At 72.1% G+C, this 229,009-nt stretch carries 201 protein-coding genes, 4 pseudogenes and 2 riboswitches (2 of these 207 only partly in view); of the genes and pseudogenes, 115 read left to right on the top strand and 90 right to left on the bottom strand.

Features of this window, described 5'->3' with window-relative positions; genetic code table 11:
- Window positions 1–170 (top strand): annotated as a pseudogene (locus M6G08_RS02305) (class I SAM-dependent DNA methyltransferase); it begins 503 nt to the left of the window's first position.
- A gap of 134 nt (window positions 171–304) precedes the next feature.
- On the opposite strand, the gene M6G08_RS02300 reads toward M6G08_RS02305, so the two are convergent.
- A complete protein-coding gene (locus M6G08_RS02300) occupies window positions 305–1,651 on the bottom strand; it encodes an alpha/beta hydrolase (protein ID WP_272585506.1) in 1,347 nt (448 codons plus the stop codon).
- Window positions 1,652–2,337: 686 nt separating this feature from the next.
- Window positions 2,338–3,699 (bottom strand): gamma-glutamylpolyamine synthetase GlnA2, encoded by a 1,362-nt coding sequence (glnA2, locus tag M6G08_RS02295; RefSeq protein WP_217252562.1) that lies wholly within the window; start codon window positions 3,697–3,699, stop codon window positions 2,338–2,340.
- Window positions 3,700–3,986: 287 nt separating this feature from the next.
- On the opposite strand from glnA2, the gene M6G08_RS02290 reads away from it, so the two are divergent.
- The 3 genes from M6G08_RS02290 (at window position 3,987) to M6G08_RS02280 (ending at window position 7,122) form a co-directional block, all read left to right on the top strand.
- Entirely contained in the window at window positions 3,987–4,661 is a 675-nt protein-coding gene (locus tag M6G08_RS02290; RefSeq protein ID WP_272585505.1) for a thioredoxin-like domain-containing protein, read from the top strand.
- Window positions 4,658–5,284, top strand: coding sequence for a DUF305 domain-containing protein (locus M6G08_RS02285; RefSeq protein WP_272585504.1), 627 nt, complete (start codon window positions 4,658–4,660; stop codon window positions 5,282–5,284). Before M6G08_RS02290 ends, M6G08_RS02285 begins: the two co-directional genes overlap by 4 nt.
- Window positions 5,285–5,367: 83 nt before the next feature.
- Window positions 5,368–7,122: an NAD+ synthase gene (locus tag M6G08_RS02280; RefSeq protein WP_272585503.1), complete on the top strand. Its 1,755-nt coding sequence runs from the start codon at window positions 5,368–5,370 to the stop codon at window positions 7,120–7,122.
- A 4-nt stretch (window positions 7,123–7,126) separates the two neighbouring features.
- Here M6G08_RS02280 and M6G08_RS02275 read toward each other — a convergent pair whose 3' ends face one another.
- Genes M6G08_RS02275 through M6G08_RS02265 form a run of 3 tightly spaced genes read right to left on the bottom strand, consistent with a single transcriptional unit; the run spans window position 7,127 to window position 8,141 of the window.
- Complete coding sequence (locus M6G08_RS02275) at window positions 7,127–7,573, bottom strand: VOC family protein (protein ID WP_073722362.1); 447 nt, start codon at window positions 7,571–7,573, stop codon at window positions 7,127–7,129.
- Window positions 7,574–7,626: 53 nt separating this feature from the next.
- Window positions 7,627–7,881 (bottom strand): Txe/YoeB family addiction module toxin, encoded by a 255-nt coding sequence (locus M6G08_RS02270; protein ID WP_073722360.1) that lies wholly within the window; start codon window positions 7,879–7,881, stop codon window positions 7,627–7,629.
- On the bottom strand, window positions 7,878–8,141 hold the full coding sequence (locus tag M6G08_RS02265) for a type II toxin-antitoxin system Phd/YefM family antitoxin (protein ID WP_043373664.1): 264 nt from the start codon (window positions 8,139–8,141) through the stop codon (window positions 7,878–7,880). The genes M6G08_RS02270 and M6G08_RS02265 overlap by 4 nt, the downstream gene beginning before the upstream one ends.
- 149 nt (window positions 8,142–8,290) lie before the next feature.
- On the opposite strand from M6G08_RS02265, the gene M6G08_RS02260 reads away from it, so the two are divergent.
- Window positions 8,291–11,293: a bifunctional [glutamine synthetase] adenylyltransferase/[glutamine synthetase]-adenylyl-L-tyrosine phosphorylase gene (locus M6G08_RS02260; RefSeq protein WP_272585501.1), complete on the top strand. Its 3,003-nt coding sequence runs from the start codon at window positions 8,291–8,293 to the stop codon at window positions 11,291–11,293.
- 9 nt (window positions 11,294–11,302) lie between these two features.
- On the opposite strand, the gene M6G08_RS02255 is transcribed toward M6G08_RS02260, so the two are convergent.
- Both M6G08_RS02255 and M6G08_RS02250 read right to left on the bottom strand, forming a co-directional pair.
- The gene (locus M6G08_RS02255; protein WP_272585500.1) at window positions 11,303–12,166 is read right to left on the bottom strand and encodes a phosphatase PAP2 family protein; all 864 of its coding nucleotides are present in this window, start codon (window positions 12,164–12,166) and stop codon (window positions 11,303–11,305) included.
- 95 nt (window positions 12,167–12,261) lie between these two features.
- Entirely contained in the window at window positions 12,262–13,296 is a 1,035-nt protein-coding gene (locus M6G08_RS02250; protein ID WP_272585499.1) for a LacI family DNA-binding transcriptional regulator, read from the bottom strand.
- Window positions 13,297–13,708: 412 nt separating this feature from the next.
- On the opposite strand from M6G08_RS02250, the gene M6G08_RS02245 reads away from it, so the two are divergent.
- The 4 genes from M6G08_RS02245 to M6G08_RS02230 all read left to right on the top strand — a co-directional run bounded on the left by M6G08_RS02245 (window position 13,709) and on the right by M6G08_RS02230 (window position 18,890).
- Window positions 13,709–14,980 (top strand): extracellular solute-binding protein, encoded by a 1,272-nt coding sequence (locus M6G08_RS02245; protein ID WP_073722352.1) that lies wholly within the window; start codon window positions 13,709–13,711, stop codon window positions 14,978–14,980.
- Window positions 14,981–15,098: 118 nt separating this feature from the next.
- The gene (locus M6G08_RS02240) at window positions 15,099–16,103 is read left to right on the top strand and encodes a carbohydrate ABC transporter permease (protein ID WP_272585498.1); all 1,005 of its coding nucleotides are present in this window, start codon (window positions 15,099–15,101) and stop codon (window positions 16,101–16,103) included.
- A gap of 13 nt (window positions 16,104–16,116) precedes the next feature.
- Window positions 16,117–17,031, top strand: coding sequence for a sugar ABC transporter permease (locus tag M6G08_RS02235; protein ID WP_272585497.1), 915 nt, complete (start codon window positions 16,117–16,119; stop codon window positions 17,029–17,031).
- A 113-nt stretch (window positions 17,032–17,144) separates the two neighbouring features.
- On the top strand, window positions 17,145–18,890 hold the full coding sequence (locus M6G08_RS02230; protein WP_272585496.1) for a glycoside hydrolase family 13 protein: 1,746 nt from the start codon (window positions 17,145–17,147) through the stop codon (window positions 18,888–18,890).
- Between the two features lie 44 nt (window positions 18,891–18,934).
- On the opposite strand, the gene M6G08_RS02225 is transcribed toward M6G08_RS02230, so the two are convergent.
- Window positions 18,935–19,951 carry a hypothetical protein gene (locus M6G08_RS02225; protein ID WP_272585495.1) on the bottom strand — a complete coding sequence of 339 codons (1,017 nt, stop codon included), beginning with the start codon at window positions 19,949–19,951 and terminating at the stop codon, window positions 18,935–18,937.
- Window positions 19,952–20,166: 215 nt separating this feature from the next.
- On the opposite strand from M6G08_RS02225, the gene M6G08_RS02220 reads away from it, so the two are divergent.
- From M6G08_RS02220 to M6G08_RS02210, 3 genes are all read left to right on the top strand, one after another.
- Window positions 20,167–21,540 (top strand): alpha-amylase, encoded by a 1,374-nt coding sequence (locus M6G08_RS02220; protein ID WP_272585494.1) that lies wholly within the window; start codon window positions 20,167–20,169, stop codon window positions 21,538–21,540.
- A 142-nt stretch (window positions 21,541–21,682) separates the two neighbouring features.
- The gene (gene pulA / locus M6G08_RS02215) at window positions 21,683–27,100 is read left to right on the top strand and encodes a pullulanase-type alpha-1,6-glucosidase (protein WP_272585493.1); all 5,418 of its coding nucleotides are present in this window, start codon (window positions 21,683–21,685) and stop codon (window positions 27,098–27,100) included.
- 55 nt (window positions 27,101–27,155) lie between these two features.
- Window positions 27,156–27,512 (top strand): 5-carboxymethyl-2-hydroxymuconate Delta-isomerase, encoded by a 357-nt coding sequence (locus M6G08_RS02210; protein ID WP_272585492.1) that lies wholly within the window; start codon window positions 27,156–27,158, stop codon window positions 27,510–27,512.
- Here M6G08_RS02210 and M6G08_RS02205 read toward each other — a convergent pair.
- The 3 genes from M6G08_RS02205 to M6G08_RS02195 all read right to left on the bottom strand — a co-directional run bounded on the left by M6G08_RS02205 (window position 27,509) and on the right by M6G08_RS02195 (window position 30,795).
- Window positions 27,509–28,198, bottom strand: coding sequence for a TetR/AcrR family transcriptional regulator (locus M6G08_RS02205; RefSeq protein ID WP_272585491.1), 690 nt, complete (start codon window positions 28,196–28,198; stop codon window positions 27,509–27,511). The two genes, M6G08_RS02210 and M6G08_RS02205, sit on opposite strands and share 4 nt — an antisense overlap.
- Window positions 28,199–28,280: 82 nt before the next feature.
- Complete coding sequence (locus M6G08_RS02200) at window positions 28,281–30,212, bottom strand: hypothetical protein (RefSeq protein WP_272585490.1); 1,932 nt, start codon at window positions 30,210–30,212, stop codon at window positions 28,281–28,283.
- 73 nt (window positions 30,213–30,285) lie between these two features.
- Entirely contained in the window at window positions 30,286–30,795 is a 510-nt protein-coding gene (locus M6G08_RS02195) for a tetratricopeptide repeat protein (protein ID WP_272585489.1), read from the bottom strand.
- A 137-nt stretch (window positions 30,796–30,932) separates the two neighbouring features.
- On the opposite strand from M6G08_RS02195, the gene M6G08_RS02190 reads away from it, so the two are divergent.
- The gene (locus tag M6G08_RS02190; RefSeq protein ID WP_272585488.1) at window positions 30,933–31,373 is read left to right on the top strand and encodes a hypothetical protein; all 441 of its coding nucleotides are present in this window, start codon (window positions 30,933–30,935) and stop codon (window positions 31,371–31,373) included.
- A gap of 81 nt (window positions 31,374–31,454) precedes the next feature.
- On the opposite strand, the gene M6G08_RS02185 is transcribed toward M6G08_RS02190, so the two are convergent.
- From M6G08_RS02185 to M6G08_RS02150, 8 genes are all read right to left on the bottom strand, one after another.
- Window positions 31,455–32,945: a DUF1996 domain-containing protein gene (locus tag M6G08_RS02185; RefSeq protein ID WP_272585487.1), complete on the bottom strand. Its 1,491-nt coding sequence runs from the start codon at window positions 32,943–32,945 to the stop codon at window positions 31,455–31,457.
- 134 nt (window positions 32,946–33,079) lie between these two features.
- A complete protein-coding gene (locus tag M6G08_RS02180; protein ID WP_272585486.1) occupies window positions 33,080–33,733 on the bottom strand; it encodes a response regulator in 654 nt (217 codons plus the stop codon).
- On the bottom strand, window positions 33,718–34,992 hold the full coding sequence (locus tag M6G08_RS02175; protein ID WP_272585485.1) for a sensor histidine kinase: 1,275 nt from the start codon (window positions 34,990–34,992) through the stop codon (window positions 33,718–33,720). The genes M6G08_RS02180 and M6G08_RS02175 overlap by 16 nt, the downstream gene beginning before the upstream one ends.
- A 125-nt stretch (window positions 34,993–35,117) precedes the next feature.
- Window positions 35,118–36,122: an SDR family oxidoreductase gene (locus M6G08_RS02170; protein ID WP_272585484.1), complete on the bottom strand. Its 1,005-nt coding sequence runs from the start codon at window positions 36,120–36,122 to the stop codon at window positions 35,118–35,120.
- A gap of 363 nt (window positions 36,123–36,485) precedes the next feature.
- Entirely contained in the window at window positions 36,486–37,415 is a 930-nt protein-coding gene (locus M6G08_RS02165; RefSeq protein ID WP_272585483.1) for a DUF6891 domain-containing protein, read from the bottom strand.
- Between the two features lie 112 nt (window positions 37,416–37,527).
- Entirely contained in the window at window positions 37,528–38,559 is a 1,032-nt protein-coding gene (glnII, locus tag M6G08_RS02160; protein WP_272585482.1) for a glutamine synthetase, read from the bottom strand.
- A gap of 223 nt (window positions 38,560–38,782) precedes the next feature.
- Window positions 38,783–39,448 (bottom strand): SCO2207 family protein, encoded by a 666-nt coding sequence (locus M6G08_RS02155; protein ID WP_272585481.1) that lies wholly within the window; start codon window positions 39,446–39,448, stop codon window positions 38,783–38,785.
- 102 nt (window positions 39,449–39,550) lie between these two features.
- Window positions 39,551–39,910 carry an arsenate reductase family protein gene (locus tag M6G08_RS02150; RefSeq protein ID WP_272585479.1) on the bottom strand — a complete coding sequence of 120 codons (360 nt, stop codon included), beginning with the start codon at window positions 39,908–39,910 and terminating at the stop codon, window positions 39,551–39,553.
- Window positions 39,911–40,085: 175 nt separating this feature from the next.
- Between M6G08_RS02150 and M6G08_RS02145 the strand changes: the two genes are divergently transcribed.
- The gene (locus M6G08_RS02145) at window positions 40,086–40,400 is read left to right on the top strand and encodes a hypothetical protein (protein ID WP_073723868.1); all 315 of its coding nucleotides are present in this window, start codon (window positions 40,086–40,088) and stop codon (window positions 40,398–40,400) included.
- 125 nt (window positions 40,401–40,525) lie between these two features.
- Here M6G08_RS02145 and M6G08_RS02140 read toward each other — a convergent pair.
- Both M6G08_RS02140 and M6G08_RS02135 read right to left on the bottom strand, forming a co-directional pair.
- Window positions 40,526–41,266 (bottom strand): annotated as a pseudogene (locus M6G08_RS02140) (DNA glycosylase AlkZ-like family protein); the annotation flags it as partial.
- A gap of 80 nt (window positions 41,267–41,346) precedes the next feature.
- Window positions 41,347–41,718 carry a winged helix-turn-helix transcriptional regulator gene (locus M6G08_RS02135; protein ID WP_272585478.1) on the bottom strand — a complete coding sequence of 124 codons (372 nt, stop codon included), beginning with the start codon at window positions 41,716–41,718 and terminating at the stop codon, window positions 41,347–41,349.
- Window positions 41,719–41,826: 108 nt separating this feature from the next.
- On the opposite strand from M6G08_RS02135, the gene M6G08_RS02130 reads away from it, so the two are divergent.
- Window positions 41,827–42,666 carry an SDR family oxidoreductase gene (locus M6G08_RS02130; protein WP_272585477.1) on the top strand — a complete coding sequence of 280 codons (840 nt, stop codon included), beginning with the start codon at window positions 41,827–41,829 and terminating at the stop codon, window positions 42,664–42,666.
- A gap of 34 nt (window positions 42,667–42,700) precedes the next feature.
- Here M6G08_RS02130 and M6G08_RS02125 read toward each other — a convergent pair whose 3' ends face one another.
- The gene (locus M6G08_RS02125) at window positions 42,701–42,961 is read right to left on the bottom strand and encodes an SCO2583/SCO2584 N-terminal domain-containing protein (protein WP_272585476.1); all 261 of its coding nucleotides are present in this window, start codon (window positions 42,959–42,961) and stop codon (window positions 42,701–42,703) included.
- A 174-nt stretch (window positions 42,962–43,135) separates the two neighbouring features.
- On the bottom strand, window positions 43,136–44,545 hold the full coding sequence (glnA, locus tag M6G08_RS02120) for a type I glutamate--ammonia ligase (protein ID WP_272585475.1): 1,410 nt from the start codon (window positions 44,543–44,545) through the stop codon (window positions 43,136–43,138).
- A gap of 253 nt (window positions 44,546–44,798) precedes the next feature.
- Between glnA and M6G08_RS02115 the strand changes: the two genes are divergently transcribed.
- Window positions 44,799–45,266 (top strand): RDD family protein, encoded by a 468-nt coding sequence (locus M6G08_RS02115; protein WP_073722275.1) that lies wholly within the window; start codon window positions 44,799–44,801, stop codon window positions 45,264–45,266.
- Window positions 45,267–45,356: 90 nt separating this feature from the next.
- Here the strand turns inward: M6G08_RS02115 and M6G08_RS02110 are convergent, their stop codons facing one another.
- The 4 genes from M6G08_RS02110 to lipB all read right to left on the bottom strand — a co-directional run bounded on the left by M6G08_RS02110 (window position 45,357) and on the right by lipB (window position 48,599).
- Window positions 45,357–46,061: a DUF4191 domain-containing protein gene (locus M6G08_RS02110; protein WP_073722273.1), complete on the bottom strand. Its 705-nt coding sequence runs from the start codon at window positions 46,059–46,061 to the stop codon at window positions 45,357–45,359.
- An 81-nt stretch (window positions 46,062–46,142) separates the two neighbouring features.
- The gene (locus M6G08_RS02105) at window positions 46,143–46,358 is read right to left on the bottom strand and encodes an SCO2195 family GlnR-regulated protein (protein WP_073722271.1); all 216 of its coding nucleotides are present in this window, start codon (window positions 46,356–46,358) and stop codon (window positions 46,143–46,145) included.
- A gap of 267 nt (window positions 46,359–46,625) precedes the next feature.
- Window positions 46,626–47,579, bottom strand: coding sequence for a lipoyl synthase (lipA, locus tag M6G08_RS02100; RefSeq protein ID WP_272585474.1), 954 nt, complete (start codon window positions 47,577–47,579; stop codon window positions 46,626–46,628).
- 168 nt (window positions 47,580–47,747) lie between these two features.
- The gene (gene lipB, locus M6G08_RS02095; protein WP_272585473.1) at window positions 47,748–48,599 is read right to left on the bottom strand and encodes a lipoyl(octanoyl) transferase LipB; all 852 of its coding nucleotides are present in this window, start codon (window positions 48,597–48,599) and stop codon (window positions 47,748–47,750) included.
- 234 nt (window positions 48,600–48,833) lie between these two features.
- Between lipB and M6G08_RS02090 the strand changes: the two genes are divergently transcribed.
- A complete protein-coding gene (locus M6G08_RS02090) occupies window positions 48,834–50,300 on the top strand; it encodes an NsdA family TPR-like regulatory protein (RefSeq protein WP_272585472.1) in 1,467 nt (488 codons plus the stop codon).
- Between the two features lie 93 nt (window positions 50,301–50,393).
- Here M6G08_RS02090 and M6G08_RS02085 read toward each other — a convergent pair whose 3' ends face one another.
- The 4 genes from M6G08_RS02085 to M6G08_RS02070 all read right to left on the bottom strand — a co-directional run bounded on the left by M6G08_RS02085 (window position 50,394) and on the right by M6G08_RS02070 (window position 56,058).
- Entirely contained in the window at window positions 50,394–52,466 is a 2,073-nt protein-coding gene (locus tag M6G08_RS02085) for an FG-GAP-like repeat-containing protein (RefSeq protein ID WP_443049000.1), read from the bottom strand.
- Between the two features lie 92 nt (window positions 52,467–52,558).
- On the bottom strand, window positions 52,559–53,068 hold the full coding sequence (locus M6G08_RS02080; RefSeq protein ID WP_272585470.1) for a hypothetical protein: 510 nt from the start codon (window positions 53,066–53,068) through the stop codon (window positions 52,559–52,561).
- Between the two features lie 445 nt (window positions 53,069–53,513).
- A complete protein-coding gene (locus tag M6G08_RS02075; protein ID WP_272585469.1) occupies window positions 53,514–54,917 on the bottom strand; it encodes an NAD(P)/FAD-dependent oxidoreductase in 1,404 nt (467 codons plus the stop codon).
- Window positions 54,918–55,140: 223 nt separating this feature from the next.
- A complete protein-coding gene (locus M6G08_RS02070; RefSeq protein ID WP_272585468.1) occupies window positions 55,141–56,058 on the bottom strand; it encodes a TIGR01777 family oxidoreductase in 918 nt (305 codons plus the stop codon).
- Between the two features lie 71 nt (window positions 56,059–56,129).
- Here M6G08_RS02070 and M6G08_RS02065 point away from each other — a divergent pair, with 71 nt between their 5' ends.
- A complete protein-coding gene (locus M6G08_RS02065) occupies window positions 56,130–56,624 on the top strand; it encodes a GNAT family N-acetyltransferase (protein WP_272585467.1) in 495 nt (164 codons plus the stop codon).
- A gap of 20 nt (window positions 56,625–56,644) precedes the next feature.
- Here M6G08_RS02065 and M6G08_RS02060 read toward each other — a convergent pair whose 3' ends face one another.
- The gene (locus M6G08_RS02060; protein ID WP_272585466.1) at window positions 56,645–57,829 is read right to left on the bottom strand and encodes a MarP family serine protease; all 1,185 of its coding nucleotides are present in this window, start codon (window positions 57,827–57,829) and stop codon (window positions 56,645–56,647) included.
- Between the two features lie 309 nt (window positions 57,830–58,138).
- Between M6G08_RS02060 and M6G08_RS02055 the strand changes: the two genes are divergently transcribed.
- On the top strand, window positions 58,139–58,876 hold the full coding sequence (locus tag M6G08_RS02055) for a peptidoglycan recognition protein family protein (protein WP_272591234.1): 738 nt from the start codon (window positions 58,139–58,141) through the stop codon (window positions 58,874–58,876).
- Here M6G08_RS02055 and M6G08_RS02050 read toward each other — a convergent pair.
- The 7 genes and pseudogenes from M6G08_RS02050 to M6G08_RS02020 form a co-directional block, all read right to left on the bottom strand.
- Window positions 58,867–59,388, bottom strand: coding sequence for a DUF4240 domain-containing protein (locus M6G08_RS02050; protein WP_272591233.1), 522 nt, complete (start codon window positions 59,386–59,388; stop codon window positions 58,867–58,869). The genes M6G08_RS02055 and M6G08_RS02050 overlap by 10 nt on opposite strands.
- 461 nt (window positions 59,389–59,849) lie before the next feature.
- Window positions 59,850–60,842: a helix-turn-helix transcriptional regulator gene (locus M6G08_RS02045; protein ID WP_272585465.1), complete on the bottom strand. Its 993-nt coding sequence runs from the start codon at window positions 60,840–60,842 to the stop codon at window positions 59,850–59,852.
- 73 nt (window positions 60,843–60,915) lie between these two features.
- On the bottom strand, window positions 60,916–63,618 hold the full coding sequence (aceE, locus tag M6G08_RS02040) for a pyruvate dehydrogenase (acetyl-transferring), homodimeric type (protein ID WP_272585464.1): 2,703 nt from the start codon (window positions 63,616–63,618) through the stop codon (window positions 60,916–60,918).
- A gap of 405 nt (window positions 63,619–64,023) precedes the next feature.
- On the bottom strand, window positions 64,024–64,647 hold the full coding sequence (locus M6G08_RS02035) for a GntR family transcriptional regulator (protein WP_272585463.1): 624 nt from the start codon (window positions 64,645–64,647) through the stop codon (window positions 64,024–64,026).
- Window positions 64,648–64,854: 207 nt separating this feature from the next.
- A pseudogene (gene sucB / locus M6G08_RS02030) lies at window positions 64,855–66,672 on the bottom strand (2-oxoglutarate dehydrogenase, E2 component, dihydrolipoamide succinyltransferase).
- Window positions 66,673–66,736: 64 nt separating this feature from the next.
- On the bottom strand, window positions 66,737–68,125 hold the full coding sequence (lpdA, locus tag M6G08_RS02025; protein WP_272585462.1) for a dihydrolipoyl dehydrogenase: 1,389 nt from the start codon (window positions 68,123–68,125) through the stop codon (window positions 66,737–66,739).
- Window positions 68,126–68,502: 377 nt separating this feature from the next.
- A complete protein-coding gene (locus tag M6G08_RS02020; RefSeq protein WP_272585461.1) occupies window positions 68,503–70,029 on the bottom strand; it encodes a leucyl aminopeptidase in 1,527 nt (508 codons plus the stop codon).
- A 240-nt stretch (window positions 70,030–70,269) separates the two neighbouring features.
- Between M6G08_RS02020 and M6G08_RS02015 the strand changes: the two genes are divergently transcribed.
- Window positions 70,270–71,055: an endo alpha-1,4 polygalactosaminidase gene (locus M6G08_RS02015; protein WP_272585460.1), complete on the top strand. Its 786-nt coding sequence runs from the start codon at window positions 70,270–70,272 to the stop codon at window positions 71,053–71,055.
- A 12-nt stretch (window positions 71,056–71,067) separates the two neighbouring features.
- Here the strand turns inward: M6G08_RS02015 and M6G08_RS02010 are convergent, their stop codons facing one another.
- Window positions 71,068–71,850 carry an adenosylcobinamide-GDP ribazoletransferase gene (locus tag M6G08_RS02010; protein ID WP_272585459.1) on the bottom strand — a complete coding sequence of 261 codons (783 nt, stop codon included), beginning with the start codon at window positions 71,848–71,850 and terminating at the stop codon, window positions 71,068–71,070.
- A gap of 60 nt (window positions 71,851–71,910) precedes the next feature.
- Here M6G08_RS02010 and M6G08_RS02005 point away from each other — a divergent pair, with 60 nt between their 5' ends.
- Complete coding sequence (locus tag M6G08_RS02005; RefSeq protein WP_272585458.1) at window positions 71,911–72,648, top strand: hypothetical protein; 738 nt, start codon at window positions 71,911–71,913, stop codon at window positions 72,646–72,648.
- Between the two features lie 120 nt (window positions 72,649–72,768).
- Here the strand turns inward: M6G08_RS02005 and cobT are convergent, their stop codons facing one another.
- On the bottom strand, window positions 72,769–73,827 hold the full coding sequence (cobT, locus tag M6G08_RS02000; protein WP_272585457.1) for a nicotinate-nucleotide--dimethylbenzimidazole phosphoribosyltransferase: 1,059 nt from the start codon (window positions 73,825–73,827) through the stop codon (window positions 72,769–72,771).
- Window positions 73,828–74,140: 313 nt separating this feature from the next.
- On the opposite strand from cobT, the gene M6G08_RS01995 reads away from it, so the two are divergent.
- Entirely contained in the window at window positions 74,141–74,719 is a 579-nt protein-coding gene (locus M6G08_RS01995) for a class I SAM-dependent methyltransferase (RefSeq protein ID WP_272585456.1), read from the top strand.
- On the opposite strand, the gene M6G08_RS01990 is transcribed toward M6G08_RS01995, so the two are convergent.
- Window positions 74,708–75,907 (bottom strand): bifunctional adenosylcobinamide kinase/adenosylcobinamide-phosphate guanylyltransferase, encoded by a 1,200-nt coding sequence (locus M6G08_RS01990; RefSeq protein ID WP_272585455.1) that lies wholly within the window; start codon window positions 75,905–75,907, stop codon window positions 74,708–74,710. The two genes, M6G08_RS01995 and M6G08_RS01990, sit on opposite strands and share 12 nt — an antisense overlap.
- A 172-nt stretch (window positions 75,908–76,079) precedes the next feature.
- On the opposite strand from M6G08_RS01990, the gene M6G08_RS01985 reads away from it, so the two are divergent.
- On the top strand, window positions 76,080–76,328 hold the full coding sequence (locus tag M6G08_RS01985) for a hypothetical protein (RefSeq protein ID WP_272585454.1): 249 nt from the start codon (window positions 76,080–76,082) through the stop codon (window positions 76,326–76,328).
- Between the two features lie 36 nt (window positions 76,329–76,364).
- Here M6G08_RS01985 and M6G08_RS01980 read toward each other — a convergent pair whose 3' ends face one another.
- The 3 genes from M6G08_RS01980 to M6G08_RS01970 form a co-directional block, all read right to left on the bottom strand.
- Window positions 76,365–77,441: a S1C family serine protease gene (locus M6G08_RS01980; RefSeq protein ID WP_272585453.1), complete on the bottom strand. Its 1,077-nt coding sequence runs from the start codon at window positions 77,439–77,441 to the stop codon at window positions 76,365–76,367.
- Window positions 77,442–77,718: 277 nt separating this feature from the next.
- Window positions 77,719–78,420 (bottom strand): class I SAM-dependent methyltransferase, encoded by a 702-nt coding sequence (locus M6G08_RS01975; protein ID WP_272585452.1) that lies wholly within the window; start codon window positions 78,418–78,420, stop codon window positions 77,719–77,721.
- A gap of 83 nt (window positions 78,421–78,503) precedes the next feature.
- Window positions 78,504–79,142, bottom strand: a complete 639-nt coding sequence (locus tag M6G08_RS01970) for a DUF3043 domain-containing protein (RefSeq protein ID WP_272591232.1) — start codon at window positions 79,140–79,142, stop codon at window positions 78,504–78,506.
- 270 nt (window positions 79,143–79,412) lie between these two features.
- Between M6G08_RS01970 and M6G08_RS01965 the strand changes: the two genes are divergently transcribed.
- The 6 genes from M6G08_RS01965 to M6G08_RS01940 all read left to right on the top strand — a co-directional run bounded on the left by M6G08_RS01965 (window position 79,413) and on the right by M6G08_RS01940 (window position 86,758).
- Window positions 79,413–80,204, top strand: a complete 792-nt coding sequence (locus M6G08_RS01965) for a PspA/IM30 family protein (protein ID WP_272585451.1) — start codon at window positions 79,413–79,415, stop codon at window positions 80,202–80,204.
- A 20-nt stretch (window positions 80,205–80,224) separates the two neighbouring features.
- Window positions 80,225–80,509 (top strand): PspA-associated protein PspAA, encoded by a 285-nt coding sequence (gene pspAA, locus M6G08_RS01960; RefSeq protein WP_272585450.1) that lies wholly within the window; start codon window positions 80,225–80,227, stop codon window positions 80,507–80,509.
- Between the two features lie 170 nt (window positions 80,510–80,679).
- Window positions 80,680–81,921: a sensor histidine kinase gene (locus M6G08_RS01955; RefSeq protein WP_272585449.1), complete on the top strand. Its 1,242-nt coding sequence runs from the start codon at window positions 80,680–80,682 to the stop codon at window positions 81,919–81,921.
- Window positions 81,918–82,604 carry a response regulator gene (locus M6G08_RS01950; protein ID WP_272585448.1) on the top strand — a complete coding sequence of 229 codons (687 nt, stop codon included), beginning with the start codon at window positions 81,918–81,920 and terminating at the stop codon, window positions 82,602–82,604. The genes M6G08_RS01955 and M6G08_RS01950 overlap by 4 nt, the downstream gene beginning before the upstream one ends.
- 156 nt (window positions 82,605–82,760) lie before the next feature.
- Window positions 82,761–85,874 carry an efflux RND transporter permease subunit gene (locus M6G08_RS01945; protein WP_272585447.1) on the top strand — a complete coding sequence of 1,038 codons (3,114 nt, stop codon included), beginning with the start codon at window positions 82,761–82,763 and terminating at the stop codon, window positions 85,872–85,874.
- 86 nt (window positions 85,875–85,960) lie between these two features.
- Complete coding sequence (locus M6G08_RS01940; protein WP_272585446.1) at window positions 85,961–86,758, top strand: SMI1/KNR4 family protein; 798 nt, start codon at window positions 85,961–85,963, stop codon at window positions 86,756–86,758.
- Window positions 86,759–86,779: 21 nt separating this feature from the next.
- Here the strand turns inward: M6G08_RS01940 and M6G08_RS01935 are convergent, their stop codons facing one another.
- Entirely contained in the window at window positions 86,780–88,294 is a 1,515-nt protein-coding gene (locus tag M6G08_RS01935) for a DUF4246 domain-containing protein (RefSeq protein WP_272585445.1), read from the bottom strand.
- Window positions 88,295–88,400: 106 nt separating this feature from the next.
- Window positions 88,401–89,585 carry a quinolinate synthase NadA gene (gene nadA / locus M6G08_RS01930; protein WP_272585444.1) on the bottom strand — a complete coding sequence of 395 codons (1,185 nt, stop codon included), beginning with the start codon at window positions 89,583–89,585 and terminating at the stop codon, window positions 88,401–88,403.
- Window positions 89,586–89,837: 252 nt separating this feature from the next.
- Between nadA and M6G08_RS01925 the strand changes: the two genes are divergently transcribed.
- Complete coding sequence (locus tag M6G08_RS01925; protein ID WP_043373791.1) at window positions 89,838–90,194, top strand: iron-sulfur cluster assembly accessory protein; 357 nt, start codon at window positions 89,838–89,840, stop codon at window positions 90,192–90,194.
- 88 nt (window positions 90,195–90,282) lie between these two features.
- Here M6G08_RS01925 and M6G08_RS01920 read toward each other — a convergent pair whose 3' ends face one another.
- Both M6G08_RS01920 and M6G08_RS01915 read right to left on the bottom strand, forming a co-directional pair.
- Window positions 90,283–91,809, bottom strand: a complete 1,527-nt coding sequence (locus M6G08_RS01920) for a hypothetical protein (protein ID WP_272585443.1) — start codon at window positions 91,807–91,809, stop codon at window positions 90,283–90,285.
- Window positions 91,810–91,881: 72 nt separating this feature from the next.
- Window positions 91,882–92,094: a hypothetical protein gene (locus tag M6G08_RS01915; protein WP_272585442.1), complete on the bottom strand. Its 213-nt coding sequence runs from the start codon at window positions 92,092–92,094 to the stop codon at window positions 91,882–91,884.
- A gap of 132 nt (window positions 92,095–92,226) precedes the next feature.
- Here M6G08_RS01915 and M6G08_RS01910 point away from each other — a divergent pair, with 132 nt between their 5' ends.
- Window positions 92,227–93,201, top strand: coding sequence for a carbohydrate kinase family protein (locus tag M6G08_RS01910; protein WP_272585441.1), 975 nt, complete (start codon window positions 92,227–92,229; stop codon window positions 93,199–93,201).
- Window positions 93,202–93,286: 85 nt separating this feature from the next.
- On the opposite strand, the gene M6G08_RS01905 is transcribed toward M6G08_RS01910, so the two are convergent.
- On the bottom strand, window positions 93,287–94,669 hold the full coding sequence (locus M6G08_RS01905; protein ID WP_272585440.1) for a cysteine desulfurase/sulfurtransferase TusA family protein: 1,383 nt from the start codon (window positions 94,667–94,669) through the stop codon (window positions 93,287–93,289).
- A 330-nt stretch (window positions 94,670–94,999) separates the two neighbouring features.
- Between M6G08_RS01905 and ctaC the strand changes: the two genes are divergently transcribed.
- From ctaC to M6G08_RS01885, 4 genes are all read left to right on the top strand, one after another.
- Window positions 95,000–95,959, top strand: coding sequence for an aa3-type cytochrome oxidase subunit II (gene ctaC, locus M6G08_RS01900; protein ID WP_272585439.1), 960 nt, complete (start codon window positions 95,000–95,002; stop codon window positions 95,957–95,959).
- Entirely contained in the window at window positions 95,956–97,689 is a 1,734-nt protein-coding gene (gene ctaD / locus M6G08_RS01895) for an aa3-type cytochrome oxidase subunit I (RefSeq protein WP_272585438.1), read from the top strand. The genes ctaC and ctaD overlap by 4 nt, the downstream gene beginning before the upstream one ends.
- Entirely contained in the window at window positions 97,686–98,084 is a 399-nt protein-coding gene (gene ctaF, locus M6G08_RS01890) for a cytochrome c oxidase subunit 4 (protein WP_073722160.1), read from the top strand. Before ctaD ends, ctaF begins: the two co-directional genes overlap by 4 nt.
- Before the next feature lie 130 nt (window positions 98,085–98,214).
- Window positions 98,215–99,492 (top strand): L,D-transpeptidase, encoded by a 1,278-nt coding sequence (locus M6G08_RS01885; protein ID WP_272585437.1) that lies wholly within the window; start codon window positions 98,215–98,217, stop codon window positions 99,490–99,492.
- Between the two features lie 105 nt (window positions 99,493–99,597).
- Here the strand turns inward: M6G08_RS01885 and M6G08_RS01880 are convergent, their stop codons facing one another.
- On the bottom strand, window positions 99,598–99,999 hold the full coding sequence (locus M6G08_RS01880; RefSeq protein WP_272585436.1) for a response regulator: 402 nt from the start codon (window positions 99,997–99,999) through the stop codon (window positions 99,598–99,600).
- A 188-nt stretch (window positions 100,000–100,187) separates the two neighbouring features.
- Between M6G08_RS01880 and ctaE the strand changes: the two genes are divergently transcribed.
- From ctaE to M6G08_RS01850, 6 genes are all read left to right on the top strand, one after another.
- Window positions 100,188–100,808 (top strand): aa3-type cytochrome oxidase subunit III, encoded by a 621-nt coding sequence (gene ctaE / locus M6G08_RS01875; RefSeq protein WP_272585435.1) that lies wholly within the window; start codon window positions 100,188–100,190, stop codon window positions 100,806–100,808.
- A gap of 65 nt (window positions 100,809–100,873) precedes the next feature.
- Window positions 100,874–101,683: a cytochrome bc1 complex diheme cytochrome c subunit gene (qcrC, locus tag M6G08_RS01870; RefSeq protein WP_073722154.1), complete on the top strand. Its 810-nt coding sequence runs from the start codon at window positions 100,874–100,876 to the stop codon at window positions 101,681–101,683.
- The gene (gene qcrA, locus M6G08_RS01865; RefSeq protein WP_272585434.1) at window positions 101,680–102,735 is read left to right on the top strand and encodes a cytochrome bc1 complex Rieske iron-sulfur subunit; all 1,056 of its coding nucleotides are present in this window, start codon (window positions 101,680–101,682) and stop codon (window positions 102,733–102,735) included. Before qcrC ends, qcrA begins: the two co-directional genes overlap by 4 nt.
- Window positions 102,732–104,369: a cytochrome bc1 complex cytochrome b subunit gene (gene qcrB, locus M6G08_RS01860; RefSeq protein WP_272585433.1), complete on the top strand. Its 1,638-nt coding sequence runs from the start codon at window positions 102,732–102,734 to the stop codon at window positions 104,367–104,369. Before qcrA ends, qcrB begins: the two co-directional genes overlap by 4 nt.
- A 131-nt stretch (window positions 104,370–104,500) precedes the next feature.
- Complete coding sequence (gene trpD / locus M6G08_RS01855; protein ID WP_272585432.1) at window positions 104,501–105,565, top strand: anthranilate phosphoribosyltransferase; 1,065 nt, start codon at window positions 104,501–104,503, stop codon at window positions 105,563–105,565.
- 84 nt (window positions 105,566–105,649) lie between these two features.
- A riboswitch (SAM riboswitch) is annotated at window positions 105,650–105,766 on the top strand.
- A gap of 147 nt (window positions 105,767–105,913) precedes the next feature.
- Window positions 105,914–107,296 carry an aminotransferase class V-fold PLP-dependent enzyme gene (locus tag M6G08_RS01850; protein WP_272585431.1) on the top strand — a complete coding sequence of 461 codons (1,383 nt, stop codon included), beginning with the start codon at window positions 105,914–105,916 and terminating at the stop codon, window positions 107,294–107,296.
- Here M6G08_RS01850 and M6G08_RS01845 read toward each other — a convergent pair.
- From M6G08_RS01845 to M6G08_RS01815, 7 genes are all read right to left on the bottom strand, one after another.
- Window positions 107,221–108,453, bottom strand: coding sequence for a glycerate kinase (locus M6G08_RS01845; RefSeq protein WP_272591231.1), 1,233 nt, complete (start codon window positions 108,451–108,453; stop codon window positions 107,221–107,223). The two genes, M6G08_RS01850 and M6G08_RS01845, sit on opposite strands and share 76 nt — an antisense overlap.
- Window positions 108,454–108,481: 28 nt before the next feature.
- Window positions 108,482–109,897, bottom strand: a complete 1,416-nt coding sequence (locus M6G08_RS01840) for an SLC13 family permease (protein ID WP_272585430.1) — start codon at window positions 109,895–109,897, stop codon at window positions 108,482–108,484.
- A gap of 57 nt (window positions 109,898–109,954) precedes the next feature.
- The gene (locus tag M6G08_RS01835; RefSeq protein ID WP_272585429.1) at window positions 109,955–110,620 is read right to left on the bottom strand and encodes a response regulator transcription factor; all 666 of its coding nucleotides are present in this window, start codon (window positions 110,618–110,620) and stop codon (window positions 109,955–109,957) included.
- Between the two features lie 19 nt (window positions 110,621–110,639).
- Window positions 110,640–112,133 (bottom strand): sensor histidine kinase, encoded by a 1,494-nt coding sequence (locus M6G08_RS01830; protein ID WP_272585428.1) that lies wholly within the window; start codon window positions 112,131–112,133, stop codon window positions 110,640–110,642.
- Entirely contained in the window at window positions 112,051–112,368 is a 318-nt protein-coding gene (locus M6G08_RS01825; RefSeq protein WP_272585427.1) for a small secreted hydrophilic protein, read from the bottom strand. The genes M6G08_RS01830 and M6G08_RS01825 overlap by 83 nt, the downstream gene beginning before the upstream one ends.
- Window positions 112,369–112,445: 77 nt before the next feature.
- A complete protein-coding gene (locus tag M6G08_RS01820; protein ID WP_272585426.1) occupies window positions 112,446–112,727 on the bottom strand; it encodes an Lrp/AsnC family transcriptional regulator in 282 nt (93 codons plus the stop codon).
- The gene (locus tag M6G08_RS01815; RefSeq protein WP_272585425.1) at window positions 112,724–113,494 is read right to left on the bottom strand and encodes a rhomboid family intramembrane serine protease; all 771 of its coding nucleotides are present in this window, start codon (window positions 113,492–113,494) and stop codon (window positions 112,724–112,726) included. Before M6G08_RS01815 ends, M6G08_RS01820 begins: the two co-directional genes overlap by 4 nt.
- 159 nt (window positions 113,495–113,653) lie before the next feature.
- Between M6G08_RS01815 and M6G08_RS01810 the strand changes: the two genes are divergently transcribed.
- The 5 genes from M6G08_RS01810 (at window position 113,654) to M6G08_RS01790 (ending at window position 119,556) form a co-directional block, all read left to right on the top strand.
- Window positions 113,654–113,893: a hypothetical protein gene (locus M6G08_RS01810; protein ID WP_019327945.1), complete on the top strand. Its 240-nt coding sequence runs from the start codon at window positions 113,654–113,656 to the stop codon at window positions 113,891–113,893.
- 65 nt (window positions 113,894–113,958) lie between these two features.
- The gene (locus tag M6G08_RS01805) at window positions 113,959–115,302 is read left to right on the top strand and encodes an NYN domain-containing protein (protein WP_272585424.1); all 1,344 of its coding nucleotides are present in this window, start codon (window positions 113,959–113,961) and stop codon (window positions 115,300–115,302) included.
- Between the two features lie 231 nt (window positions 115,303–115,533).
- Window positions 115,534–116,574 carry a C40 family peptidase gene (locus M6G08_RS01800; protein WP_272591230.1) on the top strand — a complete coding sequence of 347 codons (1,041 nt, stop codon included), beginning with the start codon at window positions 115,534–115,536 and terminating at the stop codon, window positions 116,572–116,574.
- Between the two features lie 211 nt (window positions 116,575–116,785).
- On the top strand, window positions 116,786–117,799 hold the full coding sequence (locus M6G08_RS01795; protein WP_272585423.1) for a C40 family peptidase: 1,014 nt from the start codon (window positions 116,786–116,788) through the stop codon (window positions 117,797–117,799).
- 563 nt (window positions 117,800–118,362) lie between these two features.
- Entirely contained in the window at window positions 118,363–119,556 is a 1,194-nt protein-coding gene (locus tag M6G08_RS01790) for a hypothetical protein (RefSeq protein WP_272585422.1), read from the top strand.
- On the opposite strand, the gene M6G08_RS01785 is transcribed toward M6G08_RS01790, so the two are convergent.
- Window positions 119,513–120,754, bottom strand: coding sequence for a glycosyltransferase 87 family protein (locus tag M6G08_RS01785; protein WP_272585421.1), 1,242 nt, complete (start codon window positions 120,752–120,754; stop codon window positions 119,513–119,515). The genes M6G08_RS01790 and M6G08_RS01785 overlap by 44 nt on opposite strands.
- Before the next feature lie 129 nt (window positions 120,755–120,883).
- Between M6G08_RS01785 and M6G08_RS01780 the strand changes: the two genes are divergently transcribed.
- Complete coding sequence (locus M6G08_RS01780; RefSeq protein ID WP_272585420.1) at window positions 120,884–122,026, top strand: glycosyltransferase family 4 protein; 1,143 nt, start codon at window positions 120,884–120,886, stop codon at window positions 122,024–122,026.
- A gap of 119 nt (window positions 122,027–122,145) precedes the next feature.
- Here the strand turns inward: M6G08_RS01780 and M6G08_RS01775 are convergent, their stop codons facing one another.
- Complete coding sequence (locus M6G08_RS01775; RefSeq protein WP_272585419.1) at window positions 122,146–123,981, bottom strand: AMP-dependent synthetase/ligase; 1,836 nt, start codon at window positions 123,979–123,981, stop codon at window positions 122,146–122,148.
- A gap of 364 nt (window positions 123,982–124,345) precedes the next feature.
- On the opposite strand from M6G08_RS01775, the gene M6G08_RS01770 reads away from it, so the two are divergent.
- The 6 genes from M6G08_RS01770 (at window position 124,346) to M6G08_RS01745 (ending at window position 129,491) form a co-directional block, all read left to right on the top strand.
- On the top strand, window positions 124,346–125,101 hold the full coding sequence (locus M6G08_RS01770) for a metallophosphoesterase family protein (RefSeq protein WP_272585418.1): 756 nt from the start codon (window positions 124,346–124,348) through the stop codon (window positions 125,099–125,101).
- A 139-nt stretch (window positions 125,102–125,240) separates the two neighbouring features.
- Entirely contained in the window at window positions 125,241–125,675 is a 435-nt protein-coding gene (locus M6G08_RS01765; protein ID WP_272585417.1) for an SRPBCC family protein, read from the top strand.
- A 135-nt stretch (window positions 125,676–125,810) separates the two neighbouring features.
- Window positions 125,811–126,986 (top strand): ArsA family ATPase, encoded by a 1,176-nt coding sequence (locus tag M6G08_RS01760; RefSeq protein ID WP_272585416.1) that lies wholly within the window; start codon window positions 125,811–125,813, stop codon window positions 126,984–126,986.
- 56 nt (window positions 126,987–127,042) lie between these two features.
- Window positions 127,043–127,579: a DUF5304 domain-containing protein gene (locus M6G08_RS01755; RefSeq protein WP_272585415.1), complete on the top strand. Its 537-nt coding sequence runs from the start codon at window positions 127,043–127,045 to the stop codon at window positions 127,577–127,579.
- A 54-nt stretch (window positions 127,580–127,633) separates the two neighbouring features.
- Window positions 127,634–128,587: an ROK family glucokinase gene (locus M6G08_RS01750; protein WP_007448618.1), complete on the top strand. Its 954-nt coding sequence runs from the start codon at window positions 127,634–127,636 to the stop codon at window positions 128,585–128,587.
- 151 nt (window positions 128,588–128,738) lie between these two features.
- A complete protein-coding gene (locus M6G08_RS01745; RefSeq protein WP_272585414.1) occupies window positions 128,739–129,491 on the top strand; it encodes an endonuclease/exonuclease/phosphatase family protein in 753 nt (250 codons plus the stop codon).
- Window positions 129,492–129,505: 14 nt separating this feature from the next.
- On the opposite strand, the gene M6G08_RS01740 is transcribed toward M6G08_RS01745, so the two are convergent.
- Window positions 129,506–130,165, bottom strand: coding sequence for a hypothetical protein (locus tag M6G08_RS01740; protein WP_272585413.1), 660 nt, complete (start codon window positions 130,163–130,165; stop codon window positions 129,506–129,508).
- Entirely contained in the window at window positions 130,158–130,961 is an 804-nt protein-coding gene (locus tag M6G08_RS01735) for an alpha/beta hydrolase (RefSeq protein ID WP_272585412.1), read from the bottom strand. The genes M6G08_RS01740 and M6G08_RS01735 overlap by 8 nt, the downstream gene beginning before the upstream one ends.
- Before the next feature lie 193 nt (window positions 130,962–131,154).
- Here M6G08_RS01735 and M6G08_RS01730 point away from each other — a divergent pair, with 193 nt between their 5' ends.
- The 5 genes and pseudogenes from M6G08_RS01730 to M6G08_RS01710 all read left to right on the top strand — a co-directional run bounded on the left by M6G08_RS01730 (window position 131,155) and on the right by M6G08_RS01710 (window position 136,124).
- Window positions 131,155–131,940, top strand: a complete 786-nt coding sequence (locus tag M6G08_RS01730) for a lysophospholipid acyltransferase family protein (RefSeq protein ID WP_272591229.1) — start codon at window positions 131,155–131,157, stop codon at window positions 131,938–131,940.
- Window positions 131,941–132,003: 63 nt separating this feature from the next.
- On the top strand, window positions 132,004–133,245 hold the full coding sequence (gene macS / locus M6G08_RS01725) for a MacS family sensor histidine kinase (RefSeq protein ID WP_272585411.1): 1,242 nt from the start codon (window positions 132,004–132,006) through the stop codon (window positions 133,243–133,245).
- 22 nt (window positions 133,246–133,267) lie between these two features.
- Window positions 133,268–133,915: a response regulator gene (locus M6G08_RS01720; RefSeq protein WP_272591228.1), complete on the top strand. Its 648-nt coding sequence runs from the start codon at window positions 133,268–133,270 to the stop codon at window positions 133,913–133,915.
- A gap of 57 nt (window positions 133,916–133,972) precedes the next feature.
- Window positions 133,973–135,029: pseudogene (locus M6G08_RS01715) on the top strand (6-phosphofructokinase); the annotation flags it as partial.
- Between the two features lie 99 nt (window positions 135,030–135,128).
- Entirely contained in the window at window positions 135,129–136,124 is a 996-nt protein-coding gene (locus M6G08_RS01710) for a 2-hydroxyacid dehydrogenase (RefSeq protein WP_272591227.1), read from the top strand.
- Here M6G08_RS01710 and M6G08_RS01705 read toward each other — a convergent pair.
- Window positions 136,076–137,959: an anthranilate synthase family protein gene (locus M6G08_RS01705; protein ID WP_272585410.1), complete on the bottom strand. Its 1,884-nt coding sequence runs from the start codon at window positions 137,957–137,959 to the stop codon at window positions 136,076–136,078. The two genes, M6G08_RS01710 and M6G08_RS01705, sit on opposite strands and share 49 nt — an antisense overlap.
- 102 nt (window positions 137,960–138,061) lie before the next feature.
- Window positions 138,062–138,118, bottom strand: a complete 57-nt coding sequence (locus tag M6G08_RS35950) for a trp operon leader peptide (RefSeq protein ID WP_073723848.1) — start codon at window positions 138,116–138,118, stop codon at window positions 138,062–138,064.
- Window positions 138,119–138,223: 105 nt separating this feature from the next.
- On the opposite strand from M6G08_RS35950, the gene M6G08_RS01700 reads away from it, so the two are divergent.
- Window positions 138,224–139,576, top strand: coding sequence for a class II 3-deoxy-7-phosphoheptulonate synthase (locus M6G08_RS01700; RefSeq protein ID WP_272585409.1), 1,353 nt, complete (start codon window positions 138,224–138,226; stop codon window positions 139,574–139,576).
- A gap of 167 nt (window positions 139,577–139,743) precedes the next feature.
- A complete protein-coding gene (locus M6G08_RS01695; RefSeq protein ID WP_272591226.1) occupies window positions 139,744–139,977 on the top strand; it encodes a (2Fe-2S)-binding protein in 234 nt (77 codons plus the stop codon).
- On the opposite strand, the gene bfr is transcribed toward M6G08_RS01695, so the two are convergent.
- Window positions 139,978–140,481, bottom strand: coding sequence for a bacterioferritin (gene bfr, locus M6G08_RS01690; protein WP_019327969.1), 504 nt, complete (start codon window positions 140,479–140,481; stop codon window positions 139,978–139,980). It lies immediately after the preceding gene.
- 182 nt (window positions 140,482–140,663) lie between these two features.
- On the opposite strand from bfr, the gene M6G08_RS01685 reads away from it, so the two are divergent.
- Window positions 140,664–141,311, top strand: a complete 648-nt coding sequence (locus M6G08_RS01685; protein ID WP_272585408.1) for a sulfite oxidase-like oxidoreductase — start codon at window positions 140,664–140,666, stop codon at window positions 141,309–141,311.
- Window positions 141,312–141,330: 19 nt separating this feature from the next.
- Here the strand turns inward: M6G08_RS01685 and M6G08_RS01680 are convergent, their stop codons facing one another.
- The 5 genes from M6G08_RS01680 to thiO form a co-directional block, all read right to left on the bottom strand.
- Window positions 141,331–142,233 carry a deoxyribonuclease IV gene (locus M6G08_RS01680; RefSeq protein WP_272585407.1) on the bottom strand — a complete coding sequence of 301 codons (903 nt, stop codon included), beginning with the start codon at window positions 142,231–142,233 and terminating at the stop codon, window positions 141,331–141,333.
- 60 nt (window positions 142,234–142,293) lie between these two features.
- Window positions 142,294–144,264 carry a Stk1 family PASTA domain-containing Ser/Thr kinase gene (gene pknB / locus M6G08_RS01675; protein ID WP_272585406.1) on the bottom strand — a complete coding sequence of 657 codons (1,971 nt, stop codon included), beginning with the start codon at window positions 144,262–144,264 and terminating at the stop codon, window positions 142,294–142,296.
- Between the two features lie 227 nt (window positions 144,265–144,491).
- Window positions 144,492–145,289 carry a thiazole synthase gene (locus M6G08_RS01670; RefSeq protein WP_272585405.1) on the bottom strand — a complete coding sequence of 266 codons (798 nt, stop codon included), beginning with the start codon at window positions 145,287–145,289 and terminating at the stop codon, window positions 144,492–144,494.
- Window positions 145,290–145,291: 2 nt separating this feature from the next.
- Window positions 145,292–145,492 carry a sulfur carrier protein ThiS gene (gene thiS, locus M6G08_RS01665; protein WP_272585404.1) on the bottom strand — a complete coding sequence of 67 codons (201 nt, stop codon included), beginning with the start codon at window positions 145,490–145,492 and terminating at the stop codon, window positions 145,292–145,294.
- On the bottom strand, window positions 145,489–146,697 hold the full coding sequence (gene thiO, locus M6G08_RS01660) for a glycine oxidase ThiO (RefSeq protein WP_272585403.1): 1,209 nt from the start codon (window positions 146,695–146,697) through the stop codon (window positions 145,489–145,491). Before thiO ends, thiS begins: the two co-directional genes overlap by 4 nt.
- Window positions 146,695–146,806, bottom strand: a riboswitch (TPP riboswitch). It overlaps the preceding gene by 3 nt.
- A gap of 52 nt (window positions 146,807–146,858) precedes the next feature.
- Here thiO and M6G08_RS01655 point away from each other — a divergent pair.
- The 6 genes from M6G08_RS01655 (at window position 146,859) to M6G08_RS01630 (ending at window position 151,895) form a co-directional block, all read left to right on the top strand.
- On the top strand, window positions 146,859–147,209 hold the full coding sequence (locus M6G08_RS01655; protein WP_272585402.1) for an avidin-fold protein: 351 nt from the start codon (window positions 146,859–146,861) through the stop codon (window positions 147,207–147,209).
- Window positions 147,210–147,241: 32 nt separating this feature from the next.
- Window positions 147,242–148,498: an NAD(P)/FAD-dependent oxidoreductase gene (locus M6G08_RS01650; RefSeq protein ID WP_272585401.1), complete on the top strand. Its 1,257-nt coding sequence runs from the start codon at window positions 147,242–147,244 to the stop codon at window positions 148,496–148,498.
- 41 nt (window positions 148,499–148,539) lie between these two features.
- A complete protein-coding gene (locus tag M6G08_RS01645) occupies window positions 148,540–148,905 on the top strand; it encodes an Rv2175c family DNA-binding protein (protein WP_272585400.1) in 366 nt (121 codons plus the stop codon).
- Between the two features lie 176 nt (window positions 148,906–149,081).
- Window positions 149,082–149,738, top strand: a complete 657-nt coding sequence (gene thiE, locus M6G08_RS01640; protein WP_272585399.1) for a thiamine phosphate synthase — start codon at window positions 149,082–149,084, stop codon at window positions 149,736–149,738.
- Window positions 149,739–149,886: 148 nt separating this feature from the next.
- Window positions 149,887–150,810 (top strand): methylenetetrahydrofolate reductase [NAD(P)H], encoded by a 924-nt coding sequence (metF, locus tag M6G08_RS01635; RefSeq protein ID WP_272585398.1) that lies wholly within the window; start codon window positions 149,887–149,889, stop codon window positions 150,808–150,810.
- Between the two features lie 56 nt (window positions 150,811–150,866).
- Window positions 150,867–151,895 carry an SCO2102 family sporulation regulator gene (locus tag M6G08_RS01630; protein ID WP_272585397.1) on the top strand — a complete coding sequence of 343 codons (1,029 nt, stop codon included), beginning with the start codon at window positions 150,867–150,869 and terminating at the stop codon, window positions 151,893–151,895.
- Between the two features lie 37 nt (window positions 151,896–151,932).
- On the opposite strand, the gene M6G08_RS01625 is transcribed toward M6G08_RS01630, so the two are convergent.
- From M6G08_RS01625 to M6G08_RS01610, 4 genes are all read right to left on the bottom strand, one after another.
- The gene (locus tag M6G08_RS01625; RefSeq protein WP_272585396.1) at window positions 151,933–153,441 is read right to left on the bottom strand and encodes a phytoene desaturase family protein; all 1,509 of its coding nucleotides are present in this window, start codon (window positions 153,439–153,441) and stop codon (window positions 151,933–151,935) included.
- Window positions 153,442–153,904: 463 nt separating this feature from the next.
- Window positions 153,905–154,534, bottom strand: a complete 630-nt coding sequence (locus M6G08_RS01620) for a TetR/AcrR family transcriptional regulator (protein WP_073722010.1) — start codon at window positions 154,532–154,534, stop codon at window positions 153,905–153,907.
- A gap of 55 nt (window positions 154,535–154,589) precedes the next feature.
- Complete coding sequence (locus M6G08_RS01615; protein ID WP_272585395.1) at window positions 154,590–156,674, bottom strand: YhgE/Pip family protein; 2,085 nt, start codon at window positions 156,672–156,674, stop codon at window positions 154,590–154,592.
- The gene (locus tag M6G08_RS01610) at window positions 156,646–157,470 is read right to left on the bottom strand and encodes an ATP-binding cassette domain-containing protein (protein WP_272585394.1); all 825 of its coding nucleotides are present in this window, start codon (window positions 157,468–157,470) and stop codon (window positions 156,646–156,648) included. The genes M6G08_RS01615 and M6G08_RS01610 overlap by 29 nt, the downstream gene beginning before the upstream one ends.
- A 175-nt stretch (window positions 157,471–157,645) precedes the next feature.
- Here M6G08_RS01610 and M6G08_RS01605 point away from each other — a divergent pair, with 175 nt between their 5' ends.
- The 3 genes from M6G08_RS01605 to M6G08_RS01595 all read left to right on the top strand — a co-directional run bounded on the left by M6G08_RS01605 (window position 157,646) and on the right by M6G08_RS01595 (window position 160,282).
- Window positions 157,646–158,278: an SAV_6107 family HEPN domain-containing protein gene (locus M6G08_RS01605; protein ID WP_272585393.1), complete on the top strand. Its 633-nt coding sequence runs from the start codon at window positions 157,646–157,648 to the stop codon at window positions 158,276–158,278.
- Window positions 158,279–158,773: 495 nt separating this feature from the next.
- Window positions 158,774–159,601 (top strand): class I SAM-dependent methyltransferase, encoded by an 828-nt coding sequence (locus M6G08_RS01600; protein ID WP_272585392.1) that lies wholly within the window; start codon window positions 158,774–158,776, stop codon window positions 159,599–159,601.
- A gap of 279 nt (window positions 159,602–159,880) precedes the next feature.
- Window positions 159,881–160,282 carry a spore wall synthesis complex protein gene (locus M6G08_RS01595; RefSeq protein ID WP_272585391.1) on the top strand — a complete coding sequence of 134 codons (402 nt, stop codon included), beginning with the start codon at window positions 159,881–159,883 and terminating at the stop codon, window positions 160,280–160,282.
- A gap of 181 nt (window positions 160,283–160,463) precedes the next feature.
- Here M6G08_RS01595 and M6G08_RS01590 read toward each other — a convergent pair whose 3' ends face one another.
- The 4 genes from M6G08_RS01590 to M6G08_RS01575 all read right to left on the bottom strand — a co-directional run bounded on the left by M6G08_RS01590 (window position 160,464) and on the right by M6G08_RS01575 (window position 166,568).
- Complete coding sequence (locus M6G08_RS01590; protein WP_272585390.1) at window positions 160,464–162,857, bottom strand: transglutaminase TgpA family protein; 2,394 nt, start codon at window positions 162,855–162,857, stop codon at window positions 160,464–160,466.
- A gap of 505 nt (window positions 162,858–163,362) precedes the next feature.
- Window positions 163,363–164,730, bottom strand: coding sequence for a DUF58 domain-containing protein (locus M6G08_RS01585; protein WP_272585389.1), 1,368 nt, complete (start codon window positions 164,728–164,730; stop codon window positions 163,363–163,365).
- Entirely contained in the window at window positions 164,730–165,770 is a 1,041-nt protein-coding gene (locus M6G08_RS01580) for an AAA family ATPase (RefSeq protein WP_272585388.1), read from the bottom strand. Before M6G08_RS01580 ends, M6G08_RS01585 begins: the two co-directional genes overlap by 1 nt.
- Window positions 165,771–166,019: 249 nt before the next feature.
- Complete coding sequence (locus M6G08_RS01575; RefSeq protein ID WP_272585387.1) at window positions 166,020–166,568, bottom strand: beta-class carbonic anhydrase; 549 nt, start codon at window positions 166,566–166,568, stop codon at window positions 166,020–166,022.
- A 428-nt stretch (window positions 166,569–166,996) separates the two neighbouring features.
- On the opposite strand from M6G08_RS01575, the gene rsmH reads away from it, so the two are divergent.
- The 16 genes from rsmH (at window position 166,997) to divIVA (ending at window position 184,866) form a co-directional block, all read left to right on the top strand.
- A complete protein-coding gene (gene rsmH, locus M6G08_RS01570; RefSeq protein WP_272585386.1) occupies window positions 166,997–167,953 on the top strand; it encodes a 16S rRNA (cytosine(1402)-N(4))-methyltransferase RsmH in 957 nt (318 codons plus the stop codon).
- Between the two features lie 26 nt (window positions 167,954–167,979).
- Window positions 167,980–168,522, top strand: coding sequence for a cell division protein FtsL (ftsL, locus tag M6G08_RS01565; protein WP_272585385.1), 543 nt, complete (start codon window positions 167,980–167,982; stop codon window positions 168,520–168,522).
- Window positions 168,519–170,486 carry a peptidoglycan D,D-transpeptidase FtsI family protein gene (locus M6G08_RS01560; RefSeq protein WP_272585384.1) on the top strand — a complete coding sequence of 656 codons (1,968 nt, stop codon included), beginning with the start codon at window positions 168,519–168,521 and terminating at the stop codon, window positions 170,484–170,486. Before ftsL ends, M6G08_RS01560 begins: the two co-directional genes overlap by 4 nt.
- A gap of 194 nt (window positions 170,487–170,680) precedes the next feature.
- Window positions 170,681–172,201, top strand: coding sequence for a UDP-N-acetylmuramoyl-L-alanyl-D-glutamate--2,6-diaminopimelate ligase (locus M6G08_RS01555; RefSeq protein ID WP_272591225.1), 1,521 nt, complete (start codon window positions 170,681–170,683; stop codon window positions 172,199–172,201).
- 49 nt (window positions 172,202–172,250) lie between these two features.
- Complete coding sequence (locus tag M6G08_RS01550) at window positions 172,251–173,666, top strand: UDP-N-acetylmuramoyl-tripeptide--D-alanyl-D-alanine ligase (RefSeq protein ID WP_272585383.1); 1,416 nt, start codon at window positions 172,251–172,253, stop codon at window positions 173,664–173,666.
- A complete protein-coding gene (gene mraY, locus M6G08_RS01545) occupies window positions 173,666–174,757 on the top strand; it encodes a phospho-N-acetylmuramoyl-pentapeptide-transferase (RefSeq protein WP_019327998.1) in 1,092 nt (363 codons plus the stop codon). The genes M6G08_RS01550 and mraY overlap by 1 nt, the downstream gene beginning before the upstream one ends.
- A gap of 11 nt (window positions 174,758–174,768) precedes the next feature.
- On the top strand, window positions 174,769–176,175 hold the full coding sequence (gene murD / locus M6G08_RS01540; protein WP_272591224.1) for a UDP-N-acetylmuramoyl-L-alanine--D-glutamate ligase: 1,407 nt from the start codon (window positions 174,769–174,771) through the stop codon (window positions 176,173–176,175).
- Between the two features lie 76 nt (window positions 176,176–176,251).
- Complete coding sequence (gene ftsW, locus M6G08_RS01535; RefSeq protein ID WP_272585382.1) at window positions 176,252–177,622, top strand: putative lipid II flippase FtsW; 1,371 nt, start codon at window positions 176,252–176,254, stop codon at window positions 177,620–177,622.
- A gap of 6 nt (window positions 177,623–177,628) precedes the next feature.
- Window positions 177,629–178,723, top strand: coding sequence for an undecaprenyldiphospho-muramoylpentapeptide beta-N-acetylglucosaminyltransferase (murG, locus tag M6G08_RS01530; RefSeq protein WP_272585381.1), 1,095 nt, complete (start codon window positions 177,629–177,631; stop codon window positions 178,721–178,723).
- Window positions 178,724–178,748: 25 nt separating this feature from the next.
- The gene (ftsQ, locus tag M6G08_RS01525; protein ID WP_272585380.1) at window positions 178,749–179,543 is read left to right on the top strand and encodes a cell division protein FtsQ; all 795 of its coding nucleotides are present in this window, start codon (window positions 178,749–178,751) and stop codon (window positions 179,541–179,543) included.
- A 287-nt stretch (window positions 179,544–179,830) separates the two neighbouring features.
- Entirely contained in the window at window positions 179,831–181,039 is a 1,209-nt protein-coding gene (gene ftsZ, locus M6G08_RS01520; protein WP_100044151.1) for a cell division protein FtsZ, read from the top strand.
- Window positions 181,036–181,764: a peptidoglycan editing factor PgeF gene (gene pgeF / locus M6G08_RS01515; RefSeq protein ID WP_272585379.1), complete on the top strand. Its 729-nt coding sequence runs from the start codon at window positions 181,036–181,038 to the stop codon at window positions 181,762–181,764. The genes ftsZ and pgeF overlap by 4 nt, the downstream gene beginning before the upstream one ends.
- Before the next feature lie 6 nt (window positions 181,765–181,770).
- Entirely contained in the window at window positions 181,771–182,490 is a 720-nt protein-coding gene (locus M6G08_RS01510; protein ID WP_272585378.1) for a YggS family pyridoxal phosphate-dependent enzyme, read from the top strand.
- A gap of 129 nt (window positions 182,491–182,619) precedes the next feature.
- On the top strand, window positions 182,620–183,261 hold the full coding sequence (locus M6G08_RS01505) for a cell division protein SepF (protein WP_272585377.1): 642 nt from the start codon (window positions 182,620–182,622) through the stop codon (window positions 183,259–183,261).
- A gap of 80 nt (window positions 183,262–183,341) precedes the next feature.
- On the top strand, window positions 183,342–183,626 hold the full coding sequence (locus tag M6G08_RS01500) for a YggT family protein (RefSeq protein ID WP_019328007.1): 285 nt from the start codon (window positions 183,342–183,344) through the stop codon (window positions 183,624–183,626).
- A 55-nt stretch (window positions 183,627–183,681) separates the two neighbouring features.
- Window positions 183,682–184,866 (top strand): apical growth/hyphal branching protein DivIVA, encoded by a 1,185-nt coding sequence (gene divIVA, locus M6G08_RS01495; protein WP_272585375.1) that lies wholly within the window; start codon window positions 183,682–183,684, stop codon window positions 184,864–184,866.
- A 370-nt stretch (window positions 184,867–185,236) separates the two neighbouring features.
- On the opposite strand, the gene ileS is transcribed toward divIVA, so the two are convergent.
- A complete protein-coding gene (gene ileS, locus M6G08_RS01490; RefSeq protein WP_272585374.1) occupies window positions 185,237–188,392 on the bottom strand; it encodes an isoleucine--tRNA ligase in 3,156 nt (1,051 codons plus the stop codon).
- 560 nt (window positions 188,393–188,952) lie between these two features.
- On the opposite strand from ileS, the gene M6G08_RS01485 reads away from it, so the two are divergent.
- From M6G08_RS01485 to M6G08_RS01465, 5 genes are all read left to right on the top strand, one after another.
- The gene (locus M6G08_RS01485) at window positions 188,953–189,696 is read left to right on the top strand and encodes a TraR/DksA family transcriptional regulator (protein ID WP_272585373.1); all 744 of its coding nucleotides are present in this window, start codon (window positions 188,953–188,955) and stop codon (window positions 189,694–189,696) included.
- Window positions 189,697–189,796: 100 nt separating this feature from the next.
- The gene (lspA, locus tag M6G08_RS01480; protein WP_073721930.1) at window positions 189,797–190,393 is read left to right on the top strand and encodes a signal peptidase II; all 597 of its coding nucleotides are present in this window, start codon (window positions 189,797–189,799) and stop codon (window positions 190,391–190,393) included.
- A gap of 44 nt (window positions 190,394–190,437) precedes the next feature.
- The gene (locus M6G08_RS01475) at window positions 190,438–191,382 is read left to right on the top strand and encodes an RluA family pseudouridine synthase (protein WP_272585372.1); all 945 of its coding nucleotides are present in this window, start codon (window positions 190,438–190,440) and stop codon (window positions 191,380–191,382) included.
- Window positions 191,379–191,861 (top strand): GNAT family N-acetyltransferase, encoded by a 483-nt coding sequence (locus M6G08_RS01470; RefSeq protein WP_272585371.1) that lies wholly within the window; start codon window positions 191,379–191,381, stop codon window positions 191,859–191,861. Before M6G08_RS01475 ends, M6G08_RS01470 begins: the two co-directional genes overlap by 4 nt.
- A gap of 87 nt (window positions 191,862–191,948) precedes the next feature.
- On the top strand, window positions 191,949–193,535 hold the full coding sequence (locus M6G08_RS01465; RefSeq protein ID WP_272585370.1) for a Na+/H+ antiporter: 1,587 nt from the start codon (window positions 191,949–191,951) through the stop codon (window positions 193,533–193,535).
- Window positions 193,536–193,910: 375 nt separating this feature from the next.
- Here M6G08_RS01465 and M6G08_RS01460 read toward each other — a convergent pair whose 3' ends face one another.
- On the bottom strand, window positions 193,911–195,035 hold the full coding sequence (locus M6G08_RS01460; protein WP_272585369.1) for a mechanosensitive ion channel family protein: 1,125 nt from the start codon (window positions 195,033–195,035) through the stop codon (window positions 193,911–193,913).
- Window positions 195,036–195,095: 60 nt separating this feature from the next.
- Between M6G08_RS01460 and M6G08_RS01455 the strand changes: the two genes are divergently transcribed.
- The gene (locus tag M6G08_RS01455) at window positions 195,096–195,749 is read left to right on the top strand and encodes a dienelactone hydrolase family protein (protein WP_272591223.1); all 654 of its coding nucleotides are present in this window, start codon (window positions 195,096–195,098) and stop codon (window positions 195,747–195,749) included.
- On the opposite strand, the gene M6G08_RS01450 is transcribed toward M6G08_RS01455, so the two are convergent.
- From M6G08_RS01450 to M6G08_RS01435, 4 genes are all read right to left on the bottom strand, one after another.
- Window positions 195,734–197,419 (bottom strand): alkaline phosphatase D family protein, encoded by a 1,686-nt coding sequence (locus M6G08_RS01450; protein ID WP_272585368.1) that lies wholly within the window; start codon window positions 197,417–197,419, stop codon window positions 195,734–195,736. The two genes, M6G08_RS01455 and M6G08_RS01450, sit on opposite strands and share 16 nt — an antisense overlap.
- Before the next feature lie 103 nt (window positions 197,420–197,522).
- On the bottom strand, window positions 197,523–198,323 hold the full coding sequence (locus M6G08_RS01445) for a DsbA family protein (protein WP_272585367.1): 801 nt from the start codon (window positions 198,321–198,323) through the stop codon (window positions 197,523–197,525).
- Between the two features lie 96 nt (window positions 198,324–198,419).
- Window positions 198,420–199,127 (bottom strand): hypothetical protein, encoded by a 708-nt coding sequence (locus M6G08_RS01440; RefSeq protein WP_272585366.1) that lies wholly within the window; start codon window positions 199,125–199,127, stop codon window positions 198,420–198,422.
- Between the two features lie 86 nt (window positions 199,128–199,213).
- The gene (locus M6G08_RS01435) at window positions 199,214–200,554 is read right to left on the bottom strand and encodes a DUF2252 domain-containing protein (RefSeq protein WP_272585365.1); all 1,341 of its coding nucleotides are present in this window, start codon (window positions 200,552–200,554) and stop codon (window positions 199,214–199,216) included.
- A 234-nt stretch (window positions 200,555–200,788) separates the two neighbouring features.
- On the opposite strand from M6G08_RS01435, the gene dnaE reads away from it, so the two are divergent.
- Window positions 200,789–204,328: a DNA polymerase III subunit alpha gene (gene dnaE, locus M6G08_RS01430; protein WP_272585364.1), complete on the top strand. Its 3,540-nt coding sequence runs from the start codon at window positions 200,789–200,791 to the stop codon at window positions 204,326–204,328.
- Window positions 204,329–204,419: 91 nt separating this feature from the next.
- Here the strand turns inward: dnaE and M6G08_RS01425 are convergent, their stop codons facing one another.
- Complete coding sequence (locus M6G08_RS01425) at window positions 204,420–204,587, bottom strand: hypothetical protein (protein WP_272585363.1); 168 nt, start codon at window positions 204,585–204,587, stop codon at window positions 204,420–204,422.
- A gap of 236 nt (window positions 204,588–204,823) precedes the next feature.
- Here M6G08_RS01425 and M6G08_RS01420 point away from each other — a divergent pair, with 236 nt between their 5' ends.
- The 4 genes from M6G08_RS01420 to M6G08_RS01405 all read left to right on the top strand — a co-directional run bounded on the left by M6G08_RS01420 (window position 204,824) and on the right by M6G08_RS01405 (window position 208,870).
- Window positions 204,824–206,041, top strand: a complete 1,218-nt coding sequence (locus tag M6G08_RS01420) for an NYN domain-containing protein (protein WP_272585362.1) — start codon at window positions 204,824–204,826, stop codon at window positions 206,039–206,041.
- Window positions 206,042–206,207: 166 nt separating this feature from the next.
- Window positions 206,208–207,182: an ABC transporter ATP-binding protein gene (locus M6G08_RS01415; protein ID WP_272585361.1), complete on the top strand. Its 975-nt coding sequence runs from the start codon at window positions 206,208–206,210 to the stop codon at window positions 207,180–207,182.
- 133 nt (window positions 207,183–207,315) lie between these two features.
- A complete protein-coding gene (locus M6G08_RS01410; RefSeq protein ID WP_272585360.1) occupies window positions 207,316–208,140 on the top strand; it encodes an ABC transporter permease in 825 nt (274 codons plus the stop codon).
- A 34-nt stretch (window positions 208,141–208,174) separates the two neighbouring features.
- On the top strand, window positions 208,175–208,870 hold the full coding sequence (locus tag M6G08_RS01405) for an AAA family ATPase (protein WP_272585359.1): 696 nt from the start codon (window positions 208,175–208,177) through the stop codon (window positions 208,868–208,870).
- A gap of 534 nt (window positions 208,871–209,404) precedes the next feature.
- On the opposite strand, the gene ybaK is transcribed toward M6G08_RS01405, so the two are convergent.
- From ybaK to M6G08_RS01385, 4 genes are all read right to left on the bottom strand, one after another.
- Window positions 209,405–209,908 carry a Cys-tRNA(Pro) deacylase gene (gene ybaK, locus M6G08_RS01400; RefSeq protein ID WP_272585358.1) on the bottom strand — a complete coding sequence of 168 codons (504 nt, stop codon included), beginning with the start codon at window positions 209,906–209,908 and terminating at the stop codon, window positions 209,405–209,407.
- A gap of 22 nt (window positions 209,909–209,930) precedes the next feature.
- Window positions 209,931–210,671, bottom strand: a complete 741-nt coding sequence (locus M6G08_RS01395) for an LON peptidase substrate-binding domain-containing protein (RefSeq protein ID WP_272585357.1) — start codon at window positions 210,669–210,671, stop codon at window positions 209,931–209,933.
- Between the two features lie 11 nt (window positions 210,672–210,682).
- The gene (locus M6G08_RS01390) at window positions 210,683–211,708 is read right to left on the bottom strand and encodes a hypothetical protein (RefSeq protein ID WP_272585356.1); all 1,026 of its coding nucleotides are present in this window, start codon (window positions 211,706–211,708) and stop codon (window positions 210,683–210,685) included.
- A 498-nt stretch (window positions 211,709–212,206) separates the two neighbouring features.
- Complete coding sequence (locus tag M6G08_RS01385; RefSeq protein WP_272585355.1) at window positions 212,207–213,784, bottom strand: oxidoreductase; 1,578 nt, start codon at window positions 213,782–213,784, stop codon at window positions 212,207–212,209.
- Window positions 213,785–213,984: 200 nt separating this feature from the next.
- On the opposite strand from M6G08_RS01385, the gene hisD reads away from it, so the two are divergent.
- From hisD to M6G08_RS01340, 9 genes are read left to right on the top strand one after another with little or no spacing between them, the layout of a single operon-like run.
- Entirely contained in the window at window positions 213,985–215,310 is a 1,326-nt protein-coding gene (hisD, locus tag M6G08_RS01380; protein ID WP_272585354.1) for a histidinol dehydrogenase, read from the top strand.
- Window positions 215,307–216,416, top strand: a complete 1,110-nt coding sequence (locus tag M6G08_RS01375) for a histidinol-phosphate transaminase (RefSeq protein WP_272585353.1) — start codon at window positions 215,307–215,309, stop codon at window positions 216,414–216,416. Before hisD ends, M6G08_RS01375 begins: the two co-directional genes overlap by 4 nt.
- Window positions 216,413–217,006, top strand: a complete 594-nt coding sequence (hisB, locus tag M6G08_RS01370) for an imidazoleglycerol-phosphate dehydratase HisB (RefSeq protein ID WP_007448566.1) — start codon at window positions 216,413–216,415, stop codon at window positions 217,004–217,006. Before M6G08_RS01375 ends, hisB begins: the two co-directional genes overlap by 4 nt.
- Window positions 217,007–217,009: 3 nt before the next feature.
- A complete protein-coding gene (locus M6G08_RS01365) occupies window positions 217,010–217,174 on the top strand; it encodes a CG2302 family histidine operon protein (RefSeq protein WP_272585352.1) in 165 nt (54 codons plus the stop codon).
- Window positions 217,165–217,818 (top strand): imidazole glycerol phosphate synthase subunit HisH, encoded by a 654-nt coding sequence (gene hisH, locus M6G08_RS01360; RefSeq protein ID WP_272585351.1) that lies wholly within the window; start codon window positions 217,165–217,167, stop codon window positions 217,816–217,818. The genes M6G08_RS01365 and hisH overlap by 10 nt, the downstream gene beginning before the upstream one ends.
- Window positions 217,819–217,853: 35 nt before the next feature.
- Window positions 217,854–218,579: a bifunctional 1-(5-phosphoribosyl)-5-((5-phosphoribosylamino)methylideneamino)imidazole-4-carboxamide isomerase/phosphoribosylanthranilate isomerase PriA gene (gene priA, locus M6G08_RS01355; protein WP_272591222.1), complete on the top strand. Its 726-nt coding sequence runs from the start codon at window positions 217,854–217,856 to the stop codon at window positions 218,577–218,579.
- A complete protein-coding gene (locus tag M6G08_RS01350) occupies window positions 218,576–218,980 on the top strand; it encodes a RidA family protein (protein ID WP_272585350.1) in 405 nt (134 codons plus the stop codon). The genes priA and M6G08_RS01350 overlap by 4 nt, the downstream gene beginning before the upstream one ends.
- Window positions 218,977–219,732 (top strand): imidazole glycerol phosphate synthase subunit HisF, encoded by a 756-nt coding sequence (gene hisF, locus M6G08_RS01345; RefSeq protein ID WP_272585349.1) that lies wholly within the window; start codon window positions 218,977–218,979, stop codon window positions 219,730–219,732. The genes M6G08_RS01350 and hisF overlap by 4 nt, the downstream gene beginning before the upstream one ends.
- A gap of 41 nt (window positions 219,733–219,773) precedes the next feature.
- Window positions 219,774–221,048 (top strand): MFS transporter, encoded by a 1,275-nt coding sequence (locus tag M6G08_RS01340; protein WP_272585348.1) that lies wholly within the window; start codon window positions 219,774–219,776, stop codon window positions 221,046–221,048.
- A gap of 732 nt (window positions 221,049–221,780) precedes the next feature.
- On the opposite strand, the gene M6G08_RS01335 is transcribed toward M6G08_RS01340, so the two are convergent.
- Window positions 221,781–222,416 (bottom strand): TIGR03085 family metal-binding protein, encoded by a 636-nt coding sequence (locus M6G08_RS01335; protein WP_272585347.1) that lies wholly within the window; start codon window positions 222,414–222,416, stop codon window positions 221,781–221,783.
- An 82-nt stretch (window positions 222,417–222,498) separates the two neighbouring features.
- On the opposite strand from M6G08_RS01335, the gene hisI reads away from it, so the two are divergent.
- The 9 genes from hisI to trpA all read left to right on the top strand — a co-directional run.
- Complete coding sequence (hisI, locus tag M6G08_RS01330) at window positions 222,499–222,897, top strand: phosphoribosyl-AMP cyclohydrolase (RefSeq protein WP_272585346.1); 399 nt, start codon at window positions 222,499–222,501, stop codon at window positions 222,895–222,897.
- Window positions 222,898–222,944: 47 nt separating this feature from the next.
- Window positions 222,945–224,444 (top strand): anthranilate synthase component I, encoded by a 1,500-nt coding sequence (locus tag M6G08_RS01325; RefSeq protein WP_272591221.1) that lies wholly within the window; start codon window positions 222,945–222,947, stop codon window positions 224,442–224,444.
- A 62-nt stretch (window positions 224,445–224,506) separates the two neighbouring features.
- Window positions 224,507–225,148, top strand: coding sequence for a TIGR02234 family membrane protein (locus M6G08_RS01320; protein ID WP_272585345.1), 642 nt, complete (start codon window positions 224,507–224,509; stop codon window positions 225,146–225,148).
- Window positions 225,149–225,302: 154 nt separating this feature from the next.
- Window positions 225,303–225,554: an HGxxPAAW family protein gene (locus M6G08_RS01315; RefSeq protein WP_272585344.1), complete on the top strand. Its 252-nt coding sequence runs from the start codon at window positions 225,303–225,305 to the stop codon at window positions 225,552–225,554.
- 86 nt (window positions 225,555–225,640) lie between these two features.
- Window positions 225,641–226,147: a DUF2752 domain-containing protein gene (locus M6G08_RS01310; RefSeq protein ID WP_272585343.1), complete on the top strand. Its 507-nt coding sequence runs from the start codon at window positions 225,641–225,643 to the stop codon at window positions 226,145–226,147.
- Window positions 226,148–226,274: 127 nt separating this feature from the next.
- Entirely contained in the window at window positions 226,275–227,084 is an 810-nt protein-coding gene (gene trpC / locus M6G08_RS01305) for an indole-3-glycerol phosphate synthase TrpC (protein WP_073721889.1), read from the top strand.
- Between the two features lie 21 nt (window positions 227,085–227,105).
- Window positions 227,106–227,300 (top strand): tryptophan biosynthesis modulator TrpM, encoded by a 195-nt coding sequence (gene trpM, locus M6G08_RS35945; RefSeq protein WP_383140585.1) that lies wholly within the window; start codon window positions 227,106–227,108, stop codon window positions 227,298–227,300.
- A 113-nt stretch (window positions 227,301–227,413) separates the two neighbouring features.
- A complete protein-coding gene (gene trpB / locus M6G08_RS01300) occupies window positions 227,414–228,697 on the top strand; it encodes a tryptophan synthase subunit beta (RefSeq protein ID WP_272585342.1) in 1,284 nt (427 codons plus the stop codon).
- A protein-coding gene (gene trpA / locus M6G08_RS01295) for a tryptophan synthase subunit alpha (RefSeq protein WP_272585341.1) crosses the window boundary here: on the top strand, window positions 228,694–229,009 show its 5' end (the start). 500 nt of this gene lie beyond the right edge of the window; the window shows 316 of its 816 coding nt (coding positions 1–316); the start codon lies at window positions 228,694–228,696; the stop codon falls past the right edge of the window. Before trpB ends, trpA begins: the two co-directional genes overlap by 4 nt.

The following is a 229,009-nucleotide window of genomic DNA, read 5'->3' as shown; positions in this document are numbered from 1 at the left end:
ACCCGATGAAGGTCCAGGTCCATCGTCGCCGGCCCAGCCAGATCGCCGACTGGCTCGACGAGGCCGGCTTCACCGTCGACGAACACAGGACGCTCACCTCGGCCGAGAGCACCCTCGGCGGCATCCTCCTCGCGCGCCGGCGGCCGGACAGGCAGTGGGCCCTCATCTGACGAGCCGCCGGTGACCCGGCCGGTCGAGACGGTCCCTCACAGCACCGGCAACGACTTCCGCAGTTGCGCAGGAAGTGACGCACGGTGGGCGTGACGTCGAGCGTGGCACGAGGACCAATCGCTCTGTGCCGTTCTCATTCGGTTGCCCCGGCGATCCAGGCCGAAATTTCCTCGTCGAGTTCCTCGGGAGCCTTTACGTGGCCCGAGTATTCATACTCCAAGAGATCAGCGTCAGGATACTTGTCGCCCCACGATTCGGCTGCACGAGGAGGGGTGATCGGATCCATGGAGTTCGAGATCAGAAGTAGTCTCGGTGATTCTCCCGCATCAGGCGTCGCCCATCTGGAATCCTTGCTTCCAGGCATTACCGCGCACGGATAGTGTATACGCGAAAGCGCTGCTCCCAGAGGATTCCTCTCCTGCGATCCAGCTCCTGCTCCCCATCCTTCGTACGCTGTGCAGACATTGGCAAGATAGCCTACGAACTCCGGTAGAACCTGACCGTCGCCGTAACGGCGGGTGTAGCTGTAGCTTGCCTTGCCTATGATCTCCTGGTCGGCCTCGGTGAGCTTCGGCCAGTTGGTCAGGATTTCGCGAAGCGGCTCGGCGTTGCTTTCAAGGTCATGAGAAAGAGAGAAAAGAGCGGTCATCCTCTCGTACTCTTCGGTACCGCCGGCGAGGCCGACCGGGGTGTCGCCGTCCCCCATGTCCCGAAGCGTCTGATGGAGCTCTTTCTCGCAGTCGGGGAGCGCATCACTCTTGTGGCACCCCATGATGCGTTGCAGGCCCTCTTCCACGGCGGTGCTTCGCTCGACCATGAGGGTGGTCGCGGGCGTTCCCGGCGGAGGAGCGGGAGCGTCCATCACCATCCAGCCGCCGGTGCGCTCCAATTCGGACATCACGGATGTACCTCGGACCGCACCGAAAGACTGCGCGTAGACTCCTGAGATCTCCCCCTCCTTATCACCGAGCTCCCTGAACGACTCTTCGTATTCCGCACGGTCAAGGCGATACAGGTCGACATCGCAAGAGCTGCTGAATTCGTCGGGCCAGCTCTTCGTCTGTGATTCCGAGAGTTCGCCGCCCGCCGATACGTTTTCAACGGATTTGAGGCACTCAGGGCCGACCTTGTGGACGACCCAGGGCTCGACGAACGTGGCCACTGTTCGACCGCGCAGCCAGGACGGAAGAATCGCCCGAACCGTCCCGGCGTCGAGTGGACGCAGTCCAGGCCCTCCCGGGTCCCAGAGAACCAATCCGTCTCGTTCCTCGGGTGTGGGGGCAAGGGTCGCGTTCGACGCATCCCTCTCGGGGGATGTGTAGACCACTGCCCACACCCCTGTGGACAGCAGGTGGCAGCGAACGGTCCTGTCGGCACACGGCTGAGGTGTGCTGGGCTCGGGAGTCGCCGACCGCGCGGCTTCGGGCCCGCGCTCGTCGGACCGGTCCAGGTGCAGGCCGGCGAGGACGACCGCGGCCAAGGCCGCTACGCCGGCGAACCAGCGTGCGACCTTGGCACGGCCGAGGGCACGTACCTCTAGCATGTGGTGCTTGCGTCGTACTGTTCGCAGGAGCTGGTGGCGTCCGTGGAGCCGTCCTCGATCCACCGGCTTCCTGGGTTCGCGGAGTTGTACCAGACGCTGTCAGTGCCGTTGAGGAGAGCCTCGACGGCCTCGTTTCGAGGAACTGTATGCGACCCCTCCGCGGCCTGAGCAGGAACGGAGAAACCTCCCACCAGCAGGCCGGATATTATTGTCGCTGTAGCGATTCGACGCATGACGTTTCTTTCTGGGGCTGCCAATGGCATGTAACTGGCAGGCGAACCGAATTGTCGAAGACCATCTGAGTGGCAGCCAGGAAGCCATCCCGCGCGCCGGCAAAGAGAGATGGTCGGAGTGTGAGGGAGATGAATCAGGGCACGAGTCCGAATCGCTACGCCGGATGCATGCGGTATCCGGATGGGGGCAGAGCGACGACGGGTGCTTGGGAGAGGCGAGAGCGGCAACAGCTCCAGCCCTTGAGCGACTCCTCGGTGGGAGCGTGTGAGCGTGAGATCCGCTCAGACGGCCCAGAGGCGACCCAGAGCCAGTCGGAGGCCATGAGGCCGACGGTGCGCGACCGTCGGCCCCAACCGTTGAATCAGCGAGAAACTGTCTCTGACCTGCCCTTACAGCACCGGCAGCGACTTCCGCAGCTCGAACGCCGTCACCTGCGACCGGTACTCCTCCCACTCCTGCCGCTTGTTCCGGAGGAAGAAGTCGAAGACGTGCTCGCCCAGGGTCTCGGCGACGAGGTCGCTGCGTTCCATCAGGGCGAGGGCCTCGCCCAGGTTCTGGGGGAGGGGTTCGATGCCCAGGGCGCGGCGTTCCGAGTCGGAGAGGGCCCAGACGTCGTCCTCGGCGCCCGGCGGGAGTTCGTAGCCCTCCTCGATGCCCTTGAGGCCGGCGGCGAGGAGGACGGCGTAGGTGAGGTACGGGTTGGCGCCGGAGTCGATGGAGCGGACCTCGACGCGGGCCGAGCCGGTCTTGCCGGGCTTGTACATGGGGACGCGGACCAGGGCCGAGCGGTTGTTGTGGCCCCAGCAGATGTAGGAGGGGGCCTCGCCGCCCGCGCCCGCCGTGCGCTCGGTGCCGCCCCAGATGCGCTTGTAGGAGTTCACCCACTGGTTGGTGACCGCCGAGATCTCCGCCGCGTGCCGCAGCAGGCCCGCGATGAAGGAGCGGCCGACCTTGGAGAGCTGGTACTCGGCGCCCGACTCGTAGAACGCGTTGCGGTCGCCCTCGAAGAGGGACAGGTGGGAGTGCATGCCCGAGCCGGGGAACTCCGAGAACGGCTTCGGCATGAAGGTGGCCTGGAGGCCCTGTTCGAGAGCAACCTGCTTCATGACCAGGCGGAACGTCATGATGTTGTCGGCCGTGGAGAGCGCGTCGGCGTATCGGAGGTCGATCTCCTGCTGGCCCGGCGCGCCCTCGTGGTGGGAGAACTCCACCGAGATGCCCATCGACTCCAGCATGGTGATCGCCTGGCGGCGGAAGTCCATGCCGATGTTCTGCGGGGTGTGGTCGAAGTAGCCGGAGTTGTCGGCGGGGGTGGGGACCGTGCCGTCGACCGGCTTGTTCTTCAGCAGGAAGAACTCGATCTCCGGGTGGGTGTAGAAGGTGAAGCCCAGGTCGGAGGTGCGGGCCAGGGCGCGCTTGAGGACGTAGCGCGGGTCCGCGAAGGACGGGGAGCCGTCCGGCATCAGGATGTCGCAGAACATGCGGGCCGTGCCGGGGGCCTCCGCGCGCCAGGGGAGGACCTGGAAGGTGGAGGGGTCCGGCTTGGCGATCATGTCGGACTCGTAGACCCGGGCGAAGCCCTCGATCGCCGAGCCGTCGAAGCCGATGCCCTCGTCGAAGGCCTGCTCCAGCTCGGCCGGGGCCACGGCCACGGACTTCAGGAAGCCCAGCACGTCCGTGAACCACAGGCGTACGAACCGGATGTCGCGCTCCTCCAGCGTCCGGATCACGAACTCCTGCTGCTTGTCCATCTTCCGCTTCCCCATCCTCGCTGGTCAGGCCGCCTGTCTCCGGTACGGCGGGAGGCGGTCGGGCACGTGAGCATCACACCACAGCACGGTTTCGTACGCGTTGCGGACCTCGATCGGCTCACCTGTCCTCCCCGCAGAGTAGAGGCCACCTGTTCGATCGGGCCATTCCGGGGATCCGGCCGGGACAGATCCTGTGATCTCCCTTCGAACGACGGGCACGCCGGCACTACGATCAGCGAACCTCACAGCTCCCTTTCCGATGACGTTTCCCCAGAAGGGCACACCTCATGGGTTCCGCCAAGAAGAGCAGCAACCAGGCGCGACAGGCCCGCATAGCCGAGATGCGACGCGCCGAGGAGGCCCGCGAGCGCCGGAACCGGATCCTGACCATCGGGGTCAGCACCGTGGTCGTCGCCGGTCTCGTGGTCGGCGGCGTCTTCCTCATCCGGTCGCAGTCCGACGACTCGGACAGCATGGCCTCGAACGGCGACGGGTCGAAGACCTCCGGCAAGTTCGTCACCGGCGAGGACGGAGTGCGGACCTGGGAGGGGAACCTCGGGCGCAACCACGTCACCAAGAAGGTGTCCTACCCCGCCGAGCCCCCCGTCGGCGGCGACCACAACCAGGTCTGGATGAACTGCGACGGCGACGTCTACACCGAGCCGCTGAACAACGAGAACGCCGTGCACTCGCTGGAGCACGGCGCCGTGTGGGTGACGTACACCGACAAGGCCCCGAAGGCCGAGGTCGAGAAGCTGGCGGAGAAGGTGAAGAAGACGCCGTACTCGCTGATGAGCCCCAACGACAAGCAGAAGGACCCGATCATGCTGACCGCCTGGGGCCACCAGCGCACCGTGACGGGCGCCGACGACCCGAACGTCGACAAGTTCTTCGAGAAGTTCGTCCAGGGCGAGCAGACCCCCGAGCCGGGGGCCGCGTGCACCAACGGGCTGCCGCAGTGACCCCGAGGCGGGCCGGCTGGATCACGGGGGCCGCCGCCGCGGCCCTCGTCGCGGCCGGCGGCATCACCTACGCGGTCGCCGGGGACGACGGCGCGGGCCGCGTCCCGACGGCCGACTCCGCCGACGCCGGTTTCGCGCGCGACATGGCCGTGCACCACCAGCAGGCCGTGGAGATGTCGTACATCGTGCGCGACCGCACCGACGACGAGGAGGTGCGGCGGCTCGCGTACGACATCGCGCAGACCCAGGCCAACCAGCGCGGCATGATGATCGGCTGGCTGGACCTGTGGGGGCTGCCGAAGGTGTCGTCCGATCCGCCGATGACCTGGATGGGGATGGGGGACATGCCGTCGGCGGGCGAGGGCTCGCTGATGCCGGGCATGGCCACCGACGCCGAGATGGAGAAGCTCGGCACCCTCAGCGGCAGGCAGGCCGAGGTCTACTACCTCCAGCTCATGACCGAGCATCACAAGGGCGGCGTCCACATGGCCGAGGGGTGTGCCGAGAAGTGCACGGTGGGGGTGGAGAAGCGGCTGGCCCAGGGGATGGTGGAGTCGCAGGAGTCGGAGATGCGGCTGATGGCGGACCTGCTCGCCGAGCGGGGTGCGAAGCCACCCGCGTGACGAGGGGCGCGTGAGGCTTCGGACATGAGGCGGAAACCGGTACGTCACCCCATTGTGTCGTTCTGACGATTACACTGGCCGCCGTGCCCCGCCTACGACTCGCCCTGAACCAGATCGACTCCACCGTCGGTGATATCGACGGCAACGCCGAGTCGGTCGTCCGCTGGACCCGGCACTCGGCCGGGCAGGGAGCGCACCTGGTGGCGTTCCCGGAGATGGTGCTGACCGGGTACCCGGTCGAGGACCTGGCCCTCAGGCCGTCCTTCGTCGAGGCGTCCCGCGCCGCCCTGCGCTCCCTCGCCGCGCGCCTCGCCGACGAGGGCCTCGGCGGGCTGCCGGTGGTCGTCGGGTACCTCGACCGCTCGGCGACGGCGCAGCCGAGGTACGGCCAGCCGGCCGGCGCCCCGCAGAACGCGGCGGCCGTGCTGTACGGCGGCGAGGTGGCCCTGAGCCTCGCCAAGCACCACCTGCCGAACTACGGCGTCTTCGACGAGTTCCGCCACTTCGTGCCCGGCGACACCCTGCCGGTGGTGCGGGTGCGCGGCGTGGACGTGGCGCTGGCCGTCTGCGAGGACCTGTGGCAGGACGGCGGCCGGGTGCCGGCGGCGCGTTCGGCGCGGGCCGGGCTGCTGCTGTCCGTCAACGCCTCGCCGTACGAGCGGGACAAGGACGACACCCGGCTGGAGCTGGTGCGCAAGCGTGCCCAGGAGGCCGGTTGCACGACCGCGTACCTCGCCATGACCGGCGGGCAGGACGAGCTGGTCTTCGACGGCGACTCGCTCGTGGTCGACCGGGACGGGGCGGTGCTGGCGCGGGCGCCGCAGTTCACCGAGGGGTGCGTGGTGCTGGACCTCGACCTGCCCGCCGCCGGCGCGGACGCCCCCACGGGCGTGGTGGACGACGGGCTGCGGATCGACCGGGTCGTGCTGTCCGAGGAGCCGGTGCCCGCCGTGGGTGGGTGGCTGTCCGGCGGGGTCGCCGAGCGGCTGGACGACGACGAGGAGGTCTACTCGGCCCTCGTCGTCGGGCTGCGCGCGTACGTCGCCAAGAACGGCTTCCGGTCGGTGCTCGTCGGCCTGTCCGGCGGCATCGACTCCGCCCTCGTCGCGGCCATCGCCTGCGACGCGGTCGGCGCGGAGAACGTCCACGGCGTCTCCATGCCCTCCAAGTACTCCTCCGAGCACTCCAGGGACGACGCGGCGGAGCTGGCCCGGCGCACCGGGCTCCACTTCCGCACCGTGCCGATCGAGCCGATGTTCGACGCGTACACGGGGGCGCTGGAGCTGACCGGTCTGGCCGAGGAGAACCTCCAGTCGCGGCTGCGCGGCACACTGCTGATGGCGATCTCCAACCAGGAGGGCCACCTGGTCCTGGCCCCCGGGAACAAGTCGGAGCTGGCGGTCGGGTACTCGACGCTGTACGGCGACTCGGTGGGCGCGTACGGGCCCATCAAGGACGTGTACAAGACGTCCGTCTTCCGTCTCGCCGAGTGGCGCAACCGCGCGGCGAAGGACCGTGGGCAGACCCCGCCGATCCCCGGGAACTCGATCACCAAGCCGCCCAGCGCCGAACTGCGCCCGGGCCAGGTCGACACGGACTCCCTGCCTGACTACCCGGTCCTGGACGCGATCCTCGAGCTGTACGTCGACCGGGACCGGGGCGCGGACGAGATCGTGGCCGCCGGGTACGACCGGGAGCTGGTGACGAAGACGCTGCGCATGGTCGACACCGCCGAGTACAAGCGGCGCCAGTACCCGCCGGGCACCAAGATCTCCCCGAAGGGCTTCGGCAAGGACCGCCGGCTCCCGGTCACCAACCGGTGGCGGGAGCGGGGCTGACCGGCTAGCCCTGCCGCTTCAGGTCCGACAGCACCTTGTGCAGCGGCTCCGCCTCCCGGCGGCGGTACTCCTGGATGGCCCAGCCGTTGCCGTCGGGGTCCTTGAAGTACATGAAGGTGGCGCCGTCGTCCGGGGCGTACTGGACGGGCTCGGAGACGTCCAGGCCGCGCCCCACCAGCTCCGCGTGGGCCGCCTTGATGTCGGCGACGCAGAGCTGGAGGCCCTGGTAGGAGCCGGGTTCCGGCTTGGTCTGGCCCTGCGCCATGTCCCAGATCGCCTCGCCGAGGGCGATCGAGCAGCCCGAGCCCGGGGGCGTGAGCTGGACGATGCGCATCCCCGGCATGACCTCCTGGTCGATGTCGACGTGGAAGCCGACCTTGTCCCGGTAGAAGTCCCGGGAACGGTCGATGTCGGTGACGGGCAGCGGGATCACTTCGAGGGTGAAGTCCATGACGTGACTCCTTCGACGTCCATCGACGTCCTTGTCGAGCACGAGGTCGATCATCAGTAGTGGTACCGCGCCTGGACGACGATCAGTTCGTCGTCGCCCGGCTTGTACACCAGACGGTGCGTGTCGTCGATGCGCCGTGACCAGTAGCCGGACAGGTCGCCCTTCAGCGGCTCCGGCTTGCCGATGCCCTTGAACGGGTCGCGGGCGGTGTCGGCGAGCAGTCTGTTGATCCGTCTGGTCATCTTCCGGTCGCTCTCGGCCCAGTGGACGTAGTCCTCCCAGCCGTGCGACGTGAAAGCGATCCTCACGCCCGCTCCGCGTCCGGGTCGATCAGCTCGCGGTGCCGCGCCTCGCCGGCCTCGGCCTCCGCGATCGAGTCGAGCAGACGGCGGGCGTTCCTCGGCGACCGCAGCAGGTGCACGGTCTCCGTCCACGCCGTGAAGTCCTCCTCGGACATCAGCACGGCGTTCCCCTTGCGGGAGGTGATGTGCACCGGGGCATGGTCCTCGTTGACCTGCTCTATCAGCGGGAACAGGTTCTGACGGGCTTCGCTGGCGGTGATGGACATACCGGTGCCTCCCTTCGCGGCTTGTACAAGATATCGTACGAGTCCGGAGCGGGCCACCGGAAGCCCGGATACGCTCAGCTCTGTACCACCCCCTCACCACCACCCCTTATCACCCACCTTGAACCCACAGGTCCGACAAGGAGGCCGAGATGACGGCGCCGGGGCGCAGGAGCAGTACCTTCACGCGGCTGCTGCGGCACGGCTTCACCGATCCCTCGGCCGCCGAGCGGCTCCTGGACGGCGCGGAACTGGCGCCGGTCCGCAACGACCCCGTGCTGCTGGAGGCCCTCGGCGCCACCGCCGACCCCGACCTCGCCCTGCACGGCCTGGTCCGGCTCCTGGAGGCGCAGCCCGACCCCACCGCCCGCCGGGAACTGCTGGACACCCTGATAGCGGCCAAGCCGCTGCGGGACCGTCTCCTCGGTGTGCTCGGCGCCTCCGAGGCGCTCGCCGACCACCTCGCCCGGCACGCCGCCGACTGGCAGGCCCTGGTCACCTACGAACCCCGTGACCTGCACCGCGGCGTGGACGACTTCGAGCGGGGCCTCGCCGAGGCCGACGACCCCGTCTCGCTGCGCGTCGCCTACCGGCGCTGCCTGCTGTCCATCGCCGCCCGCGACGTGTGCGGCACCATCGACGTCGCCGAGACCGCCGCCGAACTGGCCGACCTCGCCACCGCCACCCTGCGCGCCGCCCTCGCCCTCGCCGAGGCCGCCGCGCCCGAGGACGCCGCGCGGTGCCGGCTGGCGGTGATCGCGATGGGCAAGTGCGGCGGACACGAGCTGAACTACGTCTCCGACGTGGATGTCATCTTCGTCGGAGAGGCGGCGGACGGCGGCCCCGACGCCGACGAGGCCAAGGCGCTGCGGGCCGCGACCTCGCTCGCCTCGCACATGATGCGGATCTGCTCCGAGACCACCGTCGAGGGCTCCATCTGGCCCGTCGACGCCAACCTCCGCCCCGAGGGCCGCAACGGCCCGCTGGTGCGCACCCTCAGCAGCCACGTCGCCTACTACCAGCGCTGGGCCAAGACCTGGGAGTTCCAGGCGCTGCTCAAGGCCCGCCCGGTGGCCGGCGACCCCGGCCTCGGCGCCGAGTACGTCGCCGCCCTCCAGCCCCTGGTGTGGCAGGCCGCCGACCGCGAGAACTTCGTGCCGGACGTGCAGAAGATGCGCCGCCGGGTGGTGGAGAACATCCCGGCCGCCGAGGTCGACCGCCAGCTCAAGCTCGGCCCGGGCGGCCTCAGGGACGTCGAGTTCGCCGTGCAGCTGCTCCAGCTGGTGCACGGCCGCGCCGACACGTCCCTGCACAGCGGTACGACGCTGGACGCGCTGGAGGCCCTGGCCGCGGGCGGGTACGTGGGCCGGGCGGACGCCGCCCAGCTGGACGAGGCGTACCGCTTCCTGCGCTCCATGGAGCACCGCATCCAGCTGCACCGGCTGCGGCGCACCCACCTCGTGCCCGAGGACGAGGCCGACCTGCGCCGCCTCGGCCGCTCCCTCGGCCTGCGCACCGACCCGGTGCCCGGCCTGCTGCGCGCCTGGAAGCGGCACGCCTCCGTCGTACGGCGGCTGCACGAGAAGCTGTTCTACCGGCCGCTGCTCGACGCGGTGGCCCAGCTCGCGCCGGGGGAGGTCCGGCTCAGCGCGGAGGCGGCCCGCGAACGCATGGTCGCCCTCGGCTACGCCGACCCGGCCGCCGCGCTCAGGCACCTGGAGGCGCTGGCGTCGGGCGTCACCCGCAAGGCGGCCATCCAGCGGACCCTGCTGCCGGTGCTGCTGGGCTGGTTCGCGGACTCCGCCGACCCGGACACCGGTCTGCTCAACTTCCGCAAGGTCTCCGACGCGCTCGGCAACACGCCCTGGTATCTGCGGCTGCTGCGGGACGAGGGCGCCGCCGCCGAGAACCTCGCCCGCGTGCTCTCCGCCGGGCGGCTCGCCCCCGACCTGCTGATGCGGGCACCGGAGGCGGTCGCGCTGCTCGGCGACGGCAACTCCGGGGGGCTGGCGCCGCGCGGCCGGGCCCAGCTGGAGCAGGAGACGCTCGCCGCGGTCCGCCGCGCCGACGGGGCCGTCCAGGCCGTCACCGCGGTGCGCGGGGTGCGCCGCCGGGAGCTGTTCCGCACGGCCGCCGCGGACATCGTCGGCTCCTACGGCACCGAGGCGCAGCCCGTCGAGGCCGACCAGGGAGCCCTGGTGGACCGGGTCGGCGCCGCCGTGTCCGACCTGACGGCGGCGACGCTGGCGGGCACGCTCCGGGCGGTCGTGCGCGAGGGCTGGGGCGACACCCTGCCGACCCGGTTCGCGATCATCGGCATGGGCCGCTTCGGCGGGCACGAGCTGGGCTACGGCTCGGACGCGGACGTGCTCTTCGTCCACGAACCGCGCGACGGGGTCGACGAACGGGAGGCGGCGGACGCGGCCAACAAGGTCGTCGCCGAGATGCGGCGCCTGCTCCAGGTGCCCAGCGCCGACCCGCCGCTGCTGATCGACGCCGACCTGCGGCCCGAGGGCAAGTCCGGGCCGCTGGTGCGCACACTCAAGTCGTACGAGGCGTACTACCGGCGCTGGTCGCTGGTGTGGGAGCGGCACGCGCTGCTGCGGGCCGAGTTCGTGGCCGGGGACGAGGACCTGGGACGCCGGTTCACCGAGCTGGTCGACCCGCTGCGGTACCCGGCGGACGGGCTCGGCGAGGACGCGGTGCGGGAGATCCGGCGGCTCAAGGCCCGGATGGAGTCCGAGCGGCTGCCGCGCGGGGCGGACCCCAAGCTGCACGCGAAACTCGGGCCGGGCGGGCTCTCCGACGTCGAGTGGACGGTGCAGCTGATGCAGCTGCGGCACGGGCACGCGCAGGCCGGGCTGCGGACCACCCGGACACGGGCGGCGCTGGCGGCGGCGTGCGAGGCCGGCCTCGTCTCCGAGGAGCACGCCGCGACGCTCGACGAGGCGTGGGTGCTGGCGACGCGGGTGCGCAACGCGGTGATGCTGGTGCGTGGGAGAGCGGGGGACACGTTCCCGACCGATCCGCGCGAGCTGGCGGCGGTGGGTCGGTACCTGGGACACGGCTCCGGGCACGCGGGCGACATGCTCGACGAGTACCGGCGTACGGCGCGCAGGGCGCGGGTGGTGGTGGAGGAGCTGTTCTACGAGTAGGCCCGCGCGCTACGCGCGGACGGGCGACCACGCCCTGCGCCGCTCACCCACCCGGGCCACGTCCCTCGGCAACGCGTGCGGCAACGCCCGGTACCAGGCGAAGGCCACCGCGTACCCGAACCCCAGACACAGCACGCCCCCCACCGCGTCCAGCCAGAAGTGGTTGGCGGTCGCCACGATCACCACCAGCGTCAGCGCCGGGTACACCAGACCCAGCACCCGCACCCACGGCACCGAGGCCAGCGCGAAGATCGTCAGCCCGCTCCACACCGACCACCCGATGTGCATCGACGGCATCGCCGCGTACTGGTTGGACATGTTCTTCAGGTCGCCGGACGCCATCGAGCCCCACGTGTCGTGGACCAGCACGGTGTCGATGAAGTTCCCGCCGTTCATCAGCCGGGGCGGGGCGAGCGGATACAGGTAGTAACCGACCAGGGCGACGCCCGTCGTCGCGAAGAGGACCAGCCGGGTCGCCGCGTAGCGCCCGGGATGGCTGCGGTAGAGCCACACCAGGACACCCAGCGTCACCACGAAGTGCAGTGTCGCGTAGTAGTAGTTCATGCCGACGACCAGCCAGGTCACCGAGTTCACGGCGTGGTTGACCGACTGCTCGACGGCGATGCCCAGTTGCTGCTCGACGCGCCAGATCCAGTCGGCGTTGCGCAGGGCCTGACCCCGCTGCTCGGGCACCGCGTTGCGGACGAGCGAGTACGTCCAGTAACTGATCGCGATCAGCAGGATCTCGAACCACAGGCGGGGCCGGCGCGGTGCGCGGAGACGGCGCAGCAGGCCCTGCCCCGTCTCGTCCGTGACGGGGTGCGGAACGCCTTGTTCCCGGCGTTCCGGAGTCCTCACGGTCACGTCACCCATAGGCATGAAGTCTGCCAGAAAAGCCCTGTCCCACCGATCATCCCCCGGGAGGATCCGGACCGCATCCGGCCACTACGGGACGGACGCGACGGACGTCAGGACCGGCCGCGCTCGCCCGGTGCCGAGGCCGTCGAACCGCGCACCACCAGCTCCGGCATGAACACGAACTCGCTGTGCGGCGCGGGCGTCCCGCCGATCTCCTCCAGCAGCGTGCGCACCGCCGCCTGTCCCATCGCGGGCACCGGCTTGCGGACGGTCGTCAGCGGCGGGTCGGTGAAGGCGATCAGCGGCGAGTCGTCGAAGCCGACGACCGAGATGTCCTTGGGCACGTCCAGCCCGCGCTGCCGGGCCGCCCGTATCGCGCCCAGCGCCATCATGTCGCTGGCGCAGACCACGGCCGTGCAGTCGCGGTCGATGAGGGCGGTGGCCGCCGCCTGGCCGCCCTCCAGGGTGTAGAGGGAGTGCTGGACGAGTTCCTTGCGCACCGTCTCGGCGTTCAGGTCCAGCTGTTCCTGGACCGTGCGGACGAATCCCTCGATCTTGCGCTGCACCGGCACGAACCGCTGCGGTCCGAGCGCCAGCCCGATCCGGGTGTGGCCGAGCGAGACCAGGTGCGTGACCGCCAGGCTCATCGCGGCGCGGTCGTCGGGGGAGATGAACGGCGCCTGCACCTTCGACGAGAAGCCGTCGACGAGGACGAAGGGCACGCCCTGCGCGCGCAGCCGCTCGTAGCGCTGCATGTCGGCGGTGGTGTCGGCGTGCAGACCGGAGACGTAGATGATGCCGGCCACGCCCCGGTCGACGAGCATCTCGGTCAGCTCGTCCTCGGTGGAGCCGCCCGGGGTCTGGGTGGCGAGCACCGGCGTGTATCCCTGGCGGGTCAGCGCCTGCCCGATGACCTGGGCGAGCGCCGGGAATATGGGGTTCTCCAGCTCCGGGGTGATCAGACCGACCAGGCCCTCGCTGCGTTGCCGCAGCCTGACGGGCCGCTCGTAGCCGAGCACGTCGAGGGCGGCCAGTACGGACTGGCGGGTGGTGGCGGCGACGCCCGGCTTCCCGTTGAGGACCCGGCTGACCGTCGCTTCGCTCACCCCCGCCTGGGCGGCGATGTCGGCAAGCCGTGTGGTCACAGGGGTGGACTGTACCTGTCGGCCGCCCCCTTGCACACCGATCGGGCGCCGTGGGCGGCCTGTTGGACGGCCCGTCGGACGGCCCGGCGCGGGCTGCTGCGTCATCGCGCTCCCTCGAGAAAGTGATGGCAAGAGCTTGCAGAGTCTTGCACAACCGGCCCGGACGCCGCTCGACCCCCTTAATGAACCGCTCGTCACCTGTAAGGAAGCGTCTCACGACGGTCGCCGGGAGGTCACGCCCGAATAACTTCGGAGATCTCTTGCACTTTTTTGCTGCAAGACCTTTCGCGCCGCTTTCAACGCTGTTACGTTCACGTCGCCCGACGGCGGCAAGGACGCGGTCGGTGTCGGCAGGAGCGGCGGACGGGCCCGCACCCTGCACCACACGGGCTTTCACCCTCAAGGAGAACTCATGCGGCGTGGCATAGCGGCCACCGCTCTGGTGGCGTCCCTCGCCCTCGCGGCGACGGCGTGCGGCGGGGACGGCGACAGCGACAGCGAGTCCGGCGGACCGGTCACCATCACCTACTGGGACACCTCCAACGCGACCAACGAGGCGCCGACCTACAAGGCCCTGGTCAAGGAGTTCGAGGCCGCCAACAAGGGCATCAAGGTCAACTTCGTCAACGTGCCGTTCGACCAGGCGCAGAACAAGTTCGACACCGCCGCCGGTGCCTCGGGCGCCCCGGACGTGCTGCGCACGGACGTCGGCTGGACCGCCGCCTTCGCCAAGAAGGGCTTCTTCCTGCCGCTGGACGGCACCGAGGCCCTCGCCGAGCAGGACAAGTTCCAGCCCAAGCTGATCGAGCAGGCCAAGTACGAGGGCAAGACCTACGGTGTCCCGCTGGTCACCGACACCCTCGCCTTCGTCTACAACAAGGCACTGTTCGAGAAGGCCGGCGTCGAGGTCCCCAAGAACTGGGACGAGCTGAAGAAGGCCGCCGCCACCATCAAGGACAAGACCGGCGTCGACGGCTACTGGGCCTCCACCGCCGGCTACTACGCGCAGCCGTTCCTCTACGGCGAGGGCACCGACACGGTCGACGTCGAGGCCAAGAAGATCACCGTCAACTCGCCCGAGGCGAAGAAGGCGTACGGCACCTGGCTGAGCCTCTTCGACGGCAAGGGTCTGCACAAGGCCGACACCACCGCCGACGCCTACGCCCACATCCAGGAGGCGTTCGTCAGCGGCAAGGTCGCCTCGATCATCCAAGGCCCGTGGGAGATCACCAACTTCTACAAGGGCTCGGCGTTCAAGGACAAGAACAACCTCGGCATCGCCACCGTCCCGGCCGGCTCCACCGGCAAGGCGGGCGCCCCGACCGGCGGCCACAACCTCTCGGTCTACGCCGGCTCGGACAAGGCCCACCAGGAGGCGGCGCTGAAGTTCGTGAAGTTCATGACCTCGGCGAAGTCCCAGGAGACCGTCGCCCTGAAGAACTCCACGCTGCCCACCCGCGACGACGCCTACACCGCCGAGGTCAAGGCCGACCCGGGCATCGCCGGCTTCCAGACGGTCCTGCCCGCCGCCCAGCCGCGCCCGTCGCTGCCGGAGTACAGCTCCCTGCTGACCCCGCTGGACGACGAGCTGCCGCAGATCGCCGGCGGCAAGAAGTCCCTGGACGAGGGTCTGGGCGACGCCGAGACCGCGATCGCCAAGCTGGTGCCGGACTTCAGCAAGTGAGTCCGCGTGGCCGCCGGGTCCCCGCCGGAGGGGAGGGACCCGGCGGCCACCGGCCGTGCGCCGCACTCCCGGCCTTCTGCCCTTCTGACCTTCCCGATGCTCCCGAAGGTGTCGAACCATGACAGTCGCCATCGACCGCGCGACCGGCAAGCGCCGCGGTGACCGCACCCCGCGGCCCGGCCTCGGCCGGCGTCTGAAAGACGGCTACCAGAGGCACTGGTACGCCTACGCCATGATCGCGCCGGTGGCCGTCGTGATCGGCGTCCTCGTGCTGTACCCGCTGGGCTACGGCCTCTACCTCACCCTCACCGACGCCAACAGCCTCAACACCGCGCGCACCATCGGCGTCAACGAGATCGAGGCCACCTACCAGTTCGTCGGCCTGGACAACTACGCCGACATCCTGTGGGGCCCGACGGCGTACGACCGGTTCTGGTCCCACTTCATCTGGACCATCGTGTGGACGGCGGTCTGCGTCGGCCTGCACTTCTTCATCGGTCTCGGCCTCGCCCTGCTGCTCAACCAGAAGCTGCGCGGCCGCACCTTCTACCGGCTGATGCTGGTCCTGCCGTGGGCCGTGCCCACCTTCGTCACCGTCTTCGGCTGGCGCTTCATGCTCGCCGACCAGGGCATCATCAACTCCGCCCTGGACTGGCTGCACCTGCCCACGCCCGCGTGGCTGGAGGACACCTTCTGGCAGCGGTTCTCCGCGATCATGGTGAACACCTGGTGCGGCGTGCCCTTCATGATGGTCTCGCTCCTCGGCGGCCTGCAGTCCATCGACAACAGCCTCTACGAGGCCGCCGAGATGGACGGCGCGAACGCCTGGCAGCGGTTCCGCTACGTCACCCTTCCCGGCCTCAGGTCGGTCAGCTCCACGGTCGTCCTGCTCGGTGTCATCTGGACCTTCAACCAGTTCGCCGTGATCTTCCTGCTGTTCGGCAACACCGCCCCCGAGGCGCAGATCCTCGTCACCTGGGCGTACCAGCTCGGCTTCGGACAGCAGCCGCGCGACTTCGCGCAGTCCGCGGCCTACGGCATCCTGCTGCTGGCCATCCTGATCGTCTTCACCTCCTTCTACCGCCGCTGGCTGAACCGCAATGAGCAGCAGCTCGCGATCTGAGGCAGGAGCCACCATGAGCACTACGACCGTTCCGGCGTCCGCTCCGGCCGAGCAGGCCGGCACCGCGCCCGCCGATCCGCCGCGCAAGGTGCGCTCCCGCGGCGAGCGCAGCCGCGTCGCCTCCGTGGCCTCGCACGGCATCCTGACCGTGGCGAGCCTCGTCGCCCTCTTCCCGGTCGCCTGGCTGGTCTACCTGTCCCTCGGCCCGGACAAGAACGACTACCTGCACCCCGAGCGCATCTGGTCGAAGATGACCTTCGACAACTACGTGTTCGTGCTCCAGGAGACCAACTTCTTCGAGTGGCTGAAGAGCTCGCTGATCGTCTCGCTGGGCACCACGGTCATCGGCGTCATGGTCGCCGCCACCACCGGTTACGCGGTCTCGCGGATGCGCTTCCCGGGCTACCGCAAGCTCATGTGGGTCCTCCTGGTCACCCAGATGTTCCCCATCGCCGTGCTGATCGTGCCGATGTACCAGATCCTGTCCGAGCTCCGGCTCGTCGACAGCTACTTCGGCCTGATCCTCGTCTACTGCTCGACCGCGGTGCCGTACTGCGCGTGGCTGCTCAAGGGCTACTTCGACACCATCCCGTTCGAGATCGACGAGGCCGGACGCGTCGACGGACTGACCCCCTTCGGCACCTTCTTCCGACTGATCCTGCCGCTGGCCCGGCCGGGCCTGGCGGTGGCCGGCTTCTACAGCTTCATCACGGCCTTCGGCGAGGTCGCCTTCGCCTCGACGTTCATGCTGAGCGACACGAAGTACACCTTCGCGGTCGGACTGCAGAGCTTCATCAGCGAGCACGACGCGCAGCGTCACCTGATGGCGGCCACCGCCGTGCTCGTGGCGATACCCGTCTCCGCGTTCTTCTACCTCGTGCAGAAGAACCTGGTGACCGGCCTCACCGCCGGCGGCACCAAGGGCTGACGCCCGGCCGGGAAAACGTCCGGCCGCGGTGCCATCCGACCCCGCTGCACCGCGGCCGGCCGCCCCCCACCCACGACTCGATGACCAGAACTCCGTCTCATCCCAAGGACGACATGAGCCAGCAGCCTTCCGCCGCACCGGCCTCCACCCCCACCTCCGCTTCCGCCACCGCGACCGTCGCGCGGCGCCGCGACTGGTGGCGGGACGCGGTGATCTACCAGGTGTACCCGCGCAGTTTCGCCGACAGCAACGGCGACGGCATGGGCGACCTGGAGGGTGTCCGCACCCGCCTGCCGTACCTGCGCGACCTGGGCGTGGACGCCGTGTGGCTCAGCCCCTTCTACGCCTCCCCGCAGGCCGACGCCGGCTACGACGTCGCCGACTACCGGGCCGTCGACCCCATGTTCGGCAACCTGCTGGACGCCGACGCGCTGATCCGCGACGCGCACGCGCTGGGCCTGCGCATCATCGTCGACCTGGTCCCCAACCACTCCTCCGACCAGTACGAGTGGTTCAAGCGGGCCCTCGCCGAGGGCCCCGGCTCCCCGGCCCGCGACCGCTACCACTTCCGTCCCGGCAAGGGCGAGAACGGCGAGCTGCCGCCCAACGACTGGGAGTCCATCTTCGGCGGCCCCGCCTGGACCCGGGTCACCGAGCCGGACGGGACGCCGGGGGAGTGGTACCTGCACCTCTTCGCCCCCGAGCAGCCCGACTTCAACTGGGAGCACCCGGCCGTCGGCGACGAGTTCCGCTCCATCCTGCGTTTCTGGCTGGACATGGGCGTGGACGGCTTCCGCATCGACGTCGCGCACGGCATGGTGAAGGCGGAGGGACTGCCCGACCTGGGGGACCACGAACAGCTGAAGCTGCTGGGCAACGATGTCATGCCGTTCTTCGACCAGGACGGCGTCCACGACATCTACCGCCAGTGGCGGCGCATCCTCGACGAGTACAGCGATGCACTGGGGCCCGAAGGGCCTTCCGCGGAAGGGCGGGGGCGGGAGACGGGCGGGCGGATCTTCGTCGCCGAGGCCTGGACCCCGACCGTCGAGCGCACCGCCAACTACGTCCGCCCCGACGAGCTGCACCAGGCCTTCAACTTCCAGTACCTGGGCACCCACTGGGACGCCGAGGAGCTGCGCACGGTCATCGACCGCACCCTGGACGCCATGCGCCCGGTCGGCGCCCCGGCGACCTGGGTCCTGTCCAACCACGACGTCACCCGGCACGCCACCCGCTTCGCCAACCCGGCCGGACTCGGCACCCAGATCCGGCTGGCCGGCGACCGCGAGCTGGGCCTGCGCAGGGCACGGGCGGCCACCCTCCTCATGCTGGCGCTGCCCGGCTCGGCCTACGTCTACCAGGGCGAGGAGCTGGGCCTGCCGGACGTCGTCGACCTCCCCGACGAGGTGCGCCAGGACCCGGCGTACTTCCGGGGCGCCGGCCAGGACGGCTTCCGTGACGGCTGCCGGGTGCCGATCCCCTGGACCCGCGAGGGCTCCTCGTACGGCTTCGGCGACGGCGGCAGCTGGCTGCCGCAGCCCGCGACCTGGGGCGAGCTGAGCGTCGAGGCACAGACCGGCGTCCCCGGCTCGACCCTGGAGCTGTACCGCGCCGCGCTGGCGGTCCGCCGTGAACAGGCCGACCTGGGCGCGGGCGATGCCGTGGAGTGGCTGCGCGCACCCGAGGGCGTCCTCGCCTTCCGGCGCGGGGAGTTCGTGTGCGTCGCCAACACCACGGGCGAGTCGGTGGCGCTGCCCGCGTACGGGCGCCTGCTGCTGGCCAGCGGTGAGGTGACCGAGGTCGACGGCGAGGCGAAGGTGCCGGGCGACACGACGGTGTGGTGGTCGCGGGCCTGACCGCCCGCCCGGGGGGGGTCCGCAACCGCGGGCCCCTCACCGCGTCATCCGTCGCGCCGGGCCCACCGGGCGGCCCGGACCGTCCCCTCCGCGATCTCCTTGCGGGGCAGGCCCAGACCCAGCGAGGTCTCCAGGGCGTGGAAGTACAGGGCGAACTCGTCGGTCAGCTCGGGGTGGTCCAGTTCGGCGCGACGCAGGGCCCGGTTGAGGAAGTCGAGTTGCCCGCCCCGGACGTACGGGGTGCGGCCCCGGTCGTAGTAGATCAGCTCGATGATGCCGTCGTCGTCGAGGCGGCGGCCGTCGCGCATGTAGTCGAACGTGTAGATGGCCTTGCCGAGGCAGGCGCTCAGCTCCACGGTCTCCGTCACACCCAGCTCGGCGAACGCGGCCGCGTCGGCCCGGGTGCCGGGCGCCGTCTCGTGGTACAGCAGGAACGTCCAGTCGCCGCTCTGTCCGAAGCAGCAGCTGTCCCAGTCCGTGAGCCAGTTGCCGTAGGAGCCGCCGTTCCCCTCGCTCAGGTCCGACAGGCGGGTCCCCGCGGCGACGTGTTCCGGGTCGGCTCCGTACAGCAGGGCGATCCGCTCGGCGCTGACGTTCTCGCCGCGGAAGAACTCCAGGGTCGTGTAGGGGGCCTGCTCGCGCCACGAGCCCGCGATCCAGGCGAACCCCTCCAGGGGGTCGCGTCCGCAGGGTGGCGCCGGTTCCGTACCGTCCGGGCCGCCGCCGCGGAAGCTGCGGCCCCAGGCGGGGTCTATCCGGTCCATCAGCCCGGCCTGCCCGGCGATGGTCGCGTCGAGCCGGCGGACGGCCTCCTCGGCGAGGAAGTACAGCGTCTCGTCGAGGTCCCGGGCGATGAAGGCGTTGTCGTGAGGGCCGTGGTAGCCGCACACCGAGCCGTCCTCCTCCAGGACTAGGTACAGGCCTGCGTACCCGTCCTCCGCGTGGTCCTCGTACTGCTCGTACGACGTGCCGGTGGGCGGGAACACGGCGTCGTCGAGCAGGTCGGAGCCTGCGGTCAGCCGGTGCCAGGCCTGCTTGAGTGCGTCCTCGGTGATCTGCATGGGAGCAGTATGCGACCGGGCACTGACAGCCCCCGGCGCCGGTTTCCCGGTGAACTCCCCGCCCCGACTTCGCACCGACCACTGCCCTTTCGGTCGATGAACCCTTAACATCTCCGTCACCGCAAGGTTTCTGAAGGTTTCAGCAAGAGTCTTCAAGCGGCCTTCAGGCGCCTTCGGCTCCCCGCAACGCCTTCGACGATGAAGGAAAACCCCACATGGCACGCAGAGCCCTCACGGCGGCCGTCGCGCTCGCGGCAGCTTCCGTTGTCATGACCCCGACTAATGTGCAGGCCTCCCCGCCCGGCGCCAAGGACGTCACCGCCGTCCTCTTCGAGTGGAACTTCGCCTCCGTGGCCAGGGAGTGCACGAACACCCTCGGTCCCGCGGGCTACGGGTACGTCCAGGTCTCCCCGCCCGCCGAGCACATACAGGGCGGGCAGTGGTGGACCTCGTACCAGCCGGTCAGCTACAAGATCGCCGGGCGGCTCGGTGACCGCACCGCGTTCAAGAACATGGTGGACGCCTGCCACGCGGCCGGGGTGAAGGTCGTCGCCGACGCCGTGGTCAACCACATGTCGGCGGGCGGCGGCACGGGTACCGGCGGCTCCTCGTACGGCAAGTACGACTACCCCGGCATCTACTCCTCGTACGACTTCGACGACTGCCGCTCCGAGATCAGCGACTACCGGGACCGGTACAACGTCCAGCACTGCGAACTGGTCGGCCTCGCCGACCTCGACACCGGCGAGGAGTACGTCCGCGGCAGGATCGCCGGGTACCTGAACGACCTGCTCTCCCTCGGCGTCGACGGCTTCCGCATCGACGCGGCCAAGCACATCCCGGCCGCCGACCTCGCGAACATCAAGTCCCGGCTGAGCGACCCGGGCGTGTACTGGAAGCACGAGGTCATCTACGGCGCGGGCGAGGCCGTCCAGCCGACCGAGTACACCGGCAGCGGCGACGTGCAGGAGTTCCGGTACGCGTACGACCTCAAGCGCGTCTTCAACGGCGAGAACCTCGCCTACCTGAAGAACTACGGCGAGGGCTGGGGCTACCTGAGCAGCGGTGCGGCCGGTGTCTTCGTCGACAACCACGACACCGAGCGCAACGGCTCCACGCTCAACTACAAGGACAACGCCAACTACACCCTGGCCAACGTCTTCATGCTGGCCTGGCCCTACGGCGCCCCCGACATCAACTCCGGCTACGAGTGGTCCAACCACGACGCCGGACCGCCGAACGGCGGCCAGGTGAACGCCTGCTGGCAGGACGGCTGGAAGTGCCAGCACGCCTGGCCGGAGATCAGGTCGATGGTCGCCTTCCGCAACGCCACCCGCGGACAGGCCGTCACGAACTGGTGGGACAACGGCAACGACGCCATCGCCTTCGGGCGCGGGAACAAGGGCTACGTCGCCATCAACCACGAGTCGGGCGCCATGACCCGCATCTACCAGACCTCGCTGCCGGCGGGGACTTACTGCGACGTCCAGAGCGGCAAGCCGGTGACCGTGAACGGCTCCGGGCAGTTCACCGCGACGCTCGGCGCCAACACGGCGCTCGCGCTGTACGCCGGGAAGTCCTCCTGCTGAACGGGCCGGTCGGGCAGGGGTCGTGAGAGTACGTGAAAGTTCTTTCCGTTGCTTTCACGACCCTTGCCGCAAGTCTTGCGTCGGCGCTACCGTCTCGCCGGGGTCGGACCCGAACGAGCCGTCATCGCAAGGAGCTCACGCCGTGATACCGAGAAGGCCGGTGCCTGTCGCGCGCCGCACCGCACGAGCGAGACGGGTCGCGGCCGTCACCGTGGCCGCGCTCGCCGCAGCCCTCCTCCCACCCCTCGCCGCGCGGGCCGACGCCCCGCCGAGGCCACCGTCCGACGCGAAACTCGCCAAGGCCGACGCCCGGCACGACCTCACCCGCGAGCAGTTCTACTTCGTCCTGCCGGACCGCTTCGCCAACGGCGACACCCGCAACGACAGGGGCGGACTGACCGGAAGCCGCCTCACCACCGGCTACGACCCCACCGACAAGGGTTTCTACCAGGGCGGCGACCTCAAGGGCATCACCCAGAAGCTCGACTACATCAAGGGCCTGGGCACCACCGCCATCTGGATGGCGCCCATCTTCAAGAACCAGCCCGTGCAGGGCACCGGGGACAACGCCTCCGCCGGCTACCACGGCTACTGGATCACCGACTTCACCCAGGTCGACCCGCACTTCGGCACCAACCAGGACCTGAAGAACCTCATCTCCAAGGCCCATTCCAAGGGCATGAAGGTCTTCTTCGACGTCATCACCAACCACACCGCCGACGTCGTCGACTACGAGGAGAAGTCCTACGACTACCTCTCCAAGGGCGCCTTCCCCTATCTGACCAAGGACGGCGAGCCCTTCGACGACGCCGACTACGCGGACGGCGAGCGCCGCTTCCCCCGTACGGACTCCGGCTCCTTCCCGCGCACGCCGACGGTCCCGGCCGACAAGCGCAGGCTCAAGGTCCCGTCCTGGCTCAACGACCCCGCGATGTACCACAACCGCGGCGACTCCACCTGGGCCGGCGAGTCCACCACGTACGGCGACTTCTCCGGCCTCGACGACCTGTGGACCGAACGTCCCGAGGTCGTCAGCGGCATGGAGAAGATCTACCAGCGGTGGGTCAAGGACTTCGACATCGACGGCTTCCGGATCGACACCGTGAAGCACGTCAACATGGAGTTCTGGACCCAGTGGGCCACCGCCCTCGACGCCTACGCGGCGAAGAAGGGCCGGGACGACTTCTTCATGTTCGGCGAGGTCTACTCCGCCGACACCGCCGTCACCTCCCCGTACGTCACCCAGGGCCGCCTGGACTCCACGCTGGACTTCCCCTTCCAGGACGCGGCCCGCGCGTACGCCTCCCAGGGCGGCAGCGCCCAGAAGCTCGCCGCCGTCTACGGCGACGACTGGAAGTACACGACCGACAAGGCCAACGCCTATGAACAGGTCACCTTCCTCGGCAACCACGACATGGGCCGCATCGGCACCTTCCTCAAGCAGGACGATCCCGGGGCCACCGACGCCGAACTGCTGAAGAAGGCCAGGCTCGCCAACGAGCTGATGTTCCTCGGCCGCGGCAACCCGGTGATCTACTACGGCGACGAGCAGGGCTTCACCGGCGCGGGCGGCGACAAGGACGCCCGCCAGACCATGTTCGCCTCCCGTACCGCCGACTACCTCGACGACGACCAGCTCGGCACCGACCGCACCCACGCCGAGGACGCCTACGACACGCGTGCGCCCCTGTATCGGCAGATCAGCGCCCTCGCGAAGCTGCGCAAGGCCCACCCGGCCCTCGCCGACGGCGTCCAGACCGAGCGCTACGCGGCCGACGGCGCCGGCGTCTACGCCTTCTCCCGCACCGACGCCGCACGCGGCACCGAATACGTCGTCGCCTTCAACAACGCCGACGAGGCGAGGACGGCGACCTTCGCGACCGGCTCCGCGCACATGGCCTTCCAGGGCGTCTACGGCACCGACGAGGACGTGAGGTCCGGCGCCGACAAGAAGGTCACGGTCACCGTCCCGGCCGGATCGGCCGTCGTCCTGAAGGCCGCGGGCCGCCTCGCCGAGCCCGCCACCGAGCCCGACGTCACCCTGAAGGCCCCTGAGCCCGGCGCCACCGGCACCGTCGAGCTGACGGCCGACGTCACCGGCGGACAGCTCAACCGCGTCGTCTTCGCCGCCCAGACCGGCGACGGCGAGTGGCGCACCCTCGGCTCCGCCGACCACGCCCCCTACAAGGTCACGGACACCATCCCCGAGGACACCCCGGCCGGCACCGCCCTGCGCTACAAGGCCGTCGTGATCGACTCGGCGGGCCGTACGGCGAGTGCCACGGCCGCCTCGACGACCGGCACCCCGCTCGTCGAAACGCCGCCCACCGCCGCCTCCCGCGACTACGCGATCGTCCACTACAAGCGCGAGGACGGGAACTACGACGACTGGGGCCTGTACGCCTGGGGCGACCTCGCCGAGGGCGAGGCCACCGAGTGGCCGAAGAGCCACCCCTTCACCGGCCGCGACGCCTACGGCGCCTTCGCCTACGTCAAGCTCAAGCCCGGCGCCTCGAACGTCGCCTTCCTCGTCATCGACAAGGACGGCAACAAGGACGTCGCCGCCGACCGCACCATCGACGTCACGCGGACCGGCGAGGTGTGGATCGAGCAGGGCACGGAGCAGGTCGTCACCGAGCGGCCCGACTACCCGGCCCAGGACACCGGCAAGGCCGTCCTGCACTACCACCGCGCCGACGGCGACTACGACGGCTGGGGCCTGCACGTCTGGGGCGGCGCCGCGAACCCCACCGACTGGTCGAAGCCGCTGACGCCGGTCGAGACTGACTCCTATGGCGCGGTCTTCGAGGTGCCCCTCACCGAGGGTGCCACCAGCATCGGCTACATCGTCCACAAGGGCGACGAGAAGGACCTGCCCACCGACCAGGCCCTGGACCTCAGGGCCAAGGGGCACGAGGTGTGGCTGGTGAGCGGCGAGGAGGAGTACCTGCTGCCGCAGCCGGCCGGCTCCGCGGCGGCCGTCGACCTCAGCACCGCCAAGGCGGTCTGGATCGACCGGAACACCGTCGCCTGGAACGGCTCCGCCGGCGCCGCCTCCACGCAGCTGCTCGCCTCCCGCACCGGCGGCATCAAGGCCGAGGACGGCACCCTCACCGCCGACGACGGGACGAGCTGGCTCCGCCTCACGAAGACGGCCCTCACGGACGCCCAGAAGGCCGAGTTCCCGCACCTGAAGGAGTACACCGCCTGGTCCATCGACCCCCGTGACCGCGACCGGGTCCGCGCGGCCCTGCGCGGCCAGGTCGTCGCCACCCAGCGCGCCGCCACCGGCGCCGTCCTCGCGGCGACGGGCGTGCAGATCGCCGGCGTCCTGGACGACCTCTACGCGGCCGAGGCGACCAAGGCCGACCTCGGTCCCGTCTTCCGCCACGGCCGCCCCACCCTCTCCGTGTGGGCACCGACCGCACAGGACGTGCGGCTGGAGATCGGTGACCGCACGGTCCGCATGCGGCGCGACGACGACACCGGTGTCTGGTCCGTGCGCGGCCCGCGCTCCTGGAAGGGCCAGTCCTACCGTTACGCCGTGAAGGTGTGGGCGCCCGAGGCCGGGAAGGTCGTCACCAACAAGGTCACCGACCCGTACTCCCTCGCCCTGACCACCGACTCCGAGCGCAGCCTCGTCGTCGACCTGGACGACCGCTCGCTCGCCCCGCGCGGCTGGGACAGCTACCGCAAGCCCGAGGCCGTGCCGCTCCGGGACGCCCAGATCCAGGAGCTGCACATCCGCGACTTCTCCGTCGCGGACCGCACGGCGGACCCGGACCACCGGGGCACCTACCTCGCCTTCACCGACGACGAGAGCGACGGCTCGAAGCACCTGCGCGAGCTGGCGGAGGCCGGCACGTCGTACGTACACCTGCTGCCCGCCTTCGACATCGCCACCATCCCCGAGAAGAAGTCCGACCAGGCCACCGTCGACTGCGACCTCGCCGCGCTCCCCGCCGACTCCGACAAGCAGCAGGAGTGCGTGGCCAAGGCGGCCGCCAAGGACGCCTACAACTGGGGCTACGACCCGTACCACTACACGGTCCCCGAGGGCTCCTACGCCACCGACCCGGACGGCACCGCCCGCACGGTCGAGTTCCGCGAGATGGTCAAGGCGCTCAACGAGGACGGCCTGCGGGTCGTCATGGACGTCGTCTACAACCACACCGCCGCCAGCGGCCAGGCGAGGACCAGCGTCCTCGACCGGATCGTCCCCGGCTACTACCAGCGCCTCCTCGCCGACGGCTCCGTGGCCGACAGCACCTGCTGCGCCAACACCGCCACCGAGAACGCCATGATGGGCAAGCTGGTCGTGGACTCCGTCGTCACCTGGGCCAAGGAGTACAAGGTCGACGGCTTCCGCTTCGACCTCATGGGCCACCACCCGAAGGAGAACATCCTCGCCGTCCGCGAGGCGCTGGACGCGCTGACCCTCAAGAAGGACGGCGTCGACGGCAAGAAGATCATCCTGTACGGCGAGGGCTGGAACTTCGGCGAGGTCGCCGACGACGCCCGCTTCACGCAGGCCACGCAGAAGAACATGGCCGGCACCGGCATCGCGACCTTCTCCGACCGAGCCCGCGACGCCGTGCGCGGCGGCGGCCCCTTCGACGAGGACCCCGGCGTGCAGGGCTTCGCCTCCGGCCTCTACACCGAGCCCAACGGCTCGGAGGCCAATGGCACCGAGGCCGAGCAGCGGGCCCGGCTCCTGCACTACCAGGACCTGATCAAGGTCGGCCTGACCGGCAACCTCGCCGACTACACCTTCACGGACACCGACGGCAAGGAGGTCAAGGGCTCCGAGGTCGACTACAACGGCGCCCCCGCCGGATACGCCGAGGCCCCGGGCGACGCCCTCGCCTACGCCGACGCGCACGACAACGAGTCCCTGTTCGACGCGCTCGCCTTCAAGCTGCCGAAGGACACGTCCGCCGACGACCGGGCCCGCATGCAGGTCCTCGCCATGGCCACCGCCGCTCTCTCCCAGGGACCGGCGCTCTCCCAGGCCGGCACCGACCTGCTGCGCTCCAAGTCGCTGGACCGCAACTCCTACGACAGCGGCGACTGGTTCAACGCCATCCACTGGAACTGCGCCGACGGCAACGGCTTCGGCCGCGGCCTGCCCCCGGCCGCCGACAACCAGGACAAGTGGCCGTACGCCAAGCCCCTGCTGGGAGCCGTGCAGGTCGGCTGCCCGCAGATCACGGGCGCCTCGGCGGCGTACCGGGACCTCTTGAAGATCCGCACGAGCGAGCGGGACTTCTCCCTCGCCACGGCCCAGCAGGTGCGGTCCCGGCTCTCCTTCCCGCTCTCCGGGAGGGACGAGACGCCCGGCGTGATCACCATGCGCCTCGGTGACCTGGTGGTCGTCTTCAATGCCACCCCCGAGGCGCAGGAGCAGCGGATCGATGCGGCGGCCGGGACCGGCTACCGGCTGCACCGGGTGCAGGCGCAGGGCGCGGACCCGGTGGTGAAGCAGTCGGCGTACGCGTCCGAGACCGGCACGTTCACCGTGCCGGGCCGCACGGTCGCCGTATTCGAGCGCACCGGCTGACGGTCGCGGTACTGCGGTTAGGGTGAGCCCTGCTGTTCACGCAACGGGAGGGCTCATGCCGCAGATCACCGTCGACTACTCCGCCTCGCTCGCGGACGACTTCGACCGGCCCGCGTTCGCGCGGGCCCTGCACGGCGCCGTCGTGGAGATCGCGGCCGCCAGGCCGCCGGCGTGCAAGACGCAGTTCCGCCGCGCCGAGGACACCACGGTCGGCCCCGACACCGACGGGCACGCCGTCGTGCACGTCACCCTGGGGCTGCTCGCGGGGCGCACGGACGAGACCAAGGCGCGTCTGACCGAGACCGTGCTGGAGCTGCTGCGTCAGCACGTGAAGCCGGGCGACGGCCTCGCCCTGCACGCCTCGGCGGAGGTCCGCGACCTGGACCCGTCGTACCGGAAGTTCGAGAGTTAGCTCACGAGCGAGGTGAGCCGGTCGGCCACGTCCCCGAAGGGGCCGTCGGCCGGCTCGTCCGCGACGAGGCGGCGCAGCAGGGCGCCCATCTCCTCGTCGTGGGCGGCGCTCACCGCCGTCAGCGCGGCGAAGTCGTGCACGAGCTGGACCTCCAGCTCGGCGCGCGGGATGCGGCGCCCGTCCAGCCAGATCAGGGCCGTCGACTCGGCCAGCGAGATCCAGGAGCGCACGACCAGTTCCAGTCGGGCGGGCGGGTCGGTGACACCCAGATGCGAAAGGATCTGGTCGTAGGCGGCCTGCCGTACGGAGTCCACGAGCGCGTTCGTCCGCGAGGAGCCGACCGCCGGACCACCGCGCATCAGCGCCGAGAAACCGGGGCCGTGCTCGTCCACGAAGTCGAAGTAGCGGCCCATGACGCGCAGCAGCCGCGCGCCCAGCGGGCCCTCGGCCGGCTCCACGAACCGGGCCGCCAGATCGTCCGCGGCCCGCTGCAACGCGGCCTCGTACAAGCTGAGTTTGCCGGGGAAGTAGTGGTAGACCAGCGGGCGGGAGATGCCCGCGGCCGACGCTATCTCGTCGATGGAGACCTCTTCGGGCGAGCGGCGGCTGAACAGATCGAGGGCGACGCCGATCAGCTGCTGCCGCCGTTCCTCGACACCCATTCTGCGGCGCACCCCGGTAGTCATACGAACACCTTACCGATCGAATTCAGCCTTCGAACGGCCCGGATCGGGCACAGGTGTTCCGTAGTGGCCCGTACCGGCGGGGTTACCGCAGTCCGCTGATCGTCCGGCCGCTGTCCAGGGTGCCCTTCAGCTCGGCCCGCGCGCCCTGTTCGCCCTTCGCCGTCAGCAGGTTGCCGTCGGCGGAGTCGCTGATGCCGCCCGTCGCCTCGACCGACCGAGTCTCGCGGTCACCGGCGGCGAGCAGGTACCAGTGCCCGCCCTCCGACTTCCACAGCACCCCGGCCAGCACGTGCGGGTCGCGCTCACCGCACGCCGGCACGTCCTGCGCCTTCGACGCCACCGCACCCCGGGCACCGCCCGGGGTGCGGAACTGCGCCAGCACCCGTGCCCCCTCGCCCCGCCAGGTCTCGGCCCGGGTGCACACCCAGTCGCCCGAGCCGCTGGCGTCGGGCAGCGGCTGCGCGGCGAACTGCCAGGCGTTCACCGACCGCACGCCCTGTCCGCGCACCGCGCCGAGCGAGCACGCGTACGGCGCCCAGTCGGCCCGGGCCCCGGCCCCGGAGACGTCCTTCGCCGCACCGGGGCGGCCGGTGGTGAGGCGGGCCGGGACCAGCTCGCCGAGGTCGGTCGCCAGCCGGGTGTCCGAGCCGTCGGTCAGCTCCAGCACGTGCCAGGACGTACACGCCCCGGACTGCTGCTGCACCGGGCTGGCCAGCGGCGAGGTCACCCCGTCGGTCAGCGTCAGGGCACGGGCGTCGGCGTCCGGGTCGGCGAGATCGCGCACGGCGGCCTTCGACACCCACGGCGCCGTCAGATAGCGGACGTTGCCGTCGGCCCGGCCCAGGACCACCGCGGTGGCCTCGGCCCGGTCGGCGCCGTCGGTGCGCGCGAAGTCCAGGGCGGCGCCCGCCGTGCCGTCCTTCGGCTCGGCGTACCGGGCGAGGCGCAGACCGTCGTGCAGGATCACCACGCGCGCGTTGTCGACGGTCCCGGCGTACAGCAGCCGGGGCGGGCCGGAGGGGCCGCCGGTCGGGGTGCCGGGCGTCGCCGAGACGCCCACGCTCTCGCCGGGCCGCGCCCACACGGCGAGGGCCCGGCGCAGCAGTTCCTCGTCGCCGGTGAGGTCGCCGCGGGCCGGCCACACCGAGAAGTCGGTGCGCGCGGAGGTCTCCCAGGCGGCCGGGGCGGCCTTCGTCAGCTCGGCGGGGTCCAGGGCCGCCTCGGCCGCCGGGTTCTGCGCGTACGACGGGGCGGCGGCGCCGTCCGGCCCCCAGCCGTCGCCGGGCATGCCCAGCAGCGTCCCGCACACCACCAGGGCCGCCCCGGCGACCAGCGCCGCCCGCGTGTGCTGGCGGCGGCGCATCAGGTCGGTCGGCCGGGCCTGCAGCGAGCAGGGGTCGTACTCGGAGGAGGTGAGCAGCGTGTACTGCGCGGGCACCTCGTCGGCCTCTCGCAGCGCGGCGTCCGCGTCGGCGACCCCGGCGGCTTCGAGCAGCTGCCGCACGTCCGGGTCGGGGAGCTGCTCCAGGCCCCGCAGGACGTAGGCCGCGCGGCCGGGCGCGGAGAGGGCGGACAGCCGCTGGTCCAGGGCGAGTTCGTCGGCCCCGCCGGAGCGCGGGAAGAGCTTGAGGCCCCGCACCTGGGGCAGCAGGGGCGGCAGCTGGGACCGGTTGGGCCACGCGCGCCGCTTGAGCGGGCGGGCGGCCTCCAGCGCCGCACGGACCACGCGGAGGCGGACCAGCGCGTACCCGAGGTCCACCTCGCGGCCGGTCGACTGGGCCGGGATCACGGGAGCCGTCGTCCGGTTCCGGGGCAGGGCTCGCTGGACGATGGAGTGCGCGGACAGGACGCGGCGGCCCCGGCCCAGGCCCGGCGGCAGCACCAGGTAGGCGAGCCGGGCCAGGCGCGGGTAGTGCTCGACGAGCGCGGCCTCGGCCTGTTCGACGTCGACGACCGGGTCGGCAGGGGAGGCGGAGGACGGTGCGGGGCGCGGGGCGACATCCTGTGACTGCACGTTCAGCAGAACGAGCGAATGGGTGGATGGTCACCATGCCCAGGTCAGTCCTGGCCGGGTCAGCCCTGACCGGTCAGTCCTCGGGTTCCACCAGCGCTCGCGCGTAGGCGGCCATCGACCGCTGGTAGCGCGGCAGATGGGGCGCGAGCGCGCCCAGCACCAGCGACAGCCCCTCCCGGTCGCGGCCCATGCTCGACAGGCACAGGGCGAGCGTGGCGCGCACGGCGTCGTCCAACTCGTCCGACGGCGCGAGCAGTTCCGGCGACAGCAGCTTGACGCCCTCCTCCGGCTCGCCGATGTTCCGCAGCGAGCTGGAGAGCTGGATCTTCGCCCGGCGGCCCTTGTAGCGGCTGACCTCGCCCAGCCCGCGCTCCAGCGCCTCGCGGTACAGCGGCACAGCCCGCTCGGAGTGGCCGGTGGAGTCCCAGGCGCAGGCCCGCTCGAACAGGCCGAGCGGGCTGTCCGCCGGCAACTCGTCGGCGAGGGCGTCGATCACCGCGCGGAAGTCGGCGGCACCGTCCTCGGCGTAGTCGTCGGCCGTCGCCCACGCGGCGGTCACACGGTCTTCCCAGTCCTGGTCCACAGCGCCACTCTCGCACGGGTGCCCTCGGAACGACACCGGGGTTTCTGAATGGTTCGCGCCCCGCGGCCGTATCGATGGCGAGAGCCCCTCGCAGAGGGCTCCGCACGGCATGTCGCCGGAACGGACCGGAGGAACAGATGAGGCTGACCCGACCGATGCTCGCGCCGGCCGCAGCGGCGGCGGTACTGGCGCTGACCGGCTGCGGCTCCGACGGGGACGGCGAGGCGGCCGTGCCCGGGACCGCGACCGGCAGCCTGGAGCACCTGGCCGCCGAGGTGAAGTGCGAGCCCGACATGCAGACGGACGCCGACACCATCCGCCAGGCCCTCTGCGGGAGGGGCGACGAGAAGTACGTCCTCGCCACCTTCGCCACCGACCGCGGGCAGCGCGAGTGGATCAACACGGCCAAGGACTACGGCGGCTACTACCTCGTCGGCCGCAAGTGGGTCGCCGTCGGCCACGAGGACGTCGTGGCGGACCTGCGCGGCCGGCTCGGCGGCACCCTGGAGCAGGGGACCCAGCACGGCGGCGGCAGCCATCCGGAGGGGCACGGCGGGCACGGTGGGCACGGCGGCTGACCTCGGACCGGGACGCGCGAGGGGCCGGTGACGTTCTCACGTCACCGGCCCCATGCGCGCTATGGCGGGGAACCAGGGGAACTACTGGCAGTCCTCGCCGCTGTTGATGCAGTCGACCACCTCGTTCATCAGGTCCTCGTCCATGACGTTGATGAAGTCGTTGTGATCGGTGATCGGCTTGTGCAGCTGCTCGGGGAAGCCGTCCACGGCGTACGGGTCCTGGACCCGGCCGTTCTCGACGGTCGGGGTGGGCACGTCGTACACGAGGCGCACCTGCAACTGGGGGATGGCCCGGAAGCCGTCCGGGCAGCTGCCGTCGTCCCGGACGAAGGCCACGTGGTCGCGGTGGTTGGCGCTGTCGATGTTCTGACCGTCCCAGCAGCTCTGGAAGTTGGACGTGCGCACGACCCGACTGCCCTCGGGGCAGAGCACGTACTTGTCGGTGACCTGCCGGTCCTCGAAGCCCGTGCAGCTGAACGAGCTGTTGGCGTTGGCCACGCCGTTCGTGAAGGCCTTGGCGTCGCCGGTGATGATGCGCAGGAACCTGGGCATGGCGACGACGTCGCTCTGCTTGTTGCCCACGAACCTGATCTCCGCCTCGTCGGCCTTCAGGATCCTGCCGACATTGCCCTCAGCCCCGCCCCCCAGGTCACCGGCGTCGAACTCCTGGGTGCCGTCCTGGAGTCGCAGCACCGGCCAGTAGTAGGTGGACTTGTCGCCCTGGTTCTGGCACGAGGTGCCGGCGTTCGCCAGGTCCTCGTCGCTGGAGAAGGCGTCGTTGTCCTGATTGCCGACGTAGTCGTGCGTGTGGTGGGCGCCGTTGTCGACGCCCGGGGCGACGATCAGATTGTCACTGTTGAACAGGTTGTTCTCGTTGACGCCGCACTTCGCGGTGAAGGAGCCCGTCGACCCGCCGTCGCCGTCGGCGGCCAGCCCGTTCTCCAGGTCCCGTGAGTTCGGCCGGACGTCCTTGATGTCGACGAAGTCCTCGGCGAAGGGGCCGGCCGCCCCGTTGCCGTTGTCGGCCCGGCCCTGGCCGTCGCCGTTCTGACCGTCGCCGTCCTGGCCGCCGTCGTTCTGGCCGTCGCCGTTCTGCGGCTGTTCCGCGGGCTGTCCCTGGCAGCCGGCCAGGCGGTCCAGGTCGTCGTCGGCCCGGCCGCCGGCCCGGTTGATCTCCAGCTGGATCCGGTCGATGATCGCCTTCCGCCGGTCCTTGAGCGGTCCGAGGATGGTGTTCTCGACGAACCGCGGGTCACCCGCCTGCGCGCGCCGCGTGGTGGCGAGGCGCTTGTAGGCCTCGGTGATCTGGCTGTCCATCGTGGCCAGCTCGCCGTCGACCTCCCCCCGCGCGCGGTCCGGCACGTCGGACAGCTCCTGGCCGACGTCGGGACAGTCGATCGTCGCGACCTGCGCCGCGGCCGACCTCGTCCGGTTGTGGGCCGGATTCTCCTCGTGCGCCGAGGCGTGGAAGTTGGCCCAGACCAGCCCGCCCCCGCCGACCGCCAGGGCCGCCGCCCCGGCTACGACCTTGGCGGCCAGCGGCGTACGGCGTTTTCTCGTGTTGCGTCCCATGGAACTCCTCTTTGACTTCCTTGCGGGGCATCGAGGGCGCCCGGCAGGAGTGAAGCGGCTCCTTTCCATACGGAGGCCGTCCCAGGGGTGTTCAGTCGTCTGCGGAATCGGTGGGTCCTGTGCGGCGGACGAGGTCAGTGGCCGCGGTCCAGATAGGCCAGAACCGCCAGTACACGCCGGTTGTCGTCGTCGGAGACCTCGAGGCTCAGTTTGGCGAAGATGTTCGCCGTGTGCTTGGCGATCGCCCGCTCCGTGACGACCAGTTTCCCGGCGATCGCCGCGTTGGTCCGGCCCTGCGCCATCAGCTCCAGCACCTCCAGCTCCCGGGGCGTGAGCCGCTCCAGCGGCCGGTCCGCCGCCGCCCGCCGGCTGAGCAGCTGCTGGATGACCTGCGGGTCCATCGCGGTACCGCCGGCCGCCACCCGCCGTATGGCGTCCACGAACTGCTCCGCGTCGAACACCCGGTCCTTGAGCAGGTACCCGACCCCGCCGCTGCCGTCGGCGAGCAGTTCGCGCGCGTACAGCTGCTCCACGTGCTGGGACAGGACCAGCACCGGCAGCCCCGGCCGCCGGCGCCGGGCCTCGAGGGCGCACTGCAACCCCTCGTCGGTGAGCGTGGGCGGCAGGCGCACGTCGACGACGGCGACGTCCGGCTCCAGCTCGGCCAGCGCGCGGGACAGCTCGGGGCCGGTCTCGACGGCCGCGGCGATCTCGAAACCGTGGGCCTCCAGGAGCCGGACCAGTCCGTCGCGCAGCAGGAACAGGTCTTCGGCTAGGACAACGCGCAAGGGATCTCCACGGTGACCATGGTGGGGCCGCCCGCGGGGGAGCTGACGGCCAGGACGCCGTCGAATGTACCGAGTCGCCGCTCGACGCCGGCCAGCCCCGTCCCCGCGCCGATCACCGCGCCGCCCTTGCCGTTGTCGGTGACGCTGACGCGCAGCCGGCCCTCGGCGTGGTGCATGTCGATCCAGATCCGGTCGGCGCCGGAGTGCTTGACGGCGTTGGTGAGGATCTCGCTGACGGCGAAGTACGCGGCGGACTCCACGGGCGCCTCCGCGCGGCCGGGCAGCTCCACGTCGGTCTCCACGGTGACGGGCAGCCGCAGTGCCAGCGCCCGTACGGCGTCGCCCAGACCGCGTTCGGCGAGGACCGGGGGGTGGATGCCGCGCACGAGTTCGCGCAGCTCGGTCAGGGCGTCGGCGGAGGACTGCCGGGCCTGGGCGAGCAGTTCCCGGGCCTTCGCCGGGTCCTTCTCCAGCAGTGCCTCGATGGTGCCGAGGTCCATGCCCATGGCGACCAGCCTGGCCTGCGCCCCGTCGTGCAGGTCGCGTTCGATGCGGCGCAGTTCGGCGGCGGAGGTGTCGACGGCGTCCCGCCGGGTCTCGGTCAGCACGCGCACCCGCTCGGCGAGCTCGGCCTGGCCCGAGCCGAGGACCGCGCCGGTCAGCCGGAAGTGGGCCTTCAGCAGGAGCGGGGTGAGCCAGGCGGCGGCGACGAGGAGGACGGCGCCCAGGGCGGCGGCGTAGAGCGCGGTGGTCTGGTCGGTGACGGGCACGAAGCCGTACCAGTAGGTGTCGTCCCAGAGCCGCCACAGCCCGGCCGCGATCGCGAACCCCTCCAGCGGGTAGAGCGGCAGCGCGAAGGCCAGCAGCGCGGTGACGAAGCCCGCCGTCATGTCGACCGGGAGCCAGACGAGGTCCCGCCAGGTCGCCGGGTCGGCGAGCATCCCGAAGGTGCGCGCCCACGGGTTGGCGTCCTCGGGCAGCGGCCGGTACGCCCGCTGGATGCGGACCCCGCCCCACTCGGCGGCGAGCACCCGCCGCCAGTCCGCGAACATCCGCACGCCGGTCAGCACCCATGGCGTGGTGACGATGCCGATCCCGATCGGGATCAGCGCGATGGACACCAGGGTCAGGCAGAAGCAGAGCACCGCGCCGGGCAGGGTGATGAACGCCAGCGCCAGCCCCCGCACGGCCGACAGTGCCACGGTCCGCGTCCGGTTCGGCCGGGTCCCGCGGCCGTCGTTCCTCGTCTCGATGTCCATGCCGTCAGTCTCGCCGAGCCGACGGAGCCGGTCACGGGGCCGAGCCCCCTGGTCCGGGGTGTTGCCAGGTACACCTCGGTGCGGGACGGGCCTGCCGGTGCCGGGGTCGCCCGAGACGTGCGGTCTCAGTCCCCGTCCGCCGCGAGCAGCTTCGCCTCCGTCTCCGGGTCCAGGCCGACCGGCGGCCGGTCCGGGCGCCGCGGTGCCGTACCGCCGATGCTCCGCAGCCAGGTCCAGGTGTCGGTGACCGTGTCGTCGGCCGGGCGGCAGCCCAGTCCCGTGGCCAGGGCCCGGGAGACGTCGGCCGTGTGCAGCGCCTCGTGCAGGTCGCTGCCTGGCGGTGTCCACACGGGCAGCTGCGTCCACGGTGCGATCCCGGCGGCCAGGACGGCGTCCGGGGCGGTCCAGCGCAGCTCGGCCGCGCCGCCCGTGGCCCTTACGCAGGCTTCGAGCAGGGCGCCCATGGTGGTGTGCCCCGGCGGAGAGATCAGGTTGTACGGCCCGCTCAGCTCCCGCTCCACCGCCCCGAGGACCCAGTCGGCGAGGTCGCGTGCGTCGATGTACTGGAGGGGCAGGTCGCGCGGGCCCGGCGCGAGCACCGGGCCGCCGCGCGCGACGCGGTTCAGCCACCACGGCAGCCGCCCGATGTTCTCGTACGGTCCGAGGATCAGCCCGGACCGGGCGAGCACCGAACGGTCCGCGCCGAAGGCGTCCAGGACGGCCAGCTCGGCGCCCCGCTTGTCCCGCGCGTAGTCGCTCTGCCCGGCGTCCGCCGAGGCGCCCTCGACCAGTGGGGCGTCCTCGGTGTACCCGGCGGGCGGCGCCCAGGCGTACACCGAGCAGCTCGACACGTACACGTACCGCCCGACGCGGTCCCGCAGCAGCCGCGCCGAGTCCCGCACCGCGCGGGGCGCCGCCGACCAGGTGTCGACGACGGCGTCCCAGGTGCCGTCGCCCGCCAGGGCGGCGAGCCCGTCCGGTGCGGTGCGGTCGCCGTGCAGTGCGCGCACCCCGGGGGGCGGGGCGTGCCGTCCGCGGTGCAGGACGGTCACCTCCCAGCCGCGCCCGAGTGCGCCCTCCACCACGGCCCGCCCCACGAACTCCGTACCGCCCAGCACCAGTAGCCTCATGCCGGCCACTGTGCCCGCCGGAGGCCGTCCGGGGAACGCCTTTCTGCCGACGGCAGAGCTCAGCCTCCGGTGGGCGGCGCGTGTAGCCGACGCGCCGCACGGTCTGGATCGTCCGCCGGTGCTCGGCACCGAGCTTGCGGCGCAGCCGGGCCACGTGCACGTCGGGCTGGGCGTACGGGGGAGCGGGCAGCCAGGTGGCGCCCGGCGGCAGGAGGCCGGCGATGTCCACCGGCTCGGGGGAGTCGAGGGTGACGGTGGTCAGGGAACGGGGGGCGCCATGAGACGTCAGCTCTTCGCGCGAGAGGTTCGTCGGGAGGGGGGCCACGGGACACGGACCGTGGCGCGAAGCCGACGCCGTACCGGTCACCCCACCAATCGTTTGCGCCAGTCCAGCGGCGTGACGGTGATGGCTCTGCCCGGATCGCCTGTCCACTCCGTGGACAGCCCGGCCGCCGTGAAGGCCGCCACGACCTCGTGCCCGACCGCGGTGGTGGTCTCCTCGGAGCCGTCGAAACCGCCGTAGTGGAGGGTCACTCCGTGCCCCTCGGCCGCGGCCTCCGTGCTCTGCCGGTGGAAGAACACGAAGCCGCGCGCCCCCTCGCGCTCCGCGCCTATCTCGGACATGCCGCAGTTGCGGCAGCAGGTGAAGTTCTCCCGGGCGGTGACGCCGGCCGCGTCCAGCGTCCCGAAGACGCGGGTGAGCCGGTCGGGGTCGGTGGTCTCGTCGCCCCACTCCTCCTGCTGCGCCAGCCGCTCCAGCCACAGCCGGTCCACCAGCTGCCAGGCCTGGGCCCTGGACACCGGCCGCTTGTCCTCGGCGTCCGCGGCCCGGTACTCCTCAGCGATCTCGACCAGGGCCTTCCGGCTGTCGTACCCGCAGCGCAGCCGCTCCCGCAGCAGCCGCTCGACGTCCTCGCGCACCTCGTCCGGCAGTTCGGGAACCTCCTCCTCCGGCCCCAGGTCGATCGGTGCCCAGTCGACGCCGGTGTCCCAGCCGGGCTCCTGTCGCGCCCAGCCGGTCATGAGGTCCGCCACCCGGTCGGGGTCGTCGAGGTCCGTTCCGAAGAACTGGTGCCCGGCGGCCCGGTGCTCCAGCCGGTAGTTCCCGCCCTCCTCGTGCCACACCTGCACGAACACGTCCGGGATGTCCGGTATCCGCTGGACGACCAGGAACCGGTCGCCGGTGCCCCCGATCCGCGCCACCAGCTCACGCAGCCAGGACTCCGGAATCCGGGTGTGCGTCTGCCAGTTCTCCGTCTCGGCCCTGATGGCGAGGTCCCCGTCGATCTCCATGCCCCCACAGTGCCACGCACCACTGACAACGTGGTCGCCGAACGGTCGCGGGCAGCGCGAAGGGGCGCCCACCGTCGCGGTGGACGCCCCCGTCAGGCGGTCGGCGGCCGGATCAGACCTGGCCGGCCTTCTCCAGCGCCGCGCAGCAGGTGTCCACGAGCAGGCGGGTCACCACGTACGGGTCGACGTTGGCGTTGGGACGGCGGTCCTCGATGTAGCCCTTGCCGTCCTTCTCGACCTGCCACGGGATGCGGACCGAGGCGCCGCGGTCCGAGACGCCGTAGGAGTACTCGTTCCACGGGGCGGTCTCGTGCAGGCCGGTGAGACGGTCGTCGATGCCGGCGCCGTAGTTCTTGACGTGGTCCATCGGCTTGGAGCCCTCACCGAGTGACTCGCAGGCGGTGATGATCGCCTCGTAGCCTTCGCGCATCGCCTTGGTGGAGAAGTTGGTGTGCGCGCCCGCGCCGTTCCAGTCGCCCTTGACCGGCTTGGGGTCCAGGGTCGCGGAGACCTCGAAGTCCTCGGCGGTGCGGTAGAGCAGCCAGCGGGCCACCCACAGCTGGTCGGAGACCTCCAGCGGGGACAGCGGGCCGACCTGGAACTCCCACTGGCCCGGCATGACCTCGGCGTTGATGCCGGAGATGCCGAGACCGGCCTTCAGGCAGTTCTCCAGGTGCGCCTCGACGACGTCGCGGCCGAAGATCTCGTCCGAGCCGACACCGCAGTAGTAGCCGCCCTGCGCGGCCGGGAAGCCGCCCTCGGGGAAGCCGAGCGGGCGGGCGCCCTTGAAGAAGGTGTACTCCTGCTCGATGCCGAAGACCGGCTCCTGCGCGGCGAACCGCCCGGCGACCTCGGCCAGCGCGGCGCGGGTGTTGCTCGGGTGCGGTGTCATGTCCGTGTCGAGGACCTCGCAGAGCACCAGGATGTCGTCGCCGCCGCGGATCGGGTCGGGGCAGGAGAAGACCGGCTTGAGCACGCAGTCCGAGGAGCTGCCCTCGGCCTGGTTGGTGGAGGAGCCGTCGAAACCCCAGATCGGCAGCGCGTCCAGGCCCGCGGGGGCGTCCGTGATGATCTTCGTCTTGGAACGGAGCTTGGCCGTCGGCTCGGTGCCGTCGATCCAGATGTACTCGGCCTTGAAGGTCACGGGGACACATCCTTCGGGGTGGGTCTGGGCGCACTGCGGGTGCTGCGGCGCTGCGGCACCGGTGCGCCGCTCCTACTGCCGTGCAGCGTGCCAACCGGCGATTTCCCGTCCGTTGCCCGCTTGTGAACCCCGTGTTACCCGGGTGCGGTGTGGCGCGTTTCTCACCGCCCCCGGCCGGCGACCGCCACCCCCGCACGGTCGCCGGCCTGTCCGTGACCGGGTCTCACCCGACCTTCTCGATCAGCGCCCGCCGGATCAGGAACTTGCCCTCCTCCCGGACCTGCTCGAACGCGGCGTTGTTGAGCAGCACGCAACTGCCCGAAACCGAGGAGACCTCCACCGTCGTGGACTTGGCGTTGTCGAGGTTGGTCACCTTGAGCCTGGTGCCCACGGGGAACTGGTCGCTGGACGCGGCGGGCGCGCCGCCCTCGCCGGAGAGGGTGACGGTGGAGCCGTCGCACACCTGCTCACCGGCGGCCTGACCCGCTTCCTGTCCGGTGTCCTGGCCCGCCTCCTCTCCGGCGCCCCGGCCGTCCTGCGGCGGCTGTGCGGACTGGGAGCCCTGAGCCGACTCCCCGACCGTGCACCCGGACGCCTCCTGCTTGCGCTCGATCTCCGCGATGACGGCCTCGCGGTTGGCGATCCTGGCCTCCGACTGCGCGTCGGGATCGGCCCGCTGGCCCTCGATGAAACGCCGGTTGTTGCCCAGCGCGGTGGCCAGACCCTGGCAGACGGAGGAGTCCTGGGCCGCCCTGGTCCGCGCGTTCTGGTCGGTCTGCGCGGCATTCGAGGCGTTCGCCGTCACGAAGGCCCCACCGCCCGCCACCGCCGCGGCACTGACCAGGAGTGCGATCTTCTTCTTCGTACCGAGAGTTCTCCTGCGCGACATGCGCGCCTCCTGAAGAGGTAGGGGAGCGTACGCCGCTATGTACGGAATACCGAACGGAGTTGCTCAACGGCGACGGCCCTGCGCCCGAGTGACCCGGGCGCCCTACCGGGACAGGGCGTCCCGGACCGCCTCGTCCGTGCGGCCCACGACGGCCGTGCCGTCGTCCGCCGTGATGATCGGACGCTGGATCAGCTTCGGGTGCTCGGCGAGTGCCGTGACCCACCGGTCGCGTGACGCCTCGTCACGGGGCCAGTCCTTCAGGCCCAGGTCCTTCGCGGCGGCCTCCTGGGTGCGGGTGATGTCCCAGGGTTCGAGGCCGAGCCGGGTGAGCACCTCCCGGATCTCGTCCTCGCTCGGGACGTCCTCCAGGTAGCGGCGGACGGTGTAGTCGGCGCCCTCCGCGTCGAGCAGGCTGATCGCGCTGCGGCACTTCGAACAGGCCGGGTTGATCCAGATCTCCATGCCGCACACGGTAGCCCGAGGGGTGCGGAAACTCGTTCACCCCGTGCGTCACAGCACCCCCGAAAGCCCTTGTGGCCAGGGGCTTTTGTCAGTGGTGGGCGGTAAAATAGAAGCAGTGTTCGAGGGTGTCGCCGGGCGGTCCGGACGGCGCCCTGACCGCGACAGGAGGATGCTCGTGCCCGCTGCCGCACTGAAGCCGAAGCCGTTGCCCACCCAGTCCACCGCCAAGCGGCCCGTCCTGCTCGACCTGCCCTACGAGCCCGTGGAGAAGCGTCCGCTGCCGGCGGGCCGTCCCCGCGAGTGGTACATCACGCACAACCGCCGGCTCAAGGCGATGCGGCTCGCCATCGCCCTGCTCGACTCCGGCGTCTACCTGGCCGACCAGGCGCGCAACGAGAGGATACGGAGCGCCGCGCTGACCATCGGCGTCCACCCGCCGTCGGACACCACGTGCCACATGGTGCGGGCGTTGATGCGGTACTCGCGGTGAAGCGGTGAAGCGGTGGCGCCGGGTGCCGTTCGTCTCGCGGGGTGCCCGGCGCCGCTGACCGGCTGTTCACGCTGACAGCTCCCGCTCCAAGGGCGTCCGGAACCGCGGAGTCACCCGCGTCGTTCCCACCCCCACCACTTCAGGTCGTCCTCGGTGGCCGGCCCGCACGCGGTCAGCCACCTCCGCAGCAGCTCCGCCTGCGCCTCGCCCGCGTCCAGCTCAGGATGGTCGGGCGCCGGCGCCCAGCGGAACTGGCTGGACGTCCACGAGCCCAGGGGCCGGCCCCGTACGACCCTGCCCTCCACGCCCAGCACCTTCAGCAGCCGGGTCGAGACGGTGTGCACGCCCTCGTAGCTCTTCCCGGCGGCGTAGACGAACTGCTCCTTCAGGCGCGGCTCGTCCCGGGCAAGCTCGGCGGCCGTCGCCTGGCCGCGCCGGGCCAGCGCGGCCAGCGCCGACTCCTCGACCTCCGCGAGCCAGGCCGCGTCCGGGGCTCCGGCGTCCGCCATGCTCTTGATCAGCGCGGCCCGCTCCCGCGCGGCGACCGTGAGGCCGGTCGAGGCGTGCACCACCGCGGTCAGTTCCCTCGGGAACACGAAGACGGTGTGCCGCATGCCGTGCATCCGGACCAGGGAGCCGTCCTCGTACAGCGCCCGCTCGGTCGCGCCCACGGTCTTCGCCGCGTCCGCCAGCCGCGCGCCCACGGCCAGGTACACCGTCGCCGGGTCGGTGCCGTGCAGCGCGACCAGTGAGCCGGTGACCTCCTCCGGTCCTGCCGCCCGCGCGGCCCCGGCCAGCCGCTGTCGCAGGGCCAGCCGCTCCCGCCGCTCGGCCGCCCCGATGTGCCGTCGCCCGCCGTCACCCATACAGGCCCTCCGCCCGTTCGCAACGTCCTCGGTGCGTGTCTCGGTAGGGACATGGTGCCCGGCACCACTGACAGCGGACGCTAGGGGCTGTCGGGCGCCGACAGCCGCCGGGTGATCCGGTCGAACAGCTCCGTCAGCGGCTCGCCGACGTCCCGGCCGAACTCGGTCAGCCCGTACGTGACCTGCGGCGGCGTCGTCGGTTCGACCTTCCGCCAGACCAGGCCGTCCCCGACCAGTGCGCGCAGGGTCTGGGCCAGCATCTTCTCGCTGATGCCCTGGATGCTCTCGCGCAGCTCGAAGAACCGGAGGTCGGTGTGGCGCAGGGAGATCAGAACCCAGACGCCCCACCGGCTGGTCACGTGGTCGACCATGTCCCGCGCCAGGCAGTCGGTGTGAAACACGTCATACCGTGCCCCGGTCTCGGCCCGCCTGTGCTGCACGCCTTCAGTCATGTCATGAGCTTACCTTCAGGTATGCCCTTACCAGGAGTTAGCTCTCGCTCCTAGCGTGAACGCCCTCGGAGCACATCCGACCCAGAGCACATCGACAAGGAGCTGATCATGATCGTGGTGACCGGGGCGACCGGGAACATCGGCCGGCCGCTGACGCGGGCGCTGGCGGAGGCGGGCGAGCAGGTGACGGCGGTGTCCCGGCACCCGGCGGCGGTGCCGGACGGCGTCCGCCACCAGGTGGCCGACCTCGCCGAGCCGGCCGGCCTGCGGCCCGCGCTGGCCGGGGCGAAGTCGCTGTTCCTGCTGCTCTCCGGCGATCTGCACGCCGTCGGTGCCCACCCCGCCGACATCGTCGCCGAAGCCGCGGGCAGCGGGGTCCGCCGCATCGTCCTGCTCTCCACGCTCGGCGTGGTGACCAGGCCCTTCGGGGCGACGCGGATCGCGATGCGCGAGCTGGAGGACACGGTGCGGGAGTCCGGCCTGGAGTGGGCCGTGCTGCGACCGGGCGGTTTCGCCTCCAACGCCCTGTGGTGGGCCGAGTCCGTCCGCGCGCGGCGGGTCGTCGCGGCGCCCTTCGGCGACACCGGGGTGCCGGTGATCGACCCGGCCGACATCGCGGCGGTGGCGGCGGCCTGCCTGCTGGAGGACCGGTACACCGGCGGCGAATACGAGCTGACCGGCCCGGAGGTGATCACTCCGCGCGGGCAGACGGAGGCCCTCGCGGCAGCGCTGGGCGAACCCGTGGCGTTCCACGAGCTGACCCGCGACGAGGCCAGGACCGCCATGGCCCGGAGCATGCCGGCGGAACTCGCCGACGACACCCTGGACATCGTCGGGAACCCGAGCCCGGCCGAACTGCGCGTCAGCCCGGACGTCGAGCGCGTCCTCGGCCGCGCCCCGCGCCCCTTCGCCGACTGGGCCGCCCGCAACGTCGCCGCGTTCCGCTGAGACCGGCGGCAGCGGACGGACGGTACTGGCGGTCCTAGTAGGGCGCCCGGAAGTTGATGTAGCCGAGCAGCACGATCACCGCGGCGACGCAGCCGAGGACCAGGGCGGTGGACACCCACGACGACCGGCGTCCGGATCCCACGTGATCGGGGTCGGCGCGGAAGGGGACCGGGCCGGGAGGGTTCTCCTTCCAGCGCGCGGCGAGCATCCGGGCACGCGCGGAGGGCTCCTTGTGCTCGGCGCCGTCCGCCCACTTGATGTCGAACTCGCGTTCCTCGTCGTCCCGCTCGGACATGTCCGGTCCTTCTCCCCGTCCCCTGACTCGAACAACAGTCTCGGTATCTATGATCCCGGGCCGGGTTTCCCCTGTGAAGCTTTTCGGCCAACGACCCGGTCCGACGACGGCGCCCCCCGCCCCCGGGAACGGGGACGAGGGGCGCCGGGCGGACCGCGGGGCGATCGAGGACGATCACACGTCGAAGTACATCTCGAACTCGTGCGGGTGCGGGCGCAGCTGCAGCGGGGCGATCTCGTTCGCGCGCTTGAAGTCGATCCACGTCTCGATCAGGTCCGGCGTGAACACGTCGCCCTGGAGGAGGAACTCGTGGTCGCTCTCCAGGCGGTCGAGGACGGCGCCGAGGGAGGTCGGGACCTGGGCCACGCCCGCGTGCTCCTCGGGAGCGAGCTCGTAGAGGTCCTTGTCGATCGGCTCGGCCGGCTCGATCTTGTTCTTGATGCCGTCCAGGCCCGCCAGGAGCAGGGCCGAGAAGGCCAGGTACGGGTTGCCGGAGGCGTCCGGCGCGCGGAACTCGACTCGCTTGGCCTTCGGGTTCGACCCCGTGATCGGGATGCGCATCGCGGCGGAACGGTTGCGCTGCGAGTACACCAGGTTGATCGGCGCCTCGAAGCCCGGGACCAGGCGGTGGTAGGAGTTCACCGTCGGGTTGGTGAAGGCCAGCAGCGACGGGGCGTGCTTGAGGATGCCGCCGATGTAGTAGCGCGCGGTGTCGGACAGGCCGGCGTAGCCCTGCTCGTCGTAGAAGAGCGGCTCGCCGTTCGACCACAGCGACTGGTGGACGTGCATGCCCGAGCCGTTGTCGCCGAAGATCGGCTTCGGCATGAAGGTCGCGGTCTTGCCGTTCTTCCAGGCCACGTTCTTCACGATGTACTTGAAGAGCTGGAGGTCGTCGGCCGCGGCGAGCAGCGTGTTGAACTTGTAGTTGATCTCGGCCTGGCCGGCGGTGCCCACCTCGTGGTGCTGGCGCTCGACCTGCAGGCCGGACCGCTCCAGCTCCAGGGAGATCTCGGCACGCAGGTCGGCGAAGTGGTCGACCGGCGGGACCGGGAAGTAGCCGCCCTTGTAGCGGACCTTGTAGCCGCGGTTGTCCTCCAGCGCACCGGTGTTCCAGGCGCCGGCCTCGGAGTCGATGTGGTAGAAGGACTCGTTCGCGCTGGTGGAGAAGCGGACGGAGTCGAAGACGTAGAACTCCGCCTCCGGGCCGAAGAACGCCGTGTCGGCGATGCCGGTGGAGGCGAGGTAGGCCTCGGCCTTCTTCGCCACGTTCCGCGGGTCGCGGGAGTACTGCTCGCCCGTGATCGGGTCGTGGATGAAGAAGTTGATGTTGAGGGTCTTGTCCCGGCGGAACGGGTCGATGCGCGCGGTCGACAGGTCGGGGCGCAGGGACATGTCCGACTCGTGGATGGCCTGGAAGCCGCGGATCGAGGAGCCGTCGAAGGCCTGCTCGTCGTCGGGGTCGAACGCCGCGGCGGGCAACGTGAAGTGCTGCATGACGCCCGGCAGGTCGCAGAACCGGACGTCGACGAACTTGACGTCCTCGTCCGCGATGTACTTCTTGGCGTCGTCGGCGTTCTGGAACATCCAGCTCCTCCTACTCCCGACCGTCCCGCCGGGGTGGTAGATCGTTCGTGCGGCCAGTGCGGGTGGCACACGCTTCCTCGACCCTAGGGACGGGTGATTTCTCGGGCGTGACCCATTTGTTTCGCAGAAGTTAACCGGCTCCGTTCCAGCGTAGGCCTCACGCGGGCCCGTCACACCCCGCCCGCGCCCCTCCCGGGCGCCCTTCGCGCACCCTCCGTCCGTAGGGCGTCCAGGGGCGCAGTACCGTGGACGGGTGGACAACAGGCAAGCAATCGGATCGTGGCTTTCCGGGCCGCGTGCCGCCATCGAGGAGTCCGGCGCGGACCTCGGGTACCGGGGCGAACAGCTCGGTCTGCCCGAGGAGGGGCCGGGCTCGATCGCCCGCCCCGGTCGGCGGATCGGCGCCCTGGCCGTCGACTGGGCCCTGTGCCTCCTGATCGCATACGGCCTGATCACGGACGGCTACGGCCAGGCGACCAGCAACTGGGCCCTGCTGATCTTCTTCGTGCTGAGCGTGCTGACCGTCGGCACGATCGGCTTCACCCCGGGCAAGCGCCTGTTCGGCCTGCGCGTGGTCGAGCTGAGCACGGGCCGCCCGAGCCCGCTGCGCGCCCTGCTGCGCTCGGTCCTGCTGTGCGTCGCCGTTCCGGCCCTGATCTGGGACCGCGACGGCCGCGGTCTGCACGACCGGGTGGCGCGCACCGTGGAAGTACGAGTCTGAGGCACGACGACGCCGGTACGGCGATGGGGGCACCCGGATCCAGTCCGGGTGCCCCCATCGCCGTACCGGCGCGTTGCCGTGGGTGCGAGGTCAGCGCTGTCTGGGGTTGCCGCCCTTGGGCATGCGCATGCCCTTCGGCATCGGGCCCTTGGGGAGCGGCATGTTGCTCATGAGGTCGCCCAGGGCGCGCAGCCGGTCGTTGGTCACCGTGACCTGCGGGCCGGACAGCACGCGGGGGAGCTTGAGCATGGTGGTGCGCAGCTTCTTCAGCTCGACCTGGCCCTCGCCGGTGCCCACGATCAGGTCGTGCACGGGCACGTCGGAGACGATGCGGTTCATCTTCTTCTTCTCGGCGGCGAGCAGGGACTTCACCCGGTTCGGGTTGCCCTCCGCGACCAGCACGATGCCGGCCTTGCCGACCGCGCGGTGCACCACGTCCTGGTTGCGGTTCATCGCCACCGCGGGCGTCGTCGTCCAGCCCCGGCCGACGTTGTCCAGTACGGCCGCGGCCGCGCCGGGCTGGCCCTCCATCTGGCCGAAGGCCGCCCGCTCGGCCCGGCGCCCGAAGACGATCGCCGTCGCGAGGAAGGCGAGCAGCACGCCCAGGATGCCGAGATAGATGGGGTGACCGACCAGGAAACCGATCGCGAGGAGGACACCGAAGACGACGATGCCGACACCCGCGAGTACAAGACCGATCTTCTTGTCGGCCTTGCGGGTCATCTTGTAGGTCAGAGCGATCTGCTTCAGTCGCCCGGGGTTCGCAGCGTCCGCTGCAGGTTCCTTCCTCGCCATGGCACGAAGTCTACGTGCCCCGCCGAGCGCCGACGACGGCAGTGCCCGGCGTGCGGGGAGGCGGGACGGCCGGGGCCGTGATCAGGGGCGGCCGGCGACGGACTGCCGCAGCACGCGCTCCGTCTCGATCCGGTCCTTGGCGCGGCGGCGGTCCTCCAGCACGGAGGTCCACGCGTTGCGCCGGGCGGTGCGCTGACCGCCGCTCATCAACAGCGACTCGACGGCCCGCAGGGCGGTGGTGAACGACGGGATGGCGGTGGCGCGGACGACGGTGGCGCGAACGGGCGCGGCCTGCATCGTGGAGGTCCCCCCTCGGTACGGCTCCGGGTACGGAGACGGGTGTACGTGGCGTGATGCCAGGGTCACTGATTGGTGTTACCAGGGCGTGACCCGCCGGTCAAACGGACATGAAGCCGCGACGCCGGGAGTCTCGACGACGCCGCGGCCCCGACCGGTGCCCTCATCTGCGAGGACGGTCGGGGCCGCGGAGTATCGGCCATTACTGGCCGGTAGCAGCTTGTGCGTGAATTCACACGGTCGCCGGACGGTGGTCCGGCGGGCGGATCAGACAGCGGCGGTCCGGCGCTGCTCCATGGCCATCTGGTAGAGCCGCCCGGCGCGGTACGAGGACCGCACCAGCGGGCCCGACATCACGCCGGAGAAGCCGATCTGCTCGGCCTCCTCCTTCAGCTCCACGAACTCCTGCGGCTTGACCCAGCGCTCCACGGGGTGGTGGCGCACCGACGGGCGCAGGTACTGCGTGATGGTGATCAGCTCGCAGCCGGCCTCGTGCAGTTCCTTCAGCGCCTCGCTGATCTCCTCGCGGGTCTCGCCCATGCCGAGGATCAGGTTGGACTTGGTGACCAGGCCGTAGTCGCGGGCGTCCGTGATGACCTTCAGTGAGCGCTCGTAGCGGAAGCCGGGGCGGATGCGCTTGAAGATGCGCGGGACCGTCTCGACGTTGTGCGCGAAGACCTCGGGGCGGGAGTCGAAGACCTCCCGCAGCAGCTCCGGCACCGCGTTGAAGTCGGGGGCGAGCAGCTCCACCTTGGTCCGGCCGGCCTCGCGGTCCGCCGTCTGCTGGTGGATCTGGCGCACCGTCTCCGCGTACAGCCAGGCGCCGCCGTCCGGGAGGTCGTCGCGGGCGACGCCGGTGATGGTGGCGTAGTTCAGGTCCATGGTGACCACGGACTCGCCGACGCGGCGGGGCTCGTCGCGGTCGAGCGCCTCGGGCTTGCCGGTGTCGATCTGGCAGAAGTCACAGCGCCGGGTGCACTGGTCGCCGCCGATGAGGAAGGTCGCCTCGCGGTCCTCCCAGCACTCGTAGATGTTGGGACAGCCCGCTTCCTGGCAGACCGTGTGCAGGCCCTCGCTCTTCACGAGGTTCTGCATCTTGGTGTACTCGGGGCCCATTTTCGCCCGGGTCTTGATCCACTCGGGCTTGCGCTCGATGGGGGTCTGGCTGTTGCGGACCTCCAGGCGCAGCATCTTGCGTCCGTCGGGTGCGACTGCGGACACGACCGGCTCCCTAGCGATTGATTCTTCGGCGTGCCCCAGGGTACGCCCGTTGATTTGTTGGTCGGCGTTGGTGCTGGCCCTGCTGGGGGCTGCCGCCCCCAGGCCCCCGCTTCCGGCCTGGACGGCCTCGTCCTCAAACGCCGGACGGGCTTGTTCTATGCCCTGAGGTCAGGCTGCAGGGGCCTTCTCGATCACCCTCGGCTTCAGATCCGCGTTCTCCAGTACGTCCCGCAGGTGGCGCTCCGCGACCGGCAGGACCTCCTCGATGGTCACGTCCCGGCCCAGCTCGTTCGCCAGCGAGGCGACGCCCGCGTCGCGGATGCCGCACGGGATGATCTTGTCGAACCACTTGTTGTCCGGGTTCACGTTCAGGGCGAAGCCGTGCATGGTGACGCCCTTCGCCACCCGGATGCCGATCGCGGCGATCTTGCGGTCCTCGCGCCGCTGGCCGGCGTTGGAGGGGGCGTAGTCGGGGCCGTTCAGACGGGGGTCGAACTCCTCGTCCGTCAGGCGCGGGTCGAAGTCCAGGGAGAGTCCCGCCCGTCGCCCGCCATCACCCTCGGCCGAAGCGCTGCGCGCTGCCCCTCCAGATCGCGCGGGGCGCCGCTCGACCGGGTCGCCGAGGACCCACACCCCGCTGCGGCCCTCCACTCGGCTGGTCTCCACGCCGAACTCCGCGCAGGTGCGGATCAGGGCATCCTCCAGCCGCCGCACGTGCGCCACCACGTCCACCGGGCGCGGGAGCTTCTGGATCGGGTAGCCCACCAGCTGGCCCGGCCCGTGCCAGGTGATCTTGCCGCCGCGGTCCACGTCGATCACCGGCGTGCCGTCCAGCGGACGCTCGCTGTCCTCGGTGCGCCGGCCGGCGGTGTAGACCGGCGGGTGTTCGAGGAGCAGCACGGTGTCGGGGACCTCGTCGGCGAATCGCGCGGCGTGCACCCGGCGCTGCTCGTCCCACGCCTCCTGGTACTCGACGCGATCGGCACCGAACCCCATTCGGACGAACCGCAGCTCACTCACGGCAATGCCTCCCCGGAAGGTCGTAAGGCACGAAGCGTGCCCACGCCACTGTACGACCGCCCACGCGTCGTCAGCCGGGCGGGCAATCCTCACACGATCGGATGAATGCCGGTGAAAGTGTGCGATCGGGCGCTTACTCTCCGCTACATTCGCGCCGTTCACGAGGCCATAAGGGCTGCTCACAGGCGCTCCGGGCACATCGAACGCCCGGAAGGCAGGAGACCGCACCGCACCATGACGGAACGACCCGCGCAGCGCACCCCCAACCGCCAGCTCGCCGCGCTCATCGCCGAAGCGGGGTTCTCGAACGCGGGTCTCGCGCGTCGCGTCGACCAGCTCGGACTCGAACACGGTCTGGACCTGAGATACGACAAGACGTCCGTCACCCGGTGGCTGCGCGGCCAGCAGCCCCGCGGCACCACCCCGGCGCTGATCGCCGAGGTCTTCACCCGGCGCCTCGGCCGCCGCCTCAGCGCGCAGGACCTCGGCCTCGACGCCTGCGCGCCCGTCTACGCGGGCCTGGAGTTCGCCGCCACCCCGGAGGAGGCCGTCGACATCGTCGGCGGGCTGTGGCGCAAGGACTCCGGCAGCCAGGCCGAGCTGCGCAAGATCGCCTTCACGCCGGCCGGACTGGTCGTGCCCAGCCGGGACTGGCTGATCGGGCGGGCCGACGAGAAGGTGGCCCGCGCCGAGGTGCCCGTCCGCATCCCCGCGCAGGGCCGCCCCGCGATGCCCAGGGGGCCCGTGCCGGTCGACCCGGCCCGCCGGCGCGCGCCGTCCGCCGACCGCGGCCCCGGCCAGAAGGTCACCGGCGGCGACCTCGCCGCGCTGCGCTCGGTCGGCGAGCTGTTCCGCAGCCTGGACGACCGGTACGGCGGCGGGCACGCCCGCCAGGCCCTCGTGCGCTACCTGGAGCACGAGCTGGAGCCGATGCTGCGCGGCACCTACGGCGAGCAGACCGGCCGCCGGCTGTTCGCCGCCGCCGCCGACCTCACCCGGCTCGCGGGCTGGACGTCGTACGACATCGCCGCGCACGGCCTCGCCCAGCGCTACTTCGTGCAGGCGCTGCGGCTCGCGCAGGCGGCCGGGGACCGGGCGTACGGCTCGTACGTGCTGGTCACCATGAGCCGGCAGGCCGTCTACCTGGGGCACGGGCGCGAGGCCGTGCAGCTCGCGCGGGTGGCGCAGCAGGGGGTCGGGACCTCAGCGCCGCCGGTCGTGCAGACGCTGCTGCACGCGGCCGAGGCGCGGGCGCACGGCGTCCTCGGCGAGGTGCGGGCCTGCACCGCCTCGCTGGTCCGCGCCGAGCGCGCCCTGGAGGCCGCCCGGCCCGGCGACGAGGTGCCGCACTGGGCCCGCTTCTTCGACGAGGCGCAGCTCGCCGACGAGTTCGGGCACTGCCACCGCGACCTCCAGCAGTTCCGGGCCGCCGCCCAGTACGCCGAACGCTCGCTGCTGCTGCGCGCCCCCGTGTACGCGCGCAGCAGGCTCTTCTGCCGGATCGTCCTCGCCACCGCCCGCCTGGGCCTCGGCGAACTCGACCAGGCCTGCCAGCTGGCCGCCGAGGCGGCCGGACAGGCGGCCGAGATGAGGTCGGCCCGGGCGGCGGAGTACGTCCGCGACTTCGAACGGCGGCTGGAGCCGTACAGGGACGCGGCGCCGGTGCGTGGGTACCGCGACAAGGTCGCGGCGCTCGGGTGACCCGCGCGGCCGCACACCGGCCGCATACGGCCGCGGGCCCGCTGCTCCGCCGGGGACGGCGGGGCAGCGGGCCCACGGGCCGCTCCAACGGGTTCAGGCGGGGTTGTGGTAGCGCTCGATCGCGTGCAGGCGGTCGAAGGTCCAGCCGCTCCTGGCCTCCCAGCTGTGCAGCGGGGAGTTGAGAGTGCCGTCGGCCTTGGCGGTCCAGGTGATGGTCTTCACCCCGCCGTCCGAGTAGCCGTAGAAGGTGGCGAGGTCGTCGCGGCCGTCACCGTCGTAGTCACCGGTGACGATCTTCATCTGGTCGCGTGTGTAGTTCCCGGCCGCGGTGTTCCACAGCTCGGTGCGGTTGCCGAACTTGCCGGCGGCGTCGGCGGTGAAGCCGATCACGGCGTCGTGGCCGTCGCCGTAGTCGTACCAGGCGGCCAGGTCGTCGCGGCCGTCGCCGTCGAAGTCGCCGGAGTGGACACTGGCGGCGTCGAAGTTCCAGCCGGTGCTGCTCCAGCCGTGGACGGCCGTGTTGTCGAAGCCGCCGTCGGGCGTGGTCGGGAAGGTGATGATCTTGACCTCGCCGGTGGAGTAGCCGTAGAGCGCGGCGAGGTCGTCGCGGCCGTCGCCGTTGTAGTCGCCGGTGGCGAACTTCATGCTGGAGGCCGTCCAGCCCTCGGTCCGGGTGAAGGACGAGAAGGGGCTGTCGAAGCCGCCGTCGGCCTTGGCGAGGAAGGTGTGGAGCTTGTCGCTGCCGTCGGCGTAGTCGTACCAGACGGCGACGTCGTCGCGGCCGTCGCCGTCGAAGTCACCGGAGTTGACGGTCATGCGGTCGAAGTTCCAGCCGTCGGTGTCCTTCCACGAGTGCAGCGGCCCGTCGAAGTGGCCGCCGCCCCGGCCGAGCCAGGTGATCAGGCCGACGTCGCCGTTGCCGTAGCCGTAGAAGGCGGCGACGTCGCCGAGGCCGTCGCCGTCGAAGTCGCCGGTGAAGCGCTTCATGTTCTCGGCCCAGTAGTTGCCGGCCGCGGTCTCCCAGCCGTGCACGGGGCTCTCGAAGCCGCCGTCCGCCTTGGCGGGGAAGGCGTGGATCTCGTCGTGGCCGTCGCCGTAGTCGTACCAGTCGGCGAGGTCGCTGCGGCCGTCGCCGTCGTAGTCGTGGCGGACGACGGTGCCGGCGGCCCACTGGGAGGCGCCCTGGGCGTCGTGGACGACGAAGTTGCCGCGGTCCTGGAGAACGGCCTTGCCGCCGGCGGCGGTGGTCTTCGACTCCCACAGCACGGTGCTGCCGTCGGCGTCGACGACGGTGAGGTTTCCGGTGCCGGTGAAGCGGGCGGTGGCGCCGGGGTGGCCCGCGGTGCCGGTCGACCACAGCGTCTTGCCCGCGCCCGAGACGACGACGAGGTCGCCGTCGGCCCGCAGGGTCAGACGGGCGGCGTTGGAGACGAGGCTGTCACCGGCCCGCATCACGGAGCCGGGGATGAGGGTGTTGCCGCCGTTGATGTTGTCCAGGCGCGGGGAGACGGCCTCGTTGCGGGTCTCGGCCGGGTCGGAGCCGAAGCAGCCGCCCTGCCAGGACTGGCTGGCGAGCGCGACCAGTTCGAACTTGCCGTCCTTCTGCCGCACCAGGGGGCCGCCGGCGTCGCCGGCGCAGATGGCGTCGTCGTCGGTCTTGCCGTCGAGCGCGAGGGTGGTGCCGGAGACCGACTGGACCGTGAAGGCGGCCGTGTGCCGAGCGAGCGGCGCCCATTCGTCCCTGGTCCGGCCGAACCCGACGACCGTCAGCTCCTCGCCCGCGACGGGCGCGGTGGTGGCGAGGGGGGCGGGAGCGATGCCGGTGGCGGGTGTGGCGAGCCGGGCCAGCACCATGTCCCGGTCGGTACGCGGCACGAGTTCGACGACGTCGACGGGCTTGTTGGTGCCCGGGGCGGGGCCGAGGACGGCCGTGGTCTTCCACTTCGGCGCGCCCGCCGCGACCGGGCCGGCGCCGAGGTCGTCGGCGAAGCAGCTCGCGGCGGTGGCGAGCCACTGCGGGGCTATCAGCACCGCGGAGCAGCCTCGCTGGTCGTCGCCTATCTGCAGGCGCGCGGTGAAGTTGTAGGCGTTGGACGAGCTGGCCGGCCCGGTGGCGGCCTGGGCGGTGCCGGCGGTGAGACACCCGGCGGTCAGGCCGGTGGCCATCAGGCCCGTGGCCAACGCGGCGTGGAAGCGCGGTGAGAACCCGATGCGGGCTCTGTTCCCATCTGTTGTGCCGGACACGGCGGTGATCGACATCAGCCCGTGACCCGGATCTCGACGAGGACCGAGTGAGCACCGCCGACGGTTCCTTCACCCACACTCTTGTACGTGTCCTCGGCCATGTCGACGGTTTGAGTCCGACCCTCCGCCGTCAGGTCCGCACTTATGGGTTGCGTACTGGTCTCGAGGCCGAAGACGCGAGGCAGCTCCAGGGTGAGGTAGCCAGAATTCGCCGTGGCTCGGAAACAGTAGGTTCCCTTACGGCCGACGGCCTGGTCCGCGACGGTGTAAATTCTGATCTGGTCGGAGGTCTGGCCGCACTCGGCCAGCACAATACGGCCGTCCCCGCGCTTCAGCTCGATGCCCTCCTCGGCCAGGATCCTGTCCGCGCCGGGATAATTGAAGTATTCCACCGCAGACGGCATTTCCTCAGCGGCTGCGCGTGGCACGGTTCCGCTGTCTGCCGAAGCCATGGTCGCAAAACCAGCGACCGCTACAGTCGCTGCGAAGGCAGACGCGGCAATTTTTCGGGTACGGGAGAGCATCGCACTTCCTCCGGTGATTACATGTGAATGGCTTCTGTCGTCTGCGATGTCCGACAGCGGAAGCACAGGTCAATTCAAGCTGGGAAGGCATCCGGAGGGTGCAGAGGTATTGGGGATGGCCGAGCGCATGAGAGTGAATTCATGGCGGCGACTGCCCCTCCAGCGCGTCAGTAGTCATGCACTGTCTTTGATGCCCCCCTGGCAATCGGAGGAAAGAGTATCAAACAACCATTCGAGGTGCACTCGTTGCCAGCTTCGGTGGCCGACTCCGTCGATGGTGATGTGAGGGTGACGTGCTATTCACAGTGAAATAACACGGAATAGCTCTTGCGTGCTGGATGTCACGCTTCGTCAGCGGGCTGCACCTGGGTGGGTGCTGACGGGCGCTCTTCCCACCGGTCCGCGGAGGGTGTCGTCCGATCGGGACGGCACCCTCCACTTCGCGTCACGCTGCCCGCACGGTCCCCGCCGCCTCCGCCGAGTGCATCGGCCGCCCCGCCCCCAAGTCCGTCAGGATCGCCGCCGAGGCCCGGTGGCCCGAGTGCAGGGCGCCCTGGACGCCACTGGTGTCGCGGTGGTCGCCGCACACGTACAGGCCGGCCAGCAGCCGTACCGGCCTGCGCGGGTCGTGCGGCGGGCGCATCGCGGGCACCGCGTCGGGCGTGTGGTGCACGGCGAGGGTCTCCCAGCGGGTGGTCGGGGTGCCGTAGAGGCGGGACAGGTGGATGCGTACGGCGGTGTCGACGTCGGGCGGGCGGGGGCCGAGGACCGTCGATGAGACCAGGGTCCGTCCGGCCGGTGCGCGGGACGGGTCCACATGGCTGACCACCGCCGTGTGGGCGACCGGACCACCGCGGTCCGCGTCGAGCAGCAGGGCGGTGCCGGTCGCCGGCGGCTCGTCGGTGGTGTGGTGCACCACTGTCACCGGGTGGAAGTCCGGCACCCTCAGGCCCGGCAGCAGCTCGGCCGCCGCCCGGGCGTCGGTCGCCACCAGGACGGCCCGGCAGCGGATGACACCGTGCTCGGCGGTGGCGACGGCGTTGGTGGCCACCGAGGTGACCCGGACCCCGGTGCGCACGGTGCCCGGCGGCAGCCGCCGCGCCAGCAGCTCCGGGAGCGCCTCCGAGCCGCCCTCGGGCAGCCCCAGGCGCCCGCCCGCGAACTGCCGCAGCACGAGGTCGGCGCACCGGCTGGAGGTGGTCAGGTCCGGGTCGGACAGCAGGGCGGCGAGCAGCGGGCGCAGGAAACCGTCGATCGTGCGGGGCGGCAGTCCGCGGACCGCCAGGGCCTGGGCCGCGGACAGCTCGGGACGGGCCAGCAGCCGTTCGAGGGGGGTGGCGGCCAGGCGGGTCAGCGCCGCACCGAGGCGGGCCTGGTCGACGGCCGTGCCGAGCGGGGCGCCCGCGCGGGCGCGGGAAACGGGGGCGGGCCTCCCCGGAGTGCGGACCGCGGATACCGGGCGCCGGGGCGCGGGAACCGAGCGGGGGGCGCTTGCCAGGGCGCGCACGGCGTGGAGTGCGCCCCTTGCGCCCCGGGCCCCCGCCGGGACGCCCGCCCGGTGGTGGCGGCCCTCGCTGTGCAGCAGCACCCCGGGGGCGAAGGGCAGCAGCGCGAGGCCGTCCAGCCCGGGGGTGAGCCGCAGTTCGGGGCACGCCGTCGGCAGCAACTGCCCGATTCTGTCGAGCCGGAAGCCGTCGACCTTCTCCGTGGCCATCCTGCCGCCCACCGCATGGGCGGCCTCCAGGACCGTGGTCGTCACTCCTGCGCTGGTCAGCCGATGCGCCGCGGCGAGTCCGGCGATCCCGGCCCCCACGACGACGACGTCCGCCTGGTACGCGGGCTCAAGCACGTGCCCCTCCTCGAGGTTGCGCGGCCGCTGGAGACGTCATGCCCCCAACCGGCTTGAGGGATACCCGAGTTCGACACGAGGTTAGAACCGGAAACGGACAACGGGAATCGCACGCGGGCAGGGCACGGTCGCACGCTGGTCGCATGTGGCGGCCATGTGATGCTCGAACGGGCTCACACGGTCATGAGTGGTCTCTCGCGGTCTCGTGCGCGGCAGACGGCGCTCACACCGCCGCCCGGATCGCCCCGTCGATCTCCGGGAACGCGAAGCGGAAGCCCGACTCCAGCAGACGGTTCGGCAGGACCCGCGCGCTGCCCAGGACGTCGCCCGCCAGCTCGCCCAGCACCGCGCGCAGCACCGGCGCCGGCACTGCGAACGGCGTCGGGCGGTGCAGCACCCGCCCCATCGCCACGGTGACCTCACGGTTCGTCACCGGACGCGGAGCCGTCAGATTGAAGGGGCCGGACAGGTCGTCCCGGTCCAGCAGGTGCCGCAGCGCGGCCACCTCGTCGTGCAGGGACACGAAGGACCAGTACTGGGAGCCGTCGCCCAGCCGCCCGCCGAGCCCCGCCCGGAAGAGCGGGAAGAGCCGGCCCCACGCCCCGCCCCGGCGGGAGACGACCAGACCGGTCCGGGCGAACACCGTCCGCACCCCCGCGTGCCGGGCGGGCGCCGCGGCGCCCTCCCACTCCACGCACAGGGACGGCAGGAAACCCTCTCCCGCGGGTGCGCCCTCGTCCACCGGCCGATCACCGGTCTCCCCGTAGAAGCCGATCCCGCTGCCGTTCAGGAAGACCCGCGGCGGCTGCTCCATCGAGGCGACGGCCTCGGCCAGCGCCGTCGTGCCGTGCACCCGGCTGCTGCGGATACGCGTCTTGTACGCGTCGGTCCAGCGGCGGTCTCCCACCCCGGCCCCGGCCAGGTTGACCACGGCGTCGCAGCCGGCCAGCCCGGCCGTGTCCACGCGTCCGCCCTCCGGGTCCCAGCGCACCTCGTCCGCGCCTCGGGGCGGGCGCCGTACCAGGCGCACCACCTCGTGGCCGTCCGCGGTCAGGGACCGCGCCAGCGCGCCGCCGATCAGACCCGACGCGCCGGCCACCGCGACCCGGGAACGCCCCGCGTCCTTGCGTCCATCGTCCATGCGCCCATCCTGCCGGGCCGCCCCGGAAAACGCTGGACGGGGCCGCGCGCCCGCGTCGTACAGTGACCGTCATGCCAGCCCCGCACATACGCCGCGCCAGGCCCGAGGACGAGCAGCCGCTGCGCCGGATCGACCTCGAGACGTGGTCCCACCTGCACGCCGTCTCGCCCCCGCCGGGACCGGACGACCCCTTCTTCCGCGACGCCTGCGGGCCCGAGGCCCACCTGGTCGCCGAACTCGACGGTGCCGTGGTCGGCTACGTCCGCCTCGGCCTCCCCACGGAGCTGGCCTCCAACACCCACGTCCGGCAGATCCGCGGTCTCGCCGTCGCCGGCCGGGCCCGCGGTCACGGCGTGGGGCGGGCCCTGGTCCGGGCCGCCGTCGAGGAGGCCCGTGAGAAGGGCTTCCGCCGCATCACCCTGCGGGTCCTCGGCCACAACACGGCCGCCCGGGGGCTCTACGAGTCGGAGGGCTTCGTCGTCGAAGGCGTGCAGCCCGAGGAGTTCCACCTCGACGGCCAGTACGTCGACGACGTGCTGATGGGGCAGATGCTCACCGGGGCCTGAGCGTCCGCCCCCGCGGCGGGTCAGGACGCGACCGGCTCGCCCGTGTCCACCGCCTCCGTCGCCTCGGCCGCGCGCCGGGCCTCGTCGGCCACCTCGTCCGCCGTCAGCACGTACCCGGTCCGGGCGTCGGAGGTGGAGCGGGCGAAGACCACGCCGTACACCCGGCCGTCGGTGGTGAGCAGCGGGCCGCCCGAGTTGCCGGGGCGGACCGTGGAGCGGATCGAGTAGATCTCGCGGGTGACGTTCGCGTCGCTGTAGATGTTCTGGCCCGTCGCCCGGATCCGGTTCGCCACCGTCGCCGCGCGCAGGTCCAGGTCGCCGTCCTGCGGATACCCGGCGACCACCGCCGGGTCGCCGCGCTCCGCGTCGTCGTCGAACCGCAGCGCGGGCGCGGACAGGTCCGGCACATACAGCACGGCCACGTCCTCGGCCGGGTCGAAGAGCACCACCCGCGCCTCGTACGCCGGTCCGACCCCGCCGACGCGGACGGTCGGGTCGTCGATGCCGGCCACCACGTGGGCGTTGGTCATCACGTGCCGGGGCGCGTAGACGAAGCCGCTGCCCTCCCGGCCCTGGCTGCCGGCGACGCCCTCCACCTTCACCGTGCTGAGCTTGGCCGCGTTGGTGGCCGCGGCGGTGACACTGTCGCCGGAGGGCTCGGCGACCTGGGCGGTCGACTCGTTCTCGAAGGGGTTGAAGACCTGCGGGAACCCCGCCTCCGTCAGCGCGGACGTCGCCCTGGAGAACCATGCCGGAGTGGTGTCCGGCATCGCCCGCTGCACCGCGCCCAGCAGCGTCGAGTCACGGATCGCCGAGGTCAGCAGCGGCGACGAGGACGCCGCCAGGACGCTCGCCGCCACCCACGCCACGATCAGCGCGGCCGCCGCGTTGGCCACCGCGCCGCCGGCCCCGTCGGCCACCCGGAGCGGACCGGCGTCCAGCTCCCGGCGCAGCCGCAGCGCCGGCCGTCCCGCCAGCTCGTGGCCCACCACCGCCGGCAGCAGCACCGTGACCACGGCCGTCACCGTCGCCGCCGTCGAGCCCGGCGACACCAGGTCCATCACCCACGGCAGGATCCACACGCCGACCACCGCGCCGCCCACGAAACCGGCCAGCGAGACACAGCCGGCCACCAGTCCGCGCCGGTAGCCGGAGGCCGCGTAGGCCAGCACCACCAGCACCAGCACGATGTCGAGCAGGTCCACGCGAGCCGCCTTTCTGCCGGACCCTCGGCCGGGTCCGTCCCGGAACCCTGAGTACGTGCCGGACGGGTCCCGTGATCAGCTGGGGTCAACCGGAAAACGTCGGGGACCGGGAGGATGGTTCCACCAGGTGGCACAGCACACGTCGCGGGCGGACCCGATGCGCCGGACAGTGGGACCATGCGGGTCTTCCGAGGACGGCGCCGGTCCCGGTGGCGGAGTGCGGCTTCCCTCCCCGGCGCATCCGGCGCGGCTCGCGCACGTGAGTGGGCGAAGCGCGTGCGCGTGCCCGGTGGACCGGGCGTGGCGCCGGTGGTGCTCGGCTGCCTCCCCGGCCTCGCCGCCGTCGTCGCGCTGGCGCTGTGCGCGAACGGGGTGGAGAGGGCCGCCGCCACGGACCCCCGGGCGGCCGCCGCCGACCCGTACACCGCGCCCCGGCCGCCCGTCGTGCCCCGGTCGGTCTGGCTGGGCGAAGCCGCCCGCGCACAGCCGCCGCCGCGCTACGACGACAAGGTCCTCGCCGTCTTCGTCCACCACACGGACACGCCGAACGGCTACGACTGCGCCGACGTGCCGGCCATCCTCCGCGGCGTGTACTCCGGCCAGACGGGCGGGCGGGACTGGGACGACATCGGCTACAACTTCGTCGTCGACCGCTGCGGCACCATCTACGAGGGCCGCGCCGGGGGCATCGACCGCGCCGTCACCGGCGCCCACACCCAGGGCTTCAACCACCGCACCACCGGCATCGCCGCCCTCGGCACCTTCACCGCCGGCGTGCCCGTGCCCGACGCGCTGACCGACGCGATCGCCGCGCTGGCCGCCTGGAAACTCGGCGGGACCGGCAGCGACCCCCGCGGCAAGGTCCGCCTGGTCTCCAGCAACGGCCTCAGCCGGTACGCCGCCGGCGCCACGGCCACGCTGCCCGCCGTCGCCGGCCACGACGAGGGCTACCAGACCAGTTGCCCGGGCGCGGCGCTGACGGCGCGCCTCCCGGACATCAGGGAGGCCGCGGCCCGGCTCCAGGGCCGGCCGGCTGGTCAGTCCTGACCGAACCGCTCCCACAGGCGTGGGAAGCGGGCGGCCACGGCCCGGTCGTCCTCCAGGTCGACCGGGGTGCCCAGCGGTTCCGCCGGGGCGGGCGCGATGCCCAAGTCGGGGGCGACGGTGCCGGTGAGCTGCTCGTACGCCTCGTCGGCCGCGTAGCCCAGCTCCTCGCCGTCGCCGTCCAGCTCCTCGTCGAAGTCGTCCAGCAGCTCGGCGAGCGAGTCGGGCTCGTGCACCGCACCCTCGTACACCTCGCGGCCCTGGCCGATCAGCCAGCAGCGGAAGTAGTCGAAGGCGTCGTCGCTCGCGCCGCCGAGCAGCACCCACGCGGCGCCCCACACGTCCCAGGTGCAGGCGCGGTTGTAGCGGGCCTCGAAATGGCGGGCGAAGTCCAGCACCAGGTCCGGGTCCAGCCCGAGGAGCCGCTCCACGAGGAGGTCGGCCTGGTCCTCGGGATCGCCGTCGGCACCCTGCCGGGTGGCGTCGATCAGCTCCCAGAACTCCGTCTCGTCCATCACGGGTCCAGCATCGGCCCTGGGCGGGGGTGGCGCACGTGGAGTGCGGCGGATCGTTATGTGCGGTTGCCTCCGGCGGTTGAGCGGGGCGCCTGCGGCGATCTGTGCGGGTTCGGTGGGGTGTGGATGCCTGCGGCTGCCTGTGTGGGTTCGGTCGTTGAGCGGGATGCCTGCGGCGGCCTGTGGCTGTTCGGTGGGGGTGCGGGTGCTTCCGGCGGTGGGGCGGGTGGGGTGGCTGCGGCTGCCTGTGTGGGTTCGGTGGGGGTGTGGATGCCTGCGGCGCCGCTGCGGGTTCGGTGGGGGTGCGGGTAGCGCGGTGTGTCGTGTGTTGGGTCGGGGCCGCGCCGGGGGGCCGTCCTCGGAACGGCGCGGAATCGGTCGGCTACGGGGGTGGGCGGCGCTGACGCGCCAACCGCTGCGGGCGGACCCCTCCCGACACGTCCCCTTCCCGCCGTACGCGGCTAGCCGTCCGTGCGGTCGTACAGGCTCGCCAGCCGTCGTGCGTCCTGGGCGAACCGTTCCCGCAGCGCACTCGGCGCCAGTACTTCCGCCTCCGGGCCCAGCCCCCTGAGCTGCGCATGCGCGATCTCCTCCGACTCCACCGGCAGCGTCACCGTCACCCACCCGTCCGCGTCGGGTGCCCCCGCGGTCTCCAGCGCCTCCCGGGCGGACAGCGCGTCGACGGCGTGGTGCAGGGCCCGTACACCCCGGGGCGACAGCCGCACCACGGCCTCGGACCGCAGGATCGACCGCGCGAACTGCTCGGCCCGCTCCGTCCAGAACGCGGGCAGGTCGAAGCCCTCGTCCCGTTCGAAGCGCTCCTCGCTCGTCTCCGCGGCCGTGAAGCGGTCGATGCGGTAGACGCGGAACGGCCCGTCGCCCGTCGACCGCGTGATCCGCGCGCACAGGTACCAGGCCCCGGCCTTCAGCACGAGACCGTAGGGCTCCAGCTCGCGGACGACCTCGTCCTCGCCGCGCCGGTAGCGCGCGGTGATCCGCCGGTCGTCCCAGACCGCGTCCGCGACCGCCGGCAGCAGCTCGGGCGTCTCGGGCTCCCGGAACCAGTTCGGCGCGTCCAGGTGGAACCGCTGGGCCGCCGTACGGGAGGCGTCCCTCAGGGAGGGGAGCAGGGCCGCCGACACCTTCAGGCGGGCCGCCGACGCGGCGTCCTCCAGGCCCATCTCGCGCAGGGCCCCCGGCACTCCGGACAGGAAGAGGGCTTCCGCCTCGCCCCGGGCGAGGCCGGTCAGCCGGGTGCGGTAGCCGCCGATCAGCCGGTAACCGCCGGCCCGGCCCCGCTCGGCGTAGACCGGCACGCCCGCCTCCGACAGCGCCTGCGCGTCCCGGGTGACGGTGCGTTCCGACACCTCCAGTTCGCGGGCCAGTTCGGCCGCGGTCATGGTGGGGCGGGACTGGAGGAGCAGCACCATCTTGATGAGGCGGGCAGCGCGCATCCCCACATGATGCAGGAGAACGAGGAAGACCCCCGCCGTGCGTGGCGGGGGCCTTCCGATCACTGCCCGGGGCTCACAGGCCGTAGCGCTCGCGCGCCTCCTTCACGGCCGTCGCCTTGACCTCGCCGCGCCCCGCGAGCTGGGCCAGGGCCGCGACCACGATGGACTCGGCGTCGACGCCGAAGTGGCGGCGGGCGGCCTCACGGGTGTCCGACAGACCGAAGCCGTCGGCGCCGAGCGACGAGTAGTCCTGCTCGACCCACTGCGCGATCTGGTCCGGGACCTGGCGCATGTAGTCGGAGACCGCGAGGACCGGGCCCTCGGCGCCCTGGAGCGCCTGGCGGACGTACGGCACCCGCTCCTCGCCGCGCAGCAGTGCCGCGTCGGCGTCCATGGCGTCCCGGCGCAGCTCCGTCCAGGAGGTCGCGGACCACACGTCGGCGGCCACGCCCCACTCCTCGGTGAGCAGCTGCTGAGCCTTCAGCGCCCAGTGGATCGCCGTGCCGGAGCCCAGCAGCTGGATGCGCGGGGCGTTGGCGGCCGGGGTCAGACCCGCGGACTCCGCCGTGTTGAACCGGTACAGACCCTTGACGATGCCCTCGTCGATGCCGGGGCCGGACGGCTTGGCCGGCTGCGGCATCGGCTCGTTGTAGACCGTCAGGTAGTAGAAGACGTTCGGGTCCTCGCCCGGGGCGGCCTCGCCGTACATCCGGCGCAGACCGTCCTTGACGATCGCCGCGACCTCGTAGGCGAAGGCCGGGTCGTACGTCAGGGCGGCCGGGTTGGTCGCCGCGATGGCGGGGGAGTGGCCGTCCGCGTGCTGGAGGCCCTCACCGGTCAGCGTGGTGCGGCCCGCGGTGGCGCCGACCAGGAAGCCGCGGCCGAGCTGGTCGCCGAGCTGCCACATCTGGTCTGCCGTGCGCTGCCAGCCGAACATCGAGTAGAAGATGTAGAACGGGATCATCGCCTCGCCGTGCGTCGCGTACGACGTCGAAGCGGCGATGAAGTCGGCCATCGACCCGGCCTCGGTGATGCCCTCGTTGAGGATCTGACCGTTCTTGGCTTCCTTGTAGTACATCAGCTGGTCGCGGTCGACCGGCTCGTACGTCTGGCCCTTGGGCGAGTAGATGCCCAGGGACGGGAAGAGGCTCTCCATGCCGAAGGTGCGCGCCTCGTCGGGGACGATCGGCACCCAGCGCTTGCCGGTCTCCTTGTCGCGGACCAGGTCCTTGACCAGGCGGACGAAGGCCATGGTGGTGGCCACGCTCTGCGAGCCGGAGCCCTTGTCGAAGGAGGCGAACGCCTTCTCGGCGGGCGCGGGCAGCGGCGCGAGGGGGTGGACGCGGCGGGCCGGGGCGGGACCGCCGAGGGCGGCGCGGCGCTCCTGGAGGTAGCGGACCTCGGGGGAGTCGGCGCCCGGGTGGCCGTAGGGGACCACGCCGTCGGTGAAGTCGCTGTCCTTGATCGGCAGGCCGAGCAGGTCGCGCATGTCCTTGAACTCGTCCACCGAGAGCTTCTTCATCTGGTGGTTGGCGTTCTTGGAGGCGAAGCCGGTGCCGAGGGTGTGGCCCTTGACCGTCTGGGCCAGGATCACGGTCGGCGCGCCCTTGTGGGCGAGCGCGGCCTTGTACGCGGCGTAGACCTTGCGGGACTCGTGACCGCCGCGCGAGTAGTGGAAGCACTCGAGGATCTTGTCGTCGGACAGCAGCTTCGCCATCTCGGCGAGCTGCGGGTCCTTGTTGAAGAAGTCCTCGCGGATGTAGGCGGCGTCGCGGGTCTGGTACGTCTGCACCTGCGCGTCGGGTACCTCGCGCAGGCGGCGTACGAGGGCGCCGGTGGTGTCGAGCTGGAACAGCTCGTCCCAGGCGGTGCCCCACAGCGACTTCACGACGTTCCAGCCGGCGCCGCGGAACTGGGCCTCCAGCTCCTGCACGATCTTGAAGTTGGCGCGGACCGGACCGTCGAGGCGCTGCAGGTTGCAGTTGATGACGAAGGTCAGGTTGTCCAGGCCCTCACGGGAGGCGAGGGTGAGCGCGGTGGTGGACTCCGGCTCGTCCATCTCGCCGTCGCCGAGGAACGCCCACACGTGGGAGTTGCTCAGGTCCTTGATGCCGCGGCTGGTCAGGTAGCGGTTGAAGCGCGCCTGGTAGATCGCGGAGATCGGGCCGAGGCCCATGGAGACGGTGGGGAACTCCCACAGCCAGGGCAGACGGCGCGGGTGCGGGTAGGAGGGCAGGCCGTTGCCGCCGGACTCGCGGCGGAAGTTGTCGAGCTGCTCCTCGTTCAGGCGGCCGTCGAGGAAGGCGCGGGCGTAGATGCCGGGGGAGGCGTGGCCCTGGACGTAGAGCTGGTCGCCGGAGCCGTCACCCTCCTTGCCCTTGAAGAAGTGGTTGAAGCCGGTCTCGTACAGCCAGGCCGCGGACGCGAAGGTGGCGATGTGGCCGCCGACGCCGTACTTGCTGCCGCGGGTGACCATCGCCGCCGCGTTCCAGCGGTTCCAGGCGGTGATCCGCTGCTCCATCGCCTCGTCGCCGTCAACGGCGGGCTCGGCGGAGGTGGGGATGGTGTTGACGTAGTCCGTCTCGAGGAGCTTCGGCAGGGCGAGGCCGGCGCCCTCGGCGCGCTCCAGCGTGCGGCGCATCAGGTACGCGGCACGGTGCGGCCCGGCCGCCTTGGTGACGGCGTCCAGGGAGGCCTGCCATTCGGCGGTCTCCTCGGGGTCGCGGTCCGGGAGCTGGTCGAGCTCGCTCGGCTGGATGGCTTTGGGGTCGGTCATGTCGCCGCCTTCCTCAGTCGAAGGGGGTTCCCTCATCGGTAAGGGGATCGGGGGTGCCCTTGGTCTTTGGCAGGACAGGGCTGGGCTTGGGTGCAAGCCCGTCCGTGACTGTAACTCCCTGATCGATGATCGATCAAAGGGTTGAGGGGCAAAACCTCTTGATTACGAGAAAGTCGGCACGGGGTGCCTTCGGCGATGGCACGGAGTGACCTGTGCTGGTGAGTGTTTGTGCAGGTGAGCGCCGTAGAGCTCGGGTGGTTCGGGGGTGTGGCGGGTACCGGTGCGCCGTGGTTGTTCGCGCAGTTCCCCGCGCCCCTGAAAGGGGCGCGGGGAACTGCGCGAACGGGGGTCTGGGGGCGGAGCCCCCAGGGACGGGACGGGAAGGGGCGGCGGGGGCGAAGAAAATCAGGCGCGCGGGGCGCAGCCCAGGACGTGGGCCTTGACCAGGTCCGCGATACGAGGGTCCCGGCGGCGGAACGCCGCGACCAGTTCCTCGTGCTCCTCCGCGTACGACTGCTGCACCGTCCCCAGCCACCGTATCGACAGCGCCGTGAACACCTCGATGCCCAGCCCCTCCCAGGTGTGCAGCAGCACCGAGTTGCCCGCCGCCCGCACCAGCTCCCGGTGGAAGCCCACCGTGTGCCGGACCTGCGCCGTCCCGTCGGCGGCCCGGTCGGCCTCGTACAGCGCGGCGACGTGCGGTTCGAGGGCCGAGCAGTCCACCGCCAGCCGCTCCGCCGCCAGCTCGGCCGCGATCGCCTCCAGGCCGGCCCGGACGGGGTAGCTCTCCTCCAGGTCGGCCGCGGTCAGGTTGCGCACCCGCACGCCCTTGTTCGGCGCCGACTCGATCAGCCGCAGGGACTCCAGCTCGCGCAACGCCTCGCGCACCGGCGTCTGGCTGACCTCCAGCTCGGTGGCGATCCGCCGCTCCACGATCCGCTCGCCCGGCTGCCAGCGTCCGCTGATGATCCCTTCCAGGATGTGCTCGCGGATCTGTTCGCGCAGCGAGTGGACGACGGGCGCGGTCATGAGAGCTCCTTCGGGAGGGTCCCCTTCGGACCCTTGGGGCGTTTGACGGTTAGACAATACGGCCGTCGCGGCGGGCGGGAAGGGCGCACGGGGGCGCTTTTACGCAGGTGAGACGAGACTTACACAGCGTGCCGACGCCGGAACGCGACGGTGCCCCCGTCCGGAGAGCTCCGGGCGGGGGCACCGTACAGGCCCACTGGCAGGGAATTACAGGCCGAGCTCGACCTCGAACTCGCCCGCCTCCAGGATCGCCTTGACCGCCGTCAGGTAGCGGGCGGCGTCGGCGCCGTCCACCAGGCGGTGGTCGTAGGACAGGGTCAGGTACGTCATGTCGCGGACGCCGATGACCGGGCCGTCCTCCGTCTCGATGACGGCCGGACGCTTGACCGTGGCACCGATGCCGAGGATGGCGACCTGGCCCGGCGGCACGATGATCGTGTCGAACAGCGCGCCGCGCGAACCGGTGTTGGAGATGGTGAAGGTCGCGCCGGCCAGCTCGTCCGGGCTGATCTTGCTGGCCCGGACCTTGCCCGCCAGGTCGGCGGTCGCCTTGGCGATGCCGGCCAGGTTGAGGTCACCGGCGTTCTTGATGACCGGGGTCATCAGGCCCTTCTCGGAGTCCACCGCGATACCGATGTTCTCGGTGTCGAAGTAGGTGATGGTCCCCTCGGCCTCGTTGATCTTGGCGTTGATCGGCGCGTGCGCCTTCAGCGCCTGGGCCGCGGCCTTGACGAAGAACGGCATCGGCGAGAGCTTGACGCCCTCACGCGCCGCGAACGCGTCCTTGGCACGGGCGCGCAGCTTCATCAGGCGGGTGACGTCGACCTCGACGACCGACGACAGCTGGGCCTGCTCGTGCAGGGCCTTGACCATGTTGTCGCCGATGACCTTGCGGATGCGCGGCATCTTCACGGTCTGGCCGCGCAGCGGGGAGGCCTCCAGGGTGGGGGCCTTCTTCGCGGCGGCGGCCGGGGCGGCAGCGGCGGCCGCGGCGGCGGCCGCGGCGCGGCGGCCTTCGCGGCCTCGGCGGCGGCGACGACGTCCTGCTTGCGGATGCGGCCGCCGACGCCGGTGCCCTTGACGGTGGACAGGTCGACGCCGTTCTCGGCGGCGAGCTTGCGCACCAGCGGGGTGACGTAGGCGCCGTCGTCCACCGGCTGGGCGGCGGCCGGGGCGGCCGGAGCGGCAGCCGGGGCCGGCGCGGGCGCCGGGGCGGACGGACGGAACCGGGTCGGGCGCCGGGGTGGTCTGCTGCTGCGGAGCCGGGGCCGTGGGGGCCTGCGGCGCCGGGGCGGCGGGGGCCTGCTGGGCCGGAGCGGCCTGCTGCGGAGCCGGGGCCTGGGCGGGCTCGGGCTGCGCGGGGGCGGCCGGGGCCTCCTGCGCGGGAGCGGCGGCGGGAGCGGCACCCGCCTCGCCGATGACGGCCAGCTTGGCGCCGACCTCGGCGGTCTCGTCCTCGCCGACCACGATCTCCAACAGGGTGCCGGAGGCCGGGGCGGGGATCTCGGTGTCGACCTTGTCGGTGGACACCTCGAGCAGCGGCTCGTCGGCCTCGACGCTGTCGCCGACCGACTTCAGCCAGCGGGTGACGGTGCCCTCGGTGACGGACTCGCCGAGTGCGGGCAGGACCACGTCCGTGCCCTCGGCGGAGCCGCCGGCAGCGGCCTCGGCGGTGGGAGCGGGCGCCGGGGCGGCCTGCTCGGTGGACGGGGCGGCCGGAGCGGGCTCGGGTGCCGGCTCGGCGACCTGCTCGGCCTGCGGGGCCTGCTCGGCGGCCGGGGCGCCGGTGCCGTCGTCGATCAGCGCCAGCTCGGCACCGACCTCGACGGTCTCGTCCTCGGCGACCTTGATGGAGGACAGCACGCCGGAGGCGGGCGCCGGGATCTCGGTGTCGACCTTGTCGGTCGAGACCTCGAGCAGCGGCTCGTCGGCCTCGACACGCTCACCCTCGGCCTTCAGCCAACGGGTGACGGTGCCCTCGGTGACGCTCTCGCCGAGCGCCGGAAGGGTTACGGAAACCGCCATGGTTTCGGTTGCTCCTTACGAAATTGCGGAAGTCTGTGTCGTCGCGCCCAGTGACCGAGGGAGGTCAGTCGTGGGAGTGCAGCGGCTTGCCGGCCAGCGCCAGGTGCGCCTCGCCCATCGCCTCGTTCTGCGTCGGGTGGGCGTGCACCAGCTGGGCCACCTCGGCCGGCAGCGCCTCCCAGTTGTAGATCAGCTGGGCCTCGCCGACCTGCTCGCCCATGCGGTCGCCGACCATGTGGACGCCGACCACGGCACCGTCCTTGACCTGGACGAGCTTGATCTCGCCCGTGGTCTTCAGGATCTTGCTCTTGCCGTTGCCCGCCAGGTTGTACTTCAGGGCGACGACCTTGTCCGCACCGTAGATCTCCTTGGCCTTGGCCTCGGTGATGCCCACGGAGGCGACCTCGGGGTGGCAGTACGTCACCCGCGGCACGCCGTCGTAGTCGACCGGGACGGTCTTCAGACCGGCCAGCCGCTCCGCCACCAGCATGCCCTCGGCGAAGCCGACGTGCGCGAGCTGGAGGGTCGGGACGAGGTCACCGACGGCGGAGATCGTCGGGACGTTGGTCCGCATGTACTCGTCGACCAGGACGAAGCCGCGGTCCATGGCGACCCCGGCCTCCTCGTAGCCCAGGCCCTGCGAGACCGGGCCGCGGCCGATGGCGACGAGCAGGACCTCGGCCTCGAACTCCTTGCCGTCGGCGAGGGTGACCTTGACGCCGTCCTGGGTGTACTCCGCCTTCTCGAAGAAGGTGCCCAGGTTGAACTTGATGCCCCGCTTGCGGAAGGCGCGCTCCAGCAGCTTGGAGCTGTTCTCGTCCTCGACCGGCACGAGGTGCTTGAGGCCCTCGACGATCGTGACGTCGGTGCCGAAGGACTTCCACGCGGAGGCGAACTCGACGCCGATGACGCCGCCGCCCAGGACGATCGCGGACTTCGGCACGCGGTCGAGCTTGAGGGCGTGGTCGGAGGAGATGATCCGGTCGCCGTCGATCTCCAGGCCCGGCAGCGACTTCGGCACGGAGCCGGTCGCCAGCAGGATGTGGCGGCCCTGGATCCGCTGGCCGTTCACATCCACGGAGGTCGGGGAGGACAGGCGGCCCTCACCCTCGATGTAGGTCACCTTGCGCGAGGCGATCAGACCCTGCAGGCCCTTGTACAGGCCCGAGATCACGTCGTCCTTGTACTTGTGCACGGCCGCCACGTCGATGCCCTCGAACGTGGCCTTCACGCCGAACTGCTCGCTCTCGCGGGCCTGGTCGGCGATCTCGCCCGCGTGCAGCAGGGCCTTGGTGGGGATGCACCCCTTGTGCAGGCAGGTACCGCCGACCTTGTCCTTCTCGATCAGGGCGACGTCCAGGCCCAGCTGCGCCCCGCGCAGGGCCGCGGCGTAACCACCGCTGCCACCGCCGAGGATCACTAGGTCGAAAACGGTGCTGGCGTCGTTCGCCACGTCACGTCCTCCATGCATGTGCGCCACGCCGGTCTCCAGTGACCGGTCGGCGGCTGGTGTCCGGCCGCTCTTTGTTCTCGGCCCTTAGGTGGGGGCCCTGTCCTGCCGAGCCCCATCTTCGCACTTGTAGGGGACCGACGAGACGTGGGGCCGGTGTGTGAGACGCCCCACGTTCGCTCGTAGCGGAGGAAGCGGAGACGTCCGTAGGGGCGCGGGGCTGTGTTCGATCTGCGACTCCGCCGCGTGGGCGCGACCGGCCGGGTCAGTCGGGCACCCACGGAGGGACGACGCCGCCAGGGGCGCGGGGAACTGCGCGACCAGCCACAACGGACCCGCAGCCGCCAGAATCACCCGCACCCCCGAGCTCTCAGGCGCCCTTAGCCCAGGTCCCCCGCAGCCGCCAGCTCGGCAACCCGCACCAGCGTCCGCACCGCCGTCCCCGTACCGCCCTTCGGCGTGTACCCGAACGGACCGCCCTCGTTGTACGCCGGACCCGCGACGTCCAGGTGCGCCCACGCGATGCCCTCGCCCACGAACTCGCGCAGGAACAGGCCGGCCACCAGACCGCCGCCCATCCGCTCGCCCATGTTGGCGATGTCGGCGGTCGGCGAGTCCATGCCCTTGCGCAGGTGCTCCGGCAGCGGCATCGGCCACGCCGGCTCGCCGACCTCCTCCGACGCCTCGTGCACCGCGGTGCGGAACGCGTCGTCGTTCGCCATGATCCCGTACGTCCGGTTGCCCAGCGCCAGCATCATCGCGCCGGTCAGCGTCGCCACGTCGATGATCGCGTCCGGCTTCTCCTGCGAGGCCGCCCACAGCGCGTCGGCGAGCACCAGCCGGCCCTCGGCGTCGGTGTTCAGCACCTCCACCGTCTTGCCGCTGTACATGCGCAGCACGTCACCCGGGCGGGTGGCGGAGCCGGACGGCATGTTCTCGGCCAGCGCCAGCCAGCCGGTCACGTTGACCTCCAGGCCCAGGCGCGCGGCGGCGACGACCGCGGCGAACACGGCGGCGGCGCCGGCCATGTCGCACTTCATCGTCTCGTTGTGACCGGCCGGCTTCAGCGAGATGCCGCCCGAGTCGTAGGTGATGCCCTTGCCGACGAAGGCGAGCGACTTCGTCGCCTTGGCCGAGGTGTACGACAGCTTCACCAGCCGGGGGCCGGCCGCCGAACCGGCGCCGACGCCCAGGATGCCGCCGTAGCCGCCCTTGGTGAGCGCCTTCTCGTCGAGCACCTGCACCTTGATGCCGTGCTCCTTCGCGGCGGCCTGCGCCACCGCGGCGAACGCCTCGGGGTTGAGGTCGTTCGGCGGGGTGTTGATCAGGTCGCGGGCGCGGTTCAGCTCCTCGGAGACGGCCGCGGCACGCTCGATCGCCGCCTTGTACGCCTTGTCGCGGGGCTTGCCGCCCAGCAGCGCGGCCTCCGCCAGCGGGGCCTTGCCGTTCTTGGCCTTCGCGTCCTTGCCGATCTCCTTGTAGGCGTCGAAGGAGTACGCGCCGAGCAGCACGCCCTCACCGACGGCGCCGGCGTCGGCGGCCTCGGTGAGCGGCAGGGCGAAGGCGGCCTTCTTGGAGCCGGCGAGCGCGCGGGCGGCCACACCGGCGGCCCGGCGCAGCGCCTCGGCGTCGAACCCGGCGTCCTTGTCGGGCTCGGCGCCCAGGCCCACCGCCACCACGACGGGTGCCTTGAAGCCGGACGGCGCGGGCAGCTTCGTCACCTCGCCCTCGGCGCCCGAGGCACCGAGGGTCTCCAGGACGCCGGCGAGCCGGCCGTCGTACGCCTTGTCCACGGCCTCGGCGCCCGGTGCGACGACCGGTCCCTTGGCGCCCTTGGCGACACCGATCACGATCGCGTCGGCCCGCAGGCCGGGCGCCGCGGCGGTGGAGAGAGTGAGAGCAGTCACGGTGGTGAATTCTCGCTTCCGTATGAAGTCTTGTGCGGCCGAATGCGGGTGGGTCGACCGGGCCCGACAACCGACCCTAGATCCCTCCTGCGATGCGGTCCTTGCCTGGGCAGGCAAACACCCGGCACGAGCCTACGCTCGCGCCCGCGTCCGCTCCCTCCCGCGCCCCGCGTTTCCCGTGCCCCGGGGGCGTACGCGATCATTACTGGCCACGCCATCCCCACCCCTGGAGCACGCGCCATGAGACGCCCGGTCCTGCTGTCGGCCCTTCTCCTGCTGCTCGCGGGCTGCTCCTCGGCGTCCCCCGACGGCGAGCGGGACGACGCCGGTCACTGGCAGCCGCGCCCCGGCACCGCCTGGCAGTGGCAGCTCAGCGGCGAGCTGGACACCTCCGTCGACGTACCGGTCTACGACATCGACGGTTTCGACCACACCGGGGCCACGGTCGCCGGGCTGCACGACGACGGCCGCAAGGTCGTCTGCTACCTCTCCACCGGCGCCTGGGAGGACTTCCGCCCGGACGCCGGGAGGTTCCCGGAGTCGGTGCTGGGCGAGGGCAACGGCTGGGAGGGCGAGCGGTGGCTGGACATCCGTGAGACCGACGTCCTCGAACCGCTGATGGCCGAGCGGATCGACATGTGCCGCGACAAGGGCTTCGACGCGGTCGAGCCGGACAACATGGACGGCTACAAGAACGACACCGGCTTCCCGCTCACCGCCGACGACCAGCTCCGCTACAACCGGCTGATCGCGAGGCTCGCCCACGACCGGGGCATGGCCGTCGGCCTGAAGAACGACCTGGACCAGATCCCGGAGCTGGTCGACGACTTCGACTTCGCGGTCAACGAGCAGTGCGCCCAGTACGGCGAGTGCGCCGACAACAAGCCGTTCGTCGACGCGGGCAAGGCGGTCTTCCACGTCGAGTACGAGCTGCCGACCGACCGGTTCTGTGCCGAGTCGCGGGAGCTGGGGCTGAGTTCGATGCTGAAGAAGTACGAGCTGGGGGTGTGGCGGGAGGCCTGCTGAGGTCAGCCGAGGTCAGCCGAGGACCAGTACGACGAGGGCGGTGGTGGCCGCCGTCTCCGCGACCGAGCCGAAGACGTCGCCGGTGACCCCGCCGAAGCGGCGGACGCAGTGGCGCAGGAGGAGTTCGGCGACGGCGACGGCGCACAGTACCGCGAGCGCCGTACGGACCGCGTCGTACGGGCCCAGGACCGCGCCGGCCGCCGCCGCGGCCGCCGTGACGGCGGCGGTGGCCGCGAGCGCGCCACCGGCCGGCACCGCTCCCGCGACCGCCGCGCCCAGGCCCTCCGGGCGGGCGGCGGGCACCCCGGTGCGGGCGGCGAGGGTCAGCGCCAGCCGGGCGGCGGCCGCCGAGACCACGGCGGCGAGCGCGCCGTGCGCCCAGGACGCGTCGTAGGCCTGCGCCAGCGCGGCCACCTGGGCCAGCAGCACGAAGAGCAGCGTGAGCACGCCGAACGGGCCGATGTCCGACTGCTTCATGATCCGCAGCGCGTCCTCGGCGGGCTTGCCGCTGCCGAGTCCGTCCGCGGTGTCGGCCAGGCCGTCCAGGTGCAGGCCGCGGGTGAGCACGGCGGGTACGGCGGCGGTCGCGACGGCGGCGAGCGGGGTGCCCGCGCCGAGGAACAGCAGCAGGAGCCCGGCCGCGGCGGCCGCGGCGCCGACGGCCAGGCCGGCCAGCGGTGCGCACAGCATGCCGGCGCGGGCCGCCTCGCGGTCCCAGCGGGTCACCGCGACCGGGAACACGGTGAGGGTGCCGAAGGCGAAGCGGAGGCCGTCGGGGGAGGGGGTCCTGAGCACCGGCGCAGACTACCCGGCGGCCGGGAGGGCGTCGGCGCCGACCGGGGATAAAGTGCGCATATGGGAGATTGGTGGCAGCGCAACATCATGGAACCCGGGAAGCTGCCGCTGCTCCTCGCCCTGGGTGCCTTCGTGCTCACGTTCCTGATCACGCGGGTGATCACCCGGCTCATCCGGGCGGGCAAGGGTCCCTTCGGCAACGTCGAGGCGGGCGGGGTGCACGTGCACCACGTCGTTCCGGGGGTCGTCCTCACCGTGGTCGGCGGTTTCGCCGCCGTCGCCGGGGGCCGGCACGGGTTCGGCTCCGCGCTGGCGGCGGTCGTCTTCGGGGTCGGGGCGGGGCTGGTGCTGGACGAGTTCGCGCTGATCCTGCATCTCGACGACGTGTACTGGAGCGAGGCGGGGCGCAAGAGCGTGGAGGCCGTGGTGCTCACGGCGGCGCTGGTGGGGCTGGTCCTCGCCGGGTTCACCCCGTTCGGTGTCGACGGCATGTCCGAGGACGAGTTGCAGGACCGGGCGAACGTCATCGCGACCGTCGCGGGGAACTTCTTCTTCTCCCTCCTCGCCCTGGCCAAGGGCAAGGCGCGGCTCGCGGTCTTCGGCGTGATCGTGCCGCTCGTCGCCCTGATCGGCGCGGTCCGCCTGGCGCGGCCCGGCTCGCTGTGGGCCCGCCGCTTCTACGCCCGCCGGCCGCACGCCCGCGCCAAGTCCCACCTGCGGGCCTACCGCCACGACCGCCGCTGGTCCGGGCCGCGCCGGGCGGTGCAGGACTGGATCGGCGGGCGGCCGGACGGGTAGGCCGCTGCCGCCCCGCCCGCGTGCAGTGGTGCCGGGGGCGGGCGCGGCGGCACCCCGTCACGCCGGCCCGCGCGGCCCACTCCCGACGCCCACCCCCGCGCCGGGGGCGCTGAAACCCCGCTAACCCTCCTCGTCGGAGACGACCGGCAGCTCCGCCGCCAGTGCCGCCGCGGCCTGTACCAGCGGAAGCGCCAGCAGGCCCCCCGCCCCCTCGCCCACCGTCACGCCCTGGGAGAGCAGCGGCTCCATGGCCATCCGGTCCAGCGCCTTGGCCTGCCCCGGCTCCCCGCTGTCGTGCGCCGCCAGCCACCAGTCCGGCGCCCGGAAGGCGACCCGCTGCCCGACCAGCGCGCACGCGGCCGTCACGACGCCGTCCAGGATCACCGGCGTCTTCCGCACCGCGCTCTGCAGCAGGAAGCCCGTCATCGCGGCCAGGTCGGCGCCGCCCACCGTCGCGAGGAGCCGCAGCTGGTCCCCGAGGACCGGCCGCGCGCGGCGCAACGCGTCGCGGATCGCCGCGCACTTGCGCATCCAGGCCAGGTCGTCGATGGCCAGCCCGCCCCGCCCGGTGACCACCGACGCGTCGGTGCCGCACAGCGCGGCGACCAGCACGCCCGCCGCCGTGGTGCCGCCCACGCTCACGTCGCCCAGCACCACCAGGTCCGTACCGGAGTCGGCCTCCTCGTCGGCCACCGCCATCCCGGCCCGGAAGGCGGCCTCCGCCTCCTCCAGGGTCAGCGCGTCCTCGATGTCGATGCGTCCGCCCGCGCGCCGCACCCGGTGCGCCGAGACGCCGGCGGGCAGCGTCTGAGGGTCGCAGTCCAGGGACATGTCGACCACCCGCACCGGTACGCCGAGGCGACGGGCGAGTACGGACACGGGCCGGCCGCCCTCCAGCACCTCGCGCACCAGCTCGCCCGCGCCGCCCGCGGGCCGTGCCGACACGCCCAGTTCGGCGACCTTGTGGTCACCGGCGAAGAGCACCACCCGGGGCTGTTCGACCGGCCGCACCGGCACGGCGGACCGCGCCGCGGCCAGCCACTCGCCCAGTTCGTCCAGGCGGCCCAGCGATCCGGGCGGCACGACCTGGCGCTCCCGGCGCGCCTCGGCGTCGCGGCGCACCCCGCCGTCGGGACGCTCGATCAGATCGGTGAAGTCGTCGAGATTCAGCGAGCTCATTCGCCGAACAGTACCGGCCTGGGTCGAACACGGCGGCGGGCCCGTCCGCACCGCGCCCGGGAGGCGTCGTTCCCCGTCCGACGGCGATCACCTACGTAACGTTTTGCCTGGATTGTCGTTCGTTCTCTTCCTCGCGCGTCGGGAGCCGCCCATGTCCGCACCGCCCGTCCCCTCGGCGCCGCCTCCCGTGCCCCCGGTCCCTCCCTTCCCCGGTTACGGGCCGCACCGTGCGGACTGCCCCTGGTGCGGGTCCCGGCGGCTGCGTTCCCGTCTGTTGGGCCAGGGGCCGCGGCGGGCCGCACCCGGTCGCTGCGTGCTCGAGCGTTGTCTGGCGTGCGGGCACGGGTTCCGCAATCCGCCGCTCGAGCCGGGGCCCGAGCACCCGCTCGTCCGGGCCGGCGTCCGCCTCCGGCACGGAGCGGCCGCCCGCGCGGTGTTCCGCCGCTGCCCGGAGCCCGAGAGCTGGCTGGACGTGGGCACCGGCGACGCCGACTTCCCTCACGCCGCACGGGCCTGTTTCCCGTACACGTCCTTCGACGGCCTGGACCCCACGCACCGGGTGCTGCGGGCCCGTGCCGTCGAGCGGGTCGAGGAGGCGTTCGTCGGCAGGCTGACGGACCCGCACATCCAGGCGCGGCTGCGGGGCCGCTACGACGTGGTGAGCCTCTTTCAGCAGCTGGAGCGGGTGCCCGACCCGCGTGCCGAACTGCGGGCCGCGCTGCACGTGCTGCGGCCCGGCGGTCACCTGCTCGTCGACGTGGCGGACCCGCGGCGGCTGCTCGTCCGTCCGGCGGGCGTGCGCGCTGAACTGGCCGGACTGGGCTGCACCGTGCTCACCGGCGCGCGGAGCCGGCGCGTCGTCGCGCGCAAGGGGCCCGGCTCACCCGCGTAGGACGAGGGCCTGGCCCGCCACCACCAGCAGCACCTGCTCGCACTCGTGCGCGAAGGCGGCGTTCAGGCGGCCGAGTTCGTCCCGGTAGCGGCGGCCGGAGGCGGTGGCCGGGACGATGCCGGAGCCGACCTCGTTCGACACGGCGACGACCGTGCGCCGGGTGGCGCGCACCGCCTCCGCCAGGTCCCGCACCCGGTCGCGCAGGGCCCGTTCGCCGCCGTCGGCCCACTCCGCGTCGTCCCAGGCCCCCACGGCGTCCATCGCGTCCGTCAGCCACAGGGACAGGCAGTCGACGAGGAGGGGCGCTCCGTCGTCCTTGAGGAGCGGGACCAGGTCGCAGGTCTCCACCGTGCGCCAGGAGCCCGGGCGCCGCTCGCGGTGCGCGCGGACCCGGGCCGCCCACTCCGTGTCGCCGCCCCGGGAGCCGCCCGTCGCGACGTACAGCACCTCCGGGAACGACTCCAGCCGGCGTTCGGCCTCCACCGACTTGCCCGAACGGGCGCCGCCCAGCACGAGGGTGCGGCGCGGTACGTCGGGTACGTCCTCGTAGGCGCCCACCACCAGCGTCGTGCCGTCCCGCACGGCCCGTGCCCCGGCCGCCGCGAGACGGCGGACGAGCTCCCGGCCCGGCGGCACGTCGTGGCCCAGGTGGACGGCGACGACGTCCGTGGCCGCGCCGACCGCGCCCACCGCGCGCAGCCTCGCCAGGGCGTCCGGGCGGCCCACGACGTCCACGAGGACCATGTCGTACGGTTCGGCGGGCTCCTCCAGGCCCGCCGGAGCACCGCCCGGCGGCAGGTAGAGGAGCCGCTGTCCGTCCGGTCCCGTCACGGCGTACCCGGTGCCCGGCGCGTCCATCGCCACCGCCCGCACCCGGTGCCCGGTCAGCAGCGCCAGCTCCCGGCCGTCCGGCACCCGGCCCGGCTGCGGCAGCCCGGCGGGCACCTCCAGCGCCGGCCCGTCGTGCGGGTGCGACAGCAGCACCTGGCGTACGCCGGTCAGGGAGTGCCCGGCGCGTGCGGCGGCGAACGCGGCGCCCGGGGTGAGGTCCAGCAGCAGGGCCCCGTCCACCAGCAGCGCGGTCGCCGCGCGCGCGTTCTCGCCCTGGGCGGCGGCACAGGCCGCACAGGGGCAGTCGGGGCGGGGCAGGCCCGCGGGGGCACCGGTGCCGAGCAGAGTCACGTCCACGCCCCGATTTTCCCCGGTGGGGCGGCGGGGTGCGCGCCCGAGGCCCCATAAGGGGGCGGGGTCTGTCTCCCGGGCCTGCTACGACGCGGTCGGCTCAGCGCATAGGCTGCGGGCGGAGGCCGGACCAAGATCCGGCTTCCGCTCTGCATGTGCTCACATCTGGGAGGCGTACATGGCGGCATGGACGTGGCGGTTCGAGACGGCCGGCGGGACTGAGGTCCGGCCCGCGGTGCAGCCCGAGGAGTTCACCACGCAAGGGGACGCCGAGTCCTGGATCGGGGAGCACTGGAAGGAACTCCAGGAGGGCGGCACCGACCAGGTGCGGCTGTTCGAGGACTCCACGGAGATCTACGGGCCGATGAGCCTGCACGCCGAGGACGCCGAGGACGCCGAGGACGCCGCGGAACCGGCGGAGGGCTGAGCGCCGGGGCGGGTCCGGTCCGGCCGGCCCCGCCCCTCACTGCTCGCCCAGGGTCACCTCGGCGGTGCGCTCGTCGCCGTCGCGGGTGTACGTCACCTTCGTCCGGTCGCCCGGCTGCATCGACGCCAGCGCCTCGGCCAGGGAGGTGATGGTGGTGATGTCCGTGTCGCCCAGCCGGACGATGACGTCGCCGGGCCGCAGCCCCGCGTCGTCGGCGGCCCCGCCGTCGCTCACCTCGACGACGGCCACGCCCGCGGGCCGGTAGCCGTCGTCGACGACCGTGCGGGCGGTGATGCCGAGCGCCGCCCGTCCCGAGTCGGTCACCCGGCCGTCCTCGATGATCTGGTCGGCGACCGTCCTCACCATCGACGACGGGATGGCGAACCCGATTCCGGGCGCCGCGCTGTCGCTCATGCCCGGGTCGGTCGCGGCCAGCGTCGGGATGCCGATCACCTCGCTGTCGAGGTTCACCAGGGCGCCGCCGCTGTTGCCGGGGTTGATGGCCGCCGACGTCTGCACCATGTTGCCGATCGTCGCGCCCGTGCCGCCGCCCTGGCGGCCCTCGGTGACGGTCCGTCCGACCGCCGACACGATGCCCTGCGTCACGCTGGAGGACAGGCCCAGCGGCGAGCCCATCGCCAGCACGATCTGCCCGACCGCCGCCTTCGAGGAGTCGCCGAAGCGGGCCGCCTCGATGCCCTCGGGCAGCCGGTCCAGCTTGATGACGGCGAGGTCCTGCTCGGGGTAGGAGGAGACCAGCTCGGCGGCGAGGGCCTCCTCCGTGCGGGCGGTCGTCACCCGGAAGGCCCTGCTGTCCCCGACGACGTGCGCGTTGGTGACGATGTGCCCCTTGTCGTCGTACACGACGCCGGATCCCAGGGAGTCGCCCGCCTGGATCTGCACGACCGACGGGAGGACGTCCTCGATCACCCGCTGGTAGTCGGCCTGGAGGTCGTTGGCCGCGGCCGGCGCGGCGGCCTGCGCCGTGTCGCCCTCCCGCCCGCCGGGAGGGGCGGGGGCGGCGCCCGTGCAGCCGGTGACGAACAGCGACGCGCAGGCCAGGAGGGCGGCCGGGGCGAGCAGCCTGGGCGGGCGGGTGCGGGAAGCGTCCATGCCCCGAGTCTCGTCGCGCGGTGGCGGCCCGGCTCCCGGAGGACACCCGAACGGGCGCCCCTGTCGGACAGGCCTTGGACAGGGCCTGTCCGACCATTCCCGTCTGCCGCGCGACGCCATGCACGCACTCTCGCCGCACCGGCCCCGGACGCGGGTACGGCCAGTACGCGGGTCTGGGACCGGCACCCCCCAGCCTCCGGCCGGGGGGACCTCCAGAGCACGCACCTGACGCCGCGCGGCCGCCCTTCGGGCGACGACGGGCATTGTCGGACGGGCCCTAGCCCCGCACCCCGCACAGGTGCAGCAGCGCCGCGACGCCGCGGTACGGGTCGGTGCGGCCCGCCCGCTCCTCCGCCGCCAGCAGCGTCTCCAGGTCGGCCGGGGGCGTGGCGCCGTCGGGGGCCGTGTCCGTGAAGACCCGGACGCCGTACCAGGTGTGCAGCGGGGCGCCGATGCCCGCGAGCTTCGCCGTCAGCGTCGCCAGCCGATCCGCGCGGACGTGCAGGCCGAGGCGGTTGGTGTACTCGACGGTGTCGAAGGCGGCCAGGGCACCCGCCCAGTCGCCGTACAGGCCGGGGCGCAGCGCGAGCGCGTCGCCGTTGCGCACCAGGAGGGACAGCAGTCCGCCCGGGGCGAGCATCCGGGCCAGCCCCGCGAGCAGCGGGTCGGGCTCCTCGACGTACATGAGCACGCCGTGGCACAGCACCACGTCGAAGCTGCCGGGCAGGAAGTGGACGCCGGTGTCCCGGCCGTCGCCCTCGACGATCCGCATCCGCTCCCGGATGCCCTCGGGCTGCCCGGCCAGCGCTTCCCGCGCCGCGGCGATCATCGTCGCGTCCCGCTCCACCCCGGTCACCTGGTGCCCGGCCCGTGCCAGCCGCAGCGCCTGGGTGCCCTGGCCCATACCGACGTCGAGGACCCGCAGCCGCTTGCCCACCGGGAAGCGGCCGACTATCTGCTCGTCGAGCTGCCGGGCCACCAGCTCCTGCCGTACGACGTCCCGCAGAGCCCCCAGCCCGTCCAGCCAGGCATCCGCCGCGTCCCCGGCGAACGGCGTCGTGCTCAGGGCCGCTCCCCGCGCTTGACCTGGGGCTTGGGCAGCCGGAGCCGGCGCATCTGGAGCGAGCGCATCAGCGCGTAGGCCACCGCGCCGCGCCTGCGGTCGTCGGGGAAGCGCTCGGCGAGGCGCTTCTTCAGCCGGAAGCCGGTGACGATCGAGTCGAGCACGATCAGCACGATCACGACCAGCCACATCAGCAGCGCGGCGTTCTGCAGCGCGGGCACCCGGATCATGCTCAGCACGAGGATGATCACGGCCATCGGCAGGAAGTACTCCGCGATGTTGAACCGCGAGTCGACGAAGTCGCGCGCGAACTTGCGGACCGGGCCCTTGTCGCGGGCCGGCAGGTACCGCTCGTCACCGCTGGCCAGCGCCTCGCGCTGCTTGGCCAGCGCGGTCCGGCGCTCCTCGCGCTGGCGCTTGGCGGCCTCCTTGCGCGTCATCGGCGTATTGGCGACGCTGCGGCGCTGGGACTGGGCCACGCTGCGCTTGGGTGTCGGCCGGCCCTTGGGGGCCTGCGGGTCACGGGGCTGATTGGAGTCGGTCACCGGCGCGCTGACGGCGCTCTGGGCCTTCTCATCCTTGGCACGGCTACGGAACACAAAACCCAAGGGTACGGGGTTCGGGGGTGTGGACCCCAGTCCGGTGGGGAACGATCCGGCAACGCCGGTCGTCTGTAAAGGGACGGAGGGGACGTTGCGTACCGCCCCGGACAGCGGGGCATTACGGACAACCCGGGGACCACCTACTCCCTACGCCGGACCGGAGGAGTACGCAGTCGTCCTTGGGGATGAGCGCATCCGTCCCCGAACAGTGCGGTAATGGATGCAGGGCCCGTACTGTGGGTTCTGTCGCAGGTGCTGGAGCTGGAGTCGGTCAGAAGGGGGCGCGCGAAGCCCATGAGCGGTGTCATGAAGCGTATGGGGATGATCTTCCGCGCGAAGGCCAACAAGGCCCTGGACCGGGCCGAGGACCCGCGCGAGACCCTCGATTACTCGTACCAGAAGCAGCTTGAGCTGCTCCAGAAGGTGCGCCGCGGCGTCGCCGACGTGGCGACCAGCCGCAAGCGGCTGGAGCTCCAGCTCAACCAGCTCCAGTCCCAGTCGTCGAAGCTGGAGGACCAGGGCCGCAAGGCGCTCGCGCTGGGCCGCGAGGACCTGGCCCGCGAGGCGCTCTCCCGCCGCGCGGCCCTCCAGCAGCAGGTGACCGACCTGGAGACCCAGCACGCCACCCTCCAGGGCGAGGAGGAGAAGCTCACCCTTGCGGCCCAGCGGCTCCAGGCCAAGGTGGACGCCTTCCGCACCAAGAAGGAGACCATCAAGGCCACCTACACCGCCGCCCAGGCGCAGACCCGCATCGGGGAGGCGTTCTCCGGCATCTCCGAGGAGATGGGCGACGTGGGCCTGGCCATCCAGCGCGCCGAGGACAAGACCGCCCAGCTCCAGGCCCGGGCCGGCGCCATCGACGAGCTGCTCGCCTCCGGCGCGCTGGACGACCAGTCCGGCATGCACAAGGACGACATCCAGGCCGAGCTGGAACGGCTCTCCGGTGGTACGGATGTAGAGCTGGAGCTGCAGCGGATGAAGGCCGAGCTGGCCGGAGGCTCCACCTCGGACCGGCAGGCCCTCGAGGGCGGTCAGGGCCAGGGGCAGCAGCAGGACCGGCAGCAGCCGCAGGACACCCCGCGCTTCGACAAGCAGTAGGCCACGCCTAGGAGGGCGACATGATCGTACGGATCATGGGGGAGGGACAGCTGACGCTGGCCGACGGCCGGCTCGCCGAGCTGAACAAGCTGGACGACGAACTCCAGGCCGAGATGGAGGGCGGCGACGGCCCCGGTTTCCGCGCGACCCTCCAGGCCCTCCTGGCCAAGGTGCGGGAGCTGGGGGAGCCCGTCCCGGACGACTTCCTGGAGCCGTCCGACCTCATCCTCCCGTCCCCGGACGCGACCCTGGAGGAGGTCCGCGAGCTGCTGAGCGACGACGGTCTCATTCCGGACGGCGCGTAGGTTTTCCAGCCCGTCCTGGGGCCCCGCTCGAGCGAAGCCGAGAGTGGGGGAGTTCGAGGACGAGGCCGTCCGGGCCGAAGCGTGGGCCTGGGGGGGTGCCGCCCCCAGCAGTCGCCCACTCACGCAGGCCCACTCATAAGACGCGCCCACTCCGGCTACCGTAAAAAACCATGCGCCCCCTCGCCCGCGCCCGCTGCACCCTCGGCGCCCACCCTTCCGCACTGGACGCCGCCCTCGCGGCGGCCGTCCTGGTGTGCATGGTCGCCGGCTCCTTCGTGGACCCCCACGGGCCCGAGGGCGTCAGCTGGGCCCTGCGCACCCCCGACGTGCTCAGCCTCGTCCTCATGGCCGTCGGTGCCGCCGCGCTGGTCTTCCGGCGCCGGGCCCCGCTGGTGGTCCTCGCGGTCACCGGCTGCGTCTCCGTGGTCGAGAGCGTCACCGGCGACCCCCGCGCCCCCGTCGTCATGTCCGCCGTGCTCGCGCTCTTCACGGTCGCCGCCTCCACCGACCGCCCCACCACGTGGCGGGTCGGCCTGCTCACCATGACCGTGCTGACCGGCGCCGCCATGCTGGCCGGACCGCTGCCCTGGTACGCGCAGGAGAACCTCGCCGTCTTCGCCTGGACCGGCATCGGTGCCAGCGCCGGGGACGCGGTCCGCAGCCGGCGCGCCTTCGTCCAGGCCATCCGGGACCGGGCCGAGAAGGCCGAGCGCACCCGGGAGGAGGAGGCCCGCCGCCGGGTCGCCGAGGAGCGGCTGCGCATCGCCCGCGACCTGCACGACGTGGTCGCCCACCACATCGCCCTGGTCAACGTGCAGGCCGGGGTCGCCGCGCACGTCATGGACAAACGGCCCGACCAGGCCAAGGAGGCCCTGGCCCACGTACGGACGGCCAGCCGCTCCGCACTCGACGAGCTGCGCGCCACCGTCGGCCTGCTCCGCCAGTCCGGCGACCCGGAGGCTCCGACCGAGCCCGCCCCCGGCCTGGACCGCCTCGACGAACTCGTCGCCACCTTCCACCACGCCGGACTGCACGTGGAGGTGGCCCGCACCGACCAGGGCACCGACCTGCCCGCCGCGGTCGACCTGGCCGCGTACCGCATCATCCAGGAGGCGCTGACCAACGTGCAGAAGCACGCGGGGACGCGGGCGAAGGCCGAGGTCAGCGTCGTGCGGGTGGGAACGGACATCGAGGTCACGGTGCTCGACGACGGGACCGGCGGCAGTACCGCCGAGACCGCCGCGCCGGTCGGCGGCGGGCACGGCCTGCTCGGTATGCGCGAGCGCGTCACCGCCGTGCGCGGCACCCTCACCACCGGTCCCCGGTACGGGGGCGGTTTCCGCGTCCATGCGATCCTTCCGGTCAGGAACCGCACCGACGCCGCCACCGATGCAGCAAAGGACCCCGCATGACGATCCGTGTCCTGCTCGCCGACGACCAGGCACTGCTGCGCAGCGCCTTCAGGGTGCTGGTCGACTCCGAGCCCGACATGGAGGTGGTGGGGGAGGCGTCCGACGGCGCGGAGGCGGCCCGGCTGGCCGCCGAACGGCGGGCCGACGTGGTGCTGATGGACATCCGGATGCCCGGCACGGACGGCCTGGCGGCCACCCGCATGATCAGCGCCGACCCGTCCCTCGCCCACGTCCGCGTGGTCATACTGACCACCTTCGAGGTCGACGACTACGTGGTGCAGTCGCTGCGCGCGGGCGCCTCCGGCTTCCTCGGCAAGGGCTCCGAACCCGACGAGCTGCTCAGCGCGATCCGGGTCGCGGCCGGCGGCGAGGCGCTGCTGTCGCCGACCGCCACCAAGGGACTGATCGCCCGCTTCCTCGCCCAGGAGGGCACCGGGGACGGCGCGGAGCGCGACCCGGCCCGCGCCGAGCGGCTGGAGTCGCTGACCGTGCGCGAGCGCGAGGTGCTGGTCCAGGTCGCCGGGGGACTGTCCAACGACGAGATCGCCGAGCGGCTGGAGGTCAGCCCGCTCACCGTGAAGACGCACGTGAACCGGGCGATGGCCAAGCTGGGCGCCCGCGACCGCGCCCAGCTCGTCGTCACCGCCTACGAGTCCGGGCTGGTACGTCCAAGGGTGGAGTGACCCGGAGCCGGGCGTACTGCGGCCGGAGTAGGCGCGGGACAAGGAAATGGACCTGGGGCCTAGGGAACCGGGATCACTCGTGGACCAGGGTGTCGGTGTGGGCGTACCGATGTGCCCCGCCCCCTCCGCTCGGCCACAGAAGAGAGACCCTGATCCATGTCCTGGCTGTCGAGATTCAGCCTCGCACAACGGGCCCTGATAGGCCTGATGTCGATCGTCGCGCTCGTCTTCGGCGCGATCGCCGTCCCCCAGCTCAAGCAGCAGCTGCTGCCCACCATCGAACTGCCCATGGTCTCCGTGCTCGCGCCGTACCGGGGCGCCTCGCCGGACGTGGTCGAGAAGCAGGTCGTCGAGCCGATCGAGGACAGTCTCGAAGCGGTCGACGGGATCTCGGGCATCACCTCGACGGCCAGTGAGGGCAACGCCGTCATCATGGCGTCCTTCGACTACGGCAACGGCACCCAGCAGCTCGTCGCCGACGTCCAGCAGGCCGTCAACCGGGCCCGCGCCCAGCTCCCGGACGACGTGGACCCGCAGGTCGTCTCCGGCTCGACGGACGACATCCCGACCGTCGTCCTCGCCGTCACCTCGGACAAGGACCAGCAGGCCCTGGCCGACCAGCTGGACAAGACGGTCGTCACCGAACTGAAGGACATCGACGGCGTCGCCCAGGTGATGGTCGACGGCGTCCGCGACGTCCAGGTCACCGTCACCCCGGACCCGGCGAAGCTCGCGAAGGCCGGCGTCACCCCGCAGGCCCTCGCCCAGTCCCTCCAGGCCGGCGGCGCGACCGTCCCGGCGGGCTCCTTCGACGAGGCCGGCGCCAACCGCACCGTCCAGGTCGGCGGCGGCTACACCTCGCTGAAGCAGATCCAGGACCTCATGGTCACCGGCGAGGGCGTCGACAAGCCCGTCCGCCTCGCCGACGTCGCCACCGTCGAGGAGGAGGAGGCCAGGGCCGACTCCCTCACCCGCACCAACGGCGAACCGAGCCTCGCCGTCGCCGTCACCATGGACCACGACGGCAGCGCGGTCGCCATCTCCGACGCCGTCGAGGACAAGCTCCCCGAACTGCGCGAGCAGCTCGGTTCCGGCGCGACGCTCACCGTCGTCAGCGACCAGGGCCCGGCGGTCTCCAAGGCCATCGAGGGCCTGACCACCGAGGGCGCCCTCGGCCTGGTCTTCGCCGTCGTGATCATCCTGGTCTTCCTGGCGTCCGTCCGCTCCACCCTGGTCACCGCGGTCTCCATCCCGCTGTCGGTGGTGCTCGCGCTGATCGTGCTGTGGACCCGCGACCTGTCGCTGAACATGCTGACGCTGGGCGCGCTCACCATCGCCATCGGCCGGGTCGTCGACGACTCGATCGTGGTCCTGGAGAACATCAAGCGGCACCTCGGCTACGGCGAGGAGCGCCAGGAGGCCATCCTCAAGGCGGTCCGCGAGGTCGCCGGAGCGGTCACCTCCTCCACGCTCACCACGGTCGCCGTCTTCCTGCCGATCGGCCTGGTCGGCGGCATGGTGGGCGAGCTGTTCGGCTCCTTCAGCCTGACCGTCACCGCGGCGCTGCTCGCCTCCCTGCTGGTGTCGCTCACGGTCGTCCCGGTGCTGTCGTACTGGTTCCTGCGCCCGCCGAAGGGCACCCCCGACGACGCGGCCGAGGCCCGCCGCCTGGCCGAGGAGAAGGAGGCCGGGAGCCGCCTCCAGCGCTTCTACGTCCCCGTCCTGCGCTTCGCCACCCGCCGCCGCGTCACCAGCGTGGCCATCGCGGTCGTCGTGCTGCTCGGCACGTTCGGCATGGCGCCGCTGCTGAAGACCAACTTCTTCGACCAGGGCGAGCAGAAGGTCCTCAGCATCAAGCAGGAGCTGAAGCCCGGCACCAGCCTGGGCGCGACGAACGCGCAGGCCGAGAAGGTCGAGAAGCTGCTCGGCGACACCGAGGGCGTCAAGGACTTCCAGGTCACCGTCGGCTCGTCCGGCTTCATGGCCGCCTTCGGCGGCGGCACGGACACCAACCAGGCCTCGTACCAGATCATGCTGGAGGACTCGGCCGACTCCGAGGACGTCCAGGACCACATCGAGGACGGGCTCGCGAAGCTCGACGGCATCGGCACCACCACGGTCGCCGCCGGTGACGGCTTCGCCTCCCAGGACCTGAGCGTCGTCGTGAAGGCGGCCGACGCGCAGGTGCTGCGCGAGGCGTCCGAGGAGGTCCGCAAGACCGTCGCCGGGCTCGACGACGTCACCGACGTCACCAGCGACCTGGCGCAGAGCGTGCCGCGCATCTCGGTCAAGGCCGACGCGCGTGCCGCCGAGGCCGGCTTCGACGACCAGACGCTCGGCGCGGCCGTCGCCCAGGCGGTGCGCGGCACCCCGGCCGCCAAGGCGACCCTGGACGACACCGAGCGCGACGTCGTGATCCGCTCCGGCCGGCCGGTCACGACGATGGCTGAGCTGAAGGCCCTGAACCTGGGCCCGGTCAAGCTCGGTGACATCGCCACCGTGCGGCTGGTGGACGGACCGGTGTCGATGACCCGCATCGACGGTCAGCGCGCGGCGACCATCACCGCCAAGCCGACCGGCGACAACACCGGCGCGGTGGGCACGGAACTCCAGTCGAAGATCAACGCGCTGGACCTGCCGGCCGGGGCCACGGCAGAGATCGGCGGCGTCACCGCCGACCAGGACGAGGCGTTCGTCAACCTGGGCCTGGCCATGCTCGCGGCGATCGCGATCGTGTTCATGCTGCTGGTGGGCACCTTCCGGTCGCTGGCCCAGCCGCTGATCCTGCTGGTGTCCATCCCGTTCGCGGCGACCGGCGCGATCGGCCTGCTGCTCGCCACCGGCACCCCGATGGGCGTTCCGGCGATGATCGGCATGCTGATGCTGATCGGCATCGTGGTCACCAACGCGATCGTGCTGATCGACCTGATCAACCAGTACCGGAGGCAGGGCTACGGCGTCGTGGAGGCCGTGATCGAGGGTGGCCGGCACCGTCTGCGCCCGATCCTCATGACGGCCCTGGCGACGATCTTCGCCCTCCTCCCGATGGCGCTGGGCGTCACCGGCGAGGGCGGCTTCATCGCCCAGCCGCTGGCGGTGGTGGTGATCGGCGGTCTGATCACCTCGACGCTGCTGACGCTGCTCCTCGTCCCGACGCTCTACGCGATGCTGGAGCTCCGCAAGGAGCGGCGCGCGAAGAAGCGGGCGGCCAAGAAGGGCCTGCCCGAGCAGCCGAAGCCCTCGGAGGAACCGGAGCCGGCCCAGGTCTGACACCCGCCGGTACGGCCAAGGGGCGCCCCCGTGGAGTCACCACGGGGGCGCCCGGTTTGTCAGTGCCGTGCGCTTCACTGATGGCCATGGAGCTCACGCAAGCGACCGTCAACGACCTGCTGGCCCGGCTCGGCCCGGGGCCCAGGCACCTCCGCCTGCCGGACGAAGTCGACCCCCAGGACCTGACCGACCTCCTCGGCGACCGGTTCGGGGCCCCGCGCACCCTCGTCCTCGACGGCTTCACCGATCCGACGGTCGACGAGTCGTCGGGCGCGGCACTCCTCGTCCCCTTCGAGGGGCGGGCGATGACGATACGGGCGTGGGCGTACGGCGACCAGTGGGTCGGGGCGGGTACGGCGCGGGACGCCGAGGGGGTCGAGCGGCCGGTGCTGGCGGTCGCCCGCCGGCGGGTGCCGCAGCCCTTGGCCGTCGCTCCGGGCGAGGACGTCGACTGGGTGGAGCGGCTGGCGGCGATCACCGGCTGGACCCGGCCCGCCCGGCGACCGGACACGGACTGGACGGAGACCGAGTCCCGCCTGGGCACCGCGCTGCCGGCCGACTACAAGCGCATGGTCGAGACGTTCGGCGACGGTGCCTTCGACGCGTATCTGGGCCTCTTCCAGGAGCCGTGGGCGGACCGCGGGGACGGCGGTCCACTCGTCTGGGCGGGCACCGAGCACGAGGACCGGTACGGCTGGAGGGCCGACGGCGACGACCCCGACGGCTGGCCCGTCCTGGTCCGCTCCTTCGACGGCGAGGACCTCGTCTTCGACTGCGGGGCCGCGGAGTTCGTCTGCCGCGTCCTCGTCGACCCCCGCCACCCGTACACGATGGCCCGCTATTTCGACACCCACTGGTTCATGAGCTACCGGGAGGCCGGCTGACCGGACCCCGCCGTGCGACCCTCAGTGCTCGCAGAGGGAGAACTCCCGCTCGTAGACCTGCTCGTTGTGCTCGTCGACGAAGAACTTGCGCTCCCTCATGAGCTCTTCGCGGTGGCCCCTGGCCTCTTCGAGCGTCATGGTCGAGGTGTCGGCCCAGGGCTGCTGCGGCGGCACGTCGGAGGTCGAGACGATCCGCTCCGACGGGTCGATCAGGAAGAACGCCAGGATCTTGCGGTGGCCCGGGCGGGTGGGGTCCGCGAGGCGGAACTCACCGACGCGGTGCTGCAGGACGTTCGGGAACGCCAGGCAGCGGCCCGCCGGGGTCGACGCCGACCCCAGCACCTGGTTCAGCGCGTCCTCGTTCTCCAGGCCGTAGACGTCGCGCATGCCGTTGTCGTCGTTCTGCTCGTAGTGCGGGTCGTCGAGCGCCGTGCGGAAGCTCAGCCGGCTCTCGGTGATGTTCTCGCTGTCCCAGTAGTAGATGCCGGTCGAGACGATCCGCTCGTTCAGCATGCCCTCGACGTGCCAGGAGCCGCCGGCGTACTCGGGCCGGTCCGGGGTGAGGTGGATGGTGGCGAGCTTGACGACGACCTGGAGCCGGCGGCCGCGCAGGTCGACGCGTGCCGACTCGCCGGGCACCTCGGGCGCGGTGAACTCCGGGGCGTCCGGGACGGTCGGACGGCGGTTCTCCCACCAGTCGTCGCTGGCCTCCTCCCAGGCCTCCATGGCCTCCTCGTAGGCCGCCTCGTCGCTGAAGGAGTCCTCCTCCGGTTCCTCCGGCTCCTGCGACTCGTCGTACCACCCGTAGGGATCGGCCTCGATCCGCAGGGGACGCGGATGGCGCAGGTCGGTGAGTACGTTCTCCAGCAGCGGGCGCATGCGCGCGAACAGGTCGGGCAGGACGGACGCCAGTTCGCGGTGGTCCTCGGGGTGGACGTTGTTGACGTACGAACGGAAGCTGACGTCGCCGTCGTGGCTGACGTCCACGTCCGTGGGCAGCCACTGGAACTTCTCCGAGAACTCGTACTTCGAGTAGCGGTCCGTCGGGTTCCGCCAGGCCCGCTCGGGCTCGCCGCTCACCCCCCGGACCAGGCAGAAGAGGGAGGGATGGACCAGGTCCAGTACCTGGCCGCCGGACCCGGGGTGCCAGTCCCGCTCTTCCTCGGGGACCTCCTCCAGGACCCGGACCGCCTCGGCCAGCCGGGAGCGGAGCCCGTCGTCGATCAGTGTGTCCGACTGCCACACACCGTCGACGGCGGACACCTCGACGCCGGTCCGGTCGTCCCGCAGCGCGGCGTAGTGCGCGAGTTCGGCGAGCACGTAACGGACCTGCGCCTCGGTCAGGCCCTGGGCCGTCGCCTCCCGCGTCCACCTGGCGACGATGTCGGGGTCGTTCATCTTGTCGGACCACCCCGGCTTCGACCGGATGTGGGCGCTGCACCGGATCATCTCCAGTTCCCGCAGCGTCCGGGGCTTGTCGGACCGTATGGAGCGGGTCGAGTCGAAGGGCAGGGGGAAAGCGGGCAGGCCGGTCAAAGCTCTGGATCCTCCCAGTCGGTGTGCGGGCGGCGGGAAGCCTACGGCAGCGCACTGACAGCGCGACCGCGGGCTTTCGCCCGCCCGCTCGCCCGGACCGACCGGGTTACGGCAGCGCCAGCATCCGCTCCAGCGCCAGCTTCGCGAACGCCTCCGTCTCCTTGTCCACCTCGATGCGGTTGACCAGGGTGCCCTCGGCCAGCGACTCCAGCGCCCAGACCAGGTGCGGGAGGTCGATGCGGTTCATCGTCGAGCAGAAGCAGACCGTCTTGTCGAGGAAGACGATCTCCTTGTCCTCCGCGGCGAAACGGTTCGCCAGCCGGCGGACCAGGTTCAGCTCGGTGCCGATCGCCCACTTGGAACCGGCCGGCGCCGCCTCCAGGGCCTTGATGATGTACTCGGTCGAGCCGACGTAGTCCGCCGCCGCGACGACCTCGTGCTTGCACTCGGGGTGCACCAGGACGTTCACGCCCGGTATGCGCGCACGCACGTCGTTGACCGAGTCGAGGCTGAAGCGGCCGTGCACCGAGCAGTGCCCGCGCCACAGGATCATCTTCGCGCCGCGCAGCTCCTCCGCCGTCAGCCCGCCGTTCGGCCGGTGCGGGTTGTAGACGACGCAGTCGTCCAGCGACATGCCCATGTCCCGCACCGCGGTGTTGCGGCCCAGGTGCTGGTCGGGCAGGAACAGCACCTTCTCGCCCTGCTCGAACGCCCAGTCCAGGGCGCGCTTGGCGTTGGACGAGGTGCAGATGGTGCCGCCGTGCTTACCGGTGAACGCCTTGATGTCCGCGGAGGAGTTCATGTACGAGACGGGCACGACCTGCTCGGCGATGCCGGCCTCGGTCAGCACGTCCCAGCACTCGGCGACCTGCTCGGCCGTCGCCATGTCCGCCATGGAGCAGCCGGCGGCCAGGTCGGGCAGGACCACCTTCTGGTCGTCCGAGGTCAGGATGTCGGCCGACTCCGCCATGAAGTGCACACCGCAGAAGACGATGTACTCGGCCTCCGGACGCGCGGCCGCGTCCCGGGCCAGCTTGAAGGAGTCCCCCGTGACGTCCGCGAACTGGATGACCTCGTCGCGCTGGTAGTGGTGACCGAGCACGAAGACCTTGTCCCCGAGCTTCTCCTTGGCCGCGCGGGCACGCGCGACCAGGTCCGGGTCGGAGGGCGAGGGCAGGTCGCCGGGGCAGTCCACGCCGCGCTCGCTCGTCGGGTCGGCCTCACGGCCGAGCAGCAGCAGGGCGAGGGGCGTCGGCTGTACGTCGAGCTCCTGGGTTTGGGCGGTGGTCACGACACGCACCCTTTCTACTTTTCGTCGAACTGACGCTATATATCATAACCTGTTCACGTCACTTTGACGATGCCCATAGTGTCGGTGTGACGTGAATCCCGGCGCCCGAGGCGCTGACCGCTCCCCGGGGCGTGTGCGAGCATGAAGGGACGAGCCGAGGAGAAAGACACGGCCCCGGCCCGGAATGAATACGCGGCCCCGTCGGTTGGAACCGTCGGCAAGCAGTCTCCGTACAACCCGGGAGAGATGTAGATGTCCGTATCGGACGAGACCACCACCGTCACCGACGGCATCATCCTGACCGACGCCGCCGCGGCCAAGGTCAAGGCCCTGCTCGACCAGGAAGGCCGTGACGACCTGGCGCTGCGCGTCGCCGTCCAGCCCGGCGGCTGCTCCGGCCTGCGCTACCAGCTCTTCTTCGACGAGCGCTCGCTCGACGGCGACGTGGTGAAGGACTTCGACGGCGTCAAGGTCACCACCGACCGCATGAGCGCCCCGTACCTGGGCGGCGCCACCATCGACTTCGTGGACACGATCGAGAAGCAGGGCTTCACGATCGACAACCCGAACGCGACGGGCTCCTGCGCCTGCGGCGACTCCTTCAGCTGAGCCGCGCGGCGCCGGCCGACGGCGTATGCGAAAGGGGCGGTGGCCCGGGACACCCCGGGCCACCGCCCCTTTCCGGCTCCTTGCGCGGTCACCGGCCCCCGGACGGCACCGGCAGTCGCGCGCCCGGCTTGTGCACCGGGATCTCCTCGCCGTCCGACCCCACGACCTTCCGGTCGCCCAGCGGCTCGTCGAGCGGCACCGTCCGCGCGTACTCCTTGGCGATCAGGATGCAGACCTTCTCCGGGTGCGGTGTCTCGGTCACGGTGACCGTCACCTTTGCCTCGCTCTCCTTCGCCGTCGCCTCGTAGTCGGAGCAGACCCCGCCCGTGAAGTGCACGGTCAGCTCCCCGTCCGCGGCCGTGTAGCCCCGCACCTCCACGTCCCGCTGCTCGCCGCCCGGCGCCGAGGACGGCTCGTCGGACGGGGCGGGGGCCGCGGTGGTCAGGTACTTCGGGTCGACGGCCGGGTAGGTGACCGTGACGGCGTCGTCCGCGCCCGGCGCCTCCACCTCGAAGAGCCAGGACGGCACCAGCGTCTGCCGCCCCTCGACCGGGTGCGCGGCCAGCCCGAACACCGCCTCCTCGACCGTCACCGCCTGCTTCTCCGGCTTCCCGGGCGTGCCCGTGGGCAGCTCGCAGGGCGTGTCCGCGCCGTCCCCGTGCGGTACGGGGCTCGCGCAGCCGCCGATGCCGGCGCCCGGAGCGCGGCCCGGCGCGTTCAGCAGCGCCAGCGTCTCCTCGGCACCCAGGACGGGGTACGTGTCCCCCTTGACCGGTTCCTTCACCTGCCCGCTGCCGCCGACCACGTCGCCCCGCGCCCCGACGACCACACCGGTCGTCCAGCCGTACGTGGGCAGCCCGCCGACCTCGGGTTCGGCGTTCACGGCCCGCCGGGCGCCCATGACCTGGCCGGCGTCCAGCTCGGCGTCGTCCTGGCCCAGCGCCTTCAGCACCGGCGCCGCCGCCTTCTTCGCCGCCGCCTCGCTCACCGGATCGCCCGCCCCGTCGGCGGACGGGGCCTTGCACACGGCGCCCTTCTTGCAGTCGTCCGTGCCCGGCGTGTAGCGGTGGAAGGTCCAGGTGCCCGGCGCCTGCCTGCTCACGGTGAGCAGCGGCCCGGAGCCGTCCCTGGCGTTGCCGGCCTTCCACGCGTCGCCCCGCACCCGCGGCGCCCCCTCGATGCCGAGCGCCTTCGCCAGGCGGGCCACCTCCTCCTCGGTGACCTCGCCCTCGGCCCGGTAGACGGGCGCCGAGCCGGGTCCCTCGGGGAGCGGGCCGTCGGCGCGGTAGGTGACGCCGTTCGGGTTCGGCTCGCCGGGCGCGACGCCGTTCGTACCGTCCCGGGCGCCCTCGCCGCCCGCGGAAGGCGCGCCGTAGCCGTCCAGGGCGAGGGGTGGGGGAGTGCCGTCGCCCGACGCGCCGGACGACGTACCTCCGCCGTCCTGGCCGCCGCCGGACGCGGACGTGGCCAGGTACGCCCCGCCGGTCCCGACCAACAGCACGGTGGCGGCGACGGACGCGACGGCGAGGGCCGGGGGACGCCGCCGTGCGGAACGCCCGGTGCCGGCCTCGTCGGCGGCGGTGGCGTCGTCGTTGTCGGGTCGCTCGGTGTTCACCGCATCGCTCCTTCGGCTGTTACTGGGGACAGCGATGGGACGCGGTGGAGGAGGATCCGGTTCCCGGTGTCCTCAGTCGCCGTAGTCGGACATCGCGTCCAGCAGCCTGGCCGACGTCTGCGGCACCCGCACGCCGTGGATCAGTGAGAGGGGGACCGGACGGGTGGACACCTCGACCGGAACCTCCCGCCAGCGCGGGGCCATCCGGGCGCAGTCGCCGCGCAGCGACGCCAGGTCGCCGTCCAGGTCGGCCGGGGCGGGGTCGGCGGTCCTCGGGTTCGTCATAACAGAACCGTAGGCACGTTCCGGACCGTGGAGAAAGTCGTACTACCGGGTAGTTTCGCCTGCTTCGGCCAGGCGGCAGTCCCGGGTAGCGTGAACTGTCAACCCGCCTCCCTTCAGGAGAGAGTCCACGCCGTGCGCATCGCAGTCACCGGCTCCATCGCCACCGACCACCTCATGACCTTCCCCGGCCGATTCTCCGACCAGCTCGTCGCGGACCAGTTGCACACGGTCTCGCTCTCCTTCCTGGTCGACCAGCTCGACGTACGCCGGGGCGGCGTCGCCGCGAACATCGCCTTCGGCATGGGCCAGCTCGGCACCCGGCCGATCCTGGTCGGCGCGGCCGGCTCCGACTTCGCCGAGTACCGGGCCTGGCTGGACCGGCACGGCGTCGACACCGGCTCGGTCCGCATCTCCGAGACCCTGCACACCGCCCGCTTCGTCTGCACCACCGACGCCGACCACAACCAGATCGGCTCCTTCTACACCGGTGCGATGAGCGAGGCCCGCCTCATCGAGCTCAAGACCGTCGCCGACCGCGTGGGCGGCCTCGACCTGGTCTCCATCGGCGCCGACGACCCGGAGGCGATGCTCCGGCACACCGAGGAGTGCAGGACGCGGTCCATCCCCTTCGCCGCGGACTTCTCCCAGCAGATCGCCCGGATGAACGGCGACGAGATCCGGATACTGCTGGACGGGGCGACCTACCTCTTCTCCAACGAGTACGAGAAGGGGCTCATCGAGACCAAGACCGGCTGGACGGACGAGGAGATCCTCGGCCGCGTCGGCCACCGCGTCACCACCCTCGGCGCGCGGGGCGTGCGCATCGAGCGGTCCGGCGAGGAGACCATCGAGGTCGGCGTCCCGGACGAGGAGCGCAAGGCCGACCCGACGGGCGTCGGCGACGCCTTCCGGGCCGGGTTCCTGTCGGGACTGGCGTGGGGGGTTTCGCTGGAGCGGGCGGCGCAGGTGGGGTGCATGCTGGCGACTCTCGTCATCGAGACGGTGGGGACGCAGGAGTACCAGCTGCGGCGCGGGCACTTCATGGAGCGGTTCACGAAGGCGTACGGGGACGAGGCGGCCGGGGAGGTTCAGGCGCACCTGGGCTGAGTCGTCGGGTGCGGGGGCGTGGGGGCTGACCGCGCCCACGCGGCTGAGCCGCAGACCGACACAGCCCCGCGCCCCTTGAGGCGCGTCAGCCGACCCGGCGGACCAGGTAGGCCGTTCCCTTTTCCGCCTTCTCCTCGCCCACGTACTCCTGTCCCCGCATCTCGCACCAGGCCGGAATGTCCAGACGGGCCGCCCCGTCGTCGGAGAGGACGCGGACCGTGGCGCCGACGGGGACGTCGCCGATGACCTTGGCGAGTTCGATCACCGGAACGGGGCAGCGCCGGCCGATCGCGTCCACGACGAGGTCGCCCCCGGTCCGCGGGGTGGCCTCCGTGGCCGCCGGCGCCCCCAGCTTCTCCCGCACGGCGGCCACCGTGCCCGGCAGCACCTCCAGGAACCGCTCGACGTCCTCGGCCGGTGTCCCCGGGGGCAGGGACACCCGGACGTTGCCCTCGCTGAGCACCCCCATGGCCTTCAGGACGTGGCTCGGCGCCAGGGTGCTGCTGGTGCAGGACGACCCGGAGGAGACCGAGAAGCCCGCACGGTCGAGCTCGTGCAGCAGGGTCTCCCCGTCGACATAGAGACAGGAGAAGGTGACGACGCCGGGCAGCCGGCGCTCCGGGTCGCCGACGACCTCAACGTCCGGCACCAGACCCGGCACCCGGGCCCGGATCCGCTCCGTCAGCTCCCGCAGCCGGACCGCCTCCGCGGCCGCCTCGGCGCGCACCGCCCGCAGCGACGCCGCCGCGGCCACGATCGCCGGCAGGTTCTCGAAACCGGGCGACCGCCCCGACTCCCGCTCGTCCCCGGCCCCTTGCGGCGCGAACCGCACCCCCTTCCGTACGACGAGCAGCCCGACCCCGGACGGCCCGCCCCACTTGTGCGCGCTGCCCGCGAGCAGCGACCAGTCACCCGCGACCTTCCCCCACCCCAGCGACTGCGCCGCGTCCACCAGCAGCGGCACGCCCGCCGCCCGGCACGCCTCGGCCACCTCCGCCACCGGCTGCTCGGTGCCCACCTCGTGGTTGGCCGACTGGAGGCAGGCCAGCGCGGTGCCGTCGCGCAGGGCGTCCGCGTACGCCGCCGGGTCCACGGCGCCCGTCCGGTCCACGGGAACCCGCGTGACCGACCCGCCGCCGGCCTCGTGCACCTCGGCCGCGTGCAGTACGGAGGAGTGTTCGACCGCTGACACGATCAGGTGGGACCCGGCGCGACGCCGCCCGGCCAGCGCCCCGGCCACCCCCGAATGGACCGCCCGTGTCCCCGAAGGGGTGAACACCAACTCGTCCGCCCGGCACCCCACGGCCTCAGCGGCCGCCTCCCGGGCAGCGTCGAGCAGCATCCGCGCCCGCCGCCCTTCCCGGTACAGCCGCGCGGGATCGGCCCACCCTTCATCGAGCGAGGCCTGAAGGGCCTGCCGGGCAACGGGATGCAGAGGAACGGCGGAAGCAGCGTCGAAGTAGGCCACACGGCAACGCTATGACGTCCGGCGGGGAAGCGCCGAGCAGGGGCGCGGGGCCGTGCTCGACATGCGGCTCCGCCGCGTGGGCGCGACCAGCCGCAACGCACCGTCAGCCGCCGACGAACCCCCAGCTCGCACCCCCGCGGGCGCCCCCGTCCCACCCTTTCAGGGTGCCCCCCGGCGCGTATGCCACCCTCCCCGCGACCCCTCGGAGAGCGTCGGCTAGGGTTTGGTCCGCATAAACATCAAACCCCTGCCCGACGCAGGGCGGCGACCGACCAGCGAGAAGGCAGGCCGCAGCCAACCGCGCGGGCGAGACTCTCGGGAAGGCGCTACGTGAGTCCCAACGGCTCCGACCGCTCGCCGCGGCGCCCGATGCGGCGGAAGCTGCTGCAGGCACTGACCGCGGGCCTGGTCCTGGCGACCGCCACCGGTTGCACATACGAGGACTTCCCCCGCCTCGGCATGCCCACCCCAACCACGGAAGAGGCTCCGCGGATCCTCTCCCTGTGGCAGGGCTCCTGGGCAGCCGCGCTGGCCACCGGCGTGCTGGTGTGGGGCCTGATCCTGTGGAGTTGCTTCTTCCACCGGCGCAGCCGCACCAAGGTCGAGGTTCCTCCGCAGAACCGGTACAACATGCCCATCGAGGCGCTGTACACCATCGTCCCGCTCCTCATCGTCTCGGTGCTGTTCTACTTCACCGCCCGTGACGAGTCCGAGCTCCTGGAGCTCGAGAAGAAGCCCGACGTCACGGTCAACGTGGTCGGCTTCCAGTGGAGCTGGTGCTTCAACTACGTCGAGAACGTCGAAGGTTCCACCGGCGACGCCAGGAAGTCCAAGGAACTGGCCGCGATCCCGGACCGGTTCGCGGAGGACTTCCCCGCGAACGCCGGCGGTGCCTACGACTGCGGTGTCCCGGGGACGCGGAACCCGCAGACCGACAACCCCGGCCCGACCCTCTGGCTCCCCAAGGGCAAGAAGGTCCGCTTCGTCCTGACCTCGCGTGACGTCATCCACTCCTTCTGGGTGGTGCCGTTCCTCATGAAGCAGGACGTCATTCCGGGCCACACCAACGCCTTCGAGGTGACCCCCAACAAGGAGGGCACCTTCCTGGGCAAGTGCGCCGAGCTGTGCGGCGTGGACCACTCCCGGATGCTGTTCAACGTCAAGGTCGTCTCCCCGGAGCGCTACGAGCAGCACCTCCAGGACCTCGCGAAGAAGGGGCAGACCGGTTACGTTCCCGCGGGCATCGCGCAGACGAGCCACGAGAAGAACCGGGAGACGAACAACCTGTGAGCATCCTCAATGAACCCCAGGGTGCCGCGGCAGGGTCCCACTACGAGGACGAACTGCCGGTCCGGCGCCAGAGGCGTGGCGAGATCGTGGTGAAGTGGCTGACGACCACCGACCACAAGACGATCGGCACGCTGTACCTGGTGACGTCGTTCGCGTTCTTCGTGATCGGCGGCGTGATGGCGCTGCTCATGCGCGCCGAGCTGGCCCGTCCGGGCCTGCAGATCATGTCGAACGAGCAGTTCAACCAGTCGTTCACGATGCACGGCACGATCATGCTGCTGATGTTCGCGACGCCGCTGTTCGCCGGCTTCGCGAACTGGATCATGCCGCTGCAGATCGGCGCGCCGGACGTGGCCTTCCCGCGGCTGAACATGTTCGCCTACTGGCTGTACCTGTTCGGCTCGCTGATCGCGGTGGGCGGCTTCCTCACCCCGCAGGGCGCGGCCGACTTCGGCTGGTTCGCCTACTCGCCGCTGTCCGACGCGGTGCACTCGCCGGGCATCGGCGGCGACCTGTGGATCATGGGTCTGGCCTTCTCCGGCTTCGGCACCATCCTCGGCTCGGTCAACTTCATCACCACGATCATCTGCATGCGCGCGCCCGGCATGACCATGTTCCGCATGCCGATCTTCACCTGGAACGTGCTGCTGACCGGTGTGCTGGTCCTGCTGGCCTTCCCGGTCCTGGCCGCGGCCCTGTTCGCGCTGGAGGCGGACCGCAAGTTCGGTGCGCACATCTTCGACCCGGCCAACGGCGGAGCCCTGCTGTGGCAGCACCTCTTCTGGTTCTTCGGACACCCAGAGGTGTACATCATCGCGCTGCCGTTCTTCGGCATCGTCAGTGAGATCATCCCGGTGTTCTCCCGGAAGCCGATCTTCGGCTACATGGGCCTGATCGCCGCGACGATCGCCATCGCCGGTCTGTCGGTGACGGTGTGGGCGCACCACATGTACGTCACGGGCGGCGTTCTCCTGCCGTTCTTCTCGTTCATGACCTTCCTGATCGCGGTCCCGACCGGTGTGAAGTTCTTCAACTGGATCGGCACCATGTGGAAGGGATCGCTCAGCTTCGAGACACCGATGCTGTGGTCCACCGGCTTCCTGATCACCTTCCTCTTCGGCGGTCTGACCGGTGTCATCTTGGCCTCGCCGCCGCTGGACTTCCACGTCTCGGACTCGTACTTCGTGGTGGCGCACTTCCACTACGTGGTGTTCGGCACCGTGGTGTTCGCGATGTTCGCCGGCTTCCACTTCTGGTGGCCGAAGTTCACCGGCAAGCTGCTGGACGAGCGCCTGGGCAAGATCACCTTCTGGACGCTGTTCATCGGCTTCCACGGCACCTTCCTGGTCCAGCACTGGCTGGGCGCCGAGGGCATGCCGCGCCGGTACGCCGACTACCTGGACGCCGACGGCTTCACCGCGCTGAACACGATCTCGACGATCAGCTCGTTCCTGCTCGGCATGTCGCTGCTGCCGTTCTTCTACAACATCTGGAAGACGGCCAAGTACGGCAAGCCGGTCAACGTGGACGACCCGTGGGGCTACGGCCGTTCGCTGGAGTGGGCGACCTCCTGCCCGCCGCCGCGGCACAACTTCCTCACCCTGCCGCGCATCCGCAGTGAATCCCCCGCCTTCGACCTGCACCACCCGGAGGTCTCGGCGATCGACCAGCTCGAGAACGTCGGTCACGGTGAGAAGACCCTCGCCGGCGGCAAGGAGGCCGGCAAGTGAAGATCCAGGGACAGCTCTTCATCTGGCTGAGCGTCTTCATCCTGGCCGTCGCGATCGTCTACGGCTACTGGTCGATGGAGCCGGCCGGCACCACGGCCCTCTTCCTGGCCTTCGGCCTGGCCCTCATGATCGGCTTCTACCTGGCCTTCACGGCCAAGCGGGTCGACGCCGGGGCCCAGGACAACAAGGAAGCGGACGTCGCGGACGACGCCGGCGAGGTCGGGTTCTTCAGCCCGCACAGCTGGCAGCCGCTGGCGCTCGGCATCGGCGGGGCGCTCGCCTTCCTGAGCATCGCGCTGGGCTGGTGGCTGATGTACTTCTCAGCCCCGGTCATCCTCATCGGCCTGTTCGGCTGGGTCTTCGAGTACTACCGCGGTGAGAACCGCACCCAGTAGCACGCGCCGCGCGCCGAGGGGCCCGGACACTCCGTCAGGAGCGTCCGGGCCCCTTCGTCTGCCGCACCCCGCCTCACCCGTCCGGCTTACCCACCGTGCCGCCGTTGACGTTGCTCCCTAGCGTGAGGACATGAGCAACCCGGTTCACTTCCAGGCGCGGGGGCGTACGGTCGTCGGCTGCACCCTGCTGGTGATCGCCCTCGGCGCGAGCGTCACCGCCTGCACCAGCGGCGGCGACGACCATCCCCTGTCCGCCGCGCCCTACGACGCGGCCGGCCAGATCTCCTTCAACGGCCCCACGGACGCCGGGAAGAAGGCCGACCCGGACAAGCCCCTGGAGGTCGTCGCCGAGGGCGCCGACGGGCGCATCACGGACGTCACGGCCGTGGACGCGGCGGGACGCTACGTGGCGGGTGAACTCTCCGCCGACGGGACCCGCTGGCACAGCACCTCACCGCTGGCCGCCGACGCCCGCTACACGGTCCGTGTGAGCACCGAGGACGGCGACGGCGCGCCCGGCCGCAAGGTCCTCACCTTCGAGACCGGCAGGCCCAGCGCCAAGAAGACCCTGGACGTCTCCTTCGGGCCCCAGGCGGGCGCGTACGGCGTCGGCCAGCCCGTCACCGCGGAGCTGAGCCAGCCGGTCGCGGACCCGGCCCAGCGGGCCATAGTGGAACGCGCCCTGAAGGTGCGGTCCACGCCCGCGGTCGAGGGCGCCTGGTACTGGGTGGACGACAAGAAGCTGCACTACCGGCCCAAGGAGTACTGGCCCGCCCACGCCACCATCCAGGTCAGCAGCACTCTCGACGGCATCAAGATCGGCGACCGGATGTGGGGCGGCACCGCGAAACCCCTGGCCATCACGACGGACGACCGCGTCGTGGCCGTCACCGACGCCGCCGCCCACACGCTGACGCTCTACCGGGACGGCGAGGCGGTCCGGCAGATCCCCGTGACCGCCGGCAAGCCCGGCTTCGAGACCCGCAACGGCGTCAAGGTCGTCCTGGGCAAGGAACCCTTCGTACGCATGCGCAGCAGCACCGTCGGCATCGCCGAGGGCTCCTCGGAGTCGTACGACCTGCCCGTCTACTTCGCCACCCGGGTCACCTGGAGCGGCGAGTACGTGCACGCCGCCCCCTGGTCGGTCGGCTCCCAGGGCTCCGCCAACGTCAGCCACGGCTGCGTCGGCATGAGCACCGCCAACGCCGAGTGGTTCTTCGGCGCCGTCCAGGAGGGCGACCTGGTCGAGGTCGTGAACTCGGCCGGCGACATGATGGAGCCCTTCGGCAACGGCTTCGGCGACTGGAACCTGGACTGGACCAAGTGGACCACCGGAAGCGCCCTGACGGGCGGCACGGGCGGCACGACCAACCAGGACACGGCAAGACTGCGCCCGACGGTGGTGTAGCGCCCCGAAAGGGGCGCGGGGCTGTATCGATATGCGGCTCCGCCGCGTGGGCGCGATCAACCCCCACCGGCCCGCAGCCGCCGCACGACGCGCAGGAGCGAGCTCCTAGGCGCTCTGCAGCCGCCTCTGCCGCAGCAACGCGGCAAGCGCACCCGCGAACTCCACCGGCTCCACAGGCAACGCCACAGCCCCCTCGGCCCGGCTCCACGTCGCCAGCCACGCGTCCTGCGGCCGTGCGATCAGCAAGAGCACCGGCGGGCACCGGAACACCTCGTCCTTGATCTGCCGGCACAGTCCCATGCCGCCCATCGGCACGGCCTCGCCGTCCAGCACGCAGACGTCGATCCCGCCCTTGTCCAGCTCCTTGATCACGGCGGCCGGAGTCGCGCACTCCACGAACTCGACCACGGGCACGTCCGGGGCGGGCCGGCGACCGGTCGCCAGCCGCACCTGCTCGCGGGTGTTGGAGTCGTCGCTGTAGACCAGCACCGTGGCGGTCGGCTGCATGCTTCCTCCGATACGCAGTGAAACAGTCGTAGCCCGTCGCGCCGGATGCTACTCCCTCCCACTGCTCGTCAACACTGGTTCGGACACGGCTTCGACGGGCCGTTCGATGGGCCATACGGGCAGTACAGACAGGGGGAACACACCGAACGGCACCCCCCGGGGTGAGGGCGGGATAAGCGACCGACATAATGTCGGTCGTGGCGACAGCAACGACAGTAGAAACCGGGCACGCGCACCCGTCGGTCAACCGGCCGAACCTCACCAGCGTCGGAACCATCATCTGGTTGAGTTCCGAGCTGATGTTCTTCGCGGCCCTCTTCGCGATGTACTTCACCCTGCGATCGGTGACCGGCCCGGACTTCTGGTCCGAGAAGGCCGACGCGCTGAACCTCCCGTTCTCCGCGACGAACACCACGATCCTGGTGCTCTCCTCCCTCACCTGCCAGCTCGGCGTGTTCGCGGCCGAGCGCGGTGACGTGAAGAAGCTCAGGATGTGGTTCATCGTCACCTTCGTGATGGGTGCGATCTTCATCGGCGGTCAGGTGTTCGAGTACACCGAGCTGGTCAAGCACGAGGGCCTCTCGCTCTCGTCGGACCCGTACGGCTCGGTGTTCTACCTGACCACCGGCTTCCACGGACTGCACGTGACGGGCGGCCTCATCGCCTTCCTGCTGGTCCTCGGCCGCACCTACGCGGCCCGGAGGTTCACTCACGAGCAGGCGACCGCCGCCATCGTCGTGTCCTACTACTGGCACTTCGTCGATGTCGTCTGGATCGGCCTCTTCGCCACGATCTACATGATCAAGTAGTCGCGGCACGCACCCGCGCAATACCAGAAGCATCGACGCAGAAGATCCTGACACCGGGGTAATCCGTGAAAAAGCTCTCCGCACGACGACGCCACCCGCTGGCGGCGCTCGTCGTCCTACTCCTCGCGCTGGCATGCACAGGGGGGCTGTACGCCGCGTTCGCACCCGCGGACAAGGCGCAGGCCGATGAAACCGCCCAGTCCCTCGCCATCGAAGAGGGCAAGAAGCTCTACGCCGTCGGCTGTGCCAGCTGCCACGGCACCGGAGGTCAGGGCACCACCGACGGTCCGAGCCTGGTCGGCGTGGGCGCCGCGGCCGTCGACTTCCAGGTGGGCACCGGCCGCATGCCGGCCCAGCAGCCGGGCGCACAGGTCCCGCGCAAGAAGGTGATCTACTCCCAGGCGGAGATCGACCAGCTGGCGGCCTTCGTCGCCTCGCTGGGTGCCGGTCCGGCCATCCCTTCGGAGGAGAAGTACGGCCCGCAGGGCGCGGACATCGCCAAGGGCGGTGAGCTCTTCCGCAACAACTGCGCGCAGTGCCACAACTTCACCGGCAAGGGCGGCGCGCTGACGCACGGCAAGTACGCGCCGAGCCTCGAGGACGTCGATCCCAAGCACATCTACGAGGCCATGCAGACCGGCCCGCAGAACATGCCCTCCTTCCCCGACAGCACGCTGACGGAGCAGAACAAGAAGGACATCATCGCCTACCTGGACGCGGTCAACTCGGACGACACCGTGAACCCCGGCGGTCTCTCGCTCGGCGGTCTCGGACCGGTCAGTGAGGGCCTCTTCGGCTGGATCTTCGGCCTCGGTGGCTGCATCGCCGTCGCCGTGTGGGTCGCCGCTCGGACCGCAAAGGCCAAGAAGTCATGAGTAGCCAAGACATTCCAGAAGAGAACCTGCCCGCCGAGCACGGCGGCGCCCACGCGCCGAAGCCCGCGGACGACAAGAACCCGTTCGCGGACCCGGGCCTGCCGCCCCACGAGCACCGCATCCAGGACATCGACGAGCGGGCCGCCAAGCGGTCCGAGCGCACGGTCGCCCTGCTGTTCACGGTCTCGATGCTGGCGACCATCGGCTTCATCGCCTCGTTCGTCGCGATCCCGCACGACAAGTCGATCTACGTCTGGCCGATCGGGCACATCAACGCGATGAACCTCGCGCTGGGCCTGACCCTGGGCGTGGCGCTGTTCGCCATCGGCGCGGGCGCCGTCCACTGGGCGCGCACCCTGATGTCCGACGAGGAGGTCGCCGACGAGCGGCACCCGATCGAGGCGTCTCCCGAGACCCGTGCCAAGGTCCACGCGGACTTCAAGCAGGGCGCCAAGGAGTCGGTGATCGGCCGGCGCAAGCTGATCCGCAACACGATGCTGGGCGCGCTCACCCTGGTGCCGCTCTCCGGCGTCGTCCTGCTGCGCGACCTCGGCCCGCTGCCCGGGACCAAGCTGCGCCACACGCTGTGGTCCAGGGGCAAGCTGATCGTCAACATGAACACGAACGAGCCGATGCGTCCGTCGGACATCGCGGTCGGTTCGCTCACCTTCGCCAAGCCCGAGGGCCTGGACGAGCACGACCACGGCTTCCAGAACGAGATCGCCAAGGCGGCCCTGATGCTCATCCGGCTGGAGCCGGAGGCCATCAAGGACAAGCAGGAGCTCGAGTGGTCCCACGAGGGCATCGTGGCGTACTCGAAGATCTGCACCCACGTGGGTTGCCCGATCTCCCTGTACGAGCAGCAGACGCACCACGCGCTGTGCCCCTGCCACCAGTCCACCTTCGACCTCGCCGACGGTGCCCGGGTGATCTTCGGTCCCGCCGGTCACCCGCTGCCGCAGCTGCGCATCGGCGTGAACGACGAGGGCTACCTCGAGGCGCTCAGTGACTTCGCGGAGCCCGTCGGTCCTGCATTCTGGGAGCGCGGATGAGTACTGCAGCCAACGAAGCACCCCGCTCTCGCGGGAAGGCCCCGGCCGGCGAACGCGTCGCCGACTGGGCCGACGGCCGGCTCGGGATCTACTCCCTGGCCAAGGCCAACATGCGCAAGATCTTCCCGGACCACTGGTCCTTCATGCTCGGTGAGATCTGCCTCTACAGCTTCATCATCATCATCCTCACGGGTGTGTACCTGACGCTGTTCTTCCACCCGTCGATGAACGAGGTGGAGTACCACGGCAGTTACGTCCCGATGCAGGGACAGCTGATGAGTGAGGCGTACAAGTCGACGCTCGACATCAGCTTCGACGTGCGCGGCGGTCTGCTGATCCGGCAGATCCACCACTGGGCGGCGATCATCTTCCTCGCCGGCATGTTCGTGCACATGATGCGCGTCTTCTTCACCGGCGCGTTCCGCAAGCCGCGCGAGATCAACTGGCTGTTCGGCTTCCTGCTGTTCGTCCTCGGCATGTTCACCGGCTTCACCGGTTACTCGCTCCCGGACGACCTGCTCTCCGGCACCGGTGTCCGCTTCACCCAGGGCGCGATCCTGTCCGTGCCGATCGTCGGCACGTACATCTCGATGTTCCTGTTCGGCGGGGAGTTCCCCGGGACCGACTTCGTCGCCCGGTTCTACTCGATCCACATCCTGCTGCTGCCGGGCATCATGCTCGGTCTCGTGGTCGGCCACCTGATCCTGGTCTTCTACCACAAGCACACGCAGTTCGCGGGCCCCGGCAAGACCAACAAGAACGTGGTCGGCATGCCGCTGCTGCCGGTGTACATGGCGAAGGCGGGAGGCTTCTTCTTCCTGGTCTTCGGTGTCATCGCGGCCATCGCCGGCATCGCCTCGGTCAACCCGATCTGGAGCATCGGCCCCTACCGGCCGGACATGGTGTCCACCGGCGCCCAGCCGGACTGGTACATGGGCTTCGCCGAGGGTCTGGTCCGCGCCATGCCGGGCTGGGAGATCAACTTCTGGGGCCACACACTGGTCCTGGGCGTGTTCATCCCATTGGTGATCTTCGGTATCTTCCTCGCGGTCATCGCCCTCTACCCGTTCATCGAGTCGTGGGTGACCGGGGACAAGCGCGAGCACCACATCCTGGACCGGCCGCGCAACGCCCCGACCCGTACGGCCTTCGGTGTCGCCTGGGTCACGGCGTACATGATCATGCTGATCGGTGGTGGCAACGACATCGTCGCCACGCACTTCCACCTGTCGATCAACGCGGTCACCTGGTTCGTCCGCATCGGGTTCTTCGCCGGCCCGGTCATCGCCTTCGTGATCACCAAGCGGATCTGCCTCGGCCTCCAGCGCCGGGACAAGGAGAAGGTGCTGCACGGGCGCGAGTCCGGCATCATCAAGCGCCTGCCGCACGGTGAGTTCATCGAGGTGCACGAGCCGCTCAGCCAGGAGCAGCTGCACACGCTCACGGCCCACGAGCAGTACAAGCCGGCCGAGATCGGCCCGATGGTCGACGAGAACGGCGTCCAGCGCAAGGTGAAGCGCACGGACAAGCTGCGCGCCAAGCTCAGCAAGTCGTACTACGGCCCGGAGTCGCAGATTCCGAAGCCGACCGTCGAGGAGTACAAGGAGATCACGAGCGGCCACGGCCACCACTGACCCTCCAGCGTCGCCACACCACGGTCGAAGGGCCCCGTCCGTTCCGCGGACGGGGCCCTTCGCCGTGCCCGGGGCTGGATAGGGTGGGAGCACACCTTCTCTCCGTCATGCACACGATTCAGGAGCGGCACATGAGCGCTTTGACCCCCGCTGGAGGCGACACCGCGGCGGGCCGCTCCTGGCCCGCCCTGCTGAACGGACTGGCGGACGGCCGGGACCTGACCGCCGACGAGACCGCCTGGGCGCTGGACGTGATCATGCGCGGCGAGGCAACCGACGCGCAGATCGCCGGCTTCGCGGTCGGCCTCAGGTTCAAGGGGGAGACCGTCGAGGAGATCTCCGGTCTCGTCCGCACCATGTACGCGCACGCCAACGTGATCGAGGTCCCGGGGCGGACGGTCGACATCGTCGGCACCGGCGGCGACGGCGCGAAGACCGTCAACATCTCCACCATGTCGGCGATCGTGGTGGCCGGCACGGGCGCCAAGGTCGTCAAGCACGGCAACCGGGCGGCCTCCTCGGCATCCGGAGCCTCCGACGTCCTGGAGAAGCTGGGTGTCAATCTGGAGCTGACGCCGAAGCGGGTGGCGGAGGTCGCCGAGGAGGCCGGCATCACCTTCTGCTTCGCCGTGAAGTTCCACCCCGCGCTGCGCCACGTGGCGGCGGCCCGCGGCCAGCTCGGCATCCGCACGGTCTTCAACTTCCTGGGCCCGCTGACCAACCCCGCGGGCGTGAAGTCCCAGGCGATCGGCGTCGCGCACGCCCGGATGGCGCCGATCATCGCCGGTGTCTTCGCCGAACGCGGCCACTCCTCCCTGGTCTTCCGCGGCGACGACGGCCTCGACGAGCTGACCACGACCGCCACCTCACGCGTCTGGGTCGTGCGCGACGGCCGGGTGACCGAGGAGACCTTCGACCCGCGGGACGTCGGCCTCGAACTGGTCCCGGTCGAGGCGCTGCGCGGCGCCGACGCCTCCTACAACGCCGACGTCGCCCGCCGCCTGCTGGCCGGCGAGAGGGGCCCCGTGCGGGACGCGGTGCTGCTGAACTCCGCGGCGGCCCTGGTGGCCCTGGACCCCGGCGACGGACCGCTCACCGACCAGATCCGGGTCGGCATGGACCGGGCCGCCGAGTCGATCGACTCGGGCGCCGCCAGGCGGGTCCTGGAGCGCTGGGTCGCCACGACCCACGCGTAGCCGCCCTCCCGCCCGTGTGACGAGCGTCCCGCGATCCGGACTCGGGTTGCGGGGCGCCGATCACTTCCCATAGGTTTTTCGACAGGTCATGAGTGACAGTCATGAGGCCCCGGCCGACTGTCCGGCAACCCTCCGTCCGTGGCGGGGTGCCCCGGGTGAAGACCAGGCCGTGGACAGCAAGGTTCACGGCAAGCGCGGACCCCTCGCGGAACCAGGGGTCCTGGGTCGTCCGAGGGAGTCTTCCGTGAACCAGCGAATGCGATAGGGCCGCAGAGCCCCGCCTCCGCACACCCTTCCTCTTCTCATTCACAGCGCCCTTCTCCGCGCTGGTCCTCACGGGAGTCCGTCATGTCCGTACCCACCGCTGTCGCCACCCCGCTGCCCGTTCTCGGCCGGGACGTCACCGTCCCGCTCGTCACCGGCGGCGAGGTCACCTACGCCGCGCTCGACTACGCCGCCAGCGCGCCCGCCCTCCAGCGGGTCTGGGACGACGTGGCGGCCTACGCGCCCTACTACGGCAGCGTGCACCGGGGGGCCGGCTACCTGTCGCAGCTGTCGACCGACCTGTTCGAGAACGCCCGCAGGACCGTCGCCGAGTTCCTCGGGTGTCGGGACACCGATCAGGTGGTCTTCACCCGGTCCACCACCGACTCCCTCAACCTGCTCGCCGCCGCGCTGCCGGCCGGCTGCCGGGTCTTCGTCTTCGAGACCGAGCACCACGCCTCGCTGCTGCCCTGGCGAGACACGGACGTGACCTACCTCGACGCGCCGCGCACCCCCGCGCAGGCCGTCGAGACCCTGGAGCGCGCCCTCGCCGCCCGCGAGCCGTACGGACCCGCCCTGGTCTGCGTCACCGGCGCCTCCAACGTCACCGGCGAGCTGTGGCCGGTGCGGGAACTGGCCGCCGCCGCGCACGCGCACGGCGCCCGGATCGTCCTGGACGCCGCCCAGCTCGCCCCGCACCACCCCGTCTCCGTGAGCGACCTGGACGTCGACTGGGTCGCCTTCTCCGGGCACAAGCTGTACGCCCCCTTCGGCTCCGGCGTGCTGGCCGGCCGCGCCGACTGGCTGCGTGAGGCGGAGCCGTACCTCGCGGGCGGCGGCGCCAGCCGCAGCGTCTCCCGGCGCGCGGACGGCGGCGTGGACGTGCGGTGGCACGACAGCGCCGCCCGGCACGAGGCGGGCTCGCCCAACGTCATCGGCGCCTACGCGATCGCCTCCGCCTGCAAGGCGCTCACCGAGGCCGGCTTCGACACGCTGGTCGCCCGCGAGGAGTACCTGATCGGGAAGGTGCGGGAGGGGCTCGCCGAGGTGCCCGAGGTGCGGGTGCTGTCCCTCTTCGGCGACGACGCCCCCCGCGTCGGCGTGCTGTCCTTCGTCGTCGACGGCTGGAACAGCTCCCACTTCGCCGCCGCGCTCTCCGCCGAGTACGGCATCGGCGTGCGCGACGGCCTCTTCTGCGCCCACCCGCTGGTGCGCACCCTGCTCGGCAGCGACCCCGAGACGCAGGGCGAGTGCGGCGCCCCCGAGGCGGCGCCCGGCGAGAAGTCCCTCAACGCCATCCGCGTCAGCTTCGGCGCCGGCACCCCGGACGAGCACGTCGAGCGGTTCGTGGACGCCGTCAGGGAGCTGGTGAGCGACGGCGCCCGCTGGAACTACCGCACGGAGGACGGCCGTTGCGTGCCCGACAGGTCCGCCGCGGACACCGGCGCCGGGACCTCCGCGGTCTGAGCCGCCCGGCCCGGCAGCCGCGAGCCGAGCAGGACCATCCGCAGCGCCCGCTCGGTGGCGTCGGTGAGCAGCTCGGCCGCGCGCACCAGCGCGTCCGCCAGCGCCATCGGCGCCGGCATGATGCCGTGGAAGGCGTCCACCCCGGGCACCTCGTGCGCGCCCTCGCCCAGCGTGCCGGCCAGCGCCAGGACGGGACGCCCGTGCAGCTTGGCGCGCCGGGCCACCTCGGCCGGGACCTTGCCGCGCGGCGTCTGGTGGTCGAGGGCGCCCTCGGCGGTGAGCACGAGGTCGGCACGGGCCAGCCGCGCGTCCAGGTCGAGGTGGTCGAGGAGGACGTCGAAGCGGGGCAGCAGCCGGGCCCCGACGGCGGCCAGCCCCGCGCCCAGCCCGCCGGAGGCGCCGGTGCCGGGGCCCGTGCGCAGGTCGGCGCCGATGACGCCCAGGTCGCGGGTGAGGACGCGCGCCCAGTTCTCCAGTCCCGCCGACAACTCCTCGACCTGCGCGGGCGTCGCCCCCTTCTGCGGACCGAACACCCGCGCCACCCCGCGCTCCCCGCACAGCACGTTGAAGGGGTTGCAGGCGACCAGCAGCTCGGTGTCCTTCAGCCGGGGGTCCAGGCCCGCCGGGTCGATGCGGGCGAGGCGGACCAGTTCCCGTCCGCCGCGGGGGAGTTCGAAGCCGTCCGCGTCCAGCAGCCGCGCCCCGAGCGCCTGGAGCGCCCCCGCGCCCCCGTCGGACGTGCCCGAGTCGCCGCAGCCGACCAGGACCCGCCGCACCCCGGTGTCGAGCGCGGCGCGGATCAGCTCGCCGACGCCGTACGTGGTGGTGGCGCCCGGATCGCGCAGGGCGCGGGGGACCAGCGACAGGCCCGCGACGGCCGCCATCTCCACCACCGCCGTGTCCCGGCCGCCGAGCAGCGCGAAGTGGGTGCCGACGGGCTCGCCGACCGGGCCGGTGGCGGCCAGCGCGACCAGCCGTCCGCCGGTCGCGGCGGCCAGCGCGCAGGCGGTGCCCTCGCCGCCGTCGACGAGCGGGATGCGGTCGATCTCGGCGTCCGGCAGCACCCGGCGGACGCCCGCCGCGATCGCGTCGGCGGCGGCCTGGGCGGACAGGGACTCCTTGAAGCCGCTGGGCGCCACGGCGACCCGGTTCAGGATGTTCGGTACGTTCGGCACAGCAGGCTCCTTAACGGGTCACGGGTACGCCGAGCAGCGGCCAGACGGCGGCGGCGAAGAACAGCACGAGCGCGGCGGTCAGCGGTGCCAGGACGGCGGACAGCCGCAGCAGGTCGCGCGGGGTGTAGGTGGGGGTGCCGGGGATGTCGGAGAAGAGCGTGACCGGCTTGGCGGAGGCCGGGAGCGTGTGGCAGAAGCCGGCCGCGGCGGTGGAGGCGAGCGCGGCGGCGACCGGGTTGACGCCCGCGCCCACGGCCGCGGCGATCACCAGTGGCACCAGGACCGAGGAGCGGGCCGAGCGGGACTGGAGGACCAGGTGGGCCGCCGTGCTCACCGCGACCACGACCCCGAGGAAGACGGCCGGCGCCACGTCCGCGGGCAGCCCGGACACCAGCCACTTCGCCGCCCCGGAGTCGGCGAGCGCGACGCCCATCGCCATGGTCGCTGCCATGAACAGCAGCAGCGACCACGGCACGGTCTTCAGCGCGTCCTTGAGACGTACGGTGCCCAGCGCGGGGGAGGAGGCGACGACGGCGCCGATCAGCGCCACCACCGCGGGCGGCACGTGATGCAGGGGCTCGCTGCACCACAGCGCCACCACCGTGGCCAGCAGCAGGGCGCAGCGCTTCTCCGCCTGGGTCCAGGGACCGGTGACCGGGTCCTCGGCGTGCCGCTGTATCTCCTCCGCCGTGATGTGCACCGGGCCCTTGCGGTCCGCCCGCCGAGTGGTCGTCAGCAGCACGGTCTCGGCGGCCAGATGGGAGGAGGCCACCGCCAGCGGCAGCCCGAGCAGCAGCCACTGGGTGAAGCCGATCCGGTCCCCGGTCGCCTCCCACAGCACCGACACGGTGATCAGGTGCGCGCCCGCGCCGATCAGGGTCGCCACCGCCGACAGCAGGATCACCGTCGGGAACAGCAGCGCCAGCATCACCACCAGCCGCCTGCGGTCCGCGAGGGCCTTGGCGAGGGCGAGGAACACCGGCAGCGCGAGCGCCGCCCGCCCCGACGTGGCCGGCACCGCGAACGCGGTGACGACCAGCGCGGCCGTCGTCAGGTGCGTCAACTGCCGTACGCTGCGCGCCCCGCCGACCAGGAAGGCCGCCGCCCGCCCGGCGAGCCCGGTCCGGGCCACCGCCGCCGCCAGCACGAAGGCGCAGATCAGCAGCCACACCGTGTCGTCGCCGAGGGTGCCGAAGAGGGTGTCGCTGCTGATCACGCCGGTCGCCGTCAGCGCCAGTCCGGCGCCCAGCGCGATGTACGTGTCGTCGATCGGCGTGCCGATCCAGGCGCAGGTGGCCAGCGCGAACACGGCGAGGGTGAGGCGCGCGTCGCCGCCGAGGGCCGGGAAGTTGCCGGGTACCGCCAGCAGCGCGCACAGGGACAGCGCCACGCAGAGGGCCGCCGCGAGGCGGAGGTTCAACGTCACGTCATCGAGGATTCACGGGGGCGGTGAGCCATCGATGAGCGTCACATGAAGGAAACTTCACCAGGCCGGCAGCCGGTATCCCATCCCGCGCACGGTCTCGACCTGCTGCGCCCCGAGCTTCTTGCGCAGCGCCCGCACGTACACGTCCACGATGTTCGAACCGGGGTCGAAGTCGTAGCCCCACACGTGCGACAGGATCTGCTCGCGGGACAGTACCTGCCCCGGGTGGCGCAGGAACAGCTCCAGCAGCACGAACTCACGTGCCGTCAGGTCGACGGTGCGCTCCCCGGCGCGGGCCCGGCGGGTGCGCAGGTCCAGGCTGAGCGCCCCCGACTTCAGCACCGTCACCTCGGGCGCCCTGGCCGCCGTACGCAGCCGCAGCCGCACCCGGGCGAGCAGTTCCTCGAAGCGGAACGGTTTGGTCATCCAGTCGTCGGCGCCGCCCTCCAGACCGGCCACCGTGTCCCGTACGGAGTCCCGGGCGGTCAGCACGATCACGGGGGTCGTCACCCGGGACTCGCGCAGCTCGCGCAGGACCGTGAAGCCGTCCCGGCCGGGCAGCCCGATGTCCAGGACGACCAGGTCGAAGCCGCCGGTGAGGGCGTACTCGTAGGCGGCGTCGCCGTCGGTGACGGCGGTGGTGGTGAAGCCGTTGGCGCGCAGGCCCTTCTCGACGAAGGAGGCGATGCGCTCCTCGTCCTCGACGATGAGGATGCGGTTCATGGACGTGCCTCTTCCGGAATCAGTCCAGTGTGAGTACGAAGGTGGCGCCGCCGCCCTCGGTGGTGCGCAGGCCGACCCGGCCGCCGTGGCCCTCGGCGATCGCCTTCACGATCGACAGCCCGAGCCCGGCGCCGGTCCCGCGCACCCCGCGCCGGGCCGTGCCGCGCCGGAAGCGCTCGAAGATCACCTCGGCGTCCTGCGCCTGCACCCCGGGGCCGGAGTCGGCGACGTACAGCTCGACGCGGGAGCCGTCGGCGCGGGAGCCGATGCGGATGGTCTGGCCGGTGGTGGTGTGCTGCACGGCGTTCTGGGCGAGCTGCACCATGGCCTGCGTGATGCGCTGGGGGTCGAGGCGGGCCTCGCGGTCGGCGACCTGGTCCAGCACCCAGTCCCGGTCGCCGAGGGTGCGTGCCTTGACGTAGACGTCGGCGGTGAGTTCGGCGAGCTGCACCGGCTCGGGGGTGACGAAGTCGGGGCGTTCGGTCTTGGCGAGCAGCAGCAGGTCCTCGACGATGCGGCTCATCCGGTCCAGTTCGTCGGTGACCAGGCGGACGGTCTCCTCCCGTTCCGCCGGGTCGTCGCCCATCAGTTCCAGGTGGCCGCGCACGATGGTGATCGGGGTGCGCAGCTCGTGGCCCGCGTCGTCGACGAACCGGCGCTGGGCGGCGAAGGCGCGCTCCAGCCGGTCGAGCATGGCGTTGAACGTCTCGGCGAGCGCGGCCACGTCGTCGTTGCCGTGCACCGGGATGCGCCGGGTCAGGTCCTGCTCGGTGAGCTGCGCGGCGGTCGTGCGCACCAGCCGCACCGGCTTGAGGATGCGGCCCGCGACGACCCAGGCGATGCCCGTCGTCATCAGCAGGGCGACGCCCGAGATGGCGAGCAGCACGCGGAACACCTCGTCGGCGCGCTCCTGCTCCCGCCCCGGGTGGAAGGCCACCACGAACGCCGCCGCCGGTTCGCCGCCGTACCGGGCGACGGTGACCTTGGCCCAGCGGACCTCGCCCTCGGGCCGGTGCAGGGTGCCGGTGGAGTCGGGTGAGGCGTAGATGTCGCGCAGGGCGTCGCCGTCCTTGTGCAGGGGCAGGGCGACCGGGATCTCGCGCTGCTGGAAGAACTTGGCCGGCCGGTCGCCCACCTTGCCCACCAGGCCGATCAGTTCCTCGTCCAGGTCGGCGTACTGCCGTTGCAGGAAGACCTTGAGCAGCCGCTCCGGGTCGGTGAACGGCAGGCCGGTCTCCGGGTCGAAGCCCTGCTCCTCGAAGTTGGCGAACTCCCCGGCCTCCTGCGCGAGCAGCCCGTTGATCCGCTGGTCGGTGTCGTGCAGCAGGATCGAGCGGGTGGTCGTGGCCACCGAGGCGAGGGCGACCGCCATCACGAGCAGCAGCCACAGCAGGATGCGGACGCGGGCCGAGATCCGGCGGCGCTCATGGTCAGCCGTCGTCGCCGGGTCCGTCGTCGCCGGGTCCGTCGGCGCCCGAGTCGTCCCCGGTTGACTGGCCTCGGTCGTCGTCATCGTCGTCATCCGCGGGGCTGTCGGTCACCGGCGGCCGGGTCACCACCTGGTCACTGGGCGTCGGCTCGGGTGAGGAGGAGGTGGGCGTCGGGGCGGGGGAGCCGCTCTCCAGCTCCACCTTGGCCGGGACCTTCGGTTCCTGTGGGCTGTCGGTGAGGGCGAAGCTCGTCGCGGCGATGCCGAGCGGGATCAGGACGACGGCCGCGAGGGCCGCCATCCGGCGTGAGAAGACCATGCCCTCGATACTGCGCCCCCTGCCGGGCACTCACGATGAGCCCGGGATGAAGAACTCTTCATCCGGGACTCGGCACCTCAGTTGTCCAGCCCGATGGCGAACGCCGCCTCCAGGTCGTGCTGCGAGTAGGTCCGGAACGCGACGTGCGTGTCCGTGCCCTCCACGCCCGGGATCTTGCTGATCCGGCCGGGGATGACCTCGGCCAGGTCCTCGTGCTGGTTCACCCGCACCATCGCGATCAGGTCGTAGGTGCCGGTGACGGAGAAGACCTCGCTGACGTTCTCCAGCGCGGCGATCTGCTCCGCGATCTCGGGGATGCGGTCCACGCTGGTCTTGATGAGGACGATCGCGCTGATCACGGCTGGTTCTCTCCCTCGGGCGCCGCCACTGGAACGCTCCCAACTGTAGTCGTACGCCCGAACCGCACCCAGGCGAAGACGAAGCCCAGCCCGAAGCCCACCAGGTGGGCGAGGTACGCCACCCCAGGCCCGTCGCCCGCCCGGCCCGCCGCCGTCCACTGCAGCCACACCCAGAACGGCAGCACGATCCAGGCGGGGAAGCGCAGCGGCAGGAAGAAGAGGAAGGGCAGCAGGCTGGTCACCCGGGCCCGGGGGAACAGGAAGAGGAACGCGCCGAGGATCGCGGAGATCGCCCCGGAGGCGCCGACCAGGGCCTGCTGCGAGAGAGCGTTGGCGCCCGCGTAGCCGAGCAGTGCCAGGCAGCCGCAGCCCAGGTAGAACAGGGCGAACTGGAGCCGGCCCATCCGTTCCTCGGTCAGCGCGCCGAAGACGTACAGGAAGAGCATGTTGCCCAGCAGGTGCACCCAGCTGCCGTGGACGAACAGCGCCGTGGCGGGCGTGAGCGCGGAGCCGGGGGAGTCCTCGAACAGTTCTGCGGGGATCACTCCCCAGCGCCGGAACCAGGCGCGCTGCGCGGCGAGCAGCTCCTCGCCGGTGCCGTACACCGGGTTCAGGCCCGCCGCCGGGCTGACCAGGAACAACAGGCAGCACATCGTGATCAGCGCGTACGTCACGGGCGCGGCCCGGCCCCGGCCGGTGCGGGCCGTGCCGGGCGCCCTGACCGCCGAGACCGTTCTGCGGACCGCCGTGCTCCAGTTGCGGATCATGAACACAGAGCATGACGTAACGGGACGCAACCGCCCAGGTCGCCTCGCCGCCGTGGACACGCGGGCGTCGGGTACCCGCCAGGCCGTAGGGTTACGAGCCACACGCACCGGGACGGAGCCCGGCGCGTCACCGACACTGGAAGAGAGCGAACAGCCACGATGACGGTTCCCCTGCCGACCGAGACGACGCGGTGGCGCTGCACCCTGTGCGGCAACCTCACCCGCTTCGACGTCACCCGGGCCTCCAAGGTCGTCGAGTACGTGCACCTCGATCTGGCCGGTGAGCCGAAGGTCGAGGAGCGCGAGGTGCTCAGTGAGACCATCGAGTCGGTGCGGTGCCGCTGGTGCAACGCCGTGGACCAGGTGGAACTCGTGGACAGGCCGGGTGCCGACTCCTGATCACGGGAGCGGCCCCAGCATGAGGTGATCCCGCACGGGATCACGCACAGGCATTGGGGTGACGGATGGCGGAGACGCAGGGCGGGGGGCCGGGCGACGGCACCGCCGAGGTGCTCGACCGCCCGCTGCCCGACGGCGTGCGCCGCAGGGTCGTGCAGATCGTCTCCGACGGCTTCGGCGGGCTCACCCTCGGTGAACTGCCCGCCCAGCTGAGACAGTACGCCCGGTTCGCCCCCAACCGCCGGACCAAGTTCGCCGGCAACGCGATGGCCGCCGCCGTGGAGACCGACGCCCTGTTCCGCCAGCGCATCGGCGAGAAGTTCCGCGAGGCCCAGCCGGAGCTGGCCGGCGCCCTGGACGCCGGCTCCCCGCCCCCGGCCGCCGACCCGCTCGACGTGGCGGCGGCGGCCTACGTGCTGCGGCCGCACGGCTGGGTGAAGCTGGTGACCGCCGCCGGCGAGGAGGCGCAGCGCGCGGACGCCGAGCGCGCCGACGAGGAGAGCCGCGCGGAGCTGGAGCGGCTGCACGAGGAGCTGGCCCGGGCCCGCGAGCACACCCGGGCCGACACCGAGCGGCTGCGCGCCGAGCTGGACGCGGCCAGGCGAGAGACCGAGTCGCTCCACCGCAAGCTGCGCTCCGCCCTCAGCGACGTCAAGCGCGGCGAGGCGGCGCTGCGCAAGGTCCAGGCCGAGATCGACGCCGTGCGCGCCGAGGGGCACGCCCAGGTGTCCGCCGCCGAGAGCGAGACCCGGCGGCTCAAGGCCCGGCTCGGCGAGGCCGAGGCCGCCCTGGAGGCCACCCGCAAGGCGGCCCGCGAGGGACGCAGCGTCGAGGACATGCGGGTACGGCTGCTGCTGGACACCCTGCTCGACGCCACCCAGGGACTGCGCCGCGAGCTGGCCCTGCCGCCGGTGTCCGTGCGGCCCGCCGAGACGGTGGACGCCGTCGAGCCCGGCCGGATGACGCCCAAGGACATCGCCAACCGCGCCCTGTCCGAGCACGACCCCGCCATCCTCGACCAGTTGCTCGCGCTGCCGCAGGCGCACCTCGTCGTCGACGGCTACAACGTCACCAAGACCGGCTATCCCCAGATGCCGCTGGAGAAGCAGCGGCTGCGCCTGCTCGGCCAGCTCTCCCAACTCGCCGCCCAGACCGGCGCGGAGACCACCTGCGTCTTCGACGGGGCCGAACTGGCGGCGCCGGTGCTGCTCGCGCCGCCGCGCGGGGTGCGGGTGCTGTTCTCCAAGCCCGGCGTCACCGCCGACGAGCTGATCCGCCAGCTGGTGCGGGCCGAACCCCCGGGCCGTCCGGTCATCGTCGTCTCCACCGACCGCGAGGTGGCCGACGGGGTCGCGCGCGCCGGCGCACGCCCGGTGGCGTCCGTGGTGCTCCTGAAGCGGCTTTCCTAGCCCCTGCGCCACTTTCGTGCCAACCGTAACGTCGGAGTTGTATGCCCGTATTGACGGAACCGTCACGCAACGTAGCGTCAACCTGGAGTCACAGCAGGTGAGTTGTGGCAAAGAATGCGGTGAGTGACAGGGTTTTTCGGGTGGAGGATTTGAACTGATCACGAGTGGGTCACTAGGGTCACCCATCGAACCCTCGAACGGGTGATCCCTCTCAAGAAGGAGCTCGTCTCCGTGGCGTCCCACCGTCGTCCCAAGCAGCCGAGCCGCACGCGCGTGACCGTGCTCACCACCGCTGCCGCCGCCGCTGTCGCTCTCAGCTCCCAGGCCGCCAACGCCGCCCCGAGCGAGAAGCCGAGCAAGGACGAGGTCAAGGCCAAGGTCGACAAGCTCTACCAGGAGGCGGAGCAGGCCACCGAGAAGTACAACGGGGCCAAGGAGAAGCAGGAGAAGCTCCAGAAGGAGATCTCCACCCTCCAGGACAACGTCGCCCGCGGCCAGGAGGAGCTCAACGAGCTGCGCGACGGCCTCGGTTCGATGGCCAGCTCCCAGTACCGCTCCGGCGGGATAGACCCCTCCCTCCAGCTGTTCCTGTCCGCCGACCCGGACGACTACCTGGACAAGGCCTCCACCCTCGACCAGCTCAGCGGTCAGCAGGTCGAGACGCTGAAGAAGGTCCAGGAGAAGCAGCGCGACCTCGCCCAGCAGCGCGCCGAGGCGTCCGAGAAGCTCAAGGACCTCTCCGCCACCCGCACCGAGCTGGGCAAGAAGAAGAAGGAAGTCCAGGGCAAGCTCTCCTCCGCGCAGAAGCTGCTCAACTCGCTCACCGCCCAGGAGAAGGCCGCCCTCCAGGCCGAGGAGCAGCGCGCCACCCGCAGCAGCGAGCGCCAGGTCCTCTCGGGCAACTCCACCCCTGCCTCCGGCCGGGCCGCCGCCGCCTTCGCCGCCGCCCAGAGCAAGATCGGCACGCCCTACGTCTACGGCGCCACCGGTCCCTCCTCCTTCGACTGCTCGGGCCTGACGTCGTGGGCCTACGCCCAGGCGGGTGTCGGCATCCCGCGCACCTCCCAGGCGCAGACCGGCGCGGGCACCCGCATCTCCTCGATGAGCGACCTCCAGGTCGGCGACCTGGTCTTCTTCTTCAGCGACCTGCACCACGTCGGCCTCTACGCCGGCAACGGCCAGGTCCTGCACGCACCGCGCACCGGCACGAACGTCCGCTACGAGTCGATGGGCACCATCGGCGGCCCGTTCATGTTCGGCGTGCGGGTCTGACCGAGGCCCCGCACCTTCCCCCAGCGACCCTCGCCGTGCCGCCCGTTCGGGCGAATCACGGGACCGCGTTGTGAACCCCGCCCCGCCGGTGACCTGCGTCAGCGGCGGGGTTCGGCGTCGCGCGCCCCCGAAGGTCGTTGGTGGGCACCCCGCCACGGGGTTACTGTCTGCCGCGTTTCCCTGTCCGCCAGCGGAAGGAGTGCGGCTTCCCGTGGGGTCCCATCGCCGCCTTGCACCATCCGGGTTCGACCGTGGCGCCACCGCCGCCGTCGGCCTGTTCTCCGTCGCCGCCGCGCTCCTGGGCGCCGTACCGGCCACGGCCGCCCCGCAGGACGACCGGCGGGCGGAGGTGGACCGGCTCCACACGGAGGCGGAGCGGGCGACCGAGGCCTACAACAAGGCCGACGCGCGCACCGACGCGCTGCGCGAGCAGGTCGGCACGGCGCAGGACGCCATCGCCCGCAAGCAGGGGCGGATCAACACCATGCGCGACGCGCTGGGTGCGCTGGCCGGCGCCCAGTACCGCTCCGGCGGCATCGACCCCTCACTGGCGCTGCTGCTCTCCGCGGACCCGGACGACTACCTGGACAAGGCCTCCGCGCTCGACCGGGTCACCACGCACCAGGCGGGCCGGCTGAAGGAGCTCCAGCAGGCCATGCGCGACCTGGCCCAGGACCGCGCCGAGGCCGCCGCCAAGCTCGCCGAACTGGAGAAGGGCCGCAAGGCCGTGGCCGCCCACAAGAGGACGGTGGAGAAGAAGCTCGCCGAGGCCCGCGAACTGCTCAACTCCCTCCCCGACGAGGAGCGCGCCGCCCACGACCGCGGCTCCCGCTCCGGCCGCACCGACCTGGCCGTCCCCGGCGGCGCCGCCCCCGCCTCCGGCCGCGCGGCCGCCGCCGTCGCCGCCGCCCGCTCCGCCCTCGGCAAGCCGTACGTCTGGGGCGCCAACGGCCCCGGCGGCTTCGACTGCTCCGGCCTGACCCAGTGGTCGTACGCCCAGGCGGGCGTCGGCCTGCCGCGCACCTCGCAGGCCCAGTCGGGGGCCGGACAGCGCGTCTCCCTGTCCGAGGCCCGCCCCGGCGACCTCGTCGCCTACCGGGACGACGCCAGCCACATCGGCATGTACGTCGGCAACGGCCAGGTCATCCACGCGCCCTACCCCGGCGCCCCCGTCCGCTACGACCCGGTGGGCATGATGCCGGTGTCGTCGGTGACGCGGGTCTGAACCGGCCGGGCACGGGCGACCCCGGTCGCGGGGGGCGGTTCGTCGCTGCCGGGCGGTGCCGGCGGGGGGCGGGTGCGGGTAGGGGGCGCGTCCTGCCTGGCGGTCGGGGCGGCGGAGGAGGCGCTGTGCGGGTGGCCCCCGACGACGAGGAGGGCGGTGGGGGCGCGGGGACCGGGGGGCGTGGGCCGGGTGTGGCCGGGGCGGGCTTCACGGGGCCGGTGGCGTCGCGCGGTCCGGCGGGCGGGCTGTCGGTCTCGGTCTCGGTGCGCCGTTCCGAGTCGCCGGGCCGGGGGCTTCGGCCGGCGAGCGGGCTTCTGACGGAGGCGCCGGGGCATACGTGTCCGCCGGGCACTCGGCGGGGCGGGCACCAGCTCCGGTGACCCGGCGGCGCGCTGGGGCGTTCGGTGTGCCGGGGGCTCGCTCCGTGCGGCCCGCCCCGGTGGTGACCCGCCTCGGAGCCGGCCGCGTACGGTGCCCGCCCGGCGGGGGGCGGTTCTTCCGGTTCTCCTTCGGGTTCCCCCGTCCACCGTCCCCCGCGGCCCGGCGCCCGTACGATCGGGAAGGTGGCTGGTCGTAGGCGGGTGTCGGGTTCCTCGGTGGTGGCGCTGTGCCTCCTGCTCGTGTCCCTCGTGGCCTGCGGCGGCCGGACCACCGCCGACCCGGTCCGCACCGAGGTGCAGCGGGTGCTGGACCGGCGGGCCGCCGCCGTCCTCGGCCACGACCGGCCCGCCTACGCCCGTACCGGCGACACGGACTCCTTCGACAACCTCGCCGCGGTGCCGCTGACCGCGTGGTCGTACCGCGTCACCGACGTGAACCGCACCGGCGACACCGCCACCGCGGACGTCGAGCTGAACTACCGGCTCGACGGCTACGACCGGGGCCCCGTCATTACCCGGCGCACCGTGCGGCTGGACCGGGAGGGTGCGGACGGCCGGTGGTCCGTCGAGTCCGACCGGCCCGCCGAGAAGTCCGGCCAGCAGCCGTGGGACCAGGGGACGGTCCGGGTCGTGCGGGGAACGCACAGCCTCGTGCTCGGCGTGGGCCAGTCCACCGAGGCGCTGCGCGGCTTCGCGGACCTGGCCGACCGGGCGGTGCCGGCCGTCTCGGACGCCTGGGACGGCGACTGGGCCAGGCGGGTCGTCGTACTCGTCCCCGAGTCGCTGGAGGCGATGGCGGGCCTGCTCGGCTCACCCGCCTCCTCCTACCGGGGCATCGCGGCGGTCACCACCGGCGAGACCGGCGGCCGGGAGCACGCGCCCGCCGACCGGATCATCGTCAACCCCGACGCGTACGGGCTCCTCGGCACCCTCGGCAAACAGGTCGTCCTCACCCACGAGACCACCCACGTCGCCACCCGCGCCGACACCACCGCCGCCACCCCGCTGTGGCTCTCCGAGGGCTACGCCGACTGGGCCGGCTACCGCGACAGCGACCGCACCCCCGCCCAGGCCGCCCCCGAACTGGCCCGCGCGGTCTCCGAGGGCCGGACGCCCGCGGAGCTGCCGGCCGACGACGACTTCGGCTTCACCGCCGACGCCGACCGACTGGCCCGCGCCTACGAGGGCGGCTGGCTGGCCTGTCTGATGATCGCCGACCAGTGGGGCGAGGACCGGCTGGACGCCTTCTACCGCGCCGTCGGCGCACACGACCGGCGGGCGGGCGCCGTGGAGGACGCGATGCGCGAGGTGCTCGGCACGACGCCCGAGGAGTTCACGGCGCGGTGGCGGGAGTATCTGCGGACGGAGCTGGGCTGAACCGGCCCCGCTGCCCGGCCCGCCCGCGCGACACCGTGTCGTGCCACAGGACGCGGGCCGCGAGGAGCGCGGCGGCCACCAGCAGACCGTTGCGGACGAACAGCAGCGTGACGCCGAGCGGATCGCTCGCCACGACCTCCGCGAAGTACAGCGGGAACTCCAGCACCGTCACCAGGCTCGCCACCAGCACCAGGACGACCGGCAGACGCATCCGGCTCGCCCGGAAGCACAGGCAGACCGCCGCCGTACCGATCAGCCACACCAGGTACTGCGGGCTTATCACCCGGCTGGTGACCGTGAACATCAGCACCGCCGCGAACGCCGCGTCCGCCGCCGTGTGCGCCGCGAACCGGGAGGCCGCCAGCCGCCACAGCAGCAGCCAGCCGAACGCCAGGGCGGTCAGCGCCAGCGCCACCTTGCTCACCGTGCCCACGTGCGGGCCGAGGAACTCGACCGAGCCGTAGTTCAGCAGCACCTCGCCGTCCCAGCCGAACTGCCGGGCCACGTGGAAGACCAGCGCGCCCAGCGACTCCACCTCGGTGCCCCGGTCGCGCTGGAACGTGACGAACGCGAACGCCCCCGGCATCGACACGGCGAACACCACCGCCAGCCCCGCCGCGCTCAGCGCCGCGGCGGCCCAGCGCGCCCGCCCGCGCATCCCGAGCAGCACCAGCGCCGGCCACACCTTCAGCATCGCCCCCAGCCCCACCAGGGCACCCGCCGTCCGCGGATGCCGGCCCGCGGCCAGCAGCGCCGCCACCGCGACGGTCGTCACCATCACGTCGTAGCGGGCGTACACCGTCGGGCCGAGCAGCGGCACGCCCACCACCCACACCCACGCCCCGCGCGGCGAACGCCCGGACCCGCGGCCCGCGTGCCACAGCAGGGCGAGCACGGCCAGGTCGGCGAGGCAGGCCAGCACGAAGAAGGCCGTCGTGTACTCCAGGAAGGGCAGCAGGGCGGGGGAGAGGATCGCGAGGGCGGCGACGGGCGGGTACTGCCAGGTGACGTCGTCCAGGGGAAACGTTCCGGTACGCAGGATCTCGTACCAGTTCCAGTAGATGACGGACACGTCACTGGTGACGTCCGGCCCCGGGAAGACCCACACCTTCAGCACGAACAGCAGCAGGACCAGCCGCGTGGCGCCCCAGGCCGTGAGCAGCCACACCGCGGACCGCCTCGCATCCGTCGTCTCCACGTGCTCCCTGCCCGGTCCCCGGTCCTCCGCGTGCCCTGCCGTGCGGCCATGATGCCCGGACACCTGTGCGGGTGCCACAGTACGCGGGCGGGCCCGGGCCCGCCCGGGCGGTTCGGTAGGGTCGGCGGCGTGCGCAAGACCTTGATCGTGACGAACGACTTCCCGCCCCGGCCGGGCGGCATCCAGGCCTTCCTGCACAACATGGCGCTACGGCTGGACCCCGAGCGGCTCGTCGTCTACGCCTCCACCTGGAAGCGCGGCCGCGAGGGCGTCGAGGCCACCGCCGCCTTCGACGCCGAGCAGCCCTTCACCGTCGTACGCGACCGCACGACGATGCTGCTGCCGACGCCGGGCGCGACCCGTACGGCCGTCCGGCTGCTGCGCGAGCACGGGTGCACCTCGGTGTGGTTCGGTGCGGCCGCGCCCCTCGGCCTGATGGCCCCGGCACTGCGCAGAGCGGGCGCCGAACGCCTCGTCGCCACCACCCACGGCCACGAGGCGGGCTGGGCCCAGCTGCCCGCCGCCCGGCAACTGCTGCGCCGGATCGGGGAGTCCACGGACACGATCACCTACCTCGGCGAGTACACGCGCTCCCGGATCGCGGGCGCGCTCACGCCCGAGGCGGCCGCACGGATGGTGCAGCTGCCGCCCGGCGTGGACGAGAAGACCTTCCACCCCGCCAGCGGCGGCGACGAGGTGCGGGCCCGGCTGGGCCTGACCGACCGCCCGGTCGTCGTCTGCGTCTCGCGGCTGGTCCCCCGCAAGGGCCAGGACACCCTGATCCGGGCGATGCCGCGCATCCTCGCCGCCGAGCCGGACGCCGTCCTGCTGATCGTCGGCGGCGGCCCCTACGAGAAGGAACTGCGCCGCCTCGCCGAGGACGTCGGCGTCGCCGCCTCCGTCCACTTCACCGGCGCCGTCCCCTGGTCCGAACTGCCCGCGCACTACGGCGCCGGGGACGTCTTCGCCATGCCCTGCCGCACCCGCCGGGGCGGACTCGACGTGGAGGGCCTGGGCATCGTCTACCTGGAGGCCTCCGCGACCGGCCTGCCCGTCGTCGCCGGCGACTCGGGCGGCGCCCCCGACGCCGTCCTCGACGGCGAGACGGGGTGGGTGGTGCGGGGTGACTCCGAGGAACAGACCGCCGACCGCGTCGTCACCCTCCTCGCCGACCCGGAGCTGCGCCGCAGGATGGGCGAGAGGGGCCGGGCCTGGGTGGAGGAGAAGTGGCGCTGGGACCTGCTGGCAGAGCACCTGAAGGCGCTGCTGTAACGCGGGCACCTTTCGGACGCAGGGGACGTGAGGAGCCTCAGGGGCGCGGGGAACTGCGCGACCAGCCACAACGGACGGGAAGCCGCCGACGAACCGCACCCGGCACCCAGAAGGCGCCCCTACTTGGCGTAAATCGCCTCGATCTCGTCCGCGTAGTCCTTCGCCACAACACTCCGCTTCAGCTTCAGCGAAGGCGTCAAGTGCCCCGACTCCTCGGTGAACTGAGCCGACAGCACCCGGAACTTCCGCACCGACTCCGCCTTGGACACCGCCGAGTTCCCGTCGTCGATCGCGTCCTGGATCGCCGCGAGCAGATCCGGGTCCTCGCGCAGCGACACCGCGGTCGAGCCGGCCGGCTTCCCGTGGTCCGCGCACCACCGCCCGAGGAACTCCTCGTCGATGGTGACCAGCGCGCCCACGAACGGCCGCCCGTCGCCGACGACCATGCACTCCGCGACCAGCGCGTGCGCGCGGATGCGGTCCTCGATCACGGCCGGGGCGACGTTCTTGCCGCCCGCGGTGACGATGATCTCCTTCTTGCGGCCGGTGATCCGCAGATAGCCGTCCTCGTCGAGGGTGCCGATGTCGCCGGTGTGGAACCAGCCGTCCGCCAGCGCCTCGGCGGTGGCGGACGGGTTGTTCCAGTACTCCTTGAACAGGTGCTCGCCGTGCAGCAGCACCTCCCCGTCGTCCGCGATGCGCACCACGGAGCCCGGCAGCGGCTGGCCGACCGTGCCGATCTTCTGCCGGTCCCAGGGGTTGAAGGCGGTGGCCGCGCAGGACTCGGTCAGACCGTAGCCCTCCAGCACCGTGAAGCCGATGCCGCGGAAGAAGTGACCGAGCCGCTCGCCGAGCGGGGCGCCGCCGGAGATGGCGTACTCGCCGCGCCCGCCGAGGACCGTGCGGAGCTTGCCGTAGACGAGCTTGTCGAAGACCTTGTGCTTGATCCTCAGCCCGAGGGACGGACCGGACGGCGTGTCCAGCGCCTTGCTGTACGCGATCGCCGTGTCCGCGGCCTTGTCGAAGATCTTGCCCTTGCCGTCGGCCTGCGCCTTGGCGCGCGCCGAGTTGTACACCTTCTCGAAGACGCGCGGCACACCGAGGATCAGGGTCGGGCGGAAGGCGGCCAGTTCGTCGGTGAGGTTCTTGATGTCCGGGACGCAGCCCAGCTTGATCGGCGCGATCATCGGCGCGACCTGGACGAGGCGGCCGAAGACGTGGGCGAGCGGGAGGAAGAGCAGGACCGAGCACTCACCGGTGCGGAAGAGCGGACGCAGCCGCTCCACCACGTTCCCGCACTCGGCGAAGAAGCTGCGGTGGCTGAGCACGCAGCCCTTGGGACGGCCGGTGGTGCCGGAGGTGTAGACGATGGTCGCCGGGTCGTCGGCCTTGGCGATCGAGCCCCGCTCCTCGACGGCCTGGTCCGTGACGTCCTGGCCCAGGCGCCCCAGCTCCTCCACGGCGCCGGCGTCGATCTGCCAGACGTTCTTGAGGGCGGGCAGCCGCTCGCGCACCGACTCGACGGAGGCGGCGTGCCCGGCGGACTCCACGACGCACGCGGTGGCGCCCGAGTCGCTGAGGATCCACTGCACCTGCTCGGGCGAGCTGGTCTCGTACACCGGCACGGTGATCGCGCCCGCGCTCCAGATCGCGAAGTCCAGCAGCGTCCACTCGTAGCGCGTACGGGACATCAGCCCGACCCGGTCGCCCGGCTGCACGCCGGAGGCGATGAGGCCCTTGGCGGCGGACTGCACCTCGGCGAGGAAGTCGCGGGCGGTCACGTCCTGCCAGGCGCCTCCCCCGGACTCCGTCCGGGGGGACCCCCATTTCGCTTCGCTCACCTTGCGGGAGATGACGGCGACGTCCGGGTGCTGCGCGGCGTTTCGACGGACGATGTCGGTCAGGTTTCCGTCCGAAGGGACCTCGTACAAAGCCGGAAGGCTGAACTCGCGCAAGACTGCTGCTCCTCATAGGGCGCCGGCGCCACGACACTGTGTGATGCGACGGTGCGGTCCAAGGCTCGGGCAAGCGCTCGGGACAACTCATGCGGGATTCCTTGCGGAATTCACATGTTGAAATCCAGAGCACGACTGGACTGCCCGGACGTTACCCGCCGGTATGGCCTCTCCGACAGGGGGTCCCCGCGAGATGTTCGCTGCGTCACACGGATGGGGTTTCCTTCGCGCACAGTAGTCGACATACCGACCGACCAGCCAGTAACCGCAGGTCCGACCGCCACTGTTCACAAGAGGCACGCGCTGCTTACGCTTGATCGTCATGGCACCCTCACCGCCCGGTAACACGAGGACACGCGTCCACGTGGTCAGCGACGTCCACGGCAACGCCCGCGACCTGGCCACGGCCGGCGAGGGCGCCGACGCCCTGGTCTGCCTCGGCGACCTCGTCCTCTTCCTGGACTACGCCGACCACTCGCGCGGCATCTTCCCCGACCTGTTCGGCGTCGCGAACGCCGACCGCATCGTCGAGCTGCGCACCGCCCGCCGCTTCGCCGAGGCACGGGAGCTCGGGGCGCGGCTGTGGGCCGGCGTCGGCGGGGACCGGGCGGCGCTGATCGAGGGGGCGGTGCGCCGGCAGTACGCCGAGATGTTCGCCGCGTTCCCCACACCGACGTACGCCACCTACGGCAACGTCGACATGCCGGCCCTGTGGCCCGAGTACGCCGGGCCCGGCACCACCGTGCTCGACGGGGAGCGGGTCGAGATCGGCGGCCGGGTCTTCGGCTTCGTCGGCGGCGGACTGCGCACCCCGATGCGGACGCCGTACGAGATCGGCGACGAGGAGTACGCCGCCAAGATAGAGGCGGTCGGCGAGGTGGACGTGCTGTGCACCCACATCCCGCCGGAGGTCCCGGAACTGGTCTACGACACGGTGGCGCGGCGCTTCGAGCGCGGCAGCCGCGCGCTGCTGGACGCGATCCGGCGCACCCGGCCCCGGTACGCCCTTTTCGGGCACGTGCACCAGCCGCTGGTGCGGCGGATGCGGATCGGGGCGACCGAGTGCGTGAACGTGGGGCACTTCGCCTCGACGGGGAGGCCGTGGGCGCTGGAGTGGTGAGGGTCCGTGACCAGCGGTGCGCGGGCAGGTGGTGACAACCGCGCCGTCCGTGCGCGATAGCCTTCACGCGGCACACACGTGCGCGCCACGGGCGCACGACGACCTCAGTAGCGGCCCGCATCCGACAGGAGCCACGGCGATGGCGGAACACACCAGCTCGAGCATCACCATCGAGGCGGCACCGGCCGACGTCATGTCGGTGATCGCCGACTTCGCCCGCTACCCGGACTGGACCGGAGAGGTGAAGGAGGCCGAGGTGCTCGCCTCGGACGCGCAGGGGCGTGCCGAACAGGTCCGGCTCGTCATGGACGCCGGCGCGATCAAGGACGACCAGACCCTCGCCTACACCTGGACCGGTGAGCACGAGGTCTCCTGGACCCTGGTCAAGTCCCAGATGCTGCGCTCCCTCGACGGCTCCTACCTGCTCAAGCCGGCGGGCACGGGCACGGAGGTCACCTACCGCCTCACGGTCGACGTCAAGATCCCGATGCTCGGCATGATCAAGCGCAAGGCGGAGAAGGTCATCATCGACCGGGCCCTGGCGGGCCTGAAGAAGCGCGTGGAGTCTGTGTAGCCGCGGGCAGTCGTGCCTCCCCCAGTGCCTGAACGGCCTGGGAGGCACCCCGTAGCGCCGGGCCGCGCAACGCCGTGCGATGCCCAAGACGCCGCCAGCCCCGCAGCGCCGCCGGCCCCGGTACCGTTCACCCCCATGCGCACCATCCTGATCACCGGCCCCGGCGGCAGTGGCCGTACCACCGTCGCCGCCGCCACCGCGCTCGCCGCCGCCCGCCAGGGCACCCGCACGCTCCTCCTCGGCGCCGACCGCGACGACACCCTCGGCGCCGCGCTCGGGGTGCGCACCGGCCCGGAACCGGTCACCGTCGAACCCGGCCTCACCGTCCGCCGACCCGACCCCGCCCAGGGCTTCCGCGACGACCTCGCCGCCCTCCAGGAGCGCGCCGCCTCCGCCCTCGACCTGCTGGGCGCGTCCCGCCTCGACCCCGAAGAGCTGACGCCCCTGCCCGGCGCCGAGGAACTCGCCCTGCTGCGCGCCCTGCGCGACGCCGCCCTCGCCGAGGCCCACGACCTCCTCGTCGTCGACCTCCCGCCCGCCCCGCGCGCCCTCGCCCTGCTCGCCCTCCCCGAGGAACTGCGCCGCTACCTGCGCCGCCTGCTCCCGCCCGAGCGGCAGGCCGCCCGCGCCCTGCGCCCCGTCCTCGGCCGGCTGGCCGGCGTGCCCATGCCCGCCGAGGCGCTGTACGAGGCCGCCGCCCGCTGGGACCTGGAACTCGCCGCCGCCGACGCCGTCGTCGCCGACCGGAGCACCGTCGTACGACTGGTCGCCGAGCCCGGCCCCGCCGGTGCCGACGCCGTCCGCACCGCCGCCCTCGGCCTCGCCCTGCGCGGCCTGCGCCCCGACCTGCTGGTCGCCAACCGGGCCCTGCCCGAGGAGGAGGCGCCGGCCGGCAGCTGGCTCGCCGGTCCCCTCGCCCAGCAGCGCAAGACGCTCGCGGAGTGGCAGGACGAGTACGACCTCCGCACCGTCGCCCACCTGGGACGCGACCCGCGCGGCACGGACGACCTCGCCGCACTCGACGCCCCCGCCGTCAACGCGGACGCCGCCCCGGTCGAGTGGCCCGTCACCGACCGGCTGGCCGACGACGGCTTCCTCGTCTGGCACATCCCGCTGCCCGGCGCCGTACGCGATGAACTCGACCTGGTCCGCCGCGGCGACGAACTGGTCGTCACCGCCGGACCGTTCCGCCGGATCGTCCCGCTGCCGTCGGCGCTGCGCCGCTGCACCGTCGACGGCGCCGCCCTGCGGGAGGGCACCCTCGCCGTACGGTTCGCGCCGGACCCGCGGCTGTGGCCGCAGGGACGCTGATCCGCCGCGTCCGTTCGGGTAACGTCGTAAGGACGAACCGTAGTCAGGAGTCCGTCATGAGCGAAGAGCTCCCCCCGTCCGAGGCCGCCCGCCCCGACGAGGCCGACGCGGTCGACGAGGTGCGGGCCACCGACGCCGACGCCTGGGCGACGGCGTGCGCCGAGGACCTGGAGGCGGAGAAGGCGCGCCGCCGCGCCGAGTACGGCCCGCCCCCCGGCTCGGCCGCCGAGGAACTGCGCCGGCTCGTCGACACCGTCGCGGACAAGCTGTCCGGCCTCCAGAACCCTCTGCTCGGCCAGGTCGCCGGCCCCGCCGCCCAGCAGGTGGTCCGGCAGGTCGTCCAGCAGGCGAAAGCCGCCGTCGAACCGGTCATCGAGCGCAACCCGGACGTCTTCGACCACCTCGCGGCCGCCGGCGGTGAACTCCTCGCCGCCTACCGCTCCGCCGTCCAGAACCAGGAGCGCCGCTGGACCGCCCGGGACACCGCGTCCAAGGACCCGAGCGACCCCCGCGACCAGGACGGACACGGCGACGACGGTCGGGACGACGGCGACGAGGGCACCGGCCCGGGACAGCGCATCGACCTGGACTGAGCCCTGCCTCGGGTACGGTTGGCCATAGCGGGGCTCGACCGAACTGAGGGATTCATGGGACTCACCATCGGCGTCGACATCGGCGGCACGAAGATCGCGGCCGGCGTGGTCGACGAGGAAGGCAACATCCTCTCGACCCACAAGGTGCCGACCCCCACCACGCCCGAGGCCATCGTGGACGCCATCGCCTCGGCGGTGGAGGGCGCGCGCGTGGGGCACGAGATCGTCGGCGTGGGCATCGGAGCCGCCGGATACGTCAACCGCCAGCGCTCCACGGTCTACTTCGCGCCCAACATCGACTGGCGCCAGGAGCCGCTCAAGGAGAAGGTCGAGGCCCGCGTCGGCCTCCCGGTCGTCGTGGAGAACGACGCCAACGCCGCGGCCTGGGGCGAGTACAAGTTCGGCGGCGGCAAGGGCCACCGCAACGTCATCTGCATCACCCTGGGCACCGGCCTCGGCGGCGGCATCATCATCGGCAACAAGCTGCGCCGCGGCCACTTCGGCGTGGCCGCCGAGTTCGGCCACATCCGCATGGTGCCGGACGGCCTGCTGTGCGGCTGCGGCTCGCAGGGCTGCTGGGAGCAGTACGCGTCGGGCCGGGCGCTGGTGAGGTACGCCAAGCAGCGCGCCAACGCCACCCCGGAGCGTGCCGAGGTGCTGCTCGCGCTCGGCGACGGTACGCCGGACGGCATCGAGGGCAAGCACATCTCCGTCGCCGCCCGCCAGGGCTGCCCGGTCGCCGTCGACTCCTACCGCGAGCTGGCCCGCTGGGCCGGCGCCGGACTCGCCGACCTGGCCTCGCTCTTCGACCCGTCCGCCTTCATCGTCGGCGGCGGCCTCTCCGACGAGGGCGACCTGGTCCTCGACCCGATCCGCAAGTCCTACAAGCGGTGGCTGGTCGGCGGCAACTGGCGCCCGGTCGCCGACGTCATCGCCGCCCAGCTCGGCAACAAGGCCGGTCTGGTCGGCGCCGCGGACCTGGCCCGGGAGCCCGACCCGATCATGTGACGATCACTTCCCTCACCGGGGACTGCGTCGACCTCAGGGGCGCGGGGCGGAGTCCATCTGGGGCTCCGCCCCGCGGGCGCGACAAGCCACGCACAACCGGCAGTCGCCCAGGCTCCCCGCGCCCCGAGCTCTTGGGCGTACATTGATCCACATGGAGCCGCTCCCCAACTCCCGCACGGAACCCGACGGTTCCGCCGTCATCCGGGTCCTCAGCTACAACATCCGCTCGATGCGCGACGACACCGACGCCCTCGCCCGCGTCATCGCCGCCTGCGGCCCCGACCTCGTCCTCCTCCAGGAAGCCCCCCGCTTCTTCCGCTGGCGCAAGAAGCTCACCCGCCTCGCCCGCGCCGCGGACCTCGTACACCTCTCCGGCGGCGCCCCCGCCGCCGGCCCCGCGCTGCTGTGCTCCCTGCGCGCCACCGTCGAGCGCACCGAGGACGTGCTGCTCCCGCTCACCCCCGGCCGGCACCGCCGCGGCCTCGCCACCGCCGTCGTCCGGATCGGCGGGGCCCGCCTCGGCGTCCTGAGCTGCCACCTCTCCCTGGAGGCGGAAGAGCGGGACGAGCAGGCCGGCCTGCTCCTCGATCAACTGGCCGGCATGGGCGTGACCCACGCCGTGGCGGGCGGCGACCTGAACGAGCGCCCGGGCGGCCGCACCTTCCGACGGCTCGGCGACGGGCTGCGGGACTGCTGGACGGCCGCGCCCCGGGGCGGCGAGTACACCTTCCCCGCCACCGGCCCCGACCGGCGCATCGACGCGGTCTTCGTCACGGAGGGCGTCGAGGTGCTGGGCTGCGGGGTGCCGCTGGGCCTGCCCGGGGTCGCCGAGCACGACCTGAGGGCGGCCACGGACCACCTCCCGGTCCTGACCGCCCTCCGCGTACCGGCGTCCGAGGTCTGACCGGACGGCGGCAGTCAGACCACCGCGCCCCGCCCCGGATCGTCGTCGTCCTCGTCCCCCGTGCGCATCCGCGCCACCAGCGTGGCGAAGCCGCCGAGGAAGCCGCCGACGCTCACCGTCGTCAGCCACCAGGTCATCTCCCACCCCAGCACCACCGCCAGCAGGAGCAGCACCGGCCCGCCGAGCACACCCAGCCAGGCGAACTTCGCGGTGGTGTCGCCCTCGGGCAGCGGCGGCGGCTCCGGCGGTACGAAGTGGCCCTCGTCGTCCTCGCCGAGATCGTCCTCCGAGGGCTCGGCCAGGCTGTGGTCGCGCGGGCCGGCCACCCCGGGGGCGAAGGCGACGGAGCTGCCCAGCGGCCGGGCCGAGGCGGGCTGGTCCGGCGTGGTCCGGTCGGCCTCGGGCCGGTCGTCGTTGGTCTCGGCCTCCAGCAGCGCCAGGTCCTCCACCGACTTGAACGGCTTCGCGCCCGGCGGGTCCGGCGGCTCGTCCCCGTACCCGGCGACGATCTCGGCCCAGGCGGCGTCCTCGTCCAGGGGGACGGCCGCGTCCGCGGGAGTGCGCTCGGCCGCGCGCTCACGCTGCTCCTCGTGCCCCGGCGTCCGCTCCAGGTCCCGGTCCTCGCGCTCGCCGTGCTCCTCGCGGTCCGCGCGTCCGGACTCGTGCTCAGCCACCTGTGGTCGTCCCTTCCTTGCCGAGACCGGACTCCGGCTCCCCGACGGAACCGGGCGCGAGCCGGCCGATGAACGCGACGCTCCGAGCGAAGATCCGGTCCGCGTCGTGGTCCAACGTCGCCACGTGGTAGCTCTGTTCCAGCAGGACCTCGGTCACGTCCGTCGACGAGACCCGGCCGAGGATGCGGGCCGAGTCGGCCGGCGGCACCACGTGGTCCTGCCTACTGCGCAGCAGCAGCAGCGGCTGCGTCACCTGCGGCAGGTCCCGGTCGGCCAGCCGGAAGAACGCGCGCAGCGAGTGCGCCGCGTGCAGCGGCACCCTGTCGTACCCCAGCTCGGTGCTGAGCGGCTTGGCGATGTCGCTGGCGATGCCCTTCGTCGCGGGCACCAGGTGGCGCAGGACCGGCAGGGCGTGCTGGGCCACGCCGTGCATCCGGTTCGCCGGGTTGACGACCATGACGCCCGACACCGCGTCCCCGTGCCTGGCGGCGAGCCGCAGGGCCAGCGCGCCGCCCATGGACAGGCCGGCCACGAAGACGCGCGCGCAGCGCTCCCGCAGGGCACGCAGCTCGCGGTCGACCTCCGCGTACCAGTCCTGCCAGCCGGTGACCTGCATGTCCTGCCAGCGGGTGCCGTGCCCGGGCAGCAGCGGCAGCGCGACGGTCAGACCGTGCTCGGCGAGGTGGCGGGCCCAGGGGCGCAGGGACTGCGGGGAACCGGTGAAGCCGTGACAGAGGAGGACGCCGACCTCCCCGCCCTCATGGCGGAACGGCTCGGCTCCGGGCAGGACCGGCACGTCTCGGTCTCCTGTCGTCAGGGGGCCGGCACAGCCGGACCGTCGTATGCGATGGACGCGTGTGCGGTACTCGCGGGTACTTCACCGTACGCGACCGCACTGACACCGACCAGGGCCGTCGGGGCCATTGACGGTGCCCCGGGTTAAGGTCTCAGCACAGACACAGGAGGGCACTCGGTTGTTGTACGGCACGATGAAGGTCACCGTCGGGGGTTCGCTGAAGCTCGCCTTCCGGCCCTGGGTGGAAGGCCTGGAGCACATTCCGGCCGACGGCCCCGCCATCCTGGCGAGCAACCACCTGTCGTTCTCCGACTCGTTCTTCCTGCCGGCCGTCCTCGACCGCAAGGTGACCTTCATCGCCAAGGCCGAGTACTTCAACACGCCGGGGGTGAAGGGGCGGCTCACCGCGGCCTTCTTCAAGGGCGTCGGCCAGCTCCCGGTGGACCGCTCCGGCGCGCGCGGCGCGGGCGAGGCGGCCATCAAGAGCGGCATAGAGGTCCTGGAGCGCGGCGAGCTGTTCGGCATCTATCCGGAGGGCACCCGCTCCCCGGACGGCCGGCTCTACCGCGGCAAGCCCGGCGGTCTCGCGCGCGTGGCGCTCGCCACCGGCGCGCCCGTCATCCCGGTCGCCATGATCGACACCGAGAAGATCCAGCCGCCCGGCAAGGTGGTGCCGAAGCTGATGCGGCCCGGCATCCGCATCGGCGAGCCTCTCGACTTCACCCGCTACCAGGGCATGGAGCACGACCGCTTCGTGCTCCGCGCGGTGACCGACGAGGTCATGTACGAGATCATGAAGCTCTCCGGCCAGGAGTACGTCGACATGTACGCGACCGCCATGAAGCGGCAGATCGCGGAGGCGGCGAAGGCCGAGAAGGAGGCGGGCAAGGCGGCGAAGGCCGCGCTCGCCCAGGCGGAGAAGGAACAGGCCGCCAAGGAGAAGGCGGCGGCCGAGCAGGACCGGACCGAAGACCGGTAACGGCCGGACCGGCCGGCGAGGGCGGTCCGAAGGGCGGGACGTACGGGCCGGGGACGGGGGGACATGGCCAGGCGCGAGAGAGTCATGAGGATGTCGGTCGAGCAGCCGCTGTGGCGCGCGCTCGCCGGCTACCGCGTGCTCACCATGCTGTACGCGATCGGCTTCTTCACCACCGCGTACTCCGGCTTCGTCCGCCCCTGGCTGGCCGTCGCCTACTACGCCGTCCTCTTCGTCTGGACCCTGGCCACCCTGCCCAAGGTCTCCGGCGCGGCGAGCTGCACCAAGCGCTTCCTCACCGCCGACCTCACCATCGCGCTCACCGGCATCCTGATCACCCCGCTCGCCGACGCGCCCGAACGGGTCGCGGACGGCGGCCCGACCCTGCCGTCGATATGGACCGCCGGTTCCGTCCTGGCCTTCGCCATCAAGGGCGGCTGGCGCTGGGCGGCCGTCGCCTCCACCCTCGTCGCCGTCGCCAACCTGATCGAACGCGGCTCCCCGGCCCGCGACACCGTCCACAACGTCATCCTGGTCTGGGTCGCCTCCATCGCCATCGGCTACGTCGTCGAGGTCGCCCGCGCCTCCGAGCGCACCCTCGCCCGCGCCCTGGAGATCGAGGCGGCGACCAGGGAACGGGAGCGGCTCGCCCGGGACATCCACGACAGCGTGCTCCAGGTGCTCGCCATGGTGCAGCGGCGCGGCGCCGTGATCGGCGGCGAGGCGGCCGAGCTGGGCCGGCTGGCCGGCGAGCAGGAGATCGCCCTGCGCACCCTGGTCTCCGGCGGCCTGGTGCCCGTCTCCCGCGTGTCGGAGGACGCCGCCCAGGGAGCGCTCGTCCGCGCGGTGGACGAACCGGACGGGACGGACACCGACGGCCCCGTCGACCTGCGCGCCCTGCTCGCCCCGTACGCCGGCTCCCTGGTGCACCTCGCCGAGCCGGGCGCCCCGGTGCTGCTGGCGCCGCCCGCGGCCCGGGAGCTGGCGGCCGCGGTGGGGGCCGCCCTGGACAACGTGCGCAAGCACGTCGGAGCCGACGCCCGAGCGTGGATCCTCGTGGAGGACGAGCCCGGAGAGGTCATCGTCACCGTCCGCGACGAGGGCCCCGGCATCCCCGAGGGACGGCTCGCCGAGGCCGAGGGCGAGGGACGCCTCGGCGTGGCCCTGTCGATCCGGGGCCGGCTGCGCGACCTCGGCGGCACGGCCGAACTGATCTCGGTGCCCGGGCAGGGCACCGAGGTCGAACTGAGGACACCGAAGGAAACCGGCGGCACCGCCGCACGGGGGAAGGCGGCCGACCGTGAGTGAACGACAGGACCCGATCAAGGTCATGGTGGTCGACGACCACCCCATGTGGCGCGACGCCGTCGCCCGGGACCTCGCCGAATCCGGCTTCGACGTGGTCGCCACCGCCGGCGACGGCGACCAGGCCGTGCGCCGCGCCCGCGCCGCCGCCCCCGCCGTCCTCGTCCTCGACCTCAATCTCCCCGGCAAGCCCGGCGTCCAGGTCTGCAAGGAGGTCGTCGGCGCCGATCCCAAGGTGCGCGTCCTCGTGCTCTCCGCGAGCGGCGAGCACGCCGACGTCCTGGAGGCGGTGAAGTCCGGCGCGACCGGCTACCTGCTGAAGTCGGCCTCGACGGAGGAGTTGCGGGACGCGGTGCGCCGCACGGCCGCGGGCGACCCGGTGTTCACTCCCGGGCTGGCCGGACTGGTCCTCGGCGAGTACCGCCGCCTCGCCTCCGAGCCGGCGCCCGCGGCGGAGACCGGCGACCCCGGGGCGCCCCGGCTCACCGACCGCGAGACCGAGGTGCTGCGCCTGGTCGCCAAGGGTCTGAGCTACAAGCAGATCGCCGAACGCCTCGTCATCTCCCACCGCACCGTGCAGAACCACGTCCAGAACACCCTCGGCAAGCTCCAGCTGCACAACAGGGTGGAACTGGTGCGGTACGCGATAGAACGGGGCTTGGACGACGCGTGACCCCGCGCAGGACAGTGGCGGTGGCCAGAACCACCCGCTGTGGCAAGGGAGTTCGCGATGAAGGTCGGAGTACTGACCGGAGGCGGTGACTGCCCCGGGCTCAACGCCGTCATCCGGGCCGTCGTCCGCAAGGGCGTACAGGAGTACGGCTACGGATTCGTCGGTTTCCGGGACGGCTGGCGCGGTCCGCTGGAGGGCGACACCGTCCCGCTCGACATCCCGGCCGTCCGCGGCATCCTGCCCCTCGGCGGCACCGTCCTCGGCTCCTCGCGCACCAACCCGCTCCGGCACGAGCACGGCATCCGGCGCATCAAGGAGAACCTCGCGAAGCTCGGCGTCGAGGCCCTCGTCACGATCGGCGGCGAGGACACCCTCGGCGTCGCCACCCGCCTCGCCGACGAGTACGGCGTGCCCCTTCGTCGGCGTCCCCAAGACCATCGACAACGACCTGTCCGCCACCGACTACACCTTCGGCTTCGACACCGCCGTCGACATCGCCACCGAGGCCATCGACCGGCTGCACACCACCGCCGAGTCCCACATGCGGGTGCTGCTCGTGGAGGCCATGGGCCGGCACGCCGGCTGGATCGCGCTGCACTCGGGACTGGCCGGCGGCGCCAACGTCATCCTCATCCCCGAGCAGCGCTTCGACACCGAGCAGGTGTGCGCCTGGGTGACCTTCCGGTTCCGGGCGTCGTACGCGCCGATCGTGGTCGTCGCCGAGGGGCGATGCCGAAGGACGGCGACATGGTGCTCGAGGACCAGACGCTGGACTCCTACGGGCACGTCCGGCTGTCCGGCGTGGGGGAGCGGCTGGCGAAGGAGATCGAGAAGCACACCGGCAACGAGGCGCGGACGACGGTCCTCGGCCACGTCCAGCGCGGCGGCACCCCCAGCGCCTTCGACCGCTGGCTCGCCACCCTCCCCCACTGGCCTGAACGGCGTGGGGGACCCCACCGGGCTGCACGCCATCGACTGCGTCCGTGACGGCGACTTCGGCAAGATGGTCGCCCTGCGCGGCACTGACATCGTCCGCGTCCCGATCGCCGACGCCACGGCCCGGCTGAGGACGGTCGACCCGGCGCGGTACGAGGAGGCCGGGGTCTTCTTCGGCCGACCGGCGGCCGTGGGCCCCGCGCCGTATATTCGGCCCGGGGTCCGGCTACGGCCCCGAGCGCGGCGACAGCCCGAGTGCGGCAGAACGGGAGCGGTCATGGAGATCCTGGCCTTCGGCGTCCAGGCAGACGAGCGGCCCCTGATCGAGCGGGCCTTCCACGGCCACGACGAGATCCGCTGCCTGGACGTCTTCCTCAACGAGGACACCGCGCCCATCGCGGCCGGCCACGAGATCGTCTCCACGTCCGTCAACGCCGACCTCGGCGCGGCCGTGCTGGAGATCCTCGCGGCCGGCGGCACCCGGATGGTGGCCCAGCGCTCCACCGGCTTCAACAACATCGACCTCGACACGGCCGAGCGGCTCGGCGTGACCGTTGCCCGGGTGTCGTACTACTCGCCGTACTCGGTCGCCGAGTTCGCCTGGACCCTCGCCATGGCCGTCAACCGCCGGATCGTGCGCGCCTCCACCCGCACCCGCGACTTCGACTTCCGCCTGGACGGCCTGATGGGCCGGGACATGCACGGCCGCACCGCCGGCGTCCTCGGCACCGGCAAGATCGGCGAGGCCTTCGCCCGCATCGCCCACGGCTTCGGCATGCGGCTGCTGGGCTGGGACGTCGCCGAGAACCCCGCCTGCATGGAACTGGGCATGCGCTACGTCCCCAAGGACGAGCTGCTCGCCCGCTCCGACCTGGTCACCCTGCACGTCCCCCTGATGCCCGAGACCCGGCACCTGATCGACGCGCCCGCCCTGAAGTCGATGCGGGACGACGCGATCCTGGTCAACTCCAGCCGCGGCGGCCTGATCGACACCGCCGCGCTGGTGACGGAGCTGCGCGCGGGCCGCTTCACCGGCGTCGGCCTGGACGTGTACGAGGCGGAGGCGGGCCTGTTCTTCCTCGACAAGTCCCTGGAGGCCATCGCCGACGACACCCTGGCCCGCCTCGTCACCTTCCCGAACGTCCTGGTCACCTCGCACCAGGCGTACTACACCGAGGACGCCGTCGGCCAGATCGTCGAGGCCACGGCGAAGAACGTCCTCGACTACCTGGAGGGCCGCCGCTCGGAGAACGTGCTCGTGCCCCGCAACTGACCGACCAGCTCGCGCACGATCGCGGCACCGTTCAGCGTCAGCACGGACTCGGGGTGGAACTGCACCCCGGCGAAACCCGCGCCGCGCAGCGCGTGCACCTCGCCGTTCGCGGCGCGGCTCACCTCGACACCGTGCGCGGCCAGCTCCCGGGCCGTCTCGTCGTCGCAGCAGGCCGTGAAGCTGTTGTAGAAGCCGACGGTCTCGCGCCGCCCGAAGAGGTCGATCTCCGTCTGCGCCCCCTGGTACGGCACCTCCTTGCGGACGACGTCCAGACCCAGCTCCGCCGCGATCAGCTCGTGCCCGAGGCAGACGCCGAGCACGCCGTGCCGGTTCTCCCGGATCACGTCGGCGGTCAGGGCGCGCAGGAAACGCATCTTGGGGTCGGCGGGGTCGGAGGGATCACCGGGACCGGGGCCCAGCACCACCGGGCCCTCGTGCCCGAGAACCGCCTCGCGCAGCCCCTCCTCGTCGTACCGGCGCACGCTCACCGCGAGCCCCGACGAGCGCAGCACGTGCGCGAGCATCGCCGTGAAGGTGTCCTCCCCGTCCACGACCAGGGCATGGCCCGTGAGCGCGCCGGACGGCTCCTGCATCCGCAGCCAGAACGGCGCCAGCGAGGCCCGCCGCCCGTCCAGCGCCGCCCGCACCCTGGGGTCGTCGGCCAGCTTCGGCCGCCCGGCCTCCGTACGCGGCCGGGACGGACGTACGCCGAGGGCCGCCAGTACCCCGGCCGCCTTGGCGTGGGTCTCGGCGACCTCGCCCGCCGGGTCCGAGCCCCGCACCAGCGTGGCGCCGACCGGCACCCGCAGCCGCCCGCCCGCATCGATGTCGGCGGTACGGATCAGGATGGGGGAGTCGAGGGTCTGGGCACCGCCGGCGTCCCGCCCCAGCAGCGCCAGCGCGCCCGCGTAGTAGCCGCGCCCGCCGGTCTCGTGCCGCTCGATGACCCGGCAGGCGTTCTGCACCGGCGACCCGGTGACCGTCGCCGCGAACATGGTCTCCTTCAGCACTTCCCGCACGTCCAGCGAGGACTTGCCGCGCAGCTCGTACTCGGTGTGCGCGAGGTGCGCCATCTCCTTCAACCGGGGCCCGACGACGACGCCTCCCATGTCGCCGACGGTGCACATCATCTTGAGCTCCTCGTCGACCACCATCGACAGCTCCTCGATCTCCTTGCCGTCGGCGAGGAAACCCAGCAGGTTCTCCGGGGTCGGCCCCTCGGCGGGATAGCGGTACGTCCCGCTGATCGGGTTCATCACCACCGTCCCGCCGGACATCCGCACGTGCACCTCGGGGCTGGCCCCGACCAGCGTCCGGTCCCCGGTGTGCACGACGAACGTCCAGTACGCGCCCCGCTCGCCCTCCAGCAGCCGCCGGAACAGCGCCAGCGCGTCGGCCCGCCCGAACCCGGGGACCACGCCCTCGTACGTCCGCCGGATCACGAAGTTGGCGCCCTCGCCGGCCCCGATCTCCTCGTCCAGCACCCGTCCGACGATCTCGGCGTACTCCTCGTCGGCGACGTCGAAGCCGCCGCCCTCGACGCGGACGTCATGCGCGGGGAGGGCGGCGAGGACGTCGGCGAGCGGCACGTCGTACCGCTCCTCGGGGGTCAGCACCAGCAGCGGCGTGCCGTCGTCGCGGACGTCGAAGCCGCGCTCGCGGATCTGCCGGAAAGGGACGAGCGCCAGCCCCTCGCCGGGCAGGCCGGCCAGCCTGTCGTGTTCGGTCACCGGGCCGAGCAGCAGTTCCACGGTGTCGTGATCGTGGCCCGGGGTGCGGCGGCGCAGCAGGGCGAACGGGCGGGAGTCGGCCAGGAGGCCGTCGAGCGGTGTCATGGGTCCGGTTCCTTCTCGGTTGTCGGTAAGGAACGGACCCGGTCGCACAAACGCCGAAGGCCGCCCCTCGGGCGGCCTTCGCGAAGTCCTGCGTACGCGCAGTCAGTGGGCCGCCGGATGAGCGGTCCACCACCAGGTCTGGGTCGAATGCGCGAACATACGGCGCAGCGTACCCCACAGACCCGGTGTCCACGGAGCATTCCGTGCGTCTCATTCCCTGGGCACGGGGCGGGGGCTCCGGTCCGACCCCGTAATGTTGGGGCCGTGACCGTGAACGCTAAGACCAGCCCGAGCGCTGGCAACACCTGGCGAGACCTGCCCGCGGCGCAGCAGCCCGAGTACCCCGACACCGAGGCTCTGCGCGCAGTGATCGCGGACCTCGAGTCGTATCCGCCGCTCGTCTTCGCGGGCGAGTGCGACCAGCTGCGCGCCCGGATGGCGGCCGTCGCCAAGGGAGAGGCGTTCCTCCTCCAGGGCGGCGACTGCGCCGAGGCCTTCGACGCGGTGTCCGCGGACCACATCCGCAACAAGCTCAAGACCCTCCTCCAGATGGGCGCCGTGCTGACGTACGCCGCCTCCGTGCCCGTGGTGAAGGTGGGCCGGATCGCCGGCCAGTACTCCAAGCCGCGCTCCAAGCCGACCGAGACGCGCGACGGCGTGACCCTGCCGACCTACCGCGGCGACTCCGTCAACGGCTTCGACTTCACCGAAGAGGCCCGCGTCCCGGACCCCGAGCGGCTCAAGCGCATGTACCACGCGTCGGCGTCCACGCTGAACCTGGTGCGCGCCTTCACCACCGGCGGTTACGCCGACCTGCGCCAGGTGCACGCCTGGAACCAGGACTTCGTGAAGTCGTCCCCGTCCGGCCAGCGCTACGAGCAGCTCGCCCGGGAGATCGACCAGGCGCTGAACTTCATGCACGCCTGCGGAACGGACCCGGAGGAGTTCAAGACCGTCGAGTTCTTCTCCTCGCACGAGGCGCTGCTGCTCGACTACGAGTCGGCGCTCACCCGCGTGGACTCGCGCACGGGGCAGCTGTACGACGTCTCCGGGCACATGGTGTGGATCGGCGAGCGCACCCGGCAGCTGGACCACGCGCACATCGAGTTCGCCTCGCGCATCCGCAACCCGATCGGCATCAAGCTCGGCCCGACGACGACGGCCGAGGAGGCGCTGCAGTACATCGAGCGCCTGGACCCGGAGCGCGAGCCGGGCCGGCTGACCTTCATCGTCCGGATGGGCGCGGACAAGATCCGCGACAAGCTCCCGGAGCTGGTGGAGAAGGTCACCGCCTCGGGCGCGACCGTCGCCTGGATCACGGACCCGATGCACGGCAACACCTACGAGGCGGCCTCCGGGCACAAGACCCGCCGCTTCGACGACGTGCTCGACGAGGTCAAGGGCTTCTTCGAGGTCCACAAGGCGCTCGGCACCCACCCGGGCGGCATCCACGTGGAGCTGACCGGCGACGACGTCACCGAGTGCGTGGGCGGCGGCGACGAGATCTTCGTCGACGACCTGCACCAGCGCTACGAGACGGCATGCGACCCGCGGCTCAACCGCAGCCAGTCGCTCGACCTGGCGTTCCTGGTGGCGGAGATGTACCGGGACCAGTGACGGACGGCCCCCCGCCGGGGCCGGTGAATGGGGCGCGGGTCACACACGATCCGCGCCCCCTTCCCTTTTGTCGATCTTGCGTGATGGGTAAGGTTAGGTTTGCCTCACCGATCAGCGAGCCTTCCGGTCGTCGTCGGTACGGCACGATCTTGTACCCCGCCCGGGAGGTGAACCGCGTGTTCGTCTGCAGCTGCTTCGGTGTCACCGAGGAACAGGTGAAGAGCCACGCGGCAGCCGGCGCCTGCACGCCCCGGCAGATCGCCTCCGCCTGCAAGGCCGGCACCGACTGCGGCGGCTGCGTACGCCGTATCCAGGCGCTGCTCGGCCGGGGCGCCTGCCCCCGCCGTCAGCTGGCCGACCAGGGGCAGCCGGTCCTCACGGAGCTTCCCGAAGCCGCCTGACTACAGCGAGCCGGGGCCGGACGCGTCCGGCTGGGACTGCTCGATCACCGTGGACAGGTACAGCGACTCGCCCAGCTTCTCGATCAGCTCCAGCTGGGTGTCCAGGTAGTCGATGTGGTGCTCCTCGTCGGCGAGGATCGCCTCGAAGACGTTCGCCGACGTGATGTCGTTCTTGGCCCGCATCACCTCGACGCCCCGGCGCAGCCGGTCGATGGCCTCGACCTCGATCTCCCGGTCGGCCTGGAACATCTCGGTCACGCTCTGGCCGACCCGCACGTGGAAGAGCCGCTGGTAGTTCGGCAGGCCGTCCAGGAGCAGGATGCGGTCGGTGAGCACCTCGGCGTGGCGCATCTCGTCGAAGGACTCCGCGCGCGTGTACTTCGCGAGCTTGGTCCAGCCCTTGTGGTCCTGCAGCTTCGCGTGCAGGAAGTACTGGTTGATCGCCGTGAGCTCGGCGGTGAGCTGCTCATTCAGGAACTCGATGACCTCGGGGTCGCCCTGCATCGCTTGACGCTCCTTCGAACGGGAACTGGCGTGTTGCGCCGCATGATTGCACCGGCTTCCAAGATCGTCCAGTAAGTCTAGACTTAGTAAGTAAGTACAGGCTTAGTCCATTTTGTTGCTGATTACCCGAATGTAAGTGGGGTGGGTCCGGGGCATCGGTCCGGGTCTGTCAGGATGGAGGCATGGGTCAGCCGGTGGAAGACGGATCGGGAGAAGGCGGTTCGCGAGGAGCGCCGCGGTTCGAGCTCCCGCCGGGACAGCGACTGCAGCGCGGCTGGCCGGTCACGCACTACGGGCCGGTCCCCAAGTTCCGCCCCGAGCGCTGGGAGTTCCGGGTCTTCGGAACCACCGCCGACGGTGAGAAGCACGGCTGGACCCACGACGAGTTCACCGCCCTGCCGTACACCACGGTCGTCGCCGACCTGCACTGCGTCACCAAGTTCAGCATGCTCGGCTCCGAGTGGGGCGGCGTCCCGGCGGCCACGATCCTGGACCTGGCGCCGCCCGCGCCGGCCGTCACCCATGTGATGGTGTGGGCCGAGTACGGCTTCAGCTCCAACCTCCGGCTGTCCGACTTCGCCGCGGAGCGCACCCTCTTCGCCACCCACAAGGACGGCGAGCTGCTCACCGCCGAGCACGGCTTCCCGCTGCGGCTGGTCGTGCCGCACCTGTACGCCTGGAAGGGCCCGAAGTGGGTCCGCGGCATCGAGTACATGACCGCAGACCGCCGCGGCTTCTGGGAGGAGCGCGGCTACCACAACATCGGCGACCCCTGGAAGGAGCAGCGCTACTCCTACCAGGAGGAACCGGGGGACGGCCCCGGGCTCTGACCGGCCGGCCCCTCCGGGGTCAGGCGTCGCGCAGCTTCTTCAGCCGCTCCACGTCCGCCGCGTGCCCCTCCTTGCCGCCCGGGGTCTCGATGACCAGCGGCACGCCCTCGGTCGCCGGGTGGGTCATCAGCGCCCGGAACGGGTCCTCGCCGATGTGTCCGGCGCCGATGTTCTCGTGCCGGTCCTTGTGGGCGCCGGCCACGTCCTTGGAGTCGTTGGCGTGGATCAGCCTCAGCCGGCCCTCGCCGACCGTGTCCACCAGCAGGTCCAGGGTCTGGTGCATGCCGGACGGCCCGGTCAGGTCGTGCCCGGCCGCGAAGATGTGGCAGGTGTCCAGGCACACGCCCAGCTTCGGGTGGGAGTCCAGCGCCTCGAAGTACGGTCCGAAGTCCCAGGTCCGCGAGCACAGGGACGCGCCCTGGCCCGCCGTCGACTCCAGCAGCAGGTACGGGTCGTCGTCGTGGGTCAGCTCGTCGAGCAGCGGCAGCATGTGCTCCCGCACCTGCTTCAGGGCCACCGACCGGTCCCGGCCGCCGGTCGCGCTGCCCGTGTGCACGACCACGCCGAGCGCCCCGATCGCCCGCCCGCGCCGCAGCGAGTGCCGCAGCGACTCGACCGACCGCTCCACCGTCGCCTCGGTGTGCGAACCGAAGTTGATCAGGTACGGAGCGTGCACGTACGCCGGGATCGACCCGGCCGCGCAGGCCTCCCGGAACGCCTCGTCCTGCTTCGGGTTGCCGGCCGGCGTGGCCCAGCCGCGCGGGTTGGCGACGAAGACCTGCACAGTCTCCGCCTTCAGGTCACGGGCGTAGGACAGGCCGACCGAGTGCAGGCCGCCGGCCACGGGGACGTGACCGCCGACGGGGTTGCGGGGGAGCGCGGGGGCGGGGGAGAGGGAGGCGGCGGACCGTTGGCTGTTCACCCGTTCAGGGTGTCATGACTGGTCGCGCCCCCGGACCGTGAGTGCCGTCACTCGACGCCGTCACCTGATGGTGATCTTGATGGTGGACCCCTTGGGTGCGGTGTCCCCGCCCTCCACGGACTGCTCCTTCACGGTGTCGCCGAACAGCCCGAGCAGCCCGCGGTCCTCGTCCACCTCGAAGCCCGCGTCCCTCAGCTTCCGCTTGGCGTCGTCCACGCTGTCGCCGACCACGTCCGGGACCTCGATCATCTCGGGGCCCTTGGAGACCGTGAGGGTCACCGTGTCGCCCTCGGCCGCCCGGCTGCCCGAACCCGGCGTCTGGCGGGCGACCCGGCCCCTGTCGTACTCCGAGTTCACCTGCTCGTCGGCGACCTTCACCTTCAGCCCGGCCTCGGTCAGCTCGGCCCGCGCGCCGGCCAGGTCGTCGCCGGTGACGTCCGGGACGTCGATCGGGCTGCCCTTGCTGACGACCAGCGCGACCGCGGAGCCCGCGCGCACCGTGGTGCCCGTCTTCGGCTTCGTGGAGATCACGAAGCCCCTCGGCACCTCCTCGCTGAACGCCCGGGTCACCATGCCCGGCTCCAGCCCCTCGTCCTTCAGTACGGTCCGCGCCCGGTCCAGCTTGTAGCCCTGGACGTCCGGCAGCTTCACGGTCTCGGGGCCGTCGGAGACCGTGAGCGACACCGAGTCGTTCTTGCGGATGCGGGTGCCCACACCCGGGTCGGTGCTGATGACCTTGCCGCGCTCGACGGTGTCGCTGTAGGCGTGGTCGACCTTCCCGACGTCCAGCCCGGCGTCCGCCAGCCGGTCCCGGGCCTGCGCCTCGGTCTTGGACAGCAGCGCCGGCACCTTCGTGAACTGGCCGGAGTTGATGTACCAGACGCCCGTGCCGACGCCGAGCACCAGCAGGACGGCCACGACGACCGCCAGCGGACCGCGTCGAAGCCGGGGCCGCCGGCTGTGGGGCGGGGTCGGCGGGGGAGCGGTCAGCCGGCTGGTGCGGTGCACCCCGTCCGACGAGGAGGCGTCGTGCGCGGGGAAGGCGCCGTCCGTGCCGTCGCCCTCGTCCTCGTTGACGGGCAGCGGCCGGGGCATCGTCAGCGCGCGGGGGATCACGCTCGTGCGGTCCTCCGCGTTGTCGTGCTCACCGGGGAGCGCCTGCGGCGGCACCGCGTCCAGCTGCTCCTGGGTGAGCGCGGCCCGGGCCTCACGGGTCCGCGCGAGCAGCGCCACGGCGTCGTGCGGCCGGATCTCGGGGTTGCGCGCGGTCGCCGAGGCGACCAGCTCGTCCAGCTCGTACGCCATGTCCGGCACCGCGGCCGACGGCGGTGGCACGTCCTCGTGCAGGTGCTTGTAGAGGATCTGGGCCGGGGAGTCGCCCTCGTGCGGCTTTCCGCCGGTCAGCATCTCGTACAGCACGACGCCGCACGCGTACACGTCGACCCGGGGGTCGGCCGTGCCCTGCTCGATCTGCTCGGGCGCCAGGTAGGAGACGGTGCCGAGGACGGCGCCGGTGGTGTTGGTGACCGTGTCCACGGCCCGGACCAGTCCGAAGTCGGCGACCTTGACCCGGCCGTCGTCCCCTATCAGCACGTTCTCCGGCTTCATGTCCCGGTGCACGAAACCGGCCCGGTGCGCGGCGCCCAGCGCGGCCAGCACCGGCTCCAGGATGTCCAGCGCGGCCCGCGGCCCGAGCGCCCCGCGCTCGCGCAGCACGTCACGCAGGGTGCAACCGGCGATGTACTCCATCGCCAGGTAGACGTACGCTCCCTCGGCCCCCTGGTCGAACACCTGTACGACATTGGGATGGTCCAGCCGGGCCACCGACTTCGCCTCGCGGATGAAGCGCTCCACGAAGGTGGCGTCGGTCGCGAGCGTCGGGTGCATCACCTTCAGCGCGAGCACGCGGTCCAGGCGGGTGTCCACGGCCCGGTAGACCGTGGCCATCCCGCCGACCGCGATCCGCGCCTCTACGCGGTACCGGCCGTCGAGCACCTGCCCGACGAGAGGGTCCTGGAGGGTCGTGTCCACGCAGCGAGTCTACGAGCCACCACGGACACCCGGCGCCGCTGTCGCCGATCGGCCCCGGTACTGCAGCGCACCTGTGACGCTTCCCACGCACGAGCGCCGTTCCGGACGACGACCATGAACGGTGAGCCGCCGACGGCGATGCACTCCCACGGGCAGGGCCCACCTCTCGCCCGACTGGAAACGGGTGGTGCGCGGGTGGGAGACCAAGACGTCAGGACAGCGCAGGCTCACTGGAAAGCGGGCCGCTCCGGATCGAACACCGCCAAGCCCTCCGCAGGAGACGACGCCTCGGCGAACCGCCGCCGCGGAATCCGCCCCGCCCGCCGCGCGCAGCGCCCCGCCTCCACGGCGAACCGCATCCCCTCCGCCATCAGCACCGGTTCCTGTGCCCGCGTGACCGCCGACGCCAGCATCACCCCCGCACACCCCAGCTCCATCGCCAGCGCCACGTCCGACGCCGTACCGGCCCCCGCGTCCAGGATCACCGGCACGCGCGCGTGCTCCACGATCAGCTCGAAGTTGTGCGGGTTGCGGATACCCATCCCCGACCCGATCGGCGACCCGAGCGGCATCACCGCCGCACACCCGACGTCCTCCAGCTTCCGCGCGAGGACCGGGTCGTCGTTGGTGTACGGCAGCACCGTGAAGCCGTCGTCGACCAGCGTCTCCGCCGCGTCCAGCAGCTCGATCGGGTCCGGCAGCAGGGTGCGTTCGTCGGCGATGACCTCCAGCTTCACCAGGTCGGTGCCGAGCGCTTCGCGCGCGAGCCGCGCGGTGAGCACGGCCTCCCCGGCGGTGAAGCAGCCGGCCGTGTTCGGCAGCACCCGGATGCCGAGCCTCTCCAGCACCGACAGCACCGACCCGTGCACCGAGGCGTTAACCCGCCGCATCGCGACGGTCGTCAGTTCCGTACCGGACGCCACCAGCGCCCGCTCCAGGACGTCGAGGCTGGGGGCCCCGCCCGTACCCATGATCAGGCGGGACCCGTAGGACGTACCGCCGAGGACGAAGGGATCGTCGGCCATGGTCAGCCTCCTTGGACGGCGGTGAGGACTTCGACGCGGTCGCCGTCGGCCAGCGCGGTGGCGGCCCACCGCGCGCGCGGGACGACGGTCTCGTTGAGGGCGGCGGCCACCCCGGACGGCGCGGTGGTGAGCGTGCGCACCAGGGCGTCCAGGGCCGTGCCGGGAGCCACCTCGCGCGGCTCGCCGTTGACGGAGATGTTCATGCGGACTGCTCCGAGAGTCGCGGGAGTGGAGAAAGAGCGGGGGCGGCGCCGAAGCGGCGGGGCGTGAAGGGACGGCCCTCCTCGGGAAGCTCCCCGGTGGTCAGGGCGTGCGCCATGACGTCGCCGGTGACGGGAGTCAGCAGCACGCCGTTGCGGTAGTGCCCGGTGGCCAGCAGCAGGCCGTCCAGACCGGTCGGACCGAGCAGCGGTGCGTTGTCCGGGGAGCCTGGGCGCAGGCCCGCCCGGGCCTCCGTCAGGGGCAGCTCGGTGATGCCGGGGACCAGCTCGTGGGCGTCGCGCAGCAGCTCGTAGACGCCGCCCGCGGTGACCGTCGTGTCCCAGCCCAGCTCCTCGCTGGTGGCGCCGACGACCAGCTCGCCGCTCTCGCGGGGCACCAGGTAGACGGCGTTGCCGCGCACCACGGCGCGCACCGTCCGGCTCAGCAGCGGCCCGTGCGCCCGCGGCATCGTCAGCCGCAGCACCTGCCCCTTCACCGGCCGTACCGGCGGCAGTACGTCCTGGGGCACGCCCCCAAGCCGTCCGCTCAGGCTGCCGCCCGCCAGCACCACCTGCCCCGCCTCCAACACGGTGCCGTCGGCGGTGACGATCCCCGTGGCCCGCTCGCCGCCGTGCCCGACGGTGAGCCGGTCGGCCCAGACCCGGTGGAGGACCACGCCCGCGCGTTCGCAGGCGGCGACCAGCGCGGCGGCCAGGCGCCGCGGGTCGATCTGGTGGTCGCCGTCCACCCGGAGCCCGCCGCGCACGCCCGGCGCGAGCATCGGCTCCAGGCGCCGGCACTCACGCCCCGACAGCCACTCGGACTCCAGGCCGGAACGCTGCTGGAGCGCGTGCAGTTCCCGCAGGTGGGCGCGGTCGTCGGCGTCCAGCGCCACGGCGAGGGTGCCGCAGCGGCGGTAACCGAGGTCGTGTCCCGTGACGTCCGCCAGCTCGGCCGCGAACTCCGGATAGCGGCGGGCCGATGCGAGGTTCAGCGCGAGCAGCGTCTCCTCGCCGTAGTGCAGTTCCGTGACGGCGGCCAGCATCCCGGCCGCCACCTGGGCGGCGCCACCGCCCGGTTCGGGGTCCACCAGGGCCGTGGCGAGCCCGCGCTGCGCGGCCCGCCACGCCGTGACCAGGCCGATGATCCCACCCCCGACGACGAGGACGTCGGGTGTACGGGACGACGTGTGCGGTGGTGACGACATGGGCGTCCAGCCCCTCCCTTCGCCGGCATGACCCGGATCAGGTTCGTACGGTCGGAGGCCGCCAGCCTCCCTCTCAGCCCGGTGCGTCCGGGCTCCCGCGAGTGCCTTACGTTGGCCACCCTAGCCCGCAGCACATCGCACTCGTAAGGGAGCCTCAGCCCGTGGCCCGTTCACTGGACGGTCTCGTCCTCGCCCCCGTCGCCGACCAGGCGCCCGGTCAGGTGGGCACGCGCACCCGATTCACCTACCACGAGCAGGACGGCGCCGTGTGGGCCGAGTACGCGGGCGGTGACGTCCTGCGCGGCCACCTGGTGGGCACCCGGGAGGGCGACCGCCTGGACTTCCGGTACGTGCAGCTCAAGACCGACGGCAGCACGTCGTCGGGGCACTGCGTGTCGACCGTCGTGGAACTGCCGGACGGGCGGGTGCGGCTGGACGAGACCTGGGAGTGGGAGTCGCAGCGGGGCAGCGGGACCAGCGTTGTGGAGCAGGTCACCGCGCACGGGCACTGACCGGCGGCGCGCGGGATGTCTAAGGTGATCAGGTGAGCGAGCAGACGCGGGAGCGGGCCCCGGAGCGCCGCGTGGTCGTCGTGGGCGCGGGCATGGCGGGCGTGCAGACCGCGGTCGCCCTGCGTGAGCAGGGCTTCACCGGCCCCGTCACGCTGATCGGCGCCGAGCCGCACCAGCCCTACGACCGTCCCCCGCTGTCCAAGGCCGTCCTGCTCGGGACCGCCGAGGGCTCCGCCTTCGACATCGACTTCGAGGCGCTCCGGATTACTTTGCGGCTCGGCTGCGAGGCCCTGGGCGTCCGCCCCGACGAGCACGTCCTCGACACGTCCGAGGGACCCGTGCCGTACGACCGCCTGGTCCTGGCGACCGGCGCGGAACCGTTGCGGCTGCCCGACACCGAGGGCGTGTCCGGGGTACACCTGCTGCGCACCCTGGACGACGCCGAACGGCTGCGCCCGCTGCTCGCGCGGCAGCACGACATCGTGGTCGTCGGCGCGGGCTGGATCGGCGCCGAGTTCGCGACCGCCGCGCGGGAGGCGGGCTGCGCGGTGACCGTGGTGGAGGCCGCCGACCGGCCGCTGGCCGGCGCACTGCCCGCCGAGGTCGCCGCCCCGATGACGCGGTGGTACGCGGAAGCCGGCGCCGTCCTGCGCACCCACGCGCGCGTGCGGCGCGTCGAGCCCGGCGAAGGCTCCGGGGAGCCCGGTCACGTGGTGGTCCTGGACGACGGTTCGCGGCTGCCCGCCGACGCGGTCGTCGTCGGCATCGGCGCCCGGCCCGCCACCGCCTGGCTGGCCGGCTCCGGAATCGCCCTCGGCGCGCACGGCGAGGTCCTGGCCGACGACCGCCTGCGCACGTCCGCCGCGGACGTGTACGCGGTCGGCGACTGCGCGTCCTTCCCCTCCGGCCGCTACGGGGAGCGGCTGATGGTGCACCACTGGGACAACGCCCTCCAGGGCCCGCGCACGGTCGCCGCCGACATCGTCGCCGCCGCCGGCGAGCTCCCCGAGCCCTACGACCCGGTGCCGTACTTCTGGTCCGAGCAGTTCGGCCGCTTCGTGCAGTACGCCGGTCACCACACGGCCGCCGACACGACCCTGTGGCGCGGCGACCCGGCGTCCGCCGCCTGGACGGTCTGCTGGCTGCGGGAGGACCGCCTGGTCGCCCTGCTGGCGGTGGGCCGCCCCCGGGACCTGGCGCAGGGCAGGAGACTGATCCAGGCGGGCACGGCGATGGACCCGCGGTTGCTGGCCGACCCGGCCCAGCCGCTGAAGGCGGCCACGGCGTAGTCCGGTTTCCGACTGTCAGTGCCAGATGGCAGGCTTGAGGCGTGACCGAGATTGACGCAAAGATCGATGCTCTCGTGCCTGCCTGGCTCACCGTTCCCGACATCGCCGAGATGCTCGGCGTCGAGGTGACCCGCGTGCGCCAGCTGATCAAGGAAGGCCAGCTCATCGCCGTACGCCGCGGCGAGAACCGCGCACTGCACATCCCGGCGGCCTTCATCGACGGGGACAGGGTCGTCAAGGGCCTGGTCGGCACCCTGACGCTGCTGCGGGACGACGGCTTCACGGCCGAGGAGATGCTGGAGTGGCTCTTCACGCCCGACGACTCCCTGCCCGGCACCCCCGCACAGGCGCTGAGCGAGAACCGCGGCACGGAGGTGAAGCGCCGCGCCCAGGCGCTCGCCGTCTGACCTGATCCCCGGGGCGGCGGGGGTCCGCCCCACGGCGGCGGCACCGTCGCGTCGTACCTTGGGGCGGCGCACCCCGCGATCCTCCGTCCGAGGGCCGCGTGGGCGCGCCGCAGCCCGTTAGCCGAGGTGTGCGGCCCACCGCGGGCCGCACACCGCACACCTGGGGGGACACCCGCATGCCCGACACCGCCGCGACCGCACGCGCCCGGCTCGCCGACGCCCGGCTCTACCTGTGCACGGACGCCCGCCGCGACCAGGGCGACCTGCCCGAGTTCCTCGACGCGGTGCTGGCCGGCGGCGTCGACATCGTGCAGCTGCGCGACAAGGGCATGGAGGCGGCCGAGGAGCTGGAGCACCTGAAGGTCCTCGCCGACGCCTGCGCCCGCCACGGCAAGCTCCTCGCGGTCAACGACCGGGCGGACGTCGCTCACGCCGTCCGCGCCGACGTACTGCACCTCGGGCAGGGCGACCTCCCGGTGCCCGCCGCCCGCGCGATCCTCGGCGACGACGTGCTCGTCGGCCGCTCCACCCACGCCGAGTCCGAGGCCGCCGCCGCGGCCGTCCAGGACGGCGTGGACTACTTCTGCACCGGCCCGTGCTGGCCGACCCCCACCAAGCCCGGCCGCCACGCACCCGGCCTCGACCTGGTCCGGTACACCGCGTCCCTGGGCACCGACCGCCCCTGGTTCGCCATCGGCGGCATCGACCTCGGCAACCTCGGCGAGGTGCTGGAGGCCGGTGCCCGCCGCGTCGTCGTCGTACGGGCGATCACCGCGGCGGACGACCCGGGCGCGGCGGCGGCCGAGTTCGCCGAGCGGCTGCGGGAGGCGTAGGCGCGGACCGGGTCCCCGGCGCGGGCGGGGCGCGGGCCGCGGCGGGTGCCGGGGGCATGTGTCCAAAGGGTGGACAAACAACTCGACAATGCGGACAAATATCCCGCATCCGGTTGGGTGGCCGCCACCCCCTGGCTAACCTGCCCGTATGGCCCTAGGAACCGCATCCACCAGGACTGATCGCGCACGCACCGTGCGGGACATCCTCGCCACCGGCAAGACGACGTACTCGTTCGAGTTCTCGGCGCCGAAGACGCCCAAGGGCGAGAAGAACCTGTGGAGCGCGCTGAGGCGGGTCGAGGCGGTCGCCCCGGACTTCGTCTCCGTCACCTACGGCGCCGGCGGCTCCACGCGCGCGGGCACGGTCAAGGAGACCCAGCAGATCGTCGCCGACACCACCCTGACCCCCGTCGCCCACCTCACGGCGGTCAACCACTCCATCGCGGAGCTGCGCAACATCATCGGCCAGTACGCCGACGCCGGGATCCGCAACATGCTGGCCGTGCGCGGCGACCCGCCCGGCGACCCGATGGGCGAATGGGTCCCGCACCCCGAGGGCCTGACCTACGCGGCCGAACTCGTCGAACTCATCAAGGAGTCCGGCGACTTCTGCGTCGGCGTCGCGGCCTTCCCGGAGATGCACCCGCGCTCCGCCGACTGGGACGCGGACGTGACGCACTTCGTCGACAAGTGCCGGGCCGGCGCCGACTACGCGATCACCCAGATGTTCTTCCAGCCCGAGTCGTACCTGCGCCTGCGCGACCGCGTCGCCGCGGCCGGCTGCGACACCCCGGTCATTCCGGAAATCATGCCGGTGACCAGTGTGAAGATGCTGGAGAGGTTGCCAAAGCTCAGCAACGCCTCGTTCCCGGCCGAGCTGAAAGAGCGGATCCTCGCGGCCAAGGACGATCCGGCGGCTGTACGCTCGATCGGGATCGACTTCGCCACGGAGTTCTGCGCGCGGCTGCTGGCCGAGGGTGTCCCCGGACTGCACTTCATCACGCTCAACAACTCCACGGCGACGTTGGAAATCTACGAGAACCTGGGCCTGCACCACCCACCGCGGGCCTAGACCGGCCGCACATACTTACGACACACTGCCTTGCGGCCACTGGGAGAGGGGCGTACATGGGCTGGACGGTCCTCTACATCGCGTTCGGCGTCGTCGCGCTGTGGCTGCTCGGTGAGGTGCTGCTGCAGTACAAGGCGCGGCTGCGCTGGCGGCTGCTCGCCTTCGGTGGCTTCGTCGGCGTCGTCGCCGGTGTGCTGTTGTCCGACGTGATCGTCATCGGTCTCGGCGCCGCCGCCTTCGCGGTCGGCCAGACCTACGTGACGCTGTCCTTCCGCCGCGGCTTCGAGGCCGGCTGGGCGGTCAACGCCCCGGTGAGCCTGGTCGGCAGGCGCGCCCGTCCGGAACGCGGCCGCCAGGAACCGACGTTGGAGGTCTCCGGCCTCGAGGCGACCGGCTCCGGCCACGAGGCCTACGGCGACCGTGACGCGTACGACGAGCGTGACACCTACGACGACCAAGCGCAGGGCGACGGCGGCCCCTCGTACGGCCACGACGACTACGGCCACGACGACTACGACCGCGACGACTACGACCGCGACGACGTCTTCACCCCGGCCCGCCCCGCCGACCCGGGCGCGGCGGAGACCACGGCCGTCTACGAGCCGCTGCCCGTGCCGGACGACACCGGTTCCTACGGCGTGTACGGCGACACGGGTTACGGACCCGACCAGCAGACCCCGGCCGCCGCCGTGCACGGCGCCGACCCCTCCTACGCCTACGACTACCCGGGCAGCACCCAGCAGGGGTACGGCTACGACACCGGCGGCCAGCAGCAGTACGCCGCCTACTCCGACCCGTACATCGGCACCCACACCTACGACGGGGCGCCGTACGACACCGGCGGCTACGACACGTCGGACGGGCAGCAGTACGGCCGGCAGGACTACGGGCAGGACCCGTACGCCACCGGCACGACCGGCGGCTACGGCGGCGAGACCCCGGCCGGCGGAGTCTGGGTGCCGCAGCAGCGCAGCACCGACGACCCCTACGGCGGTGAACTCCCGCCGGAGCAGACGTACCCGTACCAGGGCGACGGCCGACCGCAGGGGCAGAGCCAGGGCTACGACGAGCAGTACCGCTTCTGACGGTGCCTCCGGCGCCCGGCGACCGGGCGCCGGCCGCTCACTGGGAGCCCCGGAACTCCGGTCCCTCCACGACGAGTCCGGCGACCAGCGCACCCGACATGCCCGCGTGCGGCAGACCGCCGCCGGGGTGCGACCAGCCGCCGACCGTGAACAGCCCCTCGGTGCGCGTGCTGTTCGCCGGGTGCAGCAGGCGCCCGCCGGCACCCGCCAGGGCCGGCACCGGCACCGCGCCGTCCGCCACCCCGGTGGCCGCCGCCACGTCGGCCGGGGTACGCACCTCGTGCCACAGGAGACGGTCGCGCAGGTCCGGTATCGCACGCTCGGCGGCCTGGACGAGGCGCTCGGCGTGCTCCTGGTGTCCGCCCGCGTCCGCCCCACTGCCCGCCGGCACCACCGAGGTCACGGTGACCGCCTCGTGGTCCGAGTCCGGCACCAGCCCCGGATCGTCCGGCCGCAGGACGGTGACCGTCGGCCGCGCGGCCATACCGGGCGTGGTGCCGAACAGCGCCTCCAACTCGGCCTCGCGGTCGGGCGCGTGCACCACCGTCCGGTGCGCCGTCCCCTCCGGGCGGCCACCCCGCAGCGCCAGCAGCACCGTCAGCCGGCTCGCCCCGCCGCGCTGCGCCGGCACCTCCCCGTCACCCCGCGCCGATGATCCCCCGCACAGGCGGTCCAGCACCCCGGGCGCCACCCCGGCGACCACGAACTCCGCCTCCGCCACGCCGCCTTCGGCCAGCTCCACGCCCGCCACCCGGCCGTCCTTCTCGACGACTCCGGTGACCTCGGCACCGAAGCGGAACTCGACGCGGCGGGCCAGACACCGCTCGTACACCGCCCGCGCCAGCTCCCGCAGACCGCCGCCGCGCACGTACCACATGCCGAACGCGTACTCCATGTACGGCAGCACCGCGGTGTTGGCCGGTGCGGTCCGTGGGTCCAGGCCGTGGGCGAGGGCGTGGCTCTCCAGCAGGGCGGCCAGCCGCGCGTCCCGCAGCTCCCAGGCGCCGACCTCGGCGAGCGTGCCGGCCCGGCGGGTGCGCAGCAGCCGCTTGTGCGGGACCGCGGGGTAGGGCTCGCGCTCGGCCAGCACCTCCCAGTTCGGCCAGAGCGGCTCCTCCAGGAGCGGACGGCGGGTGCGGTCCCAGGTCTCCCGGGCCCGCACCAGGAAGTCGCCCCAACGCCGCCCGGCGTCCGGGCCGAGCGCGGCGTCCAGGGCCGCGAGGACGCCGGCCCGCGAGGCGTTCGGCAGGGAGACGTCCGTGCCGTCCGCGAACACGTGGCGTGCGGACGGGTCGACCTGGACCAGGTCGACGCAGGACTCCAGCGGCTCCTTGCCGGTCTTGACGAACAGATCGCGCCAGACCGCGGGCAGCGGCAGCAGACCGGGGCCGGTGTCGAAGGAGAACCCGTCCCGCTCGAAGCGGCGCAGCGCCCCGCCGTACGTCGCCGTCCGCTCGTACACCGCCACCCGGTGGCCCGCGACGGCCAGCCGGGCGGCGGCCGCCATGGCGCCCATCCCGGCGCCGATCACCGCAATCCGTGCCATGCCGACGACTTTATCCGCCGCCACCGACAATCCCGGTCCGAGGGGCCGCGGCCCGCGGCGACGACGGGTGCCGGGCCGGAGCTGAGTACCGCGACGGGCGCGGGCGTGCCCGGCCGGCCGCCGTGATGAGCCGGCGTGCGCAGGCCTGAGTACTTGTACCTACTGCCTCAGATGAGTACGCGCGCGGATGGGTGCCGACCCGCGTGAACGAGAGAGTGGGGGCACGGAGAGGGGCACGGCTCCGGCACCGGCGACACGGGGTGCCGGAACGGAGCCGGGCCCGCGATCCGCTCCTTCCGCCGGCCGCGGTCGGCGGGAGCGAGGCACGGGGGAGCCCGGGGGAACGACCGAGAACGGGGGTTCCTGCGGGGGGACGTACGGGGGAGTACGAGAAGGCGCCGGTCCGAGGGCGGCCCGCGGGGGACGCGGCCGTCACGGACCGGCGCTCTTCGTGCGCGGCGCCTCAGGGCCGGCCGCTCACCCGCCCCTGGAGCAGCCGGGACAGGGCCGAGTGCACGTCGTCCAGGGAACGCTCCGGCTGGAACGACTTCCAGTCCAGCGCGGCCACCAGGACCATGCCGACCAGGGCGGCCGCGGTCAGCGGCACGTCGATCTCGTCACTGAACTCCCCGCCCGCCACGCCGTCGCGCAGCACACCCTCCACCACCGCGACGGCCTCCTGGCGGACCACCAGCAGGGTGGACTGCCACGCCCGGTTGGTGCGCCACAGCTCGGCCACGTACAGCTGGGTGAAGGCCGGATAGCGGTCGATGAAGACGAGCCCCGCGCGGATCATCGCGTCCAGGGCGTCGACCCGGCTCCGGCCCTCGCGCGCCGCCTGCTCGGCCGCCTCCCGCAGCGATGCGGTCAGCAGACCGACACCGTGCCGCAGCAGCTCCTCGAAGAGGACGGACTTGCTGGCGAAGTTGTAGTACACCGTGCCCTTCGCGACCCCGGCGCGTTCGGCGATCTCGTCCACGGTGGTGGCGGAGAAGCCCTGCTCGGCGATGAGGGTGACGGCCGCCTCGTAGAGCTTCTGCCGGGTGGCCTCGCGGCGGCCGCTGCCGTGCGAGGTGGCGCTGCTGCTTTCCATGGTCCCGATTGTCACAGCACCCGCCCCCGGTACGTCACCGCAGGGCCCGCCGGGATCACAGGGTCAGCTCCGGGTGCAGCCGGTCGACGGTCCACACCTGCCGGCGGCGGGCCGACAGGGCGGTCAGCGCGAGGGCCGCCGCGGTGAACGCGGCGAGCACCACGCACGCGTGCCACACCGGTTCGAGACCGCCGCCCGTGATGAGCCTCCTGAGGGCCTCGACGACGTAGCTCATCGGCAGGAAGGGGTGCAGCGCGTTGAAGAAGCCCGGACTGGTCTGCACGGGGTACGTGCCGCCCGCGGACGTCAGCTGCAGCATCAGCAGCGCGAGCACCAGGATGCGGCCCGCCGCCCCGAAGCGCGCGTTCAGCCACTGCACGATCGCCGCGAAGCACGCCGTCACCAGGAACAGGAAGCCCACCGTCCCGGTCGCCCGGGCCATCTGCAGCCCGACCGCCCAGTGCAGCACGGACATCAGGGCCGCCGTCTGGAGCACCCCGAGCGTCACCACCGGCAGCCAGCCCGCCAGGGCGATCCGCCAGGCCGACGCCCCCGCGGCGAGCGCCCGCCGGTTCATCGGCGGGATCAGCATGTACGCCACCATGGCACCCACCCACAGGGACAGCGGGATGAAGTACGGGGCGAAACCGGTGCCGTAGTTCGGCGCCCGGTGCAGGGACTCGGAGGCCAGCCGGACCGGGTCCGCCATCACACCGGTGCGCTCGTCGCGCTCCTTCTCGTCGTAGTCGGGGATCCGCCCGGCCCCGTCGTGCAGGCCGCCGGCGAGTTTCTCGGAGCCGTCGGCCAGCTTGAACATGCCGCCGTTCAGGTCGTCGGCACCGGTGCGGAGCTTGCCGACGCCCTCGTCCAGGTCCTTGGCGCCGGTCTTGGCGGTGCCGATGCCCTTGTGGATCTTCTCGGCGCCGTCGGCGACCTTCCCCGCGCCCGTGTTCAGGTCGTTGACCTTCTTGACGGCGTCGTCGAGGTCCTCGGAGAGGTTCGGGGCGCGCTCGGCGAGGGCCTGGGCCTGCTTCTCGAGGGCGGACAGGTTCGCGTCGAGCTTCTTCAGCTCCTCCTCGCGGTCGGTGACCAGGCCGCTGACGTCTTCGGCGACCGTCGCCACGGCCGCCGCCGCGTCCCTGCCCTTCCCGAGGTCGGGGCAGGCGGCGTCGGGGAGCGCCGGGTCCTCGCAGCGCGTCCGGTACACCTCGGCCAGCGTGTCGGCCTCCGCGCGGGCGTCCTTCGCCGCCGCGGGGGCCTTCTCGACCAGGGCGTCCAGGTTCTCGCGGAGCGCGCCGGAGGAGTCGGCGACGAACCGGGCGGTCTCGCCGATGGTCTTCTCGTTGTCCTCCAGGAAGGGGCCCACCCGGCCGGCCGCGCCGTTGACCTTCTCGGCGAGCTTCTCGGTGCCGTCCGCGACCCGCTTGGCGCCCTTCTCCAGCTCGCCCGCCTTGGTGTCGAGCTTCTTCAGGCCCTTGGACAGGTCGCCGCTGCCGTCCTCGGCGTCCTTCAGCCCGTCGGCGAGGTCCTGGGCGCCCTTCTCCGCCTTGCCGATGCCGCCCTTGAGCTCGTCCGCGCCCTTGGCCGCCCTCACGGTCTCGCCGTGGATGTCGGAGAAGGAGATGAAGATCCGGTCGAGGAACGACCGCGACGCCTTGCTGGACGCCGCCTCGCGCACCTCGGCGAAGACGGTCCGGGAGATCTGCCCGACGATGTAGTTGTTGGCGTCGTTCGTACGGACCTGGAGAGCACCGGTCTCGGGCGAGTCGCCCGCGCTGGAGGCGATGCGGCGGCTGAAGTCCGCGGGCATGGTGAGCGACAGGTAGTAGGTGCCGTCCTCCACGCCCCGCCGGGCCTCGGCGGCGCTCACCTCGTGCCAGTCGAAGACCTCGCTCTCGCGCAGCCCCGCGGTGATGTCGTCGCCCGCCGTGAGCCTGCGGCCGTCAGCGGTGGCTCCCCGGTCGTCGTTGACCAGCGCCACGGGGATGCGGTCCAGGCGTCCGTACGGGTCCCAGAACGACCACAGGTACAGGGCGCCGTAGAGCAGGGGCAGCAACAGCAGCGCCACCAGCGCGGCCCGCGGCAGCCGGCCGCGCCCGAAGCGCCTGAGCTCAAGCGCGGCCAGCTTCGGCGAGCGCATCGGCGTCCTCCTTCGTCGTGTCGTCGTCGGCGGCGTCGCCGTCGGTTCCGGGGCCGTCCGACTCGGTGTCGTCCGCCTCGGTGTCGGCGTCCGGCTCGGTGTCCGGGCCGGTGAAGACGGTCACCGCGTCCGCGGGTGCCTCGCTGCACACCGCGACGACCGTCGTGCCCGACGCGGCGATCGACACCAGCAGGGACCAGATCTCGTCCCGCTCGGCGGCCGACAGCTTGAGATCGGCGTCGTCGACACCGAGCAGCCGGGGGCGGCCGATCAACGCGAGGGCGATCGACAGCCGCAGTGCCTCCGTGCGCTCCAGGTCCCGTACGGCGGTGCGGGGTCCCTTGGGCAGCGTCTCCAGGTCGAGCCCGGCCGCCTCCAGGGCCGCGTCGGTCAGGAGCCGTGCCTTCGCCGCCCGCTCCGCGCGCGGGAGCAGCAGGCCGCGCACCGAGTCGCCGAAGCGGCGCTGCAGCAGCGCCCGCTCGCGCAGGTGCTCGGCGACGGTCAGAGACGGCTCCAGATCGGTGACACCCGGTACGTGCGCGAGGGCGCTGGTCCGGCGCAGGGCGGACATCTGCCGGGGCAGCCGCAGCCCGCCCACGACCGCCGTGCCGTCGGTCGGCCTCATCCGCCCGGTGAGCGCGAGCAGCAGGCAGGTGCGGCCCGACCCGGACGGCCCCTCCACCGCGATCAGCGAGCCGGGCTCCGCCTCGACGCGGACGCCGCGGAACACCCAGCCGCGTGGTCCCCTCAGCCCGAAGTCGCGGGCCTCCACCGCGAGCCCGTGCGGACCGTCCACGCCGCCTCACCCCTCGCCCCTTTTTGAACTGACTGGTCAGTGCAAAAGCTAACCCGAACCGACGATCGAGGCAAAAGCGCAGGTCAGAACGGATTGTCAGTGGCATACCTCACGATGGGCACATACGGCACCTCGTCACAGAGCGTGCCGTCACGGAGACGACAGGAGGATCGTCATGGCCCACTCGTCCGCAGCCGCCGCCCGGCGGCCCCGCGCAGCCGGCCCTGCACCCTCACTGACCGGCCCGGCGAGCGACGTGCACCCCGTGCTCCGCCGGACGACCGCCCCGCCCGCCGCCCTCGGCCTGCTCGCCCAGGCGCGGGCCGGCCTCGAGGAAGCCACCGTCCTCGAGACACCGAACGAGCGCTATGCGACCGCCCACCTCGCCGCCCTGCGCACGGCGGCCGCCGTGCTCGCCGCCCGGGGCCGGCCCGAGACCACCCCGCGGGCCCGGGCCCGTATCCGAAGCGCCTGGGAAGTGCTGCCCGAGATCGCGCCCGAGCTCGCCGACTGGAGCGCGCTGTTCGCCTCCGGCGCCGCACGCCGGGCGCGGGCCGAGGCGGGCATCCAGGGCGCGGCGGGCAGCCGGGACGCCGACGACCTGATACGCGACGCGGCGATGTTCCTGCGCCTGGTGGAGCGGATGCTGGCCCTCCAGCCGGTACTGCCCCAGCCCCGCCCCGACACGGACGGCTCCGGCCCGGACGGCACGGGTCCCGACGCCCCCGGCCCGGACCGGCCGGGTTCCGGCCCCCCGCCCCGCGCCGGGAACGCCGGGCCGGGCCGCCCCCTGCCGGACGCGGGCTGAACGATCCCCGGCCCGCACCGGCCACGCCCGCCGGGCCACGGCTCGCGCCTTGTCGGGTGCGTCCGCCGGTTCATGGCGCCAGGCGTGCGCGGCCGCCGCGTTCACGGGTCCGTGCCGGGGCGGGACGTGCGGGTGTGGGCCGGTGGGGTGGCTCGTGGGCGGGCGCTGCTGGGGCCGCGTCGGTCGCGTCCGCCGGCGCCACGGTCCGCAGGCGTCCACCCGGCCGCGTACCGGAGGCGCCCGCCGGGGCACTGGCCGCGGGCCGGCGGCTCGGCGGACCGCGCCGGGCGGCCGGTCCGCCCGGCGTTCCCCTGCCCGCATGCCGTGCCTGCCCGTCCGCGAGGTCACGGGCGGTACGGGGTGACCGGTCGCCGTACCGGAGGCAATAGGGTGGGAGACGCCTGAAGCCTGCCCCGTCCCGCTCCCGCGCCGGGGCGGCAGCCCGTTCCGCTCCGCCCGTGCCCGAGGCGGTGCCGCGCCGAGGAGTCAACTGCCGTGTCGGACCCGATGCGCCCGCCCGTCTCCCCCCACCGCCCTCACCCGGCGTCGCCGCGCTCCGAGCCCTCCCGTTCCCGCGCCGCACTGAGGACCGCCGTGGTCTGGGACGTCCTCCGAGCGGCCCTGGACCGCCGGGTCAAGGCCACCGGCCGCCAGGCGCTGGACGTCCTGGACACCGGTGGCGGCAGCGGCAACTTCGCGGTGCCCGCGGCCCGCCTCGGCCACCGCGTCACCGTCGTCGACCCGAGCCCCAACGCCCTGTTCGCCCTGGAACGCCGGGCCGCCGAGGCCGATGTCGCCGACCGTGTGCGGGGTGTCCAGGGAGACGCCCGCGGCCTCTTCGACGTGGTCGAGCGCGGCGGCTACGACGCCGTGCTCTGCCACGGCGTCCTGGAGTACGTGGACGACCCCGCCGAGGGCGTGCGCAACGTGGTCGCGGCGCTGCGTCCCGAGGGCGTCCTCAGCCTGCTCGCCGCGGGTCTCGGCGGAGCCGTGCTGGCGCGTGCCCTCGCGGGTCACTTCACCGAGGCCCGGCAGGCCCTCGGCGACCCGGACGGCCGCTGGGGCGAGGGCGACCCCGTGCCGCGCCGGTTCACCGCCGAACAGCTCACCGGCCTGGTCGAGGCCGCGGGGCTCCGGGTGGGCGCCGTGCACGGTGTCCGCGTCTTCGCCGACCTCGTGCCCGGAGTCCTGGTGGACACCGAGCCGGGTGCCATGGACGCGCTGCTGGAGCTGGAGGCCGCGGCCGCCGAACTCCCCGCCTTCCACTCCGTGGCCACCCAGCTCCACGTGCTCGGTGAGACGCGAGGGGCCCAGGAGGACTGAGCCGCCCGGTGGGGTACGGCGCTGATCAGGGGCGCGACTGCACATGGAGTACGCCACAGGCCCCCCGAACGGGGGCCAGTCGCCGTATGATCGAGGGAGACCGCCCGGCATGACGGGTCGGCCGCTGGGGAATGGGAACTTCAGCGAGCCGGCACGGCCATGACGGAGACCGGTTGGCCAATTGGCGTAGAGGGGCGGGTTTCACGGGGGCGATTCCCTGCCTATCCTGAAGGGACCCCCCCCGGGTCGCCCCGGCGACTGCACGATGAGGAGGACTCCGTGCCGCTCTCGGAGCACGAGCAGCGCATGCTCGAGCAGATGGAGCGAGCGCTGTACGCCGAAGATCCCAAGTTCGCGACAGCGCTCGAGGGAAGCGGGCTGCGTACGTACACCCGGCGACGGGTCTACCAGGCGGTCGCGGGCTTCCTCGTAGGTATTGCGCTCCTCATGGCCGGTATGGTCGCCCAGCGGGTATGGCTCAGTGTGGTGGGCTTCCTGGTCATGCTGGGCTGTGCGGTTCTCGCCGTGACCGGCTGGCGCAAGGCCCCGAAGCCGGGCGAGCAACCGGCTGCGGGCGCCGGACCGCAGGCGCGCCACCAGGGAAAACAGAAGCGTTCCATGATGGATCGCATCGACGAGCGCTGGCAGCGGCGCCGGGATGATCAGCAGGGCGGCCAGTAGCCGCGGGCAACCGCTCACCAGGACGTTCGTGTGAGGGGGTGACCACCGACCGGTGGTCACCCCCTCACACGCGCGTGTGGGCCGGTGCTCCCCAGAGCTCGGGCCGGGGCCTTCCCTCCGCCCCGGCCCCGCCCGTCGGTGCCCCGTACCGTGCCACCTGCCCCGCCGGCTCCCCGCCGGCTCAGCTCCGCTGCCCCGAGGCCTTCCGCAAGGTCGGCCGGGCCGCCGCCACGACCCGCCGCTTCGCGGCCGCCCACCGGGCCGACACCGCCCAGGCCACCCGTACGGTCGAACGCGGGGCGAACCGTGCGCGCAACCGCGTGCGGCGCCCGACCCCGGCCCGCAGACCGGCGCTCGCCCGGAGGACGTCCTCCGTGAGGCCCGCCGTCAGCCGCGGGCGTGGAGCGTAGAGGACCTGCTCCACCGCGTCCGCCACCCGGTGCACCGCGGCGGCCGCCGCCGGGTCGAGGTGTCCCAGCCGCACGATCCGGGCCGCCGCCCCGCGCGGGGTCTGCGACTCGTCCGGCAGGATTCCGAGGTCCCACGCCGTATCGGTCAGCTCCTGCCAGACCGCCAGGGTGTGCGGTCCCGCGTCCGCCTCGGCGCGGCCGTGCGCCCCCAGCCGCACCGACCGGGTGCGCAGCCGCCACAGCAGCGGGGCGAGCGGGGCCAGCAGGACCGCCAGGCCGCCGACGGCCCAGGCGAGGACGGTGTACCACCTCGTCCCGTCGCCACCCGTGACCGGCACGGCGGCGGCGGACTCGCTCGCGCAGCCCTGCACCCTCTTCAGCTCGGCCGAGCAGCTCTCGCTGACCGAAGGGGCCGCCGACGGCTCCGTCTGCGGGTTCCGGGACGGCAGCGCCGGGTCGGGCACCGAGCTGCCCGGCGTGTCGGTCACGGTGTACGACGGCGTCGAGCCGCGCGTCGGCGTCGGCTCGAACCGGGTCCAGCCCACGCCCTCGAAGTAGACCTCCGGCCAGGCGTGCGCGTCCCGCAGCCCCACCGACACCGAACCGTCCGCCTGCGGGGTGCCCGGTGCGAAGCCGACCGCGACCCTGGCCGGAATGTCCAGGGAGCGGGCCATCGCCGCCATGGCGAAGGAGAAGTGGACGCAGAAGCCCTCCTTGTCCTTCAGGAACCGGGCGATCGCCCGGGAGCCGCTGCCGACCTCCACCTGGGTGTCGTACTCGAAACCGCCGTTGAGCGCGAAGTACTCCTGGAGCCTGACTGCCTGCTCGTAGGGGTTCGCCGCGCCGGCGGTGACGTCGCGGGCCGTCTGGGAGACCACGTCGGGAAGCGAGTCCGGCAGTTCCGTGTACTCCCGCTTCAGGACCGCCGACGGCGGCGGTGCCGCGGCCAGCTGTTCCGCCGTCGGCTGCACGTCGAGGCTCCGCACCTGGTAGGTGAGCCCGCGCGTGTTCTGGCCGTGGTCGCCGACCAGGGTCATGCCCACGGGTTCGTAGCGCCAGTTGCCGGGGACGCGGACGCCGCTCGGCGGATACGGCATCGGCAGCCAGTCCTGGGCGTACCAGTCGGCGGCCGTGATCGTGGTCCGGATCTCCGCGCGCCTGGTGTCCGGGCCGAGGCCGACCGGGGTGGGGAACGTGCCGTCCGGCACCGCCGTGATGTGCCGTTTGGACGGCTTCCAGGTGGTGCCGTCGAAGTCGTCCAGGGACACGATCCGCAGGTACAGGTTCGATATGTCGCCCGAGTCGGTCTCGAGGGAGAGGACCTGCCGGTTCTCGTCGACGTTGAGGCTGTCGCGCAGGGAGACGAGGGGGTTCACCGCGGAGATCGTGCCGCCGCCCCCGGTTCCGGAGCCGACGCCCGTGTTGGAGCTGTCCAGCAGCCCGCCGTTCATCGTGGGCAGGGCGAGCGGCGCCACCAGGGCGATGCCCAGCGCGAACGCGCCGATGCGCCGCCCGGTGCGGACCGGGGCGACCGCGCCGCCCTGCTCCGCGCCCGGGCCGCGTGGTGCGCCGCCGAAGACCCTGCCCCACTGGGAGAGCCGGTCGCGCCCCTCGGCCAGCAGCAGCATCAGATAGCCGACCGCGGCGACCAGGAACCACAGCCAGTCGGCGCCCCCCTCGGACAGCCCCGCGGCCACCGAGTAGAGGGCGAGCAGCGGCAGACCGGCCGGTGCGGCGCTGCGGAAGGTCACCGCCAGGGTGTCCACGAGCAGCCCGATCACGAGGACGCCGCCGACCAGCATCAGCCGGATGCCGTCCGACTCCAGCGGGGCCGGGATCGCGTACCGGGCGATGTCGTCGCCGCCCCGTTGCAGTAGGTCGGCGAAGCGCTGGAAGGCCTGCGGGCCGGGGATCAGCCCGGCGAACGCCTGCTGCCGGGCGAAGACCAGGGTCAGGAGCACCAGCGTGACCAGGGTCTGCGCGGCGATGGTCAGCGGCCGGGCCAGCGGCACCCGGCGGGCGGCCGCGCCCACCCCGGACTGGACCGCCAGCAGGAACGCGGCCTGCAGGATCCAGGTGGCCGGATCGACCAGTGGCAGCAACGCGCACGCCGTCATCAAGGTGGCCGCCCACGCACACAGCGCCACCCGCGCCCGCCCACTCATCGCGTCCCCTCCCCGCCGTCGGCCGTCGTCGCGGCGGCGGCGCACCCGTGGTCTGCCGGGCGGTGATGGCGTCCTGTCGGTGACGCGTCGCATCGCCCCGGCCGTGTCCGCTCGTCGCCGTCGGGGAGCGGTGCCCCGTAGGTCGGCGGGGTTCGGCGTGCTTGTTCTTTCGTCGAGCCGTCTCCTCGCCGCGGGTCGTTGTCGGGGTGGCACCGGTGGTCTGCCGGGCGGTGGTGTGGTCGGGTCGGTGACGCGTCGCATCGCCCCGGCCGTGTCCGCTCGTCGCCGTCGGGGAGCGGTGCCCCGTAGGTCAGCGGGGTTCGGCGTGCTTGTTCTCTCGTCGAGCCGTCTCCCCGCCGCGGGTCGTTGTCGGGGTGGCACCGGTGGTCTGCCGGGCGGTGGTGTGGTCGGGTCGGTGACGCGTCGCATCGCCCCGGCCGTGTCCGCTCGTCGCCGTCGGGGAGCGGTGGCCCCCACGTCCGCAGGCTTCCCCGCGCCTGTTCGCTCATCGGGCCGCCCCCTCCCCGCCGCTCGCCGTCGCCAGGCCGGTGCGCTCGCGGTCCGCCAGGCGCCACAGCTCCTCCAAGGAGGCGCCCCGGGGGACGTGCACGGCGGTCCAGCCGGCCTCGCGGAGCATCCGCAGCCGTTCCTCGCTCCTGCCCGACGGACCGGGTGCGCCGACCGGATCCCGGGCCCAGCTGTCGGGGTCGAGGACGAAGGCGACCGCGCCGCCGCTGCGCTGCCGCATCCGGGCGACCACCGCCGCCTGCTCCTCGTCCAGGTCGCCGAAGAACGCCACCAGCAGCCCCTCGTTCCCACCGCGCAGCACGTCGTACGCCAGGGACAGGCCCGTGCCGTCGGAGTGGTCGATCACCGCGAGGGAGTCCATCATCAGCCCCGCCGCGTCGGCCGAGCCCTGGCTCGCGCCCGCGAAACCGTCGGCGCCCTCGCCGGGCACCCAGTCGCCGGTGTCCGTGAGCAGCCGGACGGAGAAACCCCGCTCCAGCATGTGCGTCAGCACGGACGCCGCGCCCGACACCGCCCACTCGAAGGCCGAGTCGGGGCCCGCGCCCTCGAAGGCGCCGCCCCGGGTGTCCAGCAGCACCGTGCAGCGGGCGCGCTGCGGCTGCTCCTCGCGGCGCACCATCAGCTCGCCGTACCGCGCGGTGGACCGCCAGTGCACGCGGCGCAGGTCGTCGCCGTACCGGTACCCGCGCGGGATCACGTCGTCGTCGCCGGCGAGGGCGAGCGAGCGCTGCCGTCCCTCGCCGTACCCCTTCGCCTCCCCGCTCAGCCGCACCGGAGGCAACGCCTCCACCCGCGGGGTCACGGTCAGGGTGTCGTACGTCGAGAAGGAGCGGGTCAGCTCGCACAGGCCGAACGGGTCGGTCAGGCGCAGTTGCAGCGGGCCCAGCGGATAGCGGCCGCGCAGGTCCGAACGGACCCGGTAGGACACCTCGCGGCGGCCGCCCGGCTCGACCCGGTCGAGGACGAAACGGGGGCGCGGGCCGAGTACGTACGGCACCCGGTCCTGGAGCATCAGCAGGCCGGTGGGCAGCCGCGAGACGTTGTCGACGCGCAGGTGGACCCGTGCCTCGCTGCCCGCGGGCACCCGTCCGGGGGAGAGCCGGCGGCTGCCCGCCACCCGGTAGCGCGTGCGGTAGAGCACCGTCGCGCAGACCAGGGGCAGCACGCCCAGCAGCAGACCGACGCGGAGCAGATCGCTCTGCCCGAGGACGTACGCGCAGACCGCGGCGGCGACGCCGGCGGCCAGGAAGGAACGCCCGCGGGTGGTCAGACCCGTCAGGGCGGTGCGGATACCGCCGCCCTGGTCCCGGTCGTCCTCCGGCCGGTCCGTCCCCCCGGCTTCCATCACAGCCTCCGCGGCGGCTGCTGACCGTACGCCGGCATGCCGTGGCCCATGCCGTAGCCGCCCGTCTGCTGCTGGGGCGCCGCGGGCACCGGGGTGCGCTGCAGGATCTCCTGCACGACCTGCTCCGCGGTGCGGCGGCCCAGCTGTGCCTGGGCGGTGGGCAGCAGGCGGTGGGCCAGGACGGCGACCGCGAGGGCCTGGACGTCGTCCGGCAGCGCGTACTCCCGGCCGCTCAGGGCGGCGGACGCCTTCGCCGCGCGCAGCAGATGCAGCGTGGCGCGCGGTGAGGCGCCGAGTCTGAGGTCCGGGTGGGTGCGGGTGGCGGCGACCAGGTCGACGGCGTACCGCCGGACCGGCTCCGCGACGTGGACGCTCCGGACCGCCTCGATCAGTTTCAGGATCTCGTCCGCGTGCGCCACCGGCTGGAGGTCGTCCAGCGGGTTCACCCCGCCGTGCACGTCGAGCATCTGCAGCTCGGCGTCCGGGCTGGGGTAACCGATGGAGACCCGCGCCATGAAGCGGTCGCGCTGGGCCTCCGGCAGCGGGTAGGTGCCCTCCATCTCGACCGGGTTCTGCGTCGCCACCACCATGAAGGGGCTGGGCAGCTCGTAGGTCTGCCCGTCGATGGTGACCTGGCGCTCCTCCATCGACTCCAGCAGCGCCGACTGCGTCTTCGGTGAGGCGCGGTTGATCTCGTCGCCGATCACCACCTGGGCGAAGATCGCGCCCGGCTTGAACTCGAAGTCCCGGCGCTGCTGGTCCCAGATGGACACCCCGGTGATGTCCGAGGGCAGCAGGTCCGGCGTGAACTGGATCCGGCGCACGGAGCAGTCGATGGACCGCGCCAGCGCCTTGGCCAGCATGGTCTTGCCGACTCCCGGGACGTCCTCGATCAGCAGGTGTCCCTCGGCGAGCAGCACGGTCAGCGAGAGCCGTACGACCTCGGGCTTGCCCTCGATCACGTCCTCCACCGAACCGCGTACGCGCTCGACCACCGCGGTCATGTCAGTGAGGCTCGCTCGATCGTCATAGGTCGTCACCCGGCCCTCCTCGGCCTTTCCCCTCGCTCCCTGGGAAGCGGGGGTACCCCAGCTTGCCGGGCCGGCACCGTAACCGCGGACCGGCCCACCCCTCATCACGGACGCCGTGCGGAAAAGGTTCCGCACGACACCACTTCCCGCATTCTTGCCGCCGTTACCGATTCGTGTCACTCGCCTGTGGACAACTGGCTGCGATATGTCGCGCCTTACGGCCTTTGCGGAGCTTGCGCGCGGCAACGGCGCCCGGAGTCAGGCGGGGGTGACCTCGCGCAGCCGGCCCGTCTTCACGTCGAAGACGAAGCCGCGCACGTCCTCGGTGTGCAGGAGGAACGGCGAGGTGCGCACCCGCTCGATCGACTGCCGGACGTCCTGGTCGACGTCCCGGAAGGACTCGACCGCCCACGCGGGACGCTGGCCGACCTCCAGCTCCAGGTCGTGCCGGAAGTCCTCGGTGAGGGACTCCATGCCGCAGTTGGTGTGGTGGATGAGGACCACGCTGCGCGTGCCGAGCGCCCGCTGGCTGATGGTGAGCGAGCGGATCACGTCGTCGGTGACGACACCGCCCGCGTTGCGGATGGTGTGGCAGTCACCCAGGTTGAGGCCGAGCGCGCGGTGCAGGTCGAGGCGGGCGTCCATGCAGGCCACGACGGCGACGCGCTGGACGGGGCGGGCGTCCATCCCGGGGTCGGCGAACGCGTCGGCATAGCGCCCGTTCGCCTCGACGAGCCGGTCGGTGACGGAGCCGCCGCCGGCGGGGGCGGACTCGGAGCCTGTGGGAGCCGATGCAGAAGTCGTCATAACCATGACGTTACTGGTCACCGTCGCGCCGGTCCCCTCGGGAAGGCGGACAAAGAACGCCATCGCGGCTTGTTGTGAGCCACTCCACAGACCCGCACGGCCGCCGCCACACGGGTGAAGTACCGTCCCGCGGCGATTCGCGGACGCCGGCTTCCGCGACGCGCAGGCCGGTTGATTGACCGGCCGACAGGGTGGACTAAAGTGACGCGAAGCGGGAGGCGAGGCTCTCCCTGCTGGACTGAAAACCCCGGAGACCTGGGCGAAGTCCCACCAGATCTCCCCACGTGCGCGGCGCGTACGTACGGCTCGGCCTCCTCCCGCTCCCGGCCGGCCGACGCTTCCGGCGCCGGCAGGACTCCCCTTCACGAGCGAGCGGGAGGGGACCCGGCGGTGCGTGACGCCGTGCCGGACCTGAGAGGCCGTCCCACTTGAGTCAGAGTCGACACGTCCCGGTGATGCTCCAGCGGTGCCTGGACCTGCTGGCGCCCGCCCTGAACGAGCCGGGCGCCGTGGTCGTCGACTGCACGCTGGGACTCGGTGGGCACAGCGAGGCGCTCCTTGCCCGCTTCCCCGAGGCCCGGCTGATCGCCCTCGACCGGGACAAGGAGGCCCTGCGCCTGTCCGGCGAGAGGCTCGCCCCGTACGGGGAGCGCGCCACCCTGGTGCACGCCGTCTACGACGAGCTGCCCGACGTGCTCGACCGGCTCGGCGTCCCCCGCGTCCAGGGCGTGCTGTTCGACCTCGGCGTCTCCTCCATGCAGCTCGACGAGGCCGACCGCGGCTTCGCCTACGCCCAGGACGCCCCGCTCGACATGCGGATGGACCAGACGACCGGCATGAGCGCCGCCGAGGTCCTCAACACCTACCCGCCGGGCGAACTCGTCCGCATCCTGCGGGCGTACGGCGAGGAGAAGCAGGCCAAGCGGATCGTGTCCGCGATCGTCCGGGAACGCGAGAAGGAGCCGTTCAGCAACAGCGCCCGGCTCGTCGAGCTGATCCGCGCGGCGCTGCCGCAAGCCGCCAAGCGCACCGGCGGCAACCCGGCCAAGCGCACCTTCCAGGCCCTGCGGATCGAGGTCAACGGCGAGCTGTCCGTCCTGGAGCGGGCGGTCCCGGCCGCCGTGGAGGCGCTCGGCGTGGGCGGACGGATCGCCGTGCTGTCGTACCACTCCCTGGAGGACCGCCTGGTCAAGCAGGTGTTCGCGGCCGGCGCCGCCAACACCGCGCCGCCCGGACTCCCGGTCGTCCCCGAACGCTACGCGCCCCGGCTCAAGCTGCTCACGCGCGGTGCCGAACTTCCCACCGAGGAGGAGATCGCCGAGAACCGGCGAGCGGCACCCGCGCGGCTGCGCGGAGCCGAGCGCATCAGGGAGTCCATCGGGTGAAACGAGTGAGGCAGGGGGGAGGGCCGATGAGCCGGGAACCCGAACTGAAGGGGAGGGCGGCCCGGCTGGCCAAGCTCTTCCCGCCCGGGAGCAGACGCGGCCAGGCCGCCCGGGCTCCCTTCGTCCTCCTGGTGGTCGTCCTCCTCGGCGGCGGGCTCATCGGGCTCCTCGTCCTCAACTCCGCGCTGAGCGAGGGCTCGTTCCAGCTGGACGACCTGAAGCAGCAGACCAAGGAGCTCACCGACGAGGAACAGGCGCTCCAGCGGGACATCGACGCCTACTCCGCCCCCCGCGCCCTGCAGCGCCGCGCCCGCGAGCTGGGCATGGTGCCCGGCGGCGACCCCGCCTTCCTCGCCCCCGACGGCACCGTCAAGGGCTCGCCCAGCCCCGCGCCCACCCCGGCCACCCCGCTGGTCATCGCCCCCGAGGCGCTGACCGCGCCGCCCGCCACCGCCTCTCCCGGCGGCGAGCCGCCCGACCCGGCCCTCACCACGCCGCCCACCCCCACCCCAGCGGCCACCCCCACCACCGCGGCGACGCCCACCCCGACCCCGACCCCCGGCAGGTGACGGAAGTGTCCGACAGGGAACCGCCGCGCCGCCGCGTGCCCGGACCCGCCAGGCCCGTCCGCCCCGGCGCGCGACGGCAGCCCGGCCCCGGCGCCCGGCCCGCCCGCAGGCCCGGCCCGCCCCGGCAGGCCGCGCCCAGCACCATCCGGCTGGGCAGCCCCCGCCCGCGCCTGCGCATGGTCGGCCTCGCGCTGACCCTGGTGATGACCGCCTTCGTCGTACGGCTGCTCCAGGTGCAGGCCGTCGACGCCGGCACGTACACCGCCAAGGCCGAGCAGAACCGCTACGTCGTCCACACCCTGCCCGCCGAACGCGGCGGCATCACGGACCGCAACGGCGTGGCCCTCGCGACCACCGTGGACGCCTACGACATCACCGCCGACCCCACGATGTTCACCCGCGAGCAGCTGAAGATCGGCGACGGTCCCGAGCAGGCCGCGGCGCTCCTCGCGCCGGTCCTCGGCAAGGAGCAGAAGGACCTGGCCGAACAGCTCCGCCCCGAGAACAAGGAGCTGCGCTACGTCCGTCTCGCCCGGCGGGAGACCCCGCAGGTCTGGAACCAGATCAAGGACCTGAAGACCGCGCTCGCCAAGAAGGCGGAGACGGACAAGTCCGTGGTCAACGTCCTCGCGGGCGTCTTCGCCGACCCCAGCAGCAAGCGCGTGTACCCGGGCGGCGACCTCGCCGCCGGCATCCTCGGCTGGGTCGGCGCCGACGGCAAGGGCGGCGGCGGCCTGGAGCGGAAGCTGAACAAGACGCTGGCCGGCGAGGACGGCAAGATCCGCTACGCCCAGTCCGGTGGCCGCCAGGTGCCCACCGCCGGTTCCACCGAGACGCCCGCCGTGCCCGGCAAGGACGTCGAGCTCACCATCGACCGCGACATCCAGTGGGCCGCGCAGCACGCCATCAGCGAGCAGGTGGAGAAGTCCAAGGCGGACGGCGGCTACGTGATCGTCCAGGACACCGCCACCGGCGAGATCCTCGCCATGGCCAACTCACCCGGCTTCGACCCGGGCGACCTCGCCCACGCCGACCCGGACGCGCTGGGCAACGCCGCGCTCCAGGACGCCTTCGAACCCGGCTCCACCGCCAAGGTGCTGTCGATGGCGGCCGTGCTGGAGGAGAACGCGGCCACGCCGATGACCCACATCACCGTGCCCAACCGGCTCAAGCGCGGCGACCGGCTCTTCAAGGACGACGTCGACCACCCGACCTGGTACCTCACGCTCAACGGCGTGCTCGCCAAGTCCAGCAACATCGGCACCATCATGGCCACCGGCGAGCTGGGCAAGACGCAGGCGGAGGCCAACAAGGTCCTCTACTCCTACATGCGCAAGTTCGGCCTCGGCAGCTACAGCGGGCTCGGCCTCGCCGGCGAGACCATGGGCATCCTCGCACCGCCGGACCAGTGGTCGACCTCGCAGCAGTACACGATTCCTTTCGGCCAGGGCGTCTCCATCAACGCGCTCCAGGCGGCCTCCGTCTACTCGACCGTCGCCAACGGCGGCGTTCGCGTCGAACCCACGCTCGTACGCGGCACCAAGGGGGAGGACGGCCGCTTCACCCCGGCCCCCGAACCGGAGAAGACCCGCGTGATCAGCGAGAAGACCGCGAAGACCCTCGCGCGGATGCTGGAGTCCGTGGTCGACGACGAGGAGGGCACCGGCAACAAGGCGCAGATCGCCGGCTACCGCGTCGCGGGCAAGACCGGCACGGCCAACCGAGTGGATCCGGCCACCGGCAAGTACCACGGCTACACGTCGTCGTTCGCCGGGTTCGCCCCCGCCGACAAGCCGCGGGTCACCGTCTACTGCGCCATCCAGAACGCCACGGAGGGCAGTTACTTCGGCGGTCAGATCTGCGGCCCCATCTACAAGCAGGTCATGGAGTTCGCCCTGAAGACCCTCCAGGTCCCGCCGACCGGGGCCGCCCCCGCGAACCTCCCGGTCACCTTCAAACCCTGACCCCGCCGGGCCCCCACCGAGCCGGCGCCGACGCAGTACCGAGCCACCAGGAACCACCCGTGACAACGATCACCCCCGATCCCGGGAACCAGAGCAGCGCCCCCACCTCACTTCGCCCGCAGGCGGGTACGCCCGGTACGCTCACCGCCGTGCCACACGCTGATCAGTCCCAAACCACCCAGAAGGGCCACCCCGTGACCTACCCGGGACCGCCCAGGCCGGCGCGGATCTCCGCCACACCCCTCGCGGAACTCGCCGACCAGCTGGGTGTCACCGCACCGGACAGCACCGCCGGGGTCACGGGCATCACCCACGACTCGCGTGCCGTCCGCCCCGGTGACCTGTACGCCGCCCTGCCCGGGGCCCGCCTGCACGGCGCCGACTTCGCCACCCAGGCCGCCGGCCTCGGCGCCGTCGCCGTGCTGACCGACCCGTCCGGTGCCGAGCGCGTCGCCGCCGCCGGTCTGCCGGCGCTCGTCGTCGACGACCCGCGCGCGCGGATGGGCGAGCTGGCGGCCACGATCTACGGCCACCCGGGCCGGGACCTGCTCCAGATCGGCATCACCGGCACCTCCGGCAAGACCACCACCGCCTACCTCGTCGAGGGCGGTCTGCGTACGGTGAAGTCCACCGGCCTGATCGGCACGGTCGAGATGCGCATCGGCGACGAGCGCATCAAGTCCGAGCGCACCACGCCCGAGGCCACCGACCTCCAGGCGCTGTTCGCGGTGATGCGCGAGCGCGGCACCGACGCGGTCGCCATGGAGGTCTCCAGCCACGCCCTGGTACTCGGCCGCGTCGACGCCTGCGTCTTCGACATCGCGGTCTTCACCAACCTCAGCCCGGAGCACATGGAGTTCCACTCCGGCATGGAGGACTACTTCCAGGCCAAGGCGCAGCTCTTCACGCCGCGGCGCAGCAAGCTCGGCGTGGTCAACGTGGACGACGAGTACGGGCGCCGCCTCGCGAACGAGGCCACCGTCCCGGTCGTCACCTACTCCGCCGAGGGCCACCCGGACGCCGACTGGCGCGCCGACGAGGTCGAGGTCGGCCCGCTGGACTCGACCTTCACCGTGTTCGGTCCCAAGGGCGAGCAGATCGCCGCCAAGTCGCCGCTGGCCGGACCGTTCAACGTGGCGAACACCCTCGCCGCGATCGTCTCCCTCGCCGCCGCCGGCCTCGACCCGCAGACCGCCGCCGACGGCATCGCCGCCGTCCCCGGCGTGCCGGGCCGCCTGGAGCGCGTGGACGAGGGCCAGCCGTACCTCGCCGTGGTCGACTACGCCCACAAGACCGACGCCGTCGAGTCCGTCCTGCGCGCCCTGCGCAAGGTGACCGAGGGCAAGCTGCACGCCGTGCTCGGCTGCGGCGGCGACCGGGACACGTCCAAGCGGGAGCCGATGGGCGCCGCCGTGGCCCGGTTCGCCGACACCGCCGTACTGACCTCCGACAACCCCCGCTCCGAGGACCCCCTCGCGATCCTCGCCACCATGCTTCAGGGCGCGGCGTCCGTGCCCGCCCACGAGCGCGGCGAGGTCCAGGTCTTCGAGGACCGCGCCGCCGCCATCGCCGCCGCCGTCGCCCGGGCCCGGCCCGGCGACACCGTGCTGGTCGCGGGCAAGGGCCACGAGCAGGGCCAGGACATCGCCGGGGTGGTCCGTCCCTTCGACGACCGCCAGGTGCTGCGCGAAGCCATCCAGAAAGCCCAGGGATGAGATCCCGAAAGATCCAGCCGATCCTGATCCTGATCCAGGGGACGAACTTGTGATCACCCTCTCTCTCGCCGAGATCGCAGAAGTCGTCGGCGGGCGGATGCACGACATACCGGACGCGTCCGCGCAGGTCACCGGGCCGGTCGTCCGGGACTCGCGGGAAGCGGGGCCCGGCTGCCTCTTCGTCGCCTTCGTCGGCGAGCGGGTGGACGGCCACGACTACGCGCCGGCGGTCGTCGAGGCGGGCGCGGTGGCCGTGCTCGGCTCCCGCCCCGTCGGCGTGCCCGCGATCGTCGTGGACGACGTCCAGGCCGCCCTCGGTGCCCTCGCCCGGCACGTCGTACGACGCCTCGGCGCCACCCTCGTGGCCCTCACCGGGTCGGCCGGCAAGACCAGCACCAAGGACCTGATCGCCCAGGTGCTGCGCCGCAAGGCGCCCACGGTCTTCACGCCCGGCTCCATGAACAACGAGGTGGGGCTGCCGCTCACCGCGCTCACCGCCACCGAGGAGACCAGGTTCCTCGTGCTGGAGATGGGTGCCCGCGGCATCGGCCACATCCGGTACCTCTGCGAGCTGACCCCACCGCGGATCGGTCTCGTCCTCAACGTCGGCTCCGCGCACATCGGGGAGTTCGGCGGCCGCGAGCAGATCGCCCGGGCCAAGGGCGAACTCGTCGAGGCGCTGCCTTCGGCCGAGGAGGGCGGCACCGCGATCCTCAACGCCGACGACGGCCTCGTACGGGCCATGGCCTCCCGAACGAAGGCGAAGGTGCTTCTTTTCGGAGAGTCCGACGAAGCGGACGTTCGCGGTGAGAACGTGCGACTCACGGACACCGGACAGCCCTCCTTCAGGCTTCACACACCCTCCGGTGCAAGCGATGTGACCATGCGCCTGTACGGTGAGCACCACGTGTCGAACGCGCTCGCCGCGGCCGCCGTCGCCCACGAGTTGGGCATGTCCGCAGACGAGATCGCCACCGCGCTCTCCGAGGCGGGCTCCCTCTCCCGCTGGCGGATGGAGGTCACCGAGCGCCCGGACGGCGTGACGGTCGTCAACGACGCCTACAACGCGAACCCCGAGTCCATGAAGGCCGCGCTGCGTGCGCTCGCCGCCATGGGAAAGGGGCGTCGTACGTGGGCGGTGCTCGGCAAGATGGCCGAGCTCGGGGACGAGGCGCTCGCCGAGCACGACGCGGTCGGACGGCTCGCCGTCCGGCTCAACGTCAGCAAGCTCGTCGCGGTCGGGGGCAGGGAAGCCCAATGGCTGCAACTGGGCGCATATAACGAGGGTTCGTGGGGTGAGGAGTCGGTGCACGTGTCCGACGCACAGGCGGCGGTCGACCTGTTGCGCAGCGAGCTGCGCCCGGGGGACGTCGTGCTCGTGAAGGCGTCCCGTTCGGTGGGGCTGGAGAGCGTCGCCGCGGCGCTGCTCGAGACCGGCGCCGAGGGTGAGGTTGCCGCCCGATGATGAAGCAGATCCTGTTCGCGGGCGTCATCGGTCTGTTCCTGACGCTGGTCGGCACCCCGCTGCTGATCAAGCTGCTGGCCCGCAAGGGCTACGGCCAGTACATCCGCGACGACGGACCGCGCGAGCACGCCAGCAAGCGCGGTACGCCGACCATGGGTGGTATCGCCTTCATCCTGGCGACGGTCGCCGCCTACTTCCTCGCCAAGGTGATCACCAGCTACCTGGACCCGGAGGCGGACGCGGCGCCGACCTTCTCCGGTCTGCTGGTGCTCGGCCTGATGGTGGGCATGGGCCTGGTCGGCTTCCTCGACGACTACATCAAGATCGTCAAGAGGCGTTCGCTGGGCCTGCGGGCCAAGGCGAAGATGGCCGGCCAGCTCATCGTCGGCATCGCCTTCGCCGTGCTCTCCCTCCAGTTCGCGGACAACCGCGGCAACACCCCGGCGTCCACCAAGCTGTCGTTCATCACCGACTTCGGCTGGTCGATCGGCCCGGTGCTGTTCGTCATCTGGGCGCTGTTCATGATCCTCGCGATGTCGAACGGCGTGAACCTGACCGACGGTCTGGACGGCCTGGCCACCGGCGCCTCCGTCCTGGTCTTCGGCGCCTACACATTCATCGGCGTCTGGCAGTTCCAGGAGTCCTGCGCCAACGCGCTGACCCTGACCAACCCGGGCGCCTGCTACGAGGTGCGCGACCCCCTCGACCTCGCGGTGGTCTCCTCCGCCCTGATGGGCGCCTGCCTCGGCTTCCTGTGGTGGAACACCTCGCCGGCCAAGATCTTCATGGGCGACACCGGTTCGCTCGCGCTCGGCGGTGTGCTCGCGGGTCTGGCGATCTGCTCGCGCACCGAGCTGCTGATGGCCATCCTGGGCGGCCTGTTCGTCCTGATCACCATGTCGGTGGTCATCCAGGTCGGCTCCTTCCGGCTCACCGGCAAGCGCGTCTTCAGAATGGCGCCACTCCAGCACCACTTCGAACTCAAAGGCTGGTCCGAGGTCCTTGTCGTGGTCCGTTTCTGGATCATCCAGGGCATCTGTGTGATCGTCGGACTGGGCCTCTTCTACGCGGGATGGGCAGCGGACAAGTGACCGACTCCTCGGTGCCTTTCGAATTCCAGGGCAAGCACGTCACCGTCGCCGGACTCGGCGTCTCCGGTGTTCCGGCGGCCAAGGCCCTGCACGGCCTCGGCGCGCGCGTGACCGTCGTCAACGACGGCGCGGACGAGCGCGCGCGGGCGCAGGCGGCCGAGTTGGAGGCGCTCGGCATCACCGTGCGCCTCGGCGACGGGGACACGCTGCCCGACGGCACCGAGCTGATCGTCACCGCCCCCGGCTGGAAGCCCACCAAGCCGCTGTTCACGGCGGCCGGACAGGCCGGCGTCCCGGTCTGGGGCGACGTCGAACTGGCCTGGCGCCTGCGCGGCCCCGACTCCGCGCCCTGGCTCGCGGTCACCGGCACCAACGGCAAGACCACCACCGTCCAGATGCTCGCGTCGATCCTGAAGGCGGCCGGTCTGCGCACCGCCGCCGTCGGCAACATCGGCGTCTCCCTGCTGGACGCGGTCACCGGCGACGAGCAGTACGACGTCCTCGCGGTGGAGCTGTCCAGCTACCAGCTCCACTGGGCGCCCTCCCCGCGCGCCCACTCGGCCGCCGTCCTCAACCTCGCCCCCGACCACCTCGACTGGCACGGCTCCATGGAGGCGTACGCCGCCGACAAGGGCCGTGTCTACGAGGGCAATCGCGTCGCCTGCGTCTACAACGTCGCCGACAAGGCCACCGAGGACCTGGTCCGCGAGGCCGACGTCGAGGAGGGCTGCCGGGCGATCGGCTTCACCCTCGGCTCCCCGGCGCCCTCCCAACTCGGCGTCGTGGACGGCATCCTGGTCGACCGCGCCTTCGTCGAGAACCGGCACAAGAACGCCCAGGAGCTCGCCGAGGTCTCCGACGTCAACCCGCCGGCCCCGCACAACATCGCCAACGCCCTCGCCGCCGCCGCCCTCGCCCGCGCCTTCGGCGTCCCCGCCGCGGCCGTACGGGACGGGCTGCGCGCCTTCACCCCCGACGCCCACCGCATCGCGCACGTCGCCGACGTCGACGGCGTGGCGTACGTGGACGACTCCAAGGCCACCAACACCCACGCCACCGAGGCGTCCCTGGCCGCCTACGAGTCGATCGTCTGGATCGCGGGCGGACTGGCCAAGGGCGCCACCTTCGACGAGCTGGTCGCGGGTGCGGCGAAGCGGCTGCGCGGCGCCGTACTCATCGGCGCCGACCGCGCGCTGATCCGCGAAGCCCTGGCGCGACACGCCCCCGAGGTACCCGTGGTCGACCTCGACCGGACCGACACTGGTGCGATGCTCCAGGCCGTCCAGGAGGCCCGGCGACTCGCCCGGCCCGGCGACACGGTGCTGCTGGCCCCGGCCTGTGCCTCCATGGACATGTTCACCAACTACAACAAGCGCGGCGACGCGTTCGCACAGGCCGTTCGCGAACTCGGCGCCTGACCCGGCCGCCTCCTGCGCCGGGTGATCTCGGGAGGACGCGTGGGACGGTCCATGCCGACGTACAGCGGAGGCCGCGATGCCCGGTAGTCCTCAGAGCCGTACCGGGCGTCCGCCCGTGCAGCGGGCCACCGGACGGCCTCCCGCGCCGAAGCCGCCGCGCGACAACCCCGTGCTCCGCGCCCACCGACGCCTGCGCCGCGCCTGGGACCGGCCGCTGACCGCCTACTACCTGATCTCCGGCGCCGGCGCGCTGATCACCGTGCTCGGTCTGATCATGGTCTACTCGGCGTCCCAGATCACCGCGCTCCAGCTCTCGCTGCCGGGGTCGTACTTCTTCCGCAAGCAGGCCCTGGCCGCCCTGATCGGCGCCGGGCTGCTGGTGGCCGCGATGAAGATGCCGGTGAAGCTGCACCGGGCGCTGGCCTACCCGATCCTCGCCGGTGCCGTCGTCCTGATGATCCTGGTGCAGATCCCCGGGATAGGAGTCGCGGTCAACGGCAACCAGAACTGGATCGCGCTCGGCGGCTCCTTCCAGATCCAGCCCAGCGAGTTCGGCAAGCTCGCCCTGGTGCTGTGGGGCGCGGACCTGCTCGCCCGCAAGCAGGACAAGAAGCTGCTGACCCAGTGGAAACACATGCTGGTGCCGCTGGTGCCGGCCGCGTTCATGCTGCTCGGGCTGATCATGATCGGCGGCGACATGGGCACGGCGATCATCCTGACCGCGATCCTCTTCGGCCTGCTGTGGCTGGCGGGCGCGCCCACCCGGCTGTTCGCCGGTGTGCTGTCGATCGCCGTGCTGCTCGGCTTCATCCTCATCAAGACCAGCCCCAACCGCATGGCCCGGCTGGGCTGTCTCGGCGCCACCGACCCCGGCCCCGGCGACGCCTGCTGGCAGGCGGTGCACGGCATCTACGCCCTCGCCTCGGGCGGACTGTTCGGATCCGGGCTCGGTGCCAGTGTGGAGAAATGGGGTCAACTCCCCGAAGCACACACGGACTTCATCTTCGCCGTCACCGGTGAGGAGCTGGGCCTGGCGGGGACGCTGTCGGTGCTCGCCCTCTTCGCGGCTCTAGGCTATGCGGGTATCCGCGTGGCCGGACGCACGGAAGACCCGTTCGTGAGGTATGCCGCGGGAGGCGTGACCACCTGGATCACGGCCCAAGCCGTGATCAACATCGGTGCGGTCCTCGGGCTGCTCCCGATCGCCGGTGTTCCGCTCCCGCTGTTCTCCTACGGCGGTTCCGCCCTGCTGCCGACCATGTTCGCCATCGGTCTGCTGATCGCCTTCGCGCGTGACGAACCCGGTGCGCGGGCGGCGCTTGCGCTGCGGCAACCTCGCTTTGGTAGAAAGCGGGGAGCCAGGGGTCCCGGGTCCAAGCGGAACCCCCGGAGTTGGAACACGATGCGACGGCGTGCCTCGAAGGCGCGCTCGTCCGGAGAGCGGTGAATTTCGGTGCATGTCGTACTCGCCGGCGGAGGAACCGCGGGCCACATCGAGCCCGCGCTCGCCCTCGCGGACGCCCTGCGCAGGCAGGATCCGACCGTGGGCATCACGGCCCTGGGCACGGAACGCGGTCTCGAGACCCGCCTCGTACCCGAGCGCGGGTACGAACTGGCGCTGATCCCGGCCGTACCGCTGCCACGCAAGCCCACCCCCGAGCTGATCACCGTCCCGGGCCGGCTGCGCGGCACCATCAAGGCGACCGAGCAGATCCTGGAGCGCACCAAGGCGGACGCCGTCGTCGGTTTCGGCGGCTACGTGGCCCTGCCCGGCTACCTCGCGGCCAAGCGGCTCGGCGTGCCGATCGTCGTCCACGAGGCCAACGCCCGCCCCGGTCTGGCCAACAAGATCGGTTCGCGGTACGCGGCCCAGGTCGCCGTGTCCACGCCGGACAGCAAGCTGCGCAACTCCCGCTACATCGGCATCCCGCTGCGCCGCTCCATCGCCACCCTCGACCGGGCCGCCGCCCGCCCCGAGGCCCGCGCGATGTTCGGGCTCGACCCCAACCTGCCCACGCTGCTGGTCACCGGCGGCTCGCAGGGCGCCCGCCGCCTCAACGAGGTGATCCAGCAGGTCGCGCCCCGGCTCCAGCAGGCCGGCATCCAGATCCTGCACGCGGTCGGCCCCAAGAACGAACTGCCGCAGGTCCAGCAGATGCCGGGGATGCCCCCGTACATCCCGGTAAGTTACCTGGACCGGATGGACCTCGCGTACGCCGCGGCCGACATGATGCTCTGCCGCGCGGGCGCGATGACCGTCGCCGAACTCTCCGCCGTCGGACTCCCGGCCGCCTACGTCCCGCTGCCCATCGGCAACGGCGAACAGCGGCTCAACGCCCAGCCGGTGGTCAAGGCCGGCGGCGGTCTGCTGGTCGACGACGCGGACCTCACCCCCGAGTGGGTGCAGCACGAAGTCCTGCCCGTGCTCGCCGACCCGCACAGGCTGTACGAGATGTCCCGCGCCGCCGCCGAGTTCGGCCGCCGGGACGCCGACGACCTGCTCGTCGGCATGGTGTACGAGGCGATCGCCGCCCGTGCACACCGCTAGACACGTCTGACGGAGGGCAGGGAGCGTGGCCGGACCGACCACCGCCGAACGCGGTGAACGCCAGCAGGAGTCGTCCGGCCCGCCCCGGGCCCGGTGGCTGCGCCCGCCGCGCCTTCGCACGGTCGTCGTCGCGGCCGTCGTCCTGGTGCTTCTCGCGGGCGGCACCGTCTGGCTGCTCTACGGTTCGGACTGGACGCGCGTGGAACGCGTGTCGGTCTCCGGCGCCCGTGTTCTGACGCCCGGGCAGGTGCGTGCGGCCGCCGACGTGCCGATCGGGGACCCGCTCGTCGCCGTCGACACCGCGGCGATCGAGGCGCGGCTCGCCCGGGCATTGCCCCGCATCGACGAAGTCCGCGTAGAGCGTTCCTGGCCGCACGGAATCGAGCTGAAAGTGACGGAGCGTACCCCGGTTCTCATTGTCCAAAAGGGCGGAAAGTACGTGGAAGTGGACGATGAAGGCGTCCGTTTCGCCACGGTTTCCCGCGCCCCGAAAGGCGTGCCCGAGCTGGAATTGGACCTCGCCCGTTCCGGCAACGCCGCGGCGAGTCTGCGCCGCTTCGACGAGGACCGCCTGGTGCGCGCGGCGGTAGGGGTGGCCGGCCGCCTTCCGGACGCGGTCGCCAAGGACGTACGGACCGTCAAGGTCCGTTCCTACGACGCCATCTCGCTGAAGTTGAGCGGTGACCGCACGGTGGCCTGGGGCAGCGGAGAGCAGGGCGAGCGGAAGGCCCGGGCGCTCACCGCGCTGATGAAAGCGACCCCCGGCGCGCGGCACTTCGACGTGAGCGTTCCCACCGCGCCCGCGTCATCAGGGAGTTGACGGGTATACGTGCAGGCCAGCACCCTGGTTGGGCAGCGCTACGGCTGATCACATAGGGTGAAAAGAAAAACGGGAGGTTCGGCGTGTTCGTTGAACGCGCGCCACTTGTCGACTTAGTGTCCTGTTCAGAAGACTCCAAGGAACAGACACACTGGTAACCCTAAACTTCAGCGTTAGGGTTCGGGTCGGCACTACGGACCGTCCCAATCGGCATCAGTCGTCGGGTCGCGGGGGCATCAGTGCTTCGGCGGCCGGCGACACGTAACTCGAGGCGAGAGGCCTTCGACGTGGCAGCACCGCAGAACTACCTCGCAGTCATCAAAGTCATCGGTGTCGGCGGCGGTGGTGTCAATGCCATCAACCGGATGATCGAGGTCGGTCTCAAGGGCGTCGAGTTCATCGCCATCAACACCGACGCGCAGGCGCTGTTGATGAGCGACGCCGACGTCAAGCTCGACGTCGGCCGCGAACTCACCCGCGGACTCGGCGCCGGAGCCAACCCGGCCGTCGGCCGCAAGGCCGCCGAGGACCACCGCGAGGAGATCGAGGAGGTCCTCAAGGGGGCCGACATGGTCTTCGTGACAGCCGGTGAAGGCGGCGGCACCGGCACCGGCGGCGCGCCCGTCGTGGCCAACATCGCCCGCTCGCTCGGCGCCCTCACCATCGGCGTGGTCACCCGCCCGTTCACCTTCGAGGGAAGGCGCCGGGCCAACCAGGCCGAGGACGGCATCGCCGAGCTCCGCGAAGAGGTCGACACCCTCATCGTCATCCCCAACGACCGGCTGCTGTCCATCTCGGACCGGCAGGTCAGCGTGCTCGACGCGTTCAAGTCCGCCGACCAGGTGCTGCTGTCCGGTGTGCAGGGCATCACCGACCTGATCACCACGCCCGGCCTGATCAACCTGGACTTCGCCGACGTGAAGTCCGTCATGTCCGAGGCCGGTTCGGCCCTCATGGGCATCGGCTCGGCCCGCGGCGACGACCGCGCGGTGGCCGCCGCCGAGATGGCGATCTCCTCCCCGCTGCTCGAGGCGTCCATCGACGGCGCCCGAGGCGTGCTGCTCTCCATCTCCGGCGGCTCCGACCTCGGCCTGTTCGAGATCAACGAGGCCGCCCAGCTGGTCAGCGAGGCCGCCCACCCCGAGGCCAACATCATCTTCGGCGCGGTCATCGACGACGCCCTCGGCGACGAGGTCCGGGTCACCGTGATCGCGGCCGGTTTCGACGGGGGCCAGCCGCCGTCCAAGCAGCGGGACAACGTCCTCGGCGCCTCCTCCTCGGCCAAGCGCGAGGAACCCACCCCGGTGCGGCAGCCCGAGAGCCGTCCGTCCTTCGGTTCGCTCGGCAGCGTCAAGCCGAAGGAGGAGCCGGAGCCGGCCCCCGCGCCGGAGCCGGTGAGCGACCTGCCGCAGGTCGCCCCGCCGCCGGTCCCGCCGTCCCGCACCTACTCGGACAGTGCGGCCGAGGAACTGGACGTGCCGGACTTCCTGAAGTGATAGGACAGCGCGACACTGTGAACGGCGCGCACTTCGGCTTCACCGACCGGTGGGGCGGAGTGAGCGCCGTTCCGTACGAGGAGCTCAACCTCGGCGGCGCGGTCGGTGACGACCCCGCCGCCGTCATGGCCAACCGGGAGCTGGCGGCCAAGTCACTGGGCGCCGACCCGGCCCGGGTGGTCTGGATGAACCAGGTCCACGGCGCCGACGTCGCCGTGGTCGACGGCCCCTGGGGGGACGCGCCCGTTCCGCGGGTCGACGCGATCGTCACCGCCGAACGCGGCCTCGCCCTCGCCGTCCTCACCGCCGACTGCGTGCCCGTCCTGCTGGCCGACCCGGTCGCCGGCGTCGCCGCCGCGGCCCACGCGGGCCGGCCCGGCCTGGTCGCCGGGGTCGTACCCGCCGCCGTACGCGCCATGACCGGACTCGGCGCCGACCCCGCCCGCATCATCGCCCGCACCGGACCCGCCGTGTGCGGCCGGTGCTACGAGGTACCCGAGCGGATGCGCGCCGAGGTCGCCGCCGCCGAACCGGCGGCGCACGCCGAGACGAGCTGGGGCACACCGGCGGTCGATGTGAGCGCCGGGGTGCACGCGCAGCTCGCACGCCTCGGGGTGCACGACCGGGCGCAGTCGCCGGTGTGCACGCTGGAGTCGAAGGACCACTTCTCGTACCGACGCGACCGCACCACCGGGCGGCTCGCGGGCTATGTCTGGCTGGACTGATGGGGCATGACGGACCGTAAGCACGAACTCGCCGGAAATCTGGCGAAAGTGGAGGAGCGCATCGCCGCCGCCTGTGCGGCCGCGGGCCGCCCCCGCGACGAGGTGACCCTCATCGTGGTCACCAAGACCTACCCCGCCGACGACGTGCGCGCCCTGGCGGACCTCGGCGTGCGCCACGTCGCCGAGAATCGCGACCAGGACGCCGCGCCCAAGGCCGCCGCGTGCTCGGACCTGCCCCTTTCGTGGCATTTCGTGGGTCAGTTGCAGACCAACAAGGTGCGTTCGGTGGTCGGTTACGCGGATGTCGTGCAGTCCGTCGACCGTCCCAAGCTCGTCACAGCTCTGTCGAAGGAGGCCGTGCGGGCCGGGCGCGAGGTGGGGTGCCTGCTTCAGGTCGCCCTCGACGCAGAGGAGGGCGCGCGCGGTGATCGCGGTGGTGTGTCGCCCGAAGGAATCGAAGAGTTGGCCGACCTCGTCGCCGGGGCCGACGGACTGCGCCTGGACGGGCTGATGACGGTGGCGCCGCTCACCGGGGAGTACGCGGGGCGCCAACAGGCGGCGTTCGAGCGCCTCATGGATTTGTCGACCTGCGTGCGCCGAGCCCATCCGGCTGCGAACATGGTCTCCGCAGGGATGAGTGCGGATCTCGAACAGGCCGTGGCCGCCGGAGCGACACATGTACGCGTCGGCACTGCGGTACTCGGAGTCCGCCCCAGGCTCGGGTAACGTCGCCAAGAAGTCGGACCACAGCAGAAAATATGGTCATTACCGCTGAAAGGCGGACGCAACGACCTCGTGGATGGCGGGCACTTGGCAGTCGTCAGCCGATCCACCACAGAGCGGAGGACTCAGAGCATGGCCGGCGCGATGCGCAAGATGGCGGTCTACCTCGGCCTCGTGGAGGACGATGGGTACGACGGCCGGGGGTTCGACCCCGACGACGACTTCGAACCCGAACTGGACCCGGAGCCCGAGCGGGACCACCGGCGGCACGAGCCGGCGCACCAGCCGCACGGTTCACATCAGCCCCAAAGGGACGAAGAGGTACGAGTCGTCCAGCCGCCCGCGCCGCGCGAGCCGGTCTCCCGATCCGCTTCGCCCGGGGCGGAATCGGGCCGCCCGGCGCGTATCGCGCCCGTGGCATCCATCACACAAGAACGCGCAAGCCTGGAAAAGAGCGCACCGGTCATCATGCCCAAGGTCGTGTCCGAACGAGAGCCCTACCGGATCACCACACTTCACCCCCGGACCTACAACGAGGCCCGTACCATCGGGGAACACTTCCGTGAGGGCACGCCGGTGATCATGAATCTCACTGAGATGGATGACACAGATGCGAAGCGACTTGTCGACTTTGCGGCCGGTTTGGTGTTTGGTCTTCACGGCAGTATCGAGCGGGTGACGCAGAAGGTGTTCCTGCTGTCTCCTGCTAACGTCGATGTCACGGCGGAGGACAAGGCCCGCATCGCAGAGGGCGGGTTCTTCAACCAGAGCTGAGACGCAACACCGGCAGTGAGCAAGACACGGGTCCGAGAACGGGCCCGAGGGATGGTTCAGGGGAGAGGGAAGCAAGGGTCATGAGCGTGGTCCTGGATGTCGTCTACATCGCGCTGATGTGCTTCCTCATCGTGCTCATCTTCCGGTTGGTCATGGACTACGTCTTCCAGTTCGCCCGCTCGTGGCAACCCGGCAAGGCGATGGTGGTCGTTCTGGAGGCCACCTACACTGTCACCGATCCACCGCTGAAGCTTCTGCGGCGGTTCATTCCGCCGCTGCGTCTCGGGGGCGTGGCGCTCGACCTGTCCTTCTTCGTACTGATGATCATCGTCTACATCCTGATCGCGATCGTGAGCCGGCTGTGAGCGATGAGAGAGACACGGGCTTGCCGAATGCCGACGACAACGTTGAGGTGAAGAGATGCCGTTGACCCCCGAGGACGTGCGGAACAAGCAGTTCACGACCGTCCGCCTCCGAGAAGGCTATGACGAGGACGAGGTCGATGCCTTCCTCGACGAGGTCGAAGCCGAACTGACCCGACTGCTCCGCGAGAACGAGGACCTGCGCGCCAAACTGGCCGCGGCGACGCGCGCGGCCGCGCAGAACCAGCAGAACATGCGCAAGCCACCGGAACCGCCGCAGGATCAGCAGCAGCAACATCAGCAGCAGCAGGGCCCGCCGCAGCAGGGCGGAATGCCCCAGCAGGGCATGCGAGGTCCCGGCGCTCCGGTGCCCGCCGGCATATCGGGCCCGCCGCAGCAGCAGATGGGTGGCCCCATGGGTGGTCCGCCCCAGCTGCCGAGCGGTGCCCCGCAGCTGCCTGCCGGTCCCGGCGGTCAGGGTGGCCCGCAGGGCCCCGGCCCGATGGGTCAGGGTCCGGGACCGATGGGCCAGGGCGGCCCCGGTCCGATGCAGGGCCAGATGGGCCCCGGCCCGATGGGCGGCCCCATGGGCGGTCCGCAGGGTCCCGGCGGTCCCGGCGGCATGCCCGGTCAGGGCGGCCCCGGCGGCGACAGCGCCGCGCGTGTCCTCTCGTTGGCCCAGCAGACCGCCGACCAGGCGATCGCCGAGGCCCGCTCCGAGGCCAACAAGATCGTCGGCGAGGCGCGTTCGCGTGCCGAGGGTCTGGAGCGGGACGCCCGTGCCAAGGCGGACGCCCTGGAGCGGGACGCGCAGGAGAAGCACCGCGTCGCGATGGGCTCCCTGGAGTCCGCCCGCGCCACGCTGGAGCGCAAGGTCGAGGACCTGCGCGGCTTCGAGCGCGAGTACCGGACGCGACTGAAGTCGTACCTGGAGTCGCAGCTGCGTCAGCTGGAGACCCAGGCGGACGACTCGCTCGCCCCGCCGCGTACGCCCGCGACGGCCTCGCTTCCGCCGTCCCCGGCGCCCTCGATGGCACCGGCCGGCGCGAGTGCCCCGTCCTACGGCGGCAACCAGTCGATGGGCAGCGGTCCGAGCCAGAACGGTCCGTCCTACGGCGGCCAGCAGCAGATGTCGCCGGCGATGACCCAGCCGATGGCGCCGGTGCGTCCGCAGGGGCCGTCGCCGATGGGACAGGCGCCCTCGCCGATGCGCGGGTTCCTGATCGACGAGGACGACAACTGATCTGTAGTACGGCGTAGCCTTCGGCAGCGTTCAGGGCGGGCCCCGGGTTTCTGACCCGGGGCCCGCCCTTGTGTGCGGTGCGGGGCTGTTGGCGCTGGGCGAGGGGGCGTGGCCCGGCGCTGCGGGGTGCCTCCCCCACTCTCGGCTTCTCCCCCACGCTCGGCTTCGTCCGCGCGGGAGGGGCCCCGTGAGCGGGAGGTGCCCGCACTGCCCACCCTCCCCGCTCTCGGCTTCGCTCGAGCAGGGGGGGACCCCGTCGCCCTGGGGGTACCTCCCAGGCCGTTCAGGCACTGGGGGAGGCACGACTGCCCGCAGCTACGCGCGAGGGCCCGCCTCCCCGTCCGGGGAAGCGGGCCCTCGCGCTGCTCGGCTACTGCTTGCGCAGCCGGAACGTCAGGGACAGCCCCTCGTCCGTGAACGGCTCCCCGTACGCGTCGTCCGCCTCACCCCGCGCGAAGTCCGTCGCGAGGACCTCGTCGGAGATCAGACCCGCGTGCTCGGTCAGCGCGGTGGCCGTCGCCTCGTCCGTGGCCGTCCACCGCAGCGCGATCCGGTCCGCGACGTCCAGCCCGCTGTTCTTGCGGGCCTCCTGGATCAGCCGGATCGCGTCCCGCGCGAGACCCGCCCGGCGCAGCTCCTCCGTGATCTCCAGGTCCAGCGCCACCGTCGCGCCCGAGTCGGAGGCGACCGACCAGCCCTCGCGCGGCGTCTCCGTGATGATCACCTCGTCCGGAGCGAGGGTGATCGTCTCGCCGTCGACCTCCACCGACGCCGTGCCCTCGCGCAGCGCGAGGGACAACGCGGCGGCGTCCGCGCCCGCGACCGCCCTGGCCACGTCCTGGACCCGCTTGCCGAACCGCTTGCCCAGCGCCCGGAAGTTGGCCTTCGCGGTGGTGTCGACCAAGGAGCCGCCGACCTCGCTCAGCGACGCGAGGGACTCGACGTTCAGCTCCTCCGTGATCTGCGTGCGCAGCTCGGGGGAGAGGGCGTCGAAGCCGGTCACGCCGATCAGCGCGCGGCTGAGCGGCTGACGGGTCTTGACGCCCGACTCGGCGCGCGTGGCGCGGCCCAGCTCGACCAGGCGGCGCACCAGCACCATCTGCTTGGACAGTTCGGGGTCGATGGCCGACAGGTCGGCCTCCGGCCACGACGACAGGTGCACCGACTCCGGCGCGCCCGGGGTGACCGGCACGACCAGGTCCTGCCAGACCCGCTCGGTGATGAAGGGGGTCAACGGGGCCATCAGCTTGGTGACCGTCTCGACGACCTCGTGCAGCGTGCGCAGCGCGGCCTTGTCGCCCTGCCAGAAGCGGCGGCGCGAGCGGCGGACGTACCAGTTGGACAGGTCGTCGACGAACGCGGACAGCAGCTTGCCGGCGCGCTGGGTGTCGTACGCGTCCAGCGCCTGGGTGACCTGGTCGGTCAGCGCGTGCAGCTCGGACAGCAGCCAGCGGTCCAGCACCGGGCGGTCGGCCGGGGCCGGGTCGGCCTCGCTCGGCGCCCAGCCCGTGGTGCGGGCGTACAGGGCCTGGAAGGCGACCGTGTTCCAGTAGGTGAGGAGCGTCTTGCGGACGACCTCCTGGATGGTGCCGTGGCCGACGCGACGGGCCGCCCACGGGGAACCGCCGGCCGCCATGAACCAGCGGACCGCGTCGGCGCCGTGCTGGTCCATCAGCGGGATCGGCTGCAGGATGTTGCCCAGGTGCTTGGACATCTTGCGGCCGTCCTCGGCGAGGATGTGACCGAGGCAGACCACGTTCTCGTACGAGGACTTGTCGAAGACCAGGGTGCCGACCGCCATCAGCGTGTAGAACCAGCCGCGCGTCTGGTCGATGGCCTCGCAGATGAACTGCGCCGGGTAGCGGGCCTCGAACAGCTCCTTGTTCTTGTACGGGTAGCCCCACTGCGCGAACGGCATCGAGCCCGAGTCGTACCAGGCGTCGATGACCTCCGGCACGCGCACCGCTTCGAGGGAGCAGCCCTCGTGGGTGCAGGTGAAGGTGACGTCGTCGATGAACGGACGGTGCGGGTCCAGCTCCGACTGGTCGGTGCCGGACAGCTCGGTGAGCTCCGCGCGGGAGCCGACGCAGGTGAGGTGGTCGTCCTCGCAGCGCCAGATCGGCAGGGGGGTGCCCCAGTAGCGGTTGCGGGAGAGCGCCCAGTCGATGTTGTTGTTGAGCCAGTCGCCGTACCGGCCGTGCTTGACCGAGTCCGGGAACCAGTTGGTGCCCTCGTTCTCCGCCAGGAGGCGGTCCTTGATCTCCGTGGTGCGGATGTACCAGGACGGCTGCGCGTAGTACAGCAGCGCGGTGTGGCAGCGCCAGCAGTGCGGGTAGCTGTGCTCGTACGGGATGTGCTTGAAGAGCAGGCCCCGGGCGTCCAGGTCCTCGGTGAGCTGCTCGTCGGCCTTCTTGAAGAAGACGCCGCCGACCAAAGGCAGGCCCTCCTCGAAGGTGCCGTCCGGGCGGACCGGGTTGACCACGGGCAGGCCGTAGGAGCGGCAGACCTTGAGGTCGTCCTCACCGAAGGCGGGGGACTGGTGGACCAGACCGGTGCCGTCCTCGGTGGTGACGTAGTCGGCGTTCACCACGTAGTGGGCGGGCTCGGGGAACTCGACCAGCTCGAAGGGGCGCTGGTACGTCCAGCGCTCCATCTCGGCGCCGGTGAAGGACTGGCCGGTGGTCTCCCAGCCCTCGCCGAGGGCCTTCTCCACCAGCGGCTCGGCGACGACCAGCTTCTCCGTGCCTTCTGGGCCCTTCGTCGCGACGACGTAGGTCACCTCGGGGTGGGCGGCCACCGCCGTGTTGGAGACCAGCGTCCAGGGCGTGGTCGTCCAGATCAGCAGCGCGGCCTCGCCGGCGAGCGGGCCGGAGGTGAGCGGGAAGCGGACGTAGACGGACGGGTCGACGACCGTCTCGTAGCCCTGGGCCAGCTCGTGGTCGGACAGGCCGGTGCCGCAGCGGGGGCACCAGGGGGCGACGCGGTGGTCCTGGACCAGCAGGCCCTTGTCGAAGATCGTCTTCAGCGACCACCAGACGGACTCGATGTACTCAGGGTCCATCGTCCGGTACGGGTTCTGCAGGTCGGCCCAGTAGCCCATGCGGGTCGTGAGCTCTTCGAAGGCGTCCGTGTGGCGGGTCACCGACTCGCGGCACTTGGCGTTGAACTCGGCGATGCCGTACGCCTCGATGTCCTGCTTGCCGGAGAAGCCCAGCTCCTTCTCCACCGCCAGCTCGACCGGGAGGCCGTGGCAGTCCCAGCCGGCCTTGCGGCCCACGTGGTAGCCGCGCATGGTGCGGAAGCGGGGGAAGACGTCCTTGAAGACGCGCGCTTCGATGTGGTGGGCGCCGGGCATGCCGTTGGCGGTGGGCGGGCCCTCGTAGAACACCCACTCGGGACGGCCCTCGGACTGCTCCAGGCTCTTGGCGAAGATCTTCTGCTCGCGCCAGAAGTCGAGCACCGCGTGTTCGAGCGCGGGCAGGTCGACCTGGGCGGGCACCTGGCGGTACTGCGGCTGCGTATTCAACGAGCTTCCTCCGGCGGACGTGCTGCCTTCCGTCGGAGGGACGAGAGCCGTGCTCCCGCGGTACCACCCTCCTTGGCCGTCCGGTGCGTCGTGTGCGCCGGCCGACCCCCTCATTGGGGTCGCGAGCCGGTTCTACTTGCCCTGACGCTCCTGCCAGGGCTTTCTTCCGGCGGCTCCGGGGTGATCTTCACGTCGCGCTCGCCCCCGGGCTCACACCGCCCCCGGGTCGCTCTGGGCTGCCTACGCCGCTACTCGTCCCCATCCAAGCTTTTCGCTCCGCCCAGTGTACGGCGCCCCGCGGACAGCGGCCGACCGGTTTTCGCACGGAGGGCGGTGACCCGAATGCCGCCGCCGGGCGTCCGGCTCCCGGCGGGCCCGGCCGGGCTCCCGTCCGGCGGATTACCCGGCGGGGAGCTGGGCACAACGCATGCATGCTCGCCGCGCGGCGCGCGGTGGGCGGGCGAATCGGGCGGCGTGCCCCGTTGCCGCGGGGCCCGAGTCGATTTATCGTCCCAGCACGATTCGCGAGCAAGATCACAATATGTGAAGGGGCCGCGGCCATGGTGGCGAAGAAGACCGCCCAGGAGCAGCCGGAGACGGCTGCGGAGACGACCGCCGCCAAGGAGACGACGGCCAAGAAGGCAGCCGCCAAGAAGACGACGGCCAAGAAGACGACGGCCAAGAAGAGTACGGCCAAGAAGACCGCCGCCGAGAAGAGCACGAAGAGCGCGGCGAAGAAGAGCGCGGCGAAGAAGACCGCGGCGAAGAAGAGCACGTCCGAGAAGGTGGGCGCGGCGCAGGCCGCGGAGCAGACGGGAGCCACGACGGTGGTTGCGAAGAAGACTCCTGGCACGGCCACGGCGGCCAAGACCGCCGTTCCCAAGGCGCGCGGCGCCGCCGCCGACCCCGGCGACCTCGCGGTACGTCCCGGCGAGGAACCCTGGACCCCGGAAGAGGTCGAGGAGGCGCGCGGAGAGCTCCAGTCCGAGGCCGACCGGCTGCGCACCGAGATCGACTCCTCCGAGCGCTCGCTCCAGGGCATGATGCGGGACTCCGGCGACGGCGCGGGCGACGACGAGGCGGACACCGGCAGCAAGAACATCACGCGCGAGCACGAACTGGCGCTGGCGGCCACCGCGCGGGAGGTGCTCACCCAGACCGAGCGCGCCCTGGAACGCCTGGACGCGGGCACCTACGGCCTGTGCGAGAACTGCGGCAACCCCATCGGCAAGGCGCGTATGCAGGCCTTCCCGAGGGCGACCCTGTGCGTCGAGTGCAAGCAGAAGCAGGAGCGGCGGTACTGACCGGGTCCTGATCGGGCGCAAGCGGGTACTGAGCCGCAGCCGGGAGCCGGGGCGTGCCGTACCCTCGTCCTCAGTCAGGTACCTAGGCTGAGGGACTCACGTGGCAGAGGCGGAGCGCATCATCGGTACGCCGGACACCCCGGACGCGGCGGGGGACGGACAGGAGCGGCCCGATGCCGAACAGGAGCAGGCGGCCCCGGAGCGTCCCCGGGGCAAGCGGCGGATCGCCGTGCTGTTCGCGGTAGCCGCGTTCGCGTACCTCCTCGACCTGGTCAGCAAGATGATCGTGGTCGCCGAGCTGGAGCACCAGGAGCCGATCGAGATCTTCGGAGACTGGCTGCGGTTCGTCGCGATCCGCAACGCGGGCGCGGCGTTCGGCTTCGGCGAGGCCTTCACCGTGATCTTCACGGTGATCGCGGCGATCGTGATCGTCGTGATCGCCCGCCTCGCCCGCAAGCTCTACAGCCTGCCGTGGGCGATCGCGCTCGGCATGCTGCTCGGCGGCGCGCTCGGCAACCTCACCGACCGGATCTTCCGCTCGCCCGGCGTCTTCGAGGGGGCGGTGGTGGACTTCATCGCACCCAAGCACTTCGCCGTCTTCAACCTCGCCGACTCGGCGATCGTGTGCGGCGGCATCCTGATCGTGATCCTGTCCTTCCGGGGACTGGATCCGGACGGGACCGTCCACAAGGACTGAGCGCGCGTTCGGGAGTGTCCGACCCGTCCGGCATACTCGACGGGGTGAGCACGATTCCCGAGATCCGTACCCTGCCCGTGCCCGACGGCCTGGAGGGCGAGCGCGTCGACGCCGCCATCTCCCGCATGTTCGGCTTCTCCCGTACCAAGGCCGCGGAGCTCGCCGCGACGGGCAAGGTGCAGGTCGACGGATCGGTGGTCGGCAAGTCCGAGCGCGTCCACGGCGGCGCCTGGCTCGAGGTCGAGATGCCGCAGGCGCCCGCGCCGGTCCAGGTGGTCGCCGAGCCCGTCGAGGGCATGGAGATCGTGCACGACGACGAGGACGTGGTCGTCATCGTCAAGCCGGTCGGCGTCGCCGCCCACCCGTCGCCGGGCTGGAGCGGTCCGACCGTCATCGGCGGACTCGCCGCCGCCGGCTACCGCATCTCCACCTCCGGCGCCGCCGAGCGCCAGGGCATCGTGCACCGCCTCGACGTGGGCACCTCCGGGCTGATGGTGGTCGCCAAGTCGGAGCGGGCGTACACCTCGCTCAAGCGCCAGTTCAAGGAGCGCACGGTCGACAAGCGGTACCACACGCTCGTGCAGGGCCACCCCGACCCGACCAGCGGCACCATCGACGCCCCCATCGGCCGCCACCCCCAGCACGACTACAAGTGGGCCGTCACCGCCGAGGGCAAGCCCTCCGTCACGCACTACGACCTGATCGAGGCCTTCCGCGCCGCCTCGCTGCTCGACGTGAAGCTGGAGACCGGCCGCACCCACCAGATCCGCGTCCACATGGCCGCCCACCGCCACCCCTGCGTCGGCGACCTGACCTACGGCGCCGACCCGACCCTCGCCAAGCGCCTGCGGCTGACCCGCCAGTGGCTGCACGCCGTACGCCTCGGCTTCGAGCACCCCGGCACCGGTGACTGGGCCGAGTTCGCCAGCGACTACCCCGAGGACCTCCAGCAGGCCCTGGACCGGGTCCGCGAGGAGACCTACGCATGACCGCGCCGTCGCGGCCGCCGTCGTACGGGATACGCGCCGCCGAGGACCCCGCCGACCTCGAGATGTGCTTCGCCGTGCGCAAGGAGGTCTTCGTCGCCGAGCAGCAGGTCCCCGAGGACATCGAGTACGACGCGTACGACGCCGTCGCCGTGCACGTCCTCGCGGTGCGGGCGGACGGCGTACCGCTGGGCACCGGCCGGCTGCTGCACGGCGAGGCGGCCGCGGCGAAGACCGGCGGCGAGGCGGCCGTGGGCTCCCTGGGCCGGCTCGCGGTGACCCGGGACGCACGCGGACTGGGCGTCGGGGCCGCCCTGGTGCGGGCCGTCGAGGAGGCGGCACGCGCGCGCGGACTCACCGCGGTGGACCTGCACGCGCAGACCCACGCCCTGGGTTTCTACGAGCGACTGGGGTACGAGGCGTACGGACCCGAGTTCCCCGACGCCGGGATACCCCACCGCGCGATGCGGCGCGCCCTGTAGCAGGAAGTGCCGTACGGGCTGGTGGGGCCCGTGACGTGACAGGCTTGGTCCGCCGTGTGACGCCGAGACCCCACCGGAGCGGTGACCGTGGATCAGTTGGGCCTGCTGTTCGTGCTGCTGCTCGGGGCCTTGCTGAGCGTCCCGCTCGGCGCCCGCCTCGGACTGCCGGCGCCGGTGCTGATGACGGTCCTCGGCATCGTCCTGGCGCTGCTCGACTTCGTGCCCAACGTCGACATCCCGCCCGAGCTGATCCTGCCCGCGCTGCTGCCGCCGCTCCTCTACGCGGCCGTACGGCGCACGTCCTGGCGGCAGTTCGCGGCCAACAAGCGGCCGATCTTCCTGCTCGCCGTGGCGCTGGTCTTCGTCACCATGGCCTGCGTCGCCGCGGTCGCCCACGCGATCGTGCCGGGCCTGCCCATCGCCGCCGCCTTCGCGCTGGGGGCACTGGTGGCGCCGCCGGACCCGGTCGCGGCCACCGCCGTCGCCGGTCAACTGGGGCTGCCGCGCCGCCTGGTGTCCATCCTGGAGGGCGAGGGGCTGTTCAACGACGTGACGGCCATCGTCCTCTACCACGTCGCCATCGCCGCCGCGGTCGGCGGCACCTTCTCGCCGTGGCGGGCCGGGCTCGACCTGGTGCTGTCCGCCGTCGTCGCCGTCGCGGTCGGCCTCGCGCTGGGCTGGGTCACCAACAAGCTGATGAGCGTGCTGGGCGACGCCACGCTGCAGATCGGCATGACGCTGCTGGTGCCCTACGTGGCGTACGTACTGGCCGAGGAACTGCACGGCTCCGGGGTGCTGGCGGTGCTCATCACCGCGATGTTCCTCGCCGAGTACGCCTTCGACGCCGACGACGTGATGACCCGGCTCGCCGGGCACACCGTCTGGGACGTCGTCGACACGCTCGTCACCGGCGTCGCCTTCGGACTCGTCGGCCTGGAACTGCACAACGCCATCCGCACGGCCTCCGGACGCTGGACCGAGCTGCTCGGCTGGTCCGCGGCCGTCGTGGGCGTGGTGATCCTCGTACGGCTGCTGTGGCTGCTGCCGGCCACCTGGCTGACCCAGCGGCTGCACCGACGGCGGGACCAGGACGAGGACATCCCCACCTCCTGGCGGGAGACGGTCGTCATGTGGTGGTCGGGGATGCGCGGCGTCGCCTCGGTCGCGCTGGCGCTCGCGATCCCGCTGGAGACGGAGGACGGGTCCGCCTTCCCGCACCGCGAGGAGATCGTCTTCATCGCCTTCGGCGTGATCATGGTCACGCTGCTGCTGCAGGGCCTGACGCTGCCGTGGCTGGTGAGCCGCCTCGGAGTGCGCGCGGACACCGAACGGGAGGAGCGGTACGAGAAGGAACTGGCCGTCCGGGCGGCCAAGGCGGCCAAGCGGCGGCTCAGGGAGATCGAGTCGGTCGAGGAACTGCCGGAGGAACTGTCCGAGCAGATGCTGCGGCGCGCCTTCGACATCGGGCTGCGGATCAGCCCCGGCGTCGGCGACGAGGAGCGGCGCGAGGCCCAGGAGCAGCGGGCCCGCCGGGTGAAGCGGATCCGCCGCATCCACGGCGAGATGCTGAGCGCGGCCCGCCACGAGGTGCTGGCCGCCCGCAGCGAACCCGGCGCGGACCCGGAGATCGTCGACCGGGTACTGCGCCACTTGGACGTGCGCAGCATGAGGTGAGGCCGGTCCTTACGCGCGGCGGCGCAGCGGGCGCCGGGCGGGAGGGATGGGCGGTGGAGGCGGCGTGCGACCGGGCGGCAGTGGTGTCGGGGCCCGTAGATCCTGTGCCCTTGGGCGGCGCGGGCCGGGCCGGTGACCGTGTCGCCGGGCTGGACATGGCCCGGTCCGTCGGGCCGGGGATCGTCCCGCCCGGTCCGGGTGTGGCCCGTCGGTCCGCTGCGGTCCGTCGGTCCGGGGCTCGTTCGGTCCGGCCCGGGTGTGGCCCGTGGGCCCGGTGTGGCCAGTCGGTTCGGTGCGTTCTGTCGGTCCGGATGTGGCCCGTCGGTCCGGCATGGCCCGTCGGACTGGGTGCGGCCCGTCGCTCCGGGCCGGGGTTCACAGGCTCTTCGCCGGCTGTTCCGGGAAGCGGCGGGGGCTGCCGTCGGGGGAGCGGCGGGGGCGGTGGACGCCGTCGGCGGACGGGCGCAGGGCCGCGTCGGCCGTGTTGACGCGGGGCAGCGCGTACGGGTGCTCGTCGGCCAGCCAGCGGATCATCCCCTCGCGCACCGTGACCCGCACCGTCCAGATGTCGTCCGCGTCCTTCGCGGTCGCCAGGGCCCGCACCTGCATGGTGTTCGGCGTGGTGTCGGTGACGGTCAGGTTGTAGTCGCGGCCGTCCCAGGCGGAGCACTCGCGCAGGATGTCGCGCAGCCGCTCGCGCATCGCGTCGAGGGGCGCCGTGTGGTCCAGGTGCCAGTAGACGGTCCCGGTCATCTGCGGGGTGCCGCGTGACCAGTTCTCGAACGGCTTGGACGTGAAGTACGACACCGGCATCGTGATCCGGCGCTCGTCCCAGGTCCGCACGGTCAGGAACGTGAGGGTGATCTCCTCGACGGTGCCCCACTCGCCGTCCACCACCACGGTGTCGCCCATGCGCACCATGTCGCCGAAGGCGATCTGGAACCCGGCGAACATGTTGCTGAGCGTGGACTGGGCGGCGACACCGGCGACGATGCCGAGGATGCCCGCCGAGGCCAGCAGCGAGGCACCCGCCGCGCGCATCGCCGGGAACGTCAGCAGCATCGCCGACACGGCGACCACACCGACGACCGCCGTGACCACCCGCATGATCAGCGACACCTGGGTCCGCACCCGCCGCACCCGGGCGGGGTTGCGCTGGGCGTGCGCGTGGGCGTAGCGGGAGTACGACGTCTCGACGACCGCGGAGGCGATGCGGGTCACCAGCCAGGCCACCGAACCGATCAGCAGCAGCGTCAGCACCCGGCCGACCGCCGACCGGTGCTCCGGGAACACCTGTGCCTCGACGTACGACCCTCTCAGCAGCGCGGCGCACAACATGACCTGGTAGGGGATGCGGGCACGACGCAGCAGCTCCCACAGGGGCGTCTCGGGATGCCGCGCGTCGGCCTTGCGCAGCAGCAGGTCGGTGGCCCATCCGATGACGAGGGTCAGCAGGATCGAGCCGCCGACCACGGTCAGCGGGCGGAGTATCGTCTCCATCCCTCGAACGTAACCGGACCCGGGGTGCGGTGAACCTGTGACTTCCGTCCCGCCCCGGGCATCGCCGCCGATCGCGTTGTCACACCCGGCTGGCACCATGGCCTCATGAACATCGTGCTCTTTCACTCGACCCTCGGCCCCAGGCCCGCGGTGCGGCAGGCCGCCGACCGGCTGCGCGACGCCGGGCACCAGGTCTGGACCCCGGACCTCTTCGAGGGCCGTACCTTTGACACGGTCGAGGAGGGCATGGCCCACCAGGACGGGATCGGCCGGGAGGAGCTGCTCAAGCGCGCGGTGCTGGCCGCGGCGCCCTATTCGGAGCGGGGACTGGTGTACGCGGGCTTCTCGCTCGGCGCCTCCATCGCCCAGACCCTCGCCCTCGGCGACCACCGGGCGCGCGGCCTGCTCCTGCTGCACGGCACGTCGGACATCGCGCCCAACGCCTCGGTCGACGAGCTGCCGGTCCAGCTGCACGTCGCCGAGCCGGACGCCTTCGAGACCGACGACTGGCTCAGCGCCTGGTATCTCCAGATGGGCCGCATCGGCGCCGACGTCGAGGTGCACAGATACGCCGGAGCAGGCCACCTCTACACCGACCCCGAGCTGCCGGACTACGACGCGGAGGCCGCCGAGGCCACCTGGCGGGTGGCGCTCGGCTTCCTCGACTCGCTCCAGGAGACCGGGGCGGAGACCGGGGCTCAGACGGGCGAGTAGACCCGCTCCACCCGCTGCGTGCCGCTGCGCGTGCGGTACGAACGGGCCCACTTCGACGTCGCGTCCGGGTCGGTGCGGTCGGAGACGACGTAGTAGTCCATCTGCGCCCGCTCCGCCGTGATGTCCAGCACGCCGTAGCCGTGCCGGTCGGTGTCGACCCAGTGCACGTGCCGGTTGGCGGCCCGGATCACCGGCGCCGCGATCGCCGAGACGGTGCCCTCGGGGACCTTCACGATGTCGTCGAGGTTGTCGGAGGTCACCGAGGTGACGACGAACTCCGTGGCGGCCGAGGCGGACAGCGGGTACGTGGCGGCGTTGTGCGGCACGTCGTTGGCCCAGGACATGTGGATGTCGCCGGTCAGGAAGACCGTGTTGCGGACGGCGTTCGCGCGCAGGTGGGCCAGCAGCTCGCGGCGGTCGTCGGTGTAGCCGTCCCACTGGTCGGTGTTGAGGGCCAGGCCCTCCTTGGGCAGCCCCAGCAGCTCGGCCAGCGGCTTCAGCAGCCAGGCGGGGATCGAGCCGATGGCGAACGGCGAGATCATCACCGGGTTGCCGACCAGCCGCCAGGTGGTGTCCGAGGCGGCCAGTGAGGACTTCAGCCAGTCCATCTGGGCCCGGCCGGTGATGCTGCGGTCCGGGTCGTCGACCTCCCCGTTGCCCAGCGCCACCTGCTGGGAGCGGAAGGAGCGCAGGTCCAGCAGCGACAGGTCGGCCAGCTTGCCGAAGCGCAGCTTGCGGTAGGTGGTCCCGGCGATCGCGGGACGGACCGGCATCCACTCGAAGTAGGCCTGCTTGGCGGCGGCCCGGCGCGCCGCCCAGGCCCCCTCGGCGCCCTCCGTGTGGTTCTCGGCGCCGCCCGACCAGGTGTCGTTGGCGATCTCGTGGTCGTCCCATATCGCCACGACCGGCGCGGCGGCGTGCAGCGCCTGGAGGTCGGGGTCGGTCTTGTAACGGCCGTGCCGGACGCGGTAGTCGGCGAGCGACAGGATCTCGTGGGCGGGCGCGTGCGGCCGTACGACGGTGTCGCGGGTGCCGTACTCGCCGGTGCCGTACTCGTAGATGTAGTCGCCCAGGTGCAGCCAGGCGTCCAGGTCGCCGCGGGCCGCGAGATGGCGGTACGAGGAGAAGTGGCCGGCCTCCCAGTTGGCGCAGGAGACCACGCCGAAGCGCAGGCCCGGCACCGCGGCGCCGGCCGCGGGGGCGGTGCGGGTTCGGGCGGCGGGGGAGTCGGTGGGGCCGGCGGAGAAGCGGAACCAGTAGTCCGTGGCGGGCGCCAGGCCCCGGACGTCGGCCTTCACGGTGTGGTCGGAGGCGGCGGTCGCGGTGACCGAGCCCTTGGCGACGACGTTCGTGAAGTCCTTGTCCTCGGCGACGACCCAGCTCACCTCGGTGTCCGGGCCGGTTCCGGAGCCCGGCACGGCCCCGGGGACCGGGGTCACCCTGGTCCACAGCAGGACGCCGTCGGGCAGCGGGTCGCCGGAGGCGACGCCGTGCAGGAAGGCGGGGGCGGCGCCGGCGGCACCGGCGGGCGGGGCGGCGGCGAGCGGGGCCGCCAGAACGGCGCCGGCCGCCGCGGCCTTGACGACCGTACGGCGGCTCGGGGTGCGGGTGCCCGTGCGTGCGGTGGACGACGGGACGGGGGTCGCGGATGATCTGTGTCGACTGGTCACGGACGATCAGGTTACTGATCGGTATGCGCCCGAGCGGGCGAACTCGCAAAAGTTCGCCCGCTCGTCGACGTGCGTACGGCTGGGGCCCGCCGCTTGACGCTGCCTACTTGGTGACGCCCGCGTCCTTGAGCGCCTTCTGCCACTCGGCGTCCGTGCCCGGCGTCTCGATCACCTTGTCGTTGATCTTGACGGTCGGGGTCGACTGGACGTCCTCGGCCTTCTGGAAGGCGTCGCTCATCTTCATCGCCCAGGCGTCGTAGGTGCCCTTCTCCACGGCGTCCTGGAACTTCTTGTTGTTCTTCAGGGCGTCGACCGAGTCGGCGACCTTGATCAGGTAGTCGTCCTTGGCGAACTCGTCGGTCGACTCCGACGGGTGGTACTCGGCGGAGTACAGCGCGGTCTTGTAGTCGATGAACGCCTCGGGGGAGACGTTCAGCGCGGCGCCGAGGGCGCTGAGGGCGTTCTTGGAGCCCTCGCCGCCGAGGTTGCCGTCGAGGAAGGTGCCGATGGTGAAGGAGAGCTTGTAGGTGCCGTCCTCCATGCCCTTGTTGACGGCCTCGCCGATGGTCTGCTCGAAGTTGGCGCAGCCCGGGCAGCGCGGGTCCTCGTAGAGGTGGACGACGTGGTCGCTCTTGGACTCGCCGAGGGTGACCGTCGTGCCGTTCTTGCCGGAGGTGTTGGCGGGGGCCACCACCTCGGCGTCGGCGGCCTTCTCCCACTTCGAGGGCTGGTTGCTCTGGACGACGGCGTAGCTGATGCCGCCGGCTATCGCCAGCACGCCGACGATCGAGCAGGCCACGACGACCTGCCGCTTGACCTTGTCGCGCTTGGCCTGGCGCTCGCGCTCCAGACGCAGCCGCTCACGGGCCGCCGACTTCGCCGCCTGACTGTTCCGCTTGCTCATGGTGGTGTTCTCTCCGGGGACGCGCACACGGGTGTGTGCGGGATGTGTACGGGGGACTGCCGGTGCTCGGTCGCGTGTCGCGCGAAGGCGCGCGTGTCACACGAAGGCGACCGAGCACGGCGGTCCGCGCCGTCCCAGGGAGTGCGTGAGGATCGCCTCGCGGGCGTCGGCGGTGCGGTGGGCCAGGGCCGCCGGGCGGCGCACCGCCGGGGCCCGGCGGACGTTCACCGCCGCGACGGCCAGCAGCAGCGGCCGGAAGGTGGTCGCGGCCACCGCGCTCAGCAGCTGGGCCAGCGCGCGCTCGCCGCGCCGCAGCCAGGCCGCCGCCAGCAGCCCGACCCCGATGTGCGCGCCGAGCAGCAGCCAGGCGGTCCGGGGGTCCGCGTCGGCGAGTGCGGTCGCCAGCCGGTCGGTCTCGGCGCCGGTCACCCGGGTCAGCGGGGCGGCGACCCCGGCGTGGACGCCGGTCCCGTCGCCGCACAGCACGTCGAAGCCGACCGAGCGCAGCGGGCCCGCGACCGGGCCGCCCGCCCTGCCGTAGCAGACGTGCTGGCCGGTGGTGAAGACCGTGTCGGCGGCCAGCTCCAGCGGGATCAGCAGGGCGGCGATCCGCCCGAAGCCGCGCTCGCGCCGCCCGGCCAGGGCGTACGCGATCAGGAACACGGCGGCGCCGACGGCCGCCACCGTGGGCAGCGGCAGCGGAACCCCGGACAGCAGCACGTGCGACGCGGTGCTGAGCGTCACGACGAGTGCCGTGAACAGCGCCGCGCGTACGGCTCTGAGTGGGGTTCCGGATATGTCCATAGCGATAGAAGAGTGTGTCACGGGGGCCGGTAAGGGACCCCTAAAGGATTGCTGTGAGAAGGGCGACGGTTACCGAACCGGAATGGTCACAGACCCGGGATCCGGCCGTTGCGGAAGAGGTCCACGAAGGTCTGGTGGTCGGCACGCGCGCGTGCCCCGTACCGGTGCGCGAAGTCGACGAGCAGGGGCGCGAAGCCCTCCTCGTCGGCCGCGATCGCCGCGTCGATGGCCCGCTCCGTGGAGAACGGCACCAGGGACTCCCCGGACTGGTCGTCCGCCGCCGCGTGCATGGCGGCGGTGGCCCGGCCCAGGTCCGCGACGACCTCGGCGATCTCCTCCGGGTCGTCGATGTCGCCCCAGTCCAGGTCGACGGCGTACGGCGAGACCTCGGCGACCAGCTGTCCCGCGCCGTCCAGCTCGGTCCAGCCCAGCCACGGGTCGGCGTGCGCCTGGAGGGCGCGCTGGGAGATCACCGTGCGGTGGCCCTCGTGCTGGAAGTAGTCCCGGATCGCCTGGTCGGTGATGTGCCGGGAGACCGCCGGGGTCTGGGCGTGCTTGATGTAGATCACGACGTCGTTCTCCAGGGCGTCGCTGTTGCCCTCCAGGAGGATGTTGTACGAGGGCAGGCCGGCCGAGCCGATGCCGATGCCGCGGCGGCCGACGACGTCCTTGACGCGGTAGGAGTCGGGGCGGGCCAGGGAGGACTCCGGGAGGGTCTCCAGGTAACCGTCGAAGGCGGCCAGGACCTTGTAGCGGGTGGCCGCGTCCAGCTCGATGGAGCCGCCGCCCGGGGCGAAGCGGCGCTCGAAGTCGCGGATCTCGGTCATCGACTCCAGCAGGCCGAACCTGGTCAGGGACCGGGCGACGCGCAGGGCGCCCAGCAGGGGCCCGTCGGCGGTGTCCAGCGTGAAGGGCGGCACCTCGTCGCTCTTGGCGCCGGTGGCCAGGGCGTGGATCCGCTCCCGGTACGCCTCCGCGTACACCCGCACCAGCTCGGTGATCTGCTCGTCGCTGAGCGCCTTCGCGTACCCGATCAGCGCGACGGAGGCGGCGAAGCGCTTGAGGTCCCAGGTGAAGGGGCCGACGTAGGCCTCGTCGAAGTCGTTGACATTGAAGATCAGCCGGCCGGTGGAGTCCATGTACGTGCCGAAGTTCTCCGCGTGCAGGTCGCCGTGGATCCACACCCGGGAGGTCCGGTCGTCCAGGTAGGGGCCGCCGGCCTGGGAGCCGAACTCCTTGTCATCGGTCAAATCGTGGTAAAAGAGGCATGCGGTGCCGCGGTAGAACGCGAAGGCGGAGGCGGCCATCTTCCGGAACTTCACGCGGAACGCCGCCGGATCCGCGGCCAGCAGCCGGCCGAAGGCGGCGTCGAAGACGGCGAGGATCTCCTCGCCGCGGTGCTCCTCGTTGAGCTGCGGGACCGACATGCCGGGTGCCTCCTGGTGCGGATGGTGCTGTGACGGGTGGAGCGGATCTCCACTCGGACCAACGTTCGAAGGCGGGCGGGAGTGCCCGCGTCCGGGCGTCCGCACCGACGCGCGGACCCGCCCCCGAAGGTACGCGGGGAGTCCCCGGAGTGTCAGTGGCGAGGCATAGACTTCGACGCTGACCCCCCGGACTGACCGCAGCCCGTAGCCCACAGTTTTCTCAGGAGGCCGCACGTGTCCAAAGCGCCGTTCACGCACCTGCACGTCCACACCCAGTACTCGCTGCTGGACGGTGCCGCGCGGCTGAAGGACATGTTCAACGCCTGCAATGAGATGGGCATGACGCACATCGCCATGTCCGACCACGGCAACCTGCACGGGGCGTACGACTTCTTCCACTCCGCGCAGAAGGCCGGGGTCACCCCGATCATCGGCATCGAGGCGTACGTGGCGCCCGAGTCCCGCCGCAACAAGCGCAAGATCCAGTGGGGCCAGCCGCACCAGAAGCGGGACGATGTCTCGGGTTCCGGCGGCTACACCCACAAGACCATGTGGGCGACGAACAGCACGGGACTGCACAACCTCTTCCGCCTCTCCTCCGACGCGTACGCCGAGGGCTGGCTGCAGAAGTGGCCGCGGATGGACAAGGAGACCATCTCCCAGTGGTCGGAGGGCATCGTCGCCTCCACCGGCTGCCCCTCCGGCGAGGTGCAGACCCGGCTGCGCCTCGGCCACTTCGACGAGGCCGTGAAGGCGGCCGCCGACTACCAGGACATCTTCGGCAAGGACCGGTACTTCCTGGAGCTGATGGACCACGGCATCGACATCGAGCACCGGGTGCGCGAGGACCTGCTGCGGATCGGCAAGAAGCTCGGCATCCCCCCGCTGGTCACCAACGACTCGCACTACACCTACGCGCACGAGGCGAGCGCCCACGACGCCCTGCTGTGCATCCAGACCGGCAAGAACCTCTCCGACCCGGACCGCTTCCGCTTCGACGGCACGGGCTACTACCTGAAGTCGACGGACGAGATGTACGCCGTCGACTCCTCCGACGCCTGGCAGGAGGGCTGCGCCAACACGCGCCTGATCGCCGAGATGATCGACACCACCGGCATGTTCGAGAAGCGCGACCTCATGCCGAAGTTCGACATCCCCGAGGGGTACACCGAGGTCACCTGGTTCCAGGAGGAGGTCCGCCGCGGCATGGAGCGCCGCTTCGCGGGCCAAGTTCCCGAGGACCGCCAGAAGCAGGCCGAGTACGAGATGGACGTCATCATCCAGATGGGGTTCCCCGGCTACTTCCTCGTGGTGGCCGACTTCATCATGTGGGCCAAGAAGAACGGCATCGCGGTCGGCCCCGGCCGAGGCTCCGCGGCCGGCTCGATCGTGGCGTACGCCATGGGCATCACCGACCTCGACCCCATCCCGCACGGCCTGATCTTCGAGCGGTTCCTCAACCCCGAGCGCGTCTCCATGCCCGATGTCGACATCGACTTCGACGAGCGTCGGCGCGTCGAGGTGATCAGGTACGTGACGGAGAAGTACGGCGCCGACAAGGTCGCCATGATCGGCACGTACGGCAAGATCAAGGCGAAGAACGCCATCAAGGACTCCGCGCGCGTGCTGGGCTACCCGTACGCGATGGGCGACCGCCTCACCAAGGCCATGCCCGCCGACGTCCTCGGCAAGGGCATCGACCTCGACGGCATCACCAACCCGGAGCACCCCCGCTACAGCGAGGCCGGCGAGATCCGCTCGATGTACGAGAACGAGCCGGACGTGAAGAAGGTCATCGACACCGCCAAGGGCGTCGAGGGCCTGGTGCGGCAGATGGGCGTGCACGCGGCCGGCGTGATCATGTCGAGCGAGCCGATCGTCGACCACGCCCCGCTGTGGACCCGGCACACCGACGGCGTGACCATCACGCAGTGGGACTACCCGCAGTGCGAGTCGCTCGGCCTGCTGAAGATGGACTTCCTCGGCCTGCGCAACCTCACGATCATGGACGACGCCGTCAAGATGGTGAAGTCCAACAAGGGGATCGACCTCGACCTGCTGTCACTGCCGCTGGACGACCCGACGACCTTCGAACTGCTCCAGCGCGGCGACACGCTCGGCGTCTTCCAGTTCGACGGCGGCCCCATGCGGTCCCTGCTGCGGCTGATGAAGCCCGACAACTTCGAGGACATCTCCGCCGTCTCCGCGCTCTACCGCCCCGGCCCCATGGGCATGGACTCGCACACCAACTACGCGCTGCGCAAGAACGGCCTCCAGGAGATCACGCCGATCCACAAGGAGCTGGAGGAACCCCTCCAGGAGGTCCTGGCGGTCACCTACGGCCTGATCGTCTACCAGGAGCAGGTGCAGAAGGCCGCCCAGATCATCGCGGGCTACTCGCTCGGCGAGGCCGACATCCTGCGCCGCGTGATGGGCAAGAAGAAGCCCGAGGAACTGGAGAAGAACTTCGTCATCTTCCAGGCCGGCGCCCGGAAGAACGGCTACAGCGACGAGGCCATCCAGGCCCTGTGGGACGTGCTGGTCCCCTTCGCCGGCTACGCCTTCAACAAGGCGCACTCGGCCGCGTACGGACTGGTCTCCTACTGGACGGCGTACCTCAAGGCGAACCACCCCGCCGAGTACATGGCCGCCCTGCTCACCTCGGTCAAGGACGACAAGGACAAGTCGGCGGTCTACCTCAACGAGTGCCGGCGCATGGGCATCAAGGTGCTGCCGCCCAACGTCAACGAGTCCATGTCGAACTTCGCCGCGCAGGGCGACGACGTGATCCTCTTCGGCCTCTCCGCCGTGCGCAACGTCGGCACCAACGTGGTCGAGTCGATCATCCGGTGCCGCAAGGCCAAGGGTAAGTACGCCTCCTTCCCCGACTACCTGGACAAGGTGGAGGCGGTCGTCTGCAACAAGCGCACCACCGAGTCGCTGATCAAGGCCGGCGCCTTCGACGAGATGGGCCACACCCGCAAGGGCCTCACCGCGCAGTACGAACCGATGATCGACAACGTGGTCGCGGTCAAGCGCAAGGAGGCCGAGGGGCAGTTCGACCTCTTCGGCGGCATGGGCGAGGAGACGAACGACGAACCGGGCTTCGGCCTCGACGTGGTCTTCGGCGAGGACGAGTGGGACAAGACCTACCTCCTCGCCCAGGAGCGGGAGATGCTCGGCCTCTACGTCTCCGACCACCCGCTCTTCGGTCTGGAGCACGTACTGTCCGACAAGGCCGACGCGGGCATCTCCCAGCTCACCGGCGGTGACTTCGGCGACGGCGCGGTCGTCACCATCGGCGGCATCATCTCCGGCCTCCAGCGCAAGATGACCAAGCAGGGCAACGCCTGGGCCATCGCCACCGTCGAGGACCTGGCCGGCTCCATCGAGTGCATGTTCTTCCCGGCGACCTACCAGCTGGTGTCCACACAACTGGTCGAGGACGCCGTGGTGTTCGTCAAGGGGCGCCTGGACAAGCGCGAGGACGTGCCCCGGCTGGTCGCGATGGAACTGATGATCCCCGACCTGTCCAATGCGGGCACCAACGCGCCGGTGGTCCTCACCATCCCGGCGACCAGGGTCACCCCGCCGATGGTCAGCCGCCTCGGCGAGATCCTCACCCACCACCGGGGCGACAGCGAGGTGCGGATCAAGCTCCAGGGGCCGACGAAGACGACCGTCCTGCGCCTGGACCGGCACCGGGTCAAGCCCGATCCCGCCCTGTTCGGCGACCTGAAGGTGCTGCTGGGCCCGTCCTGCCTGGCGGGTTGAGCCGTGCGGCAGCGGTGACGGGCGAGGGGCGCCCCGGCCTCCGGGTGCGCCCCTCGTCGGTGCGGGGCCGCCACGGCCCCTCGCACGGGTGTCAGTTGTGGCCGAAACGCTTCTGCCGCTTGCGGGACGCGGCGTCGCCGGGCGTCGTCAGCTGCGGGGAGTGCTGCTCCTCGCGGTCCATGACGGCGGACTCGGCGGACTGCGGGGTACGCGCGGACTCGGGCTGCTTACGGTCACGGTTGTTCTTGTTCTTGGCCATGGTGATCTACCTCCTGAGGGGGATCTAGGGGCCAGGGCCGTTTTCAGATTCACACAGCCCAACAAAGAACGCATATCGGGCAATTACCGTGCGTGACGCGTCCCGTCGGGGTGCCGAATCCGCAGCGGGGTGCGGAAACGCCACGCCGAAGATCGAGTTCGCGCCGTTAACCTCCGCGTGGTCGGGCAGACTCGAAGGAAGCCCGAAGCAAACCTCCCGGAAAGAGGGTGGATCGCGTGGACCGCTGCATCGTCCTGGTGGACGCCGGGTATCTGCTGGGGGCCGCCGCCAGTCTCCTCGCCGGTGAGCCCTCTCGCTCCCGCATCACCGTCGATCACGCCGCCCTCATCCAGGGTCTGCGCGACCGCGCCGAGTCGGACACGCAGCAGCCCCTGTTGCGCATCTACTGGTTCGACGGTGCCCCCGACCGCGTCCCGCAGCCCGAGCACCGCCGGCTGCGCGTGATGCCCCGCGTCACCGTCCGCCTCGGTGCCCTCACCCGAAGCGACGGGCGCTGGGCGCAGAAGGGCGTGGACGCCGCCATGCACGCCGAGCTCACCGAACTGGCCCGCAACCGCGCCTGCTCCGACGTCGTCCTCGTCACCGGCGACGGCGACCTGCTGCCCGGCATGATGGCCGCCAAGGAGCACGGTGTCGCCGTACACCTGTGGGCCGTCCAGGCCGCCGACGGCGACTACAACCAGTCCGAGGACCTGGTCGCCGAGGCCGACGAGCGCCGAGTCCTGGACCGCGTGTGGATCACCAAGGCCGTACGCGCCAAGGAGTTCGGCGGCGTCTGCGCGCCGCCGCCCGTGCCCCGCCCCGAGATCGCCGCGATCCTCTCCGCGCCGCTGCCCGAATCCGCCCTCTCCGCGACCACCGAGCGGCCCGCCCGGGAGCCCGAGCACCCCGTACGGCCCGACACCGCGCGCAACGGCACCGCGGAACGCGCGGCACCCCCCAAGGGCGTCCCCACCCCCAAGGACCTGGCCGCTCTGCGCGCCCCCGGCGCCCACCCCGCCCCGCACCCCCCGACCTCGGCCACCCTGCGCTGGTCCTCCGACAAGGGCTGGGTCGACCGGCCCGCCGCCGAACCGGCCGAGGCCGCCTCCATGCCGACGCTCGCCCAGCTCACCACGGCCGAGCAGCGCTGGGCCGACCGCGAGGAGGACATCACCACGGTCGGCGGCGACCCGTACGAGGTCGGCCAGGTCTTCGCCCGCCGCTGGCTGGAGCGCCTCGGCGACCACGGCCACCTGCAGCGGCTGTCCGGGATGTACCCCCGCATCCCGCACCGCGTCGACGGCGAGCTGCTGCGCTACGCCGCCCGCTTCGGCCTGCTCGCCCACAAGGACGACCAGATCGACGAGCACGACCGGTACGCGATCCGGGCCGGTTTCTGGCGCGAGGTCGACGTCCGCACGGCGACCGAGCGCACCCCCGCGCCGGAGTAGGGCCCCTCCGGTGTCCCCCGGCGTCGCTCCCGGCCCTCCCCGTGCCTCCCGCGACTGAATCGACACTTATGGGCGGACCCGAGGGCGGGGCGGAGGGGCGGACCCCGTAGTCTCGTCCCTTGTGAGTACGCGCGCGGCACAGGCACATCGACCCCGTGGCGATGCCGTGTGCGCGGTGCGCGCACTGACCAAGACCTATCCGGCGGTACGCGGCCGGCGCGGCGTTCCCGCCACTCCCGAGGTGCGGGCCACCGACGACGTGACCCTGGACATCCGCCGCGGTGAGATCTTCGGTCTGCTCGGACCGAACGGAGCCGGCAAGTCCACCCTCGTACGCCAGCTGACCGGCCTGATGCGGCCCGACAGCGGCAGCGTGGAGATCCTCGGCCACGACATCGTGCGCCACCCCGAGCGGGCTGCCCGCATCCTCGCCTACCTCGGGCAGGAGTCCAGTGCCCTGGACGAGCTGACCGTGTCGCTCGCCGCCGAGACCACCGGGCGGTTGCGCGGCCTGGAGGTGCGCCGGGCGCGCGCCGAGCGGGACGCGGTCCTCGACGAGCTGGGCCTCACCCCGCTCGCCTCCCGCCCGATCAAGAAGCTCTCCGGCGGCCAGCGCCGTCTGGCCTGCTTCGCCGCCGCGCTGGTGGGCCAGCGCCCGCTGCTCGTCCTGGACGAGCCGACCACCGGCATGGACCCCGTGGCCCGGCGCGCCGTGTGGGCGGCCGTCGACCGGCGGCGCGCCGAGTCCGGCAGCACCGTCCTGCTCGTCACCCACAACGTCATCGAGGCCGAGACCGTCCTCGACCGGGTCGCCGTCCTCGACCGGGGACGCGTGATCGCCTGCGACACGCCCTCCGGCCTCAAGGAGAAGGTCGCCGGCGAGGTCCGCGTCGACCTGGTGTGGCGCGAGAGCGCACCGCTGAACGTCCCCGAGGTCGCCGCCCTGCGCGACCGCGCCGCCGAGTCCGGACGCCGCTGGACGCTCCGGCTCGCCCCCGAGGAGGCCCGCGCGGTCGTCGCCACCGTCACCGGCGGCGCCGCCTTCGCCGCCCTGGACGACTTCACCCTCGCCACGCCCAGCCTGGAGGACGTGTACCTGGCCCTGGGCGGCGCCGCGCGGCAGGGGCTGGTGAGGGCGTGAGCACTCCGACGGCGAGCAGCGGGAGCAGGGTGAGCACACCGGCCGCCGCATCCGTACCCACCGGGACGGCCGTGACGAACGAGCCCGGCCGCCGGCGAGCTTCGAAGGACCCGACGAAGGGGAGCAGCGCGACGTGAGTGTCGTACCCGCCGATGTTCTGCCGGGCGGTGCCCTGGCCGCCGAGGAGCAGGGCGCCGTCGGCGCGGCCGAGCTCGGGCCCAAGGCGCGGCTGTGGCCCTCCCTGGTGGCCGTGTACCGGGCGCAGCTGTCCCGGGCCCGGGTCGCGCGCATCCCGCTGCTGTTCGTGGCCACCTTCCAGTCGATCGGCATCATGGTCCTGATGCGCGGCGTCGTGGACGGCGGCGGCGAGGCGCGGGCCGTGGTCGCCGGATCGGCGGTGCTCGTCGTGGCCTTCGTCGCGCTGAACCTCCTCGCCCAGTACTTCGGGCAGCTGCGCGCCAGCGGCGGCCTCGACCACTACGCGACTCTGCCGGTGCCGCCGGCCGCGGTGGTGCTGGGCGCGGCGGGCGCGTACGCGTCCTTCACCGTGCCGGGGACCGTGGTGACGGCGGTGTTCGGGTGCCTGCTGTTCGGGCTGCCGATGACCCATCTGTGGGTGCTGGTGGCCGTGATCCCGCTGGCGGGCGCCGCGCTCGCCGGGCTGGGCGCGGCCCTGGGGCTGCTCGCGCCCCGGCCCGAGTTCGCCACCCTCCTCGGCCAGCTGGGCATGTCGGCGGCGCTGCTGCTGGGCGTGCTGCCCGCCGAACGGATGCCCGAGGTGGTCCGCCTCGCGAGGGACCTGCTGCCCTCGACGTACGGCGTGGAGGCCTTCGCGCGTACGTTCGGGGACCGGCCCGACTGGGCCTTCGTCCTCGGCGACCTCGCGGTGTGCGCCGGGGTCGGCGTGATCTCGCTGGCCGTCGCGACCTGGGCCTACCGCCGGGCCGCCGTCCGGTGAAGCGCCGCGCAGGCGGGTTTGGCACGATGGCGGGGTGACCGCTCCTCTGCCTCCGCCACCGCCCCCGAACGAACGCTCGTCGTACCAGGGCGGCCCGGTGCCGCCGCCCGTCGGTGCGCACGCGGTGGGCACCCCGCCCGGCGCCCCGTACGGCACGCACGGCGAGCACGGAGAACAGGACGGTCCCGGAATGCTGAGCGAAGTGCGGCAGGCAGCCGTGACCGTGGCGGCGGTGACCCTCTCCGGGCTGCTGCTGGGCGTGCTGTGGTGGCAGCTGGCGCCGAGCGTGCCGCTGGTCGGTGAAGTGGTCGGCGACCGGTGGCTGGTCTACCTCAAGGAGTCCGAGGGCGAGCACTCGGTCGGTGTCGACGGCACCTTCACGCTGCTCGCGCTCGCGTTCGGCGCGCTGAGCGCGGTGGCCGTGTTCCTGCTGCGGCGGCGCGGGGGCGTGCCGCTGGTGGTGGCGCTGGGCGCGGGCGGGCTGCTCGGCTCGGTGCTGGCCTGGCGGTTCGGGCTTTGGCTCGGGCCGACCCAGGACGTCGTCGCGCACGCCAAGGACGTGGGCAAGGGCGTGACGTTCTCGGCGCCGCTCAAGCTGGGGGCGAAGGGCGCGCTGCTGGCGTGGCCGATCGCGGCGCTGGTGGTCCACCTGGGCCTGACCGGGCTGTTCGGGCCCCGCGACCCGGAGCCCGACCCGTGGCCCGCGCCGTACGGGGAGAAGTCCGCGTAGGGCGGACCGCCGGGCCGGCTGTCATGCGGGGCGGCGGCCGTGGTTGGCCCTGCCCTTCCGGGTGCGCCACTTGCGTTTGCGCGTTCGCTTCGACATGTCCTGTCTGATTAGCGGAGAACCGCGCGGCCGTCGAGGGAGTGCGCGTGGTGGGCCGGGGCGGGGGCGCGCGTTCGTAGACGGATTGTGCGCCGTCGATCGGGTGCGGGGCGTGTGTTCGTTGTGGGGGTGTGGGCGGACGGTCGGACGGCGGTTCGTGCCTGGTCGGCGGGGTTGTGCGCGGTTGATTGGCCGGGGGCGTGCGGTTGCCGAGGGGTGTGGGGGTCGGTCGGAGGGCGGGCTGTGAGTTCGTCGGAGGGGCGTGCGCGGGCGATTGTGGTGCGGGCTGTGAGTTCGTCGGAGGGGCGTGCGCGGGCGATCGTGGTGCGGGCCGCGCGTTCGTCGACGGGTTGTGCGTGGTCGTTCGGGTGAGGGCCCTGTGCGGGCGATGAGGTGCGGTCCGCGCGTTCGTCGACGGGGTTGCGCGTCCGTCGAGCCCTACGCGCGGCCGATCGGGGCGAGGACCGCGTCCGTGAGCCCGGCCAGGTCCTCGGGGGAGAGCTCGACCTCCAGTCCCCGGCGGCCAGCCGAGACGCAGATCGTGGTGTGGCCCGACGCCGAGGCGTCCAGGACCGTGGGCAGCCGCTTGCGCTGGCCCAGTGGGGAGATGCCGCCCCGCACGTAGCCCGTGGTCCGCTCGGCCAGGGCCGGGTCGGCCATCGTCGCGCGCTTGCCGCCCACCGCGGCCGCCAGCGCCTTCAGGTCCAGCTGGCCCGCCACCGGCACCACCGCGACGGTCAGCGCGCCGTCCACGTCCGCCACCAGCGTCTTGAAGACCCGCTCCGGACTGACGCCCATCGCCTCGGCCGCCTCCTCGCCGTAGGACGGGTGCGCGGGGTCGTGGTCGTACGCGTGGACCGTGTACGCCACCCCGGCCGCCGTCAGCGCCACCGTCGCCGGGGTGCCGCCGGACTGCTGCTGTTTCCTGGACTTCTTCGCCATCCGGGCCAGTACCTCGGCTATCTCAGTTGAGACTCGTGGGGCCGCGCGTCAGGTCCGACGACGGCAACGACGGCAGCGTACGGATGATCGCCGTCTCCGCGCGAAGGAGTTTCAGCTCGTCGCGCAGGCGGGAGGCCGTGTCCGGGGCCTGGAGCAGGCGCTGCTTCGTCGGAGTGTCCAGCATCATCGCGGCGGCGACCAGATAGGAGACCACGCCCGGCTCGTCCGGCAGCTCGGTGCCGGTCGACAGCGACCGCTCGCGGGCCCCCGCCAGCCGCTTCTGGTACTGCCGGAAGGACCGCAGCACGCCCTCGGCCAGCGCGCCCGCCTCGTCGCCGGGCTCCTCGTCCAGCGGCTCCAGCTCGGCCGTCAGGAACGGGCCCGAGGCCTCCACCGAGCGCAGCCGCACCCGGGTCGTGCCGGTCGCCAGCACCTCGAAGGTGCCGTCGGCGCGCTCGCGGATCGTCGCCGCGTCCGCGACGCAGCCCACCTTGTGGAACGCCTTGAGCGGGTCCGGCCCGAACCCGGCCGCCGGGCCGACCTCGGGCTGCGCCGTCGGATCGGGCAGGCCGGGCGCGGTCCGGGCCACCTCGTGGCCATCGCGGATCGCCACGACGGCGAACCGGCGCGGTTCGTCCTCGGGGGTCTTCAGCAGCTCGCGCATCATGGCGCGATAGCGCTCCTCGAAGATGTTGAGCGGGAGCACCAGCCCCGGGAACAGAACCGAGTTCAGGGGGAAGAGCGGAAGCCGGACGGTGGTCACGACGCAGAAGCCTAATGGTCGTCCGCGCGGACGTGCCCGCCGCGCCCACTTCGTGGATGACCCGAACCCGCCGTACCCGGTGTGGAGGCCGCCGCCGCGCGGACGTCCGCACGCACCTGGAGGAAGCGGCCGAGGGGGTCCTCCGCGTCCTGGTCCCAGGGGAAGGAGGTGACGTACGGTCCGGTCAGACGCAGTTGCTCGGCGGCGTCCTGGCGGCGCTCCAGACGCAGCAGGACGTACGCCAGGAGGTTGCGCAGCCCGGCGGGCCACGGGTCGGCCGCCGGGTGGGTCGCCGAGAGGGCGATGGCACGGTCGGCGGCCGCGTCCAGGCGGTCCCGGTGCGCGCCGGCCGGGTCGTCGGCTCCGCCCGCGGTGAGACAGGCGAAGGCCGCCCGCAGGGGCAGCGCCCGCAGCGGCGAGTCCCCGGGCGAGTCCTGCGCGGCGGTCTCGGCGAAGTCCAGGCACTCGCGGTGCGCGCCCGGCGAGGCGGCGGCCAGGTACTCCAGGGCGGACACGTGGCAGCCGTAGTGGTGCGGGGCCCGGCGTACCGCCTGTGCCCACAGCCGCTCGAACTCCGCGTGTCCGGCGCGGGCGCCCCGCGCGGCGTCCAGAGCGGTCCGCCACGGCACCGGGTCGCGTCCGGCCGCCTCGGCGGCCGCCGTGACCGCGGGGGCCGCCTGGCGCAGCAGCTCGGCCCGGGCCGGCGAGTCCCAGTGGCGGTCCACCGTCAGCCGGCCCTCGACCAGCAGCGCGTCGGGGTCGCCCGGAGCGGCGGCGCGCCAGCTCTCCAGCCACTCGGCCCGGGAGCGGGCGAACGAGGCGAGCCCGGCCGTGTAGCGGTCCCGGTGCTCCCACTCGGCCCGTTCACGGGTGGCGGCGAGGAGAGCGGCCGCGGGGGTGTGCTCACCGTGGGCCGCCGCGACCAGGGCGGGGGCGAGACGGTCGTCCGGGGCGTCGAGGAGCACGTCGTCGTCTTGGGCGGGCCGGGACGCCCGAGAACGGGCCCGGGCCGCCGTCCGGAGGAACGCGCGCAGCATGGCCAGTACGACGGCCGACGGTTCGCGAAGGTTGTGCGGTGGCGCGCCGCCTTCGGCCGTTCGGGGGCGGCCCGTACCAGCGTGGGGCGTCGCCGGATGGGGCGGCCGTCGCCGGGGCTGCGGGAGGTGCTGGTGCGGGTGCTGGTGGCGGTGCTGGTGGTCCGGGTGGTGCGGACGGCCGCTGGCGGCTCTGCCGGGCGCGGACCCCGCGCCGAATCGCGGAGCTGCCGTCTCCGCGGCGAACCGCGTCCCCCCCCCGCCCGCGAGCCGGCAAGGCCCACGGCCGCAGACGACGCGAAGGCCTCTACGGCCCACGGCCGCAGACGACGCGAAGGCCTCTACGGCCCACGGCCGCAGACGACGAGAAGGCCTCTACGGCCCACGGCCGCAGACGACGAGAAGGCCTCTACGGCCCACGGCCGCACACGACGAGAAGCCCCCTACGGCCCGTCGGCGTCCGCGAAGGCAGCGGAGCCCCACCGCACACCCGCAGAGGGCTCAGCCCCTCCGCAGCAGCCGTGTCGCCCCCGCCGCCACCGTCGTCGCCAGGATCCAGCCCAGCAGGATCAGTGCCGTCGCCAGCCACTGCCAGCCGTCGCGGAGCTGCCAGAAGCCGACCTGGCCCAGGTCGATGACCGGCAGGAGCAGGTCCAGGGCGAAGAGGGCCGGGTTCCAGTCCGGGTGCTCGCCGGCCTTCAGCGGGGGCGGGTCCGCACGGGCGAAGGCGAGCGAGCCCGCCGCCCACAGCACCGCCATCCACACCGCCGCCCGGCCCGGCCGGTAGCCGTAGGCGACCGTCCAGTCCTGTGCGTACCCCACGAGTTTCGCGGCGACGGGCAGACTCTCGCGGCGCCGGCGGTGCTTGGCGAGCAGCACCTCGCGGGCGTCCTCGTCCTCGCCGCCGGCCCGCAGCACGGCGGCGAGCCGCTCGTACGGCTCCGGGTGGTACTCGGCGGTCGCGGCGCCCACCCACCGCAGCCGCTTCTCCAGCGGGAACGGCCCCCGCGGCACCAGGTTCTCGTAGGCGAAGCCGCCCATGTGCAGCCGGCCGGGGCCGGGCCAGCTGTCCGCCCGGTCCATCAGGTTCACCACCCGCGCCCCCGACAGCACCACCCGCCCGCGCGCCGGCCGCTCGCCGAGGAAGCGCAGCTCGGGCGTCTGCACCCGGCGCAGCGACAGCTCCTGGTCGTCGGTGAAGGTGAACCGGGCGTGCTCGAAGTCGACGGCGTCGCCGAACCGGCCGTCGTCCAGCCGCACCCCGCCCTCGCACTCGAAGCGCTGGATGCGGGTGCCCTGCGCGGGGGTGGTGCCGCGCAGCAGCGGGCTGCCCAGCCCGGCCGGAGTCATGTACAGCGTGCGTTCCACCGTCAGCTGCGGGGCGTTCAGCGCGTGCCGGGTGTACGGGTTGAGGAGCCGGGCGCCGCGCAGGCTCAGTGAGACGCCGACCTGGGCGCTGCGCAGGCTCACCTCGCCGTGCGACTCCAGCATCTCGGCCTGGAGGTCCTGCCCGACGGTCATGCCGTCCGCGGCTATGGCGCGGCCACTGCGGTCCCGGTGCACGACCGCCTGATTGAGCAGCAGGTCGGTGCCTATCTGGGCGTCGGTGAGCCGGATGCCGCCGCGGAACCGGCAGCGCGGCAGGTGCAGGTCGCCCTCGGTCTTCAGCCGGGCCGCCTCCAGGCGCGGCACCGAGCAGTCCACCAGCCGCACCGTCGTGAACCGGGTCTCCGGCAGCACCACCTCCCGGTCGAAACGGCACGCCCGCAGCTCCACGTACGGCTCCACCGTGCCGCCCGCGAGGTCCATCGTGTCGCTGATCCGCACGCCCACGAGCTGCAGCGAGGAGACCCGTCCCGCGAGCGCGGGCGGGCCGTCGAGGAGCAGCCAGCACAGGATGCGGGCCCGCACGGTCCGCTCCGCCCCCCAGGGGTGCCCGCCGTGCGGGTCGTCCACCAACGCCTCGCCGCTGGACAGGTCGTACACGCTGCCGTTGCGGAAGGCCTGCCACATGCCCGCCTCGGCGGCCGTCAGATCGTCCGGCAGCTCTCCGTCACGGTGGCCGGCCCCCTCGGTCACGGCGCTTCACTCCCTCCCCAACTACTCGTCGGTCGCTCACCCTTCGTACAACCGTTCATGCCCACTGGGTGACCACCTGAACACTCAAAGTGAGTACGAACCGCCGGTTCTCGCCACGGCCCGCGCCGGGCCGTCGCGTTCTGTATCAGCCATTGATACGCGCGGACGGTGTCCGACGCGGGTCTGAGAGAATTGGTTCCGTGATCTCCCGAATCGATCTGCGCGGCGACGCCCTCCCCGAGGGTCCCGCCCTGCGCGACCTGCTGCCCCGAGCCGACTTCGACGTCGCGGCCGCCCTGGACAAGGTGCGCCCGATCTGCGAGGCCGTGCATCATCGTGGCGACGCGGCGCTGATCGACTTCGCCGAGCAGTTCGACGGCGTCAAGCTGGACCAGGTGCGGGTCCCGGCCGTCGCGCTCACGCGCGCGCTGGAGGAGCTCGACCCGGCCGTGCGCGCCGCGCTGGAGGAGTCCGTCCGCCGTGCCCGCCTCGTCCACCGCGAGCAGCGCCGCACCACGCACACCACCCAGGTCGTCCCCGGCGGCTCGGTCACCGAGAAGTGGGTGCCGGTCGACCGGGTCGGGCTGTACGCGCCCGGCGGCCGGTCCGTCTACCCGTCGTCCGTGATCATGAACGTGGTGCCCGCGCAGGAGGCCGGCGTCGCATCGATCGCCCTCGCCTCCCCGGCGCAGGCCGAGTTCGACGGCCTCCCGCACCCCACCATCCTCGCCGCCTGCGCCCTGCTCGGCGTCGACGAGGTGTACGCGGCCGGCGGCGCCACCGCCGTCGCGATGTTCGCGTACGGCACCGAGTCCTGCCCGCCCGCCGACATGGTCACCGGCCCCGGCAACATCTGGGTCGCCGCCGCCAAGCGCTTCTTCACCGGGAAGATCGGCATCGACGCCGAGGCCGGCCCGACCGAGATCGCGATCCTCGCCGACTCCACCGCCGACCCGGTGCACGTCGCCTCCGACCTGATCAGCCAGGCCGAGCACGACCCGCTGGCCGCCGCCGTCCTGGTCACCGACTCCGTCGAGCTGGCGGACGCGGTCGACAAGGAGCTCCAGCCGCAGGTCCAGGCCACCAAGCACATCGACGACCGGATCGTCCCGGCCCTGAAGGGCCGCCAGTCCGCGATCGTCCTGGTCGACGGCGTGGACGAGGGCCTGCGCGTGGTCGACGCCTACGGTGCGGAGCACCTGGAGATCCAGACCGCCGACGCCGCCGCCGTCGCCGACCGCGTCCGCAACGCCGGCGCGATCTTCGTCGGCCCCTGGGCGCCCGTCTCGCTCGGCGACTACGCGGCCGGGTCCAACCACGTCCTGCCCACCGGCGGCTGCGCCTGCCACTCCTCGGGCCTGTCCGTGCAGTCCTTCCTGCGCGGCATCCACATCGTCGACTACACGCGCGACGCCCTCGCCGACGTCGCGCACCACGTGGTGACGCTGGCGGAGGCCGAGGACCTGCCGGCGCACGGCGCGGCGATCAAGGCGAGGTTCGAGTGGAAGGTCCCGGAGAGCAAGTGACGTTCGGCATCGACGACCTCCCCGTACGGGACGAGCTGCGCGGCAAGTCCCCCTACGGCGCGCCCCAGCTGGACGTGCCGGTACGCCTGAACACCAACGAGAACCCCTACCCGCTGCCCGACGCGCTGGTCGAGCGGATCACCGAGCGCGTCCGCGAGGCCGCCCGCCACCTCAACCGCTACCCGGACCGGGACGCGGTCGAACTGCGCACCGAGCTGGCCCGGTACCTGACCGAGACCTCCGGCCACCCGCTCGACGTGGCCAACGTCTGGGCGGCCAACGGCTCCAACGAGGTCATCCAGCAGCTGCTCCAGACCTTCGGCGGGCCCGGCCGCACCGCGATCGGCTTCGAGCCGTCGTACTCGATGCACGGCCTCATCGCGCGCGGCACCGGCACCGGCTGGATCTCCGGCCCGCGCCACGAGGACTTCACCGTCGACGTGCCCGCCGCCGAGAAGGCCATCGCCGAGCACCGCCCGGACGTCGTCTTCATCACCACCCCCAACAACCCCACGGGCAACGCGGTCCCGGCCGAGACGGTCCTCGCCCTCTACGAGGCCGCACAGGCCGCCAAGCCCTCCATGGTCGTCGTCGACGAGGCCTACATCGAGTTCAGCCACGGCGCCTCACTGCTGCCGCTGCTGGACGGCCGCCCGAACCTCGTCGTCTCCCGCACCATGTCGAAGGCGTTCGGCGCGGCGGGCCTGCGCCTGGGCTACCTCGCCGCGCACCCGGCCGTCGTCGACGCCGTCCAGCTCGTACGGCTGCCCTACCACCTGTCCGCCGTCACCCAGGCGACCGCGCTGGCCGCCCTGGAACACACCGGCACGCTGCTGAAGTACGTCGAGCAGCTCAAGGCCGAGCGGGACCGGCTGGTCGCCGAACTGCGCGCCATCGGCTACGAGGTGACCGAGTCCGACGCCAACTTCGTCCAGTTCGGACGCTTCGCGGACTCCCACGAGGCGTGGCGGCGGATCCTCGACCGGGGCGTCCTGGTCCGGGACAACGGCGTACCGGGATGGCTGCGGGTCACCGCCGGCACCCCCCAGGAGAACGACGCGTTCCTCGACGCGGTACGTGAAGTCAAGAAGGAGCAGAACACATGAGCCGCGTGGGACGCGTGGAGCGCACGACCAAGGAGACCTCGGTCCTCGTCGAGATCGACCTCGACGGCACCGGCAAGACCGACATCGCCACCGGCGTCGGCTTCTATGACCACATGCTCGACCAGCTCGGCCGGCACGGTCTGTTCGACCTGACCGTGAAGACCGACGGCGACCTGCACATCGACTCCCACCACACCATCGAGGACACCGCCCTCGCGCTGGGCGCCGCCTTCAAGCAGGCCCTCGGCGACAAGGTGGGCATCTACCGCTTCGGCAACTGCACGGTCCCGCTGGACGAGTCCCTCGCCCAGGTCACCGTCGACCTCTCCGGCCGCCCCTACCTCGTGCACACCGAGCCCGAGAACATGGCGCCGATGATCGGCGAGTACGACGTGACGATGACCCGGCACATCCTGGAGTCCTTCGTCGCCCAGGCGCAGATCGCCCTGCACGTGCACGTGCCCTACGGGCGCAACGCGCACCACATCGTGGAGTGCCAGTTCAAGGCGCTGGCCCGCGCCCTGCGCTACGCCTCGGAGCGCGACCCCCGCGCGGCCGGCATCCTGCCCTCCACGAAGGGCGCGCTGTAACCGATGAACGGTACGTCCACCGCGCTGATCGTCGTCGGCCTGTTCCTGGTCGGCGGCATCATCTCCTTCGCCAAGCAGCAGATGCCCAAGGGCCTGATCGTGCTGCTGTCCATCGGTGCCGGCATGTGCCTCCTCGCCGGCGTCCTGAGGCTGGAGGTGTGGAGTTGACCTCTGCGAATCCCAAGCGGGTCGTCGTCTTCGACTACGGCTTCGGCAACGTCCGCTCCGCCGAGCGTGCCCTCGCGCGCGCGGGAGCCGAAGTCGAGATCACCCGTGACTACGACAAGGCCATGAACGCCGACGGGCTGCTGGTCCCCGGCGTCGGCGCCTTCGCCGCCTGCATGGACGGCCTGAGGGCCGCCCGGGGCGACTGGGTCGTCGAACGCCGGCTCGCGGGCGGGCGCCCGGTGATGGGCATCTGCGTCGGCATGCAGATCCTGTTCGCGCGCGGCATCGAGCACGGCGTCGAGGCCGAGGGCCTGGACGAGTGGCCCGGCACGGTCGGCCCCCTCCGGGCCGACGTCGTGCCCCACATGGGCTGGAACACCGTCGAGGCACCGGCCGACTCCCAGCTCTTCGCGGACCTCGACGCGGACGCCCGCTTCTACTTCGTGCACTCCTACGCCGTCCACGACTGGTCCCTGGAGACGCACAATCCGCTGATCGCCGCCCCCAAGGTCACCTGGTCCACGCACGGCAAGCCCTTCGTGGCCGCCGTGGAGAACGGCGCCCTGTGGGCCACCCAGTTCCACCCGGAGAAGTCCGGCGACGCCGGCGCCCAGCTCCTCACCAACTGGATCGAGACCCTGTAAAGATGAGCCCGGTAGAAGAGATGAGCCCGGTACAGATGAGCAAGCTCGAACTCCTCCCCGCCGTCGACGTCCGCGACGGCCAGGCCGTCCGCCTCGTGCACGGCGAGTCCGGCACGGAGACCTCCTACGGCTCCCCGCTCGAGGCCGCCCTCGCCTGGCAGCGTTCCGGCGCCGAGTGGCTGCACCTGGTCGACCTGGACGCCGCCTTCGGCACCGGGGACAACCGCGAGCTGATCGCCGAGGTCACCAAGGCGATGGACATCAAGGTGGAGCTGTCCGGTGGCATCCGCGACGACGACACCCTCGCCGCCGCCCTCGCCACCGGCTGCACCCGCGTCAACCTCGGCACGGCCGCCCTGGAGACCCCCGAGTGGGTCGCCAAGGTCATCGCCGAGCACGGCGACAAGATCGCGGTGGGCCTGGACGTACGGGGCACCACGCTCCGGGGCCGCGGCTGGACCCGCGACGGCGGCGACCTGTACGAGACGCTGGACCGCCTCAACAAGGAGGGCTGCGCCCGCTACGTCGTCACGGACATCGCCAAGGACGGCACCCTCCAGGGCCCCAACCTGGACCTCCTCAAGAACGTCTGCGCGGCCACCGACCGCCCGGTCGTCGCGTCGGGCGGCGTGTCGTCCCTGGACGACCTGCGCGCGATCGCCTCCCTCGTCCCGGCCGGTGTCGAGGGGGCCATCGTCGGGAAGGCCCTGTACGCGAAGGCGTTCACCCTGGAAGAAGCCTTGGAGGCTGTGTCGCCATGACATCCGAAGCCGTACGGCGCGTGCAGAGCGGAAGTCCCTGGGAAGATTCTTTCGGTTTCGCACGTGCCGTGGCGGCGGGTGACCGAGTCGTCGTGGCCGGCACGACCGCCTTCAAGGGCGACATGCTGTACGGCGAGGGCGACCCGTACGAACAGGCCAAGGTGGCCTTCGGCACCGCGGTCGAGGCGATCGGCGCATTCGGACTCGGTGTCGAGTCCGTGGTCCGAACCCGTATGTACCTGGCACATTCGCGCGACGTCGATGAGGTGGGCCGCGCCCACAAGGAGCTGTTCGGCTCCGTACGCCCGGTCACGACCCTGCTGGTCGTGGAGGGCTTCATCGACTCGCGGGTGCTGGTGTCAGTCGAAGTGGAAGCGTATAGAGGAGCCGTGGATTCATGACCCTGGCGGTCCGAGTCATCCCCTGCCTGGACGTGGACAACGGCCGGGTCGTCAAGGGCGTCAACTTCCAGAACCTCCGCGACGCGGGCGACCCCGTCGAGATGGCCAAGGTGTACGACGCCGAGGGCGCCGACGAGCTGACGTTCCTGGACATCACCGCCTCGTCGGGCGACCGCGAGACGACCTACGACGTGGTGCGCCGCACCGCCGAGCAGGTGTTCATCCCGCTGACCGTCGGCGGCGGCGTGCGCACCGCCGAGGACGTCGACAAGCTGCTGCGGGCCGGTGCGGACAAGGTGGGCGTGAACACGGCCGCCATCGCCCGCCCCGACCTGATCCGCGAGATCGCCGAGCGTTTCGGCCGCCAGGTCCTCGTCCTGTCGGTCGACGCCCGCCGCACCGAGGCCGGCACCTTCGAGGTGACCACCCACGGCGGCCGGCGCGGCACCGGCATCGACGCGGTGGAGTGGGCGCACCGCGCCGCGGAGCTGGGCGCGGGCGAGATCCTGCTCAACTCGATGGATGCGGACGGCACGAAGGACGGCTACGACCTGGAGATGCTGGCCGCGGTCCGGGGGCACGTCACCGTCCCCGTGATCGCCTCGGGCGGCGCGGGCACCCTCGCCCACTTCGCCCCCGCGGTCGAGGCGGGCGCGGACGCGGTCCTGGCGGCGTCCGTCTTCCACTTCGGCGACCTGCGCATCGGGCAGGTGAAGGAGACGCTGCGGGGGGCGGGGCATCCCGTGCGCTAGACGGGACCCACACCCCGGAAAGGGAAAGTTGCACGACTTCCGTGTCTGAGGCGACCACGTCCGCGACGGACGTACCCATACCCGCCGTCGGCTCCGTCCCGGCCCATCGCGACCCCAACGTCCTGCGCTGGGTCGCCGCCTACACGGCCTCCATGGTCGGGGACACCGTCTTCTACCTGGCGCTGTCCTGGGCCGCCGTGCAGAACGGCAGTCCCGCCGAGGCCGGGATCGTCACCGCCGTGAGCGCGGTGCCGCGGGCGCTGCTGATGCTGGGCGGCGGCGTGGTCGCCGACCGGTTCGGGCCCCGGCGGGTCGTCATCGGGAGTGACGCCGTGCGGTGCGTCACCGTGCTGGCGGTCGCCGCCGTGCTCTTCGCGACCGACCCCGGGCTGTGGCTCCTCGCTCTGCTCGCCGTCGTCTTCGGCGCCGTAGACGCCGTGTTCATGCCCGCCGTGGGGGCGCTCCCGGCGCGGATCACCGGCAGGGACCAGCTCGCCCGCGTGCAGGGCATGCGCGGCCTCGCCATCCGGTTCGCGGCCGTCGTGGGCGCGCCGCTGGGCGGGCTCGGTGTGGCGGTCGGCGGCGCGGCGGCGGCCTTCGCGGGCGCGGGGCTGCTGATCGCCGTGTCCGTGCCGCTGCTGGTCTCCGTACGGATGCGCGAGCTGCCGGCCGACGACACGTCTCCCGCGCCCGCCGCGCGGGACACCACCGCCTGGCGGGACCTGGTGGGCGGGCTGCGCTACGTCCGCCGCCACCGCGTCCTCGGCCCGCTGATGGTGGCCATCGCCCTCGGCGACCTCGGCTTCGTCGGCCCCCTCAACGTCGGCCTCACCCTGCTCGCCGACGAGCGGGGCTGGGGCGCCTCCGGGATGGGCTGGGTGCTCGCGGGGTTCGGGACGGGCGCCGGCGTCGCCGCCCTGCTGCTGACCGTACGGGGACGCGTGCCGCGCGCCGGGTGCGTCGCCGCCGGTGCCCTCGTCCCCGGCGCGGCGGCGATCGGCGCCCTGCCGCACGCGCCCGGCCTGCCCGCGGCCGTCGGCATCGCCGTGGCCGTCGGGCTGCTCACCGGGCTCAGCGGCGCCATGTGCGGAGCGCTGCTGCAGACCCAGTCCGAGCCCGCCTACCTGGGCCGCGTCACCGCCGTCGGCGGCATCGTCAGCCTGGGGGTCGCGCCGCTGAGCATGCCGCTGTCCGCCGCCGCCGTCGGCGTCTGGGGCACCGGCCTGGTCTTCGCCGTCAGCGCCGCGGTATGCGCCCTCGGCGGCGGCGTCGCCCTCGCCGCACCGGGCGTACGACGGGCCGAACTGCCGGGGTAGCCACCGCACGGCGGCCTCGGGCCCCCGACGGCCGGGCCAGTCGGCTGGCGGCCGCAGATCCCGGTGGCCGGGGCGGTCGCCCGGGGGTCACGGGTCCTGGGGTGCCGGGCAAGCCGCCAAGCCGCCCAGCCGCCCCAGGCCGCCGGCTGCGGGGCAGTCGGCTGGTGCTTGGGTCCTCAATGTCCTTGTCAGTCATCCACGCGGTGGCCGCAGATTCCGGTGGCCGGGGCAGTCGCCCGAGGGTCACGGGACCTGGGATGCCGGGCAAGCCGCCCAGTCGCCCCAGGCCGCCGGCTGCGGGGGCAGTCGGCTGGTGCTTGGGTCCTCAAGTCCGGGCCAGTCATCCACGCGGTGGCCGCAGATTCCGGTGGCCGGTGCAGTCGCCCGAGGGTCACGGGACCTGGGATGCCGGGCAAGCCGTCAAGCCGCCCAGCCGCCCAGTCGCCCCAGACCGCCGGCCGCGGGGGCAGTCGGCTGGTGCTTGGGTCCTCAGTGTCCGGGCCAGTCATCCACGTGGCGGCCGCAGATTCCGGTGGCCGGTGCAGTCGCCCGGCGGCCACGGGACCTGGGATGCCGGGCAAGCCGCCCCAGACGGCCAGCTGCGGGGGCAGTCGGCCGGTGCTTGGGTCCTCAAGTCCGGGCCAGTCACCCACGCGGCGGCCGCAGATCCCGGTGGCCGGGGCAGTCGCCCGGCGCCCAGGGCCCCGCCTGCCGGGCGCCCGCCCCATCGCCTCAGATCCCCAGCTGCTTCGTCTCGTGCAGCTTGGCGATCGCGTCCTCCTCGCCCTCCAGCTCGACCTTCGCCGCGCTCTGTCGCCCGTACGCGAAGAGCAGCAGCTCCGACGGCTCACCCGTCGCCGTCACCACCGGCGTGCCCCGGTGGGCGACCGTTGTCTGGCCGTTCGGGCGGCGCAGCACCAGGCCGGTCGGGATGCCCCGGCCCATCAGCCGCGCGGCGCGCTCCAGGCGGGACCACAGGGCGTCCTGGAAGACCGGGTCCAGCTCGCGCGGCGACCAGTCCGGCTGGGCGCGGCGGACGTCCTCGGCGTGGACGTAGAACTCCACCGTGTTCGCCGCCTCGTCGACCTGCTTGAGCTGGAAGGGGGAGAAGCGGGGCGGGCCCGTGCGGATCAGCTGGATCAGCTCCTCGTACGGCTTCGTGCCGTACTCGTCCATGACCCGGTCCAGCCGGGACGCAAGCTGCTTGATCAGGGTGCCCCCGGCGGCGTCCGGCCGGCGCTCGCGCACCACCACGTGGGCGGCGAGGTCACGGGTGCGCCAGCCCTCGCAGAGCGTGGGCGCGTCCGGCCCCGCCGTCTCCAACAGGTCCGCGAGCAGAAGTCGTTCACGCTTGGCGAAAGTCGACATGGAGTCAGCCTACGGCCGTCCGCCGGGTCCGCCCAATGGACGCCCCCGGGGTGTGTCGGTCCCGCGCGGCACAATGGGGCCCATGACCAGCAGCACCCGGCGGCCCAGCCCGCTCGCCCCGGAGATCGCCGACCGCCTCAAGCGCAGCGCCGACGGCCTCCTGCCCGCCATCGCCCAGCAGTACGACACCGGGGAGGTGCTGATGCTCGGCTGGATGGACGACGAGGCACTGCACCGCACGCTGACGACCGGTCGCTGCACCTACTGGTCGCGAAGCCGCCAGGAGTACTGGGTCAAGGGCGACACCTCGGGACACTTCCAGTGGGTGAAGTCGGTCGCCCTGGACTGCGACGCCGACACCGTCCTCGTCAAGGTCGACCAGGTCGGCGCCGCCTGCCACACCGGCGCCCGCACCTGCTTCGACGCCGATGTCCTGCTCGGGGACGGCGCGGGTGCCCAGACGCCCGGCGCGGATCAGTAGGGTCTGCCCACATGGACCACAGGGACCACAGGGACCACATGGACGTCATGGACCTCGACACCTTCCGCAAGCTCGCCGCCGACCGCCGGGTGATCCCGGTCAGCCGCAAGCTCCTCGCCGACGGCGACACCCCGGTCGCGCTCTACCGCAAGCTCGCCGCCGAACGCCCCGGCACCTTCCTCCTGGAGTCGGCGGAGAACGGCCGTACAGCGTTCCAGTGGTCCCGGTACTCCTTCGTCGGCGTCCGCAGCGCCGCCACCCTCACCGAAAGGGACGGGCAGGCCCACTGGCAGGGCACCCCGCCCGTCGGCGTCCCCACCGACGGCGACCCGCTCGCCGCCCTGCGCGCCACCGTCGAGGCCCTGCACACCCCGCGCGACCTCGCCCACGACCTGGGCCTGCCGCCCTTCACCGGAGGCATGGTCGGCTACCTCGGCTACGACATCGTGCGCCGCCTGGAGAAGGTCGGCCCCGGCGAGCGCGACGACCTGAGGCTCCCCGAGCTGACCATGCTCCTCACCAGCGACCTCGCCGTCATGGACCACTGGGAGGGCTCGGTCCTGCTGATCGCCAACGCGATCAACCACAACGACCTGGAGACCGGCGTCGACGAGGCCTACGCCGACGCGGTCGCCCGCCTGGACGCCATGGAGGCCGACCTCACCCGCGCGGTCGCCCAGCCCCCGGCCGCGCTCCCGCCCTCCGAGCTGCCCGAGTACACCGCCCTGTGGGGCGGCACCGACTTCCAGGAGGCCGTCGAGGACATCAAGGAGCGCATCCGCGCGGGGGAGGCCTTCCAGGTCGTCCCCTCCCAGCGCTTCGAGACACCGTGCACGGCGAGCGCCCTGGACGTGTACCGGGTGCTGCGGGCCACCAACCCCTCCCCGTACATGTACCTGCTCCGCCTCGACGGCTTCGACGTCGTCGGCTCGTCGCCGGAGGCGCTGGTCAAGGTCGAGGACGGGCGTGCCATGGTCCACCCCATCGCCGGGACCCGCCCCCGGGGCGCCACCCCGCAGGAGGACCAGTCCCTCGCCGAGGAACTGCTCGCCGACCCCAAGGAGCGCGCCGAGCACCTGATGCTCGTCGACCTCGGCCGCAACGACCTGGGGCGGGTCTGCGAACCGGGCTCGGTGGAAGTCGTCGACTTCATGTCCGTCGAGCGGTACTCGCACGTCATGCACATCGTCTCCACGGTCACCGGCCGCGTCGCCCCCGGCCGCACCGCGTTCGACGTCCTCACCGCCTGCTTCCCGGCCGGCACCCTCTCCGGCGCCCCCAAGCCGCGCGCCCTGCAGATCATCGACGAACTCGAACCGTCCCGGCGCGGCCTGTACGGCGGCTGCGTCGGGTACCTCGACTTCGCGGGCGACTCCGACACCGCCATCGCCATCCGCACCGCCCTGCTGCGCGACGGCACCGCCTACGTCCAGGCCGGCGCCGGCGTCGTCGCCGACTCCGATCCGGTCGCCGAGGACACCGAGTGCCGCAACAAGGCCGCCGCGGTGCTCCGCGCGGTGCACACGGCCAACCGGCTGGGGCGGTAGGGCCATTCTCACGCCACGGATTCCGAACCCCGGGTGACGGTTCGCCCGGGGTTCGGGTGATAGTGGAGTACGTGACAGCTGTTCCTCACCCCCGTACCCCAGCCGCAGGACCCGCCCGGTCCGGCCGCCGGAGCCTCGCCGTCGCCCTGCTGTGCGGCGCGCTCGGCGCCGGCGTCGCCCTGCTCGCCACCCGGCAGGAGTGGGCGGAGGGCACCGCGACGGTGGCCGGCGGCGCGTTCCCGCTGACCGCCAAGGGCAGCGACGTCACGGGCGTACCCGCGGCGCTCGCCATAGTCGGCCTCGCCGCGCTCGTCGCCGTCTTCGCCGTGCGCCGCGCGGGCCGGCTCGCGGTCGCCGCCGTGCTCGCGCTCAGCGGGGCCGGCACCGTCGTCGCCGCCCTGGCCGGCGCCTCCGACGGCTCCGCCCTGGACGACAAGGCCGCCGAGGCCGCCGGCGACACCTCGGCCACCGTGGGCGCCCTCACGCACACCGCCTGGCCGTACGTCGCGGCAGCCGGCGGCGCCCTGCTGCTGGTGGCCGGGCTGCTCGCCCTGCGCTACGGACGCCGGTGGCCCGCGATGTCCGGCCGCTACGAGCGCGACGGCACGCCGCGTCCGCGCCGGGGGCCGCAGACCGTCGACCCGGACCGCCCCGAGGACCTCTGGAAGGCCCTCGACCGCGGCGAGGACCCGACCGGCGCCTGACTCGCGGTTCACCCCGCCCCCTCCCGGGCACCCGGGGACGGGACCCGCGCCGGGCACCGGGGGGAGCACCCCCGCTCACGGCGCGAGCGCCCGTGCGGGACAATGATCCCGAGCATCCTGCTCAGACTTGGCACACAGCAACGAGGAGCAAGCAATGGCGGGCAGCAGCCACGGTCACACCCCGGCCGCCTGGACGGGTGTCATCATCGCCTTCATCGGTTTCTGCATCGCGGGCGTGTTCATGGTGGCGGCCCAGCCGGTGGGCTTCTGGGCCGGCATGGCGGTCGTCCTCCTCGGCGGTGCCGTGGGCGGCATCATGCGCATGATGGGCCTCGGCCAGCCGCGCCACACCCACCCCGTGCACCAGGTCGCCGGCGACAGCAAGCCGGTCGGCGCCAAGGGCTGACCCGGCGACGACACCTCCTGAGGGGCGGGCCGGCACGAGCGTGCCGGCCCGCCCCTCGGGTGCGTGCGAGGCCGCCCGGAGGCAGAATGCGCAGGGTGGACGCCGAGACCGGAAAGCCGACGCCGAGCAGGACACTCACCCAGGGCACGAGCGCGCCCCAGCACACGCCCGCGACCCCCGCGGCGACGCGCGGCCCCGCCCTCCTCGGCCGCCTGGCCGTCCCCGCCGCCGTGCTCACGACCGTGGCCGGCGCCTTCGCCTACGTCGGAAGCGTGGACCCCAACGAACCCGGCCACTACCCCGTCTGCCCCCTGCTGCGCTTCACGGGCGTCCTCTGCCCCGGCTGCGGCGGTCTGCGCAGCGCCCACGCCTTCGTCCACGGAGACCTGCCGACCGCACTGCAGGCCAACGCCCCGGCCGTCCTCGCCTACCTCGGCCTCGCCGTGCTCTGGACCGTCTGGGTGGTCCGCGCGGCGCGCGGCCGGCCCATGCGGATCGACCTCGGCCCGGTGCACCTGTGGGCGGCGGGCGCGCTGATGCTGACCTTCACGGTTGTCCGGAACCTGCCGTTCGGCGGCTGGCTCCGGCCTTGATCATCCGCTGGGTGTCCAGGTAGTGGAACCGGTGCCGACCGGATGCGGGACCGGCGCTCCCCTGCGGATACCATCGCAGTGACCATACGTTCCGATACGTACCGCCGTCTGAAAGGGGGCCGCTCGCGTGAGTGTGCTCGACGAGATCATCGACGGAGTCCGTGCCGACCTCGCGGAGCGGCAGGCGCGCGTCAGCCTCGACGAGCTCAAGGAGCGCGCGGCCAAGGCACGCCCCGCCAAGGACGGCGTGTCCGCCCTGCGCGGCGACGGCGTCAAGGTCATCTGCGAGGTCAAGCGCTCCAGCCCGTCCAAGGGCGCGCTGGCCGCCATCGCCGACCCGGCCGGCCTCGCCGCGGACTACGAGGCGGGCGGCGCCGCCGTCATCTCCGTCCTGACCGAGCAGCGCCGCTTCGGCGGCTCGCTCGCCGACCTGGAGGCCGTCCGCGCCCGCGTGGACATCCCGGTCCTGCGCAAGGACTTCATCGTCACCTCGTACCAGCTCTGGGAGGCCCGCGCGCACGGCGCCGACCTGGTGCTGCTGATCGTCGCCGCGCTGGAGCAGCCGGCTCTGGAGTCGCTGATCGAGCGCGCCGAGTCCATCGGACTGACCCCGCTCGTCGAGGTCCACGACGAGGACGAGGTCGAGCGCGCGGTGGACGCCGGCGCCAAGGTCATCGGTGTCAACGCGCGCAATCTGAAGACGCTGGAGGTCGACCGCGGCACCTTCGAGCGGGTCGCCCCGGAGATCCCCGCGCACATCGTCAAGGTCGCCGAGTCCGGCGTCCGCGGCCCGCACGACCTCATCGCCTACGCCAACGAGGGCGCCGACGCCGTCCTGGTCGGCGAGTCCCTGGTCACCGGCCGCGACCCCAAGACCGCCGTCGCCGACCTGGTCGCCGCCGGCGAACACCCGGCACTGCGCCACGGCCGGGGCTGACATCCCGGTAGGCTGATCCGCATGACGCTTCCGCTCACCCCGGCCTCCCGGGACCCGTACGCGCGCCTGGCGCGCGGCTGCCGCCCCCGCGGCTGCCGCGCCCCGGCCCGCCGGGTCCACGGCCGCCGGGTGCGGTACGTCATCGGGGACGAGCCGGGCCAGGTGAATGGCATGCGATGGCCTCAGCGCCCCGTAAGGGGCGCGGGGCTGTATTGAATCTGCGACTCCGTCGCGTGTGCGCGAGCAACCACAGACGGCCCGCAGCGGCCTGACTCCCCCGCCCCCACGGCGAATCTGCCCGAACCAGACACTCACCGTGAGGTCCACGCATGCCCAGCAACTTCTTCATCCCCGACCCCGAGGGTCAAACCCCCAGCCCCGAAGGCTACTTCGGAGCGTACGGCGGCAAATTCATCCCGGAGGCCCTCGTCGCCGCGGTCGACGAGGTCGCCGTCGAGTACGACAAGGCCAAGTCCGACCCGGAGTTCGCCCGTGAGCTGGACGACCTCCTCGTCCACTACACCGGCCGCCCGTCCTCCCTCACCGAGGTGCCCCGCTTCGCCGCCGAAGCCGGCGGAGCGAGGATCTTCCTCAAGCGCGAGGACCTGAACCACACCGGCTCGCACAAGATCAACAACGTGCTCGGCCAGGCCCTGCTCACCAAGCGCATGGGCAAGACCCGGGTGATCGCCGAGACCGGCGCCGGTCAGCACGGCGTGGCCACGGCCACCGCCTGCGCGCTCTTCGGCCTGGACTGCACGATCTACATGGGCGAGATCGACACCCGCCGCCAGGCCCTCAACGTGGCCCGCATGCGCATGCTCGGCGCCGAGGTCATCGCCGTGAAGTCCGGCAGCCGCACGCTGAAGGACGCGATCAACGAGGCGTTCCGCGACTGGGTCGCCAACGTCGACCGCACCCACTACCTCTTCGGCACGGTCGCCGGCCCCCACCCCTTCCCGGCGATGGTCCGCGACTTCCACCGCGTCATCGGCGTCGAGGCCCGCCGCCAGATCCTGGAGCAGGCCGGACGCCTCCCCGACGCCGCGATCGCCTGTGTCGGCGGCGGCTCCAACGCCATCGGCCTCTTCCACGCCTTCATCCCAGACGCGGACGTCCGCCTCATCGGCTGCGAGCCCGCCGGACACGGCGTGGAGACCGGCGAGCACGCGGCGACCCTGACCGCGGGCGAGCCCGGCATCCTGCACGGCTCCCGGTCCTACGTACTCCAGGACGACGAGGGCCAGATCACCGAGCCGTACTCGATCTCGGCGGGCCTCGACTACCCGGGCATCGGCCCCGAGCACGCCCACCTCAAGGACTCCGGCCGCGGCGAGTACCGCGCGGTCACCGACGACGCCGCCATGCAGGCGCTGCGCCTGCTGTCGCGCACCGAGGGCATCATCCCGGCCATCGAGAGCGCCCACGCGCTGGCCGGTGCCCTGGAGGTGGGCAGGGAGCTGGGCGAGGACGGGCTGATCGTCGTCAACCTGTCCGGCCGCGGCGACAAGGACATGGACACCGCCGCCCGCTACTTCGGGCTGTACGACACCGACGCCGAGGTCGCCGAGGACGCCTCCGGCACCGCCGAGATCGAGGGGGACGCCAAGTGAGCGGGAACGCACGGCTGCTGGACGAGACCCTCGCCGCGGCGAAGGCCGAGGGCCGCTCCGCCCTCATCGCCTACCTCCCGGCCGGCTTCCCGACCGTGGACGGCGGCATCGCGGCGGTCAAGGCCGCGATCGACGGCGGCGCCGACGTCGTCGAGGTCGGACTGCCGCACAGCGACCCGGTGCTCGACGGCCCGGTCATCCAGACCGCCGACGACATCGCCCTGCGCGGCGGCGTGAAGATCGCCGACGTGATGCGCACCGTCCGGGAGGCCCACGCGGCCACCGGCAAGCCGATCCTCGTCATGACGTACT

The sequence above is a fragment of the Streptomyces sp. M92 genome, assembly GCF_028473745.1.
GTDB lineage: Bacteria > Actinomycetota > Actinomycetes > Streptomycetales > Streptomycetaceae > Streptomyces.
The sequence above is the reverse complement of the archived record's forward strand: the minus strand, read 5'-3'. Positions and strand labels throughout refer to the sequence as shown.

Excerpts from the sequence above, each read along its gene's own strand:
- M6G08_RS01605 (WP_272585393.1), top strand. The coding sequence starts at position 157,646 with ATGGCCCACTCGTCCGCAGCCGCCGCCCGGCGGCCCCGCGCAGCCGGC.
- qcrB (WP_272585433.1), top strand. The coding sequence starts at position 102,732 with ATGAGTACTGCAGCCAACGAAGCACCCCGCTCTCGCGGGAAGGCCCCG.
- M6G08_RS02045 (WP_272585465.1), bottom strand. The coding sequence starts at position 60,842 with ATGCGCGCTGCCCGCCTCATCAAGATGGTGCTGCTCCTCCAGTCCCGC.
- M6G08_RS02105 (WP_073722271.1), bottom strand. The coding sequence starts at position 46,358 with ATGCAGGCCGCGCCCGTTCGCGCCACCGTCGTCCGCGCCACCGCCATC.
- M6G08_RS02085 (WP_443049000.1), bottom strand. The coding sequence starts at position 52,466 with ATGGCCACCGGCCTGACCGCCGGGTGTCTCACCGCCGGCACCGCCCAG.
- M6G08_RS01755 (WP_272585415.1), top strand. The coding sequence starts at position 127,043 with ATGAGCGAAGAGCTCCCCCCGTCCGAGGCCGCCCGCCCCGACGAGGCC.
- M6G08_RS02220 (WP_272585494.1), top strand. The coding sequence starts at position 20,167 with ATGGCACGCAGAGCCCTCACGGCGGCCGTCGCGCTCGCGGCAGCTTCC.
- M6G08_RS01980 (WP_272585453.1), bottom strand. The coding sequence starts at position 77,441 with ATGGACGCTTCCCGCACCCGCCCGCCCAGGCTGCTCGCCCCGGCCGCC.
- M6G08_RS02130 (WP_272585477.1), top strand. The coding sequence starts at position 41,827 with ATGATCGTGGTGACCGGGGCGACCGGGAACATCGGCCGGCCGCTGACG.
- M6G08_RS02275 (WP_073722362.1), bottom strand. The coding sequence starts at position 7,573 with ATGGACTTCACCCTCGAAGTGATCCCGCTGCCCGTCACCGACATCGAC.
- ctaE (WP_272585435.1), top strand. The coding sequence starts at position 100,188 with ATGTCGGTCGTGGCGACAGCAACGACAGTAGAAACCGGGCACGCGCAC.
- qcrA (WP_272585434.1), top strand. The coding sequence starts at position 101,680 with ATGAGTAGCCAAGACATTCCAGAAGAGAACCTGCCCGCCGAGCACGGC.
- M6G08_RS01745 (WP_272585414.1), top strand. The coding sequence starts at position 128,739 with ATGGAGCCGCTCCCCAACTCCCGCACGGAACCCGACGGTTCCGCCGTC.
- M6G08_RS02150 (WP_272585479.1), bottom strand. The coding sequence starts at position 39,910 with ATGGAGATCTGGATCAACCCGGCCTGTTCGAAGTGCCGCAGCGCGATC.
- thiS (WP_272585404.1), bottom strand. The coding sequence starts at position 145,492 with ATGAACATCTCCGTCAACGGCGAGCCGCGCGAGGTGGCTCCCGGCACG.
- thiE (WP_272585399.1), top strand. The coding sequence starts at position 149,082 with ATGCCCGACACCGCCGCGACCGCACGCGCCCGGCTCGCCGACGCCCGG.
- M6G08_RS01350 (WP_272585350.1), top strand. The coding sequence starts at position 218,576 with ATGACATCCGAAGCCGTACGGCGCGTGCAGAGCGGAAGTCCCTGGGAA.
- M6G08_RS01915 (WP_272585442.1), bottom strand. The coding sequence starts at position 92,094 with ATGACGAACCCGAGGACCGCCGACCCCGCCCCGGCCGACCTGGACGGC.
- M6G08_RS02070 (WP_272585468.1), bottom strand. The coding sequence starts at position 56,058 with ATGGACGATGGACGCAAGGACGCGGGGCGTTCCCGGGTCGCGGTGGCC.
- M6G08_RS02065 (WP_272585467.1), top strand. The coding sequence starts at position 56,130 with ATGCCAGCCCCGCACATACGCCGCGCCAGGCCCGAGGACGAGCAGCCG.
- M6G08_RS02230 (WP_272585496.1), top strand. The coding sequence starts at position 17,145 with ATGAGCCAGCAGCCTTCCGCCGCACCGGCCTCCACCCCCACCTCCGCT.
- M6G08_RS01685 (WP_272585408.1), top strand. The coding sequence starts at position 140,664 with ATGGGTCAGCCGGTGGAAGACGGATCGGGAGAAGGCGGTTCGCGAGGA.
- M6G08_RS01390 (WP_272585356.1), bottom strand. The coding sequence starts at position 211,708 with ATGCTGCGCGCGTTCCTCCGGACGGCGGCCCGGGCCCGTTCTCGGGCG.
- M6G08_RS01440 (WP_272585366.1), bottom strand. The coding sequence starts at position 199,127 with ATGGACATATCCGGAACCCCACTCAGAGCCGTACGCGCGGCGCTGTTC.
- M6G08_RS01850 (WP_272585431.1), top strand. The coding sequence starts at position 105,914 with ATGTCCGTACCCACCGCTGTCGCCACCCCGCTGCCCGTTCTCGGCCGG.
- M6G08_RS01880 (WP_272585436.1), bottom strand. The coding sequence starts at position 99,999 with ATGCAGCCGACCGCCACGGTGCTGGTCTACAGCGACGACTCCAACACC.
- divIVA (WP_272585375.1), top strand. The coding sequence starts at position 183,682 with ATGCCGTTGACCCCCGAGGACGTGCGGAACAAGCAGTTCACGACCGTC.
- M6G08_RS01625 (WP_272585396.1), bottom strand. The coding sequence starts at position 153,441 with ATGGCACGGATTGCGGTGATCGGCGCCGGGATGGGCGCCATGGCGGCC.
- M6G08_RS02175 (WP_272585485.1), bottom strand. The coding sequence starts at position 34,992 with ATGGACATCGAGACGAGGAACGACGGCCGCGGGACCCGGCCGAACCGG.
- M6G08_RS02155 (WP_272585481.1), bottom strand. The coding sequence starts at position 39,448 with ATGTCGCGCAGGAGAACTCTCGGTACGAAGAAGAAGATCGCACTCCTG.
- mraY (WP_019327998.1), top strand. The coding sequence starts at position 173,666 with ATGAAGCAGATCCTGTTCGCGGGCGTCATCGGTCTGTTCCTGACGCTG.
- trpD (WP_272585432.1), top strand. The coding sequence starts at position 104,501 with ATGAGCGCTTTGACCCCCGCTGGAGGCGACACCGCGGCGGGCCGCTCC.
- M6G08_RS01315 (WP_272585344.1), top strand. The coding sequence starts at position 225,303 with ATGGCGGGCAGCAGCCACGGTCACACCCCGGCCGCCTGGACGGGTGTC.
- M6G08_RS01805 (WP_272585424.1), top strand. The coding sequence starts at position 113,959 with ATGGCGGAGACGCAGGGCGGGGGGCCGGGCGACGGCACCGCCGAGGTG.
- M6G08_RS01470 (WP_272585371.1), top strand. The coding sequence starts at position 191,379 with ATGACCGCGCCGTCGCGGCCGCCGTCGTACGGGATACGCGCCGCCGAG.
- M6G08_RS01445 (WP_272585367.1), bottom strand. The coding sequence starts at position 198,323 with ATGAGCAAGCGGAACAGTCAGGCGGCGAAGTCGGCGGCCCGTGAGCGG.
- M6G08_RS01765 (WP_272585417.1), top strand. The coding sequence starts at position 125,241 with ATGGCGGAACACACCAGCTCGAGCATCACCATCGAGGCGGCACCGGCC.
- hisF (WP_272585349.1), top strand. The coding sequence starts at position 218,977 with ATGACCCTGGCGGTCCGAGTCATCCCCTGCCTGGACGTGGACAACGGC.
- M6G08_RS01575 (WP_272585387.1), bottom strand. The coding sequence starts at position 166,568 with ATGACGACTTCTGCATCGGCTCCCACAGGCTCCGAGTCCGCCCCCGCC.
- M6G08_RS01435 (WP_272585365.1), bottom strand. The coding sequence starts at position 200,554 with ATGTCGGTCCCGCAGCTCAACGAGGAGCACCGCGGCGAGGAGATCCTC.
- M6G08_RS01835 (WP_272585429.1), bottom strand. The coding sequence starts at position 110,620 with ATGAACCGCATCCTCATCGTCGAGGACGAGGAGCGCATCGCCTCCTTC.
- M6G08_RS02225 (WP_272585495.1), bottom strand. The coding sequence starts at position 19,951 with ATGCAGATCACCGAGGACGCACTCAAGCAGGCCTGGCACCGGCTGACC.
- M6G08_RS01825 (WP_272585427.1), bottom strand. The coding sequence starts at position 112,368 with ATGGTCTTCTCACGCCGGATGGCGGCCCTCGCGGCCGTCGTCCTGATC.
- M6G08_RS02125 (WP_272585476.1), bottom strand. The coding sequence starts at position 42,961 with ATGTCCGAGCGGGACGACGAGGAACGCGAGTTCGACATCAAGTGGGCG.
- M6G08_RS02255 (WP_272585500.1), bottom strand. The coding sequence starts at position 12,166 with ATGGGTGACGTGACCGTGAGGACTCCGGAACGCCGGGAACAAGGCGTT.
- M6G08_RS02240 (WP_272585498.1), top strand. The coding sequence starts at position 15,099 with ATGACAGTCGCCATCGACCGCGCGACCGGCAAGCGCCGCGGTGACCGC.
- M6G08_RS02290 (WP_272585505.1), top strand. The coding sequence starts at position 3,987 with ATGGGTTCCGCCAAGAAGAGCAGCAACCAGGCGCGACAGGCCCGCATA.
- M6G08_RS01950 (WP_272585448.1), top strand. The coding sequence starts at position 81,918 with ATGACGATCCGTGTCCTGCTCGCCGACGACCAGGCACTGCTGCGCAGC.
- M6G08_RS01425 (WP_272585363.1), bottom strand. The coding sequence starts at position 204,587 with ATGGCCAAGAACAAGAACAACCGTGACCGTAAGCAGCCCGAGTCCGCG.
- M6G08_RS02235 (WP_272585497.1), top strand. The coding sequence starts at position 16,117 with ATGAGCACTACGACCGTTCCGGCGTCCGCTCCGGCCGAGCAGGCCGGC.
- M6G08_RS01750 (WP_007448618.1), top strand. The coding sequence starts at position 127,634 with ATGGGACTCACCATCGGCGTCGACATCGGCGGCACGAAGATCGCGGCC.
- M6G08_RS02265 (WP_043373664.1), bottom strand. The coding sequence starts at position 8,141 with ATGTCCATCACCGCCAGCGAAGCCCGTCAGAACCTGTTCCCGCTGATA.
- bfr (WP_019327969.1), bottom strand. The coding sequence starts at position 140,481 with ATGCAGGGCGACCCCGAGGTCATCGAGTTCCTGAATGAGCAGCTCACC.
- M6G08_RS01670 (WP_272585405.1), bottom strand. The coding sequence starts at position 145,289 with ATGGCCGACGATCCCTTCGTCCTCGGCGGTACGTCCTACGGGTCCCGC.
- trpB (WP_272585342.1), top strand. The coding sequence starts at position 227,414 with ATGCCCAGCAACTTCTTCATCCCCGACCCCGAGGGTCAAACCCCCAGC.
- M6G08_RS02015 (WP_272585460.1), top strand. The coding sequence starts at position 70,270 with ATGAGACGCCCGGTCCTGCTGTCGGCCCTTCTCCTGCTGCTCGCGGGC.
- M6G08_RS02165 (WP_272585483.1), bottom strand. The coding sequence starts at position 37,415 with ATGGAGATCGACGGGGACCTCGCCATCAGGGCCGAGACGGAGAACTGG.
- M6G08_RS01985 (WP_272585454.1), top strand. The coding sequence starts at position 76,080 with ATGGCGGCATGGACGTGGCGGTTCGAGACGGCCGGCGGGACTGAGGTC.
- glnA (WP_272585475.1), bottom strand. The coding sequence starts at position 44,545 with ATGTTCCAGAACGCCGACGACGCCAAGAAGTACATCGCGGACGAGGAC.
- M6G08_RS02035 (WP_272585463.1), bottom strand. The coding sequence starts at position 64,647 with ATGACCGCGCCCGTCGTCCACTCGCTGCGCGAACAGATCCGCGAGCAC.
- aceE (WP_272585464.1), bottom strand. The coding sequence starts at position 63,618 with ATGACCGACCCCAAAGCCATCCAGCCGAGCGAGCTCGACCAGCTCCCG.
- M6G08_RS01615 (WP_272585395.1), bottom strand. The coding sequence starts at position 156,674 with ATGCGCTCGCCGAAGCTGGCCGCGCTTGAGCTCAGGCGCTTCGGGCGC.
- M6G08_RS01500 (WP_019328007.1), top strand. The coding sequence starts at position 183,342 with ATGAGCGTGGTCCTGGATGTCGTCTACATCGCGCTGATGTGCTTCCTC.
- trpM (WP_383140585.1), top strand. The coding sequence starts at position 227,106 with ATGACGCTTCCGCTCACCCCGGCCTCCCGGGACCCGTACGCGCGCCTG.
- M6G08_RS01810 (WP_019327945.1), top strand. The coding sequence starts at position 113,654 with ATGACGGTTCCCCTGCCGACCGAGACGACGCGGTGGCGCTGCACCCTG.
- ybaK (WP_272585358.1), bottom strand. The coding sequence starts at position 209,908 with ATGGCGAAGAAGTCCAGGAAACAGCAGCAGTCCGGCGGCACCCCGGCG.
- M6G08_RS02090 (WP_272585472.1), top strand. The coding sequence starts at position 48,834 with ATGACGGAACGACCCGCGCAGCGCACCCCCAACCGCCAGCTCGCCGCG.
- M6G08_RS02135 (WP_272585478.1), bottom strand. The coding sequence starts at position 41,718 with ATGACTGAAGGCGTGCAGCACAGGCGGGCCGAGACCGGGGCACGGTAT.
- M6G08_RS02245 (WP_073722352.1), top strand. The coding sequence starts at position 13,709 with ATGCGGCGTGGCATAGCGGCCACCGCTCTGGTGGCGTCCCTCGCCCTC.
- M6G08_RS02080 (WP_272585470.1), bottom strand. The coding sequence starts at position 53,068 with ATGCTCTCCCGTACCCGAAAAATTGCCGCGTCTGCCTTCGCAGCGACT.
- hisB (WP_007448566.1), top strand. The coding sequence starts at position 216,413 with ATGAGCCGCGTGGGACGCGTGGAGCGCACGACCAAGGAGACCTCGGTC.
- M6G08_RS01460 (WP_272585369.1), bottom strand. The coding sequence starts at position 195,035 with ATGGAGACGATACTCCGCCCGCTGACCGTGGTCGGCGGCTCGATCCTG.
- M6G08_RS01955 (WP_272585449.1), top strand. The coding sequence starts at position 80,680 with ATGCGCCCCCTCGCCCGCGCCCGCTGCACCCTCGGCGCCCACCCTTCC.
- M6G08_RS02260 (WP_272585501.1), top strand. The coding sequence starts at position 8,291 with ATGACGGCGCCGGGGCGCAGGAGCAGTACCTTCACGCGGCTGCTGCGG.
- M6G08_RS02005 (WP_272585458.1), top strand. The coding sequence starts at position 71,911 with ATGGGAGATTGGTGGCAGCGCAACATCATGGAACCCGGGAAGCTGCCG.
- M6G08_RS01590 (WP_272585390.1), bottom strand. The coding sequence starts at position 162,857 with ATGAGTGGGCGGGCGCGGGTGGCGCTGTGTGCGTGGGCGGCCACCTTG.
- thiO (WP_272585403.1), bottom strand. The coding sequence starts at position 146,697 with ATGTCGTCACCACCGCACACGTCGTCCCGTACACCCGACGTCCTCGTC.
- cobT (WP_272585457.1), bottom strand. The coding sequence starts at position 73,827 with ATGAGCTCGCTGAATCTCGACGACTTCACCGATCTGATCGAGCGTCCC.
- metF (WP_272585398.1), top strand. The coding sequence starts at position 149,887 with ATGGCCCTAGGAACCGCATCCACCAGGACTGATCGCGCACGCACCGTG.
- M6G08_RS01335 (WP_272585347.1), bottom strand. The coding sequence starts at position 222,416 with ATGTCGACTTTCGCCAAGCGTGAACGACTTCTGCTCGCGGACCTGTTG.
- M6G08_RS01720 (WP_272591228.1), top strand. The coding sequence starts at position 133,268 with ATGGTGGTCGACGACCACCCCATGTGGCGCGACGCCGTCGCCCGGGAC.
- hisI (WP_272585346.1), top strand. The coding sequence starts at position 222,499 with ATGACCAGCAGCACCCGGCGGCCCAGCCCGCTCGCCCCGGAGATCGCC.
- M6G08_RS01760 (WP_272585416.1), top strand. The coding sequence starts at position 125,811 with ATGCGCACCATCCTGATCACCGGCCCCGGCGGCAGTGGCCGTACCACC.
- priA (WP_272591222.1), top strand. The coding sequence starts at position 217,854 with ATGAGCAAGCTCGAACTCCTCCCCGCCGTCGACGTCCGCGACGGCCAG.
- M6G08_RS01830 (WP_272585428.1), bottom strand. The coding sequence starts at position 112,133 with ATGACGACGACCGAGGCCAGTCAACCGGGGACGACTCGGGCGCCGACG.
- M6G08_RS02170 (WP_272585484.1), bottom strand. The coding sequence starts at position 36,122 with ATGAGGCTACTGGTGCTGGGCGGTACGGAGTTCGTGGGGCGGGCCGTG.
- M6G08_RS01965 (WP_272585451.1), top strand. The coding sequence starts at position 79,413 with ATGAAGCGTATGGGGATGATCTTCCGCGCGAAGGCCAACAAGGCCCTG.
- M6G08_RS01585 (WP_272585389.1), bottom strand. The coding sequence starts at position 164,730 with ATGGAAGCCGGGGGGACGGACCGGCCGGAGGACGACCGGGACCAGGGC.
- M6G08_RS01705 (WP_272585410.1), bottom strand. The coding sequence starts at position 137,959 with ATGACACCGCTCGACGGCCTCCTGGCCGACTCCCGCCCGTTCGCCCTG.
- glnA2 (WP_217252562.1), bottom strand. The coding sequence starts at position 3,699 with ATGGACAAGCAGCAGGAGTTCGTGATCCGGACGCTGGAGGAGCGCGAC.
- M6G08_RS01310 (WP_272585343.1), top strand. The coding sequence starts at position 225,641 with ATGCGCAGGGTGGACGCCGAGACCGGAAAGCCGACGCCGAGCAGGACA.
- M6G08_RS02210 (WP_272585492.1), top strand. The coding sequence starts at position 27,156 with ATGCCGCAGATCACCGTCGACTACTCCGCCTCGCTCGCGGACGACTTC.
- M6G08_RS01730 (WP_272591229.1), top strand. The coding sequence starts at position 131,155 with ATGAAGGTCACCGTCGGGGGTTCGCTGAAGCTCGCCTTCCGGCCCTGG.
- M6G08_RS01815 (WP_272585425.1), bottom strand. The coding sequence starts at position 113,494 with ATGATCCGCAACTGGAGCACGGCGGTCCGCAGAACGGTCTCGGCGGTC.
- ftsW (WP_272585382.1), top strand. The coding sequence starts at position 176,252 with ATGCCCGGTAGTCCTCAGAGCCGTACCGGGCGTCCGCCCGTGCAGCGG.
- M6G08_RS01710 (WP_272591227.1), top strand. The coding sequence starts at position 135,129 with ATGGAGATCCTGGCCTTCGGCGTCCAGGCAGACGAGCGGCCCCTGATC.
- M6G08_RS01365 (WP_272585352.1), top strand. The coding sequence starts at position 217,010 with ATGAACGGTACGTCCACCGCGCTGATCGTCGTCGGCCTGTTCCTGGTC.
- M6G08_RS01620 (WP_073722010.1), bottom strand. The coding sequence starts at position 154,534 with ATGGAAAGCAGCAGCGCCACCTCGCACGGCAGCGGCCGCCGCGAGGCC.
- M6G08_RS02050 (WP_272591233.1), bottom strand. The coding sequence starts at position 59,388 with ATGGACGAGACGGAGTTCTGGGAGCTGATCGACGCCACCCGGCAGGGT.
- M6G08_RS02205 (WP_272585491.1), bottom strand. The coding sequence starts at position 28,198 with ATGACTACCGGGGTGCGCCGCAGAATGGGTGTCGAGGAACGGCGGCAG.
- ftsL (WP_272585385.1), top strand. The coding sequence starts at position 167,980 with ATGAGCCGGGAACCCGAACTGAAGGGGAGGGCGGCCCGGCTGGCCAAG.
- M6G08_RS01485 (WP_272585373.1), top strand. The coding sequence starts at position 188,953 with ATGGTGGCGAAGAAGACCGCCCAGGAGCAGCCGGAGACGGCTGCGGAG.
- M6G08_RS01630 (WP_272585397.1), top strand. The coding sequence starts at position 150,867 with ATGGGCTGGACGGTCCTCTACATCGCGTTCGGCGTCGTCGCGCTGTGG.
- M6G08_RS01945 (WP_272585447.1), top strand. The coding sequence starts at position 82,761 with ATGTCCTGGCTGTCGAGATTCAGCCTCGCACAACGGGCCCTGATAGGC.
- M6G08_RS01510 (WP_272585378.1), top strand. The coding sequence starts at position 181,771 with ATGACGGACCGTAAGCACGAACTCGCCGGAAATCTGGCGAAAGTGGAG.
- M6G08_RS02190 (WP_272585488.1), top strand. The coding sequence starts at position 30,933 with ATGAGGCTGACCCGACCGATGCTCGCGCCGGCCGCAGCGGCGGCGGTA.
- pspAA (WP_272585450.1), top strand. The coding sequence starts at position 80,225 with ATGATCGTACGGATCATGGGGGAGGGACAGCTGACGCTGGCCGACGGC.
- M6G08_RS01885 (WP_272585437.1), top strand. The coding sequence starts at position 98,215 with ATGAGCAACCCGGTTCACTTCCAGGCGCGGGGGCGTACGGTCGTCGGC.
- M6G08_RS01325 (WP_272591221.1), top strand. The coding sequence starts at position 222,945 with ATGGACCTCGACACCTTCCGCAAGCTCGCCGCCGACCGCCGGGTGATC.
- M6G08_RS02185 (WP_272585487.1), bottom strand. The coding sequence starts at position 32,945 with ATGGGACGCAACACGAGAAAACGCCGTACGCCGCTGGCCGCCAAGGTC.
- macS (WP_272585411.1), top strand. The coding sequence starts at position 132,004 with ATGGCCAGGCGCGAGAGAGTCATGAGGATGTCGGTCGAGCAGCCGCTG.
- M6G08_RS01940 (WP_272585446.1), top strand. The coding sequence starts at position 85,961 with ATGGAGCTCACGCAAGCGACCGTCAACGACCTGCTGGCCCGGCTCGGC.
- M6G08_RS02110 (WP_073722273.1), bottom strand. The coding sequence starts at position 46,061 with ATGGCGAGGAAGGAACCTGCAGCGGACGCTGCGAACCCCGGGCGACTG.
- M6G08_RS01505 (WP_272585377.1), top strand. The coding sequence starts at position 182,620 with ATGGCCGGCGCGATGCGCAAGATGGCGGTCTACCTCGGCCTCGTGGAG.
- M6G08_RS01925 (WP_043373791.1), top strand. The coding sequence starts at position 89,838 with ATGTCCGTATCGGACGAGACCACCACCGTCACCGACGGCATCATCCTG.